This window comes from Streptococcus ovis DSM 16829, assembly GCF_000380125.1.
In the GTDB taxonomy this organism is placed as follows: Bacteria; Bacillota; Bacilli; order Lactobacillales; family Streptococcaceae; genus Streptococcus; species Streptococcus ovis.
This window is the reverse complement of sequence record NZ_KB904581.1, coordinates 1-179,719: the sequence shown is the minus strand read 5'-3', so window position 1 is coordinate 179,719 and position 179,719 is coordinate 1. Positions and strand designations below refer to the sequence as shown.

The following is a 179,719-nucleotide window of genomic DNA, read 5'->3' as shown; positions in this document are numbered from 1 at the left end:
AAGGCAGGTCGTCCAGCTTACAAACAGGATCAGATTGTCATTGAGGACTACTTGCCATCTGGATTTAAGTTGGATTTGGATCAGACAGTAGATGCTAATAAGGACTATGTCATTACATTTGACGAGGTGACAAATTACCTTAAGGCCACCTTGACAGATGAAGGTTTGGCGAAGCTCAACCAAGACTTGACAAAAGACTTTGATCTGGTTGACTTGATCTTGTTTGGCTCTCCTCAGAATGACAATGGGGTTTATAAAAACACCTACAGCCTCCTGATTGGGGATTACAAAGTCTACTCTAATACAGTAACCATCTACACCCCAGGTAGTGAAAATCCAGATAATGGCGGCTCTACTATCCAGCCAATCAAGAAAGTACAAGACCTTAAAGGAAATGACATTAACAATCAGACTGTAGATAAAGGTCAAAAGATTGTCTACGTTGGAGAATGGGACCTGGATCAGTACAAAGACATTGCGGCTGGTGCGGTAGCCATTCAAAAAGGCTTCGGCTATATCGACAACTACGATGAGACCAAGGTTAGTCTTGATTTGGACAATGTGACGATCAAGGATAGCACAGGAAAAGCAGTAGAAGGTCTGACAGCCTATGTGATTAAAAACTTGGCAGATGCACCTGAAGCCATTCGCAAACTTGTCCAAGATGCAGGTATTGAGATTGGCGAAAATGATGAGTTTGTCATTTGGGTAGCCAATGATCCACAAGCCTTCTATGACACCTACGTGAAGACTGGTTTGGATATTTTCCTGGAGATTCCTGCGACAGTCAAGAAGGATGTGCCTGGAGGTGAGAAGATTGACAATGTGATGTACCAGATTGATTTCGGAAATGGTTATGTTTCCAATGTGGTAACCAATACCGTCAAGGAAGATCCTAAGCCAACTCCACCTGTACAGCCAGAAGCCCCACGTCCACAAGCTCCAGTAGCACCAGCTCCTCAAACAGCACCAGTACAAGCAGCTGCAATGTTGCCGTCCACGGGAGAAACAACAGGTCTCCTATCTGTTATTGGGGCTATGATGTTGGTAATGCTTGGTTGGATCCGATTTGGAGAACGCAAGGAAAACTAGTTTTCCCCCTGGCTTTATGATATAATAAAGCCAACAAATGAGAGGGGATAGAGATGAGAGAGGATAAGAAAATGAACGCACACGTGACAAAGAGTGGCTATAAGTACTATACCCCACAAAAAACTACTTCAAAGGCTCCACAAGCCCCTAAAGAAAGCAAGTGGAGAAATGGACTCAAGCGGGTTAGAAAAGCCCTTCTAGCGGGTCTTAAGAACCTTCCTGGGCTGATCATGAGAGCAGCTGTCCTTATGGTCACAACACCCTTGATGATTCTCCTCTTTATTTTTAACCTGCTGAAGAGCCTGCTCGTCACAGCCATTGGCTGGTTTGTATTTAAGGTAGTTTCTTACTTTATTCTGGGTTTTGGAATAGCAGGATATGCTTTTCTAATTCAAAAGGATATCCCAGCACCAGAATGGTTTAACAATATGATGACAGATTTTGTATTCCCACACGGTGTTCCAATTCATTACTGGTGGGAAACGACTATTATCGTTGTTTTAGCGGTCATTACCGCCCTCTCTCTAACCCTCCATCCAAACGAGGTTTAAGCCTCATTATTCCCCTATAGCACAGAGACACTGAGATTTTTCTTAGTGTCTTTCATTTTTTAGAAAAGAAAGTGAGAAATCAAATATGCAAGCAGTTGTAAACTTTATCAATCAAATTGGTAATATCGGTGGCCTGGTTGGCCTTGGTTGGGTTGCCTGGGGAGCCTGGGACCTATTTATCGGCATTCGTCGAGAGCTAGACGATAAGAAGGACAAAGGCATCCAGAGTATTGTTTTAGGTGCGCTCCTTGGGACAGTACTAAAAACTCTCTTTTCAGCTATGGCTGCTGGACTTCAAGCCATTGGGTAAGCTGAGACAAAGGAGGTGGACCTTATGGATCAATCCACATTAAGTCAGCTGACCATGAGCCTCAAGGACTATAACCCTACAGCCTACCAGCTGATGGAGACGGTCTCAGGATCTATGGAAAAGGTGGCTATTTTACTGCTCTTACTCTTTATGGGCATGAACATGCTCAACTGGAACCAGCAGCTTAAAAGTAACGGTGGAGAACTGTCCCTCCAACTTTGGATTGAGGAAATCCTGAAATATAGTATCGCCCTCTTTCTCATCCTCTACTTGGATGAGTTTTTTGATAGCCTCTCTTGGCTCTTTAATGTCGTTATCAAGATGGTTGCTAAATTGGGAATAAAAGAAGTCAACACTGATATAGAATTCAGTGTTAAAAATCTAAATTGGGCTGCGAAAGCAATGCTTCAGTTCGTATACCACGTTGTTGACTTTATCGGTCAAATCTCAACTAAGTTGCTCATCCTCTTGCGATCCTTTACCCTTTATACCTACAAGGGGATTGGAAAGATTGTCGTGGCTTGTTACATGATGGAGAGCCTACGTCCAATCTGCTTTGGCTTTTTCAAGCTCTACATTGCAGCCGTCCTGCAGGGGCTCATCCTAGTGGTAGTTATCATGCTTTATCCAGCTATTGTGACCAATGACCTATTAACCGTCGCAAAGACTGGAGCCTGGACCAGTGCCCTAATGGCCATTGCCAAGGGGATTATTTATATCATCATGCTCTTTGGTACCCAACGCATGGCCAAGAATATTATGCAGGTGAATTAAGAAAGGAGACTTATGACACGTTTAGGCAGTGAATTTCTAAAAGCCTTGGATAGCTACGAGCGGCCTATTATTGGCTATATTACCTTTAGGCAGCTGGTGCTCCTCTTTGGCATAGGACTGACGGTACTTGTGACCTCGGTCCTTTTTTGGTTTCAAATACCCGACATCATTCTTTATGGCGTTAGTCTTTTGGTACTAGTGCCTTTTGTTATTTTTGGGTGCCATATCGATGAAAAGATTAAAGATGAATTGCGTTTTCTCTTGACCAAACAAGAACGAACGTATCAAACAGACTATAACAGGAAGGACTATACGAGAAATGACTTTATTCGGCCGAAAACAAACCCCGAAAATCTCTAAAGCAGAAAAAGAAAAAGCCAAGCGGTTGAGACGAACCCTGACCGCTTCTACACAAAACAGCTTGAACTACCAAACTCTAACACCTGATGGGCTTATGACCATCACAAATGATACTTATTCCAAAACCTACCTCTTGGGAGATACTAGCTACATTACCGCAACCGATGACGAACGAATAGACGTGATCGAAACCAATGCAGATATTTTCAATTCTCTGGACATTGACAATGATATGCAGCTGCTGATAGTGAACAGGAGGGTGGAAAGCAATAGCTTGGCTGCTATTCGTTATGACCTCGCTCAAGATGGTTATGATGACTATCGCAAGGAATACAACGCCATGATTAAGGACCGATTCTCCCAGGAACAAAACACCTTTAAGGTGGAGAAGTACTTGACCATCACAACCAGGGCTGACCAGGATCATCAGGCTAGACGAATCCTAGATGATACCGCAAATATTATTGAGAGTCAGTACAGTGGTCTTGGGATTTCTTTCAAGGAGATGGATGGTCTAGAACGGCTACTGGTCTTTCGTAAACTCTTGCGTCGTGAAGCTTTTCTTGACTTCACCTACGAAGACATTGCTCTCTCTGGTTTATCTACCAGAGATTTTATTGCCCCGTCCTACCTGAAGTTTGATAAGGACTATATGCGGATTGACGATAGCTATGCCAGGGTTCTTTATGTGAAGCAGTACCCAACCTTCTTGAATGACAAGCTCATCAAAAACATTCTGGACACAGGAATTGAGTTAGCCATTAGCCTTCACGCCAAGGCCTATGATACGGCAGATGCCTTAAAGAAAATTAAGACAGTCAAATCCAGCGTCCGACGTGAGATGATTAAAAGCCAGAAGGCTGCTGCTAGAGAAGGCTATGGGAGTGATCTAGCGGTCGGAGGAAAAGCCATTGAAACCAATAAGGAAACTGAAAAATGGACAGAGGAGCTTCAGGAAAACGATCAGAAGATGTTTTCAGGTGTTATGGCTATTTACCTAGTGGCAGACAACCTAGAAGAGTTGAAAAACCATACCGAACAGGTGCAGCGTTCCGTCCGTAAGAACACGGTGGAGCTAGATAAGTGTTACCTCTATCAGGAGGAAGCCCTCAATACCATTCTTCCGATTGGCCTGCCTTTTATCAATGTCAAACGCCGTTTTATGCGAGATATGACCACCAGTAACCTAGCAACCCAGGTACCCTTTACCAACGTTGATTTACGGTCTTCTAGCCCACGTGCCGTTTATTATGGCCAAAATCAGCTTTCTAAGAACGCCATCACTGTGGATAGAAAGAAGGACTTAAACACGGGATCAGGCTGTATCTTTGGCATTTCTGGCTCTGGGAAATCAGTTCTGGCTAAGGGCGGAGAGATTATCCCAACCCTCTTACGCTACACAGAAGACCAGATCATTATTGTCGATCCTGAAGCGGAGTACACTGATATTGGACGAGAATTTAACGCTGAAGTGATTACGATTGCCCCAGGGTCACCCCATCACTTCAACCTCCTAGACTTGCCAGATAGGGAAAAACTCCAGGCAGAAGATAGTGACCCGATTGGCCAAAAGGCAAACCTTCTCTCCACCCTCTTTGAGAATATCTTCTCTGAAGTCTCTGACGATGAGTTTGCCATGATTGATCGTGTGACCAGAAAGACCTATGAGGAGTATTCGCACCCTACCTTTAAGGATTGGCAACGTGTCCTAGAAGCACAACCGGAGGACATCGCTCAAGCCTTAGCTCTCAAGGCAGAACCCTATACCATGGGTTCTAATGACATTTTCGCCCATCCAACCAACGTTAATATGGATAACCGCTTCATCATCTTTAACCTAAAGCAATTGAACGGGAAACTCAAACCCTTTGCCCTCTTGGTGATTCAGGATTATATCTGGAACCAGGTAGTCAACCATCAGGGCAAGACTACAACTTGGCTCTATTTTGATGAGCTACAGCTCTACTTCAAAAACAAGCTCCAGGCCACTTTTTTTACAGAACTGTACTCCCGTATTCGAAAATACGGGGCTCTTCCTACAGGGATTACACAAAATCCGGAGACGGTTTTATCGACTGAAGAAGGAAGGAAATTGGTTTCCAACTGTGAGTTTTTAGTTCTCCTCAAGCTCAAGCGGACAGACTTAGAAGCCTTGTCACAAGTAACTCCTCTGACTCCTTCCCTGGAGCGTTTTGTCTTACGGCCTAAAGCCAAGGGAACAGGGCTTATCGTGGCAGGGGATACCATTGTTCCCTTTGAAAATCCCATCCCTAAAGATACCAAGCTCTATCAGTTGGTCGCAACGGATGGCTAGACGACAAACAGAAAGCGAGGTGGTGAGTTTTGTACAAGACTGACCCCAAACAAGCCCGACAGCAGAAGCGAAAAGGCATGAAAGACGCTACTCATGCCAATCAACAGAAGGTGGCGAAGGAAGCCCGCTTAGATTCTAAGGTGGCCTTCAAAACCGCTAAGAAAAATTACCGCCTAGCCAAAAAGGACTATATCCGCCATCAAGGTCCACACCTGACCGCTAGAGCCCTCTTCTTTAAGCAACAGAAGGACAAGGCTAGGCTGGAGAAACAAATCGCTAAAACGATCTATAAACGGGCTAAAAAGGCAGATGATACCTATATTCCTAATCGTTTGAAGAGGCGAGCCAAACAAGGCGCTCGAATGAAACTCAGGCAGGAAGTGGAAAAAGAAACACGAGACAATGATATTTTAGATGATATTGTCAAAGCAAGGCAGGACATTCGCCAATTCCACTACCAGAAAAACGCGTCTAAACGTGCTATAGAAGCTGGTGGGAAGTTGGGCAAATACACCATTAAACACAGCTATGGTCAATTGAACCGAGTTTATAACTTCACCCGTGGTCGTGGCTTTACCAGAACTCCGAAAGAATTTTCTTGGGAAGGGAAGTTAACTAGAAAAATCCGTGCTGCCGGGCAAAGAATGGCTCAAACAAGAGCTGGACGAGTAACTAGAGGAACAGGTAGGGTGTTAAAGGTTGCTACCAAGCCCTTACGCTCCATCTTAGCTAATCCGTTGGCCATTAAGTCCTATTTTCTCATGTTTCTTATCTTTGGTGTAATGGCCCTTTTTATGGGGGTTTTGGGAGGCAGTGGTCCTGTCCAACAAAATGAATTTGACCTCAACCAATCCTGGCTTCATATCAGTAAACGAGACCGAGAAAAATCCAACGACAAAGTGGAATATTGGACCAACATCGATGATATCCTCTTCTTTATGAACTACCGTTATGGAAGTGAGTGGAGACCTGAAAGCAACTGGAAGGATGGAAGAGGTGGTGCCTTATCTGGGACTTTCGGTTTTAACCACTATTCGGATGCCTTGAATGATCTTTGGAATCACCTAAACAGGGATATCAATGATCTAAAAACCATGTCGGATCTTTACGGTTCCTCTTCAACGTTGAAATGGGCAAAACTGGATAGAGATGAGTTAGAGGAGTACAAGGAGCTACTCGACTTATCCAAAGAAGTGGGGAAATACCCTGCTTATCAGGAATTAGAAAATCCATTTTATAAAGAAAACGAGAAGGTTTATCAAGAGCCTTTGGTGATTCAAAAACGTTTTGGCTACACGTCAAAGACGGAAGTTTACAATGGTACCACCTTTCAAATAGAACGTGGTAAACCCATCTATGCCCCCATGTCAGGAATACTAGAAGTCACTAAGGACAAGGATATACTGATTAAGACGGATGAGACGATTTTAACGTTGAAAAATGTTGGGGAGATCCAACAGGTTTCAGGAAATAAAATTGCTGAAGGGGACAAGTTGGGTACGGTTTCAACAGATGGCGGACAAGAGATATTCTACCAAAAAGTGGAAAGCGTTGATAATAAGACCAAAAAGAAAAAATGGACCTACCTTAACGTTGGTTTTTACTTTGAGAAAGTTACCTACCAACAAGAAACCTTTGTCCTATCTAGTTCGGTAGATGGGGATAAAGCTCAAACAGTGCAGTTTATCCATGAGTACCTCAAGAAAAATGTTCCTGGTATGAAGTTAACTGGTCTGTCATCGATACTAGGTAACTGGGATGTGGAAAGTGGTATCAAGGCCAAACGGGCGGAAGGAGATTACCTGAATCCTCCTATTGGAGCTTCTACTAACTCCTGGGACAATCCGATGTGGTTATCAATGAATGGTCCAACAATCTATAATGGCCGTTATCCCAATATCCTTCATCGTGGAATTGGTTTGGGGCAGTGGACAGATACTGCTGACGGCTCTACCAGACATACCATGTTATTAAACTATGCCAAGTCAAAGAATAAAAAATGGTATGACCTAGAATTACAACTTGACTTTATGTTGAATGGGGATGCCCCCTGGTATAGAAAGAAGGTTCGAGAAATCTTGACTTCAGATGCTTCAGTCGAAGATCTCACCTATACGTTTTTAGTCCAATGGGAAGGCAATCCTGGTGACAAATTACCTCAACGGACAGCTTCTGCCAAGCAATGGCTAACTTTCCTGAAGAATAATAAAAACGGTGGTCAAAAAGGACGGGGTGGCCATATGTTTAACGAACCCTATATCGTTATCCAACCCTACGGTAGAACTCCATGGAGTCAAGGAGCAGGGGCTTGGATGTATCCTAAAGGTTATCATGACGGGGTAGATTTAGTTGCCAAGAGAGCGAATTACAATAGTTCCGTGATCTATGCAAATGATATTCCTGTCTTTGCGGTAGTGGGAGGAACTGTCACCAGTGCAGGAGGGCCAACTCAGTGGGGGAACTTTCTCGTGATTAAAACGGATCTAGGCGGTTATACCTATTATGGACATTTGAAATACCCACCGTCTCTTCCAATAGGCAAACGAGTAGAAAAGGGAGATCAGATAGCTGTTTTAGGGGATACAGGAACTGCAGGTGTTCCCCACGTACATTTTTCCTACTACTATGGAACTTATGCCAACGATGTTGACCCAAGCTTTTTATTTAAGACAAATGGAACCTTGGTACAGGACGAAGTGCTGATACCATAACCTTAAGGAGAAGAAAATGATTGATATTGACAAATGGAATAACCTTAAGAAGGCAGGTGTGGCAGTGACTGCCTTCCTTTCTCTGGTTTTGAGTTTTTGGTTAGGGGGAGTGTTAAAACCTGCTACAGTCTCTCAGAAAGCAACACCTATCCAACAGGAAAAACAAGATACGGAATCTGAAAATGGGTACGTGACAAAAGAACTTATTGAAGAATTTCTAGTGGCTTATTACACGAAGAAGGATCTGGGAGAGAATAGAAACCGTTATAAGGTTTTTATGACGGATACGGCCTATCAAACAGAAGTGGATAGGGAAGAAGCACCAGCTACACAAGCCTATAAAGGTTATATGGTAGATTTCATCTACCAGTCTTCAGAAATCTACTTAAATACGGAAAAGAATGCTGCCTTAGTAGAAGTTTCCTATACCAGCACCTTATTGGTGAAGCCGAATGACTATGAGAATGCGGCTAGGAATGTTAAACGTGAAGGGATGTTACAGATTGATTATGTGAAAGACGGGGATACCTATCGGATATCTAGCTTTAAGGAAGTTGGCTTAACAGATCTTCAAACACTACCTCCAGGCAGTGCTGGAGGTGATATTCCAACGGCATCAAAAGATTAAGGAGAAGAAAGATTCTATGAAAATGATTGACACAGAAAAATTAAAGCTTTTAAAGTTAGCAGGGCTTGCCCTGGCGACTGTCCTGGTTCTAGGTACAGTCTTTTGGGTTGGCCTGGCTAGTGCGAAACCCCAAAAATACACTAAGAAAACCACTCCCAAGACAGAACGGATTAAGAAGGTTGAAGGTGGCGAGCTGACATCAGCCTACGTCAAGGATTTTCTTTCAGCCTACTTTACCAAGAAGGATCTGGGAGAGAATAGAAATCGTTATCTTCCTTATATGACAGAAGCAGCTTACCAGAAAGAAGTTCAATCTGAAGAGGAACCTTCTGTCAAGACTTATAAGGGGTATGTGGTGGATACAAAGTTAAAGTCATCCACGATTTATCTTGACAAAGAAAACAAGGTGGTTTTAGCTCAGGTAAGCTACACTCAGACCCAACTTCAGAAGAAGTATGATTACACCAATGCACAAACCGACGTATTATCAAGTAGTACCCTACGTATTCACTACATTAAACAAGGTGAGAAATATTTGATTAGTCAAATAGAACCTATCCTAATCGTTGATACTCTCTCAGCTGACCAACAAGCAGGAATTCCAACGCTTAATCAACCTATTATCGCTCAAAATACAGAAGGAGAATAAAACCTATGACCAAAATAGAAATACTTGAAAAACAACATGCCAAAGCACAGGAGAGACGGGAGGATTTCTTATCCAAGGCTAAGAAGGAGGAAGACAAGCTAAAAGAGCTTGAAACACAAATCATTCTGGCCAAGCACGAGGCACGCTCAGACTATTTGGCTAAGCATAACCTAACCTGGGCAGATCTTGAAAAAGCAATAGCAGAAGGAAAGCTGAAAGGAGATGAGAACCATGTACCGATTAACCAACCTGACACAGGACACGACAACGACCTATAAAAATAAAGATTTGGTTTATCAAGCCTTAGAGCGAGAAAATGCTAAGGTCAAACACCAGGAGGCAGAAGGTATCCTCTTAGTGGAAGAACTGGATAAAAAAGGCGTGGTCATCTACCAAGAAGACATCTATCTCCCCTTTGATGGCATCGCAGATAGTCTTTTTCTGAAGACAGGTACGGATATTCCTTCTGAAAGACCATCTAAGGCTAGAGGATTTTCCTTTCTGAAGCCTTCTGAGAAGAATCTTGATCAAGCACCCACCAAAAAAGAAAAACAAGACCTCAGAGAGCCTTTCTCAGACACAGCTTCACAAGTTGAACGACAACAGAACAAGTTTTCTATCCTGAAAATCTTATGGCAGGGACTGCTTGTGTTAGGCTTACTGACGAGCCTGGCAGTATCTGGATTTACGACTAGTCTGCTTATCAAACAAGAAAAAAAGATTACCAATCTAAACAAGCAGGTGAAGGTACTTGAAACCCTCCAATCAGAAGCAGGAAAAATAGATACCTTTATCCGCTATTTTCTTCCTCACTACTATTCTGAACAGGGACAACTAGACGACTTTGTAGCAGGGTCTCTGAAGTTGGCGAATCAGCCAGGTCAGCTCCAGTCTGTTATTCTGGAGAATAGCTCACAGACGGGGAATAAGATCTATCAGTTGACCTATGTCTTATCGATTAAGGAAGGAGACAACAGAAGCCAGAAACGTCTAACAGTGACTATTCAGGAAAATCACTCTTCCCCTTACGGTTACCAGGTTATTGCTGAGCCAAAACTATCCAATTATCCAAAATAGAAGGAGGTAGCTATGGATCAAGAACGTACGAGCCATTCCTTGGCTCTAAAAGGGAAAATTACTGTAGAGATGGCCATTCAGGCTCTTTATACTCTGGCTAAGGCTTACCATGATGAAAGCCAGCACAAGCTAGAGAATAAGACTTTTGAAGGAGAGACCCGATTTAACGAGTTTATGGCAACCAAATCTCAGAAAGACGTTGAACAACTCTTGAGTAGTGAAGTCCATTTGGCCAAACTTAAGCATTACCTAGAGGAAGCCAAGGTAGGATTTACTTACCAACAAAAAGGAGAGACGACCTACCTTTACTTTGAAAGCAAGAACCGTCTCCTGGCCGAGAAAGCTCTGAAAGACATGTTAGCCGACATGACCAAGAGTCCTGAAAAGCTGACCGCCTTCTCTAAAAAGGTCTTGAAAAAACCCCATGAAATGCTTCCTGAAGAAAAGCTAGCTTATTACAGAAGTCATGCTGTCTATAAGGGGTTGAGTCCAGTTATTACAAAAGAGGTTGGAAAGGAGAAAGCTCGATGAACAGAAAGCCAATTTGGCCCTACCTGCTGGTGGGCTTTTTATCGTTTGTCTTGGCTCAATCCCTCTATGCATACTACCAACTATCGACACAAGCTGTTCCTTTTATGGGAATGCTAAGGGTGAATTGGTTACTGGAGAATTGGTCTCTCTTTCCTCTCCTCATCTCATTTGAACCTGAAGTCTTGATGGCTGGTCTTATCGGTTTTAGTCTTCCTATGTTGGTTTACGTATCTGGGGATAGGAGTTCCTACCGCCACGGGGAGGAACAAGGGAGTGCCCGTTTTGCTACCTTGCGTGAAATGAAACGGTTTGAGGACCAGGACAATGATAAGAATATGATTTTTACCAAACAGGTCAAGATGGGGCTTTTTAACTTTCGTCTAGCCTATAACGTCCAACTCAACAAGAATGTCATCGTGATTGGTCTTCCAGGAGACGGGAAAACCTTCACCTTTGTACTGCCTAACCTCATGCAGCTGAACTCGAACTTTGTGGTCACAGACCCAAAAGGCAACCTGGTCCATGAGACAGGGAAGATGCTGGAAAGAAATGGCTATGCCGTTAAAGTCTTTGACCTCATCCGTCTAAAGAACTCTGACCGCTTTAATCCCTTTCATTACATGAAATCTGAGCTGGATATCGACCGTATCTCTGAAGCTATCACAGAAGGAACCAAGAAAAGCGAACACATGGGAGAAGACTTTTGGGTACAGGCAGAATTGATGTTGCAGCGGGCTTTGATTGGGTACCTCTATTTTGATTCCAGAGCCCCTGACACAGGAGCACAGCTCTATACACCTAACCTAGGACATGTGGCCGATTTGTTACGTGGGATTTACCGTGAGGATCCCGATGTGCCTAGCCCAGTTGAACAGATGTTTGAAGAGCTGGAGGAATTACAACCTGGTAATTATGCTTATAAACAGTGGCGGCTCTTTCAGAACTTCAAGGGAGAGACCAGAAACAGTGTGGTAGCCATTCTATCGTCTCGCTACTCTATCTTTGACCATGATGACGTGAGAAATCTCATTAGTGAGGATACTATGGAGATAGACACCTGGAACACCAAAAAGACAGCTGTCTTTATTGCTATTCCAGAGACTAATAATGCCTTTAACTTCCTGTCTTCTATCCTCTTTGCGGTTGGTTTTGAAGTCTTGACCCACAAGGCTGATGATATTCTCCAGGGCAGGATACCAGGCTACAGCAGGAAGAACTTGAGACATATTCAGTTTATTCTGGATGAGTTTGCCCAGATTGGCCGTATTCCAAACTTTACCCAGGTTCTGTCCTCTATTCGCTCCCGTGAGATGTCTATTAAGATTATCCTCCAGGCAGTCAATCAGCTGGAGAGCCTTTATAAGAGCGATTGGAAAACCATTTTTAACAACTGTGCGACTCACGTATTTTTAGGGACAAACGACAAGGATACCATGGAATACTACTCGACCCGTTCTGGGAAACAAACCATTAGAACCAGATCAACCTCAAAATCTCACAGTTACCGCAACGGCTCATCAAGTGAAAATAAACAGATCCAGGGCCGCCCACTCCTGACCCCTGATGAAGTGGCCAGAATTGGTGTGGATGAAGGTCTGGTCTTTATCTCTAAGCAGAATGTCTTCAAGGACAAGAAAGCTAGCGTTTATGACCATCCAAGGCAGGCAGAAATCGCCCAGGCTCCTTACGATGATAACTGGTATGACTATAAGCGACTAGGAACGGATATTGATGGTTTGCTTCTCCATGCTAATGACCTAGACCCTCACTTTGAAGAACTGTTTGTGGCTTAAATACAGAAAGGAAACGATATGGAAACACCAAAACTCAAACTTGGCTTTTTAGAGACAATTAGCCAAGTGTTATCTCTGCAAAAAGAGAGCCTAGCAACAGAATACACCGTGATTAATCAATTATTGAAACAGGCAGATGAAGAGACTTTCTACTCGCTATCTCCTCATCTCTTCGTGACAAGAGATGAAGAAGGTACCTTGATTGGTTACCCTCTAGAGGCTACCCCTGAAGGCTATGACCTCTTCAAACACCTGGTAGGAGGACAGATTTAATGGTTTTTACTAAAGCACAAGCAAAATCCCTAGCTATTTTAGACGTGGCTAGGAGCCTTGGGATGGATATGAAACGGTCGTCTCATAAGGAATATTACTGGACAGAGCACGATTCCTTCAAAATCGATACCACAAAAAACACCTGGCACTGGTATTCCAGGGGAACATTTGGAGATACCATAAACCTGGTTCAGGAAATGCGTGACGTGAGCTATAAGGAGGCTATGACATTCTTAGAGACAGGTAATTTTCCTGAAGCAAAACCTAGGGAAGAAATTAGGCAGTCCTTTAGGTACAGCTTAGCTCCTTACGAACAAACCTTCAGAGAAGCTAGAACCTATCTCAAGGAGACCAGGGAACTGTCTGATGAAACCATCGACTTTTTCCTAGAGAAGGGTGTTCTAGCTCAGGCTAGACGAAAGGATAGAGACGGCTTTATTGAAGATGTCTTGGTCTTTAAGTACCTGGACAAGAACCAAAATATAGTGGGGGCCAGCCTCCAGGGCCTAGTTCCTTATCCAGAACGCCATGAAGGTAAGGGCTACCTCAAGCAAATCATGTACCAGTCAGAAGGCATTGCAGGCTTAAACGTCTCTATTGGTGCTCCTGAGCGTTTAGTGGTGGCAGAAGCTCCGATTGACCTTATGAGCTATTACGAGCTTCACAAGGACAGTTTAGAGAATGTCCGACTGGTGGCCATGGAAGGCCTCAAAGAAGGGGTTTTGTCCCGCTATGCTATGGAGGCCCTCCAGGAAAGGGGAGTTGTCAAGGAAATACCTCTGGATTATACAAAATCTAAAGACCTGACCCAGGCTTCTAATTTTCTACCTGAAGTTGCACGATTGACCACCCTTTTTCATGATGGAGAGCATGCAGACCTAATTACACTAGCAGTTGACCAGGACAAGGCAGGAAGTGATTTTATTGAGCAGTTGAAAGAAAAAAATATTCCAGTTATCGATGCCAGACCACCAAAAGGAGAGGGTCAAGAAAAGATGGACTGGAATGCCTATTTACAAGCTGGGAAGGGGTTAGGGCAAAAAGAAAAAGCCCCAGAACAAATCCTGAAGCCAGAAATGGATAGGAGCAATGGTAGTATGGGGTCTTTACAGCTTGAAGCTGAAGGCAGTCCCGCACCCGTAGCTGAAACCTCAGCTACCTTTGAGCAAACTGTTACCAGTCACCCGACGTTCTCCTATCCTTTACTTAAGTTTAGCACAAATAACGAAAAAGTGCAACGACGATATAAAGATTATCACTTGGTTGATGCTGATGATATGAAACGTTTAAAGCAGTATGCTCCATCGATTCAAGCAGCAGCTCAATGGTACTTAAATGAAGTTGCGGATAGTCGTATCATGTATGTGTTTGCGGATAATGGAAGTGAGAAGGTGCTAGCAGTTGATTTTCTGAAGGAAAATTTTATCCATTTGACAGGGATTCGCCCCTTTGAACCAAGTAAGACGGCAGCTGACTTTTTAGTGGACTTTGCAGAAGGAAGAGGGAATTTTCCTAATATTTTATCCAGTCATGCACTCAAAGAAAAGCTTCAAGTATTGCCAATGTTAGAAGACATTTTAGATAGCCGTTCATTCGTCTTAAATGATCTCTCTAGCGTAGAAAAACTGCATAGGCTTGATTTTTCAGAAGCCATCAAAGCAAAAGACGAGGACTTCTTGTTACTCTTTAAGGATTCTGATAAAGGAACTGTCCCTGCCTCCCTGATGAAGCTAAAAGGTGAGTTGGCTACCAATGTTAGAGGGATTAACGAGAAGGTCATACTGGGAATCTATCGTGAACGAAGGGGTCAGATTGAGCAGCTGTCACTCAATGACGACTATATCAAAGATGGTGGAAAACAACTCTTGTCTTTGCTTCAATCAAGAGAATTGGACACTTTTCAAGAACAAATCGTGGAAGAAGTCCCCCAAATAAGACGAGATGTACAGGAAGAGTTAGAAGAAAAGGGACCCCAATCTTCAATCAGCCAACTGGATTCAGATGCAGACGGTATCTCTGATGAAGAAGAACTGAAACAGGGTACCAACCCGCATGACTTTCGCTCCAAACCTGGATCAAGATTACTAGAAGAACATAACCTTGAACCTGAAGAAGTGGCTATAACTTCTAGCAGTCTTGCAGTTGCGGACTTTATCAAAAATAAGGATGTGGCTGGTCTTAACCGTCACCTCAAGGAGGGAATAAAAGACTATCTGGACTCAGATAAATACAAGGACTATCTGACCAAAATGAGCCAGCTAAACAACTACTCCAGTCGTAACCTACGCTTAATTCTTGCCCAACATCCAGAAGCCACTCAGGTTGCTTCCTTTAAGCAGTGGAAGGAAACGTTTGGCCGCCATGTCAAAAAAGGAGAGAAGTCTATCCGGATTTTTGCTCCGATGACCAAGATTAAAAAGGATGAGAACAATCAACCAATTTTGGATAAAAATGGCAAACCAGAAACCGTTACTTTCTTTGGTCTAGTCCCTGTCTTTGACGTTAGTCAAACAGAAGGTAAAGAAATGCCCAAGGCAACTTCAGAGGTTAAGGAACAGCTGACTGATGTAGATTATGCCAATCTCTACCGTGCCCTGATGGCTATTGCCAAGGAGAATAATGTTACTGTCCGCTTTGATGAGATGACAGGTGATAAGAAAGGTCATTACAACGTGACAGAACACCAAATCGTTCTAAGAAGTAACGATATGAACAAGTCACAGTTGATTAAGACCTTTATCCACGAGACTGCTCACTCAGAGTTGCACCATGCCAACAATCCTCAACAAGATATGTTAACGAGAAGCACGGCCGAACTTCAAGCAGAAAGTGTCGCCTATGTTGTGGCCTCCTATTACGGGATTGACACGTCGGATTATTCCTTTGCTTATCTAGCAGGCTGGTCGGATGATAAGGAGAGCCTAGCAGACCTGGAGGCCCAGCTAGATATTGTCCAACAAGAGGCTAAAAGTTTAATGGTTCGGATGGATCAACAGTTGGAACAGTTACGCCTCGCCCAGGAGAAACAAGCCCAGAACCAGTTTGAGCAGAAGCTCCAAAAATTTAAGGATCAGTCTAAGCAAGCCATCGAAGAGCACAAGCAAGAACAAAAGGCAGAAGCTCACTCAAAAAAAGAGAAGGGTTTCTCGAAATGACCGAACGGGATACCCAAAAGACACCCAAGGTCAAATTAAAAACACCACCACCCCAAGGAGGACAACACACATGACAGACCAACAAGAAAACCAACTCCACGCCATCCTATCAGATTTTATTCCGCTGATGGACGGTGACCTTATCCAAGGAATTTCCCCTGAAGCCGATAGCCTCACCCGCCAAGAAGTTTTAGACCAGTTGCTAGCAGACAGGGAACTATTCAATCAAGACGATGCTTCATTAATGAGTTGGCAGGAAGAGAATATTCAGCTCCTGAAAACAATCAGTGATGAAGATTTCCTAGTAGTCCGTGATGAAAAAATATTGCTAACGGAGCTACAAATTGGCCAGTCACTCTTTGAGCCACTTAGTGAAAATCAGCTGGAAGAACTGAAGAAAAAACTTATCTCAGAACAAGAGCAGGCTTCAGAACGTCAGACACAGGCAACTGAAAAAAATGAGCAGAAGCCATCACTCTGGAAGAAAATTCTAAAACCCTTTGGATAGGCTTATCATCTAAAAAAATTCTGTCTCTCTTGATAGAGGGGCAGGATTTAGGGGGTTGGGGATTTCCCCAAAACTGAAAAAGGCAAGAAGGAAAATCGTAAGATTGACCTTCTCTGACCTTTTTTAATTTCGTATTTGCCCGGGCAAATGCTACGCTTGCCACAAGGAAAGGAGGGGGAGGCTATGCCTCAAAAAACAGTAAATCGAAAGAGGAGTATCCGCAAAGAAGTCTACTTTACGGAACAGGAATACCAACAAGTAAAATATACCATGGAACAGATGAAGGCACCTACTTTTCAATACTATGCTAAGAACCAACTGGTACAGGGAAAACTTGTCCAGATTGATTTTTCAGAACTGAAGGCTCTACGAGTGGCCGTCAATCGGATTGGTGGAAACATCAATCAAATTGCCAAACACGCTAACGAAAATCAGGAGATTAGCACGGAAGAACTTGCTCAAGTCTTAGCCTATCTTTCTGAACTAAAAGATATGGTGGCGGCTAAGCTATCTAGTACGGAGAAGAAGAGCCTACAGGAACGAAAAGAAAAAGAAATAAGGACGTATGACGAATGGTAGCTATTAAACCACCTAAACAAATTAAAACACCATCCAACTTAAAAATAGCCGTCCGCTATATTTTGAACGAGGCTAAAACACTGATCCAAAATTCAGGAGATCAAGACTTTGATTTTCCATTAGTTTATCACAATGGAGAGATGCAACTGAAGCTAGTTTCTGGTCACAGGATTGAAGACGTTAGCGTGGCAGATGAAGAAATGGTCATGACAAAATTAGCTGCGGCCTTAAAAAAAGGAGACGATGACCTCAAGGAATTGTCTTCGGGAAAACAAGTTCTGGCCCATCATATTATCCAATCTTTTTCGCCAGATGACAACCTAACACCTGAACAAGTTCATGAAATTGGTAGACGGACCATGATGGAATTTACTGGAGGAGATCACGAGTTTATTATCGCAACTCATACCGATAAAAACCATCTCCATAATCACATCATATTATCTACGACAAACACTTCAACGCTGAAAAAAATTCGTTGGCAGAAAAATACTCTTAAAAATTTACAAGCCATCTCAGATAAACAAGCATCCAAATATGGAGCTAAAATTATTGAACCTACTATGAAAAATTCTTATACTAAATATTCAGCTTGGAGACGACAGAATAATTATCGGTTTGAAATTAAACAACGTCTAGACTTTCTTCTGAAGCAATCCGTATCACTAGAAGACTTCAAGGAAAAAGCCAAGGCTCTTGACCTTCAGATTGATTTTTCTGGTAAGTTTGTTAAATACAAACTTACTGATGAACCCCAACAAAGAAATGTCAGGGACGATACGCTTTCTAAGAAGGGGGACTATTCCTTAGAAAAAATAAAAGAGCGTTTGGTTCTTAATGAGTTGGTGGTAAGCACTTCTGAAATAAAGGAACGATATCAGGAATTAAAGGCTGAGGTGGAACAAGATTTTGAGTTGAAGTTAGAAGTGGCTAGTTGGCAAGTGGAACAAGAAAGCCCACAGGGTATCTATATCCAGATGGATTATGGTGCTCTGAATAGTGGCACAATTCTAGTTCCTTCCCATAAGGTAGATAAGAATGAAGAAGGTAACTACACGATTTACATCAAGGAAAAAGATTACTTTTATTTTCTCAATCCAGACCAGTCTCAAAAGAACCGTTACATGATGGGAACAACTGTCGCGAGACAATTAGCTAAACAAAATGGAGAGGTGCTTATCACAAAAAATCCTCAAATAGCATCCATGCGTCAGTTGATTAAAGAGTATAATTTTCTGGTGAAACATGGCGTAACAGATGGCACACAGTTCCGAGAGTTAGAGGAGCGATTTAACGAGAAAATCGATGCGACCCACAAGGAGCTAAGTCGATTAGATGACCGTCTGGCTCATTATCACAAAATAGAAGGGGCTTTACTTTCTCTGAAGCAGAATCCAGAAAATAACTTGGTGGGCATGCAGCTGTTAGAAGAGTTGGGAGTACCTAAAGACATTCACCTTGAGGAAGTGGCACAGATTATTAAGCAGTTTGAAGTAGAAAAGGGCGCTTTGCAAGAGTTTTTCGATGATACCGTGAGGACTTATACAACTTACCAAGAAATGAGAGATCAGATTAACTTACGTGAGATAGGCACTCGCAAACATGAGTCGGAAGAAAAGTCACTCTAGCTATTGAGTTTTTCAGAAAAGTTTCTATCTGTTTTCAGTATAATAAAACTATGATTGGATTTGATGAAAAAGCCTTTGTGGTGGCCTTAGATAGACAACGTGAGAAAGAGTTTCTCAAGCAAATTAAACAGTATGATGAGCAGGTGGCTTCTGTGATGAGGCTGAAAGGTTATCAGCGGATAGATGCTAGTGAACGGACTGTCTTGTTTACCTTTGGAGAAATGACCTTCTCCAGGAACCGTTGGAGAAAGGGAGTTGAGACTCGTTACCCTGTCGATGAATGGCTCGGTTTGAAAAAGTATATGCGGTATTCTCCTGAACTGATTTACCATATGGCGAGGCATGCTTCTGTTTTATCCTACCGTGAAGTCTGTCGAACGATCCAGGTCGCTTACCGTTTGGAGGTGACTAAGGATGCCGTCTTAAAAGCGGTCAAGACTGCTGGAAGGCTCTTTTCTGAGAAAGAACGGTATCGCTTTTATATGGAAGGAGAACAACCACAAAAAATCCAGGCAGACAAAATCTACCTGGAGGGGGACGGAGTGATGGTCAAAACAAGTTCAGCTGGAGATGAACGGCACAATACAGATATAGCCCACTTTCTTATCCATACAGGAGCTAAGAAAATTGGCAACAATCGCTATATCCTGCAAAATAAGCATGAGATTATCAATGTCAATTATGACCAGGCTAAGGAGGAACTTCTGGACTACCTCTATAACCATTTTGAAATCACGGACAAGACTATTCTAATCACCAACTCAGACAATGGCAAGGGCTACACCAAGCGAGTTTTTCAGGAAATCAAAAAAGCTTTAGGGATAAAACACCACGAACACTTTTGGGATGCCTACCATCTCAACGAGAAGCTAAAAACCTTCCTTAAGCCTTACCCTTCTACCCTCATGGAATTGGCTTTCAAGGCTATTCAAACCCACCAAAAGCCGTTGCTTGTGACTTTATTTGATACGATTGAGTCCCTGGTACAAACTGAAGAAGAGTACGAGTGTTTCGTATCCTTTCGTCAAAAGCTGATGAGAGGTTTCAAGGATACCAAGCCACCTAAACTAAGAGGACTATCTTCACGTGGAATAGGAGTTATGGAGAGTCAGCACCGTAAGGTGACGTATCGCATGAAGCATAGGGGGATGTACTGGTCTATTGAGGGAGCTTGTGCTATGGCCAGAATGATTCTCTTAGAACGAGTGGACCAATTAGAAGACCTCTTTTTTGGTGATTGGCGGAAACGTTATGAACCATACAAGGACAGTAGTTTTAGTGCAGGTTATCTGATTGACCATTTGCCACATGAAGCAATGGTGATTAAACGAAGGCGACGAAGGTAGATAAATTCCAGTTAAACAGGAATTAACCGCTAAAAATGTAATTTTTAGGGGTGTTTTTAGCATGATTTACATAGAAAATCCTTGCTTTTTTGCCTAAATGGTGGTACAATAAAAGTATTGAAAAACAAAAAAGGTGTAGGAGCAGACACTCCTACACCACCGATTAAGACAAACCGACACTTTGCTTAATCAGTCAAACAGTATTGTAGCACAAAAAGAACAATATCGTCAAGACTGAGGCAAAGGAAAAAACTTTGTTTCAGTCTTTTTTCGGATAAAGAACCTAGAGTTTTCTTAGGTTATAAGGGGTAGTTGGAGTTTCCCAAAAATTTAGACACATACAATTTTTAGTCAGGGATTGACAAATAGAAATTGGAGTAGTATAATAATAAAGACTTTGAAATTGAGGGGAGTGAAAAAAATGTCTAAAACAGTAGTACGCAAGAATGAATCACTTGACGATGCTCTTCGCCGTTTCAAACGTGCGGTTACCAAAGCTGGTACGCTTCAAGAAACACGCAAACGTGAGTTCTACGAAAAACCATCTGTAAAACGTAAACGCAAATCAGAAGCAGCTCGTAAGCGTAAAAAATTCTAATAGAATATGAAAAAGCAGCTGTAAGGCTGTTTTTTTATAATGATACATTCTGAAAAGGAGAATCTTATGGCTATCTTAGTCACTGGTGGTGCAGGTTATATCGGCAGCCACACTGTTGTTGAATTGCAAAAATTAGGCAAAGAAGTAGTTATCGCAGATAACTTGTCTAACTCGAGTTTATTGGTATTAGACCGTATCGAAACGATTACAGGAAAACGACCAACCTTTTATGAGTTGGATGTAGCAGATAAGGATGCTCTTCGACAAGTTTTTGAAAATGAAGACATTGAATCAGCCATCCATTTTGCAGGTTACAAGGCTGTTGGAGAGTCGGTTGAAAAGCCAATCATGTATTATGAAAATAATATTATGTCTACCCTTGCCCTAGTAGAGATTATGGCAGAATATGATGTGAAAAAACTCGTATTTAGCTCGAGTGCGACAGTGTATGGCCTCAATAATCCATCCCCACTAGTGGAAGAGATGCCAACAAGCGCTACGAATCCGTATGGCTATACAAAAGTGATGCTAGAGCAAGTTCTTCGAGATGTAGAAGTGGCAGACAAAGAGTGGAGTATTGCCTTACTTCGTTATTTCAATCCAATTGGAGCTCATGAATCAGGCTTGATTGGAGAAGATCCTGCAGGGATTCCAAATAATCTCATGCCCTTCATTTCACAAGTAGCAGTTGGCAAACGTGAACAACTTAGTGTCTTTGGAAATGACTACGACACTGTTGATGGTACTGGTGTGCGTGATTATATCCATGTAGTGGATTTGGCTCTTGGACATATCAAGGCTTTAGAAAAAATTTCAGATGCTACAGGTGTATACACTTATAATTTGGGATCAGGTAAAGGAACCAGTGTCTTAGAATTGGTACAGGCTTTTGAAAAAGTAAATGGTGTACCAGTTCCCTATAAGATTGTGGACCGCCGTCCTGGTGATATTGCTACTTGCTATGCGAATGCAGATAAGGCGTTAGCAGAACTCAATTGGAGAACAGAAAAATCAATTGAAGACATGTGTCGTGACACTTGGAAATGGCAATCACAAAATCCAAATGGTTATGAAGCTTAGAAAAAAAGAGAAGTTGGACATCAACTTCTCTTTCGTCTTCTTGGCAATAAAAAACAGGCAGAGCCTGTTTCATGAATCATTTTTTCAATAAGTCGCGGATTTCTGCAAGAAGTTCTTCTTGAGTAGGTCCAGCAGGAGCTTCTTCTTCAACTTTTTTAGGCATTGCTTTTTCAGCAGCTTTTACAACGAAGAAAAGAGAAATACCAACGATAAGGAAGTTAATAATAGCGCTCAAGAAACTACCGTATTTCACACCGTTCCAAGCTAATTTTGCAATATCTTCAACATTTGCAGCTTTCAAAGCTGGGTTCAAAATAAGTGGAGTGATGATGTCACCAACAAATGAAGTGACAATCGCACCAAATGCACCCCCAATAACAACTGCAACAGCTAAATCAATAATGTTCCCACGGAACAAAAATGCTTTCAATTCTTTTAACATATCCTAAATATGTCCTTTCATAAATATTTTACTTTATCTATTATATAGGTTTTTTTTAAATTTTCAAGTTATGCATTCTGAAAATTTACATTTTCTGTCTTTTAGTATAAAATAGAGAATGGTATAATGTGCTGATAGTGTGCATGGAGAGGGGGATGAAATGATTTCAAAAGAGACAATTAATGAAATTAAGTCTGCAGTCAACATTGTAGATGTCATTGGTGAATCTGTTGCGTTGACAAAAGCAGGACGCAATTATCTAGGTCTTTGTCCTTTCCATGGCGAAAAAACACCATCTTTTAATGTAGTGGAAGATAAGCAATTCTATCACTGTTTTGGTTGTGGTCGTTCTGGAGATGTGTTTAAGTTCATCGAGGAAAGTAGGGGAGTGTCCTTTGCAGAAAGTGTCCAATTTGTTGCTGAAAAAGCTGGATTTTCAATTGAGCTGCAGCCACAAGAGAAAAAGGAGCATCAGCAGAATCATCCCCATCAAGTCTTATATGATATCCATACAGAGGCGAATAAGTTTTATCATGCCTTGCTCATGACAACAAAGATGGGAGAGGCGGCACGAACTTACCTTCATCAGAGAGGTTTGACGGATGACATTATCCGCTACTTTCAAATGGGTTTGTCACCGAATGAGCCAAATTATCTTTTTCAGCATTTGTCCAAAAAGTTTTCTGAAGTAGATTTGCTTAATTCAGGGCTTTTTAACACAGGGAATAACAATCTCATCTACGATGCTTTTCAAGGGCGAATTTTATTCCCTCTAACGGATGAATATGGGCGTGTGATTGCTTTTTCGGGTCGTATTTGGACGGAGGAAGATATAAAGAATTCTCAATTAGCCAAGTACAAGAATAGCCGCGCTACGGAGATTTTCAATAAAAGTTATGAACTCTATCATCTAGATAAAGCCAAAGCTAGTATCAAGAAACACCGCGAAGTCTATCTGATGGAAGGTTTTATGGATGTTATCGCAGCTTATCGTGCAGGACTTGAAAATGCAGTCGCATCTATGGGAACGGCACTGACACCTGATCATGTCCGCCATTTATCCAAATATTGTAAGAAAGTTGTTCTGACTTATGATGGTGATAAAGCGGGCCAAGCTGCGACTGCTAAAGCACTTGATGAATTGAAACAATTTGATGTGGAAATTGTTTCTTTGCCTGATAATATGGATCCTGATGAGTTTATTGCAAAGCAAGGAGAAGCTGCTCTTGAGCAGGTATTGACCAAGTCTAGGATGACAGGAGTTGAGTTTTTAATTCACTATCTGAAACCTGAAAATCCTGAGAATCTACAAATGCAAATTTCTTTTGTAGAGCAAATGGCACCTATTATTGCAAGGACCTCTTCCATTACTGCACAAAATTCATACATTTATAAGGTGGCTGAATTGCTAGCTGACTTTGATTACCAACAGGTAGAAGATGCAGTCAATCGTGCTCGTCTAGCTGCTCGTCAACAAAGGCAAGTAAGTCAGCATTCCTATCCAGCTGAATCATTATCTCAACCACCTCGAGAACCTGTTGCTCCGCCTCAGATGAAAGTAACGAATTTGATTCGAACGGAAAATCATCTCCTCTATCGAATGGCTGAACATGCCTATATTTTGAATGAATATCGATTACGTGAAGATTTTCAGTTTGCAACGCCAGAATTGCAAGTATTATTTGAATTGTTGAAGGCGAATGGTGAGATTACCTCGTATGATTTGGCACAGCAAGATGAGATGGTCCAGAGAGCTTGGTATCGTGTGCAGGAAGAGAAATTACCTAGCGAAATAGGGAGCAATGAATTAGAAGAGTTGGAAAATAATCGTCATCGCGAACTCATTAAGCGAGATAATCGCTTGAAATTAAAAATGGTTCGAGACCAGGCACATGTTGGTAACGACACAGAAGCACTTGATGAGCTGACTCAGCTCATTGCACAAAAAAGAAAAATGGAGTAATTATGGTAGCGAAAAAAGCAGAGAAAAAGACAGAAGTTACAACTTTTGATGTCCAAGTGGCAGACTTTATTCGGAATCACAAAAAAGCGGGAACAGCTGTTGACGATGATATTTTAGAGCAATTGGCCGTTCCGTTCACATTGGATGCTGATGGGATTGATGATTTGCTCCAACGGATTCAAGATGCGGGGATTTCAATTGTTGATAAAGGTGGAAACCCAAGCGCACGTGTGATTCAGAATGAAGAGGAACCTGAACTTTCGGATGAAGAATTGCTTGGAAGCAATTCAGCGAAGGTCAATGACCCAGTCCGCATGTACTTAAAAGAAATTGGTGTTGTGCCTCTTTTAACCAATGAGGAGGAACAAGAGTTGGCGCTTGCTGTTGAAGCAGGAGATGTTGAAGCGAAACAACGCTTAGCAGAAGCCAACTTACGTTTGGTAGTTTCAATTGCGAAGCGCTATGTAGGTCGTGGCATGCAATTCTTGGACCTTATCCAAGAAGGAAATATGGGGCTTATGAAAGCCGTGGACAAATTTGATTACTCCAAAGGATTCAAATTCTCAACTTATGCAACATGGTGGATCCGTCAAGCAATTACACGTGCGATTGCAGACCAGGCTCGTACGATTCGGATTCCAGTCCACATGGTAGAGACCATTAACAAATTGGTTCGTGAACAACGTAATTTGCTCCAAGAGTTGGGACAAGATCCTACACCTGAACAAATCGCAGAGCGGATGGATATGACACCAGATAAGGTACGTGAAATCTTGAAGATTGCGCAGGAACCAGTTTCTCTGGAAACACCAATTGGTGAAGAAGATGATAGCCATCTTGGTGATTTTATCGAAGACGAAGTCATTGAAAATCCAGTAGATTACACTACTCGTGTAGTACTTCGTGAGCAGTTGGATGAAGTATTGGATACTTTGACAGACCGTGAGGAAAATGTGCTCCGTCTCCGTTTTGGTCTGGACGATGGAAAGATGCGCACCTTGGAAGATGTGGGTAAAGTCTTTAACGTAACACGTGAACGTATCCGTCAGATCGAAGCCAAAGCTCTCCGTAAACTCCGCCATCCAAGCCGCAGCAAACCACTTCGTGACTTTATGGAGGATTAAAAATGTCCTTGGGACATTTTTAACGCTCCGCTAGAAATAAGGAACGGAGCTAGTTGGGAGAGATTTTTAACCCGATCTAGAAATTGTTTAGCTTGTAACCATGACACCATTATGGTACAGCAGGTAATAAGAGGAGAGAAAATATGTATACAGATGAACAAGTAAAGGACATTCAAGAACGGATTTTCACTGCTCTTGAAGAGGTGATTGACCCTGAATTAGGGATTGATATTATTAATCTTGGGTTGATTTATGAGATTCGCTTTATGGATGGAAAAGCAGAAATTGATATGACCTTAACTACAATGGGATGTCCTTTGGCAGATCTGATTACAGATCAAATACATGATGTATTGCAAAGTGTGCCTGAGGTGAAAGAAATCGATGTTCGATTAGTGTGGTCTCCTGCATGGACAGTTCAAAAAATGAGCCGATATGCACGTATTGCCTTAGGAATTAGATAAAAGTAAGCTGACAGTGATTGTCAGCATTTTTTGTGTCTATATGCTATTCAATTAATCAAATGAATAGGGAATCAGAAATAATTGATAGGATGATGAAGAGTTGTGAGAATTTCTTTCTAGCATTGGATAGATTTTTATAATGGATTACGTTATTAATGCATTTATTTTAGTTTCTGTTTATGAAGTACATAGTAAAAAGTTTTATCTACTATTTTCTTTGTAAAATATTCTAGAAATAGACGAATAAATTGTGAACTTTTTGTCAAACTTTACAATCTAAACCATAATGACTTATGATATGATGAAAAAAATTAGAGAAAATAAGGAGGGCACATGATGTCTGAATTAAACAATGGAATCTATGTTGGTACTGGTCAGGGGCAACATGGTGATTATGATGTTGAAGTTACAATTGTTGGTGGTAAAATTGGTGCAGTTAAGGTGTTAGGGAATCATGGTTCTCCTGCTTATCCAGATAATGCTTCTGTATATATTCCAGAAAGAATTGTTGCCCAACAATCTACCAAAGTAGATGCAGTCAGTGGAGCAACTGTTTCTTCTCATGCGATTATGGATGCAGTAGAAGATGCTCTGAAAAAAGCAGGATTGCAGGAAGAGCATGATTTGTCTGAGAAAGATATTTCAGTGGATGTAGCCATTGTTGCAGCAGGGCCAGCTGGATTAGCAGCAGCTGTAACAGCTGCAGAAGCAGGATTAACTGTAGCTGTCTTTGAAAAACAATCGGTTACTGGTGGCACTGCGAATATGGGAATGGGACCTTTGGGCATTAATACTAAGATTCAACGGTCTATGTTCAATGATCTTTCTATTAAAGAGGCTTTGACCAAACAAATGGAATACACACATTACCGTGTGGATGCTGATTTAGTACAAACCTATTTTAACCTTTCTAGCAATACAATAGATTGGTTGCAAGAAATGGGAGTTAAATTTGCAGGTGCATTCCGTTACTTTAAAGAATCTGAAGCAACTTGGCACATTGTAGATAATAATGGAAAAATCGGTCCAGGTGCTGCAGCACCAATGAATAAGGCGATGACAGAAAGAGCCAAAGAATTGGGGGTTGACTTTTACTTAAATACACCAGTAGATGATTTGATGCTAGAAGGTGGCAAGGTTGTTGGTCTGACTGCTACAAGTAAGGAAGGACAAGTGATTCATGCTCATGCTAAGGCTGTGATTGTGGCAACTGGAGGCTTTGGTAGCAACGCTGCAATGATTAAAGAAGAATTTGGATATGATTTGAATCAGAATTTTTATACTTTTAATGTACCAGGTATTACGGGAGAAGGTCTGAAAATGATGTGGAAGGCAGGTGCTCAAAAGTTTGGCCTAGCCACAGAAATCATCTTTGTTTTGCCACATAACTTAGATTATATGATAGCCGATGGTGTCCTTCGTCAACCAAATCTTCTTATCAATCAACGTGGGGAACGCTTTATGAATGAAGGGTTCATGGGAAATACAACATTTGCTGGAAATGCTATTGCTTTACAACCGGGCCACTATGCATATTGTATTATGGATCGTTCGATTTTGAAAAATTACCAAGAAAATGGACCGGACATTGTAGACTTTGTTCACCCAGTTCAAGGGTTCCATATGATTGATCAGGATGTACAAAAAGCGAAAGAAAACAACTACGAAGCGATTATTACAGCTGATACGCTTGAAGAATTAGCAGCTAAATTGCAGATTCCACTTGAAACGTTACACCATACGATTACCGAATACAATCAATTTTGCGCCAAAGGAGTGGATGAAATTTTCTTTAAAGATGAAAAGTTCTTGCACCCAATTACTGGAGAGGGCGGTTATTTAGTTGGTAAATATTATGTAGGTGCGTATGGTACGATGGGTGGTGTACGGATAAATGCTCAATGTCAGGTTTTGGATGAGGAAAATCAAGTAATTCCAGGACTATATAGTGCAGGATCAGATGCCAATACCATTTACGGAGACAGTTATAACTTTACCTTACCAGGAAATTCTATGGGGTTTGCAGTCAATTCAGGACGGATGGCAGGTCAAGCTATTGTTAATAATTTAAAATAAATGATAATTCCTGTCTGATAAGGGTGTTTATTTTAAATGAACAAATCATCGAATTTGAAACATCATACATTAAATAAAAAACGAACACAATCAACAATAGATTTGTTCGTTTTTTTATATGTCAGATAGTGCTTTCAAAAGCACTTTTTGTAGGTTAAAGAAAGTGTAAATCATATTTTATGATTAAATCTTGGTTGGATATGTCTCCTATTTGGAAGAGTTGTACCAATGAATCGTAGTATGTTTTGAGCAGAAGCCAATCTTGTAAATCATTGTGAAGGAGTTTTTTGATCTGCTTGATGCGATAACGAAGGGTATTTGGGTGAACGAAAAGGTAATGTGATATCGCATCAATATCTTGATTAAAGAGGATGTAGGTAGCAAGAGTTGTCAATAATTGACTTTTTTTATTCTGATCATGAGTAAGTAGTTCTAGAATATCAGGGTGGACAAAAGCAGGATGGTTCGTACGATGCAAATCTAGTGTTATCAGACTATCTAAGTAGCGATAAGAAAAGAGATTCCCTTTTAATTGGTATTTATTGACAATGTTTTCCACTTGACTTGCTTGCTGAAACATTTGTCGAAAAAGATTAAAGTCATAAAAAATATGGCTACTTGCTAAACGAAGACTGGTAATTTGACAGAACTCTAGTAATAGATTGACTTTGGATTGTAAAAAGTCCTTCTGATTACTTGAAACAAGAAAAACCAATCGATTTTCATGAAACATATAAAGAGCATTTCCAAGAAGTGATTGAAGCTGTTTAGCAATTGCTAACCTATTAGTTTCTGTGACTGCCTCGTCAATAAATGAAAAGAGAAGGACTCGCTTATAGTGAAGAATATGTAATTTCATCTCTTCGATTTGAGCATTTCCGACTGCTATGGCAGTGTTGTTACGGTTGACTAGAGCTTGTAGAAAATAAGAATAAGATGCCTCCTTATTCATCAAATAGTTGCGATCATGGGTAAAAGCAAGGGCAACAATTCTAGCAAAATGCATAAAGACAATCCGGTCTCCCTCGGTGATGGGTTTGTTTTTATCATACACCATCAATCTCCCTAAAACAGTCCCATTGAGTCGAATAAAGTCCACTAGAGTACGGTGATTCAGAACTGGATTTTCAAAGAGGTAGGCTTTACCTGTTTCTTGTAAAATCGCATCAATCTTTAATCGTCGGAGTTCAGAGAGATCACTTTCCAAAATCCGTCCACGTTGTCGCTCCTCTTGTAATAATACCATTTCAGTACTATCTGATGGTGGAAAGGCAATATAATTCCCCAAATTATCCAATATAAAGACAGGATTTCCAAAGATTCGAGTACCAATTTCAGCGAGTTTTTGGAAATTTGCGCCGGAGAAAATGGCATGGTAAGCTTCTGATAAACGTTCTAAAGAAACATAGTTCAGATAGAGTGTTTGCTGAATCGCTTCTTTAATTTGCAAGAGATTCCCTAAGTCGCTAGCAACAATGATGCTGGATTTTGGAAAAGCTGATAATAGTTGTTCTAAATAGCCCTCTTTTTCATAGCATAGAAATGTTAATGACTGATCACTGCCTTTGAGCTGAGAGGGAAGAGGATTTTCTAGAATGTAGAAAGTCCCAACTTCTCCATGATTACTCATGTCAAACCAATCACTGTCTACCATTTCATTTATATTAATCGTTGAATTTCCTAATTGGGCAATCTTAATGTGTTGAGATGTAATTGCTGTAATGATGTCGTCTAATCTCATGTCTTTCCCTCTTTGTAATATTTTACAATTATTATACCATCTTTGCCTGTTGTTTTGTAAGTGCTTACTAAAAAAAGAAGAGATAGGCGCGGTATAATCAAATTAGCAAAATAAAGGAGGTATATATGGAAAAATTACGATTCAATATTGTCATGAATACAGCAGTTTCGGTTAGTTTGAGTTTAGTAACCTTACTGTTGCTCCGACAGCCGCCTACAGCAATAAACTTTCTTTTACCGACGATAGAAGGTTTTCTGATTGCAATGGTACTGGTCTATGTGATTCCATTAGATAAGTGGTGCCCAGTATGGGCAAAGAAAGTAGGAATTCCACCACTCTTATTGACATTAGTTTCCATTGCTTTCGTTAATGTGACCGTTATTACATTTATCTTGAATGCGCAGGCGAATTCGATAACGGCAGAAACCTTGGTAAATTGGGCTAAGTCTTTACCAATTCTTTATCTTACAGCAATTATAGCTTCTCTGCTAACAGCTAAAAGCTATGAACGCATAACATCGGAAAAATCAATATAAAAAGTGAGGAATACATTATGGAACATCAAGGTGTTTTAAATCACACAACGTTAAAACCATATGGACGGAGTGTTTCGATTATTGGAGTTGGTTGTACACCATTTATGGAAATCTTAGGTAGTCCAGAGACGGAAGGGCTAACAGAAGGAGAATTATTTGGTTATGCAGCCTTGGAAGCTATGAAAGATGCAGGTGTCCAACCGAAAGATATTGATTATTATTTCCACGGACAGGCAAATCCAAATTTTGTTTCAGAGTATATTACTCCTAATATGCAGGTCGCCAACTGGTTTGGTATGAAAGGGAAGGGGTCAATGCATCACTCTGAAGCTTGTTGTACAGGCTATTTAGCATTGGAAATTGCAGTTATGGCTGTTGCTTCTGGTAAATACGATATGGTTCTTTCTGCCTCTGCTGATATGGGAGCAAGCCTTCCAGTTGAGGGACAACCTGCTCATAAACGTCGTGCGTTTAGCTTGGAAGAATTTAATACCTCTCTCAAGTATATTTACGATCGGGCTTATACACGCAGTATGCAAGCAGGTATGTATACCGTTTTTGACGACTTGGCAGCCCTTTATGCGCGTGATCATAAACTAGATGCAAAGACAATGGATGATGTTCTCTGTGCTATGGCTATCAACAATCGGTACAATGCCTCAAAGAATCCACTAGCGAAATTGCAGACGACCTATGATGAAATTGCCAAGGAAAAAGGATTTAATTCTGCTATGGACTTCCTACATTCGCCATTTAATCCTAAAATTGGTGATTATATGCGCGTGAGTGGATTGGAAGAGCGCAGTGAAGGTGCAGCTGCAGTGATTGTCTGTCCAACAGAAATGGCCTATAAATACACCGATCATCCGATTGAAATTTTGGGAACTGGGTCTTCAGCTCTAGAAGCTTCTAATCCACACTTGGAACGCCGTGCGACTCGTGAAGCTTGTCGTCAAGTTTATGAATTGACCGGAGTAAAACCAGAAGAAATTGATTTGTTCTACGCAAATGACTTTATTGTAACTTCTCATTTGGATGCAGCAGAAATTGCTGGTTACTTGCCAAAAGAAGATGGCTACAAGTATGTCTTGGAAGGTCGCACACGTTTTGATGGAGATAAACCAATCAATACCAATGGTGGTCGTACATCATTTGGACATGCCCATGCTGCTTCAGGTTTAGCAGATATTTATGAAGCAGTCAAACAAATGCGTGGTGAATGCGGTGAACGACAAGTGAAGAAATTGCCAAAAACAACCTTACTACGTGGTTTTGGTGGTGGACAAAATGTTTCTGCAACGATTTTGCGAACTTTGTAGGAGGAAGATGTAATGGAAAAAATTGTAAAGACATTTTATGATGCTCTAGACGAAGGGAAAATATTAGGTCGTAAATGTACTGGATGTGGTGCTGTTGAATTTCCGCCTGTACTGACTTGTAACTCTTGCGGAGAAATACACGATATGGAATGGGTTGAAATTTCTGGTAAAGGGAAGATGATTGATTTCTTCTTACCGGGCATGATGACTCACCAACCAGTCAATGACGATATGAAGCCTTATGCCTATGGTTCTGTAGAAATTGAAGAAGGAGCCTATTTCAATTGTATCATCAAGGGTGTTAAAAAGAAGAATAGAGAGTACATGGAAGAACATTTGCCAAATGTACCTGTTCATGCCATTATTGTTCCTCGGGATGGCTATAAAATGGTAGCCTTTGAAGTAGATGAAGATTTCCTTGCTCAAGCAAAGTAGAAATGGAGAAGAAAGATGTCAGAAGTAACACAAACTATTATTGAATTAGTCGCTCAAGCCTTTGATGTAGAAGTAGAAACCATTACACTTGAAACTTCTTTTAAGGATGAATTAGCTGCTTCATCTCTTGCGATGGTAAGCCTTGTAGCTAATATTGAAGATGAATTAGATGTCATGATTCCAATTTCAGAAGCTGCGAAATTTGTAACAGTTGGAGATTTGGTAAAGGTTGTTGAAGCGGAAGTATAGGTGAAACTCATGGATGTCATGACAAAAATTTATCAGAAGGCAAAAGATAGACCAGCTCGCATGGTCTTTCCCGAAGCAGAAGATGAAAAAATTCTACAAGCAGCTCATGAGGCTGGAAAAGCGGGCTATATATACCCTGTTTTAGTTGGAAAACTACTTGAAATTAACAAACAATGTGAAGAATTGGGGCTAGACAGTTCTCTCTTTGAGATTTATGATGTGGAAGATGAAATACTGCAGGAGGAATTAATTACAGAATATTTGAATTATCCCTATGCTATTTTTCGTGGAAAATCCCTAAAGCGGCGTCTTATTGACCCCCTCTATTTCGCTCTAGTATTGACAGCAGTAGAGCGAGTAGACGCAGCCTTTGCCGGAATTTCACACCCTACGGGAGATGTGATTCTAGCGGGGCAGAGTATTCTTGGCTTGAAAGAAGGAATCAAGACTGTTTCTAGCTGTGGGATTATGGATATTCCGGGATTTGCAGGTAGTGAAGGACAATTACTAGCTTTTGGAGATGCAGCGGTTTGTCAAAATCCGGATGCAGAAAGTTTGGCTAGCATCGCCATTTCAGCTTGTGAAACAGTACAGACTCTTTTTGATTGGACTCCTCGCTGTGCCATGCTATCGTATTCAACATTAGGTAGCGGAACAGGAGAATTGGCTGGTAAAGTGATAGAAGCTGTGAAAGTGGCTAATGCTTTACGACCGGATTTATTGATTGAGGGAGAATTCCAATTAGATACTGCCATTAATCCCGCCGTCGCAGCTAAAAAAGCAAGTCTAGACTCACAAGTAGCAGGACGGGCCAATGTCCTTATTTTCCCTGATTTAAACGCAGGAAATATTGGAGTCAAATTGGTACAACAATTTGCTAAGGGAGATGCTTATGGACCAATGATTACAGGTATGAACAAAGTCATTAGCGATTGCTCACGTAGTGCACCAGTATCAGAACTAGTGGGAAATATTGCTTTGACGGCTGTTCGAGCAACCTATTAGGAGGCCCCTATGGAAAATTATCGGATTTTAACCATCAATCCGGGTTCAACCTCGACAAAAATTGCATATTTTCTGGGGGAAGAATGCCGGTTCGATAAAAATATTTCACACGAAGCAACTGAGTTAGCCAAATTTGAACATAATAATCAACAATTGGATTACAGAAAAAGTTTGATTGAAGATTGTTTAAATGAAGCAGGAGTATCCATTCTTGAATTACAAGCTGTTGTTGGACGAGGTGGAGGACTTTTGCCGCTAGAAGGTGGAGTATATACTGTTGACAAAAAATTACTTCACGATGCTCGTACCTGCGCCAATGGTGTTGAACATCCAGCAAATTTAGGAGCTCAATTAGCAGATTTATTTGCAAAAGAAGCCAATTGTCCTGCTTTTGTTGTAAATCCACCTGATACAGATGAGTATCAACCTTTAGCACGATTGACGGGAGTAAAAGGAGTTTATCGTGCGAGTCATCTTCATGCTCTCAATCTGAAAGAAACGGCTCTTCAGCATGCAAAAAGACAAGGGGAAAACTATGAAGAGGTCAACTACATCGTTTGCCACATTGGTGGAGGGATTTCTGTGTCTGCCCATCGCAAAGGGAAAATGATTGATGGAATTGACATTGCTGGTGGGGAAGGGCCAATGGCTCCAACTCGATCAGGCAGTTTATCTTTAGCAAATATCATCCAATTGTTAGAAAATGGTGCCTCCATAGCTGATTTGAAAAAACTCTCCACGCGAACAGGTGGATTGGTCAGTCTGATTGGGACATCTGATGCAAAATCTGTCTCAGACGCCGCCCAAGCTGGAGATAAAAAAGCCAAATACGTTTGGGACACGATGATTTACCAAATTGCCAAAACAATTGGTGAGATGGCTTGTGTCTTAAAAGGAGATGTGACAGCTATTTTACTTGGTGGGGGTATGGTTCATAATGAAAATCTTGTAAGCCAACTTCAAGACTACTGTAAATGGATTGCTCCCATTTATCCTTATCCAGGCGAATTTGAAATGGAAGCCATGGCAAATGGCGCGATTCGAGTTTTAACTGGAATAGAAAAGGTTAAACATTATACAGGCGAATCTAGCTGGAATCCAGAAGGCATTTTCTAGTAGAAGGTGTAGTGAAGTTGAACAGTATGAAGCATTGAATAGATGAAAAAATAGTCCTTTCTAAAGAGGACTATTTTCTTTTATTTTAGGAGTAATTTGATGGAAGAGCAACTGCCAATCCTCATGCCGGCGCCAGAGGGAAGTGTGAATTTCATCTGCTATTTCGAAAGTAACAAGCTTAGATTTTTGACTGATAGAATCCATTTGGAAATGTTTCATGTAGCTGGATTGCTCTTGGTGTTGCGAAAGGAACTCTTCTTTTGTTAGTGATTCGCCGTTACGACTGATGTATATGAAATTTGCATCAATTAACTCTTCATATCCAGTTTCGTGTGCATGAAGCTGGGCTTCGAAACGATAGAGTTTATCATAAACATGCTCGTACATTTCATCATGCGGAATTTCAGATGGTTCGACATGGATATCAACATCAAAGACACCATACTTTAGTTTGAGCAACTCTTCAACCTTTTCAGTGATGGCATGGCTCTCATACACAGATAGGTCAGGATTCATTTCAAGGACAATATCAAGGTAGATATTCGCCCCATAGGTTCTCCCTCTCTGCGATTTCACAGAGACAATCTTAGGAAGTTTCAGAATATCTTTCTCGTATCGATGAAGAAGATCTTCGTCAAAACCATCTGATAGTGTGAAAAAACTTTCCATAAAGATTTCATAGGCTGTTTTTAGAATAAAAAACGTGATGATAATGGCTGCAATTTTATCAATGATGGGCAAGTGGAAAGCTGCAGCAAAGACAGCGATAGAAGTTCCAACTGACGTAACAGCATCTGATAGATTATCCTTCGCAGTAGCCTCTAGGGCTTTCGAGCGTACTTTCTTTGCAAGATGCTTATTGTATTGGTAGACTCCGAGCATTATAACAGCAGATATTAGTCCAACAAAGGCACCTGCCATGTCAATCTCCACGGTCTCATTAGAAATGATTTTCTGGATAGTGGAATAAAGGACCTGTAATCCTACGACAAACATGATAAATGAGGTTATCAGACTAGCTAAATCTTCGATTTTCCAATGGCCAAATTTATGGTCGGTATCAGCTGGTTTTTGTGCCATTTTTAGTCCGATTAATACAGCAATATTGCCAACAATATCTGAAATATTATTAAAAGCATCTGCAGTCAGAGCATCTGAATGGAAAGTCTGTCCGGCAGCTAGTTTGATGCCTGAGAGGATGATATAAGCCCAGATGGAAAGCAGTGCTCCTTTCTCCGCTGTTTTTAAATTTTTGATTTGTTCTTGCATAAGAAACTCCTTGTTTTCTCCATTTTAGCAGAAAGAAGAGGGATTTTCAATGAAGATAGGAGCAAAGTAAAAGAGCTTGAAAGCTCTTTTGGATTAGAATATTTCGACATCACCAGTTTGACTGATAATCTGTAGTTCAGCACTTGCTTGTGGAGCATGATAAGCATAACCACGACTGTTTGATGACAGGACTAAATCTGTATCGCAATCACCAAAGGCAGTTTCGATATATAGCGATGTCGTGTTAGCATTGCTTTGGAAATCACGGATCGAAATGTCACCAGATACGTTTGTCAGAGAACTTTTTCCGATAAATTGACAACGCCTCAACTCCATATCCCCACTAGCACAATCTATGTCAATGCTTTCCAACTGAGAAAGGGTGCAGTCAATATCACCAGAGGCAAGTTCGATTCGTAGTTGCTTCACCTGACTCTTGGTGAGGCTAATATCGCCACTACCAATTTGAAGATTTCCCTTATCCACTTGGCAAGAGAGGAGTTCTATATCACCAGAACCTGCTCCTATTTTTGTCTGTGAAAGGTGGCAGTTTTTGGATAGAATATCACCAGAACCAGTTTGGATTTTTCCTCCTGAAATAGCTAAATTTTCTAGACTGACATCGCCACTTCCAAGTTGGACAGTGAGTTTTTCTAGTTGGCAATTTTTAGGAAGATACAAGCAAACATGATTATTTGAGAAGATTTGCTGAGTGATGCCTTGTATAAGGACTTTTAAATTAAAGCTAGATGAAAAAGTTTCCTTTTGACGAAAAGATTGTCGGATAGTTAAGAGGTCTGCTTGATATTCTACCATTACGTCACTATCCTTATTACAAAGTAGGTAGGCAGTGTCTTCATCAGTTGGTAATATAGATAAATCTGCTGTGTTCAATCGAATAGATAACTGCTTAAAGTCACCTAAGTTTATCCGCTCTTCTTTTTTATCAAAACTTGATTGTGCTTGTGAACAGTTCGATTCTTGCTGCTTGCTCTGTTGATGATGAATAGGAACAGGAGCAGAAGCGAGTTTACCTAGCAATTCGTTAGCGACTTCATCTGGTGTACCAAGGCTTTCTATGATAGCGCCTTCGTTTTCAGGCCCTGCTTCATCAAAAAGTTCGATAAAGTAGTCCATCGCTTCATCATATTCTTTTCTTGAAAGTGGTTGTAGTTTGTCTTCTAATTCTTTTAAAAATTGTGCGCGTGTCATTTTCTAAGGCTCCCTTCTATAATGCCATCGATTTGTTCTTTGTAGATTTTCCATTCCTGCTGTAAAAAGGGAATGTGGTTGCGTCCAAGAGAAGTAATGGAGTAGTATTTCCGCTTTCGGCCTTGATACTCCTGCGAATAAGTGGTGACATAGCCAGCTGCCTCAAGCTTTTTCAAAATAGGATAGAGTGTAGATTCTTTAATATCCGCAACAAGCTTAATGGTCTGGCTAATCTCATATCCGTAAGAATCCTGTTTCTCGATAATGGAGAGTATCAAAAATTCGATTAAGACGGATGATACAGGATAGTACATGCTGAACCTCCTTTGTTTCAATAATATATAAAATATTTATATATAAATTTTATACCCATAGATACAAAATGTCAAGAATAATATATAAAAAAATTATATATTCATAAAAAAAGTACATAAATAGCGGATATGATATAATAAAACAGACTTAGGGAGGTTGCAAGTGATAGAGATTTTAGCAAGAGCGCTAGGCTTTTTGTTGGTGATGGCTCTGGGATATATATTGAAAATGCGCAAAGTAGCTCGGCGTGAGGATGCGGGCATTTTTTCAGCGATTGTGATGAATGTAACCCTTCCCTGTGCAATTTTGGCATCTGCCTCATCCGTTCGTTTAGGAAGTGGAATGCTTGCCCCTTTGCTTTTAGGATTTCTAATGAATCTTGTAATGGATGGGGTTGGTTATTGGGAGGCGTATAAAAGAGGAGACCAGGCACAACGGATTGGACTGGTACAGATTTCGGGTTATAATATCGGGACCTTTACCCTTCCATTTGTACAAGCATTTTTTCCAGTGAGTTATTTGGTGCCTGTATTATTGTTTGACACAGGGAACGCCTTTATGGTATTGGGTGGAAATTACACGCTTGCTAGTGGTTTGGATCGCAATGGAGAACGAATGGGGATTACAACTATATTACGTCACCTATTTGGTTCTGTTCCTTTTGCAATCTACTTACTGATCTTTATTTTATCTACTTTTGGTCTGCAAATTCCGTCTCAATTATTGTCAGCGAGCTCTATTGCCGCCAATGCCAATCCATTTTTAGCCATGTTAATGCTTGGTGTGATGATTGAGATAAAAATAGAAAAAGAAGATTTCATACACTTGATCCGTCTTTTAATAATCCGACTAACTGTCAGCAGTATAGCAGCAGCAGCGATTTTTTTCTTGCTTCCAGCTCCTCTCATTACTCGACAAATGATCGTGATTTGTATCTTTTCTCCAATTTCTGTGGTAGCGCCAGTTTATGCGCAAAAATTGGGAAGTCAATCTTCGGAACCAGCAAATCTAAACTCGCTTTGTATTTTAGTCCATTTAGTGATTATGACAATCTTAGTACTACTGTTTGCAAAATAATTTTGTGTTCAATGATTCTTTTTAAAATGAATTTACAGATACTTAAAAAAATATTATAATAAAAGAGTAATTTGAAAATCAGGAGAAGGCTATGAATATTAGAAAAGTGATGACGTCATTTGCTCTGGCGACATTATTGATGACGGATGTCGGAAGTTTTGTGCCAGTATTCGCTAATGAAGCTACGGCAAAACAATCGATTACAGCTGTGGAAGGTCAATCAGTTAAAGCTAGTTACCAGACCCGTTATGAGAATGATGAATTGGTGATGACTTTTGTACCAGATACTGTCTTTTTCGCTAAGGAACCTATTGCAGAACTTAAACTGTGGGCGAAATCATGGCCAATAGAAGAAGCCTTTTCCTTTAAAGAGACCTCCCCAGGTCTGTATGAAGTTCGTGTACCACAGAATCAATTGACTATGGAAGAACTAGAGATTCATCTAAAGACTGAATCAGGTCAAAGCTACCACTTTGATAAATTGACTTATCCTAAACAGGATACAGGGGCGAGTGCCAATACAGTGACTAGTCAAACAGTCTTAGGAGGTAGCACAACGACTCAAGTGGAGCAACCTGTGACAACAGGATCACTTTCTACAACCTCGACTGTTACTACCAGCAAGCTTCCTGCTACTAGCCAAGAACCAACACAGCCAACAATAACAAAAGAGGAGGCAAAAGGTCCTAATCTATCTATTGTTCCACAGGGGAATCAAGGAAACTTTGATGTCGTTGTGACAAATGTACCAATGAATCAATCTATTCATCGCCTACGCTTGCCTATCTGGTCCGATGAGAAAGGCCAGGATGATCTCGTTTGGTATACTGCGATTAAACAAGCAGATGGTAGTTATAAAGTCAGTGTGGATCTTGCAAAACACAAGTATACAGCAGGAAAATACCATGTGCATCTCTACTATGAATTGACCAACAAGCAGATTCGTGGTGTGATGGCGACAACTACTCAAGTGACGTTACCTAAATTAGAAGTACAGTCATTGGTGACAAAGGTATCTAACGCATCTTATTTAATAAAAGTGACAAATGTTCCACAATATGTGACCTCTCTAAAAATTCCTGTTTGGTCTGAAAATAAGGGGCAAGATGATCTTGTATGGTACCAGGCAACGAAAAAATCGGATGGTAGCTATGAACTCCTTGTAAATTTGTCAAAACACCGTTTCGATACTGGTAAATACAACGCACATCTATATGGTACTATCGCACCTCAAAATAAAATGGTTGGGATTGGTCAAGTAAAAGATTTCCAAGTAGAACCATTACCAGCGCCAGCAGGAAAAGTTCGAATTGGCAATATCGATTCAGCTAACATGCGCTTTGATGTGATTGTATCGGATGTAGTGGCACCTGGAGGTTTAAAATCTATTAAAGTTCCTGTTTGGTCTGCAGATGGAGGTCAAGATGACTTGCAGTGGTATACTGCGAGTCTACAAACAGATGGTACATATAAAGTGACCGTTTCTGTCGCAAGCCATAAGTATACGTTTGGACAATATCATGCCCATGTCTATGCTGTTCTTGAAAATGGTAAAATGGTTGGTTTAGCAACTACTCAGGCTCAAATTACGAAACCAGCTAATGTAACTAGCTTCCATACCTCATACAATGGCATGGGAAATTATTATCTTTCGATTCAACCGGTTTATACTTCGGGCCCTGTTCGATTCGCGGTCTGGTCAGATCAAGGCGGGCAAGATGATTTGCGGTGGTATGAAGCATATCGTCAGCAGGCATTTGCTTATGCTGGAAACTTTAATGTACAACACCACAAAGGGACTGGTAAATATCATATTCACATTTACCAAGTAGTGAATGGCCAAATGAGAGGTTTGGGTGCCACCAGTATTACAGTTGCTCGTTCGTCATATCAAGCTCCTTACTACTCTCAACGAGATAGTAGATGGGGTGGGATTCACTTTGGAGCCTGGTCATTTGCGGCAACGGGCTGTGTTCCAACATCGATGGCTATGGTTATTTCAGGGATACGAGGCATTACTGTTACGCCTGTCCAAGTTGGAAATTTCTTACACTATCATACTTTAGAATACAACCGTAACTTCTATGGGACTAGCTCACGCGGTCTGGTAATGGCAGCACGCAATTGGGGTTTGAAGACTAGCGCTCTAAATTCTTATCAGGCACTGGAAACAGCATTGCGTCAAGATTACTATGTAACGGCAGCAGTTGGACCAAGCAAATACATTGCAGTTGGTGGTCATGAAATTGTCTTGAAGGGTTACCGAAATGGACAAACCTATGTGTTAGATCCGTACAATGCTGCAAACAATGGTTGGACTAGTTTGTCTTACCTTTGGCAAATTGCTAGTACCGATCCGATTGATCGTACAGAGGGACTTCCATTTATACGTATTTCAGATTAGAATGCTAATTAGTTCATTTGATCTATCGTATTCATTTAACTTTAAAATATTCTAATTTATAACAAAAAAACGAACAAGATGTCGTTTCTGAATTTCGGAAACTGAGACCTTGTTCGTTTTTATTTTTTAAATTGAGATTAGAAACTGTTAGTTCTTAGCAGCGACAATACCTAAGAGGACATCCACAGCCTTTTCCATGGTTTCAAGACTGACGAACTCAAAGCGTCCGTGCATATTTTCGCCACCAGCAAAGAGATTAGGAGTTGGAATTCCCATAAAGGAAATTTTAGAACCATCTGTTCCACCGCGGATTGGCTCAATGAGTGGTTTGATATCGAGATTTTCCATGACTTCTTTGGCAATAGTAATAGGCGTCATATCTTTTTCGATCACCTTCTTCATGTTATAGTATTGGTCATGGAGATGAACAAGTACACGAGGTGTATCAAAAGTTGCATTCATCTTGTCGGCAATGTCTAGCATGAGTTGCTTGCGTGCTTCAAAATCTTTTTCCTCAAAGTCACGAACAATATAGCTGGTACTTGCTTGGTCAACGCTTCCTGACATATCCATGAGATGGAAGAAACCTTGATAGCCGTCAGTCTTTTCTGGACGATCTGCTTCAGGTAAGGCATTGTGGAAATCAATGGCTAACTGGAAAGCGTTGATCATCTGGTCTTTAGCAGAGCCTGGATGAATATTGCGACCGATGAAATCAATCTTAGCAGCAGCTGCGCTAAAGGTTTCATATTGGAGCTCGCCGAGTGGACCGCCGTCCACTGTATAGGCAAAGTCCACATTGAAATCTTCGACGTCAAACTTATCAGCTCCGATACCGATTTCCTCATCAGGACCAAATCCAACACGAATTTCACAGTGTTTGATTTCTGGATGCTGAACGAGATATTCAATAGCTGTCATGATTTCTGCGATACCAGACTTATCATCAGAGCCCAACAAGGTTGTCCCATCTGTTGTAATCAAGGTTTGTCCGTGATAGTTGTTCAACTGTGGGAAGTCTTTTGGGTGCAATTCAAAGCCTGAAGTTCCAAGGGGAATCGGATTGCCATCATAGTTTTCAATGATTTGTGGTGAGACACCTTCGGCATTGAAATCGGCTGTATCCATGTGGGAGATGAATCCGATTTTACGGGTCAAACTGGGGTCATTTGCAGGTAAGGAACCAATACAAAAACCGTTTGGTAAATAGTGGACATCTTGCAAGCCAATTCGTTCCATTTCAGGAAGCAAGATATTTTGGGCAAATTCAACTTGGTTTTGTGTGCTTGGAGTGGTCGTTGAGTTCTCATCTGAACGAGTATTTTCTTTCACATAGACCAGGAAGCGGTCAAGTAGAGTAGGGTATTTCATTTTCTAGTCCTCATTTCTTTAAAATCCATTTTTCGATAGCCTTAGCAACCCCATCGTGGTTGTTGTCCTCGGTAACATCTGTTGTAAGCGCCTTGATGTGATCAGCAGCATTGCCCATAGCGATGGATAGTCCTGCAAATTTCAACATTTCAATGTCATTGTTGGCATCTCCGATAGCCATGATTTCATTTGGTAAAATGTTTAACCGTTCGGCTAATTTTTTTAATGCCGATGCCTTACTGGCATGTTTTGGCAACACTTCATAGATAATTGGCTGAGAGCGGACAGCATTAAAACGTTGACTTAATTGTTCATGGTTTTGCTCCTGAAAGCGATCGGTGGCTTCTATATTTCCAACGAACATTGCCTGAAAAAGAGTGTTTTTACCACTGATAGCCTCTTCGTAGGACAGAATAGTTGGCTCAATAAATACCAATTTGGTATCTTCTAGAACTTGTTCATTGGCCTCTTCATCAAGGACGAAATAATGTTCCTCATCAAACAGGGTAAATTGCATCTGACTGTTTTGGGCAAAAGGAGCCAAATAAGTAATGTCTTCAACGGATAACTCTTCCCAGTCAATCAGCTTCCAATCTTTTGTTTGATGAGTAGAGCAGCCATTGTTGACGATGACATATTCATTTTCTGCATTCAAGCCCAGTTGTTCGAAGTAGGGCTTTGTCCCCTGTAAAATTCGTCCTGTACATAGGACCAATTTGATGCCAGCTTCAATTGCAGCATGAATCGCATCAATTTGAGCTTGCGTCAACTGTTTCTGGTCATTGAGGAGGGTGCCGTCCATGTCCAGAGCTAATAGTTTAATCATCACAAAACCTCCGAAATTACACTAGGACTAGTATACCACAAATTGTGCTTGCTTTCAGAATTTTACAATGTAGAAAATATGATATAATGGCAGAAAGAATGAATGGGAGTGATGAGATGAATCAGATTAAATGTCCGCATTGCGGGACGACCTTTCAGGTCAATGAAACAGAATACAGTGAATTACTAAGTCAGGTACGGACGGCGGAGTTTGAGCAAGAAATTCATGCCCGTCTTAGCCAAGAAGTGGCTTTAGTAGAAGCCAAAGCCAAAAATACGCAGCAAGAGGCACTGAGCCAGAAAGAGGCAGAGATTCAAGCCTTAAAAGCCCAAATTGCCCAGTTTGACACACAACAAGCCCTTGCTATCAAGGAAACCGAGCAAACCTTGGCGGAACAATTAGCAAGCAAGGACAAGGAACTCCAAGCCTTGCAAGGTCAGATGGAGAAGCTGCGCTTAGAGCATCAAAATCAACTTCAAGCCTCCTTGACTACGGTTGAGAAAGAGCGTGATGCAGTTAAAAATCAGCTTGCTTTGCAAGAAAAAGAGAGCGAGCTGGCCTTATCTTCTGTTCGTAGTGACTATGAAGTGCAACTCAAGGCGGCTAATGAACAGGTTGAATTTTACAAAAATTTCAAGGCACAACAGTCCACCAAGGCTATCGGTGAGAGCTTGGAAATTTATGCGGAGACCGAATTTAACAAGGTGCGTGCCTACGCCTTTCCGCGTGCTACATTCGGTAAGGACACTGAAGTGTCTAGTCGTGGCTCAAAGGGGGATTTCATCTTCCGTGAGGCGGATGAAAATGGGGTTGAGTTTATTTCCATCATGTTTGAGATGAAAAATGAAGCAGATACGACCAAGACCAAGCATAGGAATGCGGATTTTTTCAAGGAATTAGACAAAGACCGTCGTGAGAAAAAATGCGAATACGCAGTTCTCGTCAGTATGTTAGAAGCGGATAGCGATTATTACAACACGGGTATCGTGGATGTTAGTCATGAGTACAAGAAGATGTATGTGGTGCGTCCGCAGTTCTTTATCCAGCTCATTGGTCTCTTGCGAAATGCTGCGCTCAATACCCTTTCCTATAAGCAAGAATTGGCGCTTATCCGTGAGCAGAACATTGATATCACCAATTTTGAGGAAGATTTGAATGCTTTCAAGGTTGCCTTTGCTAAAAATTATCAATCTGCTTCTACTAATTTCGGAAAAGCCATTGATGAGATTGACAAGGCTATCAAGCGCATGGAAGAGGTCAAGAAATTCCTTACCACTTCTGAAAATCAACTCCGCCTAGCCAATAACAAACTGGATGATGTCTCTGTCAAAAAATTGACCCGTAAAAATCCAACGATGAAGGCCAAGTTTGATGCCTTGAAGGAGAAAGAATAGGAGAAAGTTATGCAAGCATTTTACAGGGGAAAGAGTGCAGATTTCTGGATTGTTCAAAAAGAGGGAGAGCAACCAGAATGGGTTAAAAAAGCATTTGAGACAAACGCTTTTAGCTGGATGGACAATCATTTGCGCATCTGTATGCCCCTTATTTTTCCAAAATGGGCTAGTGATGCTCAAAATTTTGGCTACAATATGTACCGTAGAGCTGAAATAGGAGATGTCATTGACCGCACGAATGGTAGAGTGGTCACATTAAAAAAATTTGAAAAAGAGTACCGTGTTGAGAAAGGATAAGGAAATGAAACTGACCCGTACTATCAAAACAGGGAACCGTTATCTAGAATCAATGCCAGGTTCTGACAGTTGGTATTGGGTTGGTGACAATAATAATGGAGATTTGTATGAAATGGAAGAGGCGTTCAAATTAGGGAATCCTTTTCCAGAGAACAATCTTCTTCTTGTCCATTATCCCAGTGGAAAGTCTATGGTAGCTTTAGAGGCAGAAAAGGGTCAATTTTTTGGAACACCTAGAGTAGTTGATGGTGTTTGTTATTTACTGACTGTGAATTTCATAGATTCTCTTATTTACATTTATCAATTTGATGTTGATAAAGAAAAAGCAAGCGTGGTTGTAAAACTTCCTTTATCGGAAGTGAAAGATTGTTACAACTTGCAACTAGATGTTTTCCCTTAATGTTAACGCGACAAATATTTGATGAAAAATTATTTGAAATCATTTGGCCTCAAAAGAAAAAAGATTGAGACGGAGGCTGGTTTTTCCCATCGTGAGGATGACAAATTGTATTTTTCAAATTGGTTGGAAGATCCTGATTATCGAGAAATTATCACCGTTGTTGATTTCGAAACGGGGAGAGTTATTGAAGAAATGGATGGCTATTTACGAGAAGTGCCAAATGGTGAGGTTTGGCGATTAGAATAACTGTTGATGAGGGAGAGTAGAAATGGAAAGAACGGTTGAGTACGGCCAAATATTTAAAGAACTACGACTGAATCGGCAGTTAACCTTGAAGCAAATTGCCAATGAGACAGTTTCTGTAGCGCAATTATCGAAATTCGAACGGGGAGAATCGGATTTATCCCTAACAAAATTTATTTCTGCTCTCGAAAAGATGAATGTCAGTATGAAGCAATTTTCAGATCGGGTTCGCAATTACAAACGACTTGAACAGGCTGAATTGATGACCCAGATGTCCTACTATTTTTACCAGCAGGATCCAAAGGGGATTGAACAACTATTGCGAAGTCAGGAGAAAAAAGCTGCTGAAGAACTTGATAACTTGCGTCCACGGCTCAACGTCATTTTGCTACGAGGGATTTTATGTCAGCTAGATCCTGAGCGAAAAATGGCGCAGGAAGACCTTGATTTTGTATCGGATTACTTATTCCAAGTAGAGGAATGGGGTTTGGATGAGCTGATTCTTGCCGGGAATTTGGTGGCCTTTTATCCGACCGAATTGGTTTGTCGCAGGACGAGGGAAATTGTGAAGCGAAAGGAATTTTACATGGAAGTGTCACAAAATCGCTACATTGTTGAAGGGACTTTATTAAACACGATTATGTTGTGTGTCGAACGTGGCGATTTAGAGAAGGTTCCAGAGTTTGATGAAGCGCTACAAGCTATTTTAAACAGTCGAAATAGCCAGAGCAACCGGATTGATTATCTTTATACAAAAGGGTTTTACAAGCAGGCTTATGGGGATGTTTCAGGCATTCAAGATATGAAGGATGCGATTTTTTGCTTCAAGGTTTGTCATAATTTTCCTAAAATGAATCACTATCAAAAACATTTTGATGCCTTTATCCCTAAAAATTCTCAAATTTGAGAATTTTTTCTTTTTCTCCAGAATATCCTTTATACTAAGACAATAAAAATATAAAGGGGAAAAGAATGAATTCAAACGGGAAAAAATTATTGGTCAGTCGCGCCATTAACAAACTGGGCGATGTCATGTATGATTATAGCAACAGTGCTTGGATAGCTTCCTTGGGAGGTATTGGTCAGCAATTTCTAGGAATTTATAAGTTAGCGGAGCTCTTGGTGCAAATAATCATTGGCCCTTTTGCAGGTGCTTTGGCAGACCGTTTTCAAAGACAGAAGATTTTATTGTTGACGGATTTTATCAGTGCAGTGATGTGTTTGGCAATAGCGATTTTGGGGAACCAGACACTGATGTTGTATGGTTTGGTTGTTGTCAATGGTGTGTTGGCCATTTCAGGAGTATTTTCTCAGCCAGCCTATAAAGCCTTTGTTCGTGATGTAGTGGGGAAAGAACAGATTGTATCTTACAATTCAACCTTAACTTCAGTTGTTCAGACCATCAAAATTGCCTCTCCAATTCTGGGATTTTGGATTTTGCAACATATCGGTTTACGATTGACCTTGCTCCTTGATAGTCTGACCTTTTTCATTTCCTTTATCTGTGTTTTAGGGATAAAGATTGAAAGGGAGAAAGGAGCGGCAAGAGATAAGGTAAAACCTCGAGAGATTTTACATGATATTTGGGAAGGGTTATATTATACCTATCAGCACAAGGATATTTTCTTTCTGTTGTTGATTGCTTCGGCTGGGAATTTCTTTATGGTTATGTTTGAGTATTTGTTGCCGTTTACAAGTAGCTTGTTGCATGAGAAAGGAGCTTATGCAATATTTCTATCTGTATCTGCGGTTTCAGTGCTGATTGGTTCGGTTCTGTCACGTTTTATGAAAGAGGGGATGCAGCCCATGCTCTGGATGCTGATAGGGAGTAGCGTAGGAATTATCTGGATTGCGATTCCAAGTTTAGCTGGACTTCCTATGTGGTTGAGTTATGTCGGACAAGTTCTTTTTAAGATATTTGAAGCTATTTTTAATATTCATTTTTCCAGTCAAGTGCAAATCCGTGTGGAACAGGCCTACATGGGACGTGTTTTCTCCAGTGTCTACACAGTGGCTCTTCTGTTAACACCATTTGGCACACTCTTGATGACTCTCTTTCCGAAAGCCATTCACATGATGAGTTTTGTCTGGATTGGAGTAGGAACCCTTGGTGTAGGTTTGATTGGTTTATTGTATTGTCGTTTTGTGTTGAAAACGGAATAGGAAACTGTTTAGATAAAAAAATTTCATGAATCATTGTATAAAAATTGTCTCTGCAAAATAGAGACTTTTTTGCATTTCAACTATATGATGCTAAGCAAAAAAGGTCCAAAATTACAGATTAGATAGAATGAAAATGCTTTCTTGACAAACATTCAATTGAGTGATAGAATGTTTAGTGAAAAAAGTAACAAACTTAAAGGAGGACAATTATGTCTAAACGATTTATTGTCGTTGGAGGAGTAGCAGGTGGTGCATCTGTTGCCGCCCGCATTCGTCGCTTGGATGAGAATGCCGAGGTACAAATTTATGACAAAGGAAAAGATATTTCTTTCTCAAATTGTTGTTTACCAAACTATTTCAGTGGTGAAGTAGCAAGTATTGATGATTTGATTTTTTATAATCCTGACTCATTTAAAAAAACATATAATTTAGATGCAAAGACCGAGTCAGAAGTTATCAGTATAAATGCGGAGGCTCATACTATCCAAGTGAAGGATCTGACTTCAGGCCAAATTTATGAAGATAGATATGATTCTTTAATCTTATCTCCTGGTGCTAAAGCAATCAGACCCAAAAATATTCTTGGCCTTGATAAAGAACATGTCTTTACTTTGAAGAATGTATCGGATGTTCGTTATTTGGATGCTCACTTGAAAAACAGTAGCGCCCAAGAGATTGTTGTGATAGGCGGAGGTTTTATTGGAGTAGAAGTTGCAGAATGTTTACGCCACACTGGTAAAACAGTTAGCTTGGTGGAAGCAGGCAAGCAAATTATGGCACCATTTGATGATGATATGGTGCAGATGCTCCATAAAGAACTATATGACAATAGTGTTGATCTTCATTTAGAAGATGGAGTTGTTGAAATTACGGATTCCGAAGTTGTATTGGCAAGTGGAAAACGTCTGCCTGCTCAAGCGGTTGTTTTAGCGATTGGTGTGACACCTGATGTTGATTTCGCGGTTGCTTCGGGAATAAAACTAGGGGAAACGGGTGCAATTGCGGTTGATCATCAGTATCGAACGAATCTTCCAGATGTTTATGCTGTGGGGGATGCTATTGAAGTAACGCAACGTCAAACTGGAAAGAAAATACGCTTGCCTTTAGCTGGTCCAGCTCAAAAACAAGCTCGTGATGTGGCAGATAGCTTATTTGGTCAAATGATTCGCAATCGAGGAGTGATTGGCTCATCCTGCATTCGAGTATTTGGACTAAACGGTGCATCAACTGGTCTGAATGAAAAAGACTGTCAGAAACATGGTTTGGACTACCGTGTAGCATTCGTGATTCCAAATGACCGTGTTGGGTTAATGCCAGAAGCTACACCAATGCATCTCAAAGTGATTTACCAATATCCAACAGGTAAAATTTTAGGTGCACAAGCAATCAGCAAAGGAAACCCAATTAAAAATATAGACGTTATTGCAACAGTTATCAGCATGGACGGCTACTTAGAAGACTTGAAAGAATTAGAACTTTGCTACGCACCAGCATTTTCAACCGCCAAGGATGCTGTTAACTTTGCTGGAATCGTTGGTATGAACTATTTGAATGGAGTCTACGAACAAGTTCCTATGTCTTCCGTTCGTCAGTTGGTTGAAGAAAAAGCCTATATTTTAGATGTGCGTGGCGCGCAAGCATTTGAGAATGCCCATATCAAAGGAGCAGTCAATATTCCTCTAGAAGAAATTCGTGAGCGTTACCATGAAATACCAAAAGATCAGCCTGTCTATATTCATTGCAGAACTTCTTGGAATAGTTACTATGCCATTTGTGCGCTGAAAGGCTTAGGTTTTGATAACATCATCAATATTCAAGGTTCATTCTTGGGATTGAGCTATTATGAATATTTTAAAGATATGACAACGGATCGTGAAAGTATTTTGACAAATTATAATTTTAATTAAAATGAATGCAAAATTATCAAAAATGGATATCATTGCCTTAGTAATAGGGTCTGTGATTGGCTGGGGAGCCTTCTATCTTCCAGGTCAAAAATTTCTGGTGCAATCGGGTGTCATCAATACAGCGATAGGATTTCTAATAGGCTGGGTACTCATTTATTTTATTCAGGTTGCCTACCATGTGATGATGGACAATCATAAGGAAAAAGGAGGAGAGTTTTCATATATTTATGAACATTTAGGTAAATTGTATGGATTTATTGTAGGATGGTCATTAACATTTTGCTATTTGACCCTTATTCCTCTAAATGCAACTGCAGTCGCTCTCGTCATCCGTTCCCTGTTTCCAGGTTTTCTCTATGGTCAGTTATATAGTGTTGCTGGCTATACAGTCTACGCTTCGGATTTAGTCATTTCTACTGGTGTCATCTTATTCTTTTATTTCATTAATAAAAAAGGATTAAGTTTGTCCATGACACTACAGAAGTTACTGATTATGATGCTTGTGCTATTTGTATTTATTATTACTATTGCACTTTACATAAAAGCCGACACTCAACAATTTAGAACATTCTATCTTGAACAGTACCAATTTAGCTTCAAAGAGATTTTACAAGTACTCGCCATTATTCCATTTTTATTTGTAGGTTTTGATATTGTTCCCCAGGTGTTAACAGATATTGGTTTCCCTACTAAATTTGCTACGAGAATGACTGTTTTAGCAACAGGATTTGGTGTGCTCATTTATAATTTGTTAAACCTGATGACGGCTTTGGCTTATTCGCCACACCAAGTTCAACAGTTGGAATGGGCGAGTGGTCAGGCAGTGTTGGACTATTTAGGTATTACTGGTTTTGTTGGGTTAGCTGTTGCTTTGACTGTGGCTATTGTTGGTGGAGTGAATGGTTTTATGATTGGTAGTAGTCGAATCCTTGCCTCACTCGGGAGCTATAAATTGCTTCCAGAAAATTTTAAAACAGAAAATAATAGCGGAGTGCCCGAAAAATCTTTGCAATTTGTAACCTTTATTTCGATTCTGATGCCGTTATTGGGTCGGATGGTGATTCTTTATATTGTCGATTTATCGAGTTTGATGGCAGCGCTCACTTATGTTTATGTGTCTTTCGTAAGCAGTCGTTTGGCTAAAACACCTTTTGAAAGATGGTGTAGCAACATTGCACTTGTGATTGGTATTTTGTTTATCTTATTGCTCATTGTTCCTGGATCTCCTAGTCAATTAAGTGTCGCTTCATTTGTTATTCTAGGGATTTGGACCATTTTAGGTTTTCTATATTTTACATTCATAAAAAACGAAACAATTTCAACAAAGGAGAAATGATGAAACGTATTGAATATACTTTAGGATTTATATTTGGGATTCTTTTACTTGTTTTAGGAAAGACATTTTTAGAATCTGATATGCTATTTTTTAGATTGATAATTGGTGTAGGACTAGGTTATACACTGAGTCGTGGATATACAGGATTTGCTGGAAGTGTCAACCGTGCTTATCGAACAGGTTCAACACGTTTAATGAGAACGATGATGATGATGTTTTTCATCACTGCATTGTTGAGTGCTGCATTCTTGTTTAATAGTGATGCTTCAAGTTATGACCTATGGGTGAATCCGATTAATGTAGGATTAATACTCGGAGGACTCCTGTTTGGATTCGGGATGACCTTCTCTTCATGTTGTGCTTCAGGTGTATTGACGGACTTAGTAACAGCTTTGCCTCGCGGTTTAATCACCTTGGTATTCTTCTGTTTTGGAGTATTTATTGGTTTTCCTATTCAGCAAACAGCTTCATGGGTTCAAAAATCATGGATAACATCAGAAGTAGGTTCCAAGTTATATGGAGGAGTGTATCTGCCAGACTGGTTTAAATTTGATGGTTTACAAGGTTACTTAGGAGCAGTGGTGTTCACTGGATTACTTTGTGGCTTAGTGATTTGGCTAGCTCATAAATATGAACAATCTCGTAAGAATGCGGGTACCTATACTGGCCATTTTGGAGAAAAAGTCCAAGACTTGGAAGTTGCAGATTCATTTAAGGATGTAACCGACTCAACTAATCTGTATGACCGTCTATTTGTTCATGCATTTTCACTACGCAAAGCAGCGGTTATTTTAGCGATTCTTTTTACCATTATGATGGGAGTTACAAAAGCAGGTTGGGGAGCAAGCACACCTTACGGATTTTGGTTTGGTCAAGTTCTCATGTTCTTTGGTGTTAGTGCTGGTGACCTTGTCCAGTTTACTCATATGCCAGAGGCTGCATTTACAACACCTTTCTTTTCACATCCGATTAGCACACAGAACTTTGGGATTATGATGGGGACTATTCTCTTCCTTCTAACTTCTGGAACGTTTTCTAAAGTTGTTCGCTCAGAATTAAACATTACAGGGAAACAGCTCTTGTTCTATGCTTTAGGTGGTTTATGCATGGGATTTGGAACTCGGTTATCAAATGGTTGTAATGTTGGTGCATTGTATACTCCAATTGCCAATTTCTCACTTTCAGGCTGGATTTTCCTCGTCTTTCTAGTAAGCGGAGGGATTCTTGGTAATAAAGTAGCTAAAAAAGTTGATTTATAGTATTTCTTTGTTCTTTTCGCAATAGGATAACAGCTTTTTATCATTCCTGTGGTATAATTAAAAGTATACATTTGAAAAAAGGAGTTGAGCACTGATGGCAGTTAATGAAGATAGGGTATACATGGACCAAATTTTCAATGAGTATGTGAAAATCGGAAAGGCTTTATCAAGTGAAAAACGAATCGAATTACTTCATCGATTGGTTCACGGTGCAAAAACAGTAGAACAACTTGCCAGAATCACAGATATGTCGGTTGCCAATACCTCAAGGCACTTGCAAACGCTAAAAGAGGCAAATCTCGTGGCTATTTCTAAGCAAGGGAAGTATGTGTACTATACAGTTGCAACTTCTCGCGTGGAAAATATGCTGAATGAACTTCATCTTCTGAGTGAGGAGCAGCTCCCATCATTACGTTATATTGAAGAAACATTCGATAAGAGTGATGAAGCTATCAAAACTCTTTCTCTGAATGAAGCCTTGGAAATTTTTGAACACGAAAAAGTGCAATTGGTTGATTTAAGATGTGAGAAAGAATTTTTGGAAGACCACATGCCCAATGCTATCAATATACCGTATAGTGAACTAGAAGAACGCTTGGAGGAATTAGATAAAGAGTGCTCTCTCATCTTGTATTGCCGTGGTCGATTTTGTCCATACACAAATCACGCGTCAGCCTATCTCAATAAATTAGGTTACAATGCCTATAGTGTCAATGTCAGTCATTTTGATTGGAGACGGGAACAAGAAAGTCATCATCTATTTGAAAATGTGCACTAACATTGAAAAGAAAATAGTTATCTAGCTAGAAGAGAAACAGAAAATACGCAACGTTGAAATAACATGATTTCAAGAGAAAGACAAATTGATTAACTTTCAATTTGTCTTTTTTCTTGTCATACCAAACGTTTTTGAAGCGATGATGAAAAGCTAGTAGAAGTTCCAGCCGAATGTATGGTATAATAGTTCCATGATTTCAGGAATTATCAATTTGAAAAAAGAGGCTGGGATGACCAGTCATGATGCGGTTTTTAAGCTTCGTAAAATGTTGCACGAGAAAAAAATTGGACACGGTGGGACACTGGATCCTGATGTGACAGGGGTGCTTCCGATTGCCTTAGGAAAAGCGACTCGCCTCATCGAGTATATGCAGGAAGAAGGAAAAGTTTATGAAGGTGAGATTATCCTCGGTTTTTCAACGACGACCGAAGATGCTTCAGGAGATTTAGTTGAGACAACGCCTGTGCGTGAAGTGACAGAAAGTGAGGTTGACCAGGCTATGTCTAGCTTTGTTGGAGACATTACCCAAATTCCTCCTATGTACTCTGCTGTCAAGGTCAATGGGCGCAAGCTCTATGAGTATGCGCGTGCTGGAGAAGTAATAGAGCGACCAGAACGCCAAGTCACTATTTATAGTTTTGAACGGGCCAGTCCCATCCTTTTGGAAAATGGCTGCGCGCGATTTGATTTTCGTGTCAAGTGCAGTAAGGGAACCTATGTGCGCACTTTGTCTGTGGACCTAGGCGAAAAGTTAGGCTACGCTAGTCATATGTCGCGCTTAGAACGAACAGCATCAGCTGGAATGAGACTGGAAGATGCCTTGACGCTAGCTGAAATTGCAGACAAAGTCGAAAATGATGATTGGAGTTTCCTTCGTCCGATTGAAGAGGGAATTGGTGATTTGCCAATGGTAGAACTTACAGAGGAGCAAGTAGCAGAAGTACGCTTTGGACGCTTTTTTCCTCTGGCTAACGAGACTGAAATAGTAGCAGGATTTCATAATGGAAATTTAGTGGCTATCTTGGAGCGTCGTGATCATCTTTACAAGCCCCGCAAAGTCTTTATGTGATAGCAGATTTTACCATATCGCTTTCTTGCTATATCCTTATGAAAGAGCTATAATGAATTGTTATGGAAATTGTTACACTAAAAGATAAAAATAATATACAAGCAACGAATGGGACAGTTCTCGTTTTAGGCTATTTTGATGGAATTCATTTAGGGCATAAGGCCTTGTTTGACAGAGCTCGTAAGATTGCTGATCAGAAGGGATTGACAGTCTCTGTCTTGACTTTTCCAGAATCACCACGTCTAGCTTTTGCACGGTTTACACCAGATTTATTGCTTCAATTGACGAGCCCGGAAAAACGTTTTTCACTGATGGAGGCTTATGGTGTTGATAGGCTTTATTTAACAGATTTCACAAGCCAATTTGCATCACAGAGTCCAGAAGAATTTATTGCCAATTATGTCACGGCTTTAAATGCACGTATTTTGGTGACTGGATTTGATTATCATTTTGGAAATCGTCGTGCAGATGTAAATGACTTGAAGGAGCTCTTTAACGGAAAGGTTGAAGTAATTGAAGAAGTTCAGTTAGATGGTGAGAAGATTTCATCGACACGTATTCGAAAAGCCATTCAAGAAGGAAATGTAGCAGAAGCTAACCATCTTTTAGGATATACCTTTACCACAGAGGGAATTGTCGTTCATGGAGACGCACGTGGACGTGTCATTGGATATCCGACTGCGAATCTTGCTCCGTTTGAACGAGTTCACTTACCGAGTGATGGTGTCTATGTGGCAGAAGTTGAAGTGGATGGGCAACGTTACCGCTCTATGGCCAGTGTTGGAAAAAATGTCACTTTTGATGGGACTGAAATGCGGATAGAGGCCCATATTTTCGGTTTTAATCAGGAAATTTATGGTCAAAAAATCACTATTTTTTGGCTAGAGAAAATCCGAGGAATGGTTAAATTTGATGGTATGGAGTCTCTTCTGAACCAAATGAAAGAGGACGAAAAGACCGCCATAAATTGGAATGAAAAGAAAGACTGACCTTGTTAGTCTTTTTTTGAGGCTTGTTTTATGCGATACTGTAAAAAATATTAGAAAGTTTTAAATATGCAATACCAAGAGGCATTAGATTGGATACACAGTCAAGTAAAATTTGGAGAAAAAACCGGACTGGAGCGGGTAAAATGGCTCCTAAATGAATTGGAGAATCCCCATGAAAATGTCAAGGGAATTCACGTTGTAGGGAGCAATGGCAAAGGATCTACAGTTCATTATTTGCAACAAATTTATACTAGTTCAGGTTACCAAGTTGGAACCTTTACGTCCCCTTTTATTATGGATTTTCGGGAGCGAATTAGCGTTAACGGCGCTATGATTTCAAAAGAAGATTTATTGGCTTTGGTGGAACGAGTGCGACCAATTGCTGAAAGACTTCCTTTAGAAACGCCTTGGAAACCTGCTGCAGAGTTTGAAATCATTACGGTCATGATGTTTCTTTATTTTGGTGAAGTTCATCCAGTTGATATTGCAATCATCGAAGCGGGGATTGGCGGTCTATATGATTCGACCAGTGTTTTTCGACCACTAGCGCTTATTTGCCCTTCTATTGGTCTTGATCATCAAGGGATTTTGGGAAATACCTAAGCTGAGATTGCAGAGCAAAAAGTAGGTGCACTAAAGACAGGGGTTCCGTTAATTTATGCAACAGATAGAAAAGAGGTTCGGAGTGTCTTTCAGCAGAAAGCGAAAGAACTGACTGCGCCTACTTATGAACTAGGGAGCGAGTTTTGGTTTACAGAAGAGGAAACAACGTTTTCGGTTTCCATCGGTCAGTTATACTGTTTAGAGAAATTATCTCTCTCAATGCCTGGATATCATCAGAAAGCCAATGCTAGTCTTGCTGTTATGACTGTCATGCTGCTTCAGAAAGATTTTCCAACTTGCAATACTCAAACAATTCGGAAAGGATTGCAAAACAGCAAGTGGATTGGGAGAACGGAATGGATTCGACCGCGATTGATGATTGATGGCGCACATAATCAGGAGAGCGTCTCGGCTTTGGCGACTATTTTACGAGAAAACTATGCAGACAAGAAGATTCATATACTATTTGCAGCTATTGCTGGGAAGCCAGTGAATACCATGTTGGAAACGTTAGACCAATTTGATAGCTTGACTGTAACGACATTTTCTTATCCTAATAGTTTAAAATTAGAAGCATATCCAGATCAGTATGCGAGGGTTGCTTCGTGGCAGGAGTGGCTACATCAGATTGATAATGAGTCATCAGATGTTATATGGATTCTGACAGGCTCTCTCTATTTTATATCTGAAGTTCGTCAACAACTTTTAGGATAAGTCGGGTTTAGATTGCGATTTCTTCTTGTCATGAGGCCCAGTCTAGTGTATAATATTAATGAGAAAAAAATGTAGAAAGGTATGCTTATGATTACGCTATTTTTATCACCGAGCTGCACAAGCTGTCGAAAGGCACGAGCCTGGTTGTCCAATCATCAGGTACCTTTTACGGAGCATAATATCATGACGAGTCCTTTGACGGCTGATGAGTTAAAAGCGATTTTGACTCTAACTGAAAATGGGACTGATGACTTGATTTCAACACGCTCCAAAGTATTTCAAAAGTTAAATGTTGATGTGGATGATTTATCTATTTCCGAGCTGATTCAACTAATTGAAACCTATCCAAGCTTATTACGTCGCCCAATTATTTTGGACAATAAGCGAATGCAGATTGGATTTAATGAGGATGAAATTCGTGCATTTTTGCCACGCAATTATCGAAAACAAGAACTAAAGAGCGCTACATTGAGAGCAGAGATAGGGTAGAGAGAAAAACGATATGGACAAACAGTATTCATATCCACTTGATTTTTCATGGAGCACAGAGGAGATTTCCTCCGTGCTTTCTTTTTTAAATCAGGTGGAAAAAGCCTACGAAGGTGGTGTTGAGGCAAGCATGCTTCTAGATCGTTATCATCGATTTAAGCAAGTTGTCAAAAGTAAGGGAGAGGAACGGCAAATTGACCGTGAATTTGAGGCGGCTTCTGGTTACTCAACTTATCGTGCAGTGAAGTTAGCGCAGGAAAAGCAAAAGGGGGTTATTCGTCTTGGAAACTAAGTACTTATTTGCCCAAAAAATCGTCAGAGAAGCAGGGGAATTTTTACGGGACCATTTGCATGATTCTTTGGAAATTCAAGTCAAATCACATTTTACGGATTTAGTGACGCAAATGGATCGGCAGGTGGAAGAAGATGTGAGTCAACAAATTTTAGAAGCTTACCCGCATGATGCTATTTTAGGAGAAGAGAAACATAATTCAGTCTCTATTGACGAGGGAAATGTATGGGTGATTGATCCGATTGATGGGACTAGTAACTTTATTGCCCAACAGGAAGATTTTGCCATTTTACTGGCTTATTATGAAAATGGAATTGGCCAGTTTGGGATTATTTATGATGTCATTAAAGATGAAATGATTCATGGTGGCGGAATGTTTCCTGTATTATTGAATGAATCAGCATTACCTGAGTTTAAAGATAGGAGTTTGCAATCTTCTTTGATTGGTTTAAACGCGGGTCTGTATGCTCAGAATGTTCATGGCCTGGCCAAGCTAGCGAACCATGCCTTGGGAACACGTTCATACGGAAGTGCTGGAATTGGCTTTGCGCGTGTGCTGAAGGGACAATTATTGCTCCATGCTTCCTATTTGTATCCTTGGGACTATGCGGCAGCTAGCATTCTTGGAGAGAGACTAGGATATTGTTTGAGAAACCTAGATGGACAACCACCAACATTTTCAGGACGAGAAATGGTATTGTTTTTCCCGATAGTGAAAGAAAAAGAAATTGAGGCATTGTTAGATTGATGCAGTTACCAGACGGATTTAGAGAAAAATATAGACAATTACTTGGCAAAGAAGCAGAGGCTTTCTTTGCTAGTTTTGATGAAGAGGCTATTTCAGCATTTCGAACAAATCCCTTGAAAGAAGGGCAGCAGGCATTCTCTCAAGCGATTGAAGGAATGCCCTGGTCACATTATGGAAAAGTTTCAGGTAAGTCGCCAGAACATGTCACGGGCCTCGTGTATTCACAGGAACCAGCTGCACAAGTAGTGGGGCAAGTGGCAAGTCCTGAGCCAGGGATGAAAGTGCTTGATCTTGCGGCTGCACCTGGTGGAAAGTCGACTCATTTGCTGTCATACTTGATGAATACTGGAATTTTGGTGAGTAATGAAATCTCCCCAAAACGTTCGAAAATATTAGCAGAAAATATTGAGCGTTTTGGTGCACGAAATGTTGTTGTAACAAATGAATCTGCCGACCGACTGGCTAAGGTTTTTCCAGGCTATTTTGATATGATTGTATTGGACGCTCCCTGTTCAGGTGAAGGAATGTTTCGAAAAGATCCGGCAGCAATGCAATACTGGCATGCAGATTATCCAGTTGAGTGTGCCCGTCTTCAAAAGGAAATTTTAGAATCAACGCTACATATGCTAAAACCCGAGGGGATTTTAGTCTATTCAACTTGCACATGGGCACCTGAAGAAAATGAAGAAATTGTGTCGTGGCTAATGGAAAACTATGACTTAGAACTTCTTCCTGTTGAGAAAATGAATGGAATGATGGAAGGAATCGGCTATCCTGAAACAGCTCGCATGTATCCACATCATTTTAAAGGAGAAGGGCAATTTGTTGCAAAATTCCGCTATCATGGAGAACAAGTAACTAAGAAAATCAAATATGGGAAATCGAATCTGAGTCGAGAGCAAGTTCAGCTTTGGACCTCTTTTGCTAAAGATTGTTTACTTGTAGATTTAGAAGGAGTCTTGCAAGTATTTGGAGATCAATTGTATCTATTACCGCAAGGTTTACCAGATTTATCGAAGGTTCGTATTGCTCGAAATGGCTTACACTTGGGAACTTTTAAAAAGAAACGGTTCGAACCAAGTTATGCTTTGGGATTGGCATTGACAAGTGAAGAAGTAGCTCGTCGAGTACAGATATCTGAAGAAGAGTTTGTTCGTTATGTTTCAGGGCAAACATTGTCAGTCTCCAATGATTTGCCAAACGGTTGGTATCAAGTGGCGATTCAAGGAAATGGATTAGGCTTTGCGAAAATTGTCTCTGGGACTCTGAAAAATTCCTTCCCAAAAGGCCTTCGGTTTTAGTGACTATTATAGAAGAAATAGTTTGCAAGATCATTTGTTATGTGATATATTGGAATTGGTGATTTTTGTAAATTTTTTGCAAATACTCTGTAAAGAAATACACCGAAAATACACCATTCAAAAATGAAAAGGAAAACGAAAATGAAGAAAAAGCATAAGCTTGGCATTGCAGCTGCATTGTTGATGGCAAGTGTTAGTCTTTCTGCTTGCTCATCATGGATTGAACGCGGTGAATCCATTACAGCAGTAGGATCAACAGCGCTGCAACCTCTAGTTGAAGCAGCGGCAGATGAATTTGGATCCAACAATCTTGGAAAATCTGTCAATGTCCAAGGTGGTGGGTCAGGTACAGGTCTTTCTCAAGTTCAGTCAGGAGCGGTTCAAATTGGCAATAGTGATGTGTTTGCTGAGGAGAAAGAAGGAATTGACGCTTCTGTCTTGGTAGACCATCAAGTTGCTGTCGCGGGATTAGCGGTTATAAAGAATAAAAAAGTAACCGTTGATAATTTGACGACGGAAGAGTTACGTAAACTTTTCACTGGTGAGATTACAAACTGGAAAGAACTGGGTGGAGCTGATTTGCCTGTTACCATCATTAACCGTGCTGCTTCATCTGGTTCACGTACAACCTTTGACTCTGTTATTATGGATGGCAAAGACGCCAAGCAAAGTCAGGAACAAGATTCGAACGGTATGGTCAAATCCATTGTTGCACAAACACCAGGTGCTATTTCATATCTTGCCTTTGCGTATGTGGATGATTCTGTAGGCATGATGAAATTAAATGGTTTTGAAGCCAATACTGCAAATGTTGCAACGAATGATTGGCCAATTTGGGCTTATGAGCATATGTATACCAAGGGAGCACCTACTGAATTGACTGAGGAATTTCTTGATTATATGATGACTGATGAAGTGCAAGAAGGAATCGTTGAAAGCATGGGTTACATCTCCATTAATGCGATGCAGGTCGTTAAGTCTGCTGATGGAACCGTAACAGAGAAGGAGTGAAACCATGAAAAATGAAGAATTGGCGAAGAAACTCTTATCGCCATCAAAAAATTCTCGTTTAGAGAAATTTGGTAAGGTCATTACTTTCTTATGCTTGGCCTTGATTGTCTTTATTGTGGCAATGATTTTGATTTTTGTGGCTCAAAAAGGTTTGTCCACCTTCTTCTCTGATGGAGTAAATATTTTTACTTTCTTATTTGATGGTAAGTGGAATCCAAGCCAGAAAGAATTTGGTGCTTTGCCAATGATTATGGGATCCTTTATTGTAACCATTTTGTCAGCCTTGATAGCAACTCCATTTGCCATTGGTGCAGCAGTCTTCATGACTGAAATTTCACCTAAATATGGTTCGAAGGTTTTGCAACCAGCAGTTGAGTTGCTAGTCGGTATTCCATCCGTTGTATATGGATTTATTGGTTTACAAGTGGTGGTGCCATTCGTCCGCTCCATTTTTGGTGGGACTGGATTTGGGATTTTGTCAGGGGTGTTCGTTCTCTTTGTTATGATTTTGCCTACTGTAACCTTTATGACAACAGATACATTGCGTGCCGTGCCTCGTCATTATCGTGAGGCTAGTCTTGCGATGGGGGCTACTCGCTGGCAAACCATTTGGCGTGTAACACTTAATGCAGCACGTCCTGGTATCTTTACGGCTGTTATTTTCGGGATGGCCCGTGCCTTTGGTGAAGCCCTTGCCATTCAAATGGTAATCGGGAACTCAGCAGTAGTTCCTACGTCCCTAACAACTCCAGCGGCAACGTTGACATCTGTTCTTACAATGGGAATTGGGAATACCGTCATGGGCACTGTTCAAAATAACGTGTTGTGGTCGCTAGCCCTTGTATTGTTATTGATGAGTTTGGCTTTCAATATGTTAGTGAAATTTATTACGAGAGAGAGAAAGAGAAATTATGAACGCTAAAAAAATGGATAAATTGGCGACAGGTCTTCTTTATACCATTGCTGGTATTATCGTAACCATCTTGGCGTCATTAATTTTGTATATCTTAGTACGAGGAGTTCCTCATATTAGTTGGTCATTTTTGACAGGAAAATCTTCTTCTTACCAAGCAGGTGGAGGAATTGGGATTCAGCTCTACAATTCCTTCTTCTTGTTAGTTGTCACACTATTAATTTCAGTTCCATTGTCAATGGGTGCTGGGATTTATTTGTCTGAGTATGCGAAAAAAGGTCCATTGACAAACTTTATTCGGACCTGTATTGAGATCCTATCTTCTCTCCCATCGGTAGTAGTTGGTTTGTTTGGCTACTTGATTTTCGTGGTTCAATTCCAATATGGTTTCTCTATCATTTCTGGAGCCTTGGCTCTTACCGTTTTCAACTTGCCTCAGATGACACGGACGATTGAAGATAGCCTACGTACAGTACATCACACACAACGTGAAGCAGGACTTGCGCTTGGCATTTCACGCTGGGAAACAGTTTTACATGTTGTTGTACCAGAAGCACTTCCAGGGATTGTCACTGGTATTGTCTTGGCATCTGGTCGTATCTTTGGTGAAGCAGCTGCCCTTATCTATACTGCTGGTCAATCTGCTCCGGCTATGGACTGGAGTAACTGGAATCCACTTAGTGTAACCAGCCCTATTTCTCCATTCCGTCAAGCTGAGACCCTAGCCGTACATATTTGGAAAGTAAATAGTGAAGGTACAATTCCTGATGGTACATTAGTGTCCGCAGGTTCTGCAGCCGTATTGTTGATTTTTATTTTAATTTTTAACCTTGCGGCGCGTCGTTTAGGTAAATTCCTACATTCAAAATTGACATCAGCGGCTTAAAGAAGGAGAAACTATGTCTGAATATAATTGGAATGAACGCCATATCATTACCTTCCCTGAAGAAAAACAAATTCTTTCCACGAAAGATCTCCATGTATATTATGCGGGGAAAGAAGCAATCAAGGGAATTGATATGCAGTTCGAAAAAAATAAGATTACGGCCCTTATCGGTCCGTCGGGATGTGGGAAGTCAACATTTTTACGTAGTCTAAACCGCATGAATGACACGATTGATATTGCGAAGGTAACTGGTCAAATTGACTATCAAGGGATTGATGTTAATGCACCAGAAATCAACGTGTACGAAATGCGCAAACATATTGGAATGGTCTTTCAACGTCCAAATCCATTTGCCAAATCAATCTATAAGAACATCACTTTTGCTCACGAGCGTGCTGGTGTACGTGATAAAAAAGTCTTGGACGAAATTGTAGAAACCTCCTTGAAACAAGCAGCTCTTTGGGATCAAGTAAAAGATAATCTACATAAATCAGCCTTTACCTTGTCTGGTGGGCAACAACAAAAATTGTGTATTGCTCGTGCAATCTCAGTAAAACCAGATATTCTTTTGATGGATGAACCAGCTTCAAACTTAGACCCAATTGCAACCATGCAATTAGAAGAAACCATGTTTGATTTAAAAGAAAATTACTCAATTATTATTGTCACTCACAACATGCAACAAGCGGCTCGTGCCAGTGATTACACAGCGTTCTTTTATTTAGGAGATTTGATTGAGTACGATGAAACCAAGAAAATCTTCCAAAATGCTACCCTCAAGTCTACAAATGACTATGTAACGGGTCACTTTGGATAGGAGGAAATGATGACAGAACCTATTTTACAAGTTCGCGATTTATCAGTGTATTACGAAAAGAAGAAAGCACTGAATAGTGTATCAATGGACTTTCATGAAAATGAAATTACAGCGCTTATTGGCCCATCAGGTTCGGGTAAATCAACACTCCTTCGAGCGATTAATCGTATGGGCGACTTGAATCCAGAATGGTCTTTGACAGGATCTATCAGCTACAATGGGCATAATATTTATAGCCCCCGTACGGATACGGTAGAACTTCGGAAAGAAATTGGGATGGTCTTTCAACAACCCAATCCATTCCCAATGTCTATCTATGAAAATGTCGTCTATGGTCTACGGTTAAAAGGCGTGAAAGATAAGACATTCTTAGATGAAGCAGTGGAGACATCGCTAAAAGGAGCTTCTATCTGGGATGAGGTCAAAGATCGTTTGCATGATTCTGCTTTGGGACTTTCAGGTGGACAACAACAGCGTGTCTGCATTGCGCGTGTTTTGGCCAACAGCCCTAAAATCATTTTGATGGATGAACCAACATCTGCTTTGGACCCGATTTCTGCTGGTAAGATTGAGGATACACTCTTCGAACTGAAAGAAAAATATACGATGCTAGTCGTTACTCGTTCGATGCAACAAGCATCTCGGATTTCTGATCGTACAGGTTTCTTCCTTGGAGGCGACTTGATTGAGTACAATCAAACGAAAGAAATGTTCTTGAGTCCAGCTAACAAAGAAACTGAAGATTACATCACTGGTAAGTTTGGTTAGTCCGAACAAGTGTTTTCACTAAAAAAATAAAGAGGAAAAATTATGTTACGCTCTCAATTTNAGGAAGAATTAGATAAATTGCACAACCAATTCTATGCAATGGGAAATGAAGTGTTGGGACAAATTAACAAAACAGTCCGTGCTTTCATTACACATGATCGTGAATTGGCAAAAGAAATCATTGAAGCGGATGCTAAAATCAATGAGTTTGAAGTGAAATTGGAACAAAAATCATTAGAAATGATTGCCCTCCAACAACCAGTTTCATCTGACCTGCGGACTGTTATCACTGTTTTAAAAGCAACTAGTGATTTAGAACGTATGGGTGACCATGCAGTTTCAATTGCTAAAGCAACCATTCGTATGAAGGGTGAAGTGCGCATCCTGCCTGTTGAAGAAGAAATCAACAAAATGGGTCGTGCAGTACGTAAATTAGTTGAATCCGTATTGGATTTGTACCTTAACAAAGGGGACAATGATCAAGCTTACGATATTGCTGCTCAAGATGAGATTGTCAACCAATTCTTTAACGATATTCGTGACCTAGCAACGGAAGAAATTAAGAAAAATCCAGATTCTATTGTTACAGGTCGTGACTACTTCCAAGTGATTTCCTATTTGGAACGTATCGGAGATTATGCAAAGAATATCTGTGAATGGGTTGTTTACTTGAACACAGGGAAAATTACTGAATTATAAAAATATTACGCTCAGTGAACTGGGCGTATTTTTTATAAAATCACTTTAAAAGTTTAGATTGAATTAAGAATGAAATGGTATACTTTTGTCAAAGAATGGTAGGGATAACAGTTGTCAAAAAACTACGGATACCAGTTGGTCCTTGTTTTGAAAGAGTTTATGAAAGACACTTGTCAGCAAATATTTGACTAAAAACAAATGATTATGATAAGATGTTGTCTCTTTCGTGTTATAATATAGAAAAGGAGAGGACAATGATTAAGATTTTACTAGTAGAAGACGATATTAGTCTATCAAATTCTGTATTTGATTTTTTAGATGATTTTGCTGATGTCATGCAGGTTTTTGATGGAGAAGAAGGCTTGTATGAAGCTGAGTCAGGTGTATATGACTTAATTCTTCTTGATCTAATGTTACCTGAAAAGGATGGCTTTCAAGTCTTGAAAGAATTACGAGAAAAAGGAGTCATGACCCCTGTGCTCATTATGACTGCTAAAGAAAGTTTAGATGATAAGGGGCATGGATTTGAATTGGGGGCAGACGACTATCTCACAAAACCATTTTATTTAGAGGAATTAAAAATGCGCATTCAAGCCTTGTTAAAACGGACTGGAAAGTACAATGAGAACCTGTTAACTTATGGAGACTTAGTTGTCAATTTAACGACGAATTCAACCTTAGTGAATGGTCAAAATGTTGAACTGTTAGGGAAGGAATTTGACCTACTTGTCTATTTTTTACAAAACCAAAATGTTATTTTGCCCAAAACACAAATTTTTGACCGTATATGGGGGTTTGATAGTGATACGACCATTTCAGTTGTTGAAGTTTATGTATCGAAAATTCGTAAAAAATTGAAAGGAACGACATTTGGAGAGAATCTACAAACCCTTCGTACTGTCGGTTATATTCTGAAGAATGCTGAATAAATTAAAACGGCTTTATCACACGGATAATTTTTCATATTTTATCCGTTATTTTGCAGTATTTACGCTGATTTTTGGATTGATGACGATGATTATCTTCCAATTGATGCGTTCAACCATTTATCATGCTTCTGATAAAAACTTTGAGGAATTTAAGGCACATCCAAATTTAATTGTTAAATTCGCGATTGCTCGTGGCATTTCTTCGGATGCTGAAGTCGTTTTAGAACCAAATTCAAATATATTCTCCGATGTGGAAGAGGAGGTTGATAAAGAAGAGTATGCTCCTTTCAAACCTTCTAGCAAATTACGTTTGAATACCAACTATCATGTTATTTTATATGATCGTCATGGTCGTATTGCAAATGAGCTAGATATGTTATCTGGTTTGTCAGAAGTTGACTTAGATACGAAACATTTAAATGAAGTCGTGGAAAAAACTGTTACGACTGCTTTTAATGAAGACGAAACCTATCGGATGATGACAGTTGATATTTCCAATGAAGAAACTATAACTAGTTTAAATTCAAGTATTCATTATGCAACGGTATTATTCAATACGACCCAGTTGAAAGAAGCCATCAAAAATTATGAAACGACGGTTATTTTAGTCATGACTAGTTTTTGGTTGATTTCAATCTTTGCAAGTGTTTATTTGTCAAAAGTTAGTGTGAAGCCTATCTTGGTCAGTTTTCAGAAACAAAAAGATTTTGTTGAGAATGCAAGCCATGAATTACGAACTCCGTTGGCAGTTTTGCAAAACAGACTTGAAAACCTGTTTCGTAAACCAACAGCAACCATCCTAGAGAGAAGTGAGGATATTGCTTCCAGTCTCGAGGAAGTTCGAAATATGCGGATTTTAACAACAAATTTGCTCAATCTAGCACGCCGTGATGATGGTTTGAAAACAGAGAATATCCCCATCGCGCCGACTTTTTTTGATAGTATACTTGAAAATTATGCCCTAATTGCTGAGGAAACCAATCGTCAGTTACAAATTAATCAGCAGATAAAGCAAACCATCTATACAGATAAAACTCTTTTAAAACAGCTGATGACTATCTTATATGATAATGCGATTAAATATACAAATGATGGTGGGCATATTCGACTAACTTTAGCTATTAAAGATCGGTGTTTCTTCTTTCAAGTAGCTGATGATGGAATTGGTATCAGCGATGAACACAAAAAGAAAATCTTTGATCGCTTTTACCGAGTAGATAAAGCTCGTACTCGGCAAAAAGGAGGTTTTGGATTAGGACTTTCACTTGCAAAGCAGATTAGTGATAGTCTAAAAGGAACCATTATCGTAAAAAACAATGAACCTACAGGCAGTATATTTGAAGTAAGAATTCCATTAAAATAACCACTGAGCAAAGCTTAGTGGTTTTCAATTTTTTCAGAAATTGGTCAATATCTTTTTGATTGCGTAACATTACAACCTTCTTTGAATAGTCTCTACAAATTGCTTTGTAGCGATTCCGTTGACGTTTTTGATGCCCGTCCTAAAGAATCCAACGGATGAATTCCCAATCTAACTTTTCGATACAACCATCTGCCATGCTACCTCGAGTCTGGTGTTTGAATTCTCGTGAGCGTTTCAAGGCACGCTAGAGAGAGTTGAGACGTGAAAAATTCATCCAAATCATCTGATCAGCAGCTTCTAAACGCTCTTGGTAGAAGGACTGACTGTAGTTTCCGTCTATAACCCGGTCTTTGTTTTGCTCTAAAAATTGATACAGGTCTTGGTCGAAATCAGCCTGCGAGCGCATCCGCCAATTTGGAAGAAATTGTAGTTGGTCTAAATGTAGTTTTGGAATGTGATAGTGGGCGGATAATCTTTTGGCCAGTGTGGATTTTCCGCTACCAGAATATCCAATAATCATGATTCTCATAATAGACTCCTTCTGGGGTAAAAGAAAAACCACCTTACGGCGGCCATCTTTATTAAGCAAGTTTAGCTGCAAGACGTGCTTTGTCGCGGCTTGCTTTATTTTTATGAATCAAACCTTTTGTTTCTGCTTTATCGATAGCTGAGCTTGCAGCGCGGAAAAGTTCTTCAGAAGGATTTGCTTCAAATGCTTTAATAGCAGTACGCATTGCTGATTTTTGAGCTGAATTTTTTTCGTTTTGTTTTACGTTTAATTCAGCGCGTTTGATAGCTGATTTAATGTTTGCCAATGGTTTCACCTCCACCCATTCTATACTAACTATACTATTATATCTGAAAACAAGACTTTTGACAAGAGAAATCTATTTTTTTAGATAAATTTTATCAATTTCATGGTTATGGCCTTTGTGCAAAATAATATCTGCCCGATTACGTGTTGGTTCGATATATTTTTCAAGATTGGCCAAGTTAATATTCTTCCATGTGTCTTGAGCAATAGCAAGGACTTCATTATAAGGCATTTTTGTAAAGCGGTGGTAGTAGTTGCTTGGATCTTGTTCGGCCAATTTGAGAAGGGTTTGGAATCGTTCAAGATACCAAGTTTCGATATTGTCAACATCTGCATCTACATAAATTGCTAAATCAAAGTAATCACTGACATAAAGCCGTTGGTTCTGCGGGTTTTGGAAGACATTTATACCTTCAACAATGAGAAAGTCAGCTGGTTGAATGACTTGTTTTTGATTAGGAACAATATCATAGACTTCATGTGAATAGACAGGAATTTGGTACTCTTCTCCATTTTTGATACTATCTAAAAAGTCTAGAAGTAATTCCATATCATAAGATTCTGGAAATCCTTTTCGGTCTAAGATGCCGTGCTCTTCCAAGACGTTATTTGGATATAGAAAACCATCTGTTGTTACCATTTCGACTGTAGCCCATTTAAAACGGCGCGATAATAGAATTTGCAATAGACGACTAGTCGTTGATTTCCCAACAGCAACACTCCCTGAGATACCAATAATAAATGGAGAACTTAGATTTTTTTCTTGTAAGAAAATGCTTTTTGAGAAGGCTAAATCTTCGCTAGCTTTCTTATAGATAGTAATCAGATTGACAAGAGGAAGGTAGATATCTAGTACCTCTTTTAAACTGATTTTATCATTCAAACTTTTAATGGAATTTAGTTCCTCTTGAGTGAGTGGCACAGTAGTATCGCGATGTAGTCGTTGCCAAGTACGACGGCTGATTTTTTCAAAATTGCTTAATTCATTTTTCATGGCTATATTGTAGCATGATTTTCTGTTTTTGAGAAGAAAAGGATTCGCATTCTTTGAAAAATCGTCAGAGAAAAAAAGGAAATGTAGAAAAGCCTTGAAAACGTTTTTCTGAAATGATATAATAAATTTATGACAGATATGTACTACGAAGAAAATCCAACAGCTGCACATGATATTCATGAGCTGAAGGTAACATTATTAGGGACTCCAATGCGCTTTTTAACAGATGCAGGGGTCTTTAGCAAGAAGATGGTGGACTACGGGAGTCAAGTCCTCTTAAATACACTAGACCTGGAATCAGATAAAACATTGTTGGATGTGGGCTGTGGATACGGTCCACTTGGTTTGACTTTGGGAAAGGTTTTAGGTATCAAACCGACTTTGATTGATATTAATCGACGTGCACTGGATTTAGCTGAAAAAAATGCTAAGATGAATCAGGTTGAAGCGGTTATCTATCAGTCAAATATTTATGAAAAAGTTGAAGGAAACTTTGACTATATCATATCGAATCCCCCTATTCGTGCTGGAAAAGCAGTAGTACATGAAATTATCGAAGGTGCATTTCCACATTTGGTAGAGCAAGGACGATTTACAATCGTCATTCAAAAGAAACAAGGGGCCCCAAGTGCGAAAGCCAAAATGGAAGCAGTTTTTGGTAATTGTCAAATACTGAAGAAGGACAAGGGTTATTACATCCTTGAGAGCGTGAAAGAATGAGAGCAGTAGATGTCATTCAGAAAAAAAGGGACGGCCAAGAGTTAACAACCGCTGAGATTGAGTGGCTCATTAATGGTTATGTAGCAGGAACAGTTCCTGATTATCAGATGTCAGCCTTTGCTATGGCAATTTATTTCAAAGGTATGACAACGCGCGAGATTTCTGATTTGACCATGGCAATGGTGGCAACAGGTGAACAGATTGACTTATCTGCAATTGCTGGTGTAAAGGTCGATAAACATTCCACTGGTGGAGTTGGAGACAAAGTGACCTTGATTTTGGCTCCGTTAGTAGCTAGTTTTGGAATTCCGGTTGCTAAGATGAGTGGTCGCGGCCTTGGACATACTGGTGGTACACTAGATAAGCTAGAGTCCATTAAGGGATATCATATCGAAGTAGAGCAGGAACAATTTATCCAGCAAGTTCAAGATATTGGAGTGGCTGTTATCGGGCAGTCTGATAAATTGGTAAAAGCAGATAAACTTCTTTATGCACTGCGCGATGTGACAGCTACGGTAGATACCATTCCTCTAATTGCAAGTTCAGTGATGTCTAAGAAAATTGCAGCTGGAGCGGATGCTATTTTGTTGGACGTGACGGTTGGCGAAGGTGCCTTCATGAAAACTGTAGAAGAAGCTAGAGAATTAGCTACTACTATGGTTGAGCTTGGGAAAGCTGTTGGCCGTAAAACAGTTGCGGTTTTAACAGATATGTCTCAGCCGGTTGGTACGAGTATTGGAAATCGTCTTGAGATTTTGGAAGCATTGGATATTTTGCAGGGCAAGGGGCGTGAGGATGTCACGCATTTTATCTGTGAGCTAGCACAAATTATGCTCGGTTTAGCAAACGTTGAAAAAACGATTGATGAAGTGAGAAGTCATTTGGAAAACGGACAAGCGCTTAAAAAATTCGAAGAGATGGTTCAAGCGCAGGGGGGCGATTTAGAAGATTTATATCGCTCAGTTCAAGTAGCCTATGAAGTTCCAGTACCTGCTGAGCAAGCAGGCTATATTTCTGCGCTTCCTGCTATGGAGTTCGGCTTATTTGCTATGAAATTAGGGGCTGGTCGTGCTGTGAAAACAGATGAATTGGATTATGAAACCGGAATTGTCTTCCATAAAAAAGTTGGCGAAGCTGTTCAAGTCGGTGAAACAGTAGCCACAATTTATAGTAATGAAAAAATTTCGGAAAATATGCTTACAGATTTTCAAAAAAATGTTAAAATAGAAGAAGTTGTGACAAAGACGAAAGAAATCATCGAAATTGTCTCATAACGTACGGAGAAGAAAAATGAAATTAAACAAATTTATTGACCATACCTTGTTAAAACCAGAAGCAACAGAAGAGCAAATCATGAAGATTATCGCTGAAGCGAAAGAATATGATTTTGCAAGTGTCTGTGTGAATCCAACTTGGGTTTCACTTGCTGCAAAAGAATTAAAGGGTACAGATGTGAAAGTTTGTACAGTAATTGGTTTTCCTTTGGGAGCAAATACACCAGCTGTAAAAGCTTTTGAAACAAAAGATGCGATTGCTAATGGTGCTGATGAAGTAGATATGGTCATCAATATCGGTCAATTAAAGGCTGGTAATGATCAGGCGGTAGAGGATGATATTCGTGCTGTTGTTGAAGCAGCTAATGGTACACTTACGAAAGTGATCATTGAAACATGTCTTTTGACGGATGATGAAAAGGTGCGAGCTTGTCAAGCAGCTGTTCGAGCGGGCGCAGATTTTGTCAAGACTTCAACTGGATTTTCAACAGGTGGCGCAAATGTGCATGATGTAGCCTTGATGCGTCAAACAGTTGGACCAGAAATTGGAGTGAAAGCTTCAGGTGGTGCACGTTCTACAGAAGATGCAATTGCATTTGTGGAAGCAGGTGCGACTCGTATCGGTGCTTCAGCAGGTGTTTCTATCATGAAGGGGCAAAAAGCAGAGTCAGATTACTGATAGATGTGAGGGTGAGGTTCCATTATGCTCCACTTTGCAAAAAAATCACCCACTGATTTATTATAGAACAATTGTCATTGCTCTGTTGCTTGCACTTATCTTCAGACTTCCTATTGGAATTATTTATGGAATCGTCTCTGTTTTGCTTGGACTGTCTATGATATTGTTCTTTTCAAAGGTGATTCAAAATTCTTTGAAAAGTGAATCAAAAACGAATTTTAGTCCATACACTGTACTTGGATTTCTAGTAATAGGTGGTGTATTCTTTGCATTCTTAGGTTTCATGTCTATATTTGCCTATCTTAAATGAGGTCATTCAATGTCAAAAGATTTAATTCAAACTGCTATAGATGCTAGTAAGCTTGCTTACGTTCCCTATTCTCATTTTCCAATTGGAGCAGCACTTGTTGCCAAAGATGGACGTGTGTTTACAGGCTGTAACATTGAAAATGCGGCTTATCCGTTAACCAATTGTGGAGAACGTACAGCTATCTTTAAAGCCATTTCTGAAGGTGTGACAGAGTTTAAAGAATTGGTGGTTTACGGTGAAACCGAAAAGCCAATTTCTCCATGCGGCGCTTGTCGTCAGGTAATGGCAGAATTTTTTAATCAGGATTTATCAGTAACATTAGTTGCTAAAGATCGATCGACAGTCGTGATGACAGTCGGGGAATTACTTCCATATTCTTTCACAGATTTGAAATAATCTGTAAAGCAGTCATCAGACTGTAACTGTTTAAATAGGCAACTTAGTTGCCAAAAGATTTTTATAGGAGGGTTCATTCAGATGAACAAAAAACTTGTAGGTCTCGGCCTTGCAACTGTCGCTACTCTTGGTCTTGCTGCTTGTGGCAGCCGTACTGCTAACAAATCTGATTCTGATTCTAAAGATTCAGCAGCTGTAAAACCAGCAATTGTTACAGATATCGGTGGTGTAGATGACCGTTCATTTAACCAATCAGCTTGGGAAGGTTTGCAAGCTTGGGGTAAAGAAAACGGCATGGAAAAAGATAAAGGTTTTACATACTTCCAATCAGCAAGTGAACAAGATTATGTAACAAACCTTGATGCAGCGGTATCTGGTGGTTACAACCTTGTATTTGGTATTGGTTTTGCCTTAGAAACTGCCATTGCAGATGTTGCTCCAAATAACCCTGACACACACTATGTTATCGTTGACTCAGTTGTTCCAGACTTAGATAACGTTGTTAGCGTTGGCTTTGCTGACCATGAAGCATCTTACCTTGCAGGTGTTGCAGCTGCGAAATCTACTAAAACGAAACATGTTGGTTTCATCGGTGGTATGGAAGGTGTTGTAATCGACCGCTTTGAAGCAGGTTTTGTTGCAGGTGTTAAATCTGTTGATGAATCAATCAAAATCACTATCGATTACGCAGGTTCATTCGGTGATGCCGCGAAAGGTCAAACTATCGCTTCAGCACAATATGCATCAGGCGCTGACATTATCTTCCACGCATCTGGTGGTACTGGTAATGGTGTCTTTGCCGCTGCGAAAGCTGAAAATGAAACTCGTAATGAAGCAGATAAAGTTTGGGTAATCGGTGTTGACCGTGACCAATCTGCTGAAGGTGAATACACTTCTAAAGATGGTAAAAAATCTAACTTCGTATTGGCGTCTACTTTGAAAGAAGTAGGTAACTCTGTAAAAGAAATTTCAAACAATGCTGCGAAAGGTGACTTCCCTGGTGGTGAAGTTGTACGCTTCTCATTGAAAGATAAAGGTGTAGAATTGGCTGAAACTAACCTTTCAGAGGATGCAGCTAAAGCTGTAGCTGATGCTAAACAAGCCATAGTTGATGGTAAAGTAGAAGTTCCAGAAAAACCTTAATTTACAGACAATAGGCGCTGCCTATAATGCAACTAGATAGGGGCTGGGCAATGCTCCCAGCTTCTATTTTTATGAAAATGTTACTGGATTTTCATCATCTGAGATAATTTTATCTCAGTAAAGCCTATCCATTGAGATAGGTTTTGCTGAAAAAAAATTATAAGACGAAAGGGAAGAATGATATGACAACGGATAATGTCATTGAAATGCGTGAAATTACCAAAATTTTTGGTGAGTTTGTTGCGAATGACCATATTAATTTGAATGTGCGTCGTGGCGAAATTCATGCACTTCTTGGAGAAAATGGAGCTGGAAAGTCAACCTTGATGAATATGTTGGCTGGCTTGTTAGAGCCGACTTCTGGTGAAATTGCGATCAACGGTGAGGTGGTGAAAATTGATTCACCTTCCAAGGCTGCTCACTTGGGAATTGGGATGGTCCATCAGCATTTTATGCTTGTGGATGCCTTTACTGTTGCTGAAAATATTATTTTAGGAAGCGAAACAACAAAGAACGGTGTACTGAATATTAAGCAAGCCGTAAAAGAAATTAAAGAATTGTCAGAGCGCTATGGTCTGGAAGTTGATCCGACTGCAAAAGTTGCCGATATTACTGTTGGTGCTCAGCAACGGGTTGAAATCCTTAAAACCCTTTATCGTGGTGCTGATTTGCTTATTTTTGATGAGCCAACAGCCGTCTTAACTCCTGCAGAGATTGCAGAGCTTTTAAAAATTATGAAGACCTTGGTCAAGGAAGGCAAGTCTATCATCTTGATCACTCATAAACTAGATGAGATTCGAGCTGTTGCCGATTCCGTAACGGTAATTCGTCGTGGTAAATCCATTCAAACAGTTTCAGTTGCTGGTGCGACGAATGCTGATTTGGCTGAGTGGATGGTGGGGCGTTCTGTTTCCTTCAAAACGGAAAAAATTGCTCCAAATCCGAAAGAAGTGGTTCTTTCTATCAAAGATTTAGTGGTCAATGAAAATCGTGGTATTCCAGCCGTTAAAGGACTTTCTTTAGATGTCCGTGCCGGTGAAGTTGTCGGAATTGCTGGTATTGACGGAAATGGTCAGAGTGAATTGATTCAGGCTCTAACTGGTTTACGTAAGGTGAAATCTGGTGAAATCCTCATTAAAGGCGAAAATATTGTCGGTAAGACACCCCGTCAAATTACAGAGATGAAGGTAAGTCATGTGCCGGAAGACCGTCACAAGTACGGGATGATTTTGGATTTAACACTTGCGGAGAACTTTGCTCTTCAAACCTATTATAAAGAACCACTTTCAAAGAATGGTTTGTTGAATTATGGAAAAATCAATGAATATGCCCGCAACTTAATGGCCGAATTTGATGTTCGTGCAGCAAGTGAGGTAGTGGCTGGTCGCGCTATGTCTGGAGGAAATCAACAAAAAGCAGTTATTGCCCGTGAAATTGACCGTGATCCAGAACTTCTCATTATTAGCCAGCCAACTCGTGGTTTGGATGTTGGGGCGATTGAGTATATTCGTAAACGGATTATTGGTGAACGTGACAAAGGAAAGGCTGTCTTGGTTGTCAGCTTTGAATTGGATGAAATTTTAGATGTTTCAGACCGCATTGCTGTTATTCATGATGGTACAATTCATGGTATTGTGGACCCTGCTAAAACCAATAAGCAAGAACTTGGTTTCTTGATGGCAGGTGGAAAGCTAGAGAAGGGAGAATAATATGTTAAAAAATAAACAAGCCCTTTTGATTCCGATCCTAGCCGTCTTATCTGGTTTGCTTCTTGGAGCAATTATCATGCTAGTATTCGGCTATGATCCAATTTGGGGTTATGAAGAATTATTTTACTCAGCTTTTGGTACGGTCAAATCAATTGGTGAGATTTTCCGTGCAATGGCACCGCTCGTATTCACTGCTCTTGGATTTGCGGTAGCAAGCCGTGCCGGTTTCTTTAATGTTGGTCTTCCAGGACAAGCATTAGTTGGTTGGGTTTTTGCTGGATGGTTCGCCTTAGAAAATCCTGATATGTCCCGTCCATTGTTGATTTTCATGACAGTGCTGATTGCCATGTTAGCAGGTGGAATTGCTGGGGCAATCCCTGGTGTGCTTCGTGCTTATCTAGGCACTTCTGAAGTCATTGTGACAATTATGATGAACTACAGTTTACTATATATTTGTAACTATTTGATTCGTGATGTCTTTGCTGATTCTTTGATGAAAAATACAGATTCATCTATTAACGTTTCGGCCAATGCTTCATACCAAACAGAGTGGCTACGTGCATTAACAGACAATTCTCGGATGAATATTGGTATTTTCTTTGCGCTGATTGCAGTAGTAGTCATTTGGTTGCTTTTAACGAAAACCACTCTTGGTTTCGAAATCCGTTCAGTTGGTCTGAACCCATCAGCTTCTGATTATGCAGGTATGTCTGCTAAACGGACGATTATCCTTTCTATGGTTATTTCAGGTGCACTTGCTGGACTCGGGGGAGCTATTGAAGGATTAGGAACATTCCAAAATGTTTACATTCAAGGATCTAACCTCAGTATTGGTTTCAACGGTATGTCTGTCGCCCTTCTTGCTTCAAATGCACCTTTGGGAATTCCATTCGCTGCCTTCCTGTTTGGTGTCCTTTCAATTGGTGCACCAGGTATGGTTCGTGCAGGAATTCCGTCTGAGTTGATTAATGTTGTGACTGCATCTATTATCTTCTTTGTCGGTGTGAAATTCATTTTTGAACAATTAATCAAACCAAGAATGAAAACGAAAGGAGCAAAATCATGAGTTTAATGACAATTCTTGCTCTTCTGATTTCTCAGATGCTCATTTATTCCGCCCCATTGATTTTTACTAGTCTTGGCGGTGTATTTTCTGAAAGAGCTGGTATCGTTAACGTAGGTCTCGAAGGAATCATGGTCATTGGTGCCTTTGCAGGTGTAGTATTCAACCTTGAATTCGCTGATACACTTGGTAAAGCTACACCATTTATGGCTGTTTTAGTCGGAGGACTTGCCGGCCTAGCTTTCTCTATTATTCACGCAGCCGCAACCATAAACTTCCGTGCTGATCACGTTGTCTCTGGTACAGTATTGAATTTATTAGCCCCTGCTTTGGCGGTCTTTCTTGTGAAAGTGATTTATGGGAAAGGACAGACTGATAGTATTCGCCAATCATTTGGGAAGTTTTCCTTCCCAGTATTAGCAGATCTTCCTGTTATCGGTGATTTGTTCTTTAAAAATACGAGCTTGTTTGGCTACGTAGCAATTGTTACTACATTCCTCGCTTGGTTTGTTCTCTATAAGACAAAATTTGGTTTGCGCCTACGTTCTGTTGGTGAACACCCACAAGCAGCAGATACGTTGGGAATTAATGTTTACTTGATGCGCTATGCCGGTGTCCTAATTGCTGGATTCCTGGGTGGTGTTGGAGGTGCAGTAAGTGCTCAAACAGTAAATATCAACTTCTCAGCAACAACAATTGTTGGTTCTGGTTTCATCGCCTTAGCTGCTGTTATCTTCGGTAAATGGAATCCAATTGGTGCTATGGCAGCCTCATTATTCTTCGGATTATCACAAAGTTTGGCGGTTATCGGAAGCCAATTGCCAGGTTTGTCAAGTATTCCAACCGTTTACTTGCAAGTTGCCCCTTACGCATTGACAATTATCGCTCTTGCAGCCTTCTTTGGACAATCTGTTGCTCCAAAAGCAGATGGTGTGAACTATATTAAATCAAAATAAAGAGTTTAGGGCAATAATCCCTTGGCTCCAAAAAAAGCAACGGATTTGCCGTTGCTTTTTTTGCATGGTTGCGATAGTCTTGGTAAAATTAAATTGCCCAATAAACCATTTAGAAAGGCTACTTTTGCTCTTTATTAACTGCGATGGCGATGGCTGACTTAGAGGAACTATGGAGAGAAGGGGTGTGAGTAATGAGGAGGTCATGACGTCATCCGTAACTAAAGTATAAAGCTTATAAAAATGTAATCAAAAAACCTGTTTCGATACGAAATACGAAACAGGTTTAAGTCTACCTTATTGTTTTACAGAGGCAGCAATTTCTGGGTTTTTAAAAGCATCATCAATGATTTCTTTCAATTGTTTTGCAGAAGCTTGCATTTTTTGTAATTCAGCGTCATTCAATGGCAAGTTGACTGGACGAACGATACCATGTGCACCGATAATAGCAGGTTGTCCGATGAAGACATCTTCAACACCTTCGTATTGACCAGATTGGAATACAGAAAGAGGAAGAACGGCTTTTTCATCATCAAAGATAGCTTTAGTGATACGAGCAAGGGCAGCACCGATACCGTAGTATGTAGCACCTTTCTTGTTGATGATTGAGTAAGCAGCATCACGTACAGAGATAAACAAATCAACCAAACCTTGAGCGTCAACATCACGGTTATCTTGCAACCATTGTTCCAATTTCACACCAGCAACGTTTGCATGTGACCAAACGGCAAATTCTGAGTCACCGTGTTCACCCATGATATAAGCATGGACAGAACGTGCATCAATACCAATTTTTTCAGCCAATGCTTGACGGAAACGTGCAGTATCAAGAGAAGTGCCAGAACCGATAACGCGCTCTTTAGGGAAACCTGAGAATTTCCAAGTTGAGTAAGTCAAGATATCTACTGGGTTTGCAGCAACAAGGAAGATACCATTAAAGCCTGAAGCAACAATTTCAGTCACGATTTGTTGGTTGATACGGAGATTTTTTTCAACCAATTGAAGACGAGTTTCACCTGGTTTTTGTGGCAAACCTGCTGTCAAAACGACAAGGTCCGCATCGTGTGCATCAGAGTAGTCAGCAGAGTAGATTTTCTTTGGTGAAGTGAAGGCAAGGGCATGGCTCAAATCTTCAGCATCACCTTGTGTACGATCTTTGTTAATATCAACAATCCCTAATTCTTGACCAATTCCTTGGTTGACAAGAGCATAGGCGTAAGCTGAACCCACGGCACCATCACCGACGAGGATTACTTTTTTGTGTTGTTTAGTTGCAGTCATTTGCTAAACTTCTCCTTTATATTATTTGGAAACTAGTTCCAACCATTAGTATTCTAGCACTTTTTGGCTTCTTTCTCAAGTAAATACGGCTGGTTGAAAATGTTTACATTTGAAAAAGGTGGATTGTTAAATAGCTTAATTTTGTATCAAAATATGGTATAATAGGTTTAGTATTTTCTAGTGGAAAAGAGGCAGTTTTAGTGCAAGATAAAAATTTAGTAAATGTCAATTTAACCAGCGAGATGAAGACCAGTTTCATTGACTATGCCATGAGTGTTATCGTGGCTCGTGCCCTTCCTGATGTGCGTGATGGATTGAAACCTGTTCATCGCCGTATTTTGTATGGAATGAACGAGCTAGGGATTACACCGGACAAGCCTCACAAGAAGTCTGCTCGTATTACCGGGGATGTCATGGGTAAATACCATCCACACGGAGATAGTGCGATTTATGAAGCTATGGTCCGTATGGCTCAGTGGTGGAGTTACCGCCATATGCTCATTGATGGACACGGAAACTTTGGTTCGATGGATGGGGATGGTGCCGCTGCACAGCGTTATACAGAAGCACGTATGAGTAAAATTGCGCTCGAGATGCTGCGTGATATTAATAAAAATACAGTCAATTTTGCAGATAACTATGATGCAAGCGAGCGTGAACCAGAAGTCTTACCAGCTCGTTTCCCAAATCTTTTAGTGAATGGAACAACAGGGATTGCGGTTGGTATGGCAACCAATATTCCGCCACATAACTTAGGTGAGACCATTGATGCCGTCCATTTGATTATGGATAATCCAGAGGCTACTACACGTGATATCATGGAGGTATTGCCTGGACCAGACTTTCCAACTGGGGCTTTGGTCATGGGGAAATCAGGGATTCACCGTGCTTATGAAACAGGTAAGGGTTCAATTGTCCTGCGGTCTCGTACAGAGATTGAGGAGTTTGGAAATGGTCGTGAGCGGATTGTGGTCACAGAGTTTCCGTACATGGTCAATAAATCTAAAGTACATGATCACATCGTTCGTTTAGCACAGGAAAAACGGATTGAAGGGATAACCGCAGTCCGTGATGAGTCAAACCGTGAAGGTGTTCGTTTTGTGATTGAAGTGCGTCGTGATGCGTCAGCCAATGTCATTTTGAATAATCTCTTCAAATTGACCCAATTGCAAGCCAATTACAGTTTCAATATGTTGGCCATCCAAGGAGGCGTGCCTAAGGTCCTTTCTATTAAGGAAATTCTGTCTGCCTATGTGGAACATCAGAAAGAAGTAGTGGTTCGTCGGACCGAGTTTGACAAAGAAAAGGCCGAAGCTCGTGCTCATATCTTAGAAGGATTATTGATTGCCCTGGATCATATTGATGAGGTCATCAAAGTTATTCGTAATTCACAGACGGACGCAGAAGCGCAAGCTGAATTGATGAGCCGATTTAACTTGTCAGAACGCCAAAGCCAGGCTATCTTAGATATGCGTCTGCGTCGTTTGACTGGATTGGAACGAGATAAAATCCAATCTGAATATGATGAGTTGATTGCTTTGATTGCTGATTTGATGGATATTTTGGCGAAGCCAGAGCGAGTTGTCGCAATCGTCAAAGAAGAATTGACGGAAGTAAAACGTAAATACGCGGACAAACGCCGTACTGAACTTATGGTGGGAGAAGTATTGTCACTTGAAGACGAGGACTTGATTGAGGAGTCAGATGTCCTGGTTACTCTGTCAAATAAAGGATACATCAAACGCTTATCTCAAGATGAATTCCGTGCACAAAAACGTGGTGGACGTGGTGTTCAAGGGACTGGTGTGAAGGACGATGACTTTGTGAAAGACTTGGTATCGGCAAGCACCCATGACCGCCTACTCTTCTTTACGAATAAGGGGCGCGTTTACCGTTTGAAGGCCTATGAAATTCCAGAATACGGACGGACAGCCAAAGGCTTGCCAATTGTCAATCTGCTGAAACTGGAAGAAAATGAATTTATCCAAACAGTTATCAATGTTGGGCGTGAAAGCAATGATGAGCAGTATCTCTTCTTTGCAACTCGTCAGGGAGTTGTGAAGCGGACGAGTGTAGCTGATTTTGGAAACATTCGTCAAAATGGTTTGAAGGCTTTGAATCTTAAAGACGAGGACGAACTCATTACGGTCTTTGTAACCAATGGTCAATCTGATATTATCATGGGAACGAATTTTGGATATTCTGTTCGTTTCAAGGAAACGGATGTCCGCAATATGGGACGTTCTGCAACAGGGGTCCGTGGTGTAAATTTACGTTCTGGGGATTATCTTGTAGGGGCATCAGTGATTTCGGATGATCAAGAAGTCTTAGTATTGACAGAAAATGGTTATGGCAAACGGACACCAGCTACTGAATATCCTACCAAAGGACGTGGTGGTAAAGGGATTAAGACGCTAAATGTCGCTGAGAAAAATGGTCATTTAGCTGGACTAGTAACCGTCTCTGGTGATGAAGACATGATGGTGATGACAGATACCGGGGTTGTTATTAGGACAAATATTTCCAATATCTCTCAAACTGGTCGTGCGACAATGGGCGTAAAAGTTATGCGTCTAGATGATGATGCCAAGATTGTAACCTTTGCTTTAGTAGCAGCCGAAGAAGAAAAAGATGAAACAGAAGAAACAGAATAGGTGGATATGAGACAGTCGAGAAAAAAAACGAAAAAAAAATCCTATCTATTTAGAAACATTCTAATTGTTTTAATGTTGTTAATGTCTGCTGCTTTGATGTTTAACACTTCTATTCGAAATATGATTATTGCATGGTATTCAAATGCATATCAGGTAAAAAATATTTCAAAGGAAGAGATCGAAAAAAACAAGGCAACAAAAGTAACGTTTGATTTTGATAAGGTTGAGTCTATTTCGACTGAATCAGTATTGAAAGCGCAATGGGAATCGCAGCAGTTGCCAGTTATTGGCGGAATTGCAATTCCAGAATTATCCTTAAATCTTCCTATTTTTAAGGGACTTTCAAATGTAGCTCTAATGTATGGAGCTGGAACAATGAAAGAGGATCAGCAAATGGGACAAGGAAACTACACCTTGGCTAGTCACCATGTATTTGGGATTGCTGGAGCAAGCGACACCCTCTTTTCACCTCTTGAACGGGCGCAAAATGGCATGAAAATCTATGTGACAGACAAGGAGAATATTTACACTTATGTCATCACGAGTGTTCAATCACTTTCTCCCGATCGTGTAGATGTCATTGATGATTATCCTGGTGAAAATGAAATTACCTTGATTACTTGTGAAGATTATGATGCAACAAAGAGAACTGTTGTGAATGGAATGTTGGAAGGCACCATTCCTTACAAAGGGGCACCAAAGTCGATTTTGAAATCTTTTGAGAAATCATATAATCAATTACAATTGTAAAACGAAAGCTACCTGGTTTTTACGCTCAGGTAGCTTTTTTTGGGTGGATATATTTTGAAAAATTCTTCTCTTTTCTCTCAAATTACGAATAGATAAGTAGGAGGACATCTATGTATACGATTCAAATGAAAGAAGAAGCATTGTTGCCACGTGAGCGTTTGTTAGCTGTTGGAGCGGAAAAACTAAGCAATCAAGAATTGTTGGCCATTTTAATTCGGACAGGAACGAAAAATGAACCTGTAACTGTTTTATCACAACATTTATTGCAAAAATTAGAAAATCTAGCAGCCTTACGAGAGCTCTCTATAGAAGAACTTCAGAAGCTTACTGGTATCGGTCGCGTCAAAGCAATTGAGATTAAGGCTATGATTGAGTTAGGAAAACGAGTGAATCAATCTGAGTTGATATTGGAAGAGCGAGTGCTTGGAAGTGAGCGCCTCGGTAGAAAGATGATGGAGGAATTGGGGAATGAAAAACAAGAGCATCTTGTTGCAATCTATCTCAATACACAGAACCAAATTATTTGTCAGAAGACGATTTTTATTGGCAGTGTGAATCGAAGTATCGCAGAACCACGTGAAATTTTACATTATGCTGTCAAATGTATGGCAACTTCCATTATCATTGTGCACAATCATCCATCAGGCTCCATCGACCCTAGCCGTAATGACTTACTATTTACAGAGCGTTTGAAAGAATCATGTGAAACGTTAGGCTTGGTTTTATTGGATCACTTAATAGTCGGTAAATCCATGTATTATAGTTTTCGTGAAGAAAGCGAGCTTTTTTAAGCTCGTTTTCTTTTATGGTTTCAAGCCAGTTTTTCTACGACTAAAATAAGAAAACCACCAGTTAACTGGTGGCGGTTAAGGTCTTTGGGTTTCTATTTATTATCGGTTTAACTTTTTCTCATGAAGTAGAGAAGGGTTTGAAGTTCACTCGTTAAATCAACATATTGTACCACAACATCTTTAGGGACACTCAAGTTCACAGGGGAAAAGCTAAGGATTCCTTTGACACCAGCCTTTACCAATGAGTCTGTCACGCTTTGCGCAACAGTACTTGGAACCGTTAGAATGGCTGTCTTGGTATTTGTTCCTTGTATTTTTTCATCAATTTGGGAGATACCATAAATTGGAACATTTTGATCAACCGTACCTACTGCAGGATGATCATCCGCTTCAAATGCCATGACAATTTTCATTTTATTCCGTTCGTGGAAGCGATAGTGAAGAAGAGCGCGACCCATATTTCCGACGCCAATCAACATCACATTTGTAATCGAATTATCATTGAGAATTTCTGCAAAAAAATTCATTAATTTTTTCACATCATAGCCAAATCCACGTCGGCCTAATTCTCCAAAATAAGAAAAATCACGGCGTACAGTAGCGGAATCAATTCCAATAGCCTCTGCGATTTCTTTTGAACTAGCTTTTTCAATATTTTCTCGATTAAAACGTTTAAAAATACGATAGTAGAGGGATAAACGTTTGGCTGTGGCACGTGGGATAGTAGCATCTTTTTCGATTTTCACACTCTTCACTCCATTTCTATTTTTGTCATTCTTTACCTTCTATTGTAGTTTAAGTTTGTGAAAAAATCAACAGATAAAAGGAAAAAACAAGAGTTTTCTCTTGCTTTTAAAGGTAATGATTACTGCTCTATTTTTGTAAAAATTTCGCGATCAACCAAACTTTCCATTAAGAAGTAAAATTTTTCTTGAATCACTGGATTAACAGTCTCTTTGAAGATGTTGACCAGTCGTAGGCCGGATTGGTCAGTGATGTTAATTTTAAATCCACTCAAATCACTATTGATAATAATTTTGAGTAAGAAACCAACATTGGAATTCGGAACTTCTTCTAAGATACGCGTCAGTTGATAATGTCCAGCCTTAGTTTGTTCAAAAGTGTTATCACGAAGAGTGTATTTTTTAACAGCTGGGTTGATTTGATAAGTATAACGACAATCTTTGAGCGTTATTTTTGTTTCAAATGCCATAAATGGGCACCTCCAATTATTTCTTTAATCGTTTCGGTTACTGTTTCGATTTCTTGTATTGTATTTTCTTCTGAAAAGCTAATGCGAATGGATTCCTTTAAGCGTGGTGAATCAGCACCATAGTAGGCGGTTAAGACATGACTGTTTTCAATTGCGCCTGCCGTGCATGCAGAACCACTAGATACAGCAATACCTGCTAGGTCTAAACGCATGAGCAATTGTTCATTGAGTTGATTTGGAAATCCAATATTGAGAACATAAGGGAGTGTGTCGGTCGATTCATTGATGTAGAAGTCTATTCCAGAAAGCCCCTCCAAAAACTTTTCTTTTAATTGATGAACTACTTGATAGTGATCGTCCGCCTGCTTCAATTGTTCAGTTAAAGCAGTTGCCATTGCGGCGATAGACGCAATGTTTTCAGTTCCTGCTCGGTGCTTATCTTCTTGTTTTCCACCATGGATGAGAGAGTCAAAGGATGCCAGTTTACTATATAAGAACCCGACACCTTTTGGACCGTGAAACTTATGCCCAGAGGCTGATAGAAAATCAATTCCCAGTTCTTCAGGGTGAATTGGAACTTTGCCAATGGCCTGAACGGCATCCACATGAAAGACCGCTTGATGTTCTTGAAGTAGGTCACCAATTTCTTTAATTGGCAAGAGGTCACCTGTTTCATTATTAGCAAACATTGCGCTAACCAAAACAGTGTCTGGTCGAAGTGCTTCTTTTACTTGTTGTACTGTGATTTTCTGATTGACAGGTGTCAGATAAGTGATGTCAAAACCAAAACGTTTTTCCAGATACTCCATCGTATGCAATACAGCATGGTGCTCAATAGCAGTTGTAATCAAGTGTTTACCTTGATGTTGATGCGCTAGAGCATAACCTTGGATAGCTAACGTATCGGCTTCAGAACCGCCTGAAGTAAAGATAATTTGGTTTGGTTTGGCATGCAGGGCAATCGCAATCTCTTGTCTAGCTTGACGAAGTGTTTGACTTGCTTTTCGACCAAAGCTATGAATACTAGAAGGATTTCCAAAATTTTCTTGAGATATCTTAATGAGTGTGTCCATAGCCTTGGAAGAAAGTGAGGTTGTTGCAGCATTATCTAGATAAATCAAAGATAAAGCCTCCTAGTTTTTCTTGTTAAGTGTTACATTAAATAGTGGACTGACTGGACGTCTTTCATGAATTCGAATAATTGCGTCAGCAATGAGTTCACTAGCTGTGATAAAGGCAATATTTTTAGGCAAAGCATTTTTACTTGCAACAGAGTCTGTTACAAGGATTTCTTTGATAGGTGCTGCATCTAAGAGTTCAGTTGCATTACCAGCAAAAAGACCATGACTGGCAACTGCGTAAATGTCAGTTGCTCCATTTTTTTCGACAATCTTAGCAGCTTCTGAGAAAGTACGACCTGTATTGAGCATATCATCAATGAGAATTGCTTTTTTACCAGCAACTTCACCAATGATGTATCCTTCAGTTCGTTCGGAATCATCTTGCGCATAATCTATAATTGCGAGCGGTGCATCTAAATATTCAGCCAGACTACGAGCACGTTTAATACCAGAGTTCTTTGGACTCACGATAACAACATCCTCGCCTGTAAACCCTTTGTTTAAGTAATATTCCGCAAATAATGGAATAGTGACAAGGTTATCAACTGGAATATCAAAGAAACCTTGAACCTGTACAGCATGTAAGTCTAAGCTAACAACACGTGTTACACCAGCTTTAACGAGCATATTTGCGACCAATTTTGCTGTGATTGGTTCACGTGGAGAAGCAGTACGATCTTGACGAGCATAACCAAAGTATGGCATAACAACTGTCACAGAATTGGCACTGGCACGCATACATGCATCGACCATAATGAGCAATTCCAAGAGGTGATTATTAACGGGATAGCTTGTTGATTGGATGATATAAACATCAACTCCACGAACACTTTCCTCAATGTTAATCTGAATTTCTCCATCTGAAAATTGTCGTGAAGAAACTTTGCCTAATGGGATTCCAGCTGCTTCTGAAATCTTTTGGGCAATCTCAGGATTACCTGTCAAAGTAAAAAGCTTGATGTGCTTATCGGCATAAGGTTGAACCATGTCTATCGTACTCCTTGTTCATGTTATGAGGGTTCTGTTAACCCAGCATTTGATTCGACACTTCTATTCTATCAAAAATTCCATATTTTTTCAGCAGGAAAATCAAAAAATCAACCCTTATTTGGCTGATTTGAGTGAAGCAGCGGCTCGTGCAACCTTGCTGCTAGCATATTTGAATTCGACACCTTGTTTTTTCAGGTAATAGTCAAAGGAAATCTTGCCTTCTTCGGCATCTTCGACTTCAACTTCTAATTCATAGTCCGTTTGCTGATTATAGTGGTTTTCATCAAGCGCTGCCAAACCAAATGAGAGTGGTTTTTCGTAACGTTTGGTTGTTAGATGGCCCCAAATTTTCAGATTCTCAATCGGGATTTGTGTAGTGGCAATCAAGTCATAAATTTGACCTGTTGGTAGCGTAAAGTGTTGAACGAGAGCATTCCCATCTTCAAGAGAAAAGTATTGGTTGTACTCGATATTTCCGACTTTTTGTGGGCACTTGAGAGTTAGTTCGGCACCATGTTCTAACAAGCGAATTCGGAGTGAAAAACGATGCTGTTTTAGGTCACAGTTTGGTGTATCAATATAATGGTTAGTCTGAGAAATAGGGTTCACATCTGCGAAGTCACCTTGCAAACGAAGATATTCTGATTTTGTGAGGAGTGTTTTATATTCGATTTCTAAATGATTCATTTTTACTAGAGTAAAACCCTTTCATGTGGTATAATAGTCTTTGTGCTATTCTATAAAAAAAAATAGCTTTTGACAAGAAAAGTCTCTATTATTCATGATTTTAATGGACTATTAAGGGCTTTTTTGTTGGAATATTTTTGCAAGAAGGGAGTGAATGGATGGAAATGAACTGGGAAGAATTTTTAGATCCTTACATCCAAACGGTTGGGGAACTAAAAATCAAATTGCGTGGTATTCGAAAGCAATATCGCAAGGCCAATCGCCACTCGCCGATTGAATTTGTCACAGGTCGAGTGAAACATGTGGAATCGATTCAAGAAAAAATGATTGTCCGCAACATCAAATTGGAAAATCTAGAGCAAGACATGCAAGATATTGCAGGTTTACGCATTATGGTTCAATTTGTGGATGACGTAGAAGAAGTATTGGAGATTCTACGACAGCGTAAGGATATGCGCGTTGTTCACGAGCGCGATTACATTAAGAATATGAAGTCCTCTGGTTATCGGTCCTATCATGTAGTCGTTGAATATCCTGTTGAGACAATCAATGGAAGCAAGACAGTCCTTGCAGAGATTCAGATTCGGACCTTGTCCATGAACTTCTGGGCAACAATTGAGCACTCGTTGAATTATAAATACAAGGGAAATTTCCCTGATAATCTCAAACGCCGTTTAGAAGTGACGGCTAAGATTGCTTACCAGCTAGATGAGGAGATGCGAAAAATCCGCGACGAAATTCAAGAAGCACAGGCATTATTTGATCCTGCTCACCGCAAATTGAATGACGGCGTTGGAAATAGTGATGATACAGATGAAGAATACAGATAGAAAAAAAGTCGCATTGCTCAGCAGTCGAAATCCAAAAAGCGAAGCAGTTTCAAAAGAATTGTGGACCAAATTAAAAGAATCAAATTTTATTCTAACACCTAAGAATCCAGACATTGTCATTTCGATTGGTGGAGATGGAATGCTATTGTCAGCTTTTCATAAATATGAAAATATACTTGATCGCGTGCGTTTTGTAGGTATTCATACGGGTCACCTTGGTTTTTATACAGATTACCGTGATTTTGAAGTCGATAAGTTGATTGACAATTTAAAATTAGATACAGGGGCCAAGGTCTCTTATCCGATTTTAAATGTTCGGGTCCATATGTTGGATGGACGTCAGATTACAGCGCGTGCATTGAATGAAGCAACGGTCAAGCGCCTGTCACGTACAATGGTGGCAGATGTTCATATCAATGGTGTTCCTTTTGAACGTTTTAGAGGGGACGGTATCTCGGTTTCGACACCGACAGGTTCAACAGCCTACAATAAATCTTTGGGGGGAGCGGTCCTGCATCCCACGATAGAAGCCTTGCAGATTGCAGAAGTAGCCAGTTTGAATAACCGTGTCTATCGGACGTTGGGTTCCTCCATTGTTGTCCCTAAAAAGGATAAAATTGTGATTGAACCAAAACATGATGACCGTTACTCGTTGTCGATTGACAATCGTACCTTTGTTTATGACAAGATAGATCGGATTGAATACCAGATTGACAATAGCAAAATTCACTTTGTAGCTAGTCCGAGCCACACAAGTTTTTGGAACCGGGTCAAAGATGCCTTTATCGGTGAGGTGGAATAATGCGCTTTGAATTTATTGCAGACCAACATGTCAAAGTGAAGACCTTTCTCAAGCAACATGGCATTTCTAAGGGTCTCTTAGCCAAAATTAAATTCAAGGGTGGTGACATTCGTGTTAATGGGGTGCAGCAAAATGCTATTTACCTCTTGGATGTGGGGGATTGTGTCACCATTGATATACCAAGTGAAACGGACGAGACGGGGAGTCTTCAGGCTGTGGAACACCCCTTGGACATTGTCTATGAAGATGAGCATTTTTTGGTCATTAACAAGCCTTATGGCTATGCTTCAATACCCAGTGTTCTCCATTCGTCAACCATGGCAAATTTTGTCAAGGGCTATTACCTTCGGCAAGAGTACGAAAACAAACAAGTTCATATTGTAACTCGCTTGGATAAGGATACCTCGGGACTCATGCTTTTTGCCAAACATGGTTATGCTCATGCTCGAATGGACAAGCAATTGCAGGCAAAAACAATTCAGAAGCGGTATTTTGCACTTGTGCATGGGCGAGGAGAGTTAGCCCCGACGGGAGATATTATTGCGCCGATTGGTCGTCCAGAAGATAGCATTATCACGCGCTGTGTCACAAAGACTGGTAAGTATGCTCACACTTCTTATGAGGTCGTTCAGTCTTGGGGAGATATTTACCTAGTGGATATCCATCTTCATACTGGTAGAACCCATCAAATTCGTGTGCATTTTTCCCACATTGGTTTCCCTCTTTTGGGAGACGATCTCTATGGCGGAAGTCTTGCATTTGGCATTGAACGTCAGGCACTTCATTGCCATCAGCTTTCTTTCTGTAATCCTTTTACAGAAGAAAATCTTTTATTAACTAGTCCATTACCGGTTGATTTTCAAGCCGTAATAAATAATTTATCAAATTAAAGGAGATTAAAAATGGAAATTCGTAGCTTATTCGGTGATTTAAAACAAAAAATCGTTGGAAAAAAATTAAGAATTGTTTTCCCAGAAGGAAAAGATGAACGTGTTGTTCGTGCGGCTGCTCGTTTAAAATTTGAAGGTTTGGCAGAGCCCATCATTTTAGGTGTGCCAGAAGAAGTTCATGCACTATTGACAGACTTTGGTTTTTCAAATCCAGGGATTACTGTCATTGATCCGAATAACTATGCAAACTTTGATGCAATGAAGCAAGAATTTGTTACTCTTCGTAAAGGAAAAGTAGATGAATCACAAGCAGATGAAATCTTGCGGGATGTAAACTATTTTGGTGTCATGCTTGTGCAACTTGGTTTGGCTGAAGGAATGGTTTCAGGTGCAGTGCACTCAACTGCAGATACAGTACGCCCAGCCCTTCAAATCATTAAGACAAAACCAGGCGTCAAACGGACTTCAGGTGTTTTCTTAATGGTGAAAGATGAGCACAAATACATTTTCGGTGACTGTGCAATCAATATTGATCCAGATGCAGAAGCGCTAGCTGAAATTGCTATCCAGTCTGCTGCAACAGCAAAAACATTTGGTATTGATCCAAAGATTGCTATGATTTCATACTCTACAAAAGGTTCTGGTGCAGGTCCTCATGTAGATAAGGTTGTGGAGGCAACTCGTTTGGCACAAGAATTGCGTCCTGATCTTGTTTTGGACGGTGAATTACAAATGGATGCGGCCTTGGAGCCAAATACAGCCCGTTTGAAAGCACCAAATAGCCCAGTAGCTGGACAGGCAAATGTCTTTATTTTCCCAGCTATCGAAGCAGGTAATATTGCCTACAAAATTGCAGAGCGTTTAGGTGGATTTGAAGCGGTTGGACCTGTTCTTCAAGGTTTGAACAAACCAGTCAATGACCTCTCACGCGGTTGTAGTTCAGAAGATGTCTACAAGTTGGGGATCATCACTGCAGCACAAGCCGTGGATGCGTTGTAAACATGACATCTTTACTGCATTATTTTCGGAACTATCTCAAAGAATCGATTCTAGGACCTGTCTTTAAATTGCTAGAAGCTTCTTTTGAGCTAACTGTTCCCTTGGTCATCGCTTTCATTGTTGACTCTATTATTCCTAGTGGCAACCAAGGAGACTTGGTTGCTATGGTTTTATTACTAGTTGTACTAGCTGTCATTGGTGTTGTGGTAGCTATTACGGCACAATATTATTCTGCAAAAGCAGCAGTTGGGTTTACGAGAGATTTGACAATGGATTTGTACCAAAAAGTTCTATCTTTGCCCAAGTCCAGTCGCGATTCATTTTCAGCTTCTAGTTTGTTGACGAGGTTATCGAGTGATACCTTGCAAATCCAAACAGGCATAAACACCTTTTTACGGCTGTTTCTCCGGGCACCTATCGTGGTGTTTGGAGCGCTAATTTTAGCTTTTTCGATCAGTCCTCGTCTTTCCGTTTTATTCTTAGCCATGGTGATTGTGTTATTCATAATCGTCATCGTTATTTCACGAGTATCCAGTCAGTTATTCGCTCAAATTCGTCAAACTTTAGACAAGATGGTAGGTCTGGTTCAGGAAAATGTATTAGGTGTTCGTGTTATTCGTGCCTTTGGACAAAAAGAACGTGAAATGGCAGGATTTGAAGAGCAAAATCAAGTCTATCTGGGCGAACAAATGAAGGCTGGCTATTGGTCAGCAGCCTTGACACCGTTGACTTTTCTTGTTGTCAATCTGACTCTTGTAACCTTGATTTGGCAGGGGAAGATCGCTATTGGAAATAACTGGTTGGAACAGGGGCAACTGGTAGCTTTAATTAATTATTTGCTCCAAATTCTTACGGAATTGGTCAAAATTGTCATGGTAGTTTCAACTTTGAATCAAACCTTTGTCAGTGCTGAACGTGTCAAAGAAATTTTTGAATTGCAGTCTGAAGACATTTTAGCTCCGCTAGAAAATCAGGTAAACAAGGATAAATCATTAGTGTTGAGTTTGGAACAGGTCAACTTTACCTACCCTCACGCGGCAGAAGCAGCATTGAAAGATATCCATTTTCAAGTGAAAAAAGGAGATTTTTTCGGTATTATCGGAGGAACTGGTTCAGGGAAATCGACAGTATTCGATCTATTTTTGCACCTGTATCCTGCAACTGCTGGCCATGTCTTCTTATTTGACAATGGGAAAAGTCCTCAGAATTTAAAATCGTGGCGTGAATCCTTTGCTCTTGTCCCTCAACAAGCCCAACTCTTCAGTGGAGATGTGCGATCGAATTTAACTTTGGGTTTGAACGATGTAACTGATGAAGCAATTTGGAGAGCATTAGATATTGCACAGGCTAGTGAATTTTTACAGGCCAAAGATGGTTTAGCAACAAAGGTTGAAGCCTTTGGTCGAAATTTTTCTGGAGGACAAAGACAGCGTTTAACCATTGCTCGCGCCTTGCTACAACCAGCGCCTATCTTACTGTTGGATGACGCAACCTCTGCTTTGGACTATCTGACAGAAAGTCGTTTTTTGCAGGCTTTGGAAAGTGAGATGCCAGACAAAACCGTTATTATGATTTCACAGAGGACAAGTAGTCTAGCTAAGGCACAACAAATTTTAGTCCTAGATAAGGGAGAACAGGTTGGTTTGGGAAGTCATGAAGACTTGCTTGTAACGAATCCAATTTATCGTGAAATTCATCAATCTCAACACCGACAGGAGGTGGCAGAATGAAGAAAAGAAATTCTTCTAAGAACACCTTGAGACGCTTGACGTACTTGCTGGCAGGACAACCGTGGTTACTCCTCTTCTTTGGAGTAGGTGTGATCGTACAAGTTCTCTTAACAGTTTACTTGCCGATTCTGATTGGACAAGCTATTGATGCACTTTTTCTGACAGAAATGTCAGGTTTTGTGTCCATTTTATTCCAGATGCTATTGGTTATTTTAGCGAATACAGTGGTACAGTGGTTCACTCCCTTACTTGTTAATCGACTTGTCTATCAAATGATGGCAGAGCTAAGGGAACAGGTATTTGAGAAAATTCACCAACTTCCCCTGGCTTACCTTGATTGGCAACGTGTGGGAGATTTGGTATCAAGGATTTCCAGTGATAGTGAGCAGTTGACCAATGGACTATTGATGATTTTCACTCAGTTCTTTACAGGTTTACTGACCATTCTCCTGACCATTTTTACAATGGCTGAGCTAGATTTTCTGATGATGGTGGTCGTTGTGGCACTAACTCCGGTTTCGCTTTTTGTTGCTCGTTTCATCGCTCAAAAGAGTTACCTTTCATACCGTAAACAGACGCAATCGCGCGGAGAACACGCAGCCCTCTTGGATGAGAGTATTAGCCAGCTTCGCTTGATTCAAGCTTTTAATGCACAAGAACAATTTGCGGAACAGTTCAAAGCAGTGAACAATCAATATGCCAGTCACTCGCAAGCGGCAATTTTTAACTCCTCGACCATCAATCCTACGACTCGCTTTATCAATGCGGTCATCTATGCCTTGCTGGCAGGTTTAGGTGCTTTGCGAATCATGAGGGGGAATTTTACAGTCGGAACATTGACGACATTCCTCAATTATGCTAGCCAGTACACCAAGCCCTTTAACGATATTTCTTCTGTGTTGTCCGAATTGCAGAGCGCTTTAGCCTGTGCAGAGCGGCTTTTTGGACTTCTAGATGAACCCTCTATAATAGAGGCAGAAGATAGTCATGAATTGGCATTTGACGAGGTAATAGGTGCTATTGAATTTAGGGACGTTGATTTTGCTTATACGGTAGAAAAACCATTGATCACCCATCTCAATCTTTCTGTGCCAGCAGGGAGTAAGGTAGCCATTGTCGGCCCAACTGGGGCTGGTAAATCAACCCTAATCAATCTCCTCATGCGGTTTTACGATGTTAAGAAAGGAGAGATTCTCCTTGATGGGCAACCGATTACTGGGTACAGTCGAGATTCGCTCCGCAAGCAGATTGGAATGGTCTTGCAGGAAACCTGGCTCAAGACAGGGACAATCCATGAGAATATCGCTTATGGTTATCCAAATGCTACTCGTGAATTGGTCATTGAAGCAGCGCAGGCTGCCAATGCTGACTTCTTTATCAGGCAGTTGCCAAAAGGGTATGATACGTATCTGGCTGATGCTGGCGAATCCTTATCACAAGGTCAGAGACAGTTGCTAGCCATTGCCCGTGTCTTTGTCAAGTTGCCAAAACTATTGATTTTGGATGAGGCAACATCATCAATTGATACACGGACGGAATTGCTGGTTCAAGAAGCCTTTGAGAAACTGATGCAAGGACGGACCAGCTTTATCATCGCCCATCGCCTTTCTACCATTCAGTCAGCTGACATTATCCTTGTGATGGTGGATGGTCGGATTGTTGAGCAAGGAAGCCATCATCAACTAATGAATGACAAAGGATTTTATTATCAAATGCAACAGAGCCAAGAAGGAATGGCTGAATGAGAGTTGGGAAACCAGCTCTTTTTTATTTTCTATGCTATACTAGAGATATGTTTGATTTTGAAAAATACGGTATTGAAATGTGGCCAGAAGAAAAAATTATCCGCTTTCGCAAGGCCTTGTTAGATTGGTATGATGAGCATAAACGAGATTTACCTTGGCGACGGACTTCTGATCCCTATGCCATCTGGGTGTCGGAAATTATGCTCCAACAGACACGGGTGGATACAGTCATTCCCTATTATGAAAGTTTTCTCTATCGCTTGCCGACTATTCAGGCCTTGGCTGAAGCCCCAGAAGAAGTCTTGCTAAAAGTCTGGGAAGGCTTAGGTTATTATTCCCGTGTCCGTAATATGCAAAAGGCTGCACAGCAGATGGTGGCAGATTTCGGTGGGAAATTCCCTGAGACTTATGAGGAAATAGCTAGTCTAAAGGGAATCGGTCCTTATACAGCAGGGGCGATTTCCAGTATCGCCTTTGGTTTGCCTGAGCCAGCGGTAGATGGTAATGTCATGCGTGTGATGAGTCGGCTCTTTGAAGTTGATTACGACATCGGTGTTCCTGCCAATCGCAAGATTTTTCAAGCCATCATGGAAGAACTCATTGACCCAGAACGCCCCGGTGATTTTAATCAAGCACTGATGGATTTGGGGAGTGATATCGAATCTCCTGTCAATCCGCGACCTGAAGACAGTCCCGTCAAGGATTTCAGCGCAGCTTATTTACATGGAACCATGGATAAGTATCCGATTAAAGCGCCCAAGAAAAAACCTACCTCTGTTTTCTATAAGGCTTTTATCATCCGCAATCAGCAAAATCAATTTTTGCTGGTAAAAAATCAAGAGGCGGGTCTCTTGTCGGGATTTTGGACCTTTCCGCTAATGGAAGATGTCCCTCCACACCCCCTTTCTTTACTTGAAGTCGCAGAAGAAAGAGAGGAAACCGATATTATCGCTCAGTTCGAACAAGAATATTCGCTCAAAGTAATATGGGAAGAAGGTGTTTTTAAGCCTGTCACCCATGTATTTAGCCATAGGAAGTGGCATATTGCTTTGGTTAGTGGAGTAGTAGAGAATAGCGAACAGCTGATTGATGAGAAAAAAGAATATGCCTGGATCAGTTCTGATGATTTCCATCATTTTCCATTTGCAAAACCCCAGCAGAAGATGTGGCAGGCCTTTCAAGAAGGGAAGATAATAACCGATAACAGATGAGTTTTAAAAGAAACTCATCTCAGAGTGTAGACAAAGTCTTTTTTAGACTTTCCTTAAGTGATAACGGACGGTAGCGACTTCCGATGGGTAGATGAGCCAAGCTATCGCTTGCTCTATTTCCAACCTTAGATAGTCTCCCAGACTATCTAAGCAAACCTAAGTTTTGAGCCTAATGTCTCAAAACTTCCGGGTGCCTGAAACTATATAGTTTCAGGCGCTTTTATCACGGCGGAAAGTCTGGATTACATTTTGAAGCACCCCTAATTTTTCATAGTCAGCCATTTTTCAGGCTGATTTTATTTGGAAAGTATAGTTTGTCTTCAACCTAAGATTAGTTTCTTTTGAAACTGATCTTTTTCATACTTTGCTAAGTTTTTTTCAAAATCTGCACATAAATCCTTGAAAGCGTTTTAAAAAAGAGGTATAATATAGTCGAAGGGAACAATGGTAGTGTTAGCAAGTGAAGCGTCATTCACTTGGCTATCAAGAGAGGTTCCTCGGTAGTTTGTAAGCATTGGGAAGTGATTTCCATGCTTATTGCTAAAAATTGGTTTTCTTTCACGGTTCTGTGATTCTATTTGTGTATGATGTAGAATATGGAGGAAGAAATATATTTATCTGTAACTATAAAGCATGAAATGAAAACAGAAAGGTGGCATCCATTTCGTAAAAATGTATGAACCGAAGAAAACCAAGTTTGCTGGAAAAGTCCATTCTCTTGTGTTATAAATAAGTACTCATTTGTCTATGACTGTTGTTAGCCTTGCTACCCTGAACGTCAAGGGCTAATGTGTCGGATGTAGGTTTTTCTAAGCCTATTGTTAGTTTTTAGATAAAATATCGTTAAGCGTATAACATTATTTTCATCAATAGAATTGGATTCACTTCTGGGGTAGCTAAATACAATTTTAAAATTTTAAAATATTGTGTAGTGTGTTGAGAGTGGACTTTTCCATATTAAAAAATTAAGGCTCTTTGTCAACTGTAGTGGGTGACTTATAGCTAAGCGCGAGAGGAGACGAATGTCGTCTTCTCTTTTTTGAAGTTCAAAGCGATTAAGATACGTTTCTTGAAATTGTCAAAGTTCTTGTAACCAAAGGCATTGCGGTTGATGTCTTTGATGAGTTTGTTAGTGGCCTCAAGTTTAGCGTTAGAATAAGGCAATTCAATGGCGTTAGTGATGTAATTTTTATAGCGAATAAATGTGCTCAAAGCGGTTTTAAAGGTGCGATTAAGATGAGGTAAAGCGTCTTGAATTAAGCCCCAAAACTGCCCAGTATTCTTCTCTTGCAGGTGGAAAAGGAGTAACTGGTACAGGTCATAGTAATCTTTAAGTTCAGGTACTAGAGTAAAGATTTTCTTCAGACACTCTCTAGGCGTTAGAGTCTCTCTGAAAGTTCTAGCATAGAAAGGCTTAAGAGACAGTTTCCGACTATCTTTTTGAATCAGTTTCCAGTAGTACTTAAGCGCTCTGTATTCAAGAGATTTATCATCAAATTGCTTCATGATGTCAATACGTGTCCGAATGAGAGCTTTATTGATATGCTGGACAATGTGGAAGCGGTCGAGGACAATTTTGGTTTTGGGAAATAATTTCTTAATGAGAGGGATATAACTCCCTGACATATCGACAGTGACGACTTTAACTTTGTTTCTAGCTTCTTTCGAGTACTTGAAGAAATGATTTCGGATGGTTGTTTGACGTCTGTTATCAAGAATGGTCGTGATTTTCTTAGTGTTGAAATCCTCATGGAATTGAAATTGTTTAAGCTTGCGATAGACAGTAGAGGTAGAGATAGCGAGCTTAAAAGCAATATGTGTAAGAGGGTCTCTGTTGAGTAGGAGATGAGCAATTTTCTGTCTACCCATTTCAGAGATTTGGCAATTTTTCTGAACGAGAGATGTTTCAGAAACAGTGACTTTTTGGCAGGACTTGCATTGAAATCGTCTCTTTTTCAAGCGAATAAGGCTAGGAAAACCACCAATCTCTATAAAAGGGATTTTAGAAGGTTTCTGGAAGTCATATTTGATTTGTTTTCCTTTACAGTGTTTACATTTAGGAGGATGATAATCAAGTGTAGCGAAGACTTCGATATGGGTATCGTGCTGAATGGCTTTATTTAAGGTGATATTTTTGTCTTTCATTCCGATGAGTAATGTGGTATGATTGATGTGTTCCATAAGATACTTTCTAATGATGGTTTGGTCGCTTTCATTATAAGTCTTATGGGACTTTTTTGATACTCAAAAAGCCCTATAATCTCCACAGTGGGATTTACCCACTACAGAAATTATAGAGCCAAAATTAAATGAACTGGAGTATAATCTTCGGTTCATTTTTTTGTGAAAATTAAAAAAAGAGGTGAAAACCTCTTTTTTTTAATAGTATGGTTATTCTCCAACAAAAGCATTAATTTCTGCTTCGATATTTGTGATTTTTTCTTCGGCTTCTGCCAATGTTTCACCAACTGTTGCAATATAGAATTTGATTTTTGGTTCTGTTCCTGATGGACGAACGGCAAACCAACTATTATCAGTCAAAGTGTACTTAAGAACGTCAGATGGTGGTGTTGTCAATGCAGTTGTAGTTCCATCAAGGGCAACAGATTTTTGCAAGGCAAAGTCTTCGAAGAGAGCAATATCAGTTTTGTTAAATTGTTCAGGAGCATTGTCACGGAACTTAGCCATGATAGCTTTAATTTGTTCAGCCCCATCTTTACCTGACAGAGTTACAGAGATTGTTTTCTCAGCAAAGTAGCCGTATTCTTTAAAGATTTCGTCGATACCGTCTGCCAATGTCAAACCACGTGAACGGTAGTAAGCTGCAATTTCAGCAACCATTAGAACTGCTTGGATGGCATCTTTATCACGTACGAATGGCTTGATGAGGTAGCCAAAACTTTCTTCAAAACCAAACATGTAAGTGTGGTTGTGTTTTTCTTCAAATTCTTGAATTTTTTCTGCGATGAATTTGAAACCTGTTAACACATTAAACATGGTTGCGCCGTAGCTTTCGGCAATCTTGGTTACCAATTCAGTTGATACGATAGATTTAGCAAGGGCAGCATTTTCAGGAAGGGTTCCAGCTTGTTTATGCGCTTCAAGGATATATTTGGCAATAATCGCACCAATTTGGTTTCCTGATAGGTTCCAGTATGAACCATCTGCTTGACGGACTTCAACACCGACACGGTCAGCGTCTGGGTCAGTCGCAAGAAGAACATCTGCACCAATTTCACGTCCAAGTTCTTCAGCAAGTGCAAAAGCAGCTTGGCTTTCTGGGTTTGGTGATGTAACGGTAGAGAAGTCAGGGTCAACAGTTGCCTGCGCTTCAACAACGGCAACAGATTCAAAACCAGCTTCAGCAAGGGCACGACGTGCCAACATTTCACCAGTACCGTGAAGAGGCGTATAGACAATCTTCATGTCTTTTCCGAACTCAGCAATCAAGTCTTTGTTGATATTGATGGATTGTAATTCGTCAAGGTAGAGGCGGTCTGTTTCTTCACCGAGAACTGTAATGAGGCCGTTTGCTTTGCTTTCTTCTAAGTCAGCCAATTCAACCGCAAATGGGTTGTCAATGCCACGGATAAAGTCAGTCAATGCAGAAGCATCTGCTGGTGGCATTTGTCCACCATCTTCGCCGTAAACTTTGTAGCCGTTAAATTCTTTAGGGTTGTGACTAGCCGTTATCATGATCCCAGCAACAGTACCATAATGACGGACTGCAAATGATAATTCTGGTGTTGGACGTAGGCTTTCAAAAACATAAGATTTGATACCGTGTGCTGCTAAGACTTGAGCAGATTCAAAGGCAAATTCAGGAGAGAAGTGGCGAGTATCGTAGGCAATGGCGACACCGCGTTTTTTAGCTTCTTCACCTTTTGATTCGACAAGTTTAGCTAAACCTTCAGTTGCTTGGCGGACAACATAGATATTGATCCGATTTGTACCAGCACCAATATAGCCACGCATACCGGCAGTCCCAAATTCAAGGTTTGTATAGAAGGCGTCTTCTTTTGTTTTCTCATCCATTGCGAGTAAATCTTCACGTAGATAATCTGGGAGAGCATCAAACTCAACCCATTTTTGGAAGTTTTCTTGATAAGTCATTGATTGTTTTCCTCCTGAAAATTTCTGATATATTTAATCGCTTTCATTATATCATTTTCAAAAAGAAAAAGCACGCTTTCACGTACTTTTTCTATGTATTTTTGTTAGACTATTTCTTTAATTTTTCCATAACAGGTACGATAGCTGTTGTTAATACGGCGGAAATCACCATTTCAGCGATTGCATTTGTTCCGAAAATACCTGCCAACATTGCTTGGATATTTCCAGCGTAAACAGATGCGAAAAGGATAAAAATTCCACCAAGGACAAAGACAGTATTGGTCATAGAACCAATTGCTCCAGCAAATGTTAAACCAAATTTATTGTGAAGTGCTTTGTATACAAAATATGGTGTAATACCAATCAAGATACGTGGGACCATTGCAATAATGATTGAATAGAAGTTTCCGTTTTCAACAAAAGGTGAGAAGAGGTAGCTTGTTGGTAGCAGGAAAATCGTATTGTGAACCATACTGATGATGCCCATTAAGCCACCAAGTGTTGCCCCAATCCGAGGTCCATAGATGATAGAGGCAATAATAACAGGGATATGGACGATGGTCGGTTTAATCGGGAAGGGAAGAACATTAAAAATAATCGAACTGAGAATGTGGATGACAAGCATCACAGAGAAGAACATGGCAATGGTTGCAACTTGACTTGATTTTTTATTTTTCATAAAAACTCCTTTATTTTTTCTACAATAATATCGACTTCAGCTAACGCTCCAGTCCCAAAATCGCCACAGGCGAGGAGAGCTTCGCGAGGCTTGATTTCTGTAAAACCATAACGCGACAATTTTTCCAAATTTTCTTGAGTAGCAGGATTGAGATACATATTGGTATTCATCGCTGGAGCTATTAATTTTGGGGTTCCTATTGGCAGGGCAAGGGCAACTGATGTCACCATATTGTCTGCCAAGCCATTAGCCAGTTTTGCTAGAGTGTTGGCCGAAGCAGGTGCGACAATAAATAAATCAGTCTCTTTGGCAATGTCGATATGTTTGATAAGAGAGGGATTCTCTTCTATCATGACATCTGTATGGACGAGGTGTTTTGACAGAGACTGTAGGGTCAGTGGTGTGATAAATTGAGTTGCAGATTTGGTCATGAGAATGGTTAGCTCATGACCCTGCTTTGTCAATTGACTCGTCAAATCTGCTGCCTTATAAGCTGAGATTGAACCTGATACCGCTAATGTAATGCGCGCCATCCTATTTTCCTCCTTTTTCACATACTTTTTGGACAATGATGTCCGCGATAGCATCCTTTGTTTCAACACGGATTTCATCTGTTGGATTGACAAGATAAGCGATATGCTGGCTATTCGTTATATCTTTGAGATCATTTGCCAAAATGTAGTCAGCTTGATTGCGTTCTAAACTAGCGCGGGCAACTGAAAAAAGTTCCTCTTTCTCGACATCTACTAATAACTTGAAGCCAATCAGTTGAATAATAGGATTCCATTCTTTAACCAGAGAAATAATCTTTGGTGTTTTTTTAAGAAAAAGTACTTGATACTCTGCTGTTGATGAAATTTTGCTTTCTGTATTTTGTTTATGCAATAAAGCTTCAAGTTGATCTGTGTTTGCCACTTCATCAATGTCTGTCATGTAGACAGGAGTGTAATCAGAAACAGCCATACTGTGAATCAAGGCATGATGCGTTTTGACAAGTGGTTCTAGTGTATCTTTCAAACTGTCAACATTGGTGATTTCAATGATAGTCAGAAGTGGATGAGGCTGCGGTTTGATCGCAGATGCCGTTGTGACCAGTGTCACCTCATGACTGGCTGCTAAAAATTTTTCGGCAATTTTCTTTCCAAGGCGGCCAGTTGAATGATTGGTAATGGATCGTACTTGATCAATTTTTTCACGAGTTCCGCCAGATGTAATTAAGATTTTCATGATATTAGTGTACAAGAAAAATGCGATTTCGTAAAGTTTTTGAACTATCTTCTAGTTGACGAGGAAACTTGCCACTATCATCTGTTTTTTTATAGATTTATTAGGTAAGATAACACAATAAACGACAAAATAAACGAACGTTTTTAGATAATTAGATAAAAATAATGCGTTTTTTATTTTTTTTTGATACACTAGAATTATCAAAATGACGAGGTGCTTCATGAAAACGGATATTGAAATTGCTCAAAGTGTCGAACTCAAGCCGATTACTGAAATTGTTGATAAGGTTGGTATCACCTTTGACGATATCGAACTTTACGGAAAATACAAGGCAAAATTATCTTTTGAAAAGATTACGACTGTTCAAAATCATCCAGTTGGGAAATTGATTTTGGTCACAGCCATTAATCCAACGCCAGCTGGCGAAGGAAAATCAACCATGTCCATTGGCTTGGCGGATGCCTTGAACACAATTGGCAAGAAAACGATGATTGCCCTTCGTGAGCCTTCTCTTGGTCCTGTTATGGGAATTAAAGGCGGAGCTGCTGGTGGTGGCTACGCTCAAGTGCTTCCGATGGAAGATATTAACCTGCATTTCACAGGTGATATGCATGCTATCACAACCGCTAATAATGCCCTTTCTGCCCTTTTAGACAATCATATTCAGCAAGGCAATGAGCTTGGCATTGATCAGCGCCGTATCATCTGGAAGCGTGTTGTTGACCTCAACGACCGTGCCCTTCGTCAAGTGATTGTTGGCTTGGGAAGCCCTGTCAACGGAATTCCGCGTGAAGATGGCTTTGATATCACCGTGGCTTCTGAAATCATGGCCATTTTGTGTTTAGCAACAGATTTGAAAGATTTAAAAGAGCGCTTAGCGAATATCGTCATTGCTTACACCTATGACCGTAAACCAGTCTATGTTCGTGACCTCAAGGTTGAAGGAGCGCTGACCCTCATTCTGAAGGATGCGATCAAACCAAACCTTGTTCAAACGATTTATGGGACACCTGCCTTCGTTCATGGTGGTCCATTTGCCAATATTGCCCATGGCTGTAATTCAGTCTTAGCGACTTCAACAGCGCTTCGTTTAGCAGATTATGTCGTCACAGAAGCTGGTTTTGGGGCTGACTTAGGGGCTGAAAAATTCCTCAATATCAAGACACCTAATCTTCCAACAACACCAGATGCAGTAGTGATTGTAGCGACCTTACGTGCGCTGAAAATGCACGGTGGTGTGGTGAAGACTGATCTCAACCAAGAAAATGTCGAAGCAGTTCGTAAAGGATTTGCTAATCTGAAACGCCATGTTGAAAATATCCGTAAATTTGGCATACCAGTCGTAGTAGCTATCAATGAATTTGTCGCAGATACAGAAGCAGAGATTGCAGCATTGAAGGAACTTTGTGCAGCCATCAATGTTCCTGTTGAACTCGCTAGCGTTTGGGCAAATGGTGCCGAAGGCGGTGTTGAGTTGGCGCAGACTGTCGTTAAGGTTGTGGAAAATGGCGGAGCAGACTACAAGCGTCTTTATTCTGACGAAGATAGCCTTGAAGAAAAAATTACCAAAATTGTAACAGAAATTTACGGCGGAAAATCAGTTCAATTTGGACCAAAAGCTAAAACACAATTGAAACAATTTGCTGAATTTGGCTGGGATAAATTGCCAGTCTGCATGGCTAAAACACAATATTCCTTCTCAGACAATCAGTTTCTCCTAGGAGCGCCAGAAGGCTTTGACATTACGATTCGTGAATTTGTTCCTAAAACAGGAGCAGGATTCGTAGTCGCTTTAACAGGTGATGTGATGACCATGCCAGGTTTACCAAAACAACCAGCCGCCCTCAATATGGATGTCTTAGAAGACGGAACAGCAATTGGCTTATTTTAACACAAGATTGACCCAAAAACCGAGTCGTGCAGGCTTGGTTTTCTGCTTTTAAAATGAGATTTTGGTATAATAGGCTCAGAAAAGGAGTGCAATTGAATGATGAAAAAGAATGTTAAAGGGATTTTACTTCTCTGTACCTCACTGCTTGTATTATCTGGTTGTCAATCCATTCAAAACTGGTGGAAAAATACCAAGGAAGAGTGGGTTGGGTTAGATATGACCGTCCGTACATTTGATGAAAATTCGCAATTGATTGATCAAATGTCTGGGACTTCTTTATCTATCTCGCGAAATGAAGAGTTTGATTCAGTGGATGCCGAGGGAAATACCAATGCGGATTCCTCAGTCCTCAAAGTGACGATTGGAAAATATGAAGTGGATCATGTTGGCTCTTCCTTGATTGCGGAAGAGGATGGACTGGAAGATTTGTTTGCCAAGTACCAAGACAAAGTAGACATCGAAGAGCACGGTCGGAATGTTCCACTTGTAAATCGGATGGTGTCAAGCTTAAAGAATGATTTTACAGGAAAGGCTAAAGTCATCTTAATTCGTTCACAAAATGGGACACCGCTTGCCACCTATGCAGGGAATAAAGTCTCTTTGTATGCCTCTGATGCTCCTAAAACATCAGAACTATTAATTGATGGCAAGCGTTTGGTCATTTACCGTTGTGATTATACCATCTATGACAGAGAGTTATTGGAGGAATAAAGATGAACATTCGTCCAGTTGAGGTAGCAGATGCCAAGCAACTATTAGCTATCTATACTCCTTATGTCCTTAACACAGCTATTACGTTTGAAACAGAAATTCCGACTGTAGTAGAATTTGAGCGTCGTATCGCGGAGACACAATCGAGCCATCCCTATCTTGTTGCAGAAGACAAAGGTCAGATAGTAGGTTACGCGTATGCGCACGCCTACTATGGAAGAGCTGCTTATGCGTGGACAGTAGAAGTTTCTATCTATGTGGATCAAGTGGCGCGTGCTAAAGGTATCGGAACGGCCCTCTACGATAGATTGGAAGAATTACTGATAGAACAAGGAATGACGCAAGCACTTGCCTGCATTTCCTTGCCGAATGAAGCCTCTATCCAATTTCACCAAAAACGAGGCTATGAGGAAGTGGCTCATTTCAAGAAAGTGGGCTATAAATTAGGACAGTGGAGGGATATTGTCTGGTTGCAAAAAGAATTACAAGATATTGTGAATCCTACTGAGTTCCTAAGAGAAAACTGATCGCTTTACAATTTCTCTCACATTTGTTAGAATAACCTTATGCGATGAGTCGATTTGGTCTTTTGATCATATTGCGCTGGGGAGGTCTCCATTTAATTGGAACGCAGGAGCGGACCTTGATGACTTGTGTGAACCTTTTCATCTCATAGAAATATGCCCCAATCTCCATTCTTTAAGGATGGAGATTTTTTTGTTTTTGCATTTTCAGGTTCGTGAAAAAAATGGCAAAGAATCTGGATTTTGAGGCTGACAATCGCATCTTAAAATAGTATAATAGGGACAACAAAATTTTTTGAATATTTTGAAACTAACTTTAAAAAATGAAAGAGGCTATTATGGGATATACAGTCGCAGTGGTGGGTGCAACAGGCGCCGTTGGAGCACAGATGATTAACATGTTAGAAGAATCGACTCTTCCAATTGATAATATTCGCTATCTGGCATCAGCTCGTTCTACAGGTAAAACATTGCAATTTAAAGGGCAAGATGTTGTCATCGAAGAAACGACAGAAACAGCTTTTGAAGGAGTGGACATTGCACTTTTCTCTGCTGGTGGCTCAACCTCTGCCAAATACGCACCGTACGCTGTAAAAGCAGGAGCAGTCGTCGTAGATAATACCTCTTATTTCCGTCAAAATCCTGATGTACCATTGGTGGTACCAGAAGTAAATGCGCACGCACTTGATGCCCACAATGGAATCATTGCTTGTCCAAACTGCTCGACGATTCAGATGATGGTGGCTCTTGAGCCAGTTCGTCAAAAATGGGGCTTGGAGCGCATTATCGTCTCTACTTACCAAGCCGTTTCAGGAGCAGGTATGGGGGCGATTTTAGAAACACAGGCACAACTTCGTTCTGTCCTAAATGATGGTGTCAATCCAAAAGATGTGGAAGCCAATATCTTGCCATCTGGTGGGGATAAGAAGCACTATCCAATTGCTTTCAATGCTCTTCCGCAAATTGATCTGTTTACTGACAATGACTACACTTATGAAGAGATGAAGATGACAAATGAAACAAAGAAAATCATGGAAGATGACAGCATTGCAGTTTCAGCTACCTGTGTTCGTATTCCAGTCTTGTCAGCACATTCTGAATCTGTCTATATCGAAACGAAAGAAGTTGCCCCAATTGAAGAACTCAAGGCAGCCATTGCGGCCTTCCCAGGAGCAGTCCTTGAAGATGATGTGGCTCATCAAATCTACCCACAAGCTGTCAATGCAGTAGGAAGTCGCGATACTTTTGTTGGTCGTATCCGCAAGGACTTAGACAAGGAAAACGGCATCCACATGTGGGTTGTGTCTGACAACTTGTTGAAGGGTGCCGCATGGAATTCAGTTCAAATCGCAGAAACCTTGCATGAACGTGGCTTGGTTCACCCAACAGCAGAGCTCAAATTTGAGTTGAAATAATCAGCGACGATTATGAAGGAGAACGTATGTTGCAAGTCAGACGAGCGGAATTGAAAGATGTTGCTGGTATTATGGCAGTATGTTCAGATGGCTGGCGAGAAACGTATCAAGATTTGCTACCTTCATCTTATATAAACCAAGTGATTGCAACATACTACAATACTGAGCGGGTTACGAGAGAGTTTGCGGAAAACACACCTTATTACCATGGTTATTGGGTGGCTGAAAAAGATGGTGAGGTTGTAGGATGTATCGGCGGTGGTATTGATGAGCAGAATGAGGGTCATGTTTTTGTCTTCTATGTTCGCCCTGATAGGAAACGGCAAGGTATCGGCAGTGCGCTTCTTGAAGCATTTACAACCTATCAGAAAGAAACCTACGGAATTACCGAACAATGGATAACCTCTCTCATGGAAGGAAATCGCATTGGACAAGCCTTTTCTGCAAAGAATGGTTTTGTCTTTGCATTTGCGACCGAAAATCTTGACGTACCGCATTCTCACAGGAGTCTACATTTGAAACGAAATGTATAAAAAGAAACCAGTTCAAAGATGAACTGGTTTTTTCTGTGTCTAGATTAGCGTTTCTAGCTGATCCACAAGCGATCCGACATAGGCGATGGTGTCTTTAAGTGGTTTGTCTGTTGAGACGTCAACACCTGCGTGTTGTGCTAATTCTTGAGCAGATAGGCTAGCACCGAGCGAGAGGGTTTCAAGCCATGTTGCAACAACCTTTTCTGGATTTTCTTCCAGTTGTTTCGCCATAGCAGTACCAATTGTGAGACCTGCTGAGTAGGTATATGGATAGAGTCCCATGTAGTAGTGCGGTTGTCGCATCCAGATAAGACCAGCATCCTCACCAATTTCAAAGTCTTCACCCCAGAATTCTTTGAGCAAGTTCAATTTGATGTCACAGAGAATATCTCCATTTAGATACTCATCATTGTCCATACGTGTATAGACTTCTCGTTGGAAAGCAGCTTCAAGGAGATGTGTCACCATATTATGGAAATAAGTTCGGCTGATTAATTCACTAATCAAGTATGCTTTAAAGTCAGGATCATCGTTATTCTTGAGAAGCGTATTACAAGTCAAGACTTCATTGGCAGTAGAAGGAGCTTCGATGAAGTAAAGAGATGGCTCGTAGTTGAGAATACTTTGTTTCTTAGCCAGTTGGAAATGCCCCGCGTGACCAAGTTCATGAGCCAGAACTAAGACCTCATTCATCAAACCAGTCCAAGAAAGCAGGATATAGGATGGACCATCATACAAAGTCGCACAGTAGCCACCAGTTGACTTGCCTTCGTTTTGGGCAAAGTCTATCCAACGCTCGTCAAAAGCACGCTCAATCATCTTGACATAATCTTCTCCTAAGAAACCAAGGCAGTCAATTAGGAACTGTTTGGACTCTTCCGGTGTAATCCGTTGATTGTGCTCTGATGGAAGGCTAATTTTGAGGTCGGCATGGGTAATCTTCTCCAAACCATGTGCTTTTGCCATGAGTTTTACATAGCTACGCATATGTGGTGCCAATTCTTTCATAATCACATCAATCTGACGGTCAAATAAATCACGAGAGATATTTTGCTGGAAAAGGAGGTAGTCGATGGTGGAATCAAATCCACGCAATTTGGCCTCAATCTGTTCATTCTTGACATGAGCTAGGTAGTTGGCAGCAGTGGTATTTTTGTATTTTCTTAGCGTAGCATAGAAACTTTCAGCAGACTTGCGACGAAGCTCCGTATTGTGACTCATTTCATAGTCATTTTCAAATAGCACATAACTGTTTGGATAGGTCTTACCACCAGCTTCAAAGCTGTCAAAAGTCATATCCTCAAACTTTGTTGTCTCATAGTTGCTATATGCCTGTTGGAAAGTCGGGGCAAGATTCGCTAGGAGTTCTTCTTGAAGTTGAGGTAGTTGGTGTGGTTTAGTGCGAATGATATTCTCTAAGAAGGAAGTCCATTCTGGTTTTTGAGCAATGACTTCTTTCAGTAGGCCATCTGTTTGAAGACCTAGTTCTGTTTCAATAAAGGATAATTGCGGACGAATGACGGCACTGGCTAAATCATATTCATTCGATAAAGTAGCTAGTTCAGTATTCATTTTGTCCACATCAAGATTTAGGAAGGCGTAGTGGAGGAGGCGACTATCAATGCGGAGCAAATCTTCGTATACTTGTAATGCTTCCACAATTGTCGCTACGGATGTCAATTGACCTTTAAATTGTGTCTCAAAATTAGCAACCTGTTCTTGGTAATCCTTAAGCGCTTGACGAAATGTATCTTTTGTAGCATAGATCAGAGAAGTGTCCCATGTTAGAGCAGCATGGACATCCTGACGTTTTGGCATAGCTGTAGTCATATGTTTCTCCTTTTTAATTCATACTAAAAAATATTATACCATATCCGCTTAAAAACTTGACAACAGACCTGTATTCCCACTATAATCAATATATAGTAGTAAGATAAATAAGCTCAAATATTGGAAATACTGAGAGGAGTTTCTATGCAGGTCATTAAACGGAGTGGAGAAGTCGTTGACTTTAACCCAGATAAAATCTATCAAGCAGTTTTGAAAGCAGCACAAACAGTGTATGTGATGGATGATGTATGGCGGCAAAACCTTGCAAATGTTACCAAAAAGGTTGTGTTAGACCTGGAGGAAGCTCACACAGAACGTCCCACCATCAGCATGGTACAGTCACAGGTTGAACATCGTCTGATTGATGCTGGCTACATCGCGATAGCAGAGCGCTATATTTCCTATCGTTTGCAGCGTGATTTAGAGCGCAATGGATATGGAGATCGGATCATCGTCCACTTGCATTTTGAACAAACACGCTAAAAGGTTATCAGGAGATAGCCTTTTTTAGTTAATTTTCTGATATAGGAGTATAATGGAAGTAAATAAACATGTTTTTAGTTCTAGATTTAAAGGGTTAGTATACTAGTCAAAGATGGAACAGTTTAACTTGTTTTTTAGCATTTTTATTTGAATATTTTTTGGGCATTTCTGCTTTAAAATGTCCAAAAAAATGTAAAAGTTCTGGCAAATTACGATGAGAAAATAAAAAGAATCAATTAAATATTCAAGCCTAAATATTCAAGCGTTAACAAAAATGCATAAAAAAAGTGATATTACTGTTCAAATTACTTGTTTTTAGAAAATACATGTGCTAAAATGAAAAAACTGACTATCTACTTTAGATAGTTTAGTAATTCTCGTCAGGAGAGTTATGAAAAATGCTGGAAGTGAGATGCTAGATTCGTACAAAGGGATAAGTTATCAATTTTTATGGTGTTGACTGATGAGGAAAGACATTGGTAATCGAGTATATTTTCACATAAAGCCAATGGAACTTCGAAGTAAACAGAAATCCTTTCGTTTCAATATGGATACTCCTATTTGTTTTACTGCTTGATTATCAGTATGTTACAGAGAGAGAAAAACAGTAAAATAGATAGAACAGAAGATGATGGGGAATCGACATTTGAATGAGAAGTAATAGATGTCCATCAGAAAATTTTGGGATAATTCGTATTGTTCATGTACTTATCAAGCATAAAGGCGTGATAATAAATAAAAACAAAGAAAATATGTAGTATCAATTCTAAAGTGGGTGGAAAGCAGTATGGAAGTGAAACAACTAAGAAAATTGAAAAGAGAGCAGTTAATTGTGATTATGCTGGAACAGCAAGAAAAGATTGAGCAGCAAGAAGAAGAGATACAGCAATTAGCATCGAAACTGGAAGATAAGAAAATTTTATTAGAAGAGTCTGGTTCCATTGCTGAAGCTGCGCTCGCTTTAAATAAGGTATTTGAAGCTGCTCAAGCAGCAGCTGATCAATATCTTGATAGCATCAGGAGAGAGGAGTGAAGTGAGTAAAGAATGAGAAGAAAAAAAGGAAGTGAAATTCCTAATATTCGTGCCAAAGAGCTCGCTCAGGAATTGGAACGTCTCAGATATAGAGGTCGTTTCTGGACAATAGTGAGGCAGACCTTGTATACTTTATTGGCAGTCGTGGCATTGGCTATTTTAGTAGCAGTGCTTTGGCTCCCAGTATTACGAATTTACGGACAGTCGATGAATAAGACCCTACAGGAAGATGATATTGTATTTACAGTAAAGGGGTCTGAATTTGACACAGGAGATGTGATTGCCTTCTATTACAATAATAAGGTTCTAGTAAAACGTGTTATCGCACAATCAGGTGATTGGGTAGACATTGACTCTGAAGGAGACGTTTATGTCAATCAGAAAAAATTGAATGAACCTTATGTTCTAGACAAAGCTCTAGGAAAAAGTAACATCAAGTATCCGTACCAAGTGCCAGATCAAGAAATCTTTGTTTTAGGAGATAACCGATCAGTATCGATTGATTCACGAAACACTGCCATCGGTGGTATTTCAGAAGAGCAGATTGTTGGGAAGATTTCCTTTAGGGTTTGGCCACTTAACAAAATCGGAACAATCAAGTAAAGTATGAGAGAACGATGCCATTATGGATAGATTGGAGAAACAGTGGATAAGCTCTACAAGTATGTTACTGACTATGTGGGAAAGCTTGAAAATAAGATCAAGTGGAAAAGTGTTACATGGACAATATTAGTTTTAGCGACATTTTTGACGACTTATTTCTTGATTTTACCTGCGATAGCAATCAGTGACAAGCAAACAACTGATGCAGCGATACAGCTGGACACGTCACAAACGACTACTACATCAATGAATGATAGTCCAAGTGATAGTTCAGCACCATCGACAGTGGCAGATATCATAACCTCTGAGGTAGTGACCGAACCAACAACGGCTAACTCAGAAGGACCTGTGACAACTGTTGCTGAACAACCAACTCAGGGAGCAACAACGGACAAGAAACCTGAGGTGACTTATTTTAATGATTCGCTTACTTTCCGTGGCAGTGATTACACTGTAAAAGTAACGATTCCAAAAGAGGCGAAGATACCAGCTTCTGTCAAACTAGACGTTCAAGAAATCAAAGAACAAGAAGCCGATTATGACAGTTATAAGGAAAAAGTTCTTAATGAGTTTGAACAAAAAGACGATGAGGTTCCATTCTTAAGATTGTATGATATTCGACTATTGGTAGATGAAGAGGAAGTCGAGCCAGCATCATCGGTCAAAGTGGAATTTTCTTATGATACGAAGTTAGAAGCCAAAGATGAAGACGTGAAGATTGTCCATTTCAAAGATGATGGACAAACAGAAATCCTCAAATCAAAGGCAACTAAAGAAACCAAAAACACGGATAGTGACGTCGCTTTTAAGACAAATTCATTCTCTATCTATGCCATTGTGCAGCAAGATGGGAAAGAAGTACCTCGACATACCTATGTTTTCCAAAACTATAATGGAACTCCGTATACATTTGTCAATAACGCTGGAAATTCAGTCTCTGAACAAATTATTAAAGATGGTGAAGAGTTACATGGTGTAGGGATTCCAATTGTAGACCACGGGCAACACTTTAATGGTTGGTACGAGTATAATAATAATACACTTGGGAACCAAATTCGTTTTGACGAGCCAATCCCTGTAACTGAAAATAAAACAATCATTGTTCGGCCTAGTATGGATCAGGTTATTTATCTGACTGTCTATGATAATACCGAAGGAACTGTTATTTTTGAACGAGAACAATTTGGTCTTAAAGATGGTGGTGTAACTATTGAGTTGTCAAAATATAGTTCAGCTATTAATCCTCCAACTTCTACCCTTCGATTGGTCGGTTGGTCTCAAACAAAGGGTGGTGCAGAACTCCCTGGTGGTGTGAACGCTCAATTGATTGCTACAAGTGATGTGAGTATCTATCCTATCTTTAAAGAATCAAAACGTTTGGAGTTTTACACCAATACTCTGAGTGACAAGGATAGTATCTCAGACGGTGCTCCTTATATCGCGCCTAAATTTGTAATTGTGGGTGAAAACGCGACTGCCTACAAACCGCAAGAAGACCCTAAACGGTATGGATACACTTTTGATGGGTGGTATGACAATAAAGAGTTTAAGGGTGATCCGTTTGATTTTAATAAACCTTTAGCTCAAGATACATCACTTTATGCGAAATGGAAACCCGCCAATGCAAGTTACACCGTTGTGTATTGGTTACAAAGAGCGACTGATAACAAAAATGCTCAAGCAAAAGATAAGACTTATGACTTTGCAGGCCAACGATTTGTTGAGTCAGCACCAGTAGGGTCAAGAATACATCTAACTGACCAAGATCGTCGTGGAGAACATATAAATGGATTTGTCTCAGCAGGATTTGAGTATACAAATCAAAGAGGTGAGACTTCTATTGAAGTTAAGGCAGATGGTTCATCTGTAATGAATGTTTACTTCAACCGTAAGCTCATTACGATGAAATTTTATAAGAACACATGGGACATCCCAGGAAGAAATGATCGAAGATGGACTACTTTAGGACCTGATTTTGAAGTATATACTGGTCTATATGGAACTTCCTTGAAGAGTAATGGGTATGAATGGTTGAGTCCAGGTGGAAGTGTTTGGGAATACTTCTCTACAGGACAGTTTCGTGAAAGAGGAATGAGTTTTTTAGGTGAATTTATCCTTCCTCCAACTGCATATCCAGATCAGACTGAGATTCGTTTGTTTAAGAGAGATACTTCCAATACTACCTATCGGTTCTATACTCAAAATATAGATGGCTCATATAGTACTAAACCAACAGATACTGGATATGGTCGCGATCGTGGTCTTGGTGTTTCCTTCATGTTTACTGAAAAATATCAAGGGTTTAAAGTTGCTCAGTATGCTATCAACACAAATGACGATCAGTATTTTAGACAAACTTTAGCAAATCGAACAACTACTGTGTATAGTGGGCAAGTTTTGAATGTTCGCTATGAGCGGTTGAAATATAAATTGAACTTCTTGTATCCAGATACGAATCAGTCATTGGCCAACTTTAGTCAACAGGAACTCTACTACGAGGCTCCTTTACTTGGATCAAAACCAGATGCAAGCAGGGTACCAAAACCTCGTCTAGAAGGCTATGAGTGGGATGGAAAATGGTACAAAGACCAAACATTGAAAGAAGTTTTTGATTGGACTGGAACGATGCCAGACCATGATCTAGCAGTCTATCCTGGATTTAGAAAAATCAAGTATAAGATTACCCTAGATGCCAATGGTGGGGAATTAGGTAATACTCAAGATACACACTTTACCTTGGAATATGGTCAATCCGTCCCAGAATATGATGATATCACCCGCAATTATATCGTCAATCCAGCAGGTACCCATTATTATCGTAAAGATCATTTGGCGGACTTCTCTAACGATGGGAAGAATCAAATTGCTCATTATACTCAAGATGCTGCAGAAGAAAATGTTGATTTAACTACGAAGTATAGCTTTGATAAAGATGCTTATCATCTGATTGGTTGGTATGTTGTTGGAGCAAATGGTCAAAATGAAAGACCATATAACTTCCACGGTTTAGTCACAAGTGATTTGAAACTTAGAGCGGAGTGGCGTCGGTCTGGAGAGTATCGGATCGTCTATAAGGATGATGTTTATGACTTAGATAAAAATCTTATCAAGTTGCCAGATGGAAGTACTTTAGAGGCTAAGGACATGCCATTTGATGCTAATAAATATGATGATAAATCACATGCTGAGTTAGAACGTCGGCCAATCTCACCAGATGGCTATAGATTCCGTGGTTGGTTATATGATGGCAAAATCTACAACCCACATGATATCATTACGATTGATGCATTAAAAGCGAATGCTCAAAAAGAATTGATTGTCTATCCTGTTTATAAGCCAGTTGAGAAGATTCAAGTAGAAACAACCAAACTCATCTATGATGGAAATGGTGGAAATCGGAAAGACCAAGCTAATAATACAGTTACCAAAGTCACTCTTGATAAATTACCACTGAATACAACTCTTACTGCCGAAGGAAAAGATTACTTCACAAGGACTGGTTATGAGTTGATTGGATGGCATTCTGTTGAAGAGGAAGCTGATAAAGGGTATATTGAATACAACTTTGGACAACAAATAGGTGTTGACAATCGACCAGATGTAGCCAATACGTTATATGCCGTTTGGAAACCAAAAGAATACCGAGTAACGGTTACGAAGAAGGTTGTTGGTAATGATTCGGATAAACAAAGAGATTTCTCATTTGACCCAGTCAATGTCTTGCAACAAGGAAACTTCTCTTTGAAAGATTCGGCTTCAAATAATAATCAACAAAAAGTCTTTGAAAAAGTTCCATATGGAACTACCATTGCTGTTAAAGAGCAGAATTATGATGAGTTTGAAGTTGTTAAAGAGATAACTCACAATGATCCAACAACAGGAAAACCTGTGAAAACAGATCGTGTAGACCACTTCAATTACAATACTGCACCACCGATAGTAGTGGATGGGAATATTGATATTGTCTTCACGAATACTCGGAAGACGCAACAGGTCGTTTTGAAGAAAGTAAGTGTTGAAAATACAAACACTGGCTTAGCTGGAGCAGAATTTGATATCTATAAAGAGGAAAATGGTCAAAAAGCTGTCGATCCACTTTATTCGAAAGTAACTTCTGGAGCTGATGGTACGATTGTTGATAACAAGGCAAATCAACCATTCTTCAATTTACCAGTTGGTAAATATCTGATTACTGAAACGAAGGCACCAAACGGATATAATCTTGAAAAGAATGACTTGTCATTGGTAGTTACCGCAACAGGTGTTACACTTGTTCAAAATAACAATGCTGCCGAAGTTATTGAAACTGAAACTCAATTTGGAAAGCAGTTTGAGTTTAAAATCACAAACTCTAAAGGAGCAGAATTGCCTGCGACTGGTGGTGTTGGTGAACACCTTTATATCATCCTTGGTTTGCTGATAGCAGTACCAGCAGGATTACTTTTATATCGTAAACAAAAATTAAAGTATTGAGAAATAATACAGGGAGAAAAATTATCTGAAAAAACAATTAATTACGTCATTGACGTTGGCAACACTCGTTCTTGGTTCTGTAGCACCACTTGCTGGAACTACTGCATTTGCAGCAGAACAAGGTACAATCACAATTAAAGATACTCAAAAAGATCAAACATACACAGCATTTAAGCTTTTTGATGCAACTGTCAATGGAGATGCAGTATCGTATACTTTGCCGGATGGTAATCTTTTTGATACTTTAAAACAAAACGGTGTGGAAACTCATTTTACTGTGACAAAGAACGGAACATTAAATTATTTCACGCTGAAACAAGATGATGCTGCTGGAAAAGAAGCAATGATTAAATGGGCGCAAGGATTTAAGGATAAACTTCCAGATGGTAAGAAGGTTACTGAAGATACTGATGATAAAACAGCAACTTTAGATGTTGACTATGGTTACTACATTGTAACTTCAACATATAACAATGGTTCTGTTGTTATGGTCACTTCAAATACGCCAAATGCTACAATCCGCGAGAAAAACTCTAACAATCCTGGTTGGGGTGATAATGGTGGTAAGAAAGTTGGTGCAAAAACATACAATATCGGTGATAAGATTACGTACACTGTTACCTATGAAAAAGCTACTAACTACAATACTAAAGATACAGGTACAGGCAAGGTTACTGAAAAAGTGTATCAATACGTCTTGCACGATGATATGCCAGATGGTGCCGTTGTACTTGATGAATCATCTATTGAAGTTAAAGTAAACAATGTTAAAGTTGATCCGAAAAATGTGGATAACACAAAAGGTTATACATTTGCGAAAGATCAAATGAATACCAACGACTTCACAATCACAATTCCTTGGGCAGAAACCCAAGAAGCTAAACAAAATGGTGATGATGAAGATTTCTTCTACAATGGTATTAGCAAAATTGAAATCACTTATACTGGTGTCTTGAAAGAAGCAGCTGTAGAAGGTTCAACAACTGGCAATGCCAATACTGCCCGTATCCAACCAAACGTAACACCAAATCCAAGTGATCCAAAAGATCCGGGTAAAACTGCCAAAGTTTACGATGGTGAAATCAATATTAAAAAAGTAGATGGTCAAAATGAGAACATTACTCTTGAGGGCGCGGTCTTTGTTTTGCAAAATGATAAAAAAGAATACTATACATACGATGCCAATAAACAAGAAACTACTTGGGGGAATGATTTGACAAAAGCTACTAAAGTGACTACTGGCACTAATGGTACTGCTAAGTTCTCAGGGATTGCTGAAGGAACATATCATTTGGTCGAAATTGAGGCTCCAAAAGGATATAATCTTTTGGATGCTCCTACAGATGTAACATTAGAACTTAAAGAAGGTGCAGCTGCAGATGCTGATACTTTGTTAGCTACACCAAAAGTTGCTAACAACAAAGGTGCGGAACTTCCATCAACTGGTAGCACTGGTACGAAATTGTTCTACACTGTAGGTGCAGTCTTGCTTGTTTCTGCTGGTGTTGCTCTTGTAGCACGTCGTCGTGTAGAAGACTAATTTTCACTTAGCAAATGGATGGAAATTGTCTTTGAAAGCATATATACAAAAAAATCGTATATCCATTTTGCTTGTTATCGCAGTGATTGTAGGGATAGGTTTGATGGCCTATCCCTCTATCGCTAATTATTGGAATTCTTTTCACCAATCACAAGCCATTATGGATTACCAAAAAAGTGTGTCTTCACTTGATACGAGCCAGTACGAAAAAATTCTTTCGAGCGCTAAAAAGTACAATGAAAAGTTCAAAGATACTGGTATCAATTGGCACATGACAGATGAAGAACGTGCTATTTATAATAAGGAATTAGCCATTGACAAAACGGGGAATATGGGGTTTCTTTCTATTCCCAAAATTAATTTAAATTTGCCGCTTTATCATGGAACTTCTGAGGATGTGTTGCAAAACTCAATTGGTCATATTGAGGGAACGAGTCTTCCTGTTGGAGGTACATCAACTCATTCTGTATTGTCAGGACATAGAGGTCTTCCATCCTCTCGCCTGTTTACAGACCTTGATCAACTAAAGGTAGGGGATCGTTGGACGGTTAGTATTTTGAATGAGACTTACACCTATGAGGTGGATCAAATTCGGACAGTATTGCCGACTGATTTAAGTAATATTCAAATTGAAGAAGGCAAGGACTACCAAACTTTAGTAACCTGTACGCCTTATGGAATCAATACACATCGACTTTTGGTACGTGGCCATCGTGTTTCAAATGAAGATGGTGATGGTTTAGTGACACCTGATGCCATCCAAATTGAACCAATCTATATTGCACCATTTATAGGTGTCCCAATTGTTATTCTTCTATTAGGAATTTTCATTGCTTTATCACGTGAAAGACGGAAACGTCGTCGCATTTTGAAAGAACTTGAAGAATTAAACTAATCAGATAACTATGAGCACCGGAAGGTGCTTTTTTTACTAGACTTAAAGTGTACTCAAAGGTGTATAATGAAATAAGGAGGGATTCGATGAATATTAAAAAAATAAGTGAGCAGACGGGGATTTCAGCAGACACCATTCGATATTATGAGCGAATTGGTTTGATTCCACCGGTAACGCGCAATAAGTCTGGAATGCGTGACTTTAGTGAACTGGAAATCCAGTTGTTGGAGTTTGTCCGCTGTTATCGAAACGCTGGAGTTGGTGTCGAACCTTTGACTGATTATATTCAATTACTAGAGCAAGGGGAGCAAACAGTGCCTGCTCGCATTGATTTATTGACGGAACAGTTGAAAGCATTGGAAAATCGGATTGACGAATTGACACAAGCGCGTGATCGTCTTCAATACAAGATTGAGCATTACCAGCAAGCTGTTCTTCCATTCGAACGAAATCTTTTCGAAGAATAGGGCAAATATTTTTGATTTTTACTTGCCTTGGAGTAAACTCTAAGGTATATAATTTTCAGTATGAAAGAAAGGAAGGAAGAGTACTAAGTTTATCAAGATGTTACACGGTGCTCAGTAGGTTGATAGATGAAAACTGCGATTTTTGAAAAAGCTGGTTCGATGATAATTGAGGAAGTTGCAAAGCCAACGTTGCAAGCTAATGATGATGTGATTATCAAAATTGTGCGTGCCTGCGTTTGCGGCTCAGATCTTTGGTCTTATTCGCACGGCGATGACAAGGCAGCCCATTCTCCAAATAGTGGACATGAGGCTTTAGGGATTGTGGAAGAAGTAGGAAGTGAGATTACAACAGTTCAACCCGGTGACTTTGTAATTGTACCTTTCACACATGGCTGTGGCCATTGTGATGCCTGTCTTGCAGGATATGATGGTACTTGTGATCATCATGAAGCCCCAACTAACTGGGGCGGAGGCTACCAAGCAGAATATTTACGTTTCCACTACGGTAATTGGGCCTTGGTAAAAATCCCAGGGCAACCATCTGACTACTCAGAAGGGATGATAAAATCTCTCTTGTCCCTTGCAGATGTGATGCCAACAGGCTATCATGCAGCGCGCGTTGCGAATGTAGAGCGGGGAGACAAGGTAGTGGTTATTGGTGATGGTGCCGTTGGTCAATGCGCAGTCATTGCTGCGAAAATGCGAGGTGCTTCACAGATTGTCTTGATGAGTCGCCATGAAGATCGTCAACAGTTAGCTCTTGAATCTGGTGCAACAGCAGTTGTTGCTGAACGGGGAGAAGAAGGCATTGCAAAAGTTCGTGAAATTCTAGGGGGTGGTGCGGACGCAGCACTAGAATGTGTGGGAACAGAAGCAGCCTTGAAACAGGCACTTGGAGTCCTTCACAATGGAGGGCGTGTAGGAGCAGTTGGAGTGCCTCACTATGGAGACCAACGCATTGGCTCTACCTTTGCGCAAAATATCGCTATCGCTGGTGGTTCAGCCTCTGTTACAACTTATGACAAGCAAATTTTGTTGAAGGCTGTTCTAGATGGCGATATTAATCCTGGTCGCGTCTTTACGGCAACCTATTCACTAGATGATATTAACCAAGCCTACCAAGATATGGCTGACCGTAAAACCATCAAATCCATGTTGATTGTGAATGAATAATGAGTTAAACCTGGGCACTGACTCAGGTTTTTCGGTCTTTTGGTAACGGAATAGTACTGGTCAAACAAAATCTTTGTTATTTTATCACTATATAGTTATAATTGGGTCAACACTATTTCAGGAGGAAATAAGACGATGTACCCATACAATTCAACTATTCGACTAAGTGAGGTCGTGCTAAATGTGCATGATGTAAATGCCCAAGCCAATTTCTACAGCCAGATCATCGGTCTCACAATTTTAAAACAAGATGAGAATGAAGTTTCACTTGGAATTTCAGGAAGTGGTGAAGTTCTCGTGCGGCTTATTCAAACAGATTTGCCTGCTGAAAAGAATTACGGCCTCTATCATACTGCCATTCTTGTTCCGAGTCGATCTGCTCTAGGTGCTAGTTTGAGGCATTTATTGCAAACTGGTGTGCGTTTAACTGGGGGTGCAGACCATGGTTATAGTGAGGCCATTTATTTAGATGATCTTGAAGGAAATGGGATTGAAATTTATCGCGATAAAGCTGTGGAAGAGTGGGATATTCGTGAGGATGGTCGTATCATTGGAATGACTGAAGAATTAGATGCAAATGCGATTCTAGAAGAAGCCTTGGATGATTCCAATACCTCATTCAAATTACCAGAGGGAACCATAGTAGGACATGTACACTTGAGTGTGAAGAATGCATTGGCTTTGTCTCAGCTGTATCAGAAGATATTTCAGCTTGGTGATAAGTTTTCTGTTCCTTCAGCATCTTGGATTGCATCTGGCAACTACCATCACCATCTCGCTTTTAATCAGTGGGCTGGTCCATACTTGGACAAACGGTCGGCTAGTTTGCCAGGATTGAATCACCTGACGATTGAAATGTCCGATAAGATTTTCTTTCAAGCATCACTGAAGAAGTCTCGACTCTATCAAATGATGATCATTGAAGAAGGAGAAAATACTTTCTTGATGGAAGATACGGACGGTATTCGCACTCAGGTGATTTTAGTCAAATAAGAAAAAATCTGACATATGCACTGAGTTCCACATTTTTTCTGACCATCAGACAGCTGTTTGTTTTAAAAATCCGATGCTGTCATGCTTTTCAAAACATGGTATAATAGGATGAATGGATAAGAGGAGGGTGAAGATGCTCGAAATACGTTTTCAGGCAGATTATTCAAAGGAGAATGACCAGCTAGCTTTTGTGAGGAAGTGTTTGCGCCTAGTCTTTCATCAAGAAAAGGATCAGTTATGGTATGTGCGGTTTGGAAACTCATTTCCTCGTCCTATGTCAACTCAAGAATTAGAAAAGGCCTTGTTGCAAGCAGATTTACTGACGCATTTTCAGCTATTTCTTCTAGCAGATGGCGATACTGTTAGTGATTGGGAGCAGATGAAGGAACCGATGAAACCTTTAGCTGCGAGTATAGATGTCCAAAACGGAGACTGTTTCATTCTTCGTACGCGATTAGCCTTTTTCCCAAATGCCTTGCATTTTCTTCAAGAGAATACCTATAATTTAACAATTGAAACTAAAAGATAAAATCAGCTCCGACTTTTACATCGGAGCTGATTTTTTCGTTTACTCAGTCGTAATGGTTTGTAATAAAATTTCAGGCGTGGTTGTTGGTAAAATGCGGACGCGCTTGAGAGTGAGAAGGCCATCAGCAGCAGTGGCGATCCCTTCGTTGGTTGTTGTTGCCATCTTATATTTCGCTTGTTCAGCAAGTGAAATCGTATCTGTTGAATAACTTCCAGAAGGATAAGCCAAGGAAATCGTATCCTGTCCTAAATTGCTATCCAAATATGACTTGGAATCGGTCAATTCAGCCGCTTGTACGGCTGGATCAGTTGCTTCCAACGATGGATGATTCACGGTATGTCCTTGAAGGGATATGCCGTTTTCCTTCATTTCTTTCATCTCATCTAATGTCAAGTTTCCTTCGTTTCCGACAGTGCCTGTGATGACATTGTTAGTAGCATGCATTTGGTATTGTTTTAATATTGGATACGCGATATCGTAGAAGTCCCAAAGGCTGTCATCAAACGTCAACCAGACGACTTTTTTGTCTTTTGGCAAGACGTTTTCAGTTAAAATCTTATAAGCTTCTTCAGGAGTTACAGCGTAATAGCCTGCTTCTTGAAGGGCTTTAAGATGACTTTCAAATGTAGTTGGATCAACGATTAGATTTGCATTAGCCTCTTCTTCAGGTGCCATGACATGGATAGCATGGTACATCAAGATAGGAAGTTTGACGGGCGCTTCTTGTTTCTCCCAGACAATTTCCATTGCAGTTGGATCTTCGGTTTTTACTTCACTAGTGGCAGTTGTCTCTGCTTGACTTGTCATCGTTTCAGAGGACTGTTTCTTTTGGGGCGTTGCTGTATTAGAAGTAGAAGGAGATAAGAGATTTGACAGGGCTCCTGTTTGTGCTAGATAAATGCCTCCGCTGATAAGTAAGAGCAGTGCCAGAATCAAAGCGATGATATTGCGTTGTTGTTTTCTCCGTTTTCCTCTTCGGTGTGCAGTACGACTTCTTTTAGCTGACATGATATTCTCCTTTGTTTGTTTTCTACACTATTATAACAAACTTTCTTTGCAAAGTATTCTGAAAATTTGGTATAATGATAAAAAATAGTTGTTAAAAGGAGTCGTTATGACAGTCAAGATTGCGTTATTAGGATTTGGAACGGTTGCCAGTGGTGTTCCCTTTTTATTGAAAGAAAACACAGAAAAAATTGTGCAGGCAGCTCAAGATGAAATTGTCGTAGCGAAAGTATTGGTTCGCAATGAAGAAGAAGAATCTCGACTTCGTGCAGCTGGACATGACTATCATTTTGTAACAGATGTGAATGAGATTCTCGATGATTCAGAGATTGCCATCGTGGTGGAATTGATGGGACGAATTGAACCAGCGAAGACCTTTATTACGAGAGCTTTGCAAGCTGGAAAACACGTGGTCACAGCCAATAAGGATTTACTTGCTGTGCATGGGTCTGAATTACGTCAAGTTGCTTCAGATAATGGCGTGTCGCTCTACTATGAAGCAGCTGTTGCAGGAGGTATTCCTATTCTTCGAACTTTGGTCAATTCGTTTGCATCGGATAAGATTACCCGTGTATTAGGCGTTTTAAATGGTACCTCTAACTTCATGATGACCAAGATGGTTGATGAAGGTTGGACTTACGAAGATGCTTTGAAAACAGCGCAAGAATTAGGTTATGCTGAATCAGATCCGACCAACGATGTAGAAGGGATTGATGCTGCCTATAAGGCAGTCATTTTGAGTCAATTCGCCTTTGGTATGACCATTGATTTTGAGAATGTAGCCCACAAGGGCATTTCTGGTATTACTCCAGAAGACGTGGCAGTTGCCCAAAAATTAGGATATGTGATTAAGTTAGTGGGGGATATTCAGGAAACAAGGTCTGGTCTATCTGCTGAGGTATCGCCAACATTCTTGCCGAAAAACCATCCGCTTGCGAGCATCAATGGTGTGATGAATGCGGTATTTGTGGAGTCAATTGGTATTGGTGAATCCATGTTCTACGGACCTGGAGCTGGTCAAAAACCGACTGCTACCAGTGTAGTAGCTGACATTATTCGGATTGTTCGTCGTTTGAAAGACCGAACAGTTGGCAAGGCATTTAATGAGTTTTCTCGTCCTGTTCAATTGGCAGCTCCTGAAGATGTCAAGAGTGCTTATTATTTCTCTATTGAAGCTGACAAGACCAGTGAAAACCTTCTTCGCTTGGTGGAGTTATTCAACTCTGAGCAAGTTTCTTTCAAGCAAATCGTGCAACCAACTTCAGAAGAAGAGACTACACGCTTTGTGGTAGTGACAGATGTGATGAGCAAGGCACAATTAGACCAGGTTTCAGCGAAATTAACAGAATCTGCTGAATTCCGTATCTTGAATACCTTTAAAGTATTGGGAGCCTAAGATGAAGATTACCGTACCTGCAACATCAGCAAATATTGGACCAGGTTTTGATTCTGTTGGTGTGGCCTTATCAAAATATCTCACAGTCGAAGTTATTCAACAAAGTGATAGCTGGTTTGTTGAACATGACTTGGAATTTGTGCCGTCAGATGAGCGTAATTTACTGATTAAAACTGCTTTGAAGGTGGTAGCGGATCTACAACCACATCATATTCGAATGACCAGTGATGTCCCTTTGGCCCGTGGTCTTGGATCATCCAGCTCCGTTATTGTGGCTGGGATTGAATTGGCCAATCAGCTGGCAAATTTACAGCTGTCTCCAGAGGAAAAATTGAACATTGCTACCGAAATAGAGGGACATCCTGATAATGTTGCGCCTGCAATCTACGGAAATCTGGTTGTCGCAAGTTATGTCAATAAACGGGTGGTAGCTGTTCTTGCTGATTTTCCTGAGACTGCCATTATTGCCTTTATTCCTGAGTATCAGCTACGTACGAGTGACAGTCGTGGTGTACTCCCAAACCAACTCTCTTATAAAAAGTCAGTTGCAGCTAGTTCGATTGCTAATGTGGCTGTTGCTGCTCTCTTGAAAGGGGATATGGTCACAGCTGGAAAAGCGATTGAATCAGATATGTTCCATGAGCAATTTCGCCAAAAATTGGTGAAGGAGTTTTATCCAATCAAGCAGATTAGTCATGAATTGGGCGCTTATGCGACTTACCTTTCTGGTGCTGGTCCAACTGTCATGGTCTTGGCACCAAGAGAACTGGCTCCAGAAATCGTTGCACGCATAGAACAAGAAAACCTAGTAGGTGAAATTCAACTGTTAGAAGTTGACAAGCAAGGGGTTCGAGTGGAGGAGTAGCGTATGAGGACAGAGAAAGTGATTGTCCTGCCTTACCAATCTAGTTGGAAAGAAGACTTTTTACAGCTCAAACAGATGATTGACGCTCTTGTGGGGCCTTGGATTTTATCAATCGAGCATGTGGGAAGTACAGCCGTTGAAGGCTTATCTGCTAAACCAATCATTGATATTGATGTCGTCATGTCAGACGAAGCTGCTCTTGGACAAATAGTCCAAAAATTGGCGGAGGTAGGTTACCAACATGAGGGGAATTTAGGAATCGAAGGACGTGAAGCTTTTCGATATGAGCCCCGAACGGATTGGCCTCTGCATCATCTGTATGTCTGCTCTCCTGACTCTCAGGAATTGCACCGACACCTGACGTTTCGAAATTATTTGAGAATGCATCCTGAAGCAGTCAAGGAATATAGTTTGGTTAAAGAGAGAGCTGCAACACAGTTTCCATCTGATATTGATGGTTATATGGCTAGTAAGGCTTCTTGCATTGAGAAAATGTACCATGCTTGTGGACTAGAACCGTAGAAATCATTCATTTTTCATTATCGTGATTGTTCAGAGGCTTATTTTCACGGGAGTAGGTCTAGAATAATCATGATTTTTTTGATATAATGGGCTGTATTTATATTTTGAAATGAGATGCTTATGAAAGAAAAAATTAGAACTGAACTAGAAGGTATTGATATTCGCTTTGACGAGCCTTTGAATGCTTATACTTATACCAAGGTTGGTGGACCAGTGGACTACTTGGCTTTTCCAAGAAATCGCTATGAGATTGTACGCATCGTTGAATTTGCCAATCGCGAAGGCATCAACTGGATGGTATTAGGAAATTCGAGCAATATCATTGTGCGTGATGGTGGAATTCGTGGTTTTGTCATTCGGATGGACAAACTAAATTCTGTCATGGTTTCTGGCTATACCATTGAAGCAGAAGCAGGTGCCAATTTGATTGAGACGACTCGCGTTGCCCTTCACCATTCCCTCACTGGTTTTGAATTTGCCTGTGGTATTCCAGGTTCTGTTGGTGGTGCTGTCTTTATGAATGCTGGCGCCTACGGTGGAGAAATTGCACATATCCTCGTGTCCGCACAGGTCTTGTCACCATCAGGGCATATGTTGACCCTAGATGCAAGAGAATTGCGTTTTGGATACCGTTCTTCTATTCTGCAAGAAAATGGGGCTATCGTTCTGTCAGCTAAATTTGCCCTGAAGCCTGGGAATCATATGACCATCCAACAAGAAATGGACCGTTTAACACACCTTAGACAGCTGAAACAGCCACTAGAATATCCGTCATGTGGCTCAGTCTTCAAGCGACCTGTGGGTCATTTTGCTGGTCAGCTCATCATGGAAGCAGGTCTCAAAGGGTACCGTGTCGGTGGCGTGGAAGTATCACAAAAACACGCTGGATTTATGGTGAACGTAGACAATGGTACTGCGAAGGATTATGAAAATCTCATTGCTGATGTGATTCAAAAAGTAGAAGAAAATTCTGGCATTAAGCTAGAACGTGAAGTAAGAATTTTAGGTGATTTTTAGTCATCAGGTGACTGGAAAAACTAGTAAGGGGGGTGAAGCCTATCGTTTCAGGTAGTAAGGAGGACAAGTTTATTATCCTAGAGGTAGCTTAGGCCTAACAGAGCCTTAATCTGTAATTTACATATCAGAAGGAATTTATGAGAATTGAAAAAACCAATTATCGAATTTAAGGGTGTTTCCAAAGTATTTGAAGACAGCGGAACGACTGTCCTTAAAAATATTAACTTTGAACTGGAAGAAGGGAAATTTTATACGCTTCTTGGTGCGTCTGGATCTGGGAAATCTACAATTTTAAACATTATTGCGGGTCTCTTAGATGCAACGACTGGTGACATTTATCTTGATGGGGAACGCATCAATGATGTGCCAACCAACAAACGAGATGTGCATACCGTCTTTCAGTCCTATGCCCTTTTCCCGCACATGACGGTGTTTGAAAATGTGGCATTTCCCTTAAAATTGCGAAAAGTTGAGAAGGCTGAACTTCAACAACGTGTCACAGAAGCCCTCAAAATGGTACGTTTAGAAGGATTTGAAAATCGTTCTATCCAAAAATTATCAGGTGGTCAACGCCAACGGGTGGCCATCGCGCGTGCCATTATCAACCAACCCCGTGTGGTCCTCTTGGATGAACCCCTCTCAGCCTTGGACTTAAAATTACGGACAGAAATGCAATATGAATTGCGTGAGTTGCAACAACGTCTTGGTATCACTTTTGTCTTTGTCACCCATGACCAAGAAGAGGCCCTTGCGATGAGTGACTGGATTTTCGTCATGAACGACGGTGAAATTGTCCAGTCTGGTACACCTGTTGATATTTACGATGAGCCGATCAACCACTTTGTAGCCACATTTATCGGTGAATCCAATATTCTTTCTGGAACCATGATTGAAGACTACTTGGTCGAGTTCAATGGCAAACGCTTTGAAGCGGTTGATGGTGGGATGCGTCCGAATGAGCCAGTTGAAGTTGTTATTCGTCCAGAAGATTTACAAATTACATTGCCTGAAGAAGGTAAGTTACAAGTAACTGTCGATACGCAGCTCTTCCGTGGTGTCCATTACGAAATTATTGCCTACGACGAACTTGGAAATGAATGGATGATTCATTCAACTCGTAAGGCTATCGAAGGTGAGGTGGTTGGTTTAGACTTCACACCAGAAGACATCCACATTATGCGTCTCAATGAAACAGAAGAAGAATTTGACGCCCGTATTGAAGAATATGTAGAAGTTGAAGAGGTTGAAGATGGCTTGATCAATGCCATTGAGGAGGAAAGAAATGAAGAAAACCTCTAATCTCTTTTCAATCCCCTACTTACTTTGGCTTTTCCTTTTCGTACTGGTGCCTGTTGTCCTGATTGTCATTCAGTCAATGCTCAATATCGAAGGGAAATTGACACTTGAAAACTATCGGATTTTCTTTAGTTCATGGACCTACCTCCGAATGAGTTTTAATTCAGTCTTTTATGCTGGAATTATTACCTTAGTCACGTTACTTATCAGCTATCCTACAGCCTTATTTTTGACACGATTAAAGCACAAACAACTTTGGCTCATGCTGATTGTCTTGCCGACCTGGATCAATCTCTTGCTCAAAGCCTATGCCTTCATGGGGATTTTTGGTCAACAAGGGGGTATTAATAGCTTTCTCTCCTTTATCGGAGTGGGACCACAGCAAATCCTCTTTACAGATTTTTCTTTCATTTTTGTTGCTAGTTATATTGAATTGCCTTTCATGATTTTACCGATTTTTAACGCCTTGGACGATATTGATAGCAATCTTATCAATGCCAGCCGTGATCTTGGGGCAACTGAGCGCCAGACTTTTACGAAGGTGATTTTACCTCTGTCTCTCAATGGTGTCCGTTCTGGTGTTCAATCAGTCTTTATCCCAAGTTTGAGCCTTTTTATGTTGACGCGTTTGATTGGTGGGAACCGTGTCATTACTCTGGGAACCGCTATTGAGCAACATTTCCTCACAACGCAAAATAAGGGAATGGGTTCAACCATTGGTGTAATCCTGATAGCCGTCATGGTCTTGACCATTTGGGTTACGCGTGAAAGACGGAAGGAGGGGTAAAGATGAAAAAATTTGCAAATCTCTATCTCGCCATTGTATTTTTGATTTTGTATATCCCGATTTTCTACCTGATTTTCTATTCCTTCAATGCTGGTGGGGATATGAATCAATTCACGAAACTCACCTTTGAGCACTACGCTACTATGTTTGGGGATTCTCGTCTCATGTTGATTCTGGTAGAAACTTTCTTCTTGGCCTTTTTATCTAGCTTGATTGCGACGGTAATCGGAACATTTGGCGCTATGTTTATCCACCAAACCAGTCAACATCGTCAAAATATGTTGCTTTCTGCCAATAGCGTCCTCATGGTTGCGCCTGATGTTATGATTGGTGCTAGTTTCTTGATTTTATTCACCTTTCTTGGTTTTCAATTAGGCTTTGTCTCTGTGTTGCTTGGTCATGTAGCCTTCTCAATTCCGATTGTGGTGCTGATGGTATTGCCACGCTTGAAGGAAATGAATCAAGATATGGTCAATGCAGCTTATGATTTGGGTGCAACGCGTCTTCAGATGATGCGAGAAGTGATGCTTCCCTATCTGACACCAGGAATCATCGCAGGTTACTTTATGGCATTTACCTATTCACTAGATGATTTTGCTGTGACCTTCTTTGTAACAGGAAATAGCTTCTCGACACTTTCTGTTGAAATTTACTCACGGGCAAGACAAGGAATTTCTTTAGAAATCAATGCTCTTTCTACTATTGTCTTTCTCTTTAGTATTCTACTCGTGATTGGCTATTACTTTATTTCACAAGAGAGGGAGGGCAATAATGCGTAGATTATATTCATTTTTAGCAGGTATAATACTGATTGTAGTGATTCTCTCATTGACAGCTCTAGGGATGCGCCAACAAAGTGGTGGCTCTAGTGACAAATTAGTAATCTACAATTGGGGAGACTACATTGACCCTGAGTTGTTAAAGAAATTTACTGAAGAAACAGGGATAAAAGTTCAGTACGAAACCTTTGATTCCAACGAAGCTATGTACACCAAGATTGAACAAGGTGGTACCACTTATGACCTTGCTGTCCCAAGTGATTACATGATTGATAAGATGATCAAAGAGGATCTGCTTATTCCTCTGGATAAGTCAAAGATAAAAGGACTTGAAAACATCAGTCCTGAATTTATGGACAAGAGTTTTGATCCAGGTAATCTATACTCTATTCCATATTTTTGGGGTACACTAGGCATTGTCTATAATACAACCATGGTCAAGGAAGCTCCTGAACAGTGGAATGATTTATGGAAAGAAGAGTACCGCAATGATATCTTACTCGTCGACGGCGCTCGTGAAGTGATAGGATTTGGTCTGAATAGCTTGGGTTATAGTGTCAATAGCAAAGACCAAAAACAATTGGAAGAAGCAGAAGCAAAACTGAATGAATTAACTCCCAATATCAAAGCCATCGTAGGAGATGAGTTAAAGGGTTACATGATCCAAGGAGATGCCGCGATCGGTGTTAGCTTTTCTGGGGAAGCTAGTGAAATGTTAGATGGTAATGAAGACCTTGTCTACGTTGTACCAAGTGAAGGTTCCAATCTATGGTTTGACAATATCGTCATTCCAACGACAGCAAAACATTATGACGAAGCTTATGCCTTTATCAATTTTATGCTAGAACCTGAAAATGCTGCGCAAAATGCAGAGTATATCGGATATGCAACTCCAAATGCTAAGGCAAAAGAATTGTTGCCAGAAGATATTACATCAGACAAAGCTTTTTATCCAAGCCAGGAAAACATCGAAAAACTGGAGGTTTACGATAATATTGGCCAAAAATGGCTTGGCATTTACAATGACCTCTACTTACAATTCAAAATGTACCGCAAATAAGAATGGCTGATAGTTATTCATCCATTCATCAGGTAAATGAAAATGGGCCAGAATGACTGCTGCCCATTTTTCGCACAATGAAAGGAAGACAATTCGTCTATGAAGAATAATCATCGCAAAGAAGTCACCTTTATTTCTCAATCTATTCTTGCCTCAACCTTACGTGGTATTCTAGTTGGGATTGCTGTGGGAATTGTTGTCGTTGCTTTTCGGTTAGCAATTGAAAAAATCTTTCATCTGGTGACAGATTTGTACCAAATGGCTCATAACCAACCTATCTACCTTGTGTCGATTTTGCTTGGCTATTTCGTAATTGCTTGGATTGTTGGAAAGATGATCAAGGCAGAACCACATATTAAGGGCTCCGGGATTCCTCAAGTAGAAGCTGAGCTTAAAGGGATGATGCACCTCAATTGGTGGTCGGTTCTCTGGCGTAAATTTGTCGGTGGTACACTAGCTATTGCCTCTGGTCTGATGTTAGGACGAGAGGGTCCAAGTATTCAACTAGGAGCAGTAACTGGAAAGGGCGTTGCCAAATGGCTAAAGACAAGTGAGATGGAAAAACGAAGCCTCATCGCTAGCGGAGCCGCAGCTGGTCTAGCTGCAGCCTTCAATGCGCCGATTGCTGGACTGCTCTTTGTCGTGGAAGAAATCTATCATCAATTTTCACGATTGGTTTGGATTTCAGCTTTGGCAGCTAGTATTACAGCCAATTTTATTTCGCTTCATGTATTTGGTTTGACACCTGTGCTTGATATGCCGGACAAATTACCAGTACTAGGCCTCAATCAATACTGGGTTTATGTGTTACTTGGGATTTTTCTTGGAGCAGCAGGTTATTTCTACGAAGTGGTGATTTTAAATATTCAGAAGTTTTACCAATTCTTGGCAAGATTTGTTCCGATTAAACCACAATACTATAGCTTTTTCGCCTTTCTATTTATTATTCCGATTGGGTATTTCTATCCTAATTTACTAGGTGGCGGTCATCATTTGATCTTGGATTTGCCGAAAACATCGCCAACTTTGATGCTACTTATTTTCTATCTAGTTATTCGATTTGTTTGGAGTATGATTTCTTACGGAAGTGGTCTTCCTGGCGGTATTTTCTTGCCTATTCTCACTCTAGGTAGTCTACTGGGAATGTTTGCTGGACGTCTAGCCTTTGATTTTGGCTGGATTAGCCAAGGGGAGGTGACGCTCTTTATTATCCTTGGGATGACAGGCTTTTTCGCTGCTATTTCCAAAGCACCACTGACCGCTATGATTCTGGTCACAGAGATGGTAGGGGATATGCGACAATTGATGGTGATTGGCTTGGTGGCATTAACTGCCTATATTGTTATGGATTTACTGGGTGGAGCGCCTGTCTATGAAGCAATGCTAGAAAAACTCCTTCCTGAATATATGGATGAAGACAATACAGAGATGACTTTGATTGAAGTAGTTGTCTCTGAGCATTTGGCCAATCGTTATGTCAGTGAGCTTCATCTACCGCATAATACACTCATTACATCGCAAGTTCATCATGGAAAAAATCGAGTGGTCAAGGGAAACAGTCGCCTCCATTTGGGAGATAGCATTTATGTAGCGGTGCCTGTATCAGATATTCATCAGATTCGTCAACTTTTGGAAGGACACTAGAGAGTTGAAAGGCATTCTCTAACAGTTTCTTTTTCTTTCATGGTATAATTAAGGGAAACGTAAGAAAGAGAGAAATTCATGGTTTTATCAAAAAAACGAGCCCGAAAAGTACTAGAAGAAATCATTGCCCTCTATCCAGAGGCTAAACCAAGCTTGGATTTTCGCAATCATTTTGAACTCTTAGTGGCAGTCATGCTCTCTGCTCAAACGACAGATGCTGCAGTTAATAAAGCGACACCAAGTCTCTTTGCTGCCTTTCCCACACCAGAAGCCATGGCAGCAGCCAATATCAAGGATATTGAACCACATATTTCAAGACTCGGTCTGTATCGCAACAAGGCCAAGTTCCTCAAAGAATGCGCCCAGCAACTCTTAGAGCGCCATGATGGTCAAGTCCCGCAAACCAGAGAAGAGTTAGAAAGTCTTTCGGGTGTCGGACGCAAAACAGCTAATGTGGTCCTCAGTGTTGGCTTTGGCATTCCAGCCTTTGCTGTTGATACCCATGTAGGGCGTATTTGTAAGCACCATGACATCGTAAAAAAATCAGCCACACCACTGGAAACAGAAAAACGTGTCATGGAAGTCCTACCTCCTGAACTCTGGCTCAAGGCTCACCAAGCCATGATTTATTTCGGACGAGAAGTCTGTCACCCCAAAAATCCAGAATGCGAAAAGTATCCGCAATTATATGAATTTGACTAGTCAACGGCCCTTTCTCGATGATGAGAAAGGGCTTTAATGTGGTATAATAGAGCTATCTATTCAAGAATGGAAAACAGCAATGACATATACAGGTGAATTAGCGATTGAACAACAACTTATTGACCAACTGACCTCAGGAGTTAGTCAATGGAGTTACCGAAGTGATTTAAAAACAGAGGATGCCCTCTGGGACAATTTCTTTGCTAAATTAGAGCAAAATAACGTTGCCGTGTTAAATGGCACGCCTTTGACGGAGCAAGAAAAGGCACAGATTAAAAACCAGCTTAACTTTATTAATTACTACGAAGCTGCTAAATGGTTGGCAGGTGAAAATGGTATCGCTAAGGTGCAAGTTCAGCGTGAAGATGCTAGTCTTGGCACTATCCGTTTATCCGTCATTTGGCGAGATAATGTTGCTGGCGGTACCTCTTCTTATGAAGTGGTGAATCAAGTAGAGCGTCCTAAAGTAGAACCAGCAGACCAAGACAGAAGACTTGATGTAACCTTGTTAATCAACGGACTGCCTCTGATTCAGATTGAGCTGAAAAATGCCCAACATCCGTTTATGGATGCTTTTCGCCAAATTAAAAAATACGACCGTGAGGGCAAACTGCGGGGGATTTACTCTAGCTTACAGATGTTTGTCATGTCTAACCTGACGGATACCCGTTATATCGCTGCCGCAAAAGAAAACAAGCTCAATGATACCTTCTTAACTAAGTGGGTGGATACTAGCAATCAGCCGGTTCTCAATCTCTTTGCCTTTGCCAAAGAGGTGCTCTCGATTCCAAGAGCCCACCAGATGGTGATGCAGTATTCGGTCATTGATGACGATAAAAAATCCTTGATTTTGCTTCGTCCTTATCAAGTTCATGCCATTGAAGCGGTGCAAGAAGCTAGTCGTAAGCAAGAGTCAGGCTATGTTTGGCATACGACAGGTTCAGGTAAGACCCTGACTTCTTATAAAGTTGCTCGTAATCTTTTACAGATTCCGTCTATTGCTAAGACCATTTTTGTGGTGGATCGTAGCGACTTGGACCAGCAGACGACCTCAAGTTTTCTCTCCTATGCTGCCAATGATGTCATTGACATTGACGAGACGGACAATACTCATCAGTTGGTGAAACGGTTGGTGGCAGATGATAAGCGCGTGGTGGTGACAACCATTCAAAAACTAGCCACTATGATGCGCAAAATCAAAGATGGACTCTACAGTAAGGAAGCAGATAAAATCAAGCAACTCAAAGTCGCCTTTGTTGTGGACGAATGCCATCGTGCGGTGACCCCACAGGCTCAGCTCAAACTCTCTAGCTTCTTTATCCATTCCCTCTGGTATGGCTTTACAGGAACACCAATCTTTGCAGAAAACAAACGCCAACAACTCGGGAATCTCGCCCAAACCACAGAAGAGCAATACGGCAAACGCCTCCACGAATACACTGTCAAGGAAGCGATCCATGACAAGGCTGTCCTTGGCTTCAAAGTGGACTATAAAAACACCCTCATTCTCAATAAAGACATCGCTGAAAAGGATATTCCAGACAGCGCCTATGAGGACGAGGAGCACATGCTAGAAGTGCTGGACGCTATCATCAATAAATCCCGTGGGCAACTTGGCTTTCAAAACGGTGTCGGACAGACCTTCAATGCGATCTTAACCGTGAAGTCTATCCCTATGGCGCAGAAATATTATGACCTTTTAAAACGAGTTAAGGCTGGTGAAACCAGAGTGAAGATTTCTGAGCGCGTGAAGCAAGTCCTCCCAGATTTTCCAAGGTTTACCATCACTTACTCCGTGACGGAAAATGTCGAGGAGTCAACGGTCAATCAGGACAAGATGAAGGAAGCCATCTATGATTACAATGCTGAGTTTGGGACCCACTACACGATAGCAGACCTGCGTGGTTTCAATACCGATGTCAATAATCGCCTCGCTCGTAAGAAGGACAAGTACCTCTTCCGTGAAGAGCAACTGGACTTGGTTATCGTGGTCAACCGTCTTCTGACAGGCTTTGATGCTCCTTGCCTCTCGACTCTCTTCATTGACCGCAAGCCCATGCAGCCTCACGATTTGATTCAGGCCTTTAGCCGAACCAACCGTATCTTCAATGGCACTAAAAAGTTTGGTCAAATTATCACCTTCCAAACCCCAGATGCTTTTAAAGAAGCCGTGGACAAAGCGTTGCGCCTCTATTCAAACGGCGGTGAAACCAGTGTTTTAGCCCCTGAATGGGCAGAAGAAAAAGCAGTCTTCGACGAAAAATTAGCCATCCTGCAAAATCAAATAGCAACAGACAGCGAGGTCGGACTGGATATCAGCAGTGCTAGCACCGAATTACTCAAGAAATTTGCCAAATCCTACCAAGAATTTGACCGCTATTTTGCTTCTATCAAGGTCTACTCCGAATACGACCAAGATACCATCTTTGCAGAAACAGGATTGACAGAAGAACTCCTAGAAACCTATATGGGCACCTACCAAAATGTCCTCGAAGAAATCAAGAGACGTAAAGATGATAATGACGATTCAGACGATGAACCACTCGATATCCTCTATGAGTTGGAATCCGTCCATCTCGATGAGATTAACTACGAGTACATCATTTCACTCATCCAAGCCTTTATCCCGCAGGCAGATGATGCCCAAAAAGAATTGACCGCCAAAGACATTGCAGCCGTGGATGCCTATATCGCAGACCTTGCCAAAACCAACCAAGGCCTTGCTCAAGTTATCGCCGACCTCTGGCTCCAAATCCAAATGGACCCAGAAAGCTACCGCGGACAATCCATCACCAATATCCTCGACCAAATGATAGAAGCCGTGATTGCCAAGGAAGTCACCCAACTGGCTAAGAAATGGTATATCGGCGCAGACGAACTCATGTATCTCGTCAAAAACTACCGCAAAGGGGAAAGCAAACAACTTGGTGAAAGTGAACTCAGCCAAAGCCAACGCTACCAAGACTATAAAATCGAAGTCGCAGAAGCCCTCAACCCCCTCAAATACAAAATCGAAATTAAAAAAGCCTACACCCAACTCATCGAAGAAGTCATCGAACCGCTGAGAGTGAGGAGATAGGCATAAGATACAAAGACCGTTAAAAAGCGATTAGGATTTTAGGAAGACAACGACGTGGGATTACCCACAAGGCGTCTTATCTAAATCCCGAGCTTTTAGGCCGTGTTCAGTTCGGATAATAAGATAAGTATATCTGATAGACAAATGTTTTAAAGCGCCTTGATATTTAGTGATTTGAAAGAGATGTTTTTATGAAGTTTAAGAAATTAATTGTTAAAAATTTTAGAAATTTTGAAAATCTCGAAGTTGATTTGTCTAATAAAAATATAATATTTGGAATGAACGATTCTGGTAAAACTAACTTATTGTATGCGATCCGTTTTCTGCTAGATTCAAGAACTCGAAATCAAGGATTTGTTGAGTCTGACTATTTTCAACATCGTAAAGAAGATCCTATAGAAATCATACTACAAATAGATATAGCAGATCGTAATAATGAAGAAAATCCTAATTCGGTTCAATCCAGACAATTAATTGCTGGAGTAAAGGGGGCTAGAACAAATATTGATTTGGATAATTTCTATATTAAATTAATAGCGGAATTTGATGAAAGTGAACAATTAGGTAATCCAGACCTTGCATGGGGATCAAATTTGGATAATCTATTTCCAATCCCCCAGAGAGGAACTCGTTCAGAACTGGATAAGATTTTCCAAGTAGTGTATGTTGATCCTAATATTCAGCTAGATACTATATTTAAGAAAAATAGGAATAATATCTTTAATTCCGGTATAAAGAATATGACCGAAGACGAAAAAAATTCAGATGAACAGATTGAAAATGACATTGAGACCAATATCACAGACCTAAATGATAATATCACTAAATTAAATAAAGTAAAACATACACAGAACGAGCTTACCGAAGCATATAAGAAATTTCGGAATGAAGATCTAAAAATTGAAGTTCAATCTGAAGTTGCGATTACAGGATATTTAGATAACTTACGTCCATATGTTAAATGGAATAATTCCGACAAGAATTATTATCCAACTTCTGGTGATGGACGAAAAAAACTTCTTTCCTATGCTATTACTCATATTCTTTCTGAAAATCAGTATTCAAATAAAATTTTAGTATATCTTATTGAAGAGCCTGAAAATAGTTTACATCGCTCACTTCAGATTTCTCTATCAAAGCAATTATTTAACGATGAATTATATTCCTATTTTTTCTTAACAACTCACTCGTCAGAACTACTGTATGAAATGGATGATATACAGTTAATTAAGATTGTATCTAGTGATAGGTCAAACGGCTATTCTTATTATTATCAAGTACCAGAAGATTTTTCTAAATTGAAGAAAAATCTCAACAAGTCTCTGTCACAATCAATTTTTTATGATACAGTTCTATTAGTAGAAGGGCCATCAGAATATGCTTTGTTTACTGCCATTATGAATGAGGTTTATCCAAGCTATGAAATAGATGGAAAATTTATTCTGAGTGTTGATGGCGTAAATTTTTTACCTTATGTTGAATTATATCGTAATCTCAAAATTAGTTACTTTATAAAAACAGATAATGATTTACAATCTATTAAAGGTAATAAAACTGATTTTTTCTTAAGTGGTATTAGTCGCTCTAGTAAACTTCTTCCAAGAAATGAATATGATTTTAAACCTACTGCATTTAGGAGAAAACTTGTCAATGAAAATGAAAGTGATGAAGAGAAAAAAAGAAAACTAATAAATTATAAAAAATATCTATTTACGGAGGCTATGAAAGAAGATATTGGTGAAAAGCTTTTTGAACTGTTCCAATATAATAATATTTATTTATCAGAGATAGATTTAGAGAACGATTTAGCTGTTTCAATTGATGAGAAATATAAAGTTAAAATTTCTGTGACTAATAGTGGAGTAGTTAAGGATAATGTTGATGATGATAAATTTGTCAAATGGTTACAAGATCATAAATTATATAACATGAATATCTATATTGAAAATGTCCTTAATGAAGAATTAGCTAATGAAATTATTCAAGCTGAACGCTTTAAAGTCTTGAAGGAGTTTAAAGATGCAAAGTAGACTTTCGCTAGAGGAACAAGACAAATTAGTAAAAGAAGAGCTTATAAATGAGGGGGGTAATATCCTTGTTGTTGCAAATGCTGGTTCTGGAAAAACAACCTTTTTAGCTAAAAAAATTCTTAGTGATGTAGAAAGAGAAGGAACATTTCAAAATTTTGCTGCGCTCACATTTACAAATAATGCTAGGGATGAAATTACTAATAAATTAGAAAATATTCCTCAAAATCTTTACGTTGCAACTATTGATGGATTTTTAGAATCTGAAATATTAGAACCGTTTATAGAACAGGTTTATCCTAATGTAAAACCAATTTCATATAACTATCAAAAAAATAGTGAATTTGATAGTTATGGTGTAGGTATCAGTAAATTAACACAAGAAAAAATTTTTGGTAAATACGACTTCAATACACAAAAAAATGGTAAAAACTTTAAGTGTGAAGTTGCTATAAAAATTTTGAGAGAGTGTATTGTCGCCAGAGAATATTTAACATTTAAATATAAAAAAATTTATTTAGATGAGTATCAAGATTGTGACTCTTCCATGCACCAATTATTCATGTATCTTAAAGATGAATTAGGAATTACTTTGGTTATTGTTGGCGATGACAAACAATCTATTTATCAATGGCGTGGAGCCTCACCTATATTTATAAATAGTCTATTTCATACAAAAGATAATAACTTTACAAAAAAGAGATTTCAGAATAATTTCAGAAGCGAACCAAAAATTGTTGATTTTTCATTAGCAATAAGTAATTCAACAAATGTATCTAGAATTCGTTCCGGTGGAGAAATATTGTACTTAAATTTCCCAATTGATTTGCCTCGTATCAATTGGGACGATACTGAGCAAATAAAATCGGAAAAAAATGATGAAACAGCTGAGATTGAGCTAAATATAATCAAAGAGATAGTAGATTCCCGTCTTATATCAACCTTTGATCAGAAGCGGAAATTTTATTTTATAGGCAATAATGATCATATTAAACGGCTGAAGGAAAGAGTAAATTCACTTTTTTGTGATTCCTTTTATTCTTATAGTAGAAACATATTAGCAGATTGTGATAATAGCACCTTATTAACCTCTCTGGCAAAATATTATTTTGATAAGGAATATACGGAGTATCATTTGCTGAATGATCTATATGTTGATTACGATAAAAGTCTTGTTTCCGATTTGAATAATCTACTAACTTCAATGAGAAGTTCTCCTAACCAAAATATCATTGAAGAAATTATTACTTATCTAGGTTTTTCAACCAAAAGATTTGGCACAAAATTAGAGAGTGAATTTTTACTAGAAATTCTGCTTAATCAGGAAAATAAAATTTTATTCACATCGTTAAATGGAGTTTATAATCTTTTTTCAACGATTCATTCTTCAAAAGGACTTAGTTCTGACGAAGTTATTCTATTCACGAATTATCTATTTGATTTTAAAGATAACTTTAAAGAAGAGGATAACTACGTCGCTATTACAAGACCTAAATCAAGATTAATTTTGATTGATTTCAACGGAAAATATAAAAATAAAATAAATGAATTGCTACAAAGAAATAATGAAATACAATTTACTTTGAATGATTTTGCAGAGGTAATAAAATGACAAAACCAATTTTCCCCATCCTCAGATTCAAAGATTTTGATGATGAGCTTATAAAATTTAAAATCGGAGAGGTATCTGATTCTTATTCTGGAGGAACGCCATCTGTATTAAATAAAAATTTCTATTCTGGCACTATCCCTTTTATTCGCTCGGCTGAGATTAATAAGGATGAGACGGAACTCTGTATTAACGAAGATGCACTCAATCAGTCGTCCGCCAAGTTGGTAGAAAAAGGAGATATTCTATATGCTCTTTACGGTGCTACCAGTGGTGAAGTTGGTATTTCACGAATAGACGGAGCAATTAATCAAGCAATTCTTGCTATAAAACCTTACGAAGGTTATTCAAGTGAGTTTATTATGCAATGGTTGCGTCGTGAAAAGAATAGTATTATTGATAAATATCTTCAAGGTGGACAAGGGAATTTATCAGGCGGTATTGTTAAAAACTTAGATGTACAATTTCCGACCTATTCTGAACAATCCTCCATCGGCACTCTTTTCCAAACGCTTGATGAGCTTTTATCTGCCTATAAGGATAATGTAGCTAATTATCAAGCCTTCAAGGCATCTATGTTATCAAAGATGTTTCCAAAGGCAGGACAGACCATCCCTGAAATCCGCTTAGATGGATTTGATGGCGAGTGGGATGAGAAGAAGCTAGAAGAATTAGCATATTATCGGAGAGGTTCTTTCCCTCAGCCTTATGGTAATAAAGAATGGTATGATGGTGCCAATAGTATGCCATTTGTTCAAGTAGTTGATGTATTGGATAATTTTAATTTATCCAATGAGACGAAACAAAGGATAAGTGAGCTAGCGATGCCCAAAAGTGTCTTTGTTCCTACTGGTACAATTTTGGTTACACTTCAAGGAAGCATTGGTAGAGTTGCAATAACAAAATTTCCTTGCTATGTTGATCGTACCATTTTGATTATCGAAAGTTTTAAGCGAGAAATGGATAAATATTTTATGGCGATTTCCTTAAAAAGTAAGTTTGAAACTGAAAAGCAGAAAGCACCAGGAGGAACTATAAAAACAATAACAAAGGAAGTTTTAAACGATTTTACTATTGTTTTTCCTTCTCCTGAAGAACAGCGAGCCATCGGCGCTTTCTTCTCAAACCTAGATGACCTTATTTCTAATTACCAAGACAAAATCAAGCAACTAGAAACCTTGAAGAAAAAGCTCTTGCAGGAGATGTTTTTGTAAATTAAATTGATAATTTTGATTTGAAAGGTTTAATAGATAGTGGTTAAATCAAAAATAAAGCAACATGTCGTACCTCAGAGTTATTTAAAACGTTTCGCCCAGAAAAATACAAATAATAATGGGTATAACATATCAGTATATCATGTTGTTAATGGAAAGATATTTATTAGTGCTATAAAAGATGTAGCGTTTGAGAAGAATTATTATGATGTAAGTAATAGAGAGAATGAAAAGCACTGGGAAGAATATTTCGCAACACAGATCGAACCTTTGTATGGGCAAGACTTAACGAATATTATTTCAAGAATCACTTTAATAAATAAAAAAGAAGATATATTAGAAATAGAACATAAAATTAAATTATCGAAAATGTTAGGATTTCAATTTGTTAGAGTGCCAGGTTTCTTGGAACGTAGATTTAAGCATGGTAGTGAACTTTTTGATGAAACTATAAAAGAAACTAGAGAACGTTTTTCAGATAGTAATATTCCAAATTTAGAGTCAATACTTGGTCAATTTATTGCAAATAAGTCTAATATTATAAAGGATTTGACTCTAGATTTAATTTCACAAGAAGAACGTTTAATCCTCTTTTCAACAGTTTTACAAAATAAATCATGGATAATCTATTATAATAATAGTGAGATGCCATTTATCACTAGTGATAATCCAGTTGTAATGGCTAATTTTAATACTAACTCAATTGGATACTCAGATAATGGCTTAGGTAGAAATGATAATATTATTTATTTTCCATTATCAAGTAAAATCTTACTTGAGTTAGTACCTCGGAATGAAGAAACAGTACATTTAGATAATTCTCTGAATATCCTTTCGGATGAGAATTTAGAATTTATTACAGCAGTAAATTCTTTGCAGATAATCCACTCCACAAAACAAAGCTTTATTCATCCAAATTATCAGCAAGAATTGGAAAATATAATAGAATATTTAAAAAGAAAAATGGTAGACTCTAAATAATAATATGATACAAAGAGAAATCCTTCCTTTTCAATAACATTTAAGTTATAATCAGAATAGAAAAGTTTTTACAAATATCTATTACGAAACGAGGCACGGTATGACAACAAACAATCCAGCTATTGGTAGCCGTTGGGAAGAGGTTCAAGCAGAACTATTCACACCTGAGGAATTGCGTGAAAGTGATTTGAGGGTGGCGGTTATGCTTGAACTCATTAAGGCTAGACAGGAAAAGGGGATCAGTCAAAAGAAATTGGAGCAGCTCATGGGAAAACCAGTCCACAACTTGATACCGTTTTGAAAGTGCTAGCCAGCCTTGGAAAGACCTTGGCTGTTGTGCCCTTGGAACAAGAACAAAATAGTAGTAGAACGATTGTCTAAATCACTTGGAATATTGCCTATCAGCTCTGCTATTTTCCAAAAATAAACCATTAGAAAGACAAAAACATGGAACAACTACAAACCTCCCAATCGCTCTATCAGGCGCTTTGGAATTCGGCGGATATTCTCCGCTCTAAGATGGATGCCAATGACTACAAGTCCTATCTTTTGGGCATGGTCTTTTACAAGTACCTGTCGGACAAGATGCTCTTTTATGTGGCTAAGACCATGGAGGAGCCGACCGATGATTTGCATAAGGCCTTGGACCTTTATCGTGGTTACTACGAGGATGAGGAGACGCATGCCGATTTGCTGGCGGTGATTAAGGGTGAGATGTCTTATGCCATTGAGCCAGATTTGACCTTTACCGCCTTGGTGGATCGGGTCAATGACGGCACCTTTCAGTTAGAGGACTTGGCACAAGGTTTCCGTAACATCGAACAAGCGGATGAGCTCTTTGAAAATCTGTTTGAGGACATTGATTTATACTCTAAAAAGTTAGGGGCGACGCCTCAAAAACAAAACCAGACCATTTCTGGTGTCATGAAAGAATTGGCGGTTCTGGATGTGGCAGGTCACGCTGGTGACATGCTTGGGGATGCTTATGAATATCTGATTGGTCAGTTTGCGACCGACTCAGGAAAAAAGGCTGGAGAGTTTTACACGCCCCAGCCTGTGGCTAAACTCATGACTCAGATTGCCCTGCTTGGTCGTGAGGATAAGAAAGGCTTCACTCTTTACGATGCGACCATGGGCTCTGGTTCTCTGCTCTTGAATGCCAAACGGTATAGCCATAAGCCAAACACCATTTCTTATTTTGGTCAGGAGCTCAATACCTCGACATATAATCTAGCTCGCATGAACATGATTTTGCACGGTGTGCCGATTGAAAATCAGTATTTGCACAATGCGGACACGCTTGATGAAGACTGGCCAACGCAGGAGCCAACTAACTTTGATGGGGTGCTCATGAACCCACCTTACTCGGCCAAGTGGGCAGCGGATAGTGGTTTCTTGCAAGACCCTCGTTTCTCAGCCTTTGGCGCCTTGGCTCCAAAATCAAAAGCGGATTTTGCTTTCCTTTTGCATGGTTATTATCACCTCAAGCAAGATGGTGGGGTCATGGCTATTGTCCTACCACACGGCGTCCTTTTCCGTGGCAATGCGGAAGGGAAAATCCGTCAGCATTTATTGGAAGAAGGGGCTATTGATACTGTGATTGGTCTGCCAGCCAATATTTTCTTCAATACTAGCATTCCAACTACAGTTATTATTCTCAAAAAAGATAGAACCACTCGTGATGTTTATTTCATTGATGCATCTAAGGAATTTACCAAGGGTAAAAACCAGAACCTCATGGAAGACAAACACATTGAGAAAATCTTAGAGGCTTACAAGTCTCGCGAGGATATGGACAAGTTTGCTCATCTGGCCAGCTTTGAAGAACTCAAAGAGAATGACTTCAACCTCAATATCCCTCGCTATGTGGATACCTTTGAGGACGAAGAAGTAGCACCGTTGACGGATATTGTAACGAATATTAACAAGACCAATCAAGAGATTGCGACCAAATCAGCCCAGTTGACAGACCTCCTTCACCAACTCAAAGGCACGACACCAGAAGCGCAGGCTGAATTAGACGCCTTTTTGAAGGATTTGACCTTATAACTGTCCCAAATTTCTGGTTTCATTCTGTGTCAAATTGTTTACTTTCTTACTGAAAAAGAGTAAGATAGTCCCTGAGTAAAGGGAGCAGATGATATGATAGCAAATGATAAAATTATTGCTCTGGTCAAGCCAGAATATATGGAACGTATTCCTCGTTTAGTTCGAGGGCACGCGGTGAAAGCAACTTGTAAACTGATTGCGCGTGAGTTTCCAGAAGCCTATGCTGAAGCTGAAAAAGAAGGAGATTTGAGCCCAGAGGCCAAAGAAACTCTGACTCTAATTGTCAACGATATTTTTAAAGAACGGATGGCAAAGCATAATTTGTAAATCTCCAGCCCAACAACTGGAGATTTTTCATGTAAAATAATGACTAGTCATTGAAAAGAAAAGAGGATTCAAATGAAAATTGCAACATTTATGGAACCAGGTAAGATGGTCATTACAGAGATTGCCAAACCAGTTATAGAAAAAGAGAGACAGATGCAATCATTAAAATTATACGTGCCTGTGTTTGCGGGTCTGATTTGTGGTGGTATCGTGGCATCAATAAACGCGAAGCTAACACCTATGCAGGTCACGAGGCGATTGGAATTGTAGAAGAAGTTGGGGCTGCTGTCACCAATGTCCAAGTTGGAGATTTTGTGATTGTTCCGTTCACACATGGTTGTGGAGAGTGTGCAGCCTGTCGCGCTGGTTTTGATGGTGATTGTACCAATCGTGAAATTGTCAAAAATAGCGGTTACCAAGGGGAATATCTACGGTATGTGAATGCTGATTGGTCCTTAGTCAAGGGGCCAGGACAGCCATCTGATTATTCGGATAATCAATTAAATTCATTGTTGACCTTGTCTGATGTGATGGCAACTGGTTTCCATGCCGCAAAAACAGCTGAAGTCAAAGAAGGTGATACTGTCGTGGTCATGGGAGATGGTGCTGTTGGCTTGTGTGGTGTCATTGGTGCGAAACTACTTGGAGCTAAACGTATTATTGCGATGAGTCGTCATGCAGATCGTCAAGCCTTAGCCCGGGAATTTGGTGCGACAGATATTGTTGAAGAATGTGGAGACAAAGCAGTTGCTAAAGTGATGGAGCTAACGAATAATGCTGGTGCAGATGCTGTTTTAGAATGTGTTGGAACAGAGCAATCTGTCCAAACTGCTACGCAAATTTGTCGACCAGGTGCCATTATTGGATGAGTGGGTGTCCCACACAATTCTGAAATTGATACCCATCAACTCTTCTTTAAGAATATTGGTCTTCGTGGAGGAATTGCTGCGGTTACAACGCATGACAAGGAGGTCTTGCTTGACGCTGTACTTTCTGGACAAATTCATCCAGGAAAGGTCTTTACAAGACGGTTTGATCTCGATGATATTCAGGCTGCTTATGAAGCCGTGGACAAACGTGAAGCTATCAAATCATTGGTGATGGTCAGTGGTAACTAAACATGGAAAAGGTAAGATTCTCAACAAAAGGAATCTTGCCTTTTATCTTTCCTATTAAAATGTATTCAAAACCAAAACTTTTACAAAAAAATAATGATAATTTTACAGATAAAGACGAATAATTTTAAATTTTTTCGCGTAATTTTTATCATTGTTTTCATTTCTATGTCTAATTTCCGAATGTTTGAGACAAATATAGTGGTTTATCAATGAACAGAAAGAAAAATATGAATAATTGTTTTTAATTCCTAACAAAAATATATTAAAACACGAATCATAGTGTCGAGAAGTGTTGTTATATTGACAAAATCCATACATTGACCTATAATAATACATGGAAACGCGAGAGCGTAGTGATATGATAAAGTTCATATAGGAAGGTCATTTTTCGATTACAGGAGCCAGATACCATGTTTAATGAAGTACCCGTTTTTGACTATGAAGATATTCAGTTAATCCCAAATAAATGTATCATTTCTAGCCGTTCTGAGGCAGATACGGCGGTCAAGTTAGGCAATTATACCTTTAAGTTGCCTGTTGTTCCCGCTAACATGCAGACCATTATTGATGAGGATGTAGCTGAAATGTTGGCTAGAAAGGGCTATTTCTACATTATGCACCGCTTTGATGAAGCGGGGCGTAAGCCGTTTATCAGGAGAATGCACGACCAAGGCTTGATTGCATCGATTTCCGTTGGCGTGAAGGACTATGAATACGATTTTGTGTCAAGCTTGAAAGACGATGTTCCAGAGTTCATTACAATCGACATTGCACATGGTCATGCTGATTCTGTTATCAAGATGATCAAGCATATCAAGACAGAACTTCCTGAAAGCTTTGTCATTGCAGGAAATGTTGGAACACCAGAGGCAGTTCGTGAGTTAGAGAATGCTGGTGCAGATGCGACGAAAGTCGGTATTGGCCCAGGTAAAGTATGTATCACTAAGGTTAAAACTGGTTTTGGTACGGGTGGCTGGCAATTGGCTGCGCTTCGCTGGTGTGCTAAGGCAGCTCGCAAGCCCATTATTGCAGATGGTGGTATCCGTACTCATGGAGACATTGCCAAATCAATCCGTTTCGGCGCCAGCATGGTTATGATTGGTTCCCTCTTTGCTGGTCACATCGAAAGCCCAGGTAAGACAGTGGAAGTAGATGGTGAGCAATTTAAGGAATACTTCGGCTCAGCTTCTGAATATCAAAAGGGCGAGCACAAAAATGTAGAAGGCAAGAAAATTCTTCTTCCTGCTAAAGGGCATTTACAAGATACCTTGACAGAGATGGAACAGGACTTGCAAAGTTCTATTTCGTATGCTGGCGGACGTGACTTGGCAAGCTTGACACGGGTTGATTATGTTGTCGTAAAAAACTCTATTTGGAACGGTGACTCTATCTAACTGAACAATACGAAAGCCTCTAGAAGATTCTAAAGGCTTTTCAATATGCCTATTTTGGCTAAATTCTTTTAAAAAAACTTGCGAAACAAGCTTCATTTTTTATATAATAGAAGGATAAAAGGATGAGGTGAAGTATGAAGCAGCTGGAAGAGCGAATTTTGCGAGATGGGCAGGTTTTGAGCAATACTGTCTTGAAAGTTGATTCTTTTTTAACTCATCAGGTTGATGTGGCTTTGATGAAGGAGATTGGGCAAGTCCTTTCGAATTTTTTTAAAGATGCGGGGATAACAAAAGTTGTCACAATTGAAGCATCAGGGATTGCACCTGCCCTTTATGTGGCTGAAGCATTAGAAGTTCCAATGGTATTTGCCAAAAAGTCTAAAAATATTACGATGACAGAAGGAATTCTCACAACAGAAGTCTATTCCTTTACGAAGCAACTCACTAGTCAAGTGTCAATTGCTGAAAAGTTTTTATCCGATTCTGATCGTATTTTGATAGTAGATGATTTTTTGGCAAATGGTCAGGCTACGATGGGCTTAATCGATATCATTGAGCAGGCCGGTGCGTCTGTTGAATCCATTGCGATTGTGATTGAAAAATCCTTCCAAAATGGGCGTCAAAGATTGGAAGAAGCAGGTCATAAGGTAGTGTCTTTGGCACGGATTGCATCTTTAGAGAATGGGCGTCTTGAATTTGCGCCAGCAGATGTCTGATATGGACTAGAAGCACACGTGGTGTGCTTCTTTTCTACTAAATGTATGAAAGGAGAACTGAAAGAATGTTTCACGCTAGAACAACGAGAGAAAAAGTTGTTTTATTTTTAAAAATTTTCTTTCCGATATTGATTTATCAACTAGCAACTTACTCTGCCTCTTTTATTGATACGATGATGACGGGACAATATAGTACACAGCATTTGGCGGGGGTCTCGATGGCCACAAGCCTCTGGAATCCTTTTTTCTCTTTAGCAACAGCTATCGTTTCCGCTCTTGTGCCGATTATAGGTCATCATTTAGGTCGGGGTGATAAGGAGCAGGTTCGTAAAGAACTACACCAATTTATTTATTTGACCGTGTTATTAGTTCTTATACTCTTTTTGATTGTCATATGCGTCGCCATCCCTGCCCTGTCATGGTTTCATCTGGAACCGGAAGTTTTAGCTGTTGGTCAGGGGTACCTTTCCTTTATTTTGATTGGGATTTTACCTCTTATTCTTTTTAGTGTATTTCGTTCCTTTTTTGATGCTTTGGGCTTGACCAAATTATCAATGTACCTCATGCTTTTATTGGTTCCTTTTAATTCATTTTTTAATTATATCCTGATTTATGGGAAATTGGGAATGCCTGAAATGGGTGGAGTAGGAGCTGGTTTGGGAACTTCTTTAGCTTACTGGGCAGTACTCATTGTAGTCCTCGTTGTGTCTATTTTTCATAATGCTATCCGTCCTTACGAAATTTGGAAATGGACTGGTTTTGAGAGAAAGAGATTTGTAGAAGGATTTCGTTTGGGATTTCCCATTGGCTTACAGACTTTTGCGGAAGTGGCAATTTTTGCTGTGGTGGGGCTATTGATGGCGAAATTCTCCTCTCAAGTAATTGCGGCCCACCAAGCAGCAATGAATTTTGCAACCTTGATGTATGCTTTTCCAGTGAGTATCTCTATGGCTTTACCCATTGTGATTTCTTATGAAATGGGCGCTAAAAGATTTATAGCTGTTAAAGAATACACCAAGATTGGCCGACTGATAGCCTTTGCTTTTTCGGCTTTAACCGTAAGCTTTATCTTTGTATCTCGTGGACGGGTTGCCTTTTTATATGGTGACGATCCGATCTTTATTAAACTCACATCTGAATTTCTAGTTTATGCTCTCTTTTTCCAATTGGCAGATGCTTTCACTGCTCCTTTGCAGGGAATTTTACGAGGCTATAAAGACACGACGATGCCTTTTGTTATTGGTGTCAGTACCTATTGGAGCGTTGCTATTCCATTGGCATTGTTGTTAGAATACACGATTGACCTTGGACCGGTTGCCTACTGGGTAGGCTTGATTATGGGGATATTTGCTTGTGGTATTCTGCTACAAAGACGATTAAGAAAACTAGAGAAGAGAATGTTGAGTCTCTAACATTCTCTTGAGAGATGTACGAAAAGAGGAAATCTAAATGGATAATCAAATGCAAGCTGCTGTCATCTATGAAGCAGGTGGACCTGAACAATTGTTTGTAGAAAATCGACCAATTCCTCAAGTTAAAGAGGGCTGGAGTTTAGTAAAAGTGAAAGGATTTGGGATTAATCATTCTGAAATTTTTACCAGAAAAGGATTGTCGCCAAGTGTTCAATTTCCAAGAATATTAGGAATCGAGTGCGTTGGTGAAGTTGTAGAAACTACTTCAAATATGTTCTCAGTTGGGCAGAAAGTAGTCTCCATCATGGGTGAAATGAGCAGAGATTTTGATGGTTCGTATGCGGAATATGTCCTCTTGCCTAATCAGCAAATTTTTCCAATTTCGTCATCGTTAGATTGGTCTGATTTGGCTGCAGTTCCTGAAACATTTTATACCGCCTTTGGTGCTTTTGAAAACTTGATGGTAACAGAGTCAGACCGCATTTTGGTCCGTGGGGCAACAAGCGGAGTTGGCATTGCCTTTATGAAGCTGGTCAAGGCTAAATTCCCACATATTCACATCACGGGAACGAGTCGAAAATCTGAGAAATTTTCTCTGTTACTAGAAGCGGGATTTGATCAGGTCATTGAAGATAGGGCAGGAAAACTTCAGACAACAGCACAGTTTGATAAAGTGTTGGAGTTGATTGGCCCTGCAACGATAATGGATACTTTGAAACATGTCCGAGAAAGAGGGATTGTCGCCAGTGTTGGTCAACTAGGTGGAAAATGGTTTTTAGAAGACTTTGATCCAATTATGGCTTTACAAAACAATGTCTACCTTACAACCTTTTATTCAGGGAATGTTGATGGTAAAAAGATGCAGACAATGTTTGATTTCATTGAAGAATTTTCAGTTGAGGTTCATCCTGAAAAAATTTACACCTTGCCCCAAATCGTAGAAGCACATCATTATCTAGAAAGTAGTAACAGCTATGGTAAAGTAGTTGTCATAAATCAATCATTGTAAAGGAGAATATATGAAATTCATTTGGTCCTATTTACGTTCCAAGCACAAATGGTTAGCCTTGGATTTGCTAGGCGGATTTTTATTTGTCGTTGTTAATTTGGGAATGCCAACGATTTTGGCACGAATGATTGACGAAGGCATTACGAAGAACAATACCGAACGACTCACATATTGGGCTCTGATCATGCTCGTCATTGTAGTATTGGGAGTTATTGGTCGGATTTCCTTGGCCTATGCTGCTGGGAAATTGACCACTACCATGATCAAGGAGATGCGGATGGACATGTATGCCAAGTTACAAACTTATTCGCATCACGAATATGAGCAAATCGGTGTGTCATCCTTAGTAACACGGATGACGAGCGATGCCTTTGTCCTTATGCAATTTGCAGAAATGAGCCTGCGGATGGGGGTTGTAACACCGATGATGATGATTTTTTCGGTGATTATGATTCTGTTAACTAGCCCTTCCTTGGCTTGGATTGTGGCAGTAGCGATTCCTTTCTTGATCATCGTTGTTGCTTATGTGGCAATTCACTCTCGTCCGATTTCAACACAACAACAAAAAACATTGGATAAAATCAACCAGTACGTTCGTGAAAATCTGATGGGTCTGCGTGTGATTCGTGCCTTCTCTCGTGAAGAGTTTCAAGAAGAGCGCTTTGATGGGCAGAACCAGACCTATTCAGACATTTCCACGCGCCTCTTTACCTTGACAGGCTTAACAGAGCCATTGTTTGTGCAAATTATTATTGCGATGATTGTCTCAATTGTCTGGTTTGCGCTCGATCCACTCTCAAAAGGTCATTTACAAATTGGGGATTTGGTAGCCTTTATCGAGTATAGTTTCCATGCTCTCTTTTCATTCTTGATGTTTGCCAATCTCTTTACCATGTACCCTCGGATGGCGGTTTCTAGTAGTCGGATTCAAGAAGTCATGGATATGCCGATTTCTATTTCACAAAATGAAGATGGGATTACTGAGACTGATACACACGGCTATCTAGAATTTGAAAATGTCACCTTTGCCTATCCTGGCGAGACTGAAAGTCCTGTCTTGCACAACATTTCTTTCAAAACGAAACCGGGTGAAACTATTGCCTTTATTGGTTCAACTGGTTCTGGAAAATCGTCACTGGTCAATTTGATTCCACGATTTTATGATGTGACCTTAGGAAAAATCTTGGTGGATGGTGTGGATGTCCGTGATTACAATCTCAAGGCTCTTCGGCAAAAGATTGGTTTTATCCCACAGAAAGCTCTGCTATTTACCGGAACAATCGAAGAAAACTTAAAATATGGGAAGCCGGATGCGACCTATCCTGAACTAGACCGAGCTTCTGAGGTGGCGCAAGCTAAGGAATTTATCGAAAGTCGAGAAGAAGGCTACGACACTCATCTTGCTGAAGGCGGAAGCAACCTATCTGGTGGCCAAAAGCAACGCTTGTCTATCGCACGCGCCGTTGTGAAAAAGCCCGATATCTATATCTTTGATGATTCTTTCTCTGCCCTTGATTATAAGACAGATGCGACTTTACGACGTCGTCTGAAAGAAGTCACTGGGGATGCTACCGTTCTCATCGTAGCACAACGTGTTGGAACCATTATGGATGCAGATCAGATTATTGTCCTAGATCAAGGTGAAGTAGTCGGTCGTGGCAGACACGAAGAACTCATGGTGAGCAACGAGATCTATCGTGAAATCGCCAATTCACAATTAAATAATCAATCATTAACAGAGGAAGGAGCATAAAATGAAACAAAAATCAGTATTTCTACGTTTGTGGGATTATTTGAAGCACTACAAAGGCTCCCTCTTTCTAGCTATATTTCTTAAAATTGTAGCAGCTGTGATGAATGTCTTGGAACCATTTGTATTAGGACTTGTCATCACTGAATTGACCAAAAATTTGCTGGATATGGCGAATGGTGTCCCAGGAGCTACTATCAACAGTCACTATGTTTTTTGGGTATTAGTGATTTATGCCATTCGTGCTCTTTTTTATGAATTGGGGGCTTACGGGTCTAACTATTACATCACAAGGACGGTGCAACAAAGTATTCGTGATTTGCGAAATGACCTCAGTGAGAAAATCAATCGCATTCCTGTGTCGTATTTTGATAAACACCAATTTGGGGATATGCTTGGTCGGTTTACCAGCGATGTCGAGACGGTTTCAAATGCTCTACAACAATCTTTTTTACAGATTATCAATGCTGTCTTGAGCCTAACCTTGGTGATTGTAATGGTACTCTATCTAAACTTCAAACTGGCTTGGATTGTGATTATCAGCATTCCGATTACGTACATTGCTGCGCAAAGTATTCTCAAAAAATCCCAACCCTATTTCAAGCGTCAAGCCAACGTCCTTGGGGATATGAATGGTTTTGTACAAGAAAACTTAACAGGTTTTAATGTTTTAAAACTCTATGGACGTGAGGAAGCTTCTACAGAAGAGTTTGCCCGAATTACAGATGAATTGCAGCATGTGGGTTTCCGTGCAAGCTTTATGTCAGGGATTATGATGCCAGTCTTGCATGCCATTTCTGATATGACTTATCTCATTGTGGCTGTCTTGGGTGGTCTTCAAGTCATGGCAGGCAAGATGACTATTGGGAATATTCAAGCCTTTGTCCAATATGTTTTCCAAATCGGACAACCCATTCAAACACTAACCCAGTTGGCAGGGATTTTGCAAAGCGCCAAGTCTTCCTTAGAACGGATTTTTGAAGTTTTGGATGAAGCGGACGAAGTAGCAGAAGTGACAGAAACACTAGAGCAAGATTTGACTGGTCAAGTAAGCTTTAGCAATGTGGACTTTCAATATGTTGCAAACAAACCGCTGATTCGTGACTTTAATTTAGAAGTCAAACCGGGTGAAATGGTAGCCATTGTGGGGCCAACTGGAGCTGGTAAAACAACGTTAATTAATCTTCTCATGCGCTTTTATGATGTAACAGCTGGAAGCATTACAGTGGATGGACATGATATTCGTCACCTTTCTCGTCAGGATTACCGGAAACAGTTTGGGATGGTCTTGCAGGATGCTTGGCTCTATGAAGGAACGATTAAGGAAAACCTTCGTTTTGGAAATCTGGAAGCAACCGACGAAGAAATTGTTGAAGCAGCCAAGGCAGCCAACGTAGACCACTTTATTCGTACTTTGCCAGGTGGCTACAATATGGAAATGAATCAGGAATCAAGCAATATCTCGCTAGGGCAAAAACAACTCTTGACGATTGCCCGCGCCCTGCTAGCAGATCCGAAAATTCTCATTCTTGACGAAGCGACATCATCTGTTGATACTCGCTTGGAATTGCTGATTCAAAAAGCTATGAAACGCTTGATGCATGGTCGGACCAGTTTTGTCATTGCTCACCGTTTGTCAACCATTCAGGAAGCCGATAAGATTTTGGTGCTGAAAGACGGACAAATCATTGAGCAAGGCAATCACGAAAGTCTCTTGGCAGATAAAGGTTTCTATTACGACCTCTACATGAGCCAGTTCAGTCAAGCAGAGGAAGCATAAGGAAACAAAAGATACCTCCAAACTTGGAAGTATCTTTTTCTATTCTTCTAAAAAATATCCTTGTCGTACCAATTCCTTTTGATAATGCCGATTGTAAGTAAAGGCAAAATATAAATGGACTAAGGCGCTAGGAATACCGATTCGAAAATGATATCCATCTGCTAACCACGGGAAAGAAAAGCTAACTACAGCAGCTGATAGTACGAAGAGGATCAGTGCCCATTTCCAGTCTTTCCTAAGCAGTGGCACCCAAAATCCAAAAAAGAGAATCGTCCAAGAAAAACCTTCTGGTGCCAGATGTCTGTCTCCTCTTGCATTAACATAGACTTTTTTCATTGCGCTATTCCTCGACTGATTTGTTTTTCCGCTTCATCTCTCCATGTGGGTAGTAGGTGCCTTCTGGCATATCATTGATAAAGACATGGATGGCTTCTTTTGGAGCTTTAGCAATACGAGAAACGACTTCTGTAACCTCACGAGCTAACTCGATTTTTTGCTCCTCTGTGCGTCCTTCAAATAAGTCAATTTTTACAAATGGCATAAGTTTTCTCCTTTAATGATTATTAATTTCAGTATAGCATAGTTCTTTAAAAATAACTGAAGTTTTCATTTATCTCGTTTTTTCTGTTGTAAATGAGCCTTTTATGATAGAATAGTAGGAGTGAGTTTTAAAAGGAATGGAATGTGAACATGGCACAGTTATATTATAAATACGGCACAATGAATTCAGGAAAGACGATTGAAATCTTGAAAGTCGCCCATAATTATGAAGAGCAGGGCAAGGGCGTTGTCATCATGACAAGTGCGCTTGACACGCGTGACGGTTTTGGAATGGTTTCTAGCCGAATTGGCATGCGTCGCGAAGCTATTGCCATTGATGATAAAATGGATGTGTTTGCCTATGTTGCAAATCTGCCCGAGAAACCATATTGTGTATTGATTGATGAAGCACAATTTTTGAGTAAGCAAAATGTGTATGATTTTGCACGGGTCGTTGATGAATTAGGTGTCCCGGTCATGGCTTTTGGACTAAAAAATGACTTTCAAAATCATCTTTTTGAAGGATCGCGTGAGTTGCTTTTGCTAGCGGATAAGATTGAAGAAATTAAAACGATTTGTCAGTATTGCTCCAAGAAAGCCACCATGGTCTTGCGAACAGAAGACGGACATCCTGTCTATGAAGGTGCACAAATCCAAATTGGCGGCAATGAGACTTACATTCCAGTTTGCCGAAAACACTATTTCCATCCAGAAATTTAAGACATCGCAAGGTGTCTTAAATTTTCTTTTTTATCCAGTAAGGAATGCAGATAAGTCCACCATTTTATGATATAATGAAATCTGATAATATTATGAATTTACAGTATGAGGTAATAAAACAATATGAATATCTATGATCAGTTACAGGCTGTTGAAGATCGCTATGAGGAACTTGGCGAATTGCTTAGTGACCCCTCTGTCGTGTCTGATACGAAGCGGTTTATGGAATTGTCTCGTGAGGAGGCAAATACACGCGAAACAGTAACAGCCTATCGTGAATACAAACAAGTCATTCAAAATATCGCAGATGCGGAAGAAATGATTAAGGATGCTGGTGGTGACCCAGAATTAGAAGAAATGGCGAAAGAAGAGTTGAAAGACTCAAAAGCTGCTAAGGAAGAATACGAAGAAAAATTGAAAATTCTTCTCTTGCCAAAAGATCCGAATGACGATAAGAACATTATCTTGGAAATCCGCGGTGCTGCTGGTGGCGATGAAGCAGCTCTCTTTGCTGGAGACCTCTTAACCATGTACCAAAAGTTTGCGGAAGCACAGGGCTGGCGCTTTGAAGTCATGGAAGCTTCTTACAACGGCGTTGGTGGTATCAAGGAAGTGGTAGCTATGGTATCGGGCCAATCGGTTTATTCTAAGCTCAAATACGAATCCGGTGCTCACCGTGTGCAACGTGTTCCTGTGACAGAGAGTCAAGGTCGAGTGCATACGTCGACCGCGACAGTCCTTGTCATGCCTGAAGTGGAAGAAGTGGAATATGACATTGATCCAAAAGACCTCCGTGTAGACATCTATCATGCTTCTGGTGCTGGTGGACAGAACGTCAATAAGGTTGCGACAGCCGTTCGTATCGTTCACTTGCCAACCAATATCAAGGTGGAAATGCAGGAAGAACGGACGCAACAGAAAAACCGTGATAAAGCCATGAAGATCATCCGCGCGCGTGTAGCAGACTACTTTGCCCAAATCGCTCAAGACGAGCAAGATGCCGAACGGAAATCAACCGTTGGGACAGGTGACCGTTCAGAACGGATTCGTACCTACAACTTCCCACAAAATCGTGTCACTGACCACCGCATTGGCTTGACTCTACAAAAATTAGACACGATTTTAGCTGGAAAACTAGACGAAGTAGTAGATGCTCTTGTTCTTTACGATCAAACACAGAAACTTGAGAAATTAAACAACTAATGACTTATGGAGAATTGTTAGCGAAATTAGAAGCTAACTTAGAAAAACTTGGAGAGGAAAAAGAAGCCCTCTCTTATGTTTTTAAAGACATCAAGGGTTGGACAAAAACAGATTTGATTTTGAATTTACGCCATCCTATCCCAGAAACAGATGCAAAACTCTTGCAGGAGATTTTTGACAAACTCTCGCAGCATATTCCTGCTCAGCACATAACTGGAAAAGCCTATTTTGGCAATTTAACCTTAAATGTGACGCCTGATGTCCTCATTCCTCGTCCAGAGACAGAAGAGTTAGTAGATTTGATTTTAGCGGAAAATAGCAGAGCAGACTTGCGCGTGTTGGACATTGGGACAGGAAGTGGAGCTATTGCCCTCGCATTGAAGCAGGCAAGACCTGATTGGCAGATTACAGCCAGTGATATTTCAGCGGAAGCTCTCCGTATTGCACAAGAAAATGCAGAGAGAGCAGCCTTAGATGTCTCTTTTGTCCAATCAGATGTTTTCGAAAATATTCATCAGATGTATGACATCATTGTTTCAAATCCGCCCTATATTGCCCTTGAGGACAAGGAAGAAGTCGAACAAAATGTCTTACAACACGAACCGCATACCGCTCTCTTTGCAGATGAAAATGGGTATGTAATCTATCGGAAAATTCTTCAAGAAGCAAACGAGCATCTGAATAAAAAAGGAAAAATTTACTTTGAAATTGGTTATAAGCAAGGGCTTGGTTTAAAAAAACTAGCTTCTGATTTCGTGCCAAACTTCAGTTGCAACATACTTCAAGATGCTTTTGGAAAGGAAAGGATGGTAACAATTCATGCAAATGAGTGAAATCCGAACAATCCTTGAAAAGGGGGGCGCAGTTGTTTTACCGACTGAAACAGTCTATGGTTTATTTGCCAAGGCATTTGATGAAGACGCAGTAGAGCGAGTCTACGCTTTAAAACAACGCCCAAAAGATAAGGCCATGAATTTAAACGTTGCTAGTCTAGAGGATATTTTTCGGTTCAGCCAAAATTCACCTGTTTTTTTAGAAAAAGTGTATAATAGATTTATGCCCGGTCCCTTAACGATTATCTTAAAATCGAACAAGAACGTTCCTTTTTGGATTAATTCAGGCCGGGATACAGTCGGTTTTCGTGTTCCAAAACATGAAAAAACCTTACAAATCATTCGTGATACTGGTCCCTTAATCGGACCATCTGCCAATATTTCAGGTGCGTCTAGTGGTGTTCGTTTTGAATCGATTATCCAATCATTTGCAGAACCTGTTGAGGGAATTGCTGATGATCAAGCTATTACTGGCGTGGATTCTACGATTTTAGATTTGTCTGGACCTGTTGCAAGGATTTTGCGGCAGGGGGCAATCACAAAAGAAGACTTACTTCGAGCTGTTCCTGAATTGACATTTTAAAGGAGACAGAAAATGATTTTTGATAAAGAAGATTATAAAGCTTACGACGCTGAATTATGGAATGCAATTGCTGCTGAAGAACAACGCCAACAGCACAATATTGAATTGATTGCCTCTGAAAATGTCGTATCTAAAGCAGTAATGGCTGCACAAGGCTCTATTTTGACGAATAAATACGCTGAGGGCTATCCAGGTCGTCGCTATTATGGCGGGACTGAATGTGTTGACGTCGTCGAAAATCTGGCCATTGAACGTGCTAAGGAAATCTTTGGTGCAAAATTTGCAAATGTACAACCACATTCAGGAAGTCAGGCCAATGCTGCAGCCTATATGGCTCTTATCAATGCAGGCGATACCGTCTTAGGCATGGATTTGTCAGCTGGTGGGCATCTGACACACGGTTCACCTGTCAATTTCTCAGGCAAGACTTACAATTTTGTGGCTTACGGGGTGGATCCTGACACCGAACAATTGGATTATGACGCCATTCTTGAACGTGCCAAAGAAGTACAACCTAAATTGATTGTAGCTGGAGCGTCTGCTTACTCACGTATCATTGACTTTGCCAAATTCCGTGAGATTGCTGATAGCGTTGGTGCAAAATTGATGGTGGACATGGCTCATATCGCTGGTCTTGTTGCAACTGGACTTCATCCAAATCCAGTACCGTATGCTGACGTGGTTACAACTACAACACACAAAACCCTTCGTGGCCCGCGTGGTGGTTTGATTCTGACCAATGATGAAGAATTGGCGAAGAAAATCAATTCTGCTGTCTTCCCTGGTATGCAAGGTGGCCCATTGGAGCACGTTATCGCGGCAAAAGCAGTGGCCTTCAAGGAAAATCTTGATCCAGCCTTCAAAGAATACACGCAACAAATTATTAAAAACTGTCAAGCAATGGCTGAAACCTTTGCGGAAGATGATAACTTCCGAGTGATTTCAGGTGGCACAGACAACCATGTCTTCTTGGTTGACGTGACAAAAGTCATCGAAAACGGAAAAGAAGCGCAAAACCTTCTTGATGAAGTGAATATCACCCTAAATAAAAACTCTATCCCATTTGAAACCCTTTCACCATTCAAAACATCTGGTATTCGTATCGGTACTGCAGCTGTGACAGCTCGTGGTTTTGGCGAGGAAGAGTGTATTCAAGTTGCAAAATTAATTATGAAAACATTAGAAAATGCTGGAAACGACCTCGTGCTTGAAGAAGTACGCAAAGAAGTGCGTGCATTGACCGACCGTTTCCCACTTTACGAGAATTAACATGGATTTATACATTAAACAAGCTGTTTTACATCAGTTTACTCCAGATGATACGGAGCTGGTTTTTGCAAACCAGCTCTTAACTATCACCCCAAAAATTGAAGAATATATTCGCAAAAAAATCGAACGCGTCTATTCTGATGAAGCTAAAACTGGCCTACTTGAAGTGGGGAATCCTTTTTTGGCAGCTATCGAAGATGATTTGATACAGACTTCTGTTCGGATTGCGCAGCTATGGAAAGAAGAATTTGTGGTTTCTGAAAATCAGAAGACCAATGATTTACTTTTTGTTTTCTTCGAAAAAAATGGAGTAGAGCACTTTTCTTTTTTACGAATCGGTTTGCGAGAAAGTCTGGTTCATATTTCAGACAGCAGTGATGCACCATTGAAACTCACGCAGAACAATCTTCCTAGTGCAGGATCAGCTCCAGATGAAGCGGTGATTATTAACTTGACATCACGCAAATATCATTTAATTGAGAAACGAATTAAATACAATGGAACTTTTTTAAATTATTTTTCTGATCATCTCTTGCAGGCTAAACCAACCGTTTCAGCGAAAAAATCCATTCAAGCAGTAGAAAAGACTGCTCAGAAAATTGCGGATACCTTCCAACAGGGAGATTTTCAATTCCAGTCCAAGGTCAAATCAGCCATTTTCTCTGATTTAGAAGAAGATGGAGAATTGTCTCCTGAAAAATTGGCCAATCAGCTGTTTGATCAGAATTTGACAGCGCGCCTTAGCTTTGTTGATGAATTAAAAGATATTGTCCCTGAGAAGATTCGCTTTGAAGAGATTGACACAAGTCGTCAGCTCAAGAAATTTGAAAATCAAAAACTATCCTTATCTAATGGCATCGAATTAATCGTACCAAATGCCATTTACCAAGATGCAGAATCTGTTGAATTTATCCAAAACGACAATGGAACCTACTCCATTTTAATCAAGAATATAGAAGATATAAAGAACCATTAATATGAAAAAACTAACAAGAACGCTCACCCTGGTCGTCCTTGTTTTCCTAGCCTATCATACTTACCATATTTGGAAAAATGTCAAGCAAGTCATGACCTATCAATCCTTAGTACAAGAAGTCCTTGCTGAAAATGACACAAAAGCCAATGAAGAGCTGGTATTAGCTATGATTTACACGGAGACCAAGGGACAAACTGCAGATGTCATGCAGTCCAGCGAGTCTGCCACAGGCTACGCCAATACCATCAGTGATAGCAAGGAAAGTATCCGTCAGGGGGTAGAATACCTGAGTCAAAATATCGCAGCAGCAGAAGAGGCGAATGTTGATGTTTGGACAGCGGTACAGGCCTATAATTACGGCCCTGCCTATATCCAATATATCGCTAAAAATGGTGGGCATAATAGCATTGAATTAGCAACAACCTACTCAAAAGAAGTGGTGGCGCCAAGCCTTGGAAATACGACTGGCGAGACCTATACTTATTACCACCCCATTGCCCTTATGCATGGAGGTAAACTCTATGTCAATGGTGGCAATATATATTATTCACGACAGGTGAATTTTAATCTTCAGTTGATGAGAATCATGAATTTATTCTAAAACCGCTTTATGCGGTTTTTTTGAACGAAAAAATCTTGATATGCTACGTATAACAAGTATTGACTTAACAGTCAATACTAACCCTATCAGCAAATAGGAGAAGGAGAAAGAATATGAGTTCAAAGATATTTAAACTGACTGATTCAGTTACCGTTCAATCAATTGGTGTTGCGTTAGAGCAATTTTTTATGGAAAAGAAGGATATGATTGCAGAAGGAAAAGTAACTCCTCAAGGTTATTTTGTCCAAGCTAAGAAAAAAGAAAATTGGAAAAAATTTGTGGGAATGGATAATGCCAATCAAGTTCAATTCTTTGATATGAACAATGGAACTGTAAATGTTCAACTGGGTGAAGCTAAGTGGGCAGATAAAATTTTAACAGCAGGAGCTGGAGCAGTAGTATTTTCACCGCTTTTGGTAACTTCCGCACTTGGAGCGTGGCAGCAAAAAACAATTACCTGATGAAATTTTTGAATTTATCGAGTCATTTATCATTTCTGGTGGAAAATCAGTGACAGTTTCCATGACCTCTAGTATTATGGCTACTGAGAATCAGGTTGCTTGTCCAAGTTGTAACGCTAGAAATTCAGTACATTCTAAATTTTGTATGAGTTGTGGTGCGGGGCTGTTTGAAACTGTAACGCCCAATTAGCAATCGGTACAAAATTCTGCTCAGAGTGTGGTTCAAATGTTCAACAAGCGAAGCAAAAAAATTGTGCTGGTTGTGGTCATGAAGTAGATCCTAATGCAAAATTCTGTAATAACTGTGGAATGGCTCAATAATTTGTCACATAAATGTCTTCTAAAACGAATCGAACACAGATTCGTTTTTTCTATTCTTTTGAAAAGTGGTATAATAAAGGAAAAGAAAGGTGGAGTTAACCGATGACTAGGAATATTTTTATTACAGGGGCAACAAGTGGGATTGGAGAAGCAATTGCCCATGCATTCGCTCAAAATGATGACAATGTAATTCTGACAGGAAGAAGGACTGAGCGTTTAACAAGTGTGAAAGAGACACTGGAAAAAGAATACGGTGTAACTGTTTGGACTTATCCTCTAGATGTGACAAGAGCGGATATGGTAGAAGAAGTCTGTCGAAAAGCACTAGAAGAAGTAGGACAGGTAGACGTTCTTGTCAATAATGCTGGATTAGCCTTGGGCTTGGAACCTTTCCAAGAGTATGCGGTGGAAGATATGCTGACGATGTTGGACACCAATGTCCGTGGTTTATTATTGGTAACGCGTCAGCTATTGCCTCATATGGTGGAACGGAATCAAGGGCATATCATCAATATGGGCTCAACAGCAGGAATTTATGCCTATGCAGGCGCAGCAGTCTATTCTGCCACTAAATCAGCTGTAAAAGTGCTTAGTGATGGCATTCGAATTGACACGATTGCTACCGATATTAAGGTAACAACGGTACAACCTGGGATTGTTGAAACAGGATTTAGTGAAGTGCGTTTTCACGGGGATAAAGCGCGCGCAAAAACGGTTTACCAAGGAGTTGAGGCTCTGCAGGCAAAAGATATCGCTGATATCACGCTTTATATTGCGAACCAACCAAAGCATGTGCAAATCTCAGATATTACCGTCATGGCAACACAGCAAGCTACCGGGTTCACCATTCATAGAGAAAATTAGAAAAGGAGTTACGATATGAAAAAGAATAGAATTGTAGCAATCCTTGCTGTAGTAGTTCTTGCTGTAATAGCGACTATCTTTGCTTTTTCGATGAAATCCTCGGATACGTTGCATCAGCAAACCAGTGCGAGCTCTAAGCAGCAAGCGGTGTCTTCTACAAGCACAAGTAGAGCAACTCAAAGCACAACAATCAATCAGCCGACAACAGCTTCTAGCGCAACGTCTGCTCCTTCGGTAGATCCGTTTGCTGGATTACAAACTACCCAAATGGACCTTGAGGCCATTTCACAAGGTGATTTCACGAGCATCATCGGGACATGGAAAAATAGTCACGGTCAAACTCTGATCTTTAATACATTTGGTCTCGTTCATGAAGGCCTTGCCTTAGCCCAATACGGAAGCTATGAAGGTGGAATGTATATGGTGAGTGTCACTCCCACGAATGGGGGAGGTACTGGTGCATTTGCCTTAAGCATGGTGCCAGCTGGAACCACCATTTCAGACGTCTACCTGCAAGATACATCAGATGTCTCGGATACCAGTCGAGACCGTATGTTTGCGACGCAAGCGCTAGTTCCAGCAGAAGCTTTAAAAAATGATACCTATTACCGTGTAACGGAAAATGCAAAGATTCATCTTGACAGTGGTGATCGTACCGTTGATTACGCCAATAAGATTCTAGGAAATCGAAATTGGCAAGTAATTGAAAGCAATTATAACCGAACAGAAGCTATCCCATTTGAATTAATTCAAGGAGAGAATCAGTCACTTTACCGCATTTATCAAAATGGCGTGATCATCTCAGAAAATACAAATCAAATTATTTACCGGCCGTAAAACTTGATATAATAGCAAAGGGAGATGATACTCATGACTTTACAAATTAAAATTGATTTCTTCTCAAATCAGTTGGTTGAGGCAATTGGGGCAGGAGTCTATCAAGTAAGTATCCAAAAAGAAAATGGTGAATGTGCCCCTCTTTACATTGGTGAATCTGTTTTTGTACTTGTTCGTTGCGCTACCCACTTATTTGAATTTAAGAAAAATCCAGCTTATTTCGGTTTTAATGAAAAGTCTATAAACAATTCAAATATCACCTTAAAATTTGAATTATGTTCTCAAATTGACAATCGTCAAGAACGAAAACAATATGAGAAAGAGCTCATTAAAAAAACAATGGAGCTTCAGCCTATCATCTGTCAAAGCGGAATAAGTGATAGAATGAAGGGAATTGATTTAAAAATTGATGCACTTAACACCTTCTTAAATCAACAAGTCACACAATAGAAGAAAATAAAAAGACATTACAGTTTTAATCTAGCTGTAATGTTTTTATGTATATGTATTATTCGTATTTTTTGGAGACAATCCAAATGTATTTATCTCATTTTAACACTTTTTATAATAGGCAAAATGCTGTTAAATCAAGGATTCTTAGCCAAAGTTACTTATATGTATTATTCCCACTCTACAGTTGCAGGTGGTTTACTTGTAATATCGTAGACGATGCGGTTGACGTGGTCTACTTCGTTTACGATACGTGTTGAAATTTTCTTGAGAACATCCCATGGGAGTTGAGCAAAATCTGCGGTCATACCGTCGATAGAAGTGATGGCACGGATAGCGATGGTGTAGTCATAGGTACGACCGTCACCCATAACGCCGACTGAACGAANACCTGTGTTTACAGTGAAGTATTGCCATACATCGCGGTCGAGACCTGCTTTTGCAATTTCTTCACGTAAGATAGCGTCAGATTCACGAACGGTTTCCAGTTTTTCAGCAGTGATTTCCCCCATCACGCGGATAGCAAGGCCAGGTCCTGGGAATGGCTGGCGCCAAACAACTTCATCTGGCATGCCAAGTGCAGTACCAAGTGCGCGTACTTCATCTTTAAACAAGGTGTTGAGTGGCTCGATGAGTTTGAACTGCATGTCTTCAGGAAGTCCACCAACATTGTGGTGCGATTTGATGGTTTGTGCAGTTTCAGTTCCTGATTCGATAATATCTGTGTAAAGAGTTCCTTGTGCTAAGAAATCAACATCGGTGAGTTTACTTGCTTCATCGTCAAAGACGTAAACAAACTCATTACCAATAATTTTACGTTTTTTCTCAGGATCATCAACACCTGCTAAAAGACTCAAGAAGCGCTCAGAAGCATCCACACGGATAATGTTAAGACCAAATTTCCCACCAAGCATGTCCATCACTTGGTCGCCTTCATTTTTACGAAGAAGGCCGTGGTCAACGAAGATACAGGTTAACTGATCACCGATAGCGCGTTGAAGAAGGACACCAACGACTGATGAATCCACACCACCTGAAAGACCAAGAAGAACTTTTTTGTCTCCAACCGTTTCACGGATTTTCGCAATTTCCATGTCGATGAAGTTATCCATTGACCAGTCGCCTCGCGCTCCACAGATATTGACTGCGAAATTTTTAAGCATGTCATTGCCGTAAACAGAGTGACGTACTTCGGGGTGGAATTGGATACCGTAGAAATTTTTCTCTGTATTTTCCATCGCAGCAAATGGACAGTCAGCAGAGTCTCCTACTAAATGGAAACCTTCTGGAATTTCAGTAACAGCATCGCCATGGCTCATGAGAACAAGTTGTTCTTCAGGTGTTCCAGCAAAGAGTTTTGATTCTGCGCGGAGACGGAGTGTTGATTGGCCATATTCACGATTTCCAGCTTCACCTGCAGGAACAACTTTACCACCGAGAGTGTGTGTAATCAGTTGCATACCGTAGCAAATTCCCAAAATTGGAATTCCAAGCTCAAAGATTTCTTCGTCAATACCAAAAGCATTGTCGGCATAAACAGAGTTTGGTCCCCCAGAGAGGACAATTCCGATAGGATTGATGGCACGAAGCTCATCTGCTGTAATTTTATGACTTTTAAGTTCTGAAAAAACACCAAATTCACGGATACGACGCGCAATCAGTTGATTGTACTGGCTACCGTAATCGAGAACGATAATTTTTTGAACATCTTGATTTGTCATTCTTTTTCCTTTCATTTTGAAAAAATACCAAATTATGTTATCTATTTTACCATAAAAGCGAACAATTTACAGTAGGGATGGAGAAAAAGATAGAATTTTGGTAGAATAGTAAAAAGAAATGAGGAATGAGAATGACACCAGCTTATATTGCAATCCATGATCAGATAAAAGATGAAATTGACAAGGGCATTTGGAAAATTGGGCAACGGCTGCCAAGTGAGCGAGACTTGGCGGACACTTTTCAAGTATCACGAATGACGCTGCGCCAAGCCATTACTCTCCTAGTGGAAGAAGGAGTGCTGACTCGAAAAGTCGGTTCCGGTACCTATGTCGCAAGTACGCGCGTGCAAGAAAAAATGCGGGGAACCACCTCCTTTACTGAGATTATCCAGCTCCAAGGAAAAACACCTTCTAGTAAACTTCTTTCCTATATTCGTACACACCCAAATGAGCAGGAATGCAAGCAACTGAATCTCAAACAAATAGATACAATCATCCGCATGGAGCGGGTTCGTTATGCTGATGATGTACCTGTTGTTTACGAAGTAGCCAGTATTCCAGCCAATTTAATTGAAAATGTACGCAAAGAAGAGGTAACGAATCATTTCTTCAAAACATTAACAGATAATGGTTATGAAATTGGAAAAAGTCAGCAAACAATTTATGCACGCTTAGCCAGTGAAAAGGTTGCAAAACACCTTCAAATTACTAAGAATGAAGCGATTCTAGCCTTGCGTCAAGTTTCTTATCTGACAGATGGTCGACCTTTTGAATATGTAAATAGTCAGTATGTTGGTGATCGATTTGAGTTTTACTTGGAGAATAATTAGTTTGCATAAAAAATGTTATGTAAATTAACAAGAAATCAACCGCTAAATAAGCGGTTTTTGTCTTTTACGTATTAAAATGACAAGATTTTTGGTATAATAAAGATTATGGAAATTGAAAAAACCAATCGCATGAATGCTTTGTTTGAATTCTATGCTGCGCTTCTGACAGACAAGCAAATGAATTATATCGAACTTTATTACGCAGATGATTACAGTCTAGCAGAGATTGCTGAGGAGTTCGGTGTCAGTAGGCAGGCTGTTTATGATAATATCAAACGTACAGAGAAGATTTTAGAAGATTATGAGATGAAGTTGCACATGTATTCGGACTATATTGTCCGTAGCCAAATCTTTGATGAGCTAGCAGAAACTTACTCAGAAGATTCTTTTTTACAGGAAAAAATTGCTATTCTCAGTAGCATTGACAATCGCGATTAACAAACCGAAGGAGATTACACACTTACTATGGCATTTGAAAGCTTAACAGAGCGCCTACAGGGCGTCTTTAAAAATCTACGTGGCAAGCGCAAACTTTCTGAAAAAGATGTACAGGAAGTGACTAAAGAAATCCGTCTAGCCTTACTAGAAGCGGACGTAGCACTCCCAGTTGTCAAAACTTTTATCAAACGAGTACGTGAACGTGCTGTCGGTCATGAAATCATTGATACACTAGATCCTACTCAACAGATCGTCAAAATTGTCAACGAAGAATTGACAGAGATTCTGGGTTCTGAAACTGCAGAGATTGAAAAATCACCAAGAATTCCAACCATTATCATGATGGTCGGTTTGCAGGGTGCTGGTAAGACCACTTTTGCAGGAAAATTGGCAAACAAGCTCATCAAAGATGAAAATGCTCGTCCAATGATGATTGCGGCCGATATCTATCGTCCAGCAGCCATTGACCAATTAAAAACACTGGGTCAACAAATTAACGTTCCCGTATTTGATAGAGGAACAGACATTCCTGCTGTCGAGATTGTGAAACAAGGTTTAGAGCAAGCACGTCAAAACCACAATGACTATGTTCTCATCGATACAGCAGGTCGTTTGCAAATTGATGAAGTGCTCATGCAAGAATTGCGTGATGTCAAAGAACTTGCGCAACCAAATGAAATTTTGCTTGTTGTCGATAGCATGATTGGTCAGGAGGCGGCCAATGTTGCCCGTGAATTCCATGCTCAACTTGATATCACAGGGGTTGTCTTAACCAAGATTGATGGGGATACTCGTGGTGGTGCGGCGCTTTCTGTCCGCGAAATCACTGGTCGCCCGATCAAATTCACCGGTACTGGTGAGAAAATCACAGATATTGAGACTTTCCACCCAGACCGCATGGCCAGTCGTATCTTGGGAATGGGAGACCTTCTCACTCTCATTGAAAGAGCTAGCCAAGAATATGATGAGAAAAAATCAATGGAACTCGCAGAAAAAATGCGGGAAAATACCTTTGATTTCAATGATTTTATCGAGCAACTAGACCAAGTTCAAAACATGGGACCAATGGAAGATCTACTTAAAATGATTCCAGGTATGGCAGGTAATCCAGCCTTAGCCAATATCAAAGTAGATGAACGTGACATTGCCCGCAAGCGTGCGATTGTATCTTCCATGACCCCAGCTGAACGTGAAAATCCAGACCTCTTGACGCCAAGTCGTCGTCGTCGTATTGCTGCAGGTTCAGGCAACAGTTTTGTTGACGTTAACAAATTCATCAAAGACTTTAATCAAGCCAAATCCATGATGCAAGGTGTCATGTCAGGCGATATGGACAAGATGATGCGACAAATGGGTCTTAATCCCAATAATATGCCGAAAAATATGCCGAATATGGGAAATATGGACATGTCCGGTCTTGAAGGCATGATGGGCGGATCTGGTATGCCTGATTTGTCAGCTCTTGGTGGCTCAGGCATGCCTGATATGAGCCAAATGTTTGGTGGAGGCATCAAAGGTAAGGTTGGTCAATTTGCTATGAAACAAGCGATGAAACGACAAGCTAACAAGCTTAAAAAAGCCAAGAAAAAACGGAAGTAAAACATGTCTATTTAAAAGGTAATTCTTAAAAATGTCTATCTTGATAGACATTTTTTGTTTTGTCTGTTATAATAGACAAAAAGGAGGTAGTTTACGATGGCGTATATTGCAATAATTGGTGATTTTATTGATTCTAAAAAATTAAAGAATCGCTTTGAAGTACAAGAAAAACTTCGTAAAACGATGAACGACATCAACCAGACCTATAAAATGCATCTTGCCTCTCCCTTTACGATTACCATCGGAGACGAATTTCAGGCCTTGCTCTATCCAAATCAGAATATTTTTCAGATAATCGATCTAATTCGGTCAGAACTATATCCCGTTCACATCCGATTTGGGATTGGAATCGGTGATATTGTGACAGATATTAACCCTGAGCAAAGTATTGGTGCAGATGGCCCTGCCTACTGGAATGCCCGCTCTGCCATTGACCTAGTGCATGATAAAGATGATTATGGAATGACCAATATCCGTGTTTCTCTGGGGCAAAAAGAGAATTTGCAGGAGAGGATGCTAAATAGTTTGCTGGCAAATGGGGAGTTCATTCAAGCAAAATGGACGGACAAGCAACGAGCAATGTTGCAACAGTTGCTGTCTACACAGCAATATGATGAAAGTTTCGACCATCAGAACTTAGCTAGGGATTTAAGAATCGAGCCTAGCGCCCTCACCAAACGCCTAAAAGCTAGTGGATTAAAGGTATATCTGCGAGGACGAAAACAAGCTGGTCAAGTCTTATATGATTGGAGTTGCGATAACAAGGAGGATAAAAAATGACAGGAATTCACTTTCTAGGAGAAAATCCGTTATTACTGACGCTATTTATTGTCCACCTCTTAAGTGATTTTCATTGGCAAAGTCAAGAAATGGCAGACCGAAAAAATTCTGATTGGCTCACTCTCGGAAAGCATTTAACAATTGTTGCTCTACCTTTAGTATGTTTGGCAATCTTACTACCAGAAATGCGTTTGATCAACGCCTTTATCTTTCTTAGTCATGTCATCATTGACAGTATCAAGCGAATGTTGCCAGCTACTTGGATGAGGACAAACCAACAACGGCAAATTGCCTTTGTAGTGGACCAACTTGCTCATTTACTTGCTATTGTGCTGATTTACAAGTCCCTATGGACAGTAAAAGTAAATGATACACCACTATGGTGGTTCCAATGGGAATACCTGCTCCGTATAACACTCTTTATTCTCATTATTACAAAACCGATGAATATCGTCTTTAAACTTTTCTTCAGCAAATATCAGGTGAGAGAGTTATCCAAGCTATTGTTAGAGAAAGCCACGCCGACACCACAACAAAAAGAAATACAGGAAGAGACAGTAGCAGGAGCGGGTGCTCTGATAGGCAATCTAGAGCGAATTATCATGGGCTTATTCTTGATTTTAGGGCAGTATGTCGCCATCGGCCTCGTCTTCACTGCCAAATCAATCGCCCGCTATGATCGCATTTCAAAAAGTCAGGCCTTTGCAGAATATTACTTAATTGGTTCTTTATTTAGTATTATTTCAGTTCTTGTCTTCTATATGATAATTTTCTAATTTTACATAATATATTTTATGTAAATAAATTATAAAAATCTCTATCCATATGTTAGATAGAGATTTTTATAATGTTATCCTATTTACTTCGTAATAGTATAGGAATTGTGGTGCAAATACAGTATAGCAAACGATGGATTTTATTGATAGACTATCAGAATCAATCAGAGCAGCCTGACACTATAAAAACATTAAAAAATCAAAATCTTGATCAACGGTCATAGTTACTTACAATGGTAGCACAAGAAATGCACCTGATCAAAATTTCCTATTTTACGTTTTAAATTAGGATATTCTTAGTAAAATGTACTTTAAAATTTTTTCCAGTTATCTTAACAAAACTAAAAATTTATGTACTTTATATCTAACAGTACCTAAACCCTTGATACATCTATAATTGAAGCATAAAGTACATTCTTTGAAAAGTGTACTTTATTTTTGTTTTGTACTTTATTTTAGAGTGTAATATAGTCCATAATTTAGTTACGATATTCCAGTTTGGGTGGGAATTCAATTGTACAAAATGAGGTAGAAAATATTAGGAAGTTAGTGAGTTCAAATGTACATTTTTTAAGGTAATATTGTGTAGATTTTAGAGGAGTACAGTAGTAATATAGTCTATATGTTTTTACGGTGTTAATGGTATAATAAGAAGTATATAATATTATGTAATGGGGTGAATATTTGGTAAACAATAAAAAAATTGAATCACTAGGTGTTTCTCATCTGGCTACATTTATAGATAAAAACGATTATCTCCAATCCTATCTTGATCAGAATGATAAAACTCCATCATGGGACGGAACTATACATGTTTTAAAAAATCCAACAGATAGAAAAGAAGATATTATCGGGGTGGTTCCTGTCCAAGTTAAATCTACACAAAAAAGTGAGATTCCTCTTAATAATTTTCGCTTAACTTTAAGTGATCTAGAGTTATATTTGAGGACAGGGGGAGTGGTATTATTTGTGGTTTCATTAGGCAATAATTATGAACTAAACGGGATATATTACAAATCTTTACCTCCATTAACAATCAAACGTCTACTTAAGAATAGCAAATCTAAAAAATCAAAAATTAAAGAACAAATTAATAAGACAGTACTAGTTAATATTCATCCATTGCCTGCTGAAAAAGTGTATGCAGAGTTATTAGATTTTATTAGAACCAGTGACAGGCAACGTAGTTTTACTGATAAAAAATTACCAAGTTTAAGTGACTTACCTAAAGATAAAGTTATCAAGTTTTATCATCGAGGAAAAAATCCAGTTGACATTTTTAATTATCAAGAAGAACACGATATTTTTCCTTATCTAGAAGATGCGGAAAATGGTGCTATAATTCCAGTTGATAGTACAATTAAAGTAGTTGAAATTTTTGAAGAAACTGATTTAATTTTTACTATAGGAGAAACATTTATCTTTGATGATATAAAGAGACATCGTTTTCCAGATGGTAGTGTAGAACTTCGAATTGGATCAGGATTTACATTTTCAGCTCATAAGAAAACAAACAAATTCAGTTTAAATTTTTCACGTCCCGATAATTTGTCAGAAGCCATTAGATGTACTGAAGCGTTACAAGAATTACAAAAAGCAGGATATATTACATTAAATGGTAAAAGTGTAAAATTTGATGCAAATAATTTAAATGAAATTAAGTTGATGAATTTAAATGAGCATCTTGAAGAATTGCAACGCATTGCTACTATTATGGATAATATAGGCATCAAAAAAGAACTTGATTTAGCATTATTTGATAGTCAATCGCAAAAAAATTTGTCCTTTCTTAATAAAGGTCTAATTTTAAGAGAAACGCTTGCTTTAAATTATGATGAATCAAAATTACTTCATCTGAAAATTGCTAACATCCACATTATCACATTATATGAATTTGAAGATGATAAGAAGGGGGCTATGATAGATATTTTCAATGAAACTCCTTGGTGTCGAAGAGGGGAAGATGAAGATTATTCAGATATTTCTATTTTTGAAGTTTTTGAACCAAATGAATGGTTAAAAATAGATAATTGCAACTTTGATTCCGTAATAGCTTCCTATCAACGACTAGTTGATAATAGTTTAAAGTATGAGGGGGCTGACAATACAATAATAAAAATAATTGCAGCAGCTGATATGGCAAAAGATACTGAAAGAAGAGAGACGCTGCTTAATTGGGTTCAAAGACTTTCTGATTGGAACTTAAATTATTTCAAAAATAGCGAGATAGCTATTATAAATGATCTTCAAATTAAGTATAGAAATCGAGAATTGAATAATAATGAAATGGAAACTCTTACTAGCATTTTGATTAATAATTATGGTAAAAATGAAATTTGTTTTGGTGCCTCAGTGTTGTTAAAATCAAAACAACAGGCTAATTTTTATTGGAATAAATTGGATGAGGAAACAAAAGAGCGATATTTAGATTATCCCATTTATAATTTATTTCAAAAACTATAGTTTAGTTTTAACATCCTTTGATGCTAATAGAGTTTCCCAACTAAGTCAAACAAGTTTTCATCATTTTGGAATGGGTGTTTTAGAAAAAATGTGTGTAGACGAAGTGAGAACATTTACTCCAAGCCAATTCGAGAATTTTATAACTAATAATGCATAGCTTTTTCCTAAAGATAATAAAAAGGTTGAAATTTTTTTAGCCTTTTCTTATTTGATTACGAATATATAAGTAAGAGCATATAAAGCTCATCACAGAGAAGGAGAACTATATATGACTGAACTTTACTTATCCCATCTTAACTGTCCACAATGTGGCCGAAAATGCCTACATGAGCGATATAATGTGGTGAATGCAACAACTCATCCCGAATTAACTAAAGCTATCACAGAATGGAATTTGTTTAAATTCTCCTGCCAACATTGTGATAAAGAACAAATTATTACCTATCCTACACTTTATCTGGATAAAGAGAAGAAGTGTGCAATACATTATGTCCCTTACATTGATAAAGCAATTTTTACTAGACAGCAAAACTATATAAAGCTAGAAGGGGTAGACCTGTCTGAATACCGTTGTAGAATTGTCCATGATTTGGAATCCTTTATAGAAAAAGTACAAATATTTAATGCAAATCTAGACGATCGTGCTATTGAGTTGATGAAATACACCAATAGCCCATTGGAAGAAGGGGATATTCAGTTTTCTTATGACAATGTAGTCCTTTCACAAGTTGGACCTTCTAATTATCAATTTATGTTTATCAATAAGGATGAAGTAGTAGCATCACTTGATTTTTCAAAGGAACAATATCAATTTTTCATTTCAGAACTAGAAACTATTGAAGACAAGGAATTGTTCATTAACGAATATTGGGCAGGAAATGTTATTAGACATGGTGTCATATCATAGTCAACAATGATGAGTACTCTTGCTTTTTTGAGTGATTTACTATATATTGAAGTTAATATAATTTCAAAAAAAGTAAGGAGCAAATTGCGTAATGGACTTAGAAGAACTTTATGATAATCTATCGGTTGAAATATCAAACTTAGGTATTCGTCTTGATAAAAATGTATATCAAGGGACTCAGAAGCAAACACTATTAGATTTTTTAAAAGAATTTGAAGTATTGTGCAAAGATAAGGAGTTTAATGTAGAATTTACTCAAGTAGTTTCCTTGGCTAGTTATGAAAATTTAATTCAGGTCACTGCTCAAGAAAGTGTTGAGTATGTAGCTAATACCATCCAGAAATTCTATACTGATTTTATTGAATCAATCAAGGATGAATTGTACTAGCAATAAGTAGTAAAAAAGAGGTGAATCCTCTTTTTTATTCTTCTTTCTCAATTGCTTCATTATTCATAAACGCTTCGAAACTACCAATTGGTGCAAAATCTATATAAATGGTTGAATAATCGTCTTTTTTTCTCCAAAGTCTCACTGAATCTGTCCCCTTTTTTTGAAGCCAATCTCTGGTAACAATTTGTCTTTCATTTAGCCCAAGTACATCAACTAGGAGCCATTGACCTAGTGCTGACTGTCCGTAAAGTTTATTTGTCTCAGGGTCACGCTCAGTCAAACTACCCGATTGCAGACTTTTCATTCTTTCTTGGCCAACAAGAGCAGGGATCAACTTTCCATTCGGTAATTTTAAATGAAATCGAACTTGTGGTTTATTCTTCTTATCCCCAGTATAGTTATTTTGCATTCGTTCTACTTCAAAAATATCGGAACAGAAAAAGTTAGGAACTTTTTTATGAAATTCTCTTGGGATGGGGATGTATATTTCATTGAGTGGACGTAGTGTTGAACTCCCACGATTTTTAGGTGCTGAATTCCAAGAATTAAGTCCTGATTTTTCTTCTACTTCTTTGCTACGATATGAATAAAGCGGTAAATACACTTCAACAATATCGTCCTGATGTGATTTGTTTTTGAAATCATCTATGAAATTAAAGTACGATTGTAAGAGAAATTCAAATGGATCATCAATAATATTGACATCAAATGTATTAAGAACTAAAGTATCTTTTTTATTTGAGTCAAAATGTTGCCATATTTGTGAATCGCTATAAGTAAATTTATAATCTTTATGACCATCAGACCATTGAAACGCAGTAGAAGTACGTTTAAAATCTCTGAGATTATTCAAGTCCACCAAAGGGTATAGAGTCTCTTGAATAACAAATTTTCCTGCGTCCCTAGTAATATAATGATAGATGTTACCATCTTCTGTGAGCCCTAGACGCTTATAGTCAGCTAACATTCTATCATTTTTAATTTGAGATAATTTTAAAGCGAGTTCTTCATCTGATTTGCTAAAAAGTGGATCAATTTCAGCTTTATAGCGTTTCAATTGCATTACTTTTTGAAAAGATGGACTTGAGTTCATCCATGTTTTCAAACCGATACCTATTCTTTTATCAGCAAATATTGACAAGATATCATGAGGAGTATTACCGATGTCAACATTCTCACTTTTAAAAACCTTTGCATAGATTGTCTCTTGAAACTTTGAATCAAGATATGGAATAGGATCTCCATGTTTTTGTCTAAAAAGGTTAGTTAATGCACCATATACCTGAAGAAATTTTATATATTCCTCTCTTTCCTCCTTAGTATATTTTTCCCATATTGACATATTCGTCTCCTTTATAATTCCTGACTACATACTCTTTATTATAACAGAAAAAGCTAGTCTAAAACTAGCTTTTATCATATTCATTTTATACGATACTATAAAATTCTAAATTACCTTTTTTCTTGATAAATCTAAAATATTCTTCGTCTGAAAAAATACTCAATCCATCTTTGTAAGATTTAATAATTTTTTCAGCTTGTTCGTAGCTGTCAACAAATTCCTTAACATAAGATTCCCCTTCAAATTGTCCGTTCATCTTAGTATAAATAATTGCAAATTTACCATTTCTAGCTAGTTGTGATTCTCCTTGTTGATTCAAAGCGACAGAAATATTTTCCGCAATACGTTTAATTACTGGGACAACCACACTATTACCAGCTTGTTTATACAGTTGACCATTTGATAGTTTTTCTGGAAGTTTAAACTCTTTAGGAAAACCTTGAACATTAAACGTCTCTTTAGGTGTCAATTTACGAATCTCATGATTATTGGTTAAAATCAATGGCACATTATGCCCACCTGTTCCCATATTAGCAGTTAAAGTAGGTACAACTCCATTTTTATTCTCGCGTACATATTGTCTACGCCATTGATATACTGTATCCTGACTGTCAATAGCATGTTTCAGTTCTTCATAAAATTTTTGTTTACCTTCACGGTAGTAATAGTTCTCATCTAGCTCTGCCCCAAAGTCAATAACGTCTTTTAGTGTTGTTGTTAGTTTGATTTCTTCAGGAAATTCAAAAGCATCATAAGATTCTTTATTATCAAAACCTACTATATAAATTCTCTCCCGATTTTGTGGAATGTTACCATAGTCTTTACCATTTAAGACTTTCCACTTAATAAAATAGTTATTATCCGTCAAAGCTTCTCGTATGACTTTAAAAGTATTACCATGATCATGGGAAACCATATTTTTTACATTTTCGATAAAGACAACTTTTGGTTTCTTGGCTTCAATAATTCGGAGTAATTCAAAGAATAAATCTCCTCTATCATCATCAAAACCTTTTCTATAGCCCGCTATACTAAAAGCTTGACAAGGGAATCCACCAACAACAACATCAATGTTGTCTTTTCCAGTCTCATCCAATACTTCATCAGCTGGTACTTTGTGAATATCTCGGCTATCAAGAGGGGTGTTGGGATGGTTGAGAGCGTAAGTAGCACGAGCATACTTATCAAATTCATTAGCATACACCACTCTGAACTCGTTGGTTTGTTCAAAACCTAACTCAATTCCACCAACTCCACTAAAGAAAGCAGCAATGTTATGCTTCATGGCAGTTTTGGAACTTACAGAATTTGTCATGTATTTTCTCCTTAATTAATTATTAACTCGATAATTATATCACTTATATTCAAGAAAAGCAGCAAAGAACTACGTTTTTTTAAATTTTTTGGTAAAATTAAAAAACGAGGTTTATTTATGGATACAAATAATTTTGACGAAAAGACTCAATTTTTAGAAGTTCGACTTGATGAGGAAGGAAAAGCTTATATTTTTCCGATAATCAAAAATACAGAATTTGGCTTTAATCCAGATAAAGTAATTAAAATTACTGAAGAAGATTTTAATGTGGCTTTCGAATTTTCTTATAAAATGACGTTTGGGCACCAAGGAGAACATAATCCTAGTAGTTTCACTAGTGACAGTGGTTACGATAGAAAACCAGGTGAGATATTTGTTAATACTTTTCAAGGTAAATTATCTGAAGTTGCAGTTCACAAGTACTGCTTGGATAACAACTTTGAGTGTTCAAATGTTGATTTTACAGTAGGTCAACTTGAATTCTGGGATAATATTGACCTTGTAATAAATAAGAAAAACGTATCAGTTAAATCCACAAAAGGCTTTAGTAGGTTTTTATTATTAGAAGTGAAAAATTATGATGAACAAGGCAATTATAAATACCCTTATAACAAAGGATTTGTTGTAGATTCTTATCTATTGTGTCGTGTACAAGGTGAGAACTGTTATTTTACCAACAATATAGAGAGTGTAGAAGGGATTTTTAAGCAAAAACGTTGGCTTTATTCAGAAAATCTTGAGTTTCAAGAATTATTCAATGAACTAAGCAAAAGAATATGGTACGTTGAAATAACAGGTTTTGTATCAAAGAAAAAATTATCAGAATATGTCATAAAACAAAGACATATCATGAAAGAAGGCAAAATAATGGGAAAATCTAATGAAAAATGAAAGTAGATAATTACTATGTACATGTTTCAGATTTGAGTTTCAAAAGATAGTTAGATTTTTCATCTTATGTTTAGCAAGTATTATAGTTATATTTAAAATATTTTAATTATAATAAATTATTATATGGTATAATGAAGAGGGTGAAAACGAAAATTAGGAGGAAACAATGATGGGTACAATATTTGATGTTGCCTATTATATTTTAAATGAACTTGGTGAAATGTCTACTATGAAATTACAAAAATTATGCTATTATGCTCAAGCGTGGTCTCTAGCATGGGATGGCATTCCATTGTTTAACGAAGATTTTCAGGCATGGGCCAACGGACCTGTTTGCAAAGAACTTTATGATGTACATAAAGGAGAATTTCTTATTGAGTCAAATGATTTAGAGGTTTATATTGGTGATTATGAATTTTCTGAAGATGAGATTGAGACACTATCCGTGGTAATAGGTGACTATGGACATCGGGAAGCATTTTGGTTGAGTGAGCTCACTCATAGTGAGCGTCCATGGCGAGAAACAAGAGGAGCGTTGCCATTAGGAGAACGGAGTACGGAAATCATTTCTAAGGAATTGATGCAAGAGTATTATTCAGGATTAATTTGAAATGGGGAAGAACAAAAAAACCAATTTTAAGAAATCGACAATATCACGAAAACAGACTGAACAACTCTATAACCCTGATTCATATAAATCATCAAAACCTATTTGGAGTTTTGAGTTAGCTGATTTTGAGCACAGTGATTGGAGTGTTCTTAATAATGATTTTATTGATAAGGAAATTTTTAAAAAGCTTAGAGATTATGAAGGCATGACTTGGCAAGAAATTGATAGCAGTAGTGGGGGACGAAAAAAAGGAACAAATTCTCACTTTATATTATTTGAAGATATGATTAAAGAAGCTAGAGATAGAGCTGATGAATTAAATTTACTGCAACATGAATCTCTTTATTCCTTGAGGATACAGGGAAAAATTAGATTATTTGGAGTTCTAAAAAAAGGGATATTTCACATCGTGTGGTACGATTGCGAGCATGCTATTTGTCCCTCTAAAAAACAATAAGTTATTTAATATTATTTCGCATTAAATAAAAAACATAGAACATACTGATTCTGTTGAGTAGGACAATGTGTTCTATGTTTTTTATTATGATGATGGAGATAAATCGTTTTTCTAGTAAACAATTCTATAAAATTATACATTGAAATTTTTATAAATTTTCAATGTTAACAATCTCTTCAAATAAACGTAGGTATTCTTTTTGTTTTTCTTGGGGTAGAAGTTGAAGTCTATTATGAAATTTCTCAAAGAGTGGGGCAATAGAGTTCGTATTGTTTTTATAATCTTGTAAAAAACTGCTAAGGGATAAACCAAAAGCTTCAACAATTTTTTCTAGAGTATTAACTTTAATATTAGAGCGTTCTCCACGCTCTATTTTTGCTATTGAGGAAACATCTAAGCCCGCAGCTTCAGCTAATTGCTCCTGTGTTAGTTGAAATTCTTTCCGTAATGTTTGGATTCTTTTGGCTACAAATTGATCTAATGTCATAATCTGTCCTCCTTTTATTAAAGAATATAGGTTTTTAAGGACAGTTTACAGGTATAAAAAGGACAATTTATATATCCTCAAAAGGACAATGTATGATATAATGTATATATAATTTTTTATTCGATAGTCGTTTAAAAAATTATAAAATTTGATATTTAAGTTGCTTTACCTACTTTCAGGAGGTGAGAATAGATAGTCTTGGTATTGCAGATTTGGAAATATATTAAAAAGATAGGATGATTAAATATTATGTATTGTTCAAAATGTGGGAAACAAAACGGTGAAGGTAGTAAATTCTGTATGTCCTGCGGAAATGCACTTCAAGCTCAAAATACAACTCATGTGAAGCAGACTGAAAATGTTAGCAATATAAATACTCAACCCAAGTTAGGGCAAACACCTGACTTCTATACCTATGTGTGTGTCGCGCTAAACATAGTAGTACTATTTGTCGGTAGAAACTCTCCAACAACAGCTTGCCTTGTTTCTATTTTTGCTACTTTGGCAGGGTTCATCGGTATTAAACGAACAACAAATCGGATCTTACATTTCATTGTTCTAGTAATTTCACTCATTATTTTAGTTTCTAGTCTTCTGACCTTTAGTGTTAGTGGATAGTATGTGAGGAGGATAAATTATGTCATTTTTAGAAGAATTATCATCAAAACTTGCTGATGTTGGAAATATTGCAAGTCAAAAAACACAAGAGTTCACTCAGAATGTGAAGATTCAAAATTTAGTTAACAAAGAAAAAAAGCAACGTGAGGAGCTTTTAAAATCCTTGGGTAACTTATACTATGAAAAGTATCGTGAAGTACCTGGTAGCGAATTTGAAGAAATTATTTCACAAATTAAAGTGTGTGACGAAACAATTCAAAGTTACACCACTGATTCATCTTTAAAAACGGATCAATGTCCATCTTGTGCGAAGTACATAGAGAAGGGGATTGTTTTTTGCCCTCATTGTGGACATAATTTGAAGCAAGAATCACCAATAGTTAAGGAAGCAGTAGTAACAGAAGAAGTGATTCCTCAAGAAAAGATAGAGGAAAATGCACCTACACCTATTGCTAATCAAAAATTCTGTACCAACTGTGGCTCCACGTTAGCAGATGATGCTGTCTTTTGTGTTGAATGTGGAAATAAAGCTGTTTAAAAGAGACTAAGTATATGAAAAACAATAAATTACTAACAGTTGTTTTTATCGTATTTTGTATCATTTTCTTGATGAAACAATGCGGTAAAACGAATTCTCAAACAAATGTGTCACAAAATAATGAACAGTCTCTGTTTGGCAAAAAGGAACAAACGATACCTGCAGATGAAGTTCATAAATTCGAAAACTATAAATCTCCAAAAGGCGTTCTGGATGATGACGGAATTTATCGGTACAAATTCCTAGACGAAGATGATTCTGTCTATGATGCCATGTCTTATCAAGAGGTTGATGAAATTTTACCTGTCTTTGAGCAAAGGAAAATCAATGTCACTTTAGGTACTAATTTTTCTCTCTATTCTAATCATTTTAACTTACCTACTAATTGGGAAGCTATCTATAAAACAATATATAATAAAAAACCTGAGTCTGAAAACAAGTTTGAATTAGCTAATGGAGAATCTCGACTTCTTACGCACTATTTGCCTAATTTTAAAAATGAGGAATTTTCATTTCTTGCCCTTAGGTCTAACGGAATAAATACTAAAAAAAGGAAAATTAAACTACCTGATGCTGATTTGACAACTATTAGTGTTGAATATAAAAAGCACTCAGGTTTTGCCAATGAATATAAAATGAAGGAAAATGGTAAAGCTCCATTTTCTTACGAAGGAATTAATATAGGAATTACTCGTAAGCAATTCTTAGAGAATGTCACTATCAATAATCCTGTTTATGAAGATCAATACTTTAATTACAATAAAGAATTTGACAAAAATAGCAAAGGATACAGTATTACATATTTCTTGGATGAACGTGGAGAAGATGATTCGTCGTATGCAGAATTTAAATTTGAAAATGAAATTTTAACGGAAATTAGGATCGTTTGTACCAAAGAATACCTTAAACTCAAGGTTCAATAATAGGATACATATATAATTATTTTCTCAAATTGAAAGGGGTATGATGAAAAAGATATGGATTATTGGTGCGTTAGCATTATGTTTATTGATTCTTGCTAAAACTTTGGTATTTAATCAAAAAAATGGTCCAGTAGTCATTCAAGCTATTCGCCAACCAGGATATGAACTTGAAATGACAGTGCAACTATTTAATTCTGAAACAAAAGAAATAGCAGGAACCTACAAGTTAAATAAAAAGAATAACTTTATTCAAAAAGATGAAGTGCCTGTTGGAAAATATGAAATCAGCGTGTTCGTAGTCGGCATGGAACCCCGTGCAGCTACGAAAATCGGGGGAACATCTGCTGTAAAAGAAGTAGTTGTAAAGCCAGAAATAACAAAGAAAGTTGATAAAACTCCACGCTTTGTAGTCATGCAAGGGGATGAAGAGTATCTGGATAACTACTTTGGCATGGTGAGTTTTCAACGTGCAGATGGTAGTATGTTGCATGGTGAGTTTTCTGATGGAGAATTAAACAAAATCCAACAAGAAGCCATTTCTATGCAAGGTGTACAAAATGATACAGCCCAAGGTAAAAATGGTACAGGCAAACAATCTAATAATTTTTTAAAGTTCTTTATTATTTTACTAGCTATTATAGGAGCTGGATATTACTTTAAACAAACGAAAGTGAACTAGCTTCATACATAAGTCCAGAGAAAGAGGCTAACAATAGCCTCTTTTTTACTGTTTTAAAGATGAAGTAGTGGATATCACTCTTCAAAAATGACATTTTTAGCAAAATATGTTATAATACAAAAAAAGTAAAGATAACAAAAGTAAAAGAAACTTAGTAAAAGAAAAAAAGTAAATATCCAACCATAGTAGACAACACATTCATTGTTTGAGGAATCCTACTATGGTTTTAACGTTACTGAACTATTTAATAGTTCCAATTACCAAGATGAAGTTACTTTTGTTATTAGATTAATTTTAAATATCATAACGATCAATGAAAGTACTCATCGATGTCCCCTCTTTGCAGTTTGTTGCATAGAGGAGAATGGTACTGAATTGGTCGTTTTTTTGCGTTTTTTAGCAATAAAAATTCAAGTCAGGACATTCAATCAAAGTAGAAAAAGGAGGTACTATGAAGTTTGTTTGCTATAAACATTCTCTCATTTTAGGTGATAATCATCTTGTTACTAAACAATTTATTGCCTTAAAACACGAAGATGGCAGATTGCAATTTACCAATTTTCATCGCTATGTAAAATCAGCTGCTAGAATTAAACCTATCTCTGATAATGGTAACAAACGTTTTTCGTATGTTGTAAAGTTTTTAAATTATGTTTTTGGAGTAGAAGGAATTGCATCTTTAGACCAGTTAACATTAGATACGGTTAGAGAATTTTTTATGCATTATGGTTTAGGAACGCTTCCTGGTGATACCCAGCATCGGAAGAAGAGCACTGTTGAGATTTGTGTTAATGCTGTTTTAGATTTCCTAACACTCTACCTAAACGAACGGAAAAAGAAGGCTAATCTATCTCCGAAAGACCTATATGCTATAACAACTTATACCAACAAACGTGGACGGGTTATTAAGCGAAAAGAGCCCAATTTTGAAATCTATGTGGATGATAGTAACATGGAACAAGTTATCTTTCGCGACATGCCAAATGCTGCCTTTGAAATGCTATTTGCTCATATAGCTAAACAGCACACAGATTTGCTCATGGTAGTAGCGCTAGGGGCTTTTGTTGGTTTGCGTCCATCTGAAGCTTGCAATGTCAGACGAGAAGATAGTCCGCTAGGTCCTGGCATCATCTTTCATCAGGCTGAGGGAGAGACATTTAAGGTTGAAATAGATTTACGTAAGGAAATACCCCTGCGTAGCGATTTAAAGCCCACAGGACGCATCAAGAAGGAGCGGATGCAAGCCGTCCCATATATCTTTCTAGAAGTGTTTGTGGACACCTACAATGATTATATGGCATATCTAGAAGGTCAGAAGTATGAGAAGGACTACGGTCCATTGAATTTGAACAAGCAAGGGAAGGCTTTAACTTATGATGTCTATTATCAGCGTTTCCGAAAGATTATCCGAGAAGAGATGATCCCAATATTCCTTAACTCAGATGATGAAGAAGTTGTGTTTTTTGGCCATTTATTGCAAGAGCATAATATCTCCCCTCATATCTTCAGACACTGGTACACAACACAGTTAGTTCTTTCTGGTGTGGATGAGATCAGTGAGCTGATGTCGGCAAGGGGTGACAAATCTCCTGAAAGTGCATGGGTGTATCTACAAAATAAAGGTGAGA

Annotated in this window: 169 protein-coding genes and 5 pseudogenes; 145 read left to right on the top strand and 29 right to left on the bottom strand. The window is 39.5% G+C overall.

Going from position 1 to position 179,719, the window contains the following annotated elements; all coding sequences use genetic code 11:
• The 21 genes from A3I9_RS0109680 to galE all read left to right on the top strand — a co-directional run.
• Window positions 1-1,092 (top strand): SspB-related isopeptide-forming adhesin (locus tag A3I9_RS0109680; protein ID WP_026217429.1); only part of this gene is annotated, 1,092 nt, incomplete at its 5' end.
• Between the two features lie 53 nt (window positions 1,093-1,145).
• Window positions 1,146-1,643: a hypothetical protein gene (locus tag A3I9_RS0109675; RefSeq protein ID WP_018378833.1), complete on the top strand. Its 498-nt coding sequence runs from the start codon at window positions 1,146-1,148 to the stop codon at window positions 1,641-1,643.
• Between the two features lie 85 nt (window positions 1,644-1,728).
• Complete coding sequence (locus A3I9_RS0109670) at window positions 1,729-1,953, top strand: hypothetical protein (protein WP_018378832.1); 225 nt, start codon at window positions 1,729-1,731, stop codon at window positions 1,951-1,953.
• Window positions 1,954-1,977: 24 nt separating this feature from the next.
• Entirely contained in the window at window positions 1,978-2,727 is a 750-nt protein-coding gene (locus A3I9_RS0109665; RefSeq protein WP_018378831.1) for a hypothetical protein, read from the top strand.
• Window positions 2,728-2,739: 12 nt separating this feature from the next.
• Window positions 2,740-3,087 (top strand): PrgI family protein, encoded by a 348-nt coding sequence (locus A3I9_RS0109660; RefSeq protein ID WP_018378830.1) that lies wholly within the window; start codon window positions 2,740-2,742, stop codon window positions 3,085-3,087.
• Window positions 3,047-5,401: a VirB4-like conjugal transfer ATPase, CD1110 family gene (locus tag A3I9_RS0109655; RefSeq protein ID WP_018378829.1), complete on the top strand. Its 2,355-nt coding sequence runs from the start codon at window positions 3,047-3,049 to the stop codon at window positions 5,399-5,401. The genes A3I9_RS0109660 and A3I9_RS0109655 overlap by 41 nt, the downstream gene beginning before the upstream one ends.
• 29 nt (window positions 5,402-5,430) lie before the next feature.
• A complete protein-coding gene (locus A3I9_RS0109650; RefSeq protein WP_018378828.1) occupies window positions 5,431-8,112 on the top strand; it encodes a phage tail tip lysozyme in 2,682 nt (893 codons plus the stop codon).
• Window positions 8,113-8,128: 16 nt separating this feature from the next.
• Window positions 8,129-8,740, top strand: a complete 612-nt coding sequence (locus A3I9_RS12790) for a hypothetical protein (protein WP_018378827.1) — start codon at window positions 8,129-8,131, stop codon at window positions 8,738-8,740.
• 16 nt (window positions 8,741-8,756) lie between these two features.
• Entirely contained in the window at window positions 8,757-9,389 is a 633-nt protein-coding gene (locus A3I9_RS0109640; protein ID WP_018378826.1) for a hypothetical protein, read from the top strand.
• 5 nt (window positions 9,390-9,394) lie between these two features.
• Window positions 9,395-9,667, top strand: a complete 273-nt coding sequence (locus A3I9_RS0109635) for a hypothetical protein (RefSeq protein ID WP_018378825.1) — start codon at window positions 9,395-9,397, stop codon at window positions 9,665-9,667.
• Window positions 9,621-10,466 carry a hypothetical protein gene (locus tag A3I9_RS0109630; protein ID WP_018378824.1) on the top strand — a complete coding sequence of 282 codons (846 nt, stop codon included), beginning with the start codon at window positions 9,621-9,623 and terminating at the stop codon, window positions 10,464-10,466. Before A3I9_RS0109635 ends, A3I9_RS0109630 begins: the two co-directional genes overlap by 47 nt.
• Before the next feature lie 12 nt (window positions 10,467-10,478).
• Window positions 10,479-10,997: a hypothetical protein gene (locus A3I9_RS0109625; protein ID WP_018378823.1), complete on the top strand. Its 519-nt coding sequence runs from the start codon at window positions 10,479-10,481 to the stop codon at window positions 10,995-10,997.
• On the top strand, window positions 10,994-12,790 hold the full coding sequence (locus A3I9_RS0109620) for a VirD4-like conjugal transfer protein, CD1115 family (protein WP_018378822.1): 1,797 nt from the start codon (window positions 10,994-10,996) through the stop codon (window positions 12,788-12,790). Before A3I9_RS0109625 ends, A3I9_RS0109620 begins: the two co-directional genes overlap by 4 nt.
• 18 nt (window positions 12,791-12,808) lie before the next feature.
• Window positions 12,809-13,063 carry a hypothetical protein gene (locus A3I9_RS0109615; RefSeq protein WP_018378821.1) on the top strand — a complete coding sequence of 85 codons (255 nt, stop codon included), beginning with the start codon at window positions 12,809-12,811 and terminating at the stop codon, window positions 13,061-13,063.
• Window positions 13,063-16,218 (top strand): PBECR4 domain-containing protein, encoded by a 3,156-nt coding sequence (locus A3I9_RS0109610; RefSeq protein WP_018378820.1) that lies wholly within the window; start codon window positions 13,063-13,065, stop codon window positions 16,216-16,218. The genes A3I9_RS0109615 and A3I9_RS0109610 overlap by 1 nt, the downstream gene beginning before the upstream one ends.
• Window positions 16,219-16,288: 70 nt before the next feature.
• A complete protein-coding gene (locus tag A3I9_RS0109605; protein WP_018378819.1) occupies window positions 16,289-16,726 on the top strand; it encodes a hypothetical protein in 438 nt (145 codons plus the stop codon).
• 183 nt (window positions 16,727-16,909) lie between these two features.
• Window positions 16,910-17,305, top strand: a complete 396-nt coding sequence (gene mobC / locus A3I9_RS0109600) for a plasmid mobilization relaxosome protein MobC (protein WP_018378818.1) — start codon at window positions 16,910-16,912, stop codon at window positions 17,303-17,305.
• Window positions 17,299-18,933: a relaxase/mobilization nuclease domain-containing protein gene (locus tag A3I9_RS0109595; protein ID WP_018378817.1), complete on the top strand. Its 1,635-nt coding sequence runs from the start codon at window positions 17,299-17,301 to the stop codon at window positions 18,931-18,933. The genes mobC and A3I9_RS0109595 overlap by 7 nt, the downstream gene beginning before the upstream one ends.
• Before the next feature lie 50 nt (window positions 18,934-18,983).
• Window positions 18,984-20,279, top strand: coding sequence for an ISLre2 family transposase (locus A3I9_RS0109590; RefSeq protein ID WP_018378816.1), 1,296 nt, complete (start codon window positions 18,984-18,986; stop codon window positions 20,277-20,279).
• 421 nt (window positions 20,280-20,700) lie between these two features.
• Window positions 20,701-20,877 carry a 30S ribosomal protein S21 gene (gene rpsU / locus A3I9_RS0109585; protein WP_000048054.1) on the top strand — a complete coding sequence of 59 codons (177 nt, stop codon included), beginning with the start codon at window positions 20,701-20,703 and terminating at the stop codon, window positions 20,875-20,877.
• 66 nt (window positions 20,878-20,943) lie between these two features.
• A complete protein-coding gene (galE, locus tag A3I9_RS0109580; protein WP_018378815.1) occupies window positions 20,944-21,957 on the top strand; it encodes a UDP-glucose 4-epimerase GalE in 1,014 nt (337 codons plus the stop codon).
• A gap of 76 nt (window positions 21,958-22,033) precedes the next feature.
• Here galE and mscL read toward each other — a convergent pair whose 3' ends face one another.
• Complete coding sequence (mscL, locus tag A3I9_RS0109575) at window positions 22,034-22,399, bottom strand: large conductance mechanosensitive channel protein MscL (protein WP_018378814.1); 366 nt, start codon at window positions 22,397-22,399, stop codon at window positions 22,034-22,036.
• Between the two features lie 160 nt (window positions 22,400-22,559).
• Between mscL and dnaG the strand changes: the two genes are divergently transcribed.
• The 4 genes from dnaG (at window position 22,560) to A3I9_RS0109555 (ending at window position 28,026) form a co-directional block, all read left to right on the top strand.
• Window positions 22,560-24,362 (top strand): DNA primase, encoded by a 1,803-nt coding sequence (gene dnaG / locus A3I9_RS0109570; RefSeq protein WP_018378813.1) that lies wholly within the window; start codon window positions 22,560-22,562, stop codon window positions 24,360-24,362.
• Window positions 24,363-24,364: 2 nt separating this feature from the next.
• Entirely contained in the window at window positions 24,365-25,486 is a 1,122-nt protein-coding gene (gene rpoD / locus A3I9_RS0109565; protein ID WP_018378812.1) for an RNA polymerase sigma factor RpoD, read from the top strand.
• 143 nt (window positions 25,487-25,629) lie between these two features.
• Window positions 25,630-25,950: a metal-sulfur cluster assembly factor gene (locus A3I9_RS0109560; RefSeq protein ID WP_018378811.1), complete on the top strand. Its 321-nt coding sequence runs from the start codon at window positions 25,630-25,632 to the stop codon at window positions 25,948-25,950.
• A 333-nt stretch (window positions 25,951-26,283) separates the two neighbouring features.
• A complete protein-coding gene (locus tag A3I9_RS0109555; protein WP_156809193.1) occupies window positions 26,284-28,026 on the top strand; it encodes an FAD-dependent oxidoreductase in 1,743 nt (580 codons plus the stop codon).
• A gap of 154 nt (window positions 28,027-28,180) precedes the next feature.
• On the opposite strand, the gene A3I9_RS0109550 is transcribed toward A3I9_RS0109555, so the two are convergent.
• Window positions 28,181-29,767 (bottom strand): PucR family transcriptional regulator, encoded by a 1,587-nt coding sequence (locus A3I9_RS0109550; RefSeq protein WP_018378809.1) that lies wholly within the window; start codon window positions 29,765-29,767, stop codon window positions 28,181-28,183.
• 125 nt (window positions 29,768-29,892) lie between these two features.
• On the opposite strand from A3I9_RS0109550, the gene A3I9_RS0109545 reads away from it, so the two are divergent.
• The 6 genes from A3I9_RS0109545 to buk are packed head-to-tail and all read left to right on the top strand — an operon-like array spanning window position 29,893 to window position 34,427.
• Window positions 29,893-30,303 (top strand): hypothetical protein, encoded by a 411-nt coding sequence (locus A3I9_RS0109545; RefSeq protein WP_018378808.1) that lies wholly within the window; start codon window positions 29,893-29,895, stop codon window positions 30,301-30,303.
• A gap of 17 nt (window positions 30,304-30,320) precedes the next feature.
• The gene (locus tag A3I9_RS0109540) at window positions 30,321-31,622 is read left to right on the top strand and encodes a thiolase C-terminal domain-containing protein (RefSeq protein WP_018378807.1); all 1,302 of its coding nucleotides are present in this window, start codon (window positions 30,321-30,323) and stop codon (window positions 31,620-31,622) included.
• A 12-nt stretch (window positions 31,623-31,634) separates the two neighbouring features.
• The gene (locus tag A3I9_RS0109535) at window positions 31,635-32,057 is read left to right on the top strand and encodes a Zn-ribbon domain-containing OB-fold protein (RefSeq protein ID WP_018378806.1); all 423 of its coding nucleotides are present in this window, start codon (window positions 31,635-31,637) and stop codon (window positions 32,055-32,057) included.
• Window positions 32,058-32,072: 15 nt separating this feature from the next.
• Window positions 32,073-32,306, top strand: a complete 234-nt coding sequence (locus A3I9_RS0109530; protein WP_018378805.1) for an acyl carrier protein — start codon at window positions 32,073-32,075, stop codon at window positions 32,304-32,306.
• A gap of 9 nt (window positions 32,307-32,315) precedes the next feature.
• Complete coding sequence (locus A3I9_RS0109525) at window positions 32,316-33,311, top strand: phosphate acyltransferase (RefSeq protein ID WP_018378804.1); 996 nt, start codon at window positions 32,316-32,318, stop codon at window positions 33,309-33,311.
• A gap of 9 nt (window positions 33,312-33,320) precedes the next feature.
• Window positions 33,321-34,427, top strand: a complete 1,107-nt coding sequence (gene buk / locus A3I9_RS0109520) for a butyrate kinase (RefSeq protein WP_018378803.1) — start codon at window positions 33,321-33,323, stop codon at window positions 34,425-34,427.
• A 60-nt stretch (window positions 34,428-34,487) separates the two neighbouring features.
• Here buk and A3I9_RS0109515 read toward each other — a convergent pair whose 3' ends face one another.
• The 3 genes from A3I9_RS0109515 to A3I9_RS0109505 all read right to left on the bottom strand — a co-directional run bounded on the left by A3I9_RS0109515 (window position 34,488) and on the right by A3I9_RS0109505 (window position 37,222).
• Complete coding sequence (locus tag A3I9_RS0109515) at window positions 34,488-35,696, bottom strand: cation diffusion facilitator family transporter (RefSeq protein ID WP_018378802.1); 1,209 nt, start codon at window positions 35,694-35,696, stop codon at window positions 34,488-34,490.
• A gap of 93 nt (window positions 35,697-35,789) precedes the next feature.
• Window positions 35,790-36,908, bottom strand: a complete 1,119-nt coding sequence (locus A3I9_RS13070) for a DUF4097 family beta strand repeat-containing protein (protein WP_018378801.1) — start codon at window positions 36,906-36,908, stop codon at window positions 35,790-35,792.
• Window positions 36,905-37,222, bottom strand: a complete 318-nt coding sequence (locus tag A3I9_RS0109505; RefSeq protein ID WP_018378800.1) for a PadR family transcriptional regulator — start codon at window positions 37,220-37,222, stop codon at window positions 36,905-36,907. Before A3I9_RS0109505 ends, A3I9_RS13070 begins: the two co-directional genes overlap by 4 nt.
• 163 nt (window positions 37,223-37,385) lie before the next feature.
• On the opposite strand from A3I9_RS0109505, the gene A3I9_RS0109500 reads away from it, so the two are divergent.
• Both A3I9_RS0109500 and A3I9_RS12780 read left to right on the top strand, forming a co-directional pair.
• On the top strand, window positions 37,386-38,300 hold the full coding sequence (locus tag A3I9_RS0109500; protein WP_018378799.1) for an AEC family transporter: 915 nt from the start codon (window positions 37,386-37,388) through the stop codon (window positions 38,298-38,300).
• Between the two features lie 91 nt (window positions 38,301-38,391).
• Window positions 38,392-40,704: a GBS Bsp-like repeat-containing protein gene (locus tag A3I9_RS12780; RefSeq protein ID WP_018378798.1), complete on the top strand. Its 2,313-nt coding sequence runs from the start codon at window positions 38,392-38,394 to the stop codon at window positions 40,702-40,704.
• A gap of 147 nt (window positions 40,705-40,851) precedes the next feature.
• Here A3I9_RS12780 and pepT read toward each other — a convergent pair whose 3' ends face one another.
• Together pepT and A3I9_RS0109485 are read right to left on the bottom strand one after the other, a co-directional pair.
• Complete coding sequence (gene pepT, locus A3I9_RS0109490; protein ID WP_018378797.1) at window positions 40,852-42,075, bottom strand: peptidase T; 1,224 nt, start codon at window positions 42,073-42,075, stop codon at window positions 40,852-40,854.
• A gap of 10 nt (window positions 42,076-42,085) precedes the next feature.
• Window positions 42,086-42,901 (bottom strand): Cof-type HAD-IIB family hydrolase, encoded by an 816-nt coding sequence (locus A3I9_RS0109485; RefSeq protein ID WP_018378796.1) that lies wholly within the window; start codon window positions 42,899-42,901, stop codon window positions 42,086-42,088.
• A gap of 116 nt (window positions 42,902-43,017) precedes the next feature.
• Between A3I9_RS0109485 and A3I9_RS0109480 the strand changes: the two genes are divergently transcribed.
• From A3I9_RS0109480 to A3I9_RS0109365, 25 genes and pseudogenes are all read left to right on the top strand, one after another.
• Window positions 43,018-44,295, top strand: a complete 1,278-nt coding sequence (locus tag A3I9_RS0109480; protein WP_026217426.1) for a DUF2130 domain-containing protein — start codon at window positions 43,018-43,020, stop codon at window positions 44,293-44,295.
• A 9-nt stretch (window positions 44,296-44,304) separates the two neighbouring features.
• The gene (locus tag A3I9_RS0109475; RefSeq protein WP_018378794.1) at window positions 44,305-44,592 is read left to right on the top strand and encodes a hypothetical protein; all 288 of its coding nucleotides are present in this window, start codon (window positions 44,305-44,307) and stop codon (window positions 44,590-44,592) included.
• 4 nt (window positions 44,593-44,596) lie between these two features.
• Window positions 44,597-44,992 carry a hypothetical protein gene (locus tag A3I9_RS13065; protein WP_052310510.1) on the top strand — a complete coding sequence of 132 codons (396 nt, stop codon included), beginning with the start codon at window positions 44,597-44,599 and terminating at the stop codon, window positions 44,990-44,992.
• A gap of 21 nt (window positions 44,993-45,013) precedes the next feature.
• Entirely contained in the window at window positions 45,014-45,238 is a 225-nt protein-coding gene (locus tag A3I9_RS13060) for a hypothetical protein (protein ID WP_052310509.1), read from the top strand.
• A gap of 22 nt (window positions 45,239-45,260) precedes the next feature.
• Window positions 45,261-46,142 carry an Rgg/GadR/MutR family transcriptional regulator gene (locus A3I9_RS0109465; protein WP_018378793.1) on the top strand — a complete coding sequence of 294 codons (882 nt, stop codon included), beginning with the start codon at window positions 45,261-45,263 and terminating at the stop codon, window positions 46,140-46,142.
• 65 nt (window positions 46,143-46,207) lie between these two features.
• Window positions 46,208-47,398, top strand: a complete 1,191-nt coding sequence (locus A3I9_RS0109460; protein WP_018378792.1) for an MFS transporter — start codon at window positions 46,208-46,210, stop codon at window positions 47,396-47,398.
• Between the two features lie 209 nt (window positions 47,399-47,607).
• Window positions 47,608-49,305 carry an FAD-dependent oxidoreductase gene (locus tag A3I9_RS0109455; protein WP_018378791.1) on the top strand — a complete coding sequence of 566 codons (1,698 nt, stop codon included), beginning with the start codon at window positions 47,608-47,610 and terminating at the stop codon, window positions 49,303-49,305.
• 1 nt (window position 49,306) lies between these two features.
• Window positions 49,307-50,641 carry an APC family permease gene (locus A3I9_RS0109450; protein ID WP_018378790.1) on the top strand — a complete coding sequence of 445 codons (1,335 nt, stop codon included), beginning with the start codon at window positions 49,307-49,309 and terminating at the stop codon, window positions 50,639-50,641.
• On the top strand, window positions 50,641-51,900 hold the full coding sequence (locus A3I9_RS0109445) for a YeeE/YedE family protein (protein ID WP_018378789.1): 1,260 nt from the start codon (window positions 50,641-50,643) through the stop codon (window positions 51,898-51,900). The genes A3I9_RS0109450 and A3I9_RS0109445 overlap by 1 nt, the downstream gene beginning before the upstream one ends.
• A gap of 94 nt (window positions 51,901-51,994) precedes the next feature.
• On the top strand, window positions 51,995-52,678 hold the full coding sequence (locus A3I9_RS0109440; protein ID WP_018378788.1) for an ArsR/SmtB family transcription factor: 684 nt from the start codon (window positions 51,995-51,997) through the stop codon (window positions 52,676-52,678).
• A 190-nt stretch (window positions 52,679-52,868) separates the two neighbouring features.
• Window positions 52,869-53,747 carry a tRNA pseudouridine(55) synthase TruB gene (gene truB, locus A3I9_RS0109435; RefSeq protein ID WP_018378787.1) on the top strand — a complete coding sequence of 293 codons (879 nt, stop codon included), beginning with the start codon at window positions 52,869-52,871 and terminating at the stop codon, window positions 53,745-53,747.
• Window positions 53,748-53,809: 62 nt separating this feature from the next.
• Complete coding sequence (locus A3I9_RS0109430) at window positions 53,810-54,736, top strand: bifunctional riboflavin kinase/FAD synthetase (protein WP_018378786.1); 927 nt, start codon at window positions 53,810-53,812, stop codon at window positions 54,734-54,736.
• A gap of 66 nt (window positions 54,737-54,802) precedes the next feature.
• Window positions 54,803-56,053, top strand: a pseudogene (locus A3I9_RS12770) (bifunctional folylpolyglutamate synthase/dihydrofolate synthase).
• 87 nt (window positions 56,054-56,140) lie between these two features.
• On the top strand, window positions 56,141-56,542 hold the full coding sequence (gene spxA / locus A3I9_RS0109420) for a transcriptional regulator SpxA (RefSeq protein ID WP_026217424.1): 402 nt from the start codon (window positions 56,141-56,143) through the stop codon (window positions 56,540-56,542).
• 13 nt (window positions 56,543-56,555) lie between these two features.
• A complete protein-coding gene (locus tag A3I9_RS0109415) occupies window positions 56,556-56,834 on the top strand; it encodes a UPF0223 family protein (RefSeq protein WP_026217423.1) in 279 nt (92 codons plus the stop codon).
• Entirely contained in the window at window positions 56,824-57,582 is a 759-nt protein-coding gene (locus tag A3I9_RS0109410; RefSeq protein ID WP_018378781.1) for an inositol monophosphatase family protein, read from the top strand. Before A3I9_RS0109415 ends, A3I9_RS0109410 begins: the two co-directional genes overlap by 11 nt.
• A complete protein-coding gene (locus A3I9_RS0109405; protein ID WP_018378780.1) occupies window positions 57,582-58,883 on the top strand; it encodes an RsmF rRNA methyltransferase first C-terminal domain-containing protein in 1,302 nt (433 codons plus the stop codon). Before A3I9_RS0109410 ends, A3I9_RS0109405 begins: the two co-directional genes overlap by 1 nt.
• Window positions 58,884-59,024: 141 nt before the next feature.
• A complete protein-coding gene (locus A3I9_RS0109400) occupies window positions 59,025-59,894 on the top strand; it encodes a phosphate ABC transporter substrate-binding protein PstS family protein (protein ID WP_018378779.1) in 870 nt (289 codons plus the stop codon).
• Window positions 59,895-59,898: 4 nt separating this feature from the next.
• The gene (gene pstC, locus A3I9_RS0109395) at window positions 59,899-60,816 is read left to right on the top strand and encodes a phosphate ABC transporter permease subunit PstC (protein ID WP_018378778.1); all 918 of its coding nucleotides are present in this window, start codon (window positions 59,899-59,901) and stop codon (window positions 60,814-60,816) included.
• On the top strand, window positions 60,806-61,693 hold the full coding sequence (gene pstA, locus A3I9_RS0109390; RefSeq protein WP_018378777.1) for a phosphate ABC transporter permease PstA: 888 nt from the start codon (window positions 60,806-60,808) through the stop codon (window positions 61,691-61,693). The genes pstC and pstA overlap by 11 nt, the downstream gene beginning before the upstream one ends.
• A gap of 13 nt (window positions 61,694-61,706) precedes the next feature.
• Window positions 61,707-62,510, top strand: a complete 804-nt coding sequence (gene pstB, locus A3I9_RS0109385) for a phosphate ABC transporter ATP-binding protein PstB (protein WP_018378776.1) — start codon at window positions 61,707-61,709, stop codon at window positions 62,508-62,510.
• 9 nt (window positions 62,511-62,519) lie between these two features.
• Complete coding sequence (pstB, locus tag A3I9_RS0109380; protein ID WP_018378775.1) at window positions 62,520-63,278, top strand: phosphate ABC transporter ATP-binding protein PstB; 759 nt, start codon at window positions 62,520-62,522, stop codon at window positions 63,276-63,278.
• A gap of 42 nt (window positions 63,279-63,320) precedes the next feature.
• A complete protein-coding gene (gene phoU / locus A3I9_RS0109375) occupies window positions 63,321-63,977 on the top strand; it encodes a phosphate signaling complex protein PhoU (protein WP_018378774.1) in 657 nt (218 codons plus the stop codon).
• Between the two features lie 254 nt (window positions 63,978-64,231).
• Window positions 64,232-64,906 carry a response regulator transcription factor gene (locus A3I9_RS0109370; RefSeq protein ID WP_018378773.1) on the top strand — a complete coding sequence of 225 codons (675 nt, stop codon included), beginning with the start codon at window positions 64,232-64,234 and terminating at the stop codon, window positions 64,904-64,906.
• A complete protein-coding gene (locus A3I9_RS0109365) occupies window positions 64,896-66,269 on the top strand; it encodes a sensor histidine kinase (protein WP_018378772.1) in 1,374 nt (457 codons plus the stop codon). Before A3I9_RS0109370 ends, A3I9_RS0109365 begins: the two co-directional genes overlap by 11 nt.
• Here the strand turns inward: A3I9_RS0109365 and A3I9_RS12765 are convergent.
• The 3 genes and pseudogenes from A3I9_RS12765 to coaA form a co-directional block, all read right to left on the bottom strand.
• Window positions 66,229-66,798, bottom strand: a pseudogene (locus A3I9_RS12765) (DNA topology modulation protein). The gene A3I9_RS0109365 and the pseudogene A3I9_RS12765 sit on opposite strands and share 41 nt — an antisense overlap.
• Before the next feature lie 52 nt (window positions 66,799-66,850).
• The gene (gene rpsT / locus A3I9_RS0109355; RefSeq protein ID WP_083903973.1) at window positions 66,851-67,099 is read right to left on the bottom strand and encodes a 30S ribosomal protein S20; all 249 of its coding nucleotides are present in this window, start codon (window positions 67,097-67,099) and stop codon (window positions 66,851-66,853) included.
• Window positions 67,100-67,156: 57 nt separating this feature from the next.
• A complete protein-coding gene (coaA, locus tag A3I9_RS0109350) occupies window positions 67,157-68,077 on the bottom strand; it encodes a type I pantothenate kinase (RefSeq protein WP_018378769.1) in 921 nt (306 codons plus the stop codon).
• A 129-nt stretch (window positions 68,078-68,206) separates the two neighbouring features.
• Here coaA and A3I9_RS0109345 point away from each other — a divergent pair, with 129 nt between their 5' ends.
• From A3I9_RS0109345 to A3I9_RS0109305, 8 genes are all read left to right on the top strand, one after another.
• Entirely contained in the window at window positions 68,207-68,797 is a 591-nt protein-coding gene (locus A3I9_RS0109345) for a class I SAM-dependent methyltransferase (protein ID WP_018378768.1), read from the top strand.
• Window positions 68,794-70,071, top strand: a complete 1,278-nt coding sequence (locus A3I9_RS0109340) for a pyrimidine-nucleoside phosphorylase (protein ID WP_018378767.1) — start codon at window positions 68,794-68,796, stop codon at window positions 70,069-70,071. Before A3I9_RS0109345 ends, A3I9_RS0109340 begins: the two co-directional genes overlap by 4 nt.
• 16 nt (window positions 70,072-70,087) lie before the next feature.
• Entirely contained in the window at window positions 70,088-70,750 is a 663-nt protein-coding gene (gene deoC / locus A3I9_RS0109335; protein ID WP_018378766.1) for a deoxyribose-phosphate aldolase, read from the top strand.
• Window positions 70,751-71,069: 319 nt separating this feature from the next.
• The gene (locus tag A3I9_RS0109325) at window positions 71,070-71,456 is read left to right on the top strand and encodes a cytidine deaminase (RefSeq protein WP_018378765.1); all 387 of its coding nucleotides are present in this window, start codon (window positions 71,070-71,072) and stop codon (window positions 71,454-71,456) included.
• An 81-nt stretch (window positions 71,457-71,537) separates the two neighbouring features.
• Window positions 71,538-72,599, top strand: coding sequence for a BMP family lipoprotein (locus tag A3I9_RS0109320; protein ID WP_018378764.1), 1,062 nt, complete (start codon window positions 71,538-71,540; stop codon window positions 72,597-72,599).
• A 182-nt stretch (window positions 72,600-72,781) separates the two neighbouring features.
• On the top strand, window positions 72,782-74,308 hold the full coding sequence (locus A3I9_RS0109315) for an ABC transporter ATP-binding protein (protein ID WP_026217421.1): 1,527 nt from the start codon (window positions 72,782-72,784) through the stop codon (window positions 74,306-74,308).
• A 1-nt stretch (window position 74,309) separates the two neighbouring features.
• Window positions 74,310-75,374 (top strand): ABC transporter permease, encoded by a 1,065-nt coding sequence (locus tag A3I9_RS0109310; protein WP_018378762.1) that lies wholly within the window; start codon window positions 74,310-74,312, stop codon window positions 75,372-75,374.
• Window positions 75,371-76,327, top strand: a complete 957-nt coding sequence (locus A3I9_RS0109305; RefSeq protein WP_018378761.1) for an ABC transporter permease — start codon at window positions 75,371-75,373, stop codon at window positions 76,325-76,327. Before A3I9_RS0109310 ends, A3I9_RS0109305 begins: the two co-directional genes overlap by 4 nt.
• Before the next feature lie 294 nt (window positions 76,328-76,621).
• Here A3I9_RS0109305 and A3I9_RS0109300 read toward each other — a convergent pair whose 3' ends face one another.
• Window positions 76,622-77,605, bottom strand: coding sequence for an L-lactate dehydrogenase (locus A3I9_RS0109300; RefSeq protein WP_018378760.1), 984 nt, complete (start codon window positions 77,603-77,605; stop codon window positions 76,622-76,624).
• Window positions 77,606-77,805: 200 nt separating this feature from the next.
• On the opposite strand from A3I9_RS0109300, the gene gyrA reads away from it, so the two are divergent.
• The 3 genes from gyrA (at window position 77,806) to radC (ending at window position 81,800) form a co-directional block, all read left to right on the top strand.
• Window positions 77,806-80,259, top strand: a complete 2,454-nt coding sequence (gyrA, locus tag A3I9_RS0109295; RefSeq protein ID WP_018378759.1) for a DNA gyrase subunit A — start codon at window positions 77,806-77,808, stop codon at window positions 80,257-80,259.
• Window positions 80,260-80,265: 6 nt separating this feature from the next.
• A complete protein-coding gene (locus A3I9_RS0109290) occupies window positions 80,266-81,009 on the top strand; it encodes a class A sortase (protein WP_026217420.1) in 744 nt (247 codons plus the stop codon).
• A 110-nt stretch (window positions 81,010-81,119) separates the two neighbouring features.
• Window positions 81,120-81,800, top strand: a complete 681-nt coding sequence (radC, locus tag A3I9_RS0109285) for a RadC family protein (RefSeq protein ID WP_018378757.1) — start codon at window positions 81,120-81,122, stop codon at window positions 81,798-81,800.
• A gap of 107 nt (window positions 81,801-81,907) precedes the next feature.
• Here radC and A3I9_RS0109280 read toward each other — a convergent pair whose 3' ends face one another.
• The 5 genes from A3I9_RS0109280 to A3I9_RS0109260 form a co-directional block, all read right to left on the bottom strand.
• Window positions 81,908-82,546, bottom strand: a complete 639-nt coding sequence (locus A3I9_RS0109280) for a redox-sensing transcriptional repressor Rex (protein ID WP_018378756.1) — start codon at window positions 82,544-82,546, stop codon at window positions 81,908-81,910.
• 119 nt (window positions 82,547-82,665) lie between these two features.
• Window positions 82,666-83,013 carry a DUF1831 domain-containing protein gene (locus tag A3I9_RS0109275; RefSeq protein WP_018378755.1) on the bottom strand — a complete coding sequence of 116 codons (348 nt, stop codon included), beginning with the start codon at window positions 83,011-83,013 and terminating at the stop codon, window positions 82,666-82,668.
• On the bottom strand, window positions 82,992-84,134 hold the full coding sequence (locus tag A3I9_RS0109270; protein ID WP_018378754.1) for a cysteine desulfurase family protein: 1,143 nt from the start codon (window positions 84,132-84,134) through the stop codon (window positions 82,992-82,994). Before A3I9_RS0109270 ends, A3I9_RS0109275 begins: the two co-directional genes overlap by 22 nt.
• Before the next feature lie 12 nt (window positions 84,135-84,146).
• Window positions 84,147-85,121 (bottom strand): ribose-phosphate diphosphokinase, encoded by a 975-nt coding sequence (locus A3I9_RS0109265; protein WP_018378753.1) that lies wholly within the window; start codon window positions 85,119-85,121, stop codon window positions 84,147-84,149.
• A 117-nt stretch (window positions 85,122-85,238) separates the two neighbouring features.
• Entirely contained in the window at window positions 85,239-85,811 is a 573-nt protein-coding gene (locus A3I9_RS0109260) for a CYTH domain-containing protein (protein WP_018378752.1), read from the bottom strand.
• A gap of 158 nt (window positions 85,812-85,969) precedes the next feature.
• Here A3I9_RS0109260 and yjbM point away from each other — a divergent pair, with 158 nt between their 5' ends.
• From yjbM to mutY, 7 genes are read left to right on the top strand one after another with little or no spacing between them, the layout of a single operon-like run.
• The gene (yjbM, locus tag A3I9_RS0109255; protein ID WP_018378751.1) at window positions 85,970-86,641 is read left to right on the top strand and encodes a GTP diphosphokinase; all 672 of its coding nucleotides are present in this window, start codon (window positions 85,970-85,972) and stop codon (window positions 86,639-86,641) included.
• Complete coding sequence (locus A3I9_RS0109250; RefSeq protein WP_156809192.1) at window positions 86,625-87,443, top strand: NAD kinase; 819 nt, start codon at window positions 86,625-86,627, stop codon at window positions 87,441-87,443. The genes yjbM and A3I9_RS0109250 overlap by 17 nt, the downstream gene beginning before the upstream one ends.
• On the top strand, window positions 87,443-88,333 hold the full coding sequence (locus A3I9_RS0109245) for an RluA family pseudouridine synthase (protein WP_018378749.1): 891 nt from the start codon (window positions 87,443-87,445) through the stop codon (window positions 88,331-88,333). The genes A3I9_RS0109250 and A3I9_RS0109245 overlap by 1 nt, the downstream gene beginning before the upstream one ends.
• 12 nt (window positions 88,334-88,345) lie before the next feature.
• Window positions 88,346-89,332, top strand: a complete 987-nt coding sequence (pta, locus tag A3I9_RS0109240) for a phosphate acetyltransferase (RefSeq protein ID WP_018378748.1) — start codon at window positions 88,346-88,348, stop codon at window positions 89,330-89,332.
• 2 nt (window positions 89,333-89,334) lie between these two features.
• Window positions 89,335-91,062, top strand: a complete 1,728-nt coding sequence (locus A3I9_RS0109235) for an ABC transporter ATP-binding protein (RefSeq protein WP_018378747.1) — start codon at window positions 89,335-89,337, stop codon at window positions 91,060-91,062.
• Window positions 91,059-92,807: an ABC transporter ATP-binding protein gene (locus tag A3I9_RS0109230; protein WP_018378746.1), complete on the top strand. Its 1,749-nt coding sequence runs from the start codon at window positions 91,059-91,061 to the stop codon at window positions 92,805-92,807. The genes A3I9_RS0109235 and A3I9_RS0109230 overlap by 4 nt, the downstream gene beginning before the upstream one ends.
• Window positions 92,808-92,854: 47 nt before the next feature.
• Window positions 92,855-94,018, top strand: coding sequence for an A/G-specific adenine glycosylase (gene mutY, locus A3I9_RS0109225; protein ID WP_026217419.1), 1,164 nt, complete (start codon window positions 92,855-92,857; stop codon window positions 94,016-94,018).
• A gap of 1,002 nt (window positions 94,019-95,020) precedes the next feature.
• On the opposite strand, the gene A3I9_RS0109220 is transcribed toward mutY, so the two are convergent.
• The 5 genes from A3I9_RS0109220 to A3I9_RS0109200 all read right to left on the bottom strand — a co-directional run bounded on the left by A3I9_RS0109220 (window position 95,021) and on the right by A3I9_RS0109200 (window position 100,037).
• Window positions 95,021-96,199: an ISL3 family transposase gene (locus tag A3I9_RS0109220; RefSeq protein WP_018378744.1), complete on the bottom strand. Its 1,179-nt coding sequence runs from the start codon at window positions 96,197-96,199 to the stop codon at window positions 95,021-95,023.
• Between the two features lie 210 nt (window positions 96,200-96,409).
• Complete coding sequence (locus tag A3I9_RS0109215) at window positions 96,410-98,131, bottom strand: phospho-sugar mutase (RefSeq protein WP_018378743.1); 1,722 nt, start codon at window positions 98,129-98,131, stop codon at window positions 96,410-96,412.
• A gap of 109 nt (window positions 98,132-98,240) precedes the next feature.
• Window positions 98,241-98,810, bottom strand: a complete 570-nt coding sequence (locus A3I9_RS0109210) for an ECF transporter S component (RefSeq protein WP_018378742.1) — start codon at window positions 98,808-98,810, stop codon at window positions 98,241-98,243.
• Window positions 98,807-99,343 carry a phosphopantothenoylcysteine decarboxylase gene (gene coaC / locus A3I9_RS0109205; protein WP_018378741.1) on the bottom strand — a complete coding sequence of 179 codons (537 nt, stop codon included), beginning with the start codon at window positions 99,341-99,343 and terminating at the stop codon, window positions 98,807-98,809. Before coaC ends, A3I9_RS0109210 begins: the two co-directional genes overlap by 4 nt.
• A 1-nt stretch (window position 99,344) precedes the next feature.
• Window positions 99,345-100,037 carry a phosphopantothenate--cysteine ligase gene (locus tag A3I9_RS0109200; RefSeq protein WP_018378740.1) on the bottom strand — a complete coding sequence of 231 codons (693 nt, stop codon included), beginning with the start codon at window positions 100,035-100,037 and terminating at the stop codon, window positions 99,345-99,347.
• A gap of 220 nt (window positions 100,038-100,257) precedes the next feature.
• Between A3I9_RS0109200 and A3I9_RS0109195 the strand changes: the two genes are divergently transcribed.
• From A3I9_RS0109195 to A3I9_RS0109175, 5 genes are all read left to right on the top strand, one after another.
• A complete protein-coding gene (locus A3I9_RS0109195) occupies window positions 100,258-101,928 on the top strand; it encodes a formate--tetrahydrofolate ligase (protein ID WP_018378739.1) in 1,671 nt (556 codons plus the stop codon).
• A 96-nt stretch (window positions 101,929-102,024) separates the two neighbouring features.
• Window positions 102,025-102,639 (top strand): DUF5052 family protein, encoded by a 615-nt coding sequence (locus tag A3I9_RS0109190; RefSeq protein ID WP_018378738.1) that lies wholly within the window; start codon window positions 102,025-102,027, stop codon window positions 102,637-102,639.
• Window positions 102,640-102,641: 2 nt separating this feature from the next.
• Complete coding sequence (locus A3I9_RS0109185; RefSeq protein ID WP_018378737.1) at window positions 102,642-103,166, top strand: GNAT family N-acetyltransferase; 525 nt, start codon at window positions 102,642-102,644, stop codon at window positions 103,164-103,166.
• A 335-nt stretch (window positions 103,167-103,501) separates the two neighbouring features.
• Window positions 103,502-104,578, top strand: coding sequence for an aspartate-semialdehyde dehydrogenase (locus tag A3I9_RS0109180; RefSeq protein WP_018378736.1), 1,077 nt, complete (start codon window positions 103,502-103,504; stop codon window positions 104,576-104,578).
• Between the two features lie 26 nt (window positions 104,579-104,604).
• Window positions 104,605-105,111, top strand: a complete 507-nt coding sequence (locus A3I9_RS0109175) for a GNAT family N-acetyltransferase (protein ID WP_018378735.1) — start codon at window positions 104,605-104,607, stop codon at window positions 105,109-105,111.
• 39 nt (window positions 105,112-105,150) lie between these two features.
• Here the strand turns inward: A3I9_RS0109175 and pepF are convergent, their stop codons facing one another.
• Complete coding sequence (pepF, locus tag A3I9_RS0109170; RefSeq protein ID WP_018378734.1) at window positions 105,151-106,941, bottom strand: oligoendopeptidase F; 1,791 nt, start codon at window positions 106,939-106,941, stop codon at window positions 105,151-105,153.
• A gap of 144 nt (window positions 106,942-107,085) precedes the next feature.
• Here pepF and A3I9_RS0109165 point away from each other — a divergent pair, with 144 nt between their 5' ends.
• The 10 genes from A3I9_RS0109165 to A3I9_RS0109120 all read left to right on the top strand — a co-directional run bounded on the left by A3I9_RS0109165 (window position 107,086) and on the right by A3I9_RS0109120 (window position 119,130).
• On the top strand, window positions 107,086-107,424 hold the full coding sequence (locus tag A3I9_RS0109165) for an ATP cone domain-containing protein (protein WP_018378733.1): 339 nt from the start codon (window positions 107,086-107,088) through the stop codon (window positions 107,422-107,424).
• Between the two features lie 787 nt (window positions 107,425-108,211).
• The gene (locus A3I9_RS0109160) at window positions 108,212-108,457 is read left to right on the top strand and encodes a hypothetical protein (RefSeq protein WP_018378732.1); all 246 of its coding nucleotides are present in this window, start codon (window positions 108,212-108,214) and stop codon (window positions 108,455-108,457) included.
• 12 nt (window positions 108,458-108,469) lie between these two features.
• Window positions 108,470-109,060: a signal peptidase I gene (gene lepB / locus A3I9_RS0109155; protein ID WP_018378731.1), complete on the top strand. Its 591-nt coding sequence runs from the start codon at window positions 108,470-108,472 to the stop codon at window positions 109,058-109,060.
• A gap of 42 nt (window positions 109,061-109,102) precedes the next feature.
• On the top strand, window positions 109,103-113,533 hold the full coding sequence (locus tag A3I9_RS0109150) for an InlB B-repeat-containing protein (protein ID WP_018378730.1): 4,431 nt from the start codon (window positions 109,103-109,105) through the stop codon (window positions 113,531-113,533).
• Between the two features lie 55 nt (window positions 113,534-113,588).
• Complete coding sequence (locus A3I9_RS0109145) at window positions 113,589-115,073, top strand: SpaH/EbpB family LPXTG-anchored major pilin (protein WP_245538939.1); 1,485 nt, start codon at window positions 113,589-113,591, stop codon at window positions 115,071-115,073.
• A gap of 31 nt (window positions 115,074-115,104) precedes the next feature.
• Window positions 115,105-115,968, top strand: a complete 864-nt coding sequence (locus A3I9_RS0109140; protein ID WP_018378728.1) for a class C sortase — start codon at window positions 115,105-115,107, stop codon at window positions 115,966-115,968.
• 86 nt (window positions 115,969-116,054) lie between these two features.
• Window positions 116,055-116,435, top strand: a complete 381-nt coding sequence (gene nmlR, locus A3I9_RS0109135; RefSeq protein WP_018378727.1) for a stress response transcriptional regulator NmlR — start codon at window positions 116,055-116,057, stop codon at window positions 116,433-116,435.
• A gap of 126 nt (window positions 116,436-116,561) precedes the next feature.
• Window positions 116,562-117,608, top strand: a complete 1,047-nt coding sequence (locus tag A3I9_RS0109130) for a zinc-binding dehydrogenase (RefSeq protein ID WP_018378726.1) — start codon at window positions 116,562-116,564, stop codon at window positions 117,606-117,608.
• A 135-nt stretch (window positions 117,609-117,743) separates the two neighbouring features.
• A complete protein-coding gene (locus A3I9_RS0109125; RefSeq protein WP_018378725.1) occupies window positions 117,744-118,601 on the top strand; it encodes a VOC family protein in 858 nt (285 codons plus the stop codon).
• 133 nt (window positions 118,602-118,734) lie between these two features.
• Window positions 118,735-119,130 carry a hypothetical protein gene (locus tag A3I9_RS0109120; protein WP_018378724.1) on the top strand — a complete coding sequence of 132 codons (396 nt, stop codon included), beginning with the start codon at window positions 118,735-118,737 and terminating at the stop codon, window positions 119,128-119,130.
• A 39-nt stretch (window positions 119,131-119,169) separates the two neighbouring features.
• Here A3I9_RS0109120 and A3I9_RS0109115 read toward each other — a convergent pair whose 3' ends face one another.
• Window positions 119,170-120,138, bottom strand: coding sequence for a polysaccharide deacetylase family protein (locus A3I9_RS0109115; protein ID WP_018378723.1), 969 nt, complete (start codon window positions 120,136-120,138; stop codon window positions 119,170-119,172).
• A gap of 106 nt (window positions 120,139-120,244) precedes the next feature.
• Between A3I9_RS0109115 and A3I9_RS0109110 the strand changes: the two genes are divergently transcribed.
• From A3I9_RS0109110 to A3I9_RS0108990, 25 genes and pseudogenes are all read left to right on the top strand, one after another.
• Entirely contained in the window at window positions 120,245-121,531 is a 1,287-nt protein-coding gene (locus A3I9_RS0109110) for a homoserine dehydrogenase (protein ID WP_018378722.1), read from the top strand.
• A gap of 1 nt (window position 121,532) precedes the next feature.
• Window positions 121,533-122,396: a homoserine kinase gene (gene thrB, locus A3I9_RS0109105; protein ID WP_018378721.1), complete on the top strand. Its 864-nt coding sequence runs from the start codon at window positions 121,533-121,535 to the stop codon at window positions 122,394-122,396.
• Between the two features lie 3 nt (window positions 122,397-122,399).
• Window positions 122,400-122,918, top strand: coding sequence for a GrpB family protein (locus tag A3I9_RS0109100; protein WP_018378720.1), 519 nt, complete (start codon window positions 122,400-122,402; stop codon window positions 122,916-122,918).
• A gap of 120 nt (window positions 122,919-123,038) precedes the next feature.
• Complete coding sequence (murB, locus tag A3I9_RS0109095; RefSeq protein WP_018378719.1) at window positions 123,039-123,935, top strand: UDP-N-acetylmuramate dehydrogenase; 897 nt, start codon at window positions 123,039-123,041, stop codon at window positions 123,933-123,935.
• 144 nt (window positions 123,936-124,079) lie between these two features.
• The gene (locus A3I9_RS0109090; RefSeq protein WP_018378718.1) at window positions 124,080-125,234 is read left to right on the top strand and encodes an ABC transporter ATP-binding protein; all 1,155 of its coding nucleotides are present in this window, start codon (window positions 124,080-124,082) and stop codon (window positions 125,232-125,234) included.
• Window positions 125,218-126,018 carry an ABC transporter permease gene (locus A3I9_RS0109085; protein WP_018378717.1) on the top strand — a complete coding sequence of 267 codons (801 nt, stop codon included), beginning with the start codon at window positions 125,218-125,220 and terminating at the stop codon, window positions 126,016-126,018. Before A3I9_RS0109090 ends, A3I9_RS0109085 begins: the two co-directional genes overlap by 17 nt.
• Window positions 126,019-126,020: 2 nt before the next feature.
• Entirely contained in the window at window positions 126,021-126,797 is a 777-nt protein-coding gene (locus tag A3I9_RS0109080; RefSeq protein WP_018378716.1) for an ABC transporter permease, read from the top strand.
• Window positions 126,790-127,857, top strand: coding sequence for an ABC transporter substrate-binding protein (locus tag A3I9_RS0109075; RefSeq protein WP_018378715.1), 1,068 nt, complete (start codon window positions 126,790-126,792; stop codon window positions 127,855-127,857). The genes A3I9_RS0109080 and A3I9_RS0109075 overlap by 8 nt, the downstream gene beginning before the upstream one ends.
• 99 nt (window positions 127,858-127,956) lie before the next feature.
• Window positions 127,957-129,501: a ClC family H(+)/Cl(-) exchange transporter gene (locus tag A3I9_RS0109070; RefSeq protein WP_018378714.1), complete on the top strand. Its 1,545-nt coding sequence runs from the start codon at window positions 127,957-127,959 to the stop codon at window positions 129,499-129,501.
• Window positions 129,502-129,579: 78 nt separating this feature from the next.
• On the top strand, window positions 129,580-130,203 hold the full coding sequence (gene nth / locus A3I9_RS0109065) for an endonuclease III (protein WP_018378713.1): 624 nt from the start codon (window positions 129,580-129,582) through the stop codon (window positions 130,201-130,203).
• 79 nt (window positions 130,204-130,282) lie between these two features.
• Window positions 130,283-133,282: a type I restriction endonuclease subunit R gene (locus A3I9_RS0109060; protein WP_018378712.1), complete on the top strand. Its 3,000-nt coding sequence runs from the start codon at window positions 130,283-130,285 to the stop codon at window positions 133,280-133,282.
• A gap of 191 nt (window positions 133,283-133,473) precedes the next feature.
• A complete protein-coding gene (locus tag A3I9_RS0109055; RefSeq protein WP_018378711.1) occupies window positions 133,474-135,312 on the top strand; it encodes an ATP-dependent nuclease in 1,839 nt (612 codons plus the stop codon).
• Complete coding sequence (locus tag A3I9_RS0109050) at window positions 135,302-136,921, top strand: UvrD-helicase domain-containing protein (protein ID WP_018378710.1); 1,620 nt, start codon at window positions 135,302-135,304, stop codon at window positions 136,919-136,921. Before A3I9_RS0109055 ends, A3I9_RS0109050 begins: the two co-directional genes overlap by 11 nt.
• Complete coding sequence (locus tag A3I9_RS13255) at window positions 136,918-138,132, top strand: restriction endonuclease subunit S (RefSeq protein WP_018378709.1); 1,215 nt, start codon at window positions 136,918-136,920, stop codon at window positions 138,130-138,132. Before A3I9_RS0109050 ends, A3I9_RS13255 begins: the two co-directional genes overlap by 4 nt.
• A gap of 39 nt (window positions 138,133-138,171) precedes the next feature.
• Window positions 138,172-139,113 carry a DUF4238 domain-containing protein gene (locus A3I9_RS0109040; protein ID WP_018378708.1) on the top strand — a complete coding sequence of 314 codons (942 nt, stop codon included), beginning with the start codon at window positions 138,172-138,174 and terminating at the stop codon, window positions 139,111-139,113.
• 100 nt (window positions 139,114-139,213) lie between these two features.
• Window positions 139,214-139,494 (top strand): annotated as a pseudogene (locus A3I9_RS12760) (helix-turn-helix domain-containing protein).
• Window positions 139,495-139,560: 66 nt separating this feature from the next.
• Complete coding sequence (locus tag A3I9_RS0109030) at window positions 139,561-141,162, top strand: type I restriction-modification system subunit M (protein WP_018378706.1); 1,602 nt, start codon at window positions 139,561-139,563, stop codon at window positions 141,160-141,162.
• Between the two features lie 93 nt (window positions 141,163-141,255).
• On the top strand, window positions 141,256-141,489 hold the full coding sequence (locus A3I9_RS0109025) for a hypothetical protein (RefSeq protein WP_018378705.1): 234 nt from the start codon (window positions 141,256-141,258) through the stop codon (window positions 141,487-141,489).
• Window positions 141,490-141,561: 72 nt separating this feature from the next.
• Window positions 141,562-142,607 (top strand): annotated as a pseudogene (locus A3I9_RS12755) (zinc-dependent alcohol dehydrogenase family protein).
• Between the two features lie 410 nt (window positions 142,608-143,017).
• Window positions 143,018-144,001, top strand: a complete 984-nt coding sequence (guaC, locus tag A3I9_RS0109015) for a GMP reductase (RefSeq protein WP_018378702.1) — start codon at window positions 143,018-143,020, stop codon at window positions 143,999-144,001.
• Window positions 144,002-144,135: 134 nt separating this feature from the next.
• A complete protein-coding gene (locus tag A3I9_RS0109010) occupies window positions 144,136-144,717 on the top strand; it encodes a xanthine phosphoribosyltransferase (protein WP_018378701.1) in 582 nt (193 codons plus the stop codon).
• Between the two features lie 65 nt (window positions 144,718-144,782).
• Window positions 144,783-146,129, top strand: coding sequence for an MATE family efflux transporter (locus A3I9_RS0109005; protein WP_018378700.1), 1,347 nt, complete (start codon window positions 144,783-144,785; stop codon window positions 146,127-146,129).
• A gap of 37 nt (window positions 146,130-146,166) precedes the next feature.
• The gene (locus tag A3I9_RS0109000) at window positions 146,167-147,138 is read left to right on the top strand and encodes a zinc-binding dehydrogenase (RefSeq protein WP_018378699.1); all 972 of its coding nucleotides are present in this window, start codon (window positions 146,167-146,169) and stop codon (window positions 147,136-147,138) included.
• Between the two features lie 10 nt (window positions 147,139-147,148).
• Window positions 147,149-148,891 (top strand): ABC transporter ATP-binding protein, encoded by a 1,743-nt coding sequence (locus A3I9_RS0108995; protein ID WP_018378698.1) that lies wholly within the window; start codon window positions 147,149-147,151, stop codon window positions 148,889-148,891.
• Between the two features lies 1 nt (window position 148,892).
• Window positions 148,893-150,668: an ABC transporter ATP-binding protein gene (locus A3I9_RS0108990; RefSeq protein ID WP_018378697.1), complete on the top strand. Its 1,776-nt coding sequence runs from the start codon at window positions 148,893-148,895 to the stop codon at window positions 150,666-150,668.
• 39 nt (window positions 150,669-150,707) lie between these two features.
• Here the strand turns inward: A3I9_RS0108990 and A3I9_RS12750 are convergent, their stop codons facing one another.
• Both A3I9_RS12750 and A3I9_RS0108980 read right to left on the bottom strand, forming a co-directional pair.
• Entirely contained in the window at window positions 150,708-151,004 is a 297-nt protein-coding gene (locus A3I9_RS12750; protein ID WP_018378696.1) for a hypothetical protein, read from the bottom strand.
• A gap of 4 nt (window positions 151,005-151,008) precedes the next feature.
• Window positions 151,009-151,209 (bottom strand): 4-oxalocrotonate tautomerase, encoded by a 201-nt coding sequence (locus A3I9_RS0108980; RefSeq protein ID WP_018378695.1) that lies wholly within the window; start codon window positions 151,207-151,209, stop codon window positions 151,009-151,011.
• 149 nt (window positions 151,210-151,358) lie between these two features.
• On the opposite strand from A3I9_RS0108980, the gene A3I9_RS0108975 reads away from it, so the two are divergent.
• The 13 genes and pseudogenes from A3I9_RS0108975 to A3I9_RS0108920 all read left to right on the top strand — a co-directional run bounded on the left by A3I9_RS0108975 (window position 151,359) and on the right by A3I9_RS0108920 (window position 160,326).
• A complete protein-coding gene (locus tag A3I9_RS0108975) occupies window positions 151,359-151,928 on the top strand; it encodes a thymidine kinase (protein WP_018378694.1) in 570 nt (189 codons plus the stop codon).
• Between the two features lie 123 nt (window positions 151,929-152,051).
• The gene (gene prfA, locus A3I9_RS0108970) at window positions 152,052-153,131 is read left to right on the top strand and encodes a peptide chain release factor 1 (protein ID WP_018378693.1); all 1,080 of its coding nucleotides are present in this window, start codon (window positions 152,052-152,054) and stop codon (window positions 153,129-153,131) included.
• Complete coding sequence (prmC, locus tag A3I9_RS0108965; protein ID WP_018378692.1) at window positions 153,131-153,964, top strand: peptide chain release factor N(5)-glutamine methyltransferase; 834 nt, start codon at window positions 153,131-153,133, stop codon at window positions 153,962-153,964. The genes prfA and prmC overlap by 1 nt, the downstream gene beginning before the upstream one ends.
• Window positions 153,957-154,547 (top strand): L-threonylcarbamoyladenylate synthase, encoded by a 591-nt coding sequence (locus A3I9_RS0108960; protein ID WP_026217413.1) that lies wholly within the window; start codon window positions 153,957-153,959, stop codon window positions 154,545-154,547. The genes prmC and A3I9_RS0108960 overlap by 8 nt, the downstream gene beginning before the upstream one ends.
• A gap of 12 nt (window positions 154,548-154,559) precedes the next feature.
• Window positions 154,560-155,816 carry a serine hydroxymethyltransferase gene (gene glyA, locus A3I9_RS0108955; protein ID WP_018378690.1) on the top strand — a complete coding sequence of 419 codons (1,257 nt, stop codon included), beginning with the start codon at window positions 154,560-154,562 and terminating at the stop codon, window positions 155,814-155,816.
• 1 nt (window position 155,817) lies between these two features.
• Window positions 155,818-156,792 carry a nucleoid-associated protein gene (locus tag A3I9_RS0108950; protein ID WP_018378689.1) on the top strand — a complete coding sequence of 325 codons (975 nt, stop codon included), beginning with the start codon at window positions 155,818-155,820 and terminating at the stop codon, window positions 156,790-156,792.
• 1 nt (window position 156,793) lies between these two features.
• Window positions 156,794-157,393: a lysozyme family protein gene (locus tag A3I9_RS0108945; RefSeq protein ID WP_018378688.1), complete on the top strand. Its 600-nt coding sequence runs from the start codon at window positions 156,794-156,796 to the stop codon at window positions 157,391-157,393.
• Between the two features lie 113 nt (window positions 157,394-157,506).
• The gene (locus tag A3I9_RS0108940) at window positions 157,507-157,854 is read left to right on the top strand and encodes a hypothetical protein (protein ID WP_018378687.1); all 348 of its coding nucleotides are present in this window, start codon (window positions 157,507-157,509) and stop codon (window positions 157,852-157,854) included.
• 61 nt (window positions 157,855-157,915) lie between these two features.
• The gene (locus A3I9_RS13880; RefSeq protein ID WP_425423181.1) at window positions 157,916-158,044 is read left to right on the top strand and encodes a zinc-ribbon domain-containing protein; all 129 of its coding nucleotides are present in this window, start codon (window positions 157,916-157,918) and stop codon (window positions 158,042-158,044) included.
• A pseudogene (locus A3I9_RS13875) lies at window positions 158,038-158,175 on the top strand (double zinc ribbon domain-containing protein); the annotation flags it as partial. The gene A3I9_RS13880 and the pseudogene A3I9_RS13875, both read left to right, overlap by 7 nt.
• A gap of 102 nt (window positions 158,176-158,277) precedes the next feature.
• The gene (locus A3I9_RS0108930; protein WP_018378685.1) at window positions 158,278-159,039 is read left to right on the top strand and encodes an SDR family NAD(P)-dependent oxidoreductase; all 762 of its coding nucleotides are present in this window, start codon (window positions 158,278-158,280) and stop codon (window positions 159,037-159,039) included.
• A gap of 15 nt (window positions 159,040-159,054) precedes the next feature.
• Window positions 159,055-159,876, top strand: coding sequence for a DUF6287 domain-containing protein (locus tag A3I9_RS0108925; protein WP_018378684.1), 822 nt, complete (start codon window positions 159,055-159,057; stop codon window positions 159,874-159,876).
• 33 nt (window positions 159,877-159,909) lie between these two features.
• On the top strand, window positions 159,910-160,326 hold the full coding sequence (locus A3I9_RS0108920) for a hypothetical protein (RefSeq protein ID WP_018378683.1): 417 nt from the start codon (window positions 159,910-159,912) through the stop codon (window positions 160,324-160,326).
• A 170-nt stretch (window positions 160,327-160,496) separates the two neighbouring features.
• On the opposite strand, the gene guaA is transcribed toward A3I9_RS0108920, so the two are convergent.
• Complete coding sequence (gene guaA, locus A3I9_RS0108915) at window positions 160,497-162,047, bottom strand: glutamine-hydrolyzing GMP synthase (protein ID WP_018378682.1); 1,551 nt, start codon at window positions 162,045-162,047, stop codon at window positions 160,497-160,499.
• Window positions 162,048-162,178: 131 nt separating this feature from the next.
• Here guaA and A3I9_RS0108910 point away from each other — a divergent pair, with 131 nt between their 5' ends.
• From A3I9_RS0108910 to A3I9_RS0108875, 8 genes are all read left to right on the top strand, one after another.
• Entirely contained in the window at window positions 162,179-162,877 is a 699-nt protein-coding gene (locus tag A3I9_RS0108910; RefSeq protein WP_018378681.1) for a GntR family transcriptional regulator, read from the top strand.
• Between the two features lie 105 nt (window positions 162,878-162,982).
• Entirely contained in the window at window positions 162,983-163,315 is a 333-nt protein-coding gene (locus tag A3I9_RS0108905) for a putative DNA-binding protein (RefSeq protein WP_018378680.1), read from the top strand.
• Between the two features lie 27 nt (window positions 163,316-163,342).
• Entirely contained in the window at window positions 163,343-164,914 is a 1,572-nt protein-coding gene (gene ffh / locus A3I9_RS0108900; RefSeq protein ID WP_018378679.1) for a signal recognition particle protein, read from the top strand.
• A 96-nt stretch (window positions 164,915-165,010) separates the two neighbouring features.
• Entirely contained in the window at window positions 165,011-165,694 is a 684-nt protein-coding gene (locus A3I9_RS0108895; RefSeq protein ID WP_018378678.1) for a SatD family protein, read from the top strand.
• On the top strand, window positions 165,691-166,470 hold the full coding sequence (locus A3I9_RS0108890) for a DUF3307 domain-containing protein (RefSeq protein ID WP_018378677.1): 780 nt from the start codon (window positions 165,691-165,693) through the stop codon (window positions 166,468-166,470). The genes A3I9_RS0108895 and A3I9_RS0108890 overlap by 4 nt, the downstream gene beginning before the upstream one ends.
• A gap of 684 nt (window positions 166,471-167,154) precedes the next feature.
• Complete coding sequence (locus A3I9_RS0108885; RefSeq protein ID WP_018378467.1) at window positions 167,155-168,933, top strand: hypothetical protein; 1,779 nt, start codon at window positions 167,155-167,157, stop codon at window positions 168,931-168,933.
• A gap of 268 nt (window positions 168,934-169,201) precedes the next feature.
• Window positions 169,202-169,840, top strand: a complete 639-nt coding sequence (locus tag A3I9_RS0108880) for a CpXC domain-containing protein (RefSeq protein WP_018378466.1) — start codon at window positions 169,202-169,204, stop codon at window positions 169,838-169,840.
• 91 nt (window positions 169,841-169,931) lie between these two features.
• Window positions 169,932-170,228 carry a hypothetical protein gene (locus A3I9_RS0108875; protein WP_018378465.1) on the top strand — a complete coding sequence of 99 codons (297 nt, stop codon included), beginning with the start codon at window positions 169,932-169,934 and terminating at the stop codon, window positions 170,226-170,228.
• Between the two features lie 34 nt (window positions 170,229-170,262).
• Here the strand turns inward: A3I9_RS0108875 and A3I9_RS0108870 are convergent, their stop codons facing one another.
• Window positions 170,263-171,573, bottom strand: coding sequence for a phospholipase D-like domain-containing protein (locus A3I9_RS0108870; protein ID WP_018378464.1), 1,311 nt, complete (start codon window positions 171,571-171,573; stop codon window positions 170,263-170,265).
• A gap of 85 nt (window positions 171,574-171,658) precedes the next feature.
• On the bottom strand, window positions 171,659-172,888 hold the full coding sequence (locus A3I9_RS0108865; RefSeq protein WP_018378463.1) for a DNA cytosine methyltransferase: 1,230 nt from the start codon (window positions 172,886-172,888) through the stop codon (window positions 171,659-171,661).
• 117 nt (window positions 172,889-173,005) lie between these two features.
• Between A3I9_RS0108865 and A3I9_RS0108860 the strand changes: the two genes are divergently transcribed.
• From A3I9_RS0108860 to A3I9_RS0108850, 3 genes are all read left to right on the top strand, one after another.
• Window positions 173,006-173,779: a hypothetical protein gene (locus tag A3I9_RS0108860; RefSeq protein WP_018378462.1), complete on the top strand. Its 774-nt coding sequence runs from the start codon at window positions 173,006-173,008 to the stop codon at window positions 173,777-173,779.
• Window positions 173,780-173,945: 166 nt separating this feature from the next.
• On the top strand, window positions 173,946-174,389 hold the full coding sequence (locus tag A3I9_RS0108855; protein ID WP_018378461.1) for a Panacea domain-containing protein: 444 nt from the start codon (window positions 173,946-173,948) through the stop codon (window positions 174,387-174,389).
• 1 nt (window position 174,390) lies between these two features.
• Window positions 174,391-174,846, top strand: a complete 456-nt coding sequence (locus A3I9_RS0108850) for a hypothetical protein (RefSeq protein ID WP_018378460.1) — start codon at window positions 174,391-174,393, stop codon at window positions 174,844-174,846.
• 148 nt (window positions 174,847-174,994) lie between these two features.
• Here the strand turns inward: A3I9_RS0108850 and A3I9_RS0108845 are convergent, their stop codons facing one another.
• Window positions 174,995-175,333, bottom strand: a complete 339-nt coding sequence (locus tag A3I9_RS0108845; RefSeq protein ID WP_018378459.1) for a helix-turn-helix domain-containing protein — start codon at window positions 175,331-175,333, stop codon at window positions 174,995-174,997.
• 249 nt (window positions 175,334-175,582) lie between these two features.
• Here A3I9_RS0108845 and A3I9_RS0108840 point away from each other — a divergent pair, with 249 nt between their 5' ends.
• The 5 genes from A3I9_RS0108840 to A3I9_RS0108820 form a co-directional block, all read left to right on the top strand.
• Window positions 175,583-175,951, top strand: coding sequence for a zinc-ribbon domain-containing protein (locus tag A3I9_RS0108840; protein ID WP_018378458.1), 369 nt, complete (start codon window positions 175,583-175,585; stop codon window positions 175,949-175,951).
• A gap of 19 nt (window positions 175,952-175,970) precedes the next feature.
• Window positions 175,971-176,489, top strand: a complete 519-nt coding sequence (locus A3I9_RS0108835; RefSeq protein ID WP_018378457.1) for a zinc-ribbon domain-containing protein — start codon at window positions 175,971-175,973, stop codon at window positions 176,487-176,489.
• 14 nt (window positions 176,490-176,503) lie between these two features.
• Window positions 176,504-177,412 (top strand): hypothetical protein, encoded by a 909-nt coding sequence (locus A3I9_RS0108830; protein ID WP_018378456.1) that lies wholly within the window; start codon window positions 176,504-176,506, stop codon window positions 177,410-177,412.
• Between the two features lie 40 nt (window positions 177,413-177,452).
• Window positions 177,453-178,091, top strand: coding sequence for a hypothetical protein (locus A3I9_RS0108825; RefSeq protein WP_156809186.1), 639 nt, complete (start codon window positions 177,453-177,455; stop codon window positions 178,089-178,091).
• Between the two features lie 451 nt (window positions 178,092-178,542).
• Window positions 178,543-179,719 (top strand): site-specific integrase (locus A3I9_RS0108820; protein ID WP_018378454.1); only part of this gene is annotated, 1,177 nt, incomplete at its 3' end.

What these genes read in the sequence shown, in the direction of transcription:
- A3I9_RS0109675 (WP_018378833.1), top strand. Translation starts at nt 1,146, where the DNA reads ATGAGAGAGGATAAGAAAATGAACGCACACGTGACAAAGAGTGGCTAT.
- A3I9_RS0109670 (WP_018378832.1), top strand. Translation starts at nt 1,729, where the DNA reads ATGCAAGCAGTTGTAAACTTTATCAATCAAATTGGTAATATCGGTGGC.
- A3I9_RS0109665 (WP_018378831.1), top strand. Translation starts at nt 1,978, where the DNA reads ATGGATCAATCCACATTAAGTCAGCTGACCATGAGCCTCAAGGACTAT.
- A3I9_RS0109660 (WP_018378830.1), top strand. Translation starts at nt 2,740, where the DNA reads ATGACACGTTTAGGCAGTGAATTTCTAAAAGCCTTGGATAGCTACGAG.
- A3I9_RS0109655 (WP_018378829.1), top strand. Translation starts at nt 3,047, where the DNA reads ATGACTTTATTCGGCCGAAAACAAACCCCGAAAATCTCTAAAGCAGAA.
- A3I9_RS12790 (WP_018378827.1), top strand. Translation starts at nt 8,129, where the DNA reads ATGATTGATATTGACAAATGGAATAACCTTAAGAAGGCAGGTGTGGCA.
- A3I9_RS0109640 (WP_018378826.1), top strand. Translation starts at nt 8,757, where the DNA reads ATGAAAATGATTGACACAGAAAAATTAAAGCTTTTAAAGTTAGCAGGG.
- A3I9_RS0109635 (WP_018378825.1), top strand. Translation starts at nt 9,395, where the DNA reads ATGACCAAAATAGAAATACTTGAAAAACAACATGCCAAAGCACAGGAG.
- A3I9_RS0109630 (WP_018378824.1), top strand. Translation starts at nt 9,621, where the DNA reads ATGTACCGATTAACCAACCTGACACAGGACACGACAACGACCTATAAA.
- A3I9_RS0109625 (WP_018378823.1), top strand. Translation starts at nt 10,479, where the DNA reads ATGGATCAAGAACGTACGAGCCATTCCTTGGCTCTAAAAGGGAAAATT.
- A3I9_RS0109620 (WP_018378822.1), top strand. Translation starts at nt 10,994, where the DNA reads ATGAACAGAAAGCCAATTTGGCCCTACCTGCTGGTGGGCTTTTTATCG.
- A3I9_RS0109615 (WP_018378821.1), top strand. Translation starts at nt 12,809, where the DNA reads ATGGAAACACCAAAACTCAAACTTGGCTTTTTAGAGACAATTAGCCAA.
- A3I9_RS0109610 (WP_018378820.1), top strand. Translation starts at nt 13,063, where the DNA reads ATGGTTTTTACTAAAGCACAAGCAAAATCCCTAGCTATTTTAGACGTG.
- A3I9_RS0109605 (WP_018378819.1), top strand. Translation starts at nt 16,289, where the DNA reads ATGACAGACCAACAAGAAAACCAACTCCACGCCATCCTATCAGATTTT.
- mobC (WP_018378818.1), top strand. Translation starts at nt 16,910, where the DNA reads ATGCCTCAAAAAACAGTAAATCGAAAGAGGAGTATCCGCAAAGAAGTC.
- A3I9_RS0109595 (WP_018378817.1), top strand. Translation starts at nt 17,299, where the DNA reads ATGGTAGCTATTAAACCACCTAAACAAATTAAAACACCATCCAACTTA.
- A3I9_RS0109590 (WP_018378816.1), top strand. Translation starts at nt 18,984, where the DNA reads ATGATTGGATTTGATGAAAAAGCCTTTGTGGTGGCCTTAGATAGACAA.
- rpsU (WP_000048054.1), top strand. Translation starts at nt 20,701, where the DNA reads ATGTCTAAAACAGTAGTACGCAAGAATGAATCACTTGACGATGCTCTT.
- galE (WP_018378815.1), top strand. Translation starts at nt 20,944, where the DNA reads ATGGCTATCTTAGTCACTGGTGGTGCAGGTTATATCGGCAGCCACACT.
- mscL (WP_018378814.1), bottom strand. Translation starts at nt 22,399, where the DNA reads ATGTTAAAAGAATTGAAAGCATTTTTGTTCCGTGGGAACATTATTGAT.
- dnaG (WP_018378813.1), top strand. Translation starts at nt 22,560, where the DNA reads ATGATTTCAAAAGAGACAATTAATGAAATTAAGTCTGCAGTCAACATT.
- rpoD (WP_018378812.1), top strand. Translation starts at nt 24,365, where the DNA reads ATGGTAGCGAAAAAAGCAGAGAAAAAGACAGAAGTTACAACTTTTGAT.
- A3I9_RS0109560 (WP_018378811.1), top strand. Translation starts at nt 25,630, where the DNA reads ATGTATACAGATGAACAAGTAAAGGACATTCAAGAACGGATTTTCACT.
- A3I9_RS0109555 (WP_156809193.1), top strand. Translation starts at nt 26,284, where the DNA reads ATGATGTCTGAATTAAACAATGGAATCTATGTTGGTACTGGTCAGGGG.
- A3I9_RS0109550 (WP_018378809.1), bottom strand. Translation starts at nt 29,767, where the DNA reads ATGAGATTAGACGACATCATTACAGCAATTACATCTCAACACATTAAG.
- A3I9_RS0109545 (WP_018378808.1), top strand. Translation starts at nt 29,893, where the DNA reads ATGGAAAAATTACGATTCAATATTGTCATGAATACAGCAGTTTCGGTT.
- A3I9_RS0109540 (WP_018378807.1), top strand. Translation starts at nt 30,321, where the DNA reads ATGGAACATCAAGGTGTTTTAAATCACACAACGTTAAAACCATATGGA.
- A3I9_RS0109535 (WP_018378806.1), top strand. Translation starts at nt 31,635, where the DNA reads ATGGAAAAAATTGTAAAGACATTTTATGATGCTCTAGACGAAGGGAAA.
- A3I9_RS0109530 (WP_018378805.1), top strand. Translation starts at nt 32,073, where the DNA reads ATGTCAGAAGTAACACAAACTATTATTGAATTAGTCGCTCAAGCCTTT.
- A3I9_RS0109525 (WP_018378804.1), top strand. Translation starts at nt 32,316, where the DNA reads ATGGATGTCATGACAAAAATTTATCAGAAGGCAAAAGATAGACCAGCT.
- buk (WP_018378803.1), top strand. Translation starts at nt 33,321, where the DNA reads ATGGAAAATTATCGGATTTTAACCATCAATCCGGGTTCAACCTCGACA.
- A3I9_RS0109515 (WP_018378802.1), bottom strand. Translation starts at nt 35,696, where the DNA reads ATGCAAGAACAAATCAAAAATTTAAAAACAGCGGAGAAAGGAGCACTG.
- A3I9_RS13070 (WP_018378801.1), bottom strand. Translation starts at nt 36,908, where the DNA reads ATGACACGCGCACAATTTTTAAAAGAATTAGAAGACAAACTACAACCA.
- A3I9_RS0109505 (WP_018378800.1), bottom strand. Translation starts at nt 37,222, where the DNA reads ATGTACTATCCTGTATCATCCGTCTTAATCGAATTTTTGATACTCTCC.
- A3I9_RS12780 (WP_018378798.1), top strand. Translation starts at nt 38,392, where the DNA reads ATGAATATTAGAAAAGTGATGACGTCATTTGCTCTGGCGACATTATTG.
- pepT (WP_018378797.1), bottom strand. Translation starts at nt 42,075, where the DNA reads ATGAAATACCCTACTCTACTTGACCGCTTCCTGGTCTATGTGAAAGAA.
- A3I9_RS0109485 (WP_018378796.1), bottom strand. Translation starts at nt 42,901, where the DNA reads ATGATTAAACTATTAGCTCTGGACATGGACGGCACCCTCCTCAATGAC.
- A3I9_RS0109480 (WP_026217426.1), top strand. Translation starts at nt 43,018, where the DNA reads ATGAATCAGATTAAATGTCCGCATTGCGGGACGACCTTTCAGGTCAAT.
- A3I9_RS0109475 (WP_018378794.1), top strand. Translation starts at nt 44,305, where the DNA reads ATGCAAGCATTTTACAGGGGAAAGAGTGCAGATTTCTGGATTGTTCAA.
- A3I9_RS13065 (WP_052310510.1), top strand. Translation starts at nt 44,597, where the DNA reads ATGAAACTGACCCGTACTATCAAAACAGGGAACCGTTATCTAGAATCA.
- A3I9_RS13060 (WP_052310509.1), top strand. Translation starts at nt 45,014, where the DNA reads ATGAAAAATTATTTGAAATCATTTGGCCTCAAAAGAAAAAAGATTGAG.
- A3I9_RS0109465 (WP_018378793.1), top strand. Translation starts at nt 45,261, where the DNA reads ATGGAAAGAACGGTTGAGTACGGCCAAATATTTAAAGAACTACGACTG.
- A3I9_RS0109460 (WP_018378792.1), top strand. Translation starts at nt 46,208, where the DNA reads ATGAATTCAAACGGGAAAAAATTATTGGTCAGTCGCGCCATTAACAAA.
- A3I9_RS0109455 (WP_018378791.1), top strand. Translation starts at nt 47,608, where the DNA reads ATGTCTAAACGATTTATTGTCGTTGGAGGAGTAGCAGGTGGTGCATCT.
- A3I9_RS0109450 (WP_018378790.1), top strand. Translation starts at nt 49,307, where the DNA reads ATGAATGCAAAATTATCAAAAATGGATATCATTGCCTTAGTAATAGGG.
- A3I9_RS0109445 (WP_018378789.1), top strand. Translation starts at nt 50,641, where the DNA reads ATGAAACGTATTGAATATACTTTAGGATTTATATTTGGGATTCTTTTA.
- A3I9_RS0109440 (WP_018378788.1), top strand. Translation starts at nt 51,995, where the DNA reads ATGGCAGTTAATGAAGATAGGGTATACATGGACCAAATTTTCAATGAG.
- truB (WP_018378787.1), top strand. Translation starts at nt 52,869, where the DNA reads ATGATTTCAGGAATTATCAATTTGAAAAAAGAGGCTGGGATGACCAGT.
- A3I9_RS0109430 (WP_018378786.1), top strand. Translation starts at nt 53,810, where the DNA reads ATGGAAATTGTTACACTAAAAGATAAAAATAATATACAAGCAACGAAT.
- spxA (WP_026217424.1), top strand. Translation starts at nt 56,141, where the DNA reads ATGATTACGCTATTTTTATCACCGAGCTGCACAAGCTGTCGAAAGGCA.
- A3I9_RS0109415 (WP_026217423.1), top strand. Translation starts at nt 56,556, where the DNA reads ATGGACAAACAGTATTCATATCCACTTGATTTTTCATGGAGCACAGAG.
- A3I9_RS0109405 (WP_018378780.1), top strand. Translation starts at nt 57,582, where the DNA reads ATGCAGTTACCAGACGGATTTAGAGAAAAATATAGACAATTACTTGGC.
- A3I9_RS0109400 (WP_018378779.1), top strand. Translation starts at nt 59,025, where the DNA reads ATGAAGAAAAAGCATAAGCTTGGCATTGCAGCTGCATTGTTGATGGCA.
- pstC (WP_018378778.1), top strand. Translation starts at nt 59,899, where the DNA reads ATGAAAAATGAAGAATTGGCGAAGAAACTCTTATCGCCATCAAAAAAT.
- pstA (WP_018378777.1), top strand. Translation starts at nt 60,806, where the DNA reads ATGAACGCTAAAAAAATGGATAAATTGGCGACAGGTCTTCTTTATACC.
- pstB (WP_018378776.1), top strand. Translation starts at nt 61,707, where the DNA reads ATGTCTGAATATAATTGGAATGAACGCCATATCATTACCTTCCCTGAA.
- pstB (WP_018378775.1), top strand. Translation starts at nt 62,520, where the DNA reads ATGACAGAACCTATTTTACAAGTTCGCGATTTATCAGTGTATTACGAA.
- A3I9_RS0109370 (WP_018378773.1), top strand. Translation starts at nt 64,232, where the DNA reads ATGATTAAGATTTTACTAGTAGAAGACGATATTAGTCTATCAAATTCT.
- A3I9_RS0109365 (WP_018378772.1), top strand. Translation starts at nt 64,896, where the DNA reads ATGCTGAATAAATTAAAACGGCTTTATCACACGGATAATTTTTCATAT.
- coaA (WP_018378769.1), bottom strand. Translation starts at nt 68,077, where the DNA reads ATGAAAAATGAATTAAGCAATTTTGAAAAAATCAGCCGTCGTACTTGG.
- A3I9_RS0109345 (WP_018378768.1), top strand. Translation starts at nt 68,207, where the DNA reads ATGACAGATATGTACTACGAAGAAAATCCAACAGCTGCACATGATATT.
- A3I9_RS0109340 (WP_018378767.1), top strand. Translation starts at nt 68,794, where the DNA reads ATGAGAGCAGTAGATGTCATTCAGAAAAAAAGGGACGGCCAAGAGTTA.
- deoC (WP_018378766.1), top strand. Translation starts at nt 70,088, where the DNA reads ATGAAATTAAACAAATTTATTGACCATACCTTGTTAAAACCAGAAGCA.
- A3I9_RS0109325 (WP_018378765.1), top strand. Translation starts at nt 71,070, where the DNA reads ATGTCAAAAGATTTAATTCAAACTGCTATAGATGCTAGTAAGCTTGCT.
- A3I9_RS0109320 (WP_018378764.1), top strand. Translation starts at nt 71,538, where the DNA reads ATGAACAAAAAACTTGTAGGTCTCGGCCTTGCAACTGTCGCTACTCTT.
- A3I9_RS0109315 (WP_026217421.1), top strand. Translation starts at nt 72,782, where the DNA reads ATGACAACGGATAATGTCATTGAAATGCGTGAAATTACCAAAATTTTT.
- A3I9_RS0109310 (WP_018378762.1), top strand. Translation starts at nt 74,310, where the DNA reads ATGTTAAAAAATAAACAAGCCCTTTTGATTCCGATCCTAGCCGTCTTA.
- A3I9_RS0109305 (WP_018378761.1), top strand. Translation starts at nt 75,371, where the DNA reads ATGAGTTTAATGACAATTCTTGCTCTTCTGATTTCTCAGATGCTCATT.
- A3I9_RS0109300 (WP_018378760.1), bottom strand. Translation starts at nt 77,605, where the DNA reads ATGACTGCAACTAAACAACACAAAAAAGTAATCCTCGTCGGTGATGGT.
- A3I9_RS0109290 (WP_026217420.1), top strand. Translation starts at nt 80,266, where the DNA reads ATGAGACAGTCGAGAAAAAAAACGAAAAAAAAATCCTATCTATTTAGA.
- radC (WP_018378757.1), top strand. Translation starts at nt 81,120, where the DNA reads ATGTATACGATTCAAATGAAAGAAGAAGCATTGTTGCCACGTGAGCGT.
- A3I9_RS0109275 (WP_018378755.1), bottom strand. Translation starts at nt 83,013, where the DNA reads ATGGCATTTGAAACAAAAATAACGCTCAAAGATTGTCGTTATACTTAT.
- A3I9_RS0109265 (WP_018378753.1), bottom strand. Translation starts at nt 85,121, where the DNA reads ATGGTTCAACCTTATGCCGATAAGCACATCAAGCTTTTTACTTTGACA.
- A3I9_RS0109260 (WP_018378752.1), bottom strand. Translation starts at nt 85,811, where the DNA reads ATGAATCATTTAGAAATCGAATATAAAACACTCCTCACAAAATCAGAA.
- yjbM (WP_018378751.1), top strand. Translation starts at nt 85,970, where the DNA reads ATGGAAATGAACTGGGAAGAATTTTTAGATCCTTACATCCAAACGGTT.
- A3I9_RS0109250 (WP_156809192.1), top strand. Translation starts at nt 86,625, where the DNA reads ATGAAGAATACAGATAGAAAAAAAGTCGCATTGCTCAGCAGTCGAAAT.
- A3I9_RS0109245 (WP_018378749.1), top strand. Translation starts at nt 87,443, where the DNA reads ATGCGCTTTGAATTTATTGCAGACCAACATGTCAAAGTGAAGACCTTT.
- pta (WP_018378748.1), top strand. Translation starts at nt 88,346, where the DNA reads ATGGAAATTCGTAGCTTATTCGGTGATTTAAAACAAAAAATCGTTGGA.
- A3I9_RS0109235 (WP_018378747.1), top strand. Translation starts at nt 89,335, where the DNA reads ATGACATCTTTACTGCATTATTTTCGGAACTATCTCAAAGAATCGATT.
- A3I9_RS0109230 (WP_018378746.1), top strand. Translation starts at nt 91,059, where the DNA reads ATGAAGAAAAGAAATTCTTCTAAGAACACCTTGAGACGCTTGACGTAC.
- mutY (WP_026217419.1), top strand. Translation starts at nt 92,855, where the DNA reads ATGTTTGATTTTGAAAAATACGGTATTGAAATGTGGCCAGAAGAAAAA.
- A3I9_RS0109220 (WP_018378744.1), bottom strand. Translation starts at nt 96,199, where the DNA reads ATGGAACACATCAATCATACCACATTACTCATCGGAATGAAAGACAAA.
- A3I9_RS0109215 (WP_018378743.1), bottom strand. Translation starts at nt 98,131, where the DNA reads ATGACTTATCAAGAAAACTTCCAAAAATGGGTTGAGTTTGATGCTCTC.
- A3I9_RS0109210 (WP_018378742.1), bottom strand. Translation starts at nt 98,810, where the DNA reads ATGAAAAATAAAAAATCAAGTCAAGTTGCAACCATTGCCATGTTCTTC.
- coaC (WP_018378741.1), bottom strand. Translation starts at nt 99,343, where the DNA reads ATGGCGCGCATTACATTAGCGGTATCAGGTTCAATCTCAGCTTATAAG.
- A3I9_RS0109200 (WP_018378740.1), bottom strand. Translation starts at nt 100,037, where the DNA reads ATGAAAATCTTAATTACATCTGGCGGAACTCGTGAAAAAATTGATCAA.
- A3I9_RS0109195 (WP_018378739.1), top strand. Translation starts at nt 100,258, where the DNA reads ATGAAAACGGATATTGAAATTGCTCAAAGTGTCGAACTCAAGCCGATT.
- A3I9_RS0109190 (WP_018378738.1), top strand. Translation starts at nt 102,025, where the DNA reads ATGATGAAAAAGAATGTTAAAGGGATTTTACTTCTCTGTACCTCACTG.
- A3I9_RS0109185 (WP_018378737.1), top strand. Translation starts at nt 102,642, where the DNA reads ATGAACATTCGTCCAGTTGAGGTAGCAGATGCCAAGCAACTATTAGCT.
- A3I9_RS0109180 (WP_018378736.1), top strand. Translation starts at nt 103,502, where the DNA reads ATGGGATATACAGTCGCAGTGGTGGGTGCAACAGGCGCCGTTGGAGCA.
- A3I9_RS0109175 (WP_018378735.1), top strand. Translation starts at nt 104,605, where the DNA reads ATGTTGCAAGTCAGACGAGCGGAATTGAAAGATGTTGCTGGTATTATG.
- pepF (WP_018378734.1), bottom strand. Translation starts at nt 106,941, where the DNA reads ATGACTACAGCTATGCCAAAACGTCAGGATGTCCATGCTGCTCTAACA.
- A3I9_RS0109165 (WP_018378733.1), top strand. Translation starts at nt 107,086, where the DNA reads ATGCAGGTCATTAAACGGAGTGGAGAAGTCGTTGACTTTAACCCAGAT.
- A3I9_RS0109160 (WP_018378732.1), top strand. Translation starts at nt 108,212, where the DNA reads ATGGAAGTGAAACAACTAAGAAAATTGAAAAGAGAGCAGTTAATTGTG.
- lepB (WP_018378731.1), top strand. Translation starts at nt 108,470, where the DNA reads ATGAGAAGAAAAAAAGGAAGTGAAATTCCTAATATTCGTGCCAAAGAG.
- nmlR (WP_018378727.1), top strand. Translation starts at nt 116,055, where the DNA reads ATGAATATTAAAAAAATAAGTGAGCAGACGGGGATTTCAGCAGACACC.
- A3I9_RS0109130 (WP_018378726.1), top strand. Translation starts at nt 116,562, where the DNA reads ATGAAAACTGCGATTTTTGAAAAAGCTGGTTCGATGATAATTGAGGAA.
- A3I9_RS0109125 (WP_018378725.1), top strand. Translation starts at nt 117,744, where the DNA reads ATGTACCCATACAATTCAACTATTCGACTAAGTGAGGTCGTGCTAAAT.
- A3I9_RS0109120 (WP_018378724.1), top strand. Translation starts at nt 118,735, where the DNA reads ATGCTCGAAATACGTTTTCAGGCAGATTATTCAAAGGAGAATGACCAG.
- A3I9_RS0109115 (WP_018378723.1), bottom strand. Translation starts at nt 120,138, where the DNA reads ATGTCAGCTAAAAGAAGTCGTACTGCACACCGAAGAGGAAAACGGAGA.
- A3I9_RS0109110 (WP_018378722.1), top strand. Translation starts at nt 120,245, where the DNA reads ATGACAGTCAAGATTGCGTTATTAGGATTTGGAACGGTTGCCAGTGGT.
- thrB (WP_018378721.1), top strand. Translation starts at nt 121,533, where the DNA reads ATGAAGATTACCGTACCTGCAACATCAGCAAATATTGGACCAGGTTTT.
- A3I9_RS0109100 (WP_018378720.1), top strand. Translation starts at nt 122,400, where the DNA reads ATGAGGACAGAGAAAGTGATTGTCCTGCCTTACCAATCTAGTTGGAAA.
- murB (WP_018378719.1), top strand. Translation starts at nt 123,039, where the DNA reads ATGAAAGAAAAAATTAGAACTGAACTAGAAGGTATTGATATTCGCTTT.
- A3I9_RS0109085 (WP_018378717.1), top strand. Translation starts at nt 125,218, where the DNA reads ATGAAGAAAACCTCTAATCTCTTTTCAATCCCCTACTTACTTTGGCTT.
- A3I9_RS0109080 (WP_018378716.1), top strand. Translation starts at nt 126,021, where the DNA reads ATGAAAAAATTTGCAAATCTCTATCTCGCCATTGTATTTTTGATTTTG.
- A3I9_RS0109075 (WP_018378715.1), top strand. Translation starts at nt 126,790, where the DNA reads ATGCGTAGATTATATTCATTTTTAGCAGGTATAATACTGATTGTAGTG.
- A3I9_RS0109070 (WP_018378714.1), top strand. Translation starts at nt 127,957, where the DNA reads ATGAAGAATAATCATCGCAAAGAAGTCACCTTTATTTCTCAATCTATT.
- nth (WP_018378713.1), top strand. Translation starts at nt 129,580, where the DNA reads ATGGTTTTATCAAAAAAACGAGCCCGAAAAGTACTAGAAGAAATCATT.
- A3I9_RS0109060 (WP_018378712.1), top strand. Translation starts at nt 130,283, where the DNA reads ATGACATATACAGGTGAATTAGCGATTGAACAACAACTTATTGACCAA.
- A3I9_RS0109055 (WP_018378711.1), top strand. Translation starts at nt 133,474, where the DNA reads ATGAAGTTTAAGAAATTAATTGTTAAAAATTTTAGAAATTTTGAAAAT.
- A3I9_RS0109050 (WP_018378710.1), top strand. Translation starts at nt 135,302, where the DNA reads ATGCAAAGTAGACTTTCGCTAGAGGAACAAGACAAATTAGTAAAAGAA.
- A3I9_RS13255 (WP_018378709.1), top strand. Translation starts at nt 136,918, where the DNA reads ATGACAAAACCAATTTTCCCCATCCTCAGATTCAAAGATTTTGATGAT.
- A3I9_RS0109030 (WP_018378706.1), top strand. Translation starts at nt 139,561, where the DNA reads ATGGAACAACTACAAACCTCCCAATCGCTCTATCAGGCGCTTTGGAAT.
- A3I9_RS0109025 (WP_018378705.1), top strand. Translation starts at nt 141,256, where the DNA reads ATGATAGCAAATGATAAAATTATTGCTCTGGTCAAGCCAGAATATATG.
- guaC (WP_018378702.1), top strand. Translation starts at nt 143,018, where the DNA reads ATGTTTAATGAAGTACCCGTTTTTGACTATGAAGATATTCAGTTAATC.
- A3I9_RS0109010 (WP_018378701.1), top strand. Translation starts at nt 144,136, where the DNA reads ATGAAGCAGCTGGAAGAGCGAATTTTGCGAGATGGGCAGGTTTTGAGC.
- A3I9_RS0109005 (WP_018378700.1), top strand. Translation starts at nt 144,783, where the DNA reads ATGTTTCACGCTAGAACAACGAGAGAAAAAGTTGTTTTATTTTTAAAA.
- A3I9_RS0109000 (WP_018378699.1), top strand. Translation starts at nt 146,167, where the DNA reads ATGGATAATCAAATGCAAGCTGCTGTCATCTATGAAGCAGGTGGACCT.
- A3I9_RS0108995 (WP_018378698.1), top strand. Translation starts at nt 147,149, where the DNA reads ATGAAATTCATTTGGTCCTATTTACGTTCCAAGCACAAATGGTTAGCC.
- A3I9_RS0108990 (WP_018378697.1), top strand. Translation starts at nt 148,893, where the DNA reads ATGAAACAAAAATCAGTATTTCTACGTTTGTGGGATTATTTGAAGCAC.
- A3I9_RS12750 (WP_018378696.1), bottom strand. Translation starts at nt 151,004, where the DNA reads ATGAAAAAAGTCTATGTTAATGCAAGAGGAGACAGACATCTGGCACCA.
- A3I9_RS0108980 (WP_018378695.1), bottom strand. Translation starts at nt 151,209, where the DNA reads ATGCCATTTGTAAAAATTGACTTATTTGAAGGACGCACAGAGGAGCAA.
- A3I9_RS0108975 (WP_018378694.1), top strand. Translation starts at nt 151,359, where the DNA reads ATGGCACAGTTATATTATAAATACGGCACAATGAATTCAGGAAAGACG.
- prfA (WP_018378693.1), top strand. Translation starts at nt 152,052, where the DNA reads ATGAATATCTATGATCAGTTACAGGCTGTTGAAGATCGCTATGAGGAA.
- prmC (WP_018378692.1), top strand. Translation starts at nt 153,131, where the DNA reads ATGACTTATGGAGAATTGTTAGCGAAATTAGAAGCTAACTTAGAAAAA.
- A3I9_RS0108960 (WP_026217413.1), top strand. Translation starts at nt 153,957, where the DNA reads ATGAGTGAAATCCGAACAATCCTTGAAAAGGGGGGCGCAGTTGTTTTA.
- glyA (WP_018378690.1), top strand. Translation starts at nt 154,560, where the DNA reads ATGATTTTTGATAAAGAAGATTATAAAGCTTACGACGCTGAATTATGG.
- A3I9_RS0108950 (WP_018378689.1), top strand. Translation starts at nt 155,818, where the DNA reads ATGGATTTATACATTAAACAAGCTGTTTTACATCAGTTTACTCCAGAT.
- A3I9_RS0108945 (WP_018378688.1), top strand. Translation starts at nt 156,794, where the DNA reads ATGAAAAAACTAACAAGAACGCTCACCCTGGTCGTCCTTGTTTTCCTA.
- A3I9_RS0108940 (WP_018378687.1), top strand. Translation starts at nt 157,507, where the DNA reads ATGAGTTCAAAGATATTTAAACTGACTGATTCAGTTACCGTTCAATCA.
- A3I9_RS13880 (WP_425423181.1), top strand. Translation starts at nt 157,916, where the DNA reads ATGACCTCTAGTATTATGGCTACTGAGAATCAGGTTGCTTGTCCAAGT.
- A3I9_RS0108930 (WP_018378685.1), top strand. Translation starts at nt 158,278, where the DNA reads ATGACTAGGAATATTTTTATTACAGGGGCAACAAGTGGGATTGGAGAA.
- A3I9_RS0108925 (WP_018378684.1), top strand. Translation starts at nt 159,055, where the DNA reads ATGAAAAAGAATAGAATTGTAGCAATCCTTGCTGTAGTAGTTCTTGCT.
- A3I9_RS0108920 (WP_018378683.1), top strand. Translation starts at nt 159,910, where the DNA reads ATGACTTTACAAATTAAAATTGATTTCTTCTCAAATCAGTTGGTTGAG.
- A3I9_RS0108910 (WP_018378681.1), top strand. Translation starts at nt 162,179, where the DNA reads ATGACACCAGCTTATATTGCAATCCATGATCAGATAAAAGATGAAATT.
- A3I9_RS0108905 (WP_018378680.1), top strand. Translation starts at nt 162,983, where the DNA reads ATGGAAATTGAAAAAACCAATCGCATGAATGCTTTGTTTGAATTCTAT.
- ffh (WP_018378679.1), top strand. Translation starts at nt 163,343, where the DNA reads ATGGCATTTGAAAGCTTAACAGAGCGCCTACAGGGCGTCTTTAAAAAT.
- A3I9_RS0108895 (WP_018378678.1), top strand. Translation starts at nt 165,011, where the DNA reads ATGGCGTATATTGCAATAATTGGTGATTTTATTGATTCTAAAAAATTA.
- A3I9_RS0108890 (WP_018378677.1), top strand. Translation starts at nt 165,691, where the DNA reads ATGACAGGAATTCACTTTCTAGGAGAAAATCCGTTATTACTGACGCTA.
- A3I9_RS0108880 (WP_018378466.1), top strand. Translation starts at nt 169,202, where the DNA reads ATGACTGAACTTTACTTATCCCATCTTAACTGTCCACAATGTGGCCGA.
- A3I9_RS0108875 (WP_018378465.1), top strand. Translation starts at nt 169,932, where the DNA reads ATGGACTTAGAAGAACTTTATGATAATCTATCGGTTGAAATATCAAAC.
- A3I9_RS0108870 (WP_018378464.1), bottom strand. Translation starts at nt 171,573, where the DNA reads ATGTCAATATGGGAAAAATATACTAAGGAGGAAAGAGAGGAATATATA.
- A3I9_RS0108865 (WP_018378463.1), bottom strand. Translation starts at nt 172,888, where the DNA reads ATGACAAATTCTGTAAGTTCCAAAACTGCCATGAAGCATAACATTGCT.
- A3I9_RS0108860 (WP_018378462.1), top strand. Translation starts at nt 173,006, where the DNA reads ATGGATACAAATAATTTTGACGAAAAGACTCAATTTTTAGAAGTTCGA.
- A3I9_RS0108855 (WP_018378461.1), top strand. Translation starts at nt 173,946, where the DNA reads ATGATGGGTACAATATTTGATGTTGCCTATTATATTTTAAATGAACTT.
- A3I9_RS0108850 (WP_018378460.1), top strand. Translation starts at nt 174,391, where the DNA reads ATGGGGAAGAACAAAAAAACCAATTTTAAGAAATCGACAATATCACGA.
- A3I9_RS0108845 (WP_018378459.1), bottom strand. Translation starts at nt 175,333, where the DNA reads ATGACATTAGATCAATTTGTAGCCAAAAGAATCCAAACATTACGGAAA.
- A3I9_RS0108840 (WP_018378458.1), top strand. Translation starts at nt 175,583, where the DNA reads ATGTATTGTTCAAAATGTGGGAAACAAAACGGTGAAGGTAGTAAATTC.
- A3I9_RS0108835 (WP_018378457.1), top strand. Translation starts at nt 175,971, where the DNA reads ATGTCATTTTTAGAAGAATTATCATCAAAACTTGCTGATGTTGGAAAT.
- A3I9_RS0108830 (WP_018378456.1), top strand. Translation starts at nt 176,504, where the DNA reads ATGAAAAACAATAAATTACTAACAGTTGTTTTTATCGTATTTTGTATC.
- A3I9_RS0108825 (WP_156809186.1), top strand. Translation starts at nt 177,453, where the DNA reads ATGATGAAAAAGATATGGATTATTGGTGCGTTAGCATTATGTTTATTG.